Below are 230,686 nucleotides of genomic sequence, written 5' to 3'. Positions count from 1 at the left end.
TGGACATCATGGTGGGAAGCACCTACGAGCAGGGGTTCATCCTGTTCAACCGGTTCTGGAAGCTGTATATCCAGGCGCATCCGGACTACCGCAGGCTGCCGAAGGATCTGCAAGACCTGTATGTGGCGAATGAGAAGGGCGAGATGGTGCCATACTCAGCGTTCATGAAACTGGTGCCAAGGCTGGGCCTGAACGAGATCACGCGATACAACGCCTACCCTGCCCCGAGCATCCAAGGTGCGCCGGCGGACGGGTACAGCAGCGGTGAAGCCATCGCAGCGATCAAGGAGGTGGCGAAGTCTCTGCCGCGCGGTTATGACATCGCCTGGGCCGGCCTCTCGTTTGATGAAGCCGCACGCGGAAACGAGGCTGTGGTGATCTTTGTGGTGGTGCTGCTGTTTGTGTACCTGGTGCTGGTGGGCCAGTATGAAAGCTTCACGCTGCCGCTGGCGGTGATTCTCTCCCTGCCGATCGGGGTGATGGGCTCGTTTGCCCTGCTGAGAGCGATGGGGCTGAGCAATGACATTTATGCGCAGGTGGGGCTGATCATGCTCGTGGGCCTACTGGGCAAGAACGCCATTCTGATTGTGGAGTTTGCCTCGCAGCGGCACGGGGAGGGGCTGACGATCCTGGAAGCCGCCATTGAAGGCGCCAAGGTGCGGTTCCGCCCGATTTTGATGACGTCCTTCGCATTCATCGCGGGGATGATTCCCCTGCTCCGGGCCCATGGCGCAGGCGCGATCGCCAACAAGACCATCGGTGCGTCTGCGGCCGGGGGGATGTTCCTGGGAACGGTGATTGGCCTGCTGGTTGTCCCTGGACTTTACTACATTTTCGGTACGATCTCTGCTCGCGGCAAACTTCTTCCTGATGAAGATGACATGCCTTTGAGCGAACTCGGAGAGTACGGCCACGGTCATCAAGAACATGAAAAAACTGAAGAACAAACTCCTAGCATTTAATTTCGTCTGTCTGTTGGTCATGGTGCAGGGGTGCTCTTCCGTGCTCCGTCGCGGGCCGCTGCCATCCAGCGACCCGCCGCTGCCGGCGAACTTCCCTGACACCTCGGGCCCGAACAACTCCGCCATGATCGGATGGAAGGAGTATTTCAAGGACCCGAACCTGACCTCACTGATCGGCCAGGCTCTGCAGAACAACCAGGAGCTGAACATCCTGATTCAAGAGATCGAGTTTGCGAAACAGGACGTGCGCCGTACGAGAGGGGCCATTTTCCCCTTCGTGACCGGAGGCACCACTGCGGGCATCGACAAGGTGGGACGTCATACGGCAGCGGGAGCTGCGGAAGACAACACGGCGAACGAGATCGCTGCGGGAAGGCCGATTCCGACGAACACGCCCAACTTTGGGTTTGGAGCGGATTTTGACTGGGAAGTGGACATCTGGAGGAAGCTGCGCAACGAGCGTGACGCAGCGATCCTGCGCTATCTGGGAACCCAGGAAGGGCGGAACTTCATGATCACGAACATCGTGGCCGAGATCGCCACGAATTACTATGAACTAGTGGCGCTGGACAATCAGCTGATCACGCTGAAGCGCACGATCGAGATCCAGCAGAACGCGCTTGAGGCGGTGAAGCTGCAGAAAGCGAACGCGCGGGTGACGGAGCTTGCGGTGCGCCGTTTCGAAGCTGAAGTGCTGAAGAACCAGAGCCGTCAGTTCAAGATCCAGCAGCAGATCACGGTGACGGAAAACAACCTGAACTATCTGGTGGGCCGCTATCCCCAGCCGATCAAGCGCCGGTCCGAGGGCTTTGACCAGCTGATGCTGACGCGCATCGGCAGCGGTCTTCCGGTGCAGCTCCTGCGCAACCGCCCGGACGTGCGGCGCGCAGAACTGGAACTGGCGGCGACGGGACTGGATGTGAAAGCGGCGGCAGCGAGGTTCTACCCTGCCCTGAGCATTCAGGGTGCGCTGGGCCTGCAGTCCTTCAGCCTTGCCTCCGCGTTTAACGCGCCAGCTTCGATCATGTACGGTGCCGCAGCCAACCTGATGGCGCCGCTGATCAACCGAAGCGCGATCAAGGCGGCCTTCCTGGGCGCGAGCGCGAAGCAGATCGGGGCGATCTACACCTACCAGCAGACGGTGCTGAAGGCGTACATTGAGACGGTGAACCAGCTGGCGCAGATCAAAAACTACGGCAAGAGCTACGACCTCAAGAGCCAGCAGGTGGCGGCTTTGAATGATTCCATCACGATTGCAGGACAGCTGTTCTTCAATGCACGTGCGGACTACACGGAAGTGCTCTTCACGCAACGTGACGCCCTGGAGTCGAAGATGGACCTGATCGAGCTGAAGCAAGAGCAGCTGAACGCGTTTGTGAAGGCGTACAAGGCGCTGGGCGGTGGCTACAACCGCGCGGCTGGCGGCTCTGGGAACACCACGAAGATGGCTGTGCCGAAGATTGTCGGCCAGCTGCGTGGCGGGAACTGATGAGATCTGAGATCATCGCCTAGACCAACTACGGGCTGCACTGGAGGAGAGTTTGACTCCCCCCTGAAAGTGCAGCCCGCTTTTTTTGAGGGGAGAGATGCCAGGTCTTTTGTCTCATACCATCCATTGTGGAAAGCGGCCTGCAGCTTCGACTGAACGAGCGCTGGAGGGCTGAGAGAGCTGCAGGAGGGCCTGTACTCCGATCATGATCTCGAAGCCTTTCCTGCGTTCCTTCGGAGCGCGATGTTGAGTGAGATCAAACACCCAGGGCTTGCGCCCCGAGCTGACTCCTGTGGGCCTTTGGCCCACGGCGCTGTGTCTTGATGACCTGATGGCCGACGCTCTTTCTCAGCTCTCTCAGCTTCTACAGATCTGTTTTCAGCATCATTCATCCCATTGGCACAGACCAGCGGCTGATGCACTGCGAGCAAAGCTGCTTGTTTTATCTGCAGGACCTCGCTTTCATGTCGGCCCAATCATGAAATCCCGCATCCTCCTTGCCGCACTTGCCCTGGTCGTCTCGATTCCTGCTTTTGCAGGTGAATTTGTGTCCCTGTTTGATGGAAAGACGCTGACGGGCTGGAAGAACCCGTACGACTGGGGGCAGATCGACATTGTGAATGGTGAGATCCACCTCACGGGCGAGAAGAAGTTCTTTGTGGTGACTGAGAAGCCCTACAGTGATTTCATTTTTGAGGGCGACATTCTGCTGCCCGAAGGCCAGGCGAACAGCGGATTCATGTTCCGCGCGCACGTGGAAAAGAACAAGGTCTTTGGCTACCAGGCAGAGGTGGATGGTGATGCGAACCGCAAGTGGAGCGGGGGTCTGTATGACGAGGGGCGGCGGATGTGGTTCATCAGCCCGATCAAGGGCAACAAGGAGAGCGAGGCTGCCTTCCGTGCCCGCGCGGGCGACGCCTTCAAGCGCAATGACTGGAACACGTACCGGATCGAGTGCCGGGGCAAGAGTCTGAAAATTTTCGTGAACGGGGTGCTGACGACGGATGTGGAAGACGACAAGGATGCGAGCGGTGTGATCGCGATTCAGCATCACGGTGAGAAGGGACAGACGTACAAGTTTCGGAATCTGCGGATTCAGGAGCTGAAATAGGGGGCGTTGCGAGCGGCAGGAGCCATTGATGAATGGCTTTCCGAAGTGGCTGAGACGTTCGATTTTGCCGCAAAGGGGCAGAGGGAGCAAAGGAGGAATTTCACCTCTGGCTTGGCTCCATTGCGACCATGATTCTCTGCGGCAAAGCAACGCCCTGTTCGCGCTCCATCGGGAAGGAGTTTTGCATACTGCCATGCACGTGGATGGGTGAAGCGGAGCGATCCTTGTTCCGCAGGAACAAGGCTACTTTGGTGCGGCTGGCGATGGCGGGACTTTGAAGGCATGCGGCCGCCGAGATTGGGCATCATGCCAAGGCATGGGAGGCTAAAGGCCCATCATCGCGTCGAACACCTGGCGGCAGAACTCGGAAATGATTTTGCCGTCGGTGTAGTGGTTGATCATGAGGGCGTAGGAGTATTCGGCACCTGATTTGGTCTTGGCGTAGCCGGTGAAGGTGCGGATGCCGGACATGGCGCCGCCTTTCCAGGTGAGGCCGTCTTTGGAGAGGAGCGAGGCTTTGTAGGCGGGGCCCTGCGGGCCGGTGCCAGCATGGTATTGCAGACGGGCGAGGTCGAGCGGGCGGATGAAGTCGGCACGGGCGAGGCCGCAGCCGTCCTCCATGCGCAGGCCGATGAAGTCGAGGCCGCGCGGTTTCCAGTGCTCGCGGATGACCTGGGCGGGGGGCTTGCCTGTCTTCACGCCGAGCATGCGGAAGACGCATTCGGTTTCGAGGTTGTCGGAGGTGGCGTGGATGCTTTTGATGATGTCGATGAGGGGTGGGGAGTCGTGCTGGAGCAATGCATAGGAGGGCTGAGCCGTGGAGGTGGCAGCCGAGCCGACCTGAATGCCTGCGGCGGTGAGGAGTGCGCGGAAATGATGCTCGACGAAACGAGCCGGGTCTGGCACGGCGCCTTTGGCCTGAAACTTGGCGGCTCCGAGCGGCACGGTGCCACGGAGGTGAATGGCGGTGGTGATTTCGCCGCCGTGAATGACGACGCCGTCTCCGGAGTCTGCCGGGCCGGTGGTGACTTCGTTTTTCCAGGCGGCCTGGGGGAGTTCGAGATTGATGCCGAGCAGCTCTGCGGGGGTGCCTTCAGCGGGGCCGGCACGGAACATGACAATGTAGCGGTTGTGATTGAGGTTGAGGCCTGAGACGCCGCTGCCATAGCCGTTGCCGATGTCTCCCCAGTTCCAGTAGTCGCTGTAGAGGCTGCCGGTGAAGAAACTGGTGTCTGCACGGATGCCGCCGGTGATGCGCAGGAGGCCGCGCTGTTTCAGCTCTGCCACCCAGGCTTTAAGATCGTCCATCTTGAGCATGGGGTCACCGCCGCCGATGATGACGAGATCGCCCTTGATCTCTCCATTCTGAATGGGAGCGGAGGCTTTGAGCCCGGTGGTGAAATGGAAGTCCGGGCCGAGGATCTCCAAAGCGGTGGCGGTGGTGAGGGTCTTGAGGCTGGAGGCGGGGATGAAGGCGGTGGTGGCGTTGTCATCGAGAATGACTTCGCCTTTGTCATTGAGGAGGCAGAAGCCGATGGCGGCGCCGGCGAGGGCGGGATTGGCGCGGGCTTCCTGGAGCAGTTTGGTGATGGGGTGCGGCTCTGGTTTTGCCGGAGGCTGTGGGACTGGGGGCTGGGGCTCGGGCGGAGTCTCGATCTTGATGGAAATCGGAGGGGTGACTGGGGGGGTGGTGGGCGCACCTGCCTCACGGCGGAGGATGAGCAGGGCCGCCAGGGCGGAGCCGAGGAGAAGAATGAGGAGGTTTTTCCACATGCGCAGGAGTGTAGCGTGTTTTCAGAAGTAGAATTCTGAAAAGAGCGACTTTCTGGGTGGCGGTGCCGCAGCTTGATGCTGGGTTCGCCAAGCTGCACCGCGGCGCTGACGTATGGTGACCCCTCAGCCTGATGGACTGGAGCGAACAGCAGATTATTGCCTCTAGAACGCCATGACCCACCTGCTGTGAGCAACGGGCCACTCGTGTCATGCGCCACTGTTCTTCAACGAGGGAGAGATGCGCGTGGGGCTTGCGGTTTGGTGAACGATGGGCAGTTTTGTGGCATGAAACCTGAGAAAGTGAAGTTCATGCTGATGGCGGCGGACATGAAGCGGGCTGTGAGCTTTTACCGGGATGTGATCGGGCTGGAGCCGCTGTTTGTGAGCGATTTTTGGACAGAGATGAGGTTTGGCGATGCGATCATCGCGCTGCATGGGGGGCATGATGGCTCGCGGAATCCGACGGGGCTGAGCTTTCAGTATGAGGATGTGCTGACGATGGCGGAGAAGATCGCGGGAGCGGGTGGCAAGATTTTGCAGTCGCCGCAGCAGCGGGAGGGGGAGCCGATTTTGCTGGGGGTGTACCGGGATGCGGAGGGGAACGAGGTGTTTATCACGCAGTACGTGGGGTGAATGAGGTGGGATGATGGAGTGGTGGAGTGCGGCTTGGGGAGGTTCGTTTTTGCCGCAGAGGGGCAAAGAGGCAGAGGTGGCAGAGGTGGCAGAGGTGGCAGAGGTGGCAGAGGGGAAGGTGGATTTGCCGGGGGCGCAGACTTCCACGCCTTGATGGGGGAATTTGGTGTTCGTGGCGTTGCATGGGACGGTGGGTGCGTATTATATCCGCCCCCTTCCCCATGCTGACTTCCTTCATTCCCACGCTCGATGCGCTGCCAGCGCGAAAAACGCCGCTGATGGAGAGGTTTGCAGCATTGCTGGAGCCGAAGGGGCCGGGGCAGATCGAGACGATGGCGAAGGAGTCGCGGATGATCACGCGGCGGAATTTTGGGCGGACGATGCGGCTGTTTGCGCCGCTGTATGTTTCCAATGAATGCGTGAACAACTGCAGCTACTGCGGATTTTCACGCGACAACAATTCCATTCTGCGGGTGACGCTGACGATCGACCAGGTGGTGGCTGAGGCGAGGCATCTGGTGGCGCAGGGATTTCGGAACATCCTGCTGGTGGCGGGGGAGCATCCGAAATTTGTGAGCGATGGGTACCTGGAGGAGTGCATCCGGGCGATCCGGGATTTTGTGCCGACGATTGGGATCGAGGTGGGGCCGATAGAGGCGCCGGAGTATGAGCGCATGGTGAAGGCGGGTGCGGAGGGCCTGGTGGTGTACCAGGAGACCTACGACCGCGAGATTTACAAGGACATGCACACGGCGGGGCCGAAGAAGGACTTCGACTGGCGGCTGGCGTGCCCGGAACGCGGGTATGCGGGTGGGTTTCGCCGCATAGGCATTGGGGCGCTGTTTGGCCTGAGTGACTGGCGGCTGGAGGCGCTGCGACTGGCGGCACATTTGGAGCATCTGTACAAGCACTGCTGGAAGTCGACATTCACGGTGGCGTTTCCGCGGCTGCGGCCTGCGGCGGGCGGTTTCAGCCCGATGACGGATTTCCCTGACTGGGCGCTGGTGCAGACGATCTGCGCCTACCGCATCATTTTCCCGGAAGTGGGGATCATCCTGAGCACGCGGGAGCCTGCACCGCTGCGGGATGCGCTGGCGCCTCTAGGCGTGACGGTGATGAGCGCGGGGAGTCATACGGAACCAGGCGGCTACACGGGCGCGGGGGCGGAAGACCTGCACCTGACGGTGAAGGGCAAGCGCGTGGAGGTGGCGGAGAAGGCGGAAACGAATCGTGCCGAAGGGCAGTTTGGGATCGCGGATCAGCGGTCACCGCAGAGTGTGGCGGAGATGCTGAGGAAGCAGGGGCTGGACCCGGTGTGGAAGGACTGGGATGCGTCGATTTTGGCTGCGTGAACCCCGAATTTTGATATGAAGATTACTTTGAACGGAGAGAAGCGTGAGTTGGCGGAGCCGCAGACGGTGAAGTCGCTGCTGGAGAGCATTGGGCTGGGTGGCAAGCCGGTGGTGGTGGAGCAGAATCAGGTGGCGCTGCTGCCGAGGGAGATCGAGGGGGCCGTGGTGAGCGAGGGGGATGTGATCGAGGTGGTGCAGATCACGGCGGGGGGGTAAGAGGAAATGACGAATCACGAAGCCGGAATGACGAATGTCGGAGGCTTTGAGGGGCTCGGGGCTTGAGGACGGAGCTGAGCACTCATACCACGCATAGCTGAAAACGGGTCTCATGGGTGAAAGTCAGCATTCCATGCGGCCAGTCAGCATTCTGGCGGAGTGGGATCGTCCTGATCCCACACGCTCCCGCGTCGCCCAGCGTCTTCGCACATCCACGAACACGCTGCAGGTGGGGGGATCAAGATGATCCCCCTCCGTCGGCTCGTGCCTCCGCCTTCAGACCCGTTTTCATCGCATTAGGGTATGAGATCGAGGACGATTTTGAGTTAGCGGGAGACGCTGGAGTAGCCGTTGCCGGTGGAGCAGAGGCGGAAGAGGTGGTTGCAGACTTCGTGGGCGGAGAGGATGCCGGTGCGGGGGAGTGAGTCGAAGTCGCCGATGAGGACAGGCCAGTCGGCACGGTCTTCGGGGATGCGACCGTGGGAGCCTTTGACGAGGGTGGCGTCGAGAGGGATGACATCCATGAGCATGCGCTGGCCGAGGGCTTTTTTGGCGAGCTTGGAGGCGACTTTGAGCTTGGGCCACTTGATGGCGGGATCGAGGAAGAGCTCGGCGGGGTCGTAGCCACATTTGCGATGGATGTCAACGCAGCGGGCGAAGTCGGGGGCTTTTTTGTCGTCCTGCCAGTAGTAGTAGGTGAACCAGCTTTTGGCGTCGGCGACGGCGATGAGGTCGCCGCTGCGTTCGTGGTTGAGGCCGACGAGGTGCTTTTCCATTTTGCCGAGGACCTGGGCGACGCCGGGGGTGGCCTCAAGGGTGGCGCGGACGGTGGCGAGGAGGCTGGGATCGTTGAGGTAGATGTGGGCGACCTGGTGGTCGGCGATGGCGAAGGCTTTGGAGCCGCCGAGGTCGAGGGTTTCGCGGCCGAGCTCGTCTTTGATGCTAAGCCAGCCTTTTTCGCGGAAGACGCGGTTGAGGTGAACGGGCTGCTCGACGTCTGTGATGCCGTATTCGGAGAGGAGTACGACCTTGATGTTGCGGGTCTCGTAGAAGCGGATGAGGTCGCCGACGACGTTGTCGATCTGGCGGAGGTCGGTGCGGATTTTCTCCATGTCGAGGCCGACGCGCTGGAGATTGTAGTCGAGGTGGGGGAGGTAAACGAGGGAGAGGCCGGGCCAGTGCTTTTCCTCGATCCATTTGGCGCTTTCGGCGATCCAGATGGAGGATTTGATGTCGGAGCCGGGGCCCCAGAAGTGGCGGAAGGGAAAGGGGCCGAGGTCTTTTTTGATGCGGTCCCGCAGCGGCATGGGCTGGGTGTGGATGTCGAAGACCTTGCGGCCATCGGCGGGATAAAGCGGGCGCGGGGTGATGGCGAAGTCCGCGGTGGAGTACATGTTGAACCACCAGAAGAGCTTGGCGCAGGTGAACTGGGGATCGACGCGGCGGAGGGCCTCCCAGAGTTTTTCGCCGTGCATGAGCTGCTCGGGCTGCTTCCAGAAGCGGTGCTCGGCGTAGTCGCGGTCATACCAGCCGTTGGCGACGACGCCGTGGTCACGGGCGAGACGGCCGGTGAGATAGGTGGCCTGAGCGGTGCAGGTGACGGCGGGGAGGACGGGCTCGATAAGGGCGGAGCGGTTGCGCTCGACGAACGCACGGATGGCCGGAGTGTGCTCGCCGATGAGGCGGCTGGTGAGTCCGACGACGTTCAGAATGGCGGTGCGCTGCATGGAGGAAGTTCGCTGTTCTCGGTTTTTAGTTCCCTGTTGTTAGCATGGGAAGCGTGAACTGCGAACGGAGAACCAGCAACCTTCAGTAAAGCATGGCAGCGATGACGTAGGCGATCTTGCAGATGAAGTGCAGTGCCTGATCCTGAACGAAGGTGGTCTTGTTTTCGCATTTGGCGAAATCGATGAGCCAGTGCAGGACGAACTCAATGAGGCCGAGATAGAAACAGCCGGTGATGGCCCAGACGGCTGCTGCGTGGATGAGGCAGTGGGCCGTCATGCACCAAGGCCAGATGACCAAGGGGCGGGAGGGGTCCTGCAGCTTGTAGAGCAGGTGACGATTTTTGCAGGTGGAGAGGAACTCGCCCTGCAAGGGGTAATCCATCAGCGCATGGCCGGCGAAGAGAAGAAAAATGACCTGGATGGCTTCCAGCGTGGTATGCGGAGGGAATGGCAGCAGGCCAGACATGCCGGAGTTTTCCATCGTGAGCGAAGGGCTGCAATGCACGATTCATAAATCATGCGCAAAACAGCCCTGCTCACTGTGATGCATCAGGCGCTGTAGAAGGCGGCGATCTTCTCGTTCACCGCACGGAGACGGTGGGAGATGGTGCGGCCGACACCGATGAGGAGCCAGGCGGCAGCGCGAGGGTACTCATTGATGTAGCTTTCGAGAGTCTCACCATCGATGCGCCAGACCTGGGAGAACTCGACTGCGGTGACGCTGGCGCTGGCGACGTTGGGGTCGAGAAGGTTGATTTCTCCGATGGTTTCGCCCTTCTGGATCGAGCCAAGGAGGACCTTGTGGCCCCCACGCATGGCGGTGGCATGGAACTTGCCGGAGACGACAAAGAAGAGGCTGTTTTGCTGCTGCCCTTCCTCAATCAAATGCTGACCTGGCTGAACCGGAAGAAATTCACCGTAGCCGCTGAGAATGTCGCGATCTTCGTCGCCCAGAGGTTCGAGAATGCCTTGGGCAGGGAGTTTGGGGGACGAGAGTGAGCTCATGGGAGTGAGTTAAGATTAATTAAGCAGTCTTTTTTAAGCGGAGAAGCCTGGAATGGCAAGCACGACGAGCAACAAGCTGCCGAATCCGCCTTATTGTGTGTAGAAATCGTCACATCCGGGTCAACAACGGCTGACTTCCGGCATTTTCACCGCCCGTGGTCGTTCAGATTTGCGAAGGATGTACATCCTAAATTTTGCTGGATTTCCAAGGGCATCGGTTCAAAATCGACCCCTCACTTCAACCAGCCACCCCGACCCCATCCATGTCCGACTCTACCTCCTCCAAATGCTGCGGCAGCCTTAGTTATGATTTCGCCCATGTCCTGCTCCGCCTTTGGGTCGGCATGCGCCTTTTCATGGCAGGCCTCGACAAGTTCCGCTGGGGCAACGGACCGACTGTGAGCTTTGGCCTGGACAACTACGCGAAGAAGACCGGCCCGCTGGCCAAGCTGATGACGGACAACAGCTTCATGCCGCAGTGGGCCTGTGACGCCTTTGCGGCGACGATCGGCTACATCCTGATCCCAGTGGGCATCTGGGTCGCGGTCGGCATCTTCACGGAGTTTGGCCTGCTGGCAGCCGGCCTGGTGTTCCTTTCCCTGGGCCTGGGCCTGGCGGCACTGCCGGACGACACGGAAGTGGTCAGCAACATCGGTCTTTCCATTCTGATCGTGGCCGCTGCGCTGGTGACCTCGAAGGCGAAAACCTTCTCGATCGACGGCCTCCTTTCCCGCAAGAAGGCATAAATCCACGACTTAGCGTCGTCATTGGCAGTGAACCCACGCGCCTGAACGCACCTATGAATTCCCAGCCCCTTCCCTCCTCTCCAGCGCCGCTGTCCCGCTTCATGGACCGCCGCGGCTTCCTCCGCACCAGTGCTCTGACGAGCAGTGGCATCTATCTCGCGACCAGCAAGGGCGCGATCGCCCAGCAGACTGAAAAAGGCCGTACGATCAAGTGCGCGCTGGTCGGCTGCGGCGCCCAAGGCAACGCCCTGCGCGTGGCCTCCAAAGACGTGCCGGGCATCCAGTGGGTGGCCATGTGCGACATCTGGAAGTTTTCCATCGCGAAGACGCGGGGCGGCTTTCTGGGTGAGAACAAGCACCAGGTCGATGGCGAGATCAAAATCTACGAAGACATCAACGAGATGCTCGACAAGGAGCCGTCGATTGAGGCGGTCTTCATCGCGACACCGGATTTCATGCATGCGCCTTATTCACGCCTGTGCCTTGAGAGGGGCAAGAACGTGTACTGCGAGAAGATGATGAGCAACACGATCGAAGGAGCACGCGACATGGTGCGCGCCGGCAAGGCGAACCCCGGGATCTTCCAGATCGGACATCAGCGCCACTCGAATCCGCGCTACCTGAACCTGCGCGACAACATCATCAAGCCAGGCAAGATGCTGGGCCGGATCACGCATGCGTATGCGCAGTGGAACCGAGGGGTTTCCGGCAGCGCGCCGCAAGGTGCGGTGAAAGGCTATGACATCCCGCAGGATGTGCTGACGAAGCACGGGTATGGAAGCATCGAGGAATTCCGCAACTGGCGCTTTTTTGCGAAGTACGGCGGCGGCCCGCTCTCCGACCTGGGAGCGCACCAGATTGACATGTTCAACTGGATGTATGAGTCCACACCGGTCTCGGTGATCGCCTCCGGCGGCGTGGATTACTTCGACGGCAGCGATGGGCGTCCGAAATTCGAACTGCCGGACAACATGATGTGCATCTACGAATTCAAGACGCCATCCGGAGCGCTCCGCGCCTACTACCAGGTGCTGACGACCACGGGGTCCCAGGGTGCGTATGAAAAGCACATGGGAACCGGCGGCACGGCGATCATCTCCGAACTCGACACCAACGGGAACCAGCTCTACGCCGAGCCTGGCCAGGACTGGGAAGCCTACGCCCTGGGTGAGAACGCGCCGATCATGAAGGCTGCGGACAAGGCCAAGAACAAGTTCTGGGAACATCCCCGTGACTGGGAAAAGCCCAAGCCCCCGTCCTACGGTGCGGTGAGCGTGGCTGACGTGCGTGAGAGCAAGGCACTCTCCCAGTGGGAGATGGCCGTGAAACTGAAGGTGAAGCCGCACACGCCACACGTTCAGAACTTCATTGAAGCGGTGCAGATGAAGAACCCGGCGCACCTGACGTGCAACGTGGAAGCAGCCTTCAAGTCCTGCGTGACCGTGCTGAAGGCCTACGAGGCGAAAGACCTCGGGGCCAAATACATCTTCAAGCCCGAAGACTTTCAGGCCTAAGACGGCGCAAACCATACAACAAGCCATCAACAACCACCGATTCCCCATGAAAAACACCCTCCACATCCTCACGGGCCTTGCGCTCGTCCTCAACCTTGCCTCCTGCGGCAAGAAAGAAGAAACGAAGGCCGAAACAGCAGCCGCAGCGGCGCCCGCTGCTCCTGCCGGTGATCTTGAAGAGATCAAACTTGAGTTCCCCAAGCCCATGTTCATCGGCACGCCGGTGCCTGCTGAGCTGCCAAACCTCGAGAAGGCAGACCCCAGCAAGGTGATCAAGTCCATCATGGTCCCGAAAGGCACCACGAACCTGGCCAAAGGCAAGCCCGTCACCAGCTCTGACAGTGCGCCGATCATCGGCGAACTCAGCCTCGTGACCGACGGTGATGCCGACGGCGCCGACGGTTCCTTCGTGGAACTGATGCCCGGCAAGCAGTGGGTGCAGATCGACCTCGGAGCCGAGGCCAACATCTACAAGATCGCGATGTGGCACTACCACAAGCAGGCTCAGGCCTACATCGACGTGGAAGTGCAGGTGTCCGACGATCCTGAGTTCAAGAACGGCGTGACCACGCTGTGGAACTCCGACCATGACGACTCCTCCGGCATGGGCAAGGGCAGCGACCCAGCCTACGTGGAAACCAACCACGGCCGCGTGGTGGACGCCAAGGGCATCAAGGCCCGCTATGTGCGCCTGTGGAGCAATGGCAACACCAGCAACGACATGAACCACTACTGTGAAGTTCAGGTCTATGGCACGCCTGCCAAGTAAGGCAGACTGAGCTGCTGACCCAATCACGCCGCCGTGCAGGCATACTGCACGGCGGTTTTTTTATGCCGATAAAGCTGCCAGCGGTTGCATGGCAGCCATGCGCAGGATGGGAGCGAGAGCCCGTGCATCCATCGGCGTTACGCAAACATCGGGACATGCGAAGCCCCTCGTGGTCGGACGGCTTGGCGGAGGGAGTGGAGGGCGGTGGGAAACGCGCTCGACGCCAAACACGGCCGACTTACGGACTGAGAGCCAGCCGCGCTTCTGTTTGAGACAACATCTCTGCTGTGTCTGGCACGCAGACCTGTTTTCAACGGATCATGGCATGAGACCAGACTACCCGGCAACGACCTTGCCAGCTTTGGCCTGAGCGGCCTGCCACTCCTGGTAACGCTCCAGTTCACGCTCCACGAGTTTGAGGCAAAAGGCCACGATGGTGGCGTCGTCGAGATAGCCAACGCCGACGATGAAGTCCGGAATGACGTCGGCAGGATTGAGAACGTAGAGCAGTGCCAGCGAAACCGCGCTGATGGCCCAGTAAGGGATTTCGCGATAAGCTCCGGTCCAATAATCTTTGACCATGCTGAGCATGACCTTGGCGTGACCGAACACCTTTTTGAGCCGGGGGAGCTTGTGTTCAATTTCCTGTGCGCGCTGATTGACCTTGGCAATGTCCAGGTCGTGGTCGCCATTTGAGGGAGTGCTCATAGGTAAAAGTAACCAAAGGCAGCCGTGAAGTCCAGCAGGCAGCCGGAACGTGCTGATGTGGAGATTCTGCCACATCGCCGCCATTGACTTCAGCAGCACGGGCCGAATCATCGCGTGTCATGCCAAACAAAGACACACCGACAGCGGCGAGCGAGGAGAACCTGCTTTTGTGCGAGGAACTGATTGAATGCGGACGGGACTTCCACCGCCGAGGCTGGTCACTGGGCACGAGCAGCAATTACAGCGTGGTGACGGAGCGTGAGCCGCTGACGCTGCTGATGACGGGCAGCGGCTTTGACAAAGGACGCCTGCGGCCAGAGCAGTTTGTGACGGTGGATGAAAAGGCACGAGCCTTGAAGCCTGACGGGCTGAAGCCCTCCTCCGAAGCGCTGCTGCATACCGTGCTGGCCAAGCATGGCGCGGGGGCCGTGCTGCACACGCATTCCGTAGCCGCCACCGTGCTGAGCGAGCATTTTCTGAAGGACGGAGGAGTGCGCCTCTCCGGCTATGAAATGCTGAAAGGTCTCTCGGGAATCAGCACGCATGAGTCGGAAGCGTGGATAGAGATTTACCCCAACACGCAGGAGATTGCCTCGCTGGCGACGGTGATAAGCCTGCGCCTGAACGACGCCGCGCGACCGCTGCGGCACGGATTTCTGATGGCGGGGCACGGGCTGTACACGTGGGGCCGAAACATCGCGGAGGCACGCCGGCAGGTGGAGGTGCTGGAGTTTCTACTCGAAGTCGTCACGCAGAAACGTTTGCTCTTCGGCTCGTTTTGAGCGGCAGTCCGGCCATGGCCTACATCCGCATCCCGTCGAGCACACGCGTCATCGCCGACGTGCCGAACATCTGCAGCTTTCTCCAGCCCCATGGCATTCATTACGACCGATGGCAGGTGGCGGGAAGGACCGGCCGGGATGCCTCCGAGGAGGAAATATTGGAGGCCTACGCCCCTGAGGTGGAGGCGCTGAAGGAGAGGGGCGGCTACATCACCGCTGATGTGGTGAACGTGACGCCTGATGTGCCGAACCTGCAGGAAATGCTGAACCGATTCAACCAGGAGCACCGCCATGCGGAGGATGAGGTGCGCTTCATCCTCAAGGGACGCGGCATCTTTTACATCCATCCGGAAAACGGAGATCCGGTCTTTTCCATCGAGGTCGAGGAAGGAGATCTGATCAATGTGCCCGCCGGGATGAAGCACTGGTTTGACCTGTGCGCGGACCGCACGATCCGGGCGATCCGGCTTTTCCGGGAAAAGGCCGGCTGGACACCGCTGTACACGGGCGATGCCATCGCGAGCGGCTATCAGCCGCTGTGCTTTGGGCCGAACTACCTCGTGAGCAAAGGCATCCGGATCGAGCAAGGAGCCTCCATCGCGGCATGATCCGATTTGGAGGCAACCTTGTCCTGCTGGACATCGAAGGCACTGTCTCGCCGCTGGCCTTTGTGCATGATGTGATGTTTCCGTATGCGCGGAAGCATGCAGGGGCCCACATCGAGAGGCATTGGGGGGCGGAGGTGATCTCGCAGCTGGCCCGAGATGCAGGCACTGAGGCATTTGCGACTGCGACGGAAGCCGAGGCGGCTGTGCACGAGCTGATGGACGCGGACGCAAAAGTGACGGGGCTGAAGCAGCTGCAGGGCATGATCTGGGAGGAGGGCTTTCGACAAGGGGAGCTGCGCAGCCGGATCTTTGAAGACGTGCCGGCTGCACTGGCGCGCTGGCGCCGCGAGGGGCTGGGCATACGCATCTACTCCTCCGGCAGTGTGCACGCGCAGAGGCTTTTCTTTGCACACACGGAGCACGGAGATCTGACGACGCACCTCTCAGGCTACCATGACACCACGACGGGCCCCAAACGCGAAGCGGCCAGCTACGCGGCGATCGCGGCGGACTGCGGGCTGAGGCCAGAGCAGATTCTCTTCGTCAGTGATCTCGCGGAGGAATTGAACGCGGCACGAAATGCGGGCATGGTCACGGCGCTGGCGGTCCGGCCTGGAAACAAACCGACACCGCCGCATGAGCACCCCAGCATCCACCATTTTTCTGAAATTGCCCTCGCATGAACATTCACGGAAAGCCGCACCGATCCATCGAAGCCGAGCACGCCACGCGCACCGCGAGGATCATTGACCAGACTTTGCTGCCGCACCTGGTGGAGTGGCGCGAGCTGCAGACGATGGAAGATGCTGCGGAGGCCATCCGGGTGATGCGGGTGCGGGGAGCGCCGCTGATCGGGGCGACGGCTGCGTTTGGCCTGTATTTTGCGCTGCGTGATGATGCCACTGACGGGGCGCTGCAAAAGGCGTATGATGTGCTGCATGCCACGCGGCCGACAGCGATCAACCTGCGCTGGGCGCTGGACCGTGTGAAGCGTGCGGTGGCTGGACGGAATGTGGGAGAAAGAGCCGAGGCCGCCTGGCAGGAAGCGCTAGCGATCTGCGAAGCGGATGTGGTGACGAATCATGCGATCGGCAGGCACGGGCTGGAACTGTTCCGGGCCATCCATGAAAAGAAGGGGGATGCGGCTGCGACGCTCAATGTGATGACGCACTGCAACGCCGGCTGGCTGGCGACGGTGGACTGGGGCACGGCCATCTCTCCGATCTACCAGGCGCATGATGCGGGGATGAAGGTACATGTGTGGGTGAGCGAGACGCGGCCGCGCGGCCAGGGGGCGTCGCTGACGGCGTTTGAGCTCAAGGAGCATGGCGTGCCGCACACACTGATCGTGGACAACAATGCGGGGCACCTGCTGCAGCGCGGGCTGGTGGATGTGGTGATCGTGGGCACGGACCGGGTGACGGCGCATGGGGATGTGGCGAACAAGATCGGGACTTATCTGAAGGCGCTGGCGGCGAGGGCGCATGGGGTGCCCTTTTATGTGGCAACGCCGGTCAGCACGATAGACTGGACGATCACGGACGGGATCCGTGACATCCCGATCGAGCAGCGCAGTGCGCGTGAGGTGACGCACATGCCCGGAGTGAATGCCGCCGGGGGGCGGGAGGAGGTGCTGATCACCCCCGAGGGCACGCAGGCGCGCAATGACGGCTTTGATGTGACGCCGGGGGAACTCGTCACTGCGCTGGTGACCGAGCATGGGGTGTTTCCGGCCACGGCCAGGGCCTTGCAAGAACTGCAAGCCGCGCTGCAAGCAAGCTCCGCACCAGATATCTTTTAATATTTTTCAGCGGTATTGGGTGCCTGTCTTGTCTGTGTGTGGCGTCACTTTCAACAAGACCCATGAAACGCTTCATCACTGCAACCCTGACAGGATGCGCGCTGCTAGCCGGAGCACCGCAATTACGAGCCCAACAACCTGCCGCGCCGGCGCGTGCGATCATCGTCTTTGACGCCTCGGGCAGCATGTATGGGCAGGTGCCCGGAGGGGTGAAGATCGACATCGCCAAGAAAGTGGTGAGTGACATTGTGGGCTCCGTTGATCCGAAAATGGAACTGGGGCTGATGGCCTACGGACACCGCAAGAAGGGCGACTGCGAGGACATCGAGCTGCTGGTGCCACCGCAGCCGGGCAGCGCGGGAGCGATCCTGAAGGCGGTGGCTGCACTGGAGCCGAAAGGCAAGACGCCACTGACGGCGGCGGTGATCCAGGCGGCGAAGTATTTGAAATTTGAAGAGTCGCGGGCGTCTGTAATTCTCGTGAGCGATGGGGTGGAAACCTGCGACAAAGACCCCTGCCTGGCGGCGGAGGATCTGGAGCGACTGGGGATCGATTTCACGTGCCATGTGATCGGCTTCGACCTCAAGCCAGGGGAGTCTTCCGGTCTGGAGTGTCTGGCGAAGAAGACGGGGGGCATGTACCTCGGAGCGAAAGACGCGGCGACGCTGAAAACCTCCCTCGAAGCGGCGATGAAGCAGGTGGCAAAGCCGATGCCGACGCTAGTGGTCGAAGCCAGGAAGTCTTCCGGGGGGGCGATACTCGAAGGCGTGAGCTTCCAGGTCTTTGCGGAGGGCGGTGGGGAAAGTGCGATCGCCACAGGCAGCGGGGGGCACTGGAGCACGGAGCTGCCGAAGGCGGGCAAGTACACGCTGAGCGCCAAGTTTAACGGCAAGTCGATGGAGATGGATGTGGTGCTGAAGGAAGGTGAGACGGTGACGAAAGAGGTCGTGTTTGCCGAGACGGGGCTCAAAGCCGAGGCCTATGACAAGGAGGGCGGAACCGCCTTTGAAAGGGAGGTGAGCTGGGACCTGCTGGGGCCAGCGGACAACGAGGGCAACCGAGCGAAGGTGTCCTTCAGCTATGAGGCAAAACCGTTTCTGCAGGTGGCACCGGGCACGTACCTGCTGATGGCCACGAGAGGCAATGCGAGCGCGAGCATGGAGGTCACGGTGAAGGAGGGAACGCCGCAACTGGTGAAGCTGATCCTGGGCAGCGGGAATCTGAAGCTGAGCGCGGTCAGCGCCGAAGGCCAGCCGCCGATTGCCAAGGATGTGGCGTGGGATTTTTTCTCGCCGCCTGATGCGGAGGGCCAACGCAAGAAACTGGGCTACAGCTATGAGGCGCAGCCGAAGATGACGCTGCCTTCAGGCCCCTGCCTCGTCGTGGCCACGTATGGCAGCGCCAAGGGGCAGAGAGAGGTGGAGGTGAAAGCGGGAGAGACGCAGGACATCGTGATTCTGCTGGGAAGCGGCAAGCTGAAGCTGGCGGTGGTCATGGAGGAGGGGGGAACGCCTGTGGCAAAGGATGTGGCCTGGGACATCCTGGGTGAGGCAGACGCCGAGGGCCACCGCCCCAAGGTGGCGTACAGCTATGAGGCGCAACCCACGATTTCAGTGCCAGCGGGGAAGTACCTGGTCGAAGTGGCGTATGGCAATGCGAAGGGCAAGGCCATGGTGGAGGTCAAAGCTGGAGCGACTACGGAGCAAGTCGTCTCACTGGGAGCTGGCAAGCTCAAGCTCACGGCGCGCGCTTCGGAGGGAGGGGAACCACTTTCCAAAGACCTCTTCTGGGAAGTGCTGGGGGCTGCGGATGCGGAGGGCAACCGCCCCACTGCGGGCTACAGCTATGATGGGCAGCCGACTTTCAGCCTGCCTGCGGGGAAGTACCTGCTACAGATCACCTGGGGGGCAGCCAAGACGAAGCAAGAGATCGAAGTCGCGGCGGGCAAGCTCACGGAAGTACCCGTCGTGATCAACTCCGGGAGCCTGATGGCCACAGCCCTGATGACGGAGGGGGCGGATCCGGCCCCGGACGGGATGACCTGGAACGTGCTGGGTGAGGCGAATGCCGAGGGAGAGCGCCCAACGGCTGCTTACAGCTATGATGCGCAGCCGAAATTTCACCTGAAGGCCGGGAAGTACACCCTGGTGGTGACAAGGGGTGCGGCAACCGCCAAGGCGGACATCGAGATCCAAGCGGGCAAAACCATGACACAGGCTCTGAATCTGAACGCAGGAAGCCTGAAGCTGAGCTCTGCCACTACCGGCACCTGGGAGGTGTTTGGAGGCACGGACGCCGAGGGCAACCGCAAAAAGATCACCTACTCCTACGATGCGAACACGAAGCTGTTCATCCCAGCGGGCAAGGTGCTGGTGGTGCGGAGCGAAGGCGACAAAAAGGCCGAGCAGGAAGTGGAGATCAAAGCCAACACGCTCAGCGAACTGAAGCTCGATGCTAAGTAGTCACCTTATCCCATTCTGATCCTCAATACAGGTTGTAAAAGACCTGACATCACAGACGCTCAAAAACCAAACCTATGAAACTGACCCCACTGATTATGATCGGGCTGCTCGCGAGCGGCATCACCTCATGCAACAAGACTCCAGAAGCCTCCAAAGCTGCGGAAGACACCAAGAAGGCGTCTGAAGCGGTCAAAGAGGCCGTCAAATCCAACGCCGACGCTGCAGCCAAGGAACTGGAAGCCGCCAAAGAAGCTGCGGAGAAAAAGGCTGCTGAAATGAAGGCTGCCGCTGAAAAGGAAGCCGCCGCCCTCAAGGAAGCCGCAGAGAAGAAAGCTGCTGAAGCAGCGAAAGCCGTGGAAGAAGCCGCCAAAAAGGCCAAGGAAGCACTGACCCCAGCACCAGCGGCACCCGCAGTGCCGAAATGACATTCACTTTGCTGTGACAAACGCGAGAGCGTCAGGAGGGTCTCTCCTGACGCTCTTTTGCTGATGTGAAGGAGTGCGGCACCCGGCTGCGGGTTGTTTTCAAAGAACCGGCCTATACTGACTGGGGCACTTCAAAGCCCGAGCGATACTCACGCGTGAGCAGTGCCAAGGCCTCGGGGGTGGCGGTGTCGCCAATGAAGGTTTCTTTGGCGGAGTCGATCTCGAGCATGGGGCCCATCTTGATGTCGAGCTTGGAGGCATCGAGCTCATTTTTGATGAGGTGCTGGTGGAAATCGGCGATGACGTCGTTCCAGGGCTGGAAGTCTTTCACGGCGGCCTCGGCCTGTTCGCGATTGTACTTTTGGCCGAGGCGGAAGGAGTTGTTGGCAAGATGGCACCAGGCGCTGGAGAAGTGGATCTTTTCGACCTCGCCTTTCAGGTCCTCGGATTTGCGGCTGCGGATGGCGTCGATGAAATTGGCGGCGTGGGTTTTGCCGCCATCGCCTTTGAAGATGTGGAGTTTTTTGCCTTCGGAATCAAAGGCGGTGCCGCCGCCGCGGCTGCCGGTGTAGTAGCCGCCTTCGCACTCGATGATGAGGAAGGCGCCGGTGCGGCGACGCAGATAGACGTCGGGGGCTTTGATGCCTTTTTGGCGTGGGAGGTTGTGAAAGTCGATGATGACCGGGATGCTGCCGGTATCCATGTAGGCAAAGTGGGTGTTGGGTGTTTCGCCAGCATCGTCCCAGGCGAAGCGGCCGCCGCCAGCGATGACGCGCTTGGGCAGGGCGACTTTGTCGCGGAAGACGACGTTGCGAAGGTCATCGAGGATGTGGGGGCCCCAGTTGCCCATTTCGCCGTTGCCGGTGTTCCAGTCCCAGTGCCAGTCGTAGTGGAATTTTTCGCGGTAGATGGGCTCGTCTTTGGCAGGGCCAAGCCAGAGGTCGTAGTCCACGGTGGCGGGAGGTGTGAGGGGCTCGGTGCGTTTGCCGATGGAGGCGCGCATGCTGTAGTGATTGCAACGGACGTATTTGATTTTGCCCATGCTGCCGGCGTCGAGGAAGGCTTTGATTTCGTCCTGGAGGGGATCGCTGCGCTGCTGGGTGCCGCCCTGGACGATGCGGTTGTACTTGCGGGCAGCTTCGACGAGCTTGCGGCCTTCCCAGATGTTGTGAGAGACTGGCTTTTCCACGTAAACGTCCTTGCCGGACTGCATGGCCCAGATGGAGGCCAGCACGTGCCAGTGATTGCCGGTGGAGACGACGACGGCGTCGATGCTCTTGTCTTCCATGACCTTGCGGAGGTCCTGGGTGGTCTTGGCGTTGGGGAAAACCTTTTTGGCTTTGTCCAAGGCGGCGGTATCGGGATCGCAGAGGTAGGCGATTTCTACGCCGGGGACTTTGGCCATGCGGCCCGCGTTGCCGAGGCCCTGACCGCCCAGGCCGATGGAGGCGATGCGGATGGTCTCATTGGCACCGAGCACGCGGCTGGCGGACAAAGCGCTAAAGGCGAGGGCGGACTGGGTGATGAAGGAGCGACGTGAGGTCATGCGAGGTTGGTTGATGTGATCGATTTTTGTCAGAACGAAGGGCTGACTGCAACTCCTTCGAGAAATACCAATTCTAGACGGACACAAAAAAAGAGGCCGCTTTGCAGCGGCCTCTTCGTGGGGGGGAATGTTGAAGACAGATGAGGCTTAGCCCACGTCAGCAGCAGGAGCGGCGCCTTCGGCTTCAGCCTTGGCGGCGGCGTCCTTTTCCTTCATGGCGGCCTTGCGGCTCATCTTGATACGGCCCTTGTCGTCGATGCCAATGCACTTGGCGGAGACGATGTCGCCGGTCTTGACGACGTCTTCGGTCTTGTTGACGCGGAAGTCGGCGAGTTCGCTGATGTGGATGAGGCCGTCCTTCTTGCCGCCGAGGTTCATGAAGGCACCGAAGTTTGTGGTGCTGACGACGCGACCTGTGTAGATCTTGCCGACTTCGATTTCCTGGGAGGTGCCGCTGATCATTTCGACCGCGCGCTCGATGCCTTCCTTGCGGCTGGCATAGACGTAAACGGTGCCGTCGTCTTCGATGCTGATCTCAGCGCCGGACTCGGCCTGGATGGCCTTGATGTTCTTGCCGCCAGGGCCGATGAGCTCACCGATCTTGTCGGGGTTGATCTTGATGATCTCGATGCGCGGGGCGTATGGGCTGAGAGGCTTCACTTCAGCGATGGCCTGGGCCATGGCTGCGAGAACCTGGGTGCGGCCTTCCTTGGCCTTGACGATGGCTTCCTCAAGGATGCTGAGAGGGATGCCGGGGAGCTTGAGGTCAAGCTGGTAGCCGGTGACGCCTTCGGAGGTACCGCAAAGCTTGAAGTCCATGTCGCCGAAGTGGTCTTCGCTACCGATGATGTCGAGCATCGTGAGGTAGCGCTTCATGTTGTCGCCTTCGAACTCGGTGACGAGGCCGACGCTGATACCGCCGACGGGGCGCTTGAGAGGCACGCCTGCATCGAGGAGGGCCATGACGCCGGAGCAGACGGAGGCCATGGAGGTGGAGCCGTTGGACTCCATGACTTCGCTGCTGACGCGGATGGCGTAGGGGAAGGTTTCCTTGGCTGGGATCACGGGCTCGATGGAGCGCTCTGCGAGGGCGCCGTGGCCGATTTCGCGACGGTTCTGACCACCGAAGCGGCCGGTCTCACCGACGGAGAACGGAGGGAAGTTGTAATGAAGGATGAAGCGCTTGGAGTCCGGGCCACCTGCATAGGTGTCCATTTCCTGGGCTTCGTCAGCAGGAGCGAGGGTGGCGATGGAGAGAGCCATCGTTTCGCCACGGGTGAAGCTGGCGGAGCCGTGGGTGCGGGGAAGCACGGAGGCTTCGCCGGAAAGCGGGCGGAGCTGGTCGATGCCGCGGCCGTCGCAACGGTTCTTCTTGTCGAGGATGGAGATGCGGAAGGCTTTCTTCTGGAGGTAGTCGAAGGCCTGGCTGATTTCGAAGCCGGTGGCTTCGGGGAACTTGGCCTTGATGGCGGCCTCGACTTCGTCCTTGAGCGCGCCGACGGCCTTGCCGCGGGCGACTTTGGAGGGGGTGTAGAGAGCGCTTTCGATGCGGTCGCCAGCGACGGCGTAGGCGATTTCGAGGAGCTCGTCCTTCACCAGCATGAGGGGAACTTCGCGCTTGGTCTTGCCAGCAAGGCGGGTGAGTTCTTCCTGAGCGGCGACGATCTTGGTGACTTCAGCCTGGGCGAAGTGGAGGGCTTTGACGAACTCGGCCTCGGGCAGTTCGTTGGCGGCACCTTCGATCATGATGACGTCGGTCTTGTTGCCGACGTAAACGAGGTCGAGGTCGCTGTCGAGGCGCTGGCTCTGGGTAGGATTGATGACGAAGTCGCCATTGATGCGGCCGATACGGACGGCACCGACGGGGCCTGCGAAGGGGATGTCCGACACGCAAAGAGCGGCGGAGGCACCGTTCATGGCGCAGATGTCCGGATCGTTTTCGCCGTCAGCGCTGAGGAGGATGGCGACGACCTGGGTGTCGTAGTAGTAGCCTTTCGGGAAGAGCGGACGCAGAGGGCGGTCCGTCATACGGCAGGTGAGGATTTCCTTTTCCGTGGGGCGGCCTTCGCGCTTGAAATAGCCACCAGGGAAGCGGCCTGCTGCGGAGGCTTTTTCCTTGTACTCAACGGAGAGGGGGAAGAAGTCCTGGCCGTCCTTCACTTTCGTGGCGGAGACAGCGGTGACGAGGACGATGGTGTCGCCGAGGCGCACGGTGACGGCACCGTCAGCGAGCTTGGCAAACTTTCCGGTTTCGATTTCGAGGGTTCCAGCACCGAGCTGGATTTTTTGTGTATGGATGGCCATAATTTGGCTTGTGTTGTTTGTTTGGTTTGGGTGAAAGGCAGGAGCCGGGCTTCAGCCCGGCAGCGATGCACGAGCGTGCATCATGCAGCATGAAAACGTCGGCATTTGCCGACATGCGTGTAGATAGCCTGAAAACAGAAAAAGGGGCGATGCACGTGGCATCACCCCTTGGGAAGTTCTGTTTAGCGGCGGAGACCGAGGCTCTTGAGGAGCTTCTGGTAGCGCTCGTTAGCGGTCAGCTTGAGGTAGTCAAGCAGCTTGCGACGACGTGCGACCATCTGGAGAAGGCCACGACGTGTGGAATGATCTTTCTCATGCGCAGCGAGGTGCTGCGTAAGAGCGTTGATTCGCTTCGTCAGGAGAGCCACCTGGACGTCGGCGCTGCCGGTGTCTTTTTCGTGGATCTTGAAGGAGGTGGAATCGATGGTGGTTGCTTCGCTCATGGTTCGTTTGAATGGCCGGACAACTTGTCAGGCGGTGTGAAATTCTGGGATGTGGGGCCGAGAAGGAATCATAGATGCTCTTTTTGGCAAGAGAGAATTTGGGGGAAGTTTGATGGGGAGTTTACTGTTGTTTACAGTGGTTGACGGTTGTTGACAGTGGTTTTGCGGGACCAGAAGACTGGAGACGGAGGGCTGTCTGCTGATTTGAAATTTCATAATTTGGGGCGGGGACTTGCCAGGGGGGGGATTTGGATGCAGTTAAGCCCCCCTTCCCTACCTATATGTCACGTACGTACAAACTCGCAGTCCTCCCCGGAGATGGCATCGGCCCTGAAGTCATGGCCGAGGCGCTTAAAGTCCTTGATGCCGTCGCCGCCCGTTCCGGTCTTTCCTTTGAATACAACCACCAGCTTGTGGGTGGTGCGGCGATCGATGCGGTGGGCAAGGCCCTGCCAGCGGAAACGGTGGCCGCCTGTGAGGCGAGTGATGCCATCCTGTTTGGATCCGTAGGAGGCCCGAAGTGGGAGAAACTGCCCCCGAATGAGCAGCCTGAGCGAGGCGCACTGCTGCCGCTGCGCAAGCATTTTGGCCTGTTTGCCAATCTGCGCCCGGGGATCTGCTACCCTGCCCTGACGTCATCCTCGCCGATCCGTCCGGACCTGGTGGAAGGCGGATTTGATGTGCTGTGCGTCCGTGAGCTGACGGGCGGCATGTATTTCGGCCAGCCGAAGAGCCGCACGACGCTGCCAGATGGCGACATCGAGGTGATCGACACGATGGTCTATAAGAAGAGCGAGATCGTGCGCATCGCCCATGTGGCATTCAAGGCCGCCCAACTGCGCCGCAAGCATGTGACGAGCGTGGACAAGGCGAATGTGCTGACGAATTCCGTGCTGTGGCGTGAGACAATGGTGGAAGTGGCGAAGGAGTACCCCGACGTGACACTGGCGCACCTGTATGTGGACAATGCGGCGATGCAGCTGATCAAGGCACCGCGCAGCTTTGACGTGCTGGTGACGGAAAACCTTTTTGGCGACATCCTAAGCGACGAGATGGCGATGATCGCGGGCTCGCTGGGGATGCTGGCGAGCGCAAGCCTTGGCAAGCCGAAGGGCGACGGGCTGTATTTCGGCCTGTTCGAGCCTTCCGGTGGCACCGCCCCGGACATCGCGGGCATGGGGATCGCGAATCCGATCGCGCAGATTCTGTCTGTGGCGCTGCTGCTGCGCTTCTCGCTGGGCCTGGAAAAAGAAGCGGCAAGCATCGAGTCGGCGGTGAAGAAGGTCATCGACGACGGCCTGCGCACTGGTGACATCTTCAGCGGTGCTCCTGGCACGAAGAAGGTGAACACGAAGGAGATCGGCGAGGCGGTTATCGCGGCGCTGTAAATCCGAGCCATCTAAACACAAAAACGCACCGGCGACTGATCGTTGCCGGTGCGTTTTTGTTTTCGAAGAACAGATTGTTTCTAGAACGACGAAACCTCAACCGTTCACGACGTTCACGGGCTTGCCTGCGAGGAAGGCCTGCAGATTTGCGGCGGTTATGTCGATGAGGCGGGCGCGGGATTCGCGGCTGGCCCAGGCGACATGGGGGGTGATGAGGCAGTTTTTGGCGGTGAGGAGCGGGTTGTCTGCCTTGGCGGGTTCGACGGAGAGGACGTCGAGTCCGGCACCTGCGATGCGGCCTTCGTTGAGGGCTTGGGCGAGGGCGGGCTCATCGACGAGGGGGCCGCGACCGGTGTTGATGATCATGGCGGTGGATTTCATGAGGCCGAGAGTGCGCGTGCCGACGAGATGCTTGGTGGCGTCTGTCAGCGGGCAGTGGAGGCTGATGACGTCTGACTGACGGAAGATGTCGTCGATCTCGGCGGCGGTGACTCCGGCGGGAGGGGGCTCTTTCCAGGTGCGCTTAGAAGCGAGGACCTTCATGCCGAAAGCGACGGCGATGCGCGCGACTGCGCTGCCGATTTCTCCGTAGCCGATGATGCCGAGGGTGCGGCCGGAAAGCTCGATGATGGGGTGATCCCAGTAGGCGAAATCGGGGCACCTGACCCAGCCACCGTCAGCAACACTCTGCGCGGCGTGACCGACGTGATTGGTCATTTCAAGCATGAGCGCGATGACGTGCTGAGCGACAGCGGGAGTACTGTAGCCGGGGACATTGCTGACGACGATGCCGTGCTCTTTGGCTGCGACGACGTCGACGATATTGAAGCCGGTGGCGGTGACACCGATGTATTTCAACGCGGGCAACGCGGCGATGATTTCGCGGGTGAGAGGGGCTTTGTTGGTGATGACGATCTCGGCACCGGCGCAGCGGGCGACGGTTTGATCCAGCGGCGTGCGTGCGTGAACCTCGCAAGGGGCGATGGCTTCGAGAGGCTGCCAGGAGAGGTCGCCAGGATTTGCGGTGTGGGCGTCGAGGAGAACGATTTTCATGGGTACGTGATCCTATGCCGACGATTTGACGGCGCTCCACTCAAATCCGCCGGAGGAGGATGCCGCCGAGGAGCATGCCCAAAGCACTCCAGGCGAACCAGTGGCCGACGGGCTGGAGTTGTTTGGCGGGCGAGAGACCTGCAGTGAGGGTGGCAGTGTCGTATTTGGCGAGGGAGGCGAGGCTGTCCGGGGTTTTGCCATTGAGGCGGTACTCGGCAGGATAGGGAGCGTGGTAGTGTTTGACTTCGAGCTTGTCGTGGTCGCGATCATGCATGCGAAGGCTGAGATGCTTGCGAGTGCCGACGGGGACGCGGGCCTCGTAGCGGCCGAGGCCGGTCTCGCGGATGGCGACGTCCTGTGTGTTGCCGTTTTCATCGAGTGACTGAGCATTCCAATGGATGCCGGAGACGGGAGCGCCATCGTCGCCACGGCGGTCGATCTTCATGATCCATGCGCCGTCGCGGATTTCGCCGCGTGAGTCCATGCCTTCGACATCTGCCTTGCGCAGAGCGCCACGCAGGACCTGGGCCCAAAAGCGGCCGCAGCCGTCCCAGGCGAGCCATTCGCCGCCCCAGACTTCGGTGAGATCTCCGGTGTAGGCGAGACCGATGCCAAGGCCGAAGCGGCCGACGGCGAGGAGGGGATCCCCATTCTCCGCGCCGAGGAGCACCTGGGCTGCGGGTTTGGCCTCTGTCATGACGTAGCCGAGAACGACGGGGAGACCTTCGGCCTCGTAGCCGGCGAGCATGGGATGCTCGGTGATGCCGAGGTGGGTGAAGACGCCCTCCTGCACAGCGCTCTTGGAGGCCTGGGTGGTTTCCTTGGTGAAGATCTGCGGAAGGGTGGCGGGGTCGTTGCTTTCATAATAGCGCCCCTTCCCTGCCTCCGCGATCTGGGCGAGCAGCTCGCGTGCCGCGCCCTCCCCGAGGCCGACGGTGGAGACGGTGACGCCGCTGTCGACAAGCTGCTGGACGAGGCCCAGGTGGTCGGCCTCCTGGGTCTGGCCGTCTGTGAGACAGATCATGTGCTTCACTTTGGCAGTGGTGCGCTCGAGCATGTCCTTCGCAGCGACCATGCCGGTGTACATGAAGGTGCCTCCGCCTTCGGCAATGGAGTCGATGGCCGCCTGGATGGTGCCCTGCTGCGAGGCGGGGGTCATTTCGCAGATAATCTGGGCATCGCCATCAAAGGCGACTACGGCGATCTGATCCTGCGGGCCGAGGAGTTCCGCAGCGCTCTTGGCAGCCTGACGTGCCATTTGCAACGGAAGGCCGGACATGGAGCCGCTTTTGTCGATGACGAGAGCCATGGCGAGGGAGGGCTTTTCCTTTTCTTTTTCGAAGCGGGAGACGAGCGGGAGGACTTCTTCGACGGGGGATTTGTAGTAACCGCCGAGGCCGAAGCTGTTTTCGCTGCCAGTCATGAAGAGTCCACCGCCGAAGTCGGAGACGTAGCTGCGAAGAAGGCTCATCTGGCGCGGGGTCATGTCTGTGGCAGACATGTTGGCGAGGACGATGGCGTCGAAGGCGAGCATGTCTTCCATGCCTTCTGGGAGGCCACGTTTGCCACGGAGATCGACGTCGAAGTCCTGCTCTTTGAGTGAGCGGATGAAGGGGCGCATTTTTTTCTCGTCCTGATGGATGACGAGGATGCGGGGCTTGCCACGGACGGTGATGGTGGTGGTGGCCTGATTGTTGATGGGGAAATGATCGAGCTCTGGTATGATCTCGGCGCTCCAGACGCTGGGGCCGGGAGTGGTCATCTCGGTGTCGAACCAGACTTTCGCATCCTCGCCGGGCTTGAGGGCGACGGTTTTTTCCTGAACGGCGACGCCTTTGCTGAGGAGACGCACGCGGGCATTCATGGGCTGATTGGCGATGACACGGGCGGTGAGGCGCAGGACTTCGCCGTGGAAGGCGAAGGGGGAGGCGCTTTCCAGGCTGACGAGAGCGGCCTCGGGGTCGCTCAAGGTTTTGAGGGGAGCGAACCGCACATCGACGCCTTCGTGCCGGAGTTGTTCGAGGGATGAGTCCACGCCGGACTCCGTGTCGATGCCGTCGCTGAAAACGATGAGGCGTTTGGCTTTGCCGGCCGGGAAGGCGAGGCGGGAGGCCAGCAAGGAATCGCCGAGGCGAGTGTGGGAGCGGAAGGCATCATCGGCGACGCCTTTGGTCCAGTCGTCGAGCATCTTGACGAATTCGGGGAGCTTCTTTTCGCGCAGGCCATTGGCCACGGCAAAGAGCGAGTGAGTGTCCTGGGGGCGCAGCGCTTTGACTCCGGCTTCGACTTGTTTCAGAGCGTCTTTGGCGGATTCGAGATCGACGGATTGGGAGACGTCCAGCAGGAAGACCACGTGGGCTTCGTCGGTTTCCTCGCCGGCATAAGGCTGGCACAGAGCAAGAGCGAGGAAGATGACGCCGAGGACGCGGAGGGCGAAAGAGGTGATCTTGAGGCCTGTGGGGCGGTCAACGAGGGAACGCCAGTAGCCATAGCCTGCGCTGAGGAGCAAGAGGAGCCAGAGAAGAGGTGTGAAGGAGGTAAAGCTCATCCCACCTTCCTCCTGTGGTAAAGGATGGATTCGCCGGCGAGGATGCCAATGGCGAGTACGAAGAGCCAGTAGCTGGGGGCTTCGCCGCTGGCGATGGGTTTGACGTTTTCTTTGAGCGTGTCGTTTTTAAGCAGGCTTTCCTCTGGAGAGACGAGTGAGGTGGCGAAGGTCCAGGAGTCGGCTTCGTGGAAACCCGTGGTGAGCATGGGGCCGAAGGGGGTGGCATCTGCATGGCCGGGGACGCGGGCGGTGGAACCGGTGGGCAGCGTGGCGGGTGGCATGTCCTCACGATTGGTGAGATGTGCGGCGGCGTTGTGGATGAGGACGGGGAACCAGGCGCTGAGGTAGAACTGTGCAGCGAGCGGATCGAGATTCACGACGCAGACGGTCTGTGCGCCCTGGCGCATGAGGTAGATGAGCGGTGGGCCAGATTCATCGGCGACGAGGACGACGGCCCCGGTGGGTGCGGTGATCTGACGGGCGCCGGCGAAGGTCATCGTCTCGGCATCGAGGTAGCGCAGGAGCGGGTGGTCTTTGGCGAGGACTTTTGGTACTGGCGCGGAGATTTCAGAGCCAACGCTGGACCAGACGGAGGATTCGCCGGAGGGCTGGAAGACGACTGTGCTGATGCCGGCGGGGACCCTGCCTTTGCTGAGCATGAGCTGGGCGGTCTTGGCATCTTCCGCGAGGGAGAGCATCTGATCGCTGCGCTCAAAGGCGCTGACAGCATTTTGGAAAAAGAAGGGATCGTCAGCCAAAACACCGACGGGCACGGGCTGGCGTGGGGGGACGTAGAGGAAGGCGGTGTTGTCGCTTTCGAGGGCATCCTCCAAACCGAGCGTGGCTTTCCAGGAACCGGAGGGAGCATCCTCCATGATGAGGGTGACTGCGGCGTTTTCTCCGGGGCTCAAGGTCACGGGGATGATCTTCACGAGCCTGTTTGAGTCGACATGAGTGAGAGTGATGTCGGTTTTGACGGGTTCGGTGAAGGAGGAGACTGGGAGGATGAAGAGGCCGAGGCGGGCGGGACCGCCGGGGACACTGCGGAGGTCAGCGCGAGCGATGCCGATGTTTTTGGCGGAGTCGGTGATGCGGAGCACTTCAACACCGGGCAAGCGATCGGGCGCATCGAGGCAGCCGTCGGTGATGAGGAGGACGCGGGTATCCTTCATCCATTCGTCGCCGGGTTGCAGGGCCCGCAGGGCTTCGACGCGTGAAGGAAGTTCGGTGGGCAGAATGGAGTCCACGGCCTCCAGCAGGGCTTTGCGATGGCGCGTGGGATGCTCGAGCATGCGCGTGACTTCCGCAAAGGAGGCGACGGCGGCGCGCTGGGTGCCGTTCATGCCGGCGATGAGATCGCGGGCGCGCTTTTTGGCTTTATCGAGGCGTGTGGTGGCGCCGTCTTTGGCGGACATGGAGGCGGAGTGATCCACGACGATGAGGAGGTCTTTGCGTTCATCTCCGGCAAAATCGGGCTCGGCCAAGGCGAAGGCGATGGCGGCAAAGGCGAGGGCCATGAGCAGGAGGGAGAAGACATCGCGCAGGCGTTTGAAGAGAGCGGAGGCTTTTTTCTCGGTGAAAATCTTCTGCCACAAGAAGAATGCAGTGACCGGCTTTTTGCGCGGACGCACCTTGAGGAAATAGATGGCCGCCAGCGGTGCAAGGGCTACCAAAGTCCAGAGGAATGCTGGAGCGAGGAGGGTCATGTGACGAGACCTCCGCGACGCAGCAGGTCTGTGATGACGGCTTCAAAGGAGACGTCGGTGTTGGTGGAGAGAAAGCCGAGACCGCGTTTGGCACAGGTTTGTTTCAGACCGAGATTCCATTCGGCCATGGCCTCTTCATAGAGTTTGGCCTCGCGAGGGGAGATGGTGACGCGCTCGCTGCGTCCTGTTTCGAGGCATTCGAGGGTGACGTCCCCTTTCCACTCACAGCGGAGGTCATTGTCATCAAGTGTTTGGAGGCAGAAGACGTCATGCTTGTGCCACTGGAGGCGGCTGAGGCCCTCCTCATAGCCGCCGGGCAGGAGGAAGTCTGAGATGACGCAGACGAGGCCTTTGCGGCGATGGCGTGCCTCGAACTCGCGTGCGCAGGCGTTGAGGTCGGTGTTGCCGCCAAAGGTTTTGGCAGCCTCGAGCGAGCGCAGCAAGGGGATGACCTGATTGCGGCCGCGGCTGGGTTCGAAGAGCGGCTGCAGGCGGTCTGCGAGGCCGTAAACGGCGAGGCGGTCGAGGGTGTTGAGCGCGATGTAGCCCAGTGCGGCGGCAAGCTGCTTGGCGTAAGCGTGCTTGGAGGCCATGGAGGGGCTGCAGTCAACGAGGAGGTAGATGGTGGCGTCTTCCTCCAGTTCGAAGAGCTTGATGAGCAGGGACTCGAACTTGGCGTAGATGCGCCAGTCGATGCTGCGGTAGTCGTCTCCAAGCGAGTACTGCGCGTAGTCGGCAAAGGTGATGCCGGCACCTTTTTTGGTGCTGCGCCGGTCTGACTGCAACGAACCACCCAGGATCTTGCGTGCGAGCAAGTAGAGGGATTCGAGGCGGCGGATGAAGGCTGGATCTGTCAGCGTCATGCCTTCACCTTTTCGATCACATCGGCGATGACCTCGTCTGTCTTCACGCCTTCGGCTTCGCCTTCGAAGGAAAGCAGGATGCGATGGCGGAGAGCGGGGGTGGCGGCTTTGGCGATGTCTTCACGGGCGACGTGGTAGCGGCCGTCGAGGAGAGCACGCACGCGAGCGGCGGCAAGGATGGTCTGCGCACCGCGCGGCGAAGAGCCGTGGCGCACGTATTTTTTCACACGGTCGGTGGCGTTGACATCGGTGGGATGGGTGGCGCGGACGATCTTGACGAGGTAGTCCTGCACGCTGGCCTCCAGCGGGACTTCGCGGACGACCTGCCCCATTTGCAGGATGTCTTCGCCGGTGGCGACGGCGTTGATTTCGGGAGAGGCCTTGCCGCCGGTGCGATTGAGGATCTCGATGAAGTCGCCGTGGCTGGGGACGGGGACGTAGAGCTTGAAGAAGAAGCGGTCGAGCTGGGCTTCGGGCAGCGGGTAAGTGCCGTCCTGCTCGATGGGGTTCTGGGTGGCGAGCACGAAGAAGGGGGAGCCTAGACTGTGCGAGGTGCCTGCGACGGTGACGCGCTTTTCCTGCATGGTTTCGAGGAGTGCGGACTGGGTCTTGGGGGTGGCGCGGTTGATTTCGTCTGCAAGCAGCACATTGCAAAAGACGGGCCCCTGCTGGAACTCGAAGACTTTCTGACCACCGCGCTCGACGAGAATCTGAGTGCCAACAATGTCTGCGGGAAGGAGGTCGGGCGTGAACTGGATGCGCTGGAATTTGAGATGAAGGGCCTTGGCGAGCGTGTTTACCAACGCGGTTTTGCCAAGGCCGGGGACGCCTTCGAGGAGGACGTGACCGCCGCAGACCACAGCACTGAGCACCTGCTCGATGATGTCCTGCTGACCGACGATGAATTTAGAGATTTCGGCGCGGAGTTTTTCGAATGTTTCCTTGAAGTGTGCGACGGAAGCAGGGGTGTCAGGCATGAGATTGGGGTGTGCTGGTAGGGTGATGAGCCGATGACAAGAGGGACGGAAGTGCAGCGACGTCAGGGGGCATTCATTTTGCCGCAGGTGCGGCCGATTCATTGCCAACCTGCTGGATGCCTTTGAAGTACTCTTTGACGCCTTCCTTCACTTCGGCGGGCACATCTTCGCGCTGGATAAAGCTTTCGACCTGACGCTGGAAGGCTTTTTCCTGGAGTGTGGCGGCGCGAGTGGCACGACCTGTACCGCTATCAGCGGATTCGATGCTGGTATTGCTGGGGCCGCTGCCTTTCTGGCCGGTAAGCTGGTCGCGATTGCCATTGTCCTGGGTGGCGTCGCTTTCAGCGCGGCGGCTTTCGACGCTGCCTGAACCGGCCTTTTTTCCTCCGGGCTGGGTGCCCATGCACTGACTGAGACTCTGGCCCTCCTTGTTGCACATGAAGCCCTGGCATTTGCCCGCACATTGACCGAGGGACTGGAGCTTCTTCATCATGTCCCGCTTGGCGGAAGACTGACACATGCTCTGGGTGAGGTTTTGCAGCGCCTGGTTGGCCTGATTCTGGCAGGCCTGACACTGGCTTTGGCTTTGGCTTTGGCTTTGGCTTTGATTCTGCTGCTGCTGTTGTTGAAGCTGCTGCTCAAGGTTCTGGACGGCCTGCTCCAAAGAGGTCATCTGCTGATCCATGCTCTGCTGCCCCTGGCTGCCTTGCTGGCCCTGAGACTGCTGCTGATTCTGGCCGCTTTGCTGAGCATTTTGGTTCTGGCTGGGCTGAGACTGATTTCCTTTGCCCTGATTTCCCTGCTGACCGGTGCGCTGCTGAAAATTGCGAGCGGCGGCGGCCATGCGCTGAGAGGCGGACTTGAGCCTGGCGAGCTCCTTCTGCGCCTCGTCGGGTTTTCGCACGTCGGCCTGAAGCTTCATCTGCCGCAACTGGGAGGCGGCCTGGCGGTAGTTTTGCTCCTCCAGGGATTTGGAGATGGGCTTGAGCTCGGCGGTCTGTTTCATTTCCTGTGCGGCCTTGGCGAGAAGTTGTTCGGCATCGCGCTGGCTGAGCTTTTGGGCAGCCTCGCTGATCTTGCGCTCGAGTTCGGCATACTGCCGCATGGCCTCTTTGCGGTCCTTGGTCTCGCGGAGGTCTTTGACCCACTGACGCCATTCGTCGGGATGCAGCAGCTCCTTTTCTTCATCCGTGGCGGTTTTAAGGAGCTCCTCGACCTGCTTTTCGAGCTCTTTGTTGACCTCGTCGCTCTTGCGCAGGGTCTCAGTCTCCAGCGCGATACGCTCGAGAACAAGGGGGGAGTCTTTTTTGAAGCCCATGACGAAGCAGGCCATGAGCAGCACGCTGGCAATGGTGAGCATACGACGCGGCCACTGCACCGGTATGCTGCGGGGTGAGAGAGCCTGCACACGAACGGCGGTGGCCTCGGCCTGCAGAGCGATGAATGCGCCCTCGCGATGCTCGTCTGTGAAACCCAGATGGGAGCTGATGGCGTCTTTTAGACCGAAGTGCTCGTCGGCAATGCGCGCGGCTTTGCGCTGCGAGGCACGGCCGAGCATCCATGCCGCCAACGCCATGAAGGGCAAGGCGACCGCTGCTGCAATGTAGCCGCTGGCCGGCACGGCGTAACCGCGCCAGACCCAGACCAAGCACCAGATGCAAAGCACGGAGCCGACGAGGAGGAGAGAGCCGCAGAAGGCCCGGACCAGCCAGGCGAGATCCAAACGTGCTTTGACAGCAGACAGAAACGCGAGGATTCGATCGTGAGCAGGCATGGTGAGCGGAATTGCGGAGGTTTTACCAGAGCGAGACGTTTGGGACAAGATTTTGCTTGGGCTATTTGGAAAGACGCGATAAGGCGGACTCAACGGTTTTTTTAACACCACCTCCCAAGCGCTTCTCATCGAGTGATTTAAGCCGCTGAAGCGCCTCCGCGTTTTTGCCGGTGCGCTCCAGGATTTCCGCCTGCTTCACAAGGTAGCCGGCAGCCAGACCGTAGTCCTTTTCGTTTTCCTTGCGTGCGTGCTCAAAAGCCAGCGCAAACAGCGGAGCGGCGGCTTCGCTTTTGCCGTTTGCGGCCAGAAGCTCGGCGGCCTCCCCGGCGGTGCGGCCCATGCGCGGCAGTGCGGCGGCGATCTGAGCTGCGAGGGGAGCAAACTCGTCCGGCTTGAAGACGCCGCCCTTCTGCACGATTTCGTTGACAAGATTGGGGATGCCCGGACCTGCGGCGGGATACTTTGCAGCGGACCATTCGTCGCCTAGCACAGCAACGACCAGCCGGGCGCGCTGCTCAGGCGTGAGGCGCATTTTTTTCTGAGTGCCGGAAAGCTGGCGAATGTAGTCCCAGATCTCCCAGCGCTCCTGCACGCGCTTTTTGAGGTCGCGGCGGTCCTCCTCCTTCAAGCCTTTGCGCCAGGATTCGAAGGCTTCGGGCTCATTGACAACGAGATGGATGAGCCATTTCTGAGTCACGCAGTCGGCGACATGGAGATCCCGCAGATCGGCGGGGGTTTTGGTGATCACATGATCCAGGAAGGGCAAAACTGCGCGGACGTCCGGCTCACGCCCGGCCTCGGACTCGCGGGACCAGAGCCAGTTGGCGACCCAGGTGGGCCCCCAGCCGGTTTCCTTGACAGCTGAGCGCTGGTAGTAGCTCTGACTGTAGCGAGCGGCGAGAGCGCGGTCATAGGCGGCTATGTTTGGCTGGACATCCCCATGCGCGGCCTTCCAGCCAAGGGAGAACTGCAGGGGCTTGAGCTGACGCCAGTGCTCCCAGGTTTGATCGATGGCGGCAAGCGCCTCGATGTTGGTTTTGGCAGCGACCTGATCTGCGGCCTCGTGGATCAGGTCTGCGGCGTCATAAAACTGGCAGATGATCTCGACGCAGTCTTTGCGCATTTCCTCGTCGGTGAACTTTGTTTCTTTGAAGCGTCGTGCGAGGTCTTTGAAGCGTTCCTCTCGGTTCTTGAAGCCCGGAATGGCGGCCTGCTCGGGCTTGGCGGGGTCTTTGATGTAGGAGAGATAAATTTCCCCCAGCAAGGCCAGCCCAGGGTCGCCGCAGGCGGCTTTGAAGGCGGGCAGATTTTCGACAATCTCCCTGCTCCAGAGCAGCTCCTTTTGCGGGTCCATGAGGAAGCTGCGCCACTCGGCCCTGAAGTGCTCCGCAGCGAGCTGAGGCCGACCGCCGAGCATGAGGCTGACGATGCCAGACTGCTCATTGCTGAGCGTGTGATGGTGCGTGCGCAGCATGGCGCGCATCCAGTCATCTTTGCCCGAGCGGGCTGTCATGCGCAGCATGCTGTTGATGGCCCAGTCACAGGGCTGGTAGCTGCAAAGGCCGCCATCCGCGAGCCGTGCAAGCCATGCATCCCAGTGTTCCTGAGCGGCAGCCTGCCAGGCAGCATCGACCGGCAGCTGGTTGAAGGCACGGATGATCCAGCCGTATTGATAACCATGAATGCAGTGCTTCTGCTTCATGGAAACCAGCGCGGCGGCGGCACCGAGTCTGGCGCATTCGGGGTCAATGCTGTCCCGCGCCCAATAGGAAAGGAAATGAACGAGGGCCTGGCGCACCCGCGCATTGGCCTTGTCCGCGCTGAGCATGGCGCGGCAATGCCGCCACACGGGCTGCATGCCGCCCAGTTCTTCGACGGCTTTCTGAGCGGCAGCGTTCTGCCGGGCCTGTGAGTCTGTGGCGAGAAAGAAACGGCCTGCGAAATCCAGCTCCCGGCCAAGTGCGGCCTGCGGATGTGAGGCGGGCATGCGGGCCGCATATTGCATGGCAGGAACACGGAGGCTCTGAGGCAGCCGAAGATAAAAATCAAAGAAGGCCAGGGGCAGCAGCGTGTGTGGTGTGTCCTGCATGACCTCGGCCGTGCGTTTGAGCATGGCATCAAGGCCGCGCCCCATGGCGGCGCCACCGCCGTTGTTGCGCCAGATCTCGATCAATGCCTGTCCATAGCCGCTGTTAGCGGCCCAGCCGTCGGGAGAGAGATTGCCTGTGGCGTCCTCATGGAGGAGGCGCATGACGAAGGCCATGGTTTCAGGTCTGGGCCAATCCTTCTTGAAGGCGTCGAGGATTTCCGAGCGACGGAACCAGCCGTTGTCACCCATGTAGTTGCTCCAAGAAGCATCGCGGGACCTGGCCTCCATGAGCTCACAGGCATGGAGGAAGAGCTTTTGTGCCCTGTCGAGATCACCGGGAACAAGAGATTTCAGCATCGCCTGAAGCTTGTCTGAGAAGCTACGGGCATCTGAGTGCACCTCCTCGATGCGAGCGGCGGCAATCCAGCGGTCCACCTCGTCCAGCGCCTGCTTTCTCTCGAGGGAGAGGAGCGGATCGAGCACTTTGACCAGAGCGGGATCTGCGCCTGCGGGCTGATTGAGGGCGGGAATCTGCAGCTTGATGAGAGCCATGATGGCGGGGCCGCTTTTTGCGGGGATCTTCGCCACATCCGCAGCACGACGTTTCAACAGTGCCGAAAGGGGGCCGGAGGGCGCGTCCTGCAGCAAGGACTCGCAGAGTTCCACACCAAACGTGCGCTGCTTAACGGCAGCCAGCTTTGAGCGCAGATCCTGCATGGTCTCGCGGTTCTCACGCACTTTTTTGATGAACTCCACCTGCATGCAGTCCGGGTCTTCCGGCAGGAGCATCTGCTCTGCCGAGTCCAGCCACCCGAGAGCCCCGAGTGCGGAAAAAGCATGATCTGGAGATTTCAAGACTGCGACCATGCTGGAGGCACTGTTGCGAGACCATGTGGGGTTGTCTGCAATGCCCACCAAGGATGCCATCTGCAAGCCTGTGCCAAAAGTCGCCGGCCGACGTATCGCATTGCTGATGACCCGAAGCATGGAGTAGGCAGGAGGGTTGCTGATGGAGCCGCCACCGCCGCCATAGTACACACTGACCATGCTGTTCATGGCCTTGCTCCAGGCCGAGCTGTCAGCGCCGAGCGTGGCGGAGACAAGCCGTGTCAGGAACGGCGTCATTCCAGACTCAGGTCGCATCTGCTGGCGCACGGCGATGTAGTGCGTGACGGCATAGCCTTCGCCAAAGCCATTGTTCTGCTTCATGCTGGTGGCAAGCAGCTCATCGAGCGGCGCCCCCCCGATCCCGCGCTCCTGCCAGCGGTCCATGAGCCAAACCAGATTTTGATCTGCCGCATAGCTGGAAGTGCTGCGACCGCTCATGGCGGCGAGGTAAGTCCTAGCATTGTTGACGAAAGCCTCGGGACTGCAGGACCAGACAGCCAACTGCGCGCGCAAGATGCGCTGCTGTGAGCTGTCCAGAGCTGAAGCTGCGAGGGGCAAAATCTCCTGAGCGATGACTTCCATCTGATTTTCCTTCCATGCTTTCCAGATGAGAAACTCTGCCGGCGAAGGCGACCAAAGGCTAGTCACCTCCTGAGATGAGTAAAACCGGCGCTTCGCGCCCCCCAACTGCGAGCGTGACGCGGCTTTGGCCGCCTCCAAAATCTGACGGGCGGCATCTGCGAGTTCATTGAGTTTGTTTCCATCTTGAATGGCCAGGGCCGCGAAGCGACGAAAGCCTTCCTCCGCGAGCACGGGATGCTTCATCATCGCCTTGCAGAGGTGATCGTGCACCTCGCGACGTTTTTGCGCCGCAGGAGCCGTGGGTGGCAGGTGAAAGTCGACCCCGTCCCGCTGGACCAATGCGGGGCGCAAATAGAGATAGGCGAGCATGGGGGACTCACGATATGTCTGATTTGCGATCATGTACGGAAGGTCGATCATCCATTCAAGGCCCTTGGCGTCGGCCGCAGGCGGCGAGGAGTCCAACATCCCAGCAAGGGCGGTGAAAATGCTCATGCGTGCCTCAAAAGGCATCTGATCATCCCGGCGAAGCAGCTCTGCGATCTGGCTCCCGATGTTGTTCTGCCGATAAGCGGAGGGTGGCACATCCTGCATCATTTTCACCGCACTCGGCGCATCGGTGGCGGCAATCAAGGCGCACAAACGCAAGCGAGCCTCAAAATGCTTCGGATTCATCTCCACGACTTTTTCCAGCACTGTGATGGCCTGGGGCTTTTGTCCGACGAGTTCGAAAAACTGTGCGAGCTCGAACCTTTTTGCCACCGTGGCGCTTTCCCCGAGGTCAAAGGCCGCCTGGATTTTTTCAGACAGGCCCGGCCTGCCGACAAGGCGCATGATCTCTTTGGCCCTGCTGGCGGCGTAGCTTTGATTGCCATTGCCGGCATAAGCCAGCGCATGACGCAGCTGGGTGACGGCCTCTTTGACGATGGCCTCCTCATCCTTGCCCCCAAGAAGAGTCTGCAGTTTTTTGGTGTCGATGCTGTTGCTGCTACCGGCATAGCTGGCCGAACGCTGAGGGACAGACGGCACCACCACGGCCATACGAGCCCACTGCTCCGCCTCATCGGGCATCTGCAGGGTCTTCATGGCGGCGACGAGCTCGTCTTTCTGCTCTGAAGTCACGCGCGCACTGCGGAGGCGACGCAGGGCCATCTGCGCAGGCTCCAGGAGCGGGCTTCCGGCCTGCGGTTTCAACTTCAACGCAACCTGCGCGAGAGCGGCGTCATAAGCGGGACGAATGGCCGGGGAAATGCTCATGCCGGAGGCGCGAACGAGCAGCTCTGCCACGCGCTCATGCTTGAACGAAATGCTGTACCAGGAGGCCGCCAACAGCAGGTCGTCCACGGTAGGAGCTGGGGAGTCGAGGAGCTGGGTGATTTCGCGCTCAACACGTTCGCGATCGCCCATTTTGTAGGCCAGCAGAATGCGCAATGAAGCTGACTGGATGCTGTCCAGGAAGGGCTTTACTCCGGCGTATTGCTCCTCTTCAGGCTCCAGTTTGTCGTCGTTCCGAGGATTGTAGATGTCCTTGCGGCCGAAGTACAGGCTGAGGGTGCCGGGGACGACGGAGCCCGCGGGAAATGACAACGGGGCAAGCAGCCCCCCATTTGACGACTGGCTGCTGCGGCTCACCGAGGAGGGGAATCTGGCCCAGGACTGACGTGAAGGCTCATGCTCAGTCCAGATCTTCACTTCCCGCTCCATCAGGGCGACGAACTCCTTCCACGCCTTGAGACTGCGGCAGGCGTTGGCGACGCTGGGTACGCCAGAGAGGTATGCCGTGGCCGCTGCATCAGGCCCGGTGGCATCAAGCTGACGCAGGAGGAGCGACAGAATGCGACGGCACAAAGGCTCAGGCAATCCGGGGGCGTATGAGTCCTCCCGCATTCTCTGACCACCGCCGATCAATGTGCCCAGATAGTAGGTGGGCACATTGGTTTTCCGCAGCATCTCCGGCGGCATTTTTTCGAGTGCCTCCAGGGCCTCCCCAAGCAACGGCGCTCCAGCCTTGCTGTCCGCCATCACCGCATGCCTGGCGGCCTGCACCATCAGTTCAGGGTATTTGGATTTAAACCTTTCGAATGCGCGTGAAGCGACGTTGAACGTGACGTTTTCACTGTTGCTGATGGAGAAGGCCAGCAGAACGTCGTCATCGGCATGCGACTCCAACTCAGGAGGGCTGATGATCAGGCGGTTGTACCGGTCCACCTCGAGGAGGTCAAGGTACGGTGCGCCGGGAACGCGCGCGTTTTTGGCCTCGGCGATCCATGCCTCCTTTTTCTGAGCCGACTCCCCTTTCATGAGGGTGACCGCATGCGCCACACACATGGGGTGAAGCATGTCCAGGCTGGAAGGCAGCATCACTGCTTTGCTGGGGCTCTGCCCGGAGAAGCGGATGGAACTCGGACGATAGTTGTAAGCCTGGTAGCTGCGGCCGTCTGTCAGACGAAGCAGATCCACATAACCCCTGGGGGTGCGCTTCTCCAACTCTTCAAGATAGCCGGGCCTGACTACGGAGGGCGTCACCAGGGCCTTAACGGAGGGCAGTTCCAGAGAGTGCCCCATGAGCCGGATAAAAATGGACATGGCGGCATCTGCCCTGTCCGCCTCCTCGAAAGCGACCGCCTGAAGATAAGCCAGCCGGTAGTCTTCCGGAAAACGCTGAAGCAGCGGCTCCAGAAAGCTGATGACACGCCTCCAGTCCTGCTGCGCCGTCATGCTTTTAGCCAGTGTGATTGCGTCATCCGCGCTTATCTCAGCGCCGCCGGCGAGTTCGTAGAGCATGCGGTAGCCGGTGTTTGCATCTCCGTATTCAATCTCAATCGAAGCGATCATCTGCTGCACCCGCCCACCTTTGGAACGGGCGGCGACACGCTGAAGCCCCTCGAGGGCCCGTTTCCACTGGCCTAAGTCCAGGTCCATGCGTGCGATCTGGATGGCCAGATTCACATCGTCTGGGCGCAGACGCATGGCTTCACGAAGAGAGCGCTCCTGCTCGGTGGTGCTGCCCGTCACACGATAGATCTCTGCGAGGGCCAGCCATGGAGCGGCATCCGCACTGTTGGTGCGCTGACGTTCGATGAACTTATCTGTAAGCGCCTTGGACTGGCCGCGATCGCTGGCGAGGCGTGCGAGTGGAGCAACCCAGCGGAGTTTGTCCTCGGTCTTTTCCTCCTTTTCAAAAAGAGAGAAGTAAATCCGCTCCGCGTCACCCATCTGCCCCTGCTGGATGTAACCGGAGGCCAGCGCCTCCGCGACCGACTCGTCATCTTCAAATTTGTGCGCGGCAGTCTGCAGCATGTTCAGAGCTTCACGACCTTTGCCACCGAGCTGCAGCAGCCTGGCCTCCCGCAACCAAGGTGAAGGCGAGCCGGGAGAGAGTGACTTCCATTCGGACACCCACTTGAGAGCCTGGTCGAGTTTTCCGGCGCGTTCAGCCAGCTCCACGAGGCGCTGCGCATTGGTGGAGTTTTTGCCCTGAGGCATGGCGATGAGTTTTTCCGCCTCCTGGAGCGCACGCAGCCAATCCTGACGAGACTCCATGAGGCTGAGCAGCCGAGTCTGTGCAGCCAGGGCATGCTCGGGTGGAATCTGGCGCAGGGTGTTCTCTGCGCCGAGGCTGTCCTTTTTTTCCTCGAGGAGTGTGGCCAGGAGAATGCGCTCCTGGATGCTGGGAGCATTCCGCTTCAAAGCAGCGAGGGTTTCGTCAAGCCTGGGCTCGTCCGCCTTGAGACAGGCAACGGCCTGCCGGAGCGCATCGTCCATGAAGGCGACATTGGCCGTGGCACGCACGCGCGCCACGGCCCAAGGAATGGCGTCCGAGGCCTTTTTTGAACCGAGCGCTGCGTTGATCAAAAGGCCGAGCAGCCGCTCATCGCCCGGGAACTCCGGCTGACGCGCCTGCAAAACTTCCAAAGCCACCTGCGGTTCGAGGCGCGCCATGAGCGCCTGCCCAACGGCCATGAGCTGTGCGAGGGTGCCTTTTTTTGCCAGATCGCGCCAGATGGCCAGCGCCTCATCGCGCTTGCCAATACGGTGAAGGTAATGAGCCTGAGCCTCCCTGGCCGAACTGCTTTCGGGGAAGGCGGCGACCATGCGGGCATAAGCTTGCGTGGCGTCTTCATTCCGCTCCCAGCTTTCGTAAAGCCGGGCCACGCGGAGGTGATCGAACTCAGAGGTGTCTTTGGCGGCCAGAAACTTTTCGAGCGTGGCGCTGACAGCGGCCCTGTCTTTTGCCCGCTCCTGCAATGTGGCCAGACGAATGAGGAGCTCGCGATCATCCGGTGACTGCTCCAGGAGAATGTTTGTCTGAAGGATGGCCTCCTTGTGCTGCTCGAAACGAGCCAGGAGATCCAGGTAGGTCTCGCGCAAAGCACGCTGACCGGGTGTTTTTTGCAGCAGCGCCGCATAGATGGCGAGGGCTTTGTCTTTTTCGCCCAACTCAGCCAGGAGCCGCGCGCGCTGCTGATCCAACGCCGTGCGCTGAGGATGAGCGGCCTGGAGTTTTTCCAATTCTTTGACCAGCCCGCTCAGGTTCTCGTCGCGACGAAACATTGCCTCTATCTGCGCAAGCACTTCGCCCTCGATCCAGGTGCCCTGGCCGGTGCCCGCGAGTGTCGCCGTCAGCAGAGCCAGCGCGGCGTCCTTCCTGCTGGCGCGCAGCTGGATCTCTGACAGCCGCAACTGACGCACTGCCCTGGCATACGGGTCTTTGGTTTTGGCAATCAGAGCCAGCATCTGCGCTTCGGCTTCGGCAAAAAGGCCTTCGTCGAGCTGGAGTTCGATGACTTCCTCCGTCAGATCTTCGTCATCGGCATGAGCCTTGAGCAAGTCCTGCCAGGCCTGGAGAGCGGCATCTGGCTTGCCTGTGCGCAGCAGCCAGCGCCCGCGCAGCTGGCCCAGCTCGCGGGCAAGCTCAGCATCTGCACCTGCTTTTTCAGCTTCGGCGAGTGATTTCAGGGCGGCGGAAAAACTCATCATGCGAGCCTCCAACTTTGCCCTCTGCAACCAAGCCAGCGGGTTTGTGCCCTCGCGATCCAAGGCGGAAGTGTAAGCTTTCAAAGCTTCTGCCTCATTGCCACGCTGCTCGTGAAAGATCGCCAGAACGAGCAGATCGGCGGCGGTGGCGGTTTTCGCGCTGAGAAACTCCGCCAACGAGTCCGGCGTGCCTGTTTCCATCCATGCTGAGTAAAACCTGTCGAAGACCAGGCCAGCCCTAGGGTGCCTGAGGAGCATTTGATGATATTTTCCCACCTCGGCCGCCTGCTGCGGGGTCTGCCCGAAACATACCAGCCCCAAGGCAAGGAAAAGAATGAACTTTTTCATAAAAGAAATTTGCTGATTTATTACCAAATTTCCCATATCAACAACAAGACAGAACTGAAGCGATCAAGATTCATGCAAGACAGGGCCTGCATTCCGCGCATAGTCAGGCTCCCAACCCTACCCCGCCGTCATGCGCCCTCTTCTCATCACCCTGCTGTCTGTCGCCTGTCTGTTTGCCTTCGCCGCACCAAACGAGCAGGCGAAGCCACTCAAGGTGCTGATGATCACCGGGGGCTGCTGCCATGACTACGAGAACCAGAAGCTGATCCTGAGCGAGGGGCTCAGCGCGCGTGCAAATGTGGAGTTCACCATTGTCCATGAAGAGGGACCCGAGGGCAAGAAAGACAAGAGCCACAGGATCTCGATCTATGAAAAAGACAACTGGGCCGCAGGCTATGACGTGGTGCTGCACAACGAGTGCTTCGGGGCGATTGAGGACGTGGCTTTTGTGGAGCGCATCGCCAAGGCCCACCATGACGGAGTGCCGGCTGTGATGCTGCACTGCTCCACGCACAGCTACCGTGCAGCAAAGACGGACGAATGGCGGAAGTGTGTGGGCCAGACCTCGATGAGCCACGAGAAAAACCGTGATTTGAACGTGAAAAACATCGCTGAAGAGCATCCGGTGATGAAAGGCTTTCCGGCGGAGTGGCTCGACGCCAAGGATGAATTGTACAAGAACGAAAAGCTCTGGGAGCACTTTGTCCCCCTGGCCAAGGCCTACGGTGAAGACACGAAGATGGACCACAATGTGATCTGGGTGAATGAGTATGGCAAAGCCAAGGTCTTCGGGACCACACTGGGCCATGGCAATGAAACCATGCAGTCCCCCGTGTACCTCGATCTCGTTGCACGAGGCCTGCTCTGGGCCTGCGGCAAGCTGGGAGACGACGGCAAACCACTGCCGGGCTACGAGGCAAAACAGAAATAGGCCTTCAAGTTTAGGCCAGCGAATCTGGCAGGTGAGGCGCTGCCAGCACTGCGTGTGGCGTCATTTCCCGAGCACGGCATGCAGCGCCGCAAGCAATGCCTCAGCCGTGTAGGGTTTCGGGATGAAGTGCTTCACACCGGCGCTCATCGCCCTGGCCACCATGTCTTTGAGGCCCAAACCGCTGGCAGCAATGACACGGACCTGCGGATTGATGCGCATCAAGACCTGAACAGTTGCCAGGCCATCCATGACGGGCATCATCATGTCTGTGAGGACTACAGCGACCTCCTGATGGTGGGCGGTAAAAAGAGTCGAAGCCTCGATACCGTCTGAGGCCAGAAGGACGCGGTATCCAAAGGCTTCCAACGTCTGACTGATGATCTGGCGGACCGTCTCCTCATCATCGACGACTAGGACCAGCTCTCCGTTGCCACGAGGCAGCACCGTCTCCGGAGTCGTGCAGTGCTGCATGTCCGCCGCCTCATCTGCCGGCAGATAAACCTGGAATTTCGTGCCTTCATCGAGGGCGCTGCTCACCCGGAGGAAACCGTTGTGCCCCTTGACGATGGCAAGTGTGGTGGACAGTCCGAGGCCGGTGCCCTTTCCCAGCTCCTTTGTGGTGAAAAACGGCTCGAAGATACGCTCCAGCACATCCGGAGGCATGCCCGCGCCGTTGTCCTCCACCTCAATGAGCACATACTTTCCGAGCCGGGCTTCGACGCTCATCTCGCGGCAGTGTTCGTCCAAGACGACATTGCTTGCCGAGAGTTTGAGGATGCCACCGTTGAACATGGCATCCCGCGCATTGACACAGAGATTGATCAAAACCTGATGCAACTGGGTGGGATCTCCCTGCACACCCCACAATGCTGTCTGAATATGGGTGCGAACCTGGATGTTTTTGAGGAAAGTCTCGTTGGTGATTTTTTCGATTTCCCGGAGAAGCCGGCCGACATCGACCGCGATCTGCCGGCCTTCCACTCCCCGTGCAAAGGACAAAACCTGCTGCACCATGTCCGCACCGCGTCTGGCACTGTTTTCGATCGTGGCGAAGACGTTCAGCTTTTGCTCATTGGTTTCCTGCAGCTTGAGCAGCTCAATGGACATCATGATGGGAGTGAGCACGTTGTTAAGATCGTGCGCGATACCGCCAGCGAGCGTGCCGATGCTTTCCATGCGCTGAGAGCGCAGGAGCTGAGCCTCGACCTGCTTGCTCTCGGTGATGTCCTCGGCAGTGCCGACGATACGCAGGACGTTGCCGTGGGAATCACGCACGGGGAAAGCCCGGTCATGGATCCACCGGAGAGTGCCGTCTTCACGCTGGATGCGGAACCGCTCGTCATATTCGCCACGCTTCCTCTTGGCTGCGACGGCCAGTTCAACACGCTGGCGGTCATCCGGATGGACCGAAGCAAGCCAGCTGAGAGAGTCCTCATAGAGGCTGGCACAGGTGCGATGCCAAATTTTTTCATATGCCGGGCTGACATAGATCATTTCAGCGCCCGAGGGGTCAGTCATCCAGAAGACCTCCTCGATAGTCTCAGCGAACTGCCGGAACCTTTTTTCGCTTTCACGCAGGGAGGTCTCCGCCTGCCTGCGCTCCACGCTTTCCAGGGCAAGAGAAACCAGATTGGACATGGCGAGAGCAAAGGTTTTCTCGTCCGCCGTCCACTCCCGCGCTGTGCGCACATGCTCAAGACACAGAACCCCTGTGCGGCAGCCGCCCACGATGATGGGGACGTCCAACATGGATGTGATGCCGTGAGGGCGAAGGTAGCCGGCCTCGAACTCCGCGGTGCTGGGATTGCGAGCGGCATCATCTGCGATGATCATTTCCTGATCGACCAGCGCCTGGAAATAGGCCGGATGGGTGGCTGCTGAAAGCTCCGTGCCGGATGAGTGCCGCCCCTCCTCCCATTCATACAAATCCACACACCTGATGGCGGAGCGGTCGCTGTTGTAGCGCCAGATGCTGACGCGTGAAACGTTCAGAGTCTGGGCGGCTCCCTCGGCGATTTTTCGCAGCAGAAGCAAGGCATCCTCCCCATCTCCCGCCCAGTGTCGCGTGAGCTCGATCAGGGTCTTGCGCTGTTTGATGAATCGCCTGTCAGCTTCGCGCAGCTCGGCCTCACGCCTGCTGATGTCGAGCGCGAAGCCAATATCGATGGCGAGCTCGTCGAGCAGGGCAAGCTCGTCCGAGTCAAAAAACGCCACGACGTCGGAGTAGAGATTGAAAACGCCGATGATTTTTTCCCCTTCCTTCAGAGGCAAGGAGGCCATGGAGTAATAGTTTCTGCTCAAGGCGCGCTCACGCCATCCGACGGCTTCGGGATCGTGCTCGATGTCATTGCAGACGGCATGCCGCCCGGTCCGGAGCGCGCGCGCGGTGATGGTGCAGCCCAAACCTGACGGAGAGTCGGCGACACAGGCTGCAATCTCAGCAAGCAGCCCGTCATTTGCCCCGACATGTGCGGCGACTTTGAGCCTGCCAGACGCGGCATCCAGGAGGCCGACCCAGGCCATGCCAAAGAGGCCCTTTTCAACGGCGATGCGGCAGGCCTCCGCCAACATGGTCTCCGAGCTTTTTTCACGGACAATGGTCTCATTGATGCCGCTCAAAACGGCATAGAGGCGGTTGAGCTGGCGGATGCGCTGATCCGCCTTTTTGCGGTCGGTGATGTCCTGCATCTGGGAGACAAAGAAGGAAGGGCTTCCCTGTTCATCGTCCACCATCGAGACCGAGAGCAAGACCCAGACCACGCCGCCGCCCCGATGATAGTAGCGCTTCTCCATCTGATATGTTTTGATCTCATGACGGAGCATTTTCTGCACATAGTCGAGGTCCTTGCCAAGATCATCGGGGTGAGTGATGTCCTGAAAAGCGACCGAAAGCAGCTCCTGCTCGGTGTAGCCGACGATGTCACACAGCACGCGGTTGACGCGAAGAAAGCGCCCGTCCGGAGCCACGAGGGCCTTGCCGATGGGGGCATTTTCGAAAGCTGCGGCAAAGGTGGCCTCGCTTTCCCGGAGGGCTTCTTCAGCCCGCTTGCGCTCAGTGATGTCCTGCACCGTGCCGAAGCAGCATGCAGCCCTGCCCTGGTCATCAAAGTGTATCTCCACTTTGACGAGGACATTTGCCACCTGGCCGTCTGCGCGCAGCGCCCGGTATTCAAAGGGAGGGATGACCGATCCTGGCGTGGCTTGTGTAAGCTGGGCCTGATAGGCGTCATGCCGGGCACGGTCGTCCGGGTGAACCATGGCCAGCAGCTTTTCATACGTGAGCACGAGGGACTGAGGCTGGAGGCCAAAGATGCGGTAGAGTTCGTCAGACCATTTGATGGCACCATCTGCCACGCTGTACTCCCAGCTGCCTATGTGACTGATCGCCTGGGCACGCCCGAGGTCAGCGCTGACCTGGGAAAGAGCTGCGGCCGTGCGCTTGCGGCCGGTGATATCCACAAAGGTGGCCACGGTATGAGGCTCGCCCTGGAATTCGATGGTTTCCATGCTGACGATGACATGGAGCATTTCTCCATCACGTGCGCGCAAGGCGAGCTCCATGTCGCGGATCGAACGCTTTTCATCCAGAGTCTTGCGGAGCAAGCCGGCCGAGGCTTCGTCAATCACGGAGAGCTCCACCATGGAGCGGTCAACAGCCTCTTCACGGGTCCAGCCCAAAAGGCTGGAAAATGCGTCGTTCACCTCCACAAGCCGCTGGTCCCGCATGCGGCCAATGATCAAGGCAACGGGACTGCTGCGAAAAGCTTTGATGAGACGAGCCTCCCCTTCTCGAAGGATCTCCAAGGCCTGCTTGCGGGCCGTGATGTCTTCGGTGAACATGATGATGCCACCGATGGAGTCATCGGCCTGCCGCCAAGGCTGGATTTCCCAGCGGATCCAGTCAGTCCTGCCATCAGAGCGTAAAAAGGCCTCCTCATCACATTTGGCGACCTCGCCTTTCAGGCAGCGCTGATGGATGCCCCGCCATTGGGGCGGGGCTTCAGGAAAGACTTCGTAGTGACTGAGCCCCACCACGGAGCGGGAGCCGAGCCGGTAGTCCTGCATCCAGCGCCGGCTGACAACGAGGTATTTCATGTCGCGGTCCAGCATGGCGATGGCAGCAGGGCTGTGCTGGGTGTAGAGACGCAGCTGCTCCTCCCGCTCCCGCAAAGCCCTGGTGCGCTTTTTAACCTGCCTGGTGAGCATCCAGTTCCAGCCGACGAGCAGTGCCAAGAGGAAAGCGCCGCCGAGAGCCCCGTAGCCGAGATAGCGCAGGTAGCGAACACTGCCAAGCCTCTGGCCGAACCACTTTTTATCGATCTGGGCGAACTCGTCTTTTCCCACGCCGTCGAATCCGTCTTCAATCAACTTCAGGAGGGCTGAGTTGCCTTTGCGCACAGCCCGGTGAAATTCGCCTACGCTGACGGGCTCTGTCATTCTGAAATCCGACTCCAAGCCGAGCTTGTGCAGAAAATAAAGAGCGGGAGGCTTGTCTACAACGAAGACGTTTACCTTACGCTCATTGGCAGCTGTGATGATGGCCTCATAGTTTTTGTAGAGCAGCAGCGGACCGATGCCATTGACCTGAAGATGGTGCACGATCGCATCGCCTGCCTTGGCGGCCACAGGGAAGCCCTTGAGCGAGGCCAGGTCGGTGATGCCTGAAATCGTGGTGCGAAAAAAGATGGGAACCTGGAGTGTGGCGTAAGGTCGCGAAAACTCCAGATAGGCAGCGCGCTCCTGGGTGTGGAAAACAGTGTCAATGACATCAAACTCGCCTGCTTTCATCCTCGCAACAGCCTCCGCCCAGTCCATGCCGCGGACCTCTGCAGTGATGCCTGTCTTTTTTTCCCAGGCACGCCACTGATCCATGATAATGCCCTGGAGAACGCCTGAACTGTCCCTGAAAACATAAGGGGGATAGTTGTCATCTGTAACTACGGTGATCTTGCCCGGTCGGGCAGGCTGCTGCCCGCTGGCGACCACACATATCGCAGCCAAGAAGAGGCTGATGATGAAGCCACGCATGCGGCACGGCATGGGAAAGGCCGGAGATTTTTTCCGTCCCAGCGGACTGCTCAACCAGTCCAGATGCCATGCCTCTGAAAACGTATTTTTAGAGGTCGGGCGAGTTGCTTGTGCCGTCGCACAAGCCTCAGGCGGATTAGCTGCGATGGAGGGCGCTTCCAACATATTGCATCTATGTCACGATGTGTGAATTTTATAAATCATAGACGCCTAAATTACTTCATTAAGATCGGGAATCTAATGCTTTGGTCATCAAAGAAGTGGATATTTCCGGCATTTCTAACATGCGCCAAGCGCCCGATGCCTGAGCACCCCATTGAGCGTCTTGAGCAAAGTTTCGGCCGTGTAGGGCTTGGGAATGAAATTTTTGACGCCTGATCCGACGACTTTTTCCTCCATACCGGCGGCGTTCATTCCGCTGGCAGCGACGATGCAGATCTCTGGATTCATCCGCATCAGCACCTGAATCGTCGCCGGACCGTCCATGACAGGCATCATCATGTCTGTGAGAACCAATGCAATTTCAGAGCGATGCGAGGAATAAAGAGCGACTGCCTCTGCGCCATCTGCCGCCAGCAAGACATGGTAGCCAAAGGTTTCGAGAGTCTGTTTGGTGATCTGCTGAACAGCGGCCTCGTCATCGACCACCAAAATCGTTTCACCGTTGCCACGGGGAAGCTCTCCAGGCTGAGCCGCCTCGATTTCCGCATGCTCGGACATGTGGGCAGGGAGATAGATGTGAAATGTGGTGCCTTTGCCAAGCTCACTCTCCACCCGCAGAAAGCCATGGTGGCTTTTGACGATGGCCAAGACAGACGAGAGTCCGAGGCCAGTGCCTTTGCCAAGTTCCTTTGTGGTGAAAAAGGGTTCGAAAATGCGGTCAACGACTTCGGGAGGCATGCCGGTGCCATTGTCAGCCACCTGAATGTGGACGTACTGCCCGGGGCTGGCGCCGGCAATCATTGAAGCGCATTGACTGTCCATGACAAGATTTCTGGCGGAGAGCTTCAGCTGGCCGCCGTTGGGCATGGCGTCGCGGGCGTTGACACAAAGATTGAGCAGAACCTGATGAATCTGAGTGGGATCTCCCTGCACCACGCACAAGGGCGCAGGGATTTCACAACGCACCTGGATGCTTTTCAGAAAGGTCTCGTTGGTGATTTTTTCGACTTCTTTGAGGAGATGGCCGACCTGGATGGCCAGCTGCCGTCCTTCCACGCCTCTGGCAAACGAGAGCACCTGCTTCACGAGATCCGCCCCGCGGCTGGCGCTGCATTCGATCGTGGCGAGTATGTCCTGCTTTTGGGCGCTTTGCTCCTGGAGCTTGAGCAGCTCTATGGACATCATGATGGGAGCCAGCACGTTGTTGAGGTCGTGCGCGATGCCGCCGGCCAGGGTGCCGATGCTTTCCATGCGCTGCGAACGCAGAAACTGCTGCTCGAGCTTTTTACGTTCGGTGATGTCGGTGTTAATGGAGAGGATGGACTTGGGACGGCCCAGAGCATCCTTGATCAAGGTCCAGCGCGACTCGACGATCACGGGGCGGCCATTTTTGTCATGCTGCTGCAGCTCCCCAGCCCACTCTCCCTGAGCGGAGACGGCTTCCATAACGGCAAGAAACTGCGCAGAGTCCGGCTGGAGCAACTGCTGGAGCGAATGCTCCATGACCTCCGCCGCCTGCCATCCATAAAGCCTTTCGGCACTGCGGTTCCAATAGAGAATGCGATGCTCCTGCGGAGCGCAGACGATGATGGCGTCGCGAGCTTTGTCCAGCAGGGAGGCCTGCTCGCGAATTTTGTCCTCGGCAAGCCTGCGCTGGGTGATGTCGCGCATGATGAACTGCAGGCGTCCGTCAGGAAGAACCGTCGAACTGACTTCGGAGGGAAAATACGTGCCGTCCTTGCGATGGCAGTTCCATTCGCTTCGCACCACCTCGCCTTCAGTCAGCTGTGCCAATTCGGGCAAAATCCGCACCATTTCACCGGATGCCACAATGTCCACAACCCCCATGTGAACGAGCTCTTCGCGAAAGTAACCGAGCATCTGGCAGACCGCCGCATTGACGTCCAGCAAACGCCCGGCTGTGTTGGACACGAGGATTCCATCGGAGGCGGACTCAATGAGGGTGCGGAACTCGGCCTCACTTGCGCGGAGGGCGAGCTCAGCCTGCTTGCGAGTCGTGATGTCTTCGGAAAAAATGATGATGCCGCCGATCGTGCCGTCAGCCTGATGCCACGGACGAATCTCCCAGCGAATCCAATCGATGGCACCGTCCGCGCGAACGAACTTTTCATCGTCATTTTTTTCGACTGCACCCGCCATGCAGCGGCGGTGGATCTCAACCCAGTGAGCCGGCGCTTCAGGGAACACATCATAGTGGCTGCGCCCGGTGACAGACTGCCCGCCCAGACGGTAGTCGTGCATCCAGCGAAGACTGACCACGAGATACTTCATGCTGCGATCCAGCATGGCAATGGCGGCGGGGCTGTGCTCGACGCAGAGGCGCAGCTGCTCCTCGCGCTCCTGCAGGGCACGTGTGCGGAGCCTGACCTGGCCTGCCAGCATCCAGTTCAGACCGAGCAGCAGGGTAACCAAAGAAACCGCCGCCAGAGCGGCATAACCCAGGCTGCGCAGGTAGGGGTGCCCGTCCAGGGTCTGGCCGAACCACTTATTTTCAATCCAGGCCATCTCTTTGACACCCACATCATCGAAGCCTCTCTCAACAAGCTGAAGAAGCCTGGTGCTGCCCTTGCGCACAGCACGATGAAACTCCCCGATGCTGACAGGGTCGGACATTCTGAACTCCGACCCGATGCCCATTTTTTGGAGGAAGTATTGAGCTGGGGGCTTGTCCATGACGAAGACGTTCACCTTGCGCTCATTGGCCGCTGTGATGATGGCCTCACAGTTGTTGTACAACATCATGGGGGTGATCTCATTTTCCTGCAGCAGCTTGACAACGGTGTCTCCAAGCCTGGCAGCAACCGGAAATCCCCGGAGGGAGGAGAGGCTGTTGATGCCGGCTATGGAAGAGCGGAAGAAGATGGAGACCTCGATGGTGGAATACCGCTTTCCGAAGTCGAGATAGGTGGTTCGCTCCGGCGTTTTGAAGATGGCGTCGATGACATCAAACTCTCCCGCTTTCATTCTGCGGACGGCGTCGTTGCAGTCCATGCCATGAATCTCGGCGGTGACGCCGGTGCGCTTTTCCCAGACGCGCCATTGATCGATGATGATCCCCTGCAGCCTGCCTTCATTGTCCCTGAAGACATAAGGAGGAAAGTTGTCATCCGTCACGATCCGGATGGTGTGCGGGACAGATGGCTCCTGGGCCAAAAGGCCCACAGGAGCCCCCATGAGTGAAACCAGCAGAAGAACAAAAATTCTGATGCGGACTGCGCCCCCCCGAGGAAGCCGCCGTGCCAGGACACACGTGGCGGCAGCACCGGGGATGAAGGCAGACGTTTCAGTCATGCTTCAAGAATGGTTTCGGAGTTGGCGGCAACGCCGTCCCAGGCATGGCAGAAGTCGTCATGTGCTCAAAGAGCGGCAGCGCGCCGTTTATGGAGAACTGTGTGCAGCATTTTGAGCAATGTTTCCGCAGTGTATGGCTTGGGAATGAAATCCGTGACACCGGCGTTGGTGGCCTTGGCCACCATGTCTTTCACGCCCAGGCCGCTGGCGGCGATGATGCGCACCTGCGGATTCATGCGCATCAGCACCTGAATGGTCGCCGGACCATCCATCACGGGCATCATCATGTCTGTGAGCACGACGGCGACCTGATCTTTGTGCTCGGCGTACAGGGTGGAGGCCTCCACACCATCTGCCGCAGGAAGGACACGGTAGCCAAAGGATTCCAATGTCTGGCCAGTGATGTGCCGCACGGGCTCCTCATCATCAATCAGGAGAACGAGCTGACCATTTCCTCGTGGCATTTCCGCCTGACCGGGGGACGTCAGGCTCAAGCCCTCCGCCTGCGCCGGCAGATAAACCTGAAATTTGGAGCCTTTGTCCAACTCACTGGAGACACGAATGAAGCCCTGATGACTCTTGATGATGGCCAGCGCGGAGGACAGCCCCAGGCCGGTGCCTTTGCCGAGCTCTTTGGTGGTGAAAAACGGCTCGAAAATACGGTCCACAACCTCGGGCGACATGCCTATGCCGGTGTCCTCCAACTCAATGAGGAGATATGGACCGGGCTTTGCGCCGGCGATCATCGCTGCGCACTGCTCATCGAGCAGATGATTGGCCGCGCTGAGTGTCAGAGTGCCGCCATTGGGCATGGCGTCGCGTGCGTTGACACAGAGGTTGAGCAGCATTTGATGAATCTGCGCAGGGTCCCCCTGGACGATCCAGAGGTCTGCCGGAATGTCGCTGGTGACGCGGATGCTCTTGAGAAAAGTTTCTGTGGCGATTTTTTCAATGCCTTTGAGCAGATGCCCGGCCTGCACATCCACGCGCTGACCTTCAACGCCGCGTGAGAAGGAAAGAACCTGGCGAACCATCTCCGCACCGCGTCTGGCACTGTTTTCGATGGTTGCGAGCACGCCCATGCGCAGCGCATCCTTTTCATGAAGCTTGAGCAGCTCTATGGACATCATGATCGGCGTGAGCGCGTTGTTGAGATCATGAGCTATGCCGCCAGCCAGCGTTCCGAGGCTTTCCATGCGCTGGGAGCGCAGAAGCTGCTCCTCGAATTTTTTGCGCTCGGTGATGTCTGTATTGATCATCAAAATGCTGCGGGGCTGGCCTGCGGCATCGCGCAGGAGAGTCCAGCGCCCCTCCACCACGAGCTTGCGGCCCTCCTTTCTGACCTGCTGTATTTCACCGTCCCACTCCCCGGCCTGGACGACTTCGTCATAGGCCTGCTGAAAAGAGCCGCTGCTGCTGTCTGCAATGATGTCCGTCACCGGACGCCCGACCGCCTCAGCCGCACTCCAGCCATAGAGGCGTTCAGCGCTTTTGTTCCAGTAGGTGACACGGCGATCAAGGCCGCAGACGAGGATGGCATCTCTGGAGAGGTCCAGCAAAGACGCCTTTTCATGCGCGGCATGCTGGGATGACTCAAGCTCCTGGGTACGCTGTTTCACCCGCTGTTCGAGATCCTCCAAATGGGACTTGGACTCCAGCAGCAGACGGAATTTTTCAGTGAGCGAAATGGCAAGCTGGAGAACCTCGATGATGTCGAAGGGCTTCTTCAAAATGAGCATGCGATCGCGGGGCTTGATCTGCTCCTGAACGTCAGTCCAGTTGCAGTCTGCGTAGGCGGTACAGATCACAATCTGCATGTCCGGGCAAACCTGCCAGATCTGCCGGGTGGTCTCGATGCCATCCCAGCCGGGAGGCATGCGGACATCGACAAAGGCCATGGCATAGGGCCGCCCCTCCTCCTGTGCGCGCCTGACCATCTGCAGGCCTTCCTCCCCCTGGCTGGCGGTGTCTATGGTGAAAGTCTGAGGCTGCCGTGCTGTGCCAAACAGCGCGGCCTCTGCCGCGTCGAGGGCGTCGTCTGAGGCGTCGACGGGGGCCAGGATTTTGCGAAAGTCATCATGAATCGAGCGGTTGTCGTCGATGACAAGAATGCGCCGATGCGGGGCGGTCATTTTTGCGGTGGTGTGTGTCATGGTTGGGTCAGTTCTCCAGCGGGAGCGTCAGGGTAAAGGTGGCTCCCCGCCCAACACCGTCACTATGCGCCTTCAAGGTTCCTCCCAGCTCCCTGGCGGCGAGCGCGCCGCTGTGCAGACCGAAGCCATGCCCCATTTTTTTGGTGGTGAAGCCATGGGAGAAAATGCGCTTCAGATTTTCGGGGGAGATGCCGACACCGTTGTCCATGACAGAAATTTCCAGCATTCCCTCCTGGTTTAGCACCACACGCACGGTCATGAGCCGTTCGCCTTCGCTATGGTCCAGGGCATGCTTGGCATTGCTGAGGAGGTTCACCAGGATCTGCATGACCTTGTGCCTGTCCGTCTTCAGGGGTGGGACGGGGGCGATCTCACGAGCCACGCTGACTTCATGACGGCTGAAGCTTGCCGCGTTGATGCGTATGCTGTCTTCGATGAGATCTGCCACGGAGAGCACTTCAACAACTCCGGTGCCGCGTGCGTAGCGCTGCTGCATGGAGACGATCTCCTTGATGTGGTCGATGTTTTTCTGCAGCATTTGCATCTCGTGCAAGATGACCTTCTGCGGCTCCGCCAGGTGGGTGGCCAGCTTGAGCAGATAATCAGGCAGCATTTTGCCGCGCGGGTCGGTGGTGAGGAATGCAGGCAGGTCTGCTTCATGCTGCTGGAGCATCTCCGCCACATTCTTGAGGCTGCTGATGCGAAAATCGCGAACCTTGCCCGTGGCGAGCTCTGCTGAAACACCGACGCTGTTGAGCACATTGCCGACATTGTGCAGCACGCTGGTGGCCACTTCCGCCATGCCCGCGAGACGGGAGGTCTCAAGCAGCTCCGCCTGCGTCTTGCTCAACTCAGCTGTGCGCTCAACGACCTGCCGCTCGATTTCAACATTGCTCCCTTCGAGGGTGGCGCGACGCAGGGATATTTCTGACATTTCCTGCAGCATGCGATGAACGGCGACGATGAGAATGGCGTCTTCGAAGAGCACCCAGCCGACGTGCTCGATCCAGCGCCAATGACTGGCTGTGAGCACTCCGAAGACGGACTGGGGCCAGAAAAGGCCGCGAATGAGATGGTCTGCTGCGACCACAACGGTGGCCGTAGTGAGCACACGCCAGTCGCGATAGAACGCCAGGAAAGCCAGTGAGCCAAAAATATGGAAGTGCGTCTCGATGCGCCCGCCTGTGAGATGGATGAGCAGCGCTGAAGTGAGCATCTGGGCAATGGCTATGACATGGCGCGTGACGACCAAACCCGGACAGCGCCAGGCCAGCCAAACGGGGAAGCCGCTGATGGCCCCTCCGAGGAAAAGAGCAGCCCAGACATGCACATGGAGCTGGCTTGTTTCTCCAATCCAGGTCCGGGGGGAAATCCACAATGCGGCGACAACGCCTGCGACCCACTGGACGATCATGAGCCGGGCAAAAAGCTGATCTGTATGCCGATGCAGATCATTCTCCGAGGCACGAAAGAGCTCCAGCGCACGCCGTTGCAAAGCAGATTCAGGCAACACCAAAGGGCGTGCTGAGGGGGCTTCCACGAGCGGAGGAGCTTGCTGGCGCTGCACACCGGAGGATGGACGCCGCCCAACGTCAGCCGTGTCTGATGCGGCGTCCTGTGGCTTTGGGGTTGAGTCTACGGCTGACATGTGGTGCATTCCGTTTGGTCTTTTTCCCTTGCGAGGGCACAGCCGAAAACCGGGGCACTGGCAGAAAGAGTGTTTTTTTGCTTTAGGAACACCTCAATGGCGTCCCGCCCCGGATTGTCTCCGGCATGGCCGCGAGCGAGGGTGATACCGCCTTGAAAAACAAGGGCGCCGGCAGCGTCATAGAGGAGAGTCTGGCCGGAGGTGGCGGCCTGAAAACTGCGGGCTTCCTTGCCGTCATGGTCAACATGAACCTGCACGCCAGGGATGGCTGAGGCAGCGTGCCAGAGGTCGGTTTTCACCCATTCTTCAGCCATGCCCTCCGGCCTGATGAACCAGACCTGAGCATGGAACAATCCCGGGCAATGAGCCGCAAGCTGCTCCAGCTCTCCGAGTGTGGCCCGGGAGCAGGGGCAGCGCGGGTGCAGAAACATCACCAGGGTGGGCTGCCCCGGTGAGAGGGGCATCTGACTGGTCTCCGGCCAATGAGATGGCGGGGAGCCTGCCGCACCGGCGGTCTGGGAGTACTGGGCCATCAACAGGCTGCCGGCGAGAACCGCCAAGAGCCAGACGCCTGCAATAACGCTGATTTTCAATGAGGAAGCACTCACCCGCGCCGCACCGAGCCCCTGCGAAGGTGCGGGGCATGATGGGGGGGAGGCTGGTAATCTGGGGCTGGTCACCCCTAAACATAAGGGGGTAGGCTGAAGCCCCCCAACTAAGCCATGCTTTATTTGAAGCGCCTGGACCGCTTAACGATTCGGGCTTTGCGTTTCCAGTTTTTTTATTCGTCGAGTTCCAATGGGATGTCGTTGCTCTTGGTTGTCCTGGTGAAATCAGGAGTCGGCACGGCTCTGGCTCCATTGAAGCTTTCGCTATGAGCATGCTTGTAGCCAGCCGGGTCGAGCGTCTGCCAGAGCCGATCTCTTCTTTCGCTGGAACATCCAGCCATGAGGAACACGCCCAGCAGGCCAGGCAGCAGCAAATGGCGCTGAAAACGGAGGGAGACGCGGGTGCTGAAAGTATTCATGTGCGGGTAAAGGGAAGGTGGCTATTTCTGTCCGTAATACGCGTCCGGTCCGTGCTTGCGCAAATGATGCTTTTCCAGGATGTGCCCAGGTATGGAGCCTATGGTGGGATGCAGGCTGGCAGAGCCCAAAGCCATGTGGGCACACATTTCGAGGGCGATGCTGTTTTTTAGAGAATCCATGGCGCTTTTTCCGAACGTGAAGGGCGCGTGGTGGAGCTGCAATACGGCGGGCATTTCGAGCGGGCTGAGTTTCAGCTCGCGCAGTCGCTCGACGATGGCGACGCCGGTGAAGTGCTCATAATCCTGAGAGACTTCGGCCGGGGTGAGCGCACGCACCAGAGGGACGGTGCCGTGAAAATGGTCTGCATGCGTGGTGCCATAGCAGGGAAGCTCGCGACCAGCCTGGGCAAACATGGTGGCATGCAGGCTGTGGGTGTGGGTGATGCCGCCGATCTCGGGGAACTCCCGGTAGAGCACGAGATGCGTTTTGGTGTCTGAAGAGGGGCGCAAACTGCCCTCGATGACCTGTCCTTCGAGGTCGAGAACGACGATGTCGGCAGGTTTGAGCTCCAAATAGTCCACGCCGCTTGGCTTGATGGCCCAGAGGCCAGACGAGCGGTCAATGCCGCTGACGTTGCCCCAGGTGAGACGCACGAGGCCGCTGGGCTCGAGGGCGCGGTTGGCTTCACAGACTTGCTGACGGAGATCTTTGAGGGTCATTGGCGGCATGAAAGCCCAAACGTCTTACAATTCCAGCAACATAAACCGGCTTGTGGGGCGTTAATACATTGATCCTTGAAGGTTGACGCGGGGAACGCCCCCGTTGACCTGTACCGCACACACACATGCCTGCCTCCGCCGCCCCCCAAGCTGTTCCTGATCAGGAAGCCATCTCCAAAGCCTCCCTCTGGGTGGCGCCGCTCCGAACCGAAATCGCCCGTGTGCTGGTCGGCCAGACCGCTTTGGTGGACCGCCTGCTAGTGGCCTTGCTGACAAACGGCCATGTACTGCTGGAAGGTGTGCCGGGCATAGCCAAGACACTGGCTGTGCGAACCCTTTCCGGGACCTTGAAAGCCAAGTTTCAGCGGATTCAGTTCACCCCCGACCTGCTGCCTGCAGATGTGATTGGCACGATGGTGTACCACCCGAAAGACGGTACATTCACCCCACGTCTGGGACCGATCTTTGCCAACCTGGTGCTGGCTGACGAAATCAACCGCGCGCCGGCCAAGGTGCAAAGCGCCCTGCTTGAAGCCATGCAGGAGCGGCAGGTCACGATCGGAGAAAACACCCACAAACTGCCGGACCCGTTCATGGTGCTGGCGACGCAGAACCCCATCGACCAGGAAGGTACGTACACGCTGCCGGAAGCCCAGCTTGACCGCTTTCTGCTCAAGGTGCGCGTGACCTACCCGACTCCGGTGGAAGAGCGCATGGTGCTGGATGCGATGGCCACCTCGGCACCGAAACTCGATGTGAACCAGGTTACGGATGTGAGCGCGATCAGCGCGAGCCGCGCGGTGGTGAACTCGCTGTTCATGGATGAAAAGATCCGCGACTACATCGTCGCCCTGATCCATGCCACGCGGCACCCCGAAGCGCTGGCGCCGCACCTAAAGCTGCTGATCCGATGCGGCGCGTCGCCGCGAGGCACGATCAACCTGGCGCTGGCAGCCAAGGCGCTGGCCTTCCTGAACGGACGGAACTACGTGATTCCGCAGGACATCAAAGACCTGGCCCCAGACATTCTGCGCCACCGCATTCTGCTTTCATACGAGGCCGAGGCGGAAGGTGTGAGCACGGATGATGTGATCAAGACCCTGCTCGACAAGCTGCCTGTTCCTTAACACTGGCCAAACCGTGAACCGGGAAACTGTGCAGAACGACAACGACGCCAGACTCACACGCATACTCAAGCGCGTGCGGCGCATCGAGCTGCTCACTCGTGGCATGGTCAAAGAAATGCTGGGCGGCCAGTACCACTCCCGCTTCAAGGGGCAGGGCATTGAGTTTGACGATTTCCGCGAGTATCAGCCGGGAGACGATGTGCGCTTCATCGACTGGAACGTCACGGCACGCATGAATGATCCGTTTGTGCGCAAGTATGTCGAGGAGCGTGAGCTGACGGTGATGATCTGCGTCGATGTCAGCGGCTCCGGCGACTACGGCAGCCAGGAAGACTCCAAACGCGAACGGGCGGCGGAGATTGCGGCCGTGTTTGCCTTCAGCGCCGTGCAGAACCAGGACAAGGTGGGGCTCTCGCTGTTTTCCAGCGGCATCGAGCACTATCTGCCCGCAATGAAGGGCGCCCCGCATGCGCTGCGCATCTTGCGTGACATTTTAAGCAACGAACCGAAGCAGCAGGGAACGGACATCAGGCCCGCCCTGGACCTCGCGCTAGAGCGCATCGCCCACCGGGCCCTGGTGATTTTGGTTTCGGATTTCATCACCCCTGACGCAAGCTGGGAGAAAAGCCTGCGGGCTGTTGCAGCCAAGCATGATGTGGTGGTGGCACAGATCCTGGACCCGCGCGAGATCACACTGCCGGACGCAGGACGCGTGTGCCTCGAGGACCCGGAAACCGGAGAGCAAATCATTGTCAACACGTCCCACCCCGCTGTCCGAGACGCGTATGCGCAACGGCTTGCCGAGCGGCAGGACGCGCTGGTGCAGCTGCTGCGGCGCTGCGGTGTGGAACGCATAACGGTGCGCACAGATGAAGATTACGCGCCCGCGCTGAAGGCCTATTTCCGCTCTCGCAAAAGGAGGAAACGTGGATGAAGGCCGCGCTTTTTGTGATGCAAACGCTTCTGGCGCAGCTGACGGGCCCTGCCCCGATGCCGCACCCTGAACTGCCGCCGCCTGACAGTGTGCAGCTGCCGCCGCCGTGGTGGATTCCGTGGGCTGCCCTGGTGATGCTGTGCCTGCTGATCTTCATCATCGTGTGGCTACTGATCCGGCCCAAAGAGGAGCCTCCAGCACCGCTGCGGCAGCCATGGACCGCAGCTTTCAAAGCACTGAACGAACTGCGCGCACGCATTCAATCCGTCCCTCCACAGGACATGAGCCACAGGGTGTCCCAGATCCTGCGGCGCTACCTGCACGAGCGCTACGCCGTGCCAGCCCCGGCACGTACGACACGCGAAATTTTCGATGGCAAAATGGAGAGACTGCCAGGAATGCCGGTGCCGCGGTCCCAGGGAGTGTGGCGCGAGCGTTTTGAGCCGGTGGCTCATCTGTGTGACGAGATATCGTTCATGCCGTCTCCGCGCACGGAGGAGGAATCGGCCGCGCTTCTTGACCAGGCGCTGGCACGCATGCAGGAGGAGAAGCCATGATCATCCCGGGGTTTCCCAATTTTCAGATCTTCCACCCTATGTGGCTGCTGCTGCTGCCACTGGTGCCGCTGCTGGCCCTGCTGCGTGGTTCCCGCGGCCAAAGGGCGTCCATCAAATTTCCCACCGCGTCGCTGCTGCGTGATCTTGGCCGGCCGGCACGCAGCAGTCTGGGCGGCTTCGTCTTTGGGCTCATCCTGGTAAGCGTGGCCTTCGGCATCACGGCGCTGTCCCGCCCGCAGAAAATCCTGTCTTATGAGGAGGAAAAGGCCGAGGGCATCGCGATCATGCTGACGGTGGATGTTTCGCTTTCGATGCTGATCGAGGATTTCTACATCGGGGGGCAGCCTGTGAACCGGCTGACGGCGGCCAAGCGAGTGATGGCGGACTTCATCAAAGGCCGCCGCAGCGACAAGATCGGGATTGTGGCGTTTGCAGGGGAGACCTACCTGCCCTGCCCGCTGACTCTGGACCGTGACTGGCTGATCAACAACCTCGACCGAGTGCAGACACAGCGTGTGAGTGACGGGACCGCGATCGGGTCTGGCATCGCCTCCGCCGCCAACCGCATGCGGCGTGAAAAGTCTCCAAGCAAGGTGATCGTGCTGCTGACCGACGGCGCGAACAACTCCGGCCGGCTGAGCCCGCAGGTGGCGGCGAAGCTGGCCGCCACGCTCGGCATCAAGATCTACACCATCGCGATTGGCACGCCGGGCATTCACAGCATCCCAGACCCAAGGCGCGGCACCTTCACGCCAGTGGGGCAGCAGCTGTTTGATGAGGAGACGCTCAAGGAAGTGGCGTCGATTGGCAACGGTCAGTTTTACATGGCGCAGAACCTCAGCTCGCTGAGCGACGTGTTTGACACCATCGACAAGCTCGAAAAGACCAAGATCGAGCATCACAAAATCGTCGAAACCGAAGAGCTTTTTCCCTGGCCGCTGGCTGTATCCGCCATCTCGCTGTTTCTCGCGCTGCTGCTTTCCCTGACCGTTTTGCATTCGGCCCCGGAGCCAGTCGCCACCTGATCGTCATGAGCTTTGCCCATCAACACCTGCTCTGGTTCCTGCTGATCATCCCCGCTCTGGTGGGGCTGAAACTGCTGGTGGATGCGCAGGGGTCCAAGGCCGAGCGGCTGTTCACCGCGGAGCGCCTTCGGACGGGGCTCGTCACCGGCCGGTCGCGCTGGCGCTCCTGGCTCGCGTATTTTTTATACATCATGGCCATGGCATGCCTCATCGTCGCGGTGTCGCAACCACGGTGGGGGGAGGAAAAGCTTGAGACCCCAGACAAGGGGCGCAACATTTTCATCGCGATAGACACATCGCGCTCGATGCTCGCGCGTGATGTGCCGCCAGACCGTCTCACGCGTGCCAGGCTGGCAGCGCACGACCTTATCATGGAACTCCCCGGCGAGCGGGTTGGCCTGCTGGCATTTGCCGGCCGCGCCTACCTGCAGGCGCCGCTCACGACGGATCATGACGCGATCATCGAGTCATTGCTGGCCTTTGACCACACGATCGTCGAATGGGGCGGGAGCAATCTGGCGGACATGCTGGAGGTGACACTGCGTGCCATCAAAAGCCTGCCAAAGAGCAATTATGCGCTGGTGATTTTCAGCGATGGAGGCGATGCCGACGCCAATCTGACCTCGTACATCCAACGCCTCACAGCGGCCGGAGTCGTGGTCGTCACCGTAGGTGTCGGCACTGAAGGCGGCACGCTCATTCCAGATCCCGAAGTGGAGGGCGACTACATCCGAGACGAGGCTGGCAATGTGGTGCGCTCGCAGCTGCAAAGCGGTGTCCTGCAGCAGCTGGCCTCCGCCACGGGAGGACGGTTTTTGAAACTGGACGCCCGCCCCCTGAGCCGCCAGGCGATCCAGCCTGTGCTGGACCGCCTGACCGAGCAGGAGTCTGCCAACCGGCAGAAGTCAAAGCCAATTGAGCGCTTTGCCTGGCCCCTCGGTCTGGGTATATTCCTGCTCATGCTTGCCTGGATCATCAGCGCCCTGCCCCGCTCTGCCGCCGCACGTCCGGCCGTGCTGGCGATGGCAGTCGCCGTCTTTGCGCCCGCACCCAGTGCGCAGGCAGCGGTGGCTTCAGACTTTCTGGGATTCTTTTTCCAGTCTGGCGGCCCGACTCCTGACGAGGCGCGCAAAGCACTTGAGAGCGGCCAGTTTGAAAAGGCGCGCGAGATCTACAGAAAGCTGCTGCAACGCGAGGACTTCGATGCGCGCTCCCGCGATGAGCTCCTCTACGGCCTCGCAACAGCGGAGCATGATCTCACGAACTACGATGGCAGCGTGAAGAATTTCAGCGAAGCACTCCACACGCAGGACAAGTCGCTGCGAGCCAGGGCGCACCGGGGACTGGCGCAGACTTTGTATGATCAAGGGGTGAAAGGTTTGCAGCAGCAGCCCAAGATCACGCTCCAGCGCTGGACTGACGCGCTGCGGCACCTGGACGCCGCTCTGGAGCTCGATCCTGAGAACAAGAACCTGCGCGAGAACCGAGACCATGCGGACAAAATGCTCGCCCAGCTGCGCCAGGAACTGAAGCGTCTGGAAGAAAAGCAGGGTAAAAAAGGTAACAAAGGCCAGAAGGGGCAAAAAGGGCAGAAAGGTGACAAGGGTGAAGGCCAGCAAGGGGAAGAAGGTGACGAGGGCGACGAACAAGAGGACGGCCAGCAAGGCAGCGACCCTAACGGCCAGGGGGAACCCAAGGAGCCCAAGGAAATCAAAGGCGAGAAGAAGGAAGCGGATGACGGCATCGGTGGGAAGGACGCCAAAGAACTGCCTGAAGGGCGGCTCCAGGCTGCTGGTGGTAACCAGGACGGGAAAAAAGAGCCGCAGAGCAAAGCCGTGGCGATGCCTGACGAGGACAAGAACAAAGACCCGAAGAAAATGACCAGCGACCAGCGCAACCCACGCACTGGCTATACCCCAGGAGAGGCCGAAAGATACATCCTCCAGTACATGGATGAGAACACTGCTCCGCTGTCCACCCGCTACCACACACCGCCGCCGAACAAAAAAGACTGGTGAGCCGTCTTCGGCAATGGCGCACGAAATCCCAAACTCGAATGACTCAAAGCCTCGATCTCCATTCAATCCGGAAACGGTCAGCAGCCAGGGCTGAGAGCCCGAGGCCAGGCAGCTGGAGGGCACACACACTCTCCCGCATTCTGGAGGGGCTGATGTGTCTGATATTGCTCAGCACCGGCAGTGCGTCCGCAGCGACGATCCGCGCTTACATCCAGCCCGATCACGCGCACACCGGGCAGGAAGTCAGCTACGTCATTTCCGTGCAAAACGGCGTCATCCAGAGCGAACCGCAACTGCGGCTTCCTGTGCAGGTCGGAATGAGCACTGCACTGACCACACGACAGAGTTCTGTCATCCGAGGCGGGCAGGAGATCGTTTCGACGCAATTTTCCTGGGGAGTGATTGGCAGCGAACCCGGCGAATTCGTCATTCCCCCGCAGGAAGTGCTGGTCAACGGAGAGATCCTCAAAACCAACGAAGTTCGTTTCATCGTCACGGAGTCTCCAGCCAACACGCCGAATGCAGCCGAAGATGCCAGCATTCCGCTGTTTCAGATCGAGGTCGGTAAAACGGAAGTCTATCAAGGCGAGGTGGTGCCCATCAGCGCCAGCCTTTTTGTGCCACGCAGAGGGGTGATGCTGCGGCGCATCGGGCTGATCGATGTGAACAAGAATGATTTTGCCATCGCCCGGTTTCCGCAGCAGGCCGAGCAGAACGCCCAGCGGATCAACGACATCGACTACATTGTGATCACCTACCGCAGCACCCTCTCCGCTCTGCATGCGGGAGACCTGAAGGTGGGCCCGGCGACTTGTGAACTGCTGTACGAGGTGCTGGACGAAAACACCCAGCGGCAGATGAGCCGGGGGCTGCCGTTTGGCGTGATCATGGGCGGAGTGGAGCCGCGCAAGCACGTGGTCAAAAGCCAGGAGGTGAAAGTCAAAGTGCTGCCGCTGCCGACGGAGGGCAAGCCTGAGAATTTCACCGGAGCAGTGGGTGATTTCAGCATCAGCGCCACCGCGACTCCTAACGAGCTTGGTGTTGGAGATCCGCTGGCGGTGGACATCACCATCGATGGATCGGGCAATTTTGAAGCGCTGAATCCGCCCAGCATGATGCCGCCCGAGGGATGGAAAGCCTACCCCCCGCGACGCTACAATGTGGACGGGCCCATCGACCCCAATCTGACCCCGGCCCTCCAGCGCCGCATCGGCTACTCGATGGTGTTTGTGCCGGAAAAAGTGCACAAGGAGCTGCCACCTTTTGAGCTGAGCTACTTCAGCCCCACGCAGAAAAAATATATTTCCGCACGCACGTCACCGATAGCGCTGCGCGTCAAGCCAGGCACCATGGCGACAGCCACTGCAGCGGTGGAAGCGGCTGCCGGAACAGAGCCGCCCAAGCCGCCTGCCGTGCAGCAGCCGAAGCCGCAGATCAGCGACATTCTGATGAACATTCCGGCCAAGGCCAGATGGCTGAGCCCCGCGACGGCCAACGCCCCTCTGACCACGAGTTCACGTTTTTGGGCGATTCAGTCCATCCCGGCGGCCCTCGTGATTCTGGCGACACTCTTCACGTGGTACCGCCGTCACCGCAAGGAAGCGATGAGCGGGCTGAGAGGAGAGCTGCAAGATCTTTGGCGCGGCCTAGAAGAGAGTCATCTGGCAGACCGTGATTTTCTGCAACGGGCCGCCCACTTCATTCACCGGAGCCAGCCCGGTGAAATACAGGACGAGGCGCTACGGCAGATCATCCACCGCTACGAGACCCAAAGCTTTACGGGCACCTCCACGCCAGGGCAGCCACTAGGGGCGGGTGAGCGCAACCGCATCCTGTCCACATTGGCGCCGCTGCTGAAACGCAGCGCCATTTTCATCGCCACACTGGCCATCTTCTCCTTTGATGCTGGAGCGGCAGAAGCCTCTCCTGATGCAGTTTATCAGCAGGCACGGGAGGCTCTGGAGAAGGGCAAGTTCACCCAGGCACAGTACCTCGGCGAATCACTCACCAAACAGCACCCTCCTGCTTTGAGCTCCGAGGTCTTTACGCTGATCGCCAACGCCCGCTACAGACAGGAGGACATGGGGCGTGCTGCGCTATGGTACCAGCGTGCGCAGCTTCTGGATCCGCTGAACCCTGAAGTGCGGCAGAATCTCCGGCACCTTGATGAAAAGCTGCGCTTTTTCAGCTTTGGGGAAAAGTCACCGCTGGCTGAATGGAGCCTGATGCTGAGCAAAAACACCTGGGTCATTGCTGCATCGGCAGGCGTATGGATCGTCCTTCTGGCGCTGATGCGCTGGATTCTTGCTGCTTCGCAGTCGCAGAAGGGGGGAGGCAGTGCCAACGCACTGATACTCGGGCTCCTCGGCGTGCTGGTTTTCATTCCGTCTGCCACCTTTGCCGCCATCCGCCCTGCGCCGGGCGACCGTGTCAAGGATGTGATGGTCGTGACAGCACGCGACGTCAACGCCTACACATCAGCCACGGTCACTTCGGGCAATGTCGTTGCCCTCCCGCCCGGCAGCCAGGTGAGGCTGCTGGAAAAACGCGGAGCGTGGAGCTATGTCGAAGTCCCGAGCGAAGACGAACCTGTACGCGGGTGGATCGAGTCTGCCACGTACACACCGCTGTGGCCGTGGGACATGATGCTGCTGCCGTAAAGGAGCGGATCATGCTCCGATTCCCGCCCCTTCCGAGGCAGCACCTGCGCCAGGGCGGCCGCCTGCTTCGCGGTCGAGGACAAGGAGGCTGGCTGTGTCATTGCCGGCGAGCTTGAGGCGTTCGAGCATGTCCCCCACAGTTTTTTCTTCCTCCATCTGCTCGTTGAGGAACCAGAGAAGCAGGTTTTTTGACGCATGGTCTTTGACCTGCTCCGCGACCTCAAAGAGATCATTGATCTGCTGGGTGACGCGTTGCTCCTGCTTGAGGCTGTGCTGGAAGACATCCAGAGGAGATTTGAAGTCCATCTTGGGCTTGGCAATGGGCTGGAACTCGACCTTGGCATCGCGATCCACAAGATACTGGTAGAATTTCAGCGCATGCATGGTCTCCTCGCGGCTCTGCGCGAACATCCATTTGGCAAAGCCGGAGTAGGGAGTCTGCTCAAACCAAGCCGCCATGGCGAGATAAACGTAGCTGGAGGACATTTCATTGTTGATCTGCTCATTGAGCAGCTTGGTAAGCTTTGGATTGAGTGTCATAGCGTTTTCTTGGGTTATGAACCTATTGAATCAGCAATGGAACCTGCGTGCAAGACAGATGAAAGACGATTCGCTTTCATTTGCGCCAGTCCACGCCACGATGAGCCCACCCCACCGCGATGCCCGCAGACACCGCAGCCCCACACCCTCAACACCACCCGCAGGTCGTGCGGCGGAATTTCATCTGCCACTGCCTGGAGGGCGGTTTGTACATGGGGGGGGTGGCGTTTCTCCAGCCGGAGACGGTGATGCCCAAAATGGTGGAACAGCTCGGCGGGCGCTCTGCGATCATCGCAATCATGCCCGCCATCCTGCCCGCAGCGTTTGCGATGGCCGGGCTCTTTGTTTCTCCCCTGGTCGAGCGCCTCACGAGGTTCAAGCCGTGGGTGATGGGTTTCGGCATCCTGCAGAGGCTGCCATATCTCATCACGGGGCTGCTGCTATGGCACTGGCAGGATGCCGGGGCATGGCTGCTGCCGCTGGTGGTGCTGACTCCGGTAGCTTCAGGCCTGATCGGAGGCGTAGGCGTGGTGGCATGGATGGAAATGGTCACGCGCATGGTGCCGGAACGGGTGCGTGCAGCGGGCTGGGCGGCACGCTACATCACGCAGGCGTGCATCGGCATGGTGGCCGGTGCGGTGATCCACCAGGTGCTTAGCCATATGCCGGGGCAGCGAGGCTATGCGGTGCTGCACCTGATCACATTCGGCTTTTTGTTTCTGTCCTGGCTCTCGCAGTCGTTCATGCGCGAGCTGCCAGCGGCACACCATTACCACCCGCACACCGGAAGCTACTGGAGCTACCTGCGCAGTTTGCCCGGCCTGCTGGGCAGGCAGCCGCAGCTGCTCAGGCTGATCGCAGCCCGCTTTACCGGGATGGGGTATCTGATGGTGGTTTCGTTTCTAACGCTGCATGCGCTGCACACCACCGGAAGGCCTGAGGCGGATGAAGGCAGTTTTGTGTCCTGCCAAAACATCGGCACCATCCTCGGCAGCATGCTGGCCGCATGGCTGGGCTATCACAAAGGAGGCAGGGTGCTGCTGATTCTTTCGCGGCTTATCTGCATCATTATGTGCATCTGGGCCAGCCAGACCCAGTCATTCGGAGGCTTTACCGCTGCCTACTTCATTCTCGGCTTCGGCCTGTTTCTGGACCGCGTGGGGGATCTGACACTGACTGCGGAACTCTGCCCGCCGGAGCGCCGTTCGACGCTGCAGGCCATGCTGGGCTTTTGCAACGTGTGGTCTCTGATGTTCGCCACCAGCCTGGGCGGAGTCATTCATTCGCTCAGCGGATCGTTCTACATGGTCGCCGCCCTGGCAGCAGCCATGTCAGTCGTTTCCATCCTGATTTTACGCGGCATTCCCGAACCCCGGGGGCAGAACTGAAGAGGAAAGATCATTCCGAACACTCGATCAAAGCCTTCATGGAGACCTGCCCTTGAGGATTGGTCTCTTTGGGATCGGGCCCGTAACCTTCAATCTGCTGCTGTCGCAATTCTGCCAGCTCCTTGTGGACGGTGGCGACGATCACGCGCCCTCGCTGGTCCACTTCTTCGGCCATTCGCCTGCCGAGCTGCCGGGGATGGCCAAAGATGACTTGCAGCATTTCGATCACGTACTCGAAGGTGTGCCAGTCGTCATCAAGCAGGATGACATGCCAAGGAGGCTCCAAGGCTGGCGGAGCTGCAAGCGGCTGCACACGAGGCTGCTGCGGAGCCACGCGAGGCTGCCGTGGCGTCACCGGAGCGGTAGCGCCACGGATGTCTGCAGAGTAGATCATCAGAGGCACAATGCCACAGAACGGCCGATTCTCAAGGGCTGAGAGCGCCGCACGCCTGCGGCTGCGTTTTAGTCCGCAGGATTTGACCTGACAACGAGGATTGCTTGCAAAAGGCCCTGTCTGTGTGCCAGACTTTAATTCATGAATCCTTCCATCTGCCGAACCCTCAGCACCATCTGCTTTCAGGCAGGCATGCTTTCCGTCATCCTCTCCATCTGGAGCTGGTGGTTTTTCAACGGAGACACGCCAGAGCAGGAGGCGCACGCCGAGCGTCTGGGAATCTTTATCGGGCTGTGGGCCCCAACCCTGCTGATCCTTTCCAACCGTTTTGACCGCTACGCCGACAAAGCCAAGGATCTCCCGGGCCTGAGCAGTGAAAGCGAGACCAGCGACGAAGCCTGAGTCAGATCACATCGGCTCACGGCCGGTTGCTTCGACGTATTGCTGGCGCAGGCCATTGTAAGCCTGCTGCCATTCATCCACCACACGCTGCAGTTCCATCACCTGCTTTTCCAAAGTGGAAATGCGTGACTGCTGCATGACATCTCCGACAGTGCTCTTGTCATCCGGACGCCCGGTGCCAATGAAAGTCGTGGCGGCGCTGCGCACATGATGCGGGCTGGCCTGGAACCAGGACAAATCCGCCAGGCGTGACTCCGTGTTGTCCAGGCAGTTGATGATCGTGACGTTTTCATCAATCTCACCCGTGGCCAGAAACTCCTGAATGGTGGCCACGTTTGTCGGGCCGTAGAGATAGTTGTCGGGCATTTGAACGAGGAGATCCATCTGGAGCTCCGCGATCATGGGCGCACGCTGCCAGCTCATGCGGTTGTCGCTGGAGATCTTGTCGAGGGGGGAAATCTTGGCATCAGCAGCCCAACCACGCAGCGTTTCGAGATCCTTGGCTTCATAAACTTCCTTGTCCGAGGCTTTGAGCAGATACCAGTTTTGCATGAGGGAAGATAACCAAATTCCGCAGCCTGCGCCAAGCCCAAAGTGAGGAGGAATTCAAACAGAGGGCTTTGACGGTGCATTTTAGCAAGGCATCCTGCACCACCTGCGTTTAAACGCGTTCCTTATGACCCGCCTGCTTTTCGCCATTCTCCTAGCCGCCACCGTGCGGGCAGCCGAACCCGCCGTTTTTGCGCTGAAAACGATGACGGCGCAGATGAAATACGACACCACCGAAATGCTCGTGCAGCCGGGCCAGCCAGTGAAAATCACCTTTGAAAACGGGGATGACCTCCCGCACAACGTGGTCTTTTGCAAGCCGGGCACCGACACGGCCGCCATGGCAATGAAGCAGATGGAAAAGCCGGAGGAGGCTCTGAAGCGGAACTGGCTGCCAGATGATCCGCGCATCTGGGCGCACTCCAAGATGCTCAATCCGCATGAAAAGGAGGTGCTGAGCTTTTCTGCTCCTGAAAAACCAGGCAGCTATCCGTATGTCTGCACGTTTCCTGGTCACGCGCTGACGATGCGCGGTGTGCTGAAAGTGGCCCCGCTGGGGGACACGCTGCATGACCTGCACTTTGCGCTCTACCTGGGAAACTGGAAAGAGCTGCCGGATTTTTCGAAGCTGAAGCCGCACCGGGAGGGCAAGATTGAGGACAATCTGCTGCAGGTGAAGCTGGACGACTACAAGAATGAGTTTGGGGTGGTTTTCACGGGGAAGCTGGTCGCTCCGAAGAAAGGATCGTATCGTTTTTATCTTTCCAGCGACGACGGTGCGCGCATCTTGATCGATGGGAAGAAGATCGTGGAGTATGACGGGATTCATCCTTCGGGAGACATCAAGGAGGCAGGGCTGACACTGGAGAAAGGAGAGCATGAGTTCCGTCTGGAGTATTTCCAAGCCGGCGGGCAGATCGAGCTGTATGCGGCGTGGAAGGCGGCGGACACGCAGATCACGCCGCTCTCCAAATGGCTGCACCCGAAATGGCAGGGCGGCGCGAAGAAGCAGAAGGAGTTCGATCCGATCCCGCTGGTGGTGAAGGATGAGACGGTGATGTACCGCAACTTCATCCAGGGAGCCGGGAACCGCGGGATCGGTGTGGGCTATCCTGGCGGAGTGAATCTGGCATGGAGCGCCGAAAGCATGAACCTGGCGCTGATCTGGCGGGGGGCCTTCATGGACGCAGCCCGTCACTGGAACTCACGCGGTGGCGGCCACGAAAAGCCGCTGGGGTATGATGTGCTGCAGCCGACAGGAGAGGTGACGCCGGCGTTTTTTGTGACAGAGAAGCCGGAAGCTGAATGGCCGAAATGGGGCAAGGTGAAGCGCCATGAGGGATTTGAATGGAGGGGCTACTCGCTGGACACAAAGCGGAGTCCGACATTCCGCTATGCGTGGCAGGGGGCGGAAGTGGAGGAGTCTTTCCAAGCCGTGGGCGACGGCAACAAGCCGGATGGGAACGCCAAACTCATACGCACCGTGAAGGTCTCCGGCAAACTGCCCGCCAATGCCTGGTATCGAATTGGCAGCGGAGCGCTGGAGGGCAAGGATGGCGTCTTTACCCTCAAGGGCACGCCGTCATGCCTCATCAGCGCCGCCGGCGCACAGATTGCCGGAAAGAACCTCGTCATTCCCGGCCGGACCGGCATCATGATCATCACCTACCAGTGGGCACAGTAACCTTTTGCCTTTTTGCACTGCCATGAAACGTTTTTTTATTCTCTCCCTGCTTTGCACCCCACTGCTGGCCGCAGATCCAGTGGAGGCTGACTATTACAAGATCACCACGTTTGACACGCCGAAGGAGACGGCGATGGAGGTAGGCTCGATCGACCTGATGCCGGACGGCAAGCTGGCGCTGGGCACACGCCGGGGTGAAATCTGGATCGTGAGCGGTGCAGGGAGCAATGATGCCTCAAACGTCAGCTACAAGCTGTTTGCTTCAGGCCTGCACGAGGTGCTGGGCATCGCCTACAATCCCAAGGACAAGAACCTGTATGCGACCACGCGTTATGAGATCACACGGCTGAAAGACACCGACCATGACGGACGAGCGGATGTGTTTGAGAACGTGAACGACAGCTGGGGCGTCTCCGGAGACTACCACGAGTATGCGATCGGGAGCCGCTTTGACAAAGCAGGAGACCTGTGGGTGACGCTGTGCCTGACAGGGTCTTTCAGCAGCGCGGTGCCGTTTCGGGGATGGGCGCTGAGGATCAAGCCTGACGGGACGATGGTGCCGACGTGCTCGGGCATCCGCAGTCCGGGGGGCGTGGGGTTTGATGCAGACGGCGAAGTCTATTACTGCGACAACCAGGGGCCATGGCATGGCTCATGCACGCTGCAGCATCTGGTGCCGGGGACTTTCCAGGGGCATCCCGGTGGGAACATCTGGTATGATCTGGCGCCGAACATGGGGCCGCGGCCGATCGATCCCCTGCCGGAGGCTTTCCAGGGAGAGCGCAGCCGCAAGGAGGACCGGCCGGGTGGAGACCCTGACCGCATGGTGATAGAGAGGCAGCGCATCAAGCAGCTGCTGCCGCCAGCGGTGTATCTGGTGCACGGAAAGGTCGGCAACTCTGCCAGCGCCATCATCTGCGACCTGAGCGGGGGGAAATTTGGCCCCTTCAGCAAGCAGCTTTTCATCGCCGATCAGAGCCACAGCAATCTGAGCCGTGTGTATCTCGAAACGGTGAACGGCATCAAGCAGGGGGTGGTGATTCCCTTCCGCAGCGGCTTTGCGAGCGGGATCATCGGCGGACGCATGGACGAAGAGGGGCGCGTGTTTGTGGGCGGCAGTGACCGCGGCTGGGGTGCACGCGGGGGAAAGCCTTTCTGTTTTGAGAAATGCGAATGGACCGGGAAAACACCCTTTGAGGTGCATGAAATGCATGCCAAGCCGGACGGATTTGAACTGACCTTCACACAGCCGGTGGATCCGGCCACGGCCGGCGATGCGAAGAGCTACAGCATGCGTGAGTTTACCTATGCGTACCGCGAGCAGTATGGCGGCGATGAAGTCGATGAGATCCTGCCCAAAATCACGGCTGCAAAGGTCTCTGAGGATGGAAAATCGGTGCGTCTGACCATCTCACCGCTGACCAAGGGGCATATCCATGAGCTGCACCTGGACGGTGTGCGGAGCGCGGAAAAGCTGCCGCTGCTACACAAGGTGGGCTATTACACGCTGAATGAAATTCCGGCGAAGTAATCACGCGCTGCCTACTTCAGCGGCGCCGCCTTGGGCACATCCGTCAGTTTCACGGATGGCCCGGGCTGCTGCTCACTGAATTCCATGGCCGCCGCAGGTTCAGCGCGCCGCACTTCGACGATGGGGATGCTGCGGGTCTGCAATGGCAGCTCGGCACGCCGCACCTGCTCTCCGTCCATAGGACGGGGGGGCTCAGCTGCCGGCAAGACCGCACGTCTCACCTCCTCATGCTCCTCAGCAGCAGCCACCACAACGGGGGACGTGTAGTTTTTCACCGCAGCGGTGATAACGGCCGCCCGAGCCGGGGCGAGGTCCATGGCGGTTTCAACAATTTTGCGCACGCGACCGGGCTCGGCATTCACCGCATCCATGGCCGCAGTGACGATCTCCCCGGCACATGCCTCATGAATGACCAGGGCTTCCTCGAGTCTCATGATCAGCTTGTCCGGCTCCATGCGGATCGAAGTGAACAGCTCTCCACACAGAGTTTCGCAACTGACTGCGGCCGGAGTCGATTTCACCGGCTGGCTCAATCCTGGCGAAACCGCCAAGACCAGCAGACAGCAAACAATGGAGATCAGGCGCATGAGTGGGAGAGACTGCATGAATGACGGATTCAAATGGTCTTCCTTCAAATCATCTTTTTGGCATTTTAGATTTTTCTGGCGTGGGATTTAGCAATTGATCTGATCCTGCCCGACGTGCTCGAATGAACTGTTCAGGCGAAACCCGATTGAGAGGAGTATCAGCATATCCTTGTCCAGGATTCACATAAGGACCGAGCCGCACTTCGAAATGCAGATGTGCCAAATAGGCACCTTCAGCCGTGCCAACGGTGCCTATCCGGAGGCCGCGTTCCACTTGCTGCCCGCTCTGCACTTCAATGGTTGCCAGGTGGGCGTAAACGGTCTGAACGACGGGGCCGAGTTCGTCTCCGTCAGGCAGGCGATGAGCTATGAAGATCATTTTGCCCCAACCTGGACCGGGACTTCCCGCATAGACCACCTGACCGGCCCCTGCTGCGTAAACAGCATCTCCCAAATCCGAGTTCCCGCCGCCGATGCCGTTGAGATCGTCTCCCAGATGACGCTGGATGCGAAAGGGCTGGGCATTGTAAGTTAGTGCGCCATGCTCAGACCCCATGGGCATGTCAAAGCGTGCCGCCACGGGCAAAGCAGCTATTTCGAGCGGTGCCAAGCGAAGAAATGCAGGATCAAGCGGCCTGGTCTTTTGAGCCAACCCGCTCCTGAAACGCAGCCAGATGATGCCAAGCAGCACCGCCACGAGAGTCAGGGGTAAAAGTACTCGCATGATGCGCACCAGTGTCTGCATGCGGGAGATTCGAGGGCTGCGGTGGCGTTGCAAAGGGAACGTGCCTCCCTTTATTGTCAGCATTATCTTTGAACATGATCTCCCCATCCTCGTTTGGTGCCCCCAAAGTCTCCGTCTTCAACGGCCCAGCCAGCTATGATGACGCCGATGCCCTCCGTCAGCAGATCGAGGCCGCGATCAACGCGCTGGAGCTTTCGGCGGATTTCATCAAGCCGGGGGACCGGGTGGTGATCAAGCCGAACTGGGTGAAGGAGCACAATGCGAGCAAGCCGGAGGATGAAGGCGGCTGGCTGACGATCATCACACACCCCTTGGTAGTGCGCGAAGTGGCGCGGTGGGCGGCAAAGAAGCTGCAGGGACGTGGCTCTGTGACGCTGTGTGATGCACCGCAGAGTGATTCGTCGTTTGCGACCATCCGCAGGCTGCACCGGCTGGATGACATGGTAACGGACCTGACGAAGGAGTTTCCTGGAGTGGCCTTCCTGCTTTTTGACATGCGCTGCGAGGAATGGACGATTGATGACGGGGTAACGATCGCGAAACGGGAACTGCCGAGTGATCCGTCCGGGGCCGTGGACATTCACCTGGATGAGGACAGCGAGTTTCTAGGGCATCCCGGCCTGGGCAAGCTGTATGGGGCGTCGTTTGATTTTGCGACAACGAACCGGCAGCATACGGACCCGCACCATGAATACCGGATCTGCCGCACGCCGATGAACGCGGATGTGCTGATCAATGTGCCGAAGCTGAAGACACACAAGAAGGTGGGGCTGACGGTGGCGCTGAAGAACTTGGTGGGTACCACGCCGCGCACGAACTGGCTGCCGCGCCACACGGAGGGTACGCCAGCGGAAGGCGGCGACCAGTTTGCGGAATCCACCGCCAAGCGGGCGCTGGAAGGGACGCTGATGCGGAATGCTAAGAAGATCCTCTTTGGGCGGTTCTTTCTCTCCAAGCTTTTTGTGCCGCTGAAGAAGCTGGGGCGGATGGTGTTTGGCGATACGAAGGAGGTCGTGCGCTCCGGCAACTGGCATGGGAACAACACGGCGTGGCGGATGATCCTGGACCTGCACAAGTGCTTCTTCTATTTCGACGGACGTGGCGAGAAGCGGGAGAAGCCGCTGCGCTACCTGACGATTGTGGACGGGATCATCGGCGGAGATGGAGACGGGCCGATGTCGTGCGATCCTGTGGCAAGCGGTGTCATCATCGCGGGAACCCATCCGGTGGCGGTGGATTGTGTGAGCGCGCAACTGATGGGGCTCAACTGGAAGAAGACGCGGCTGCTCAAGGATGCGTTTGAGGTGAAGCGTCTGCCGATTGTGGGATTCAGGCCGTCAGAGATCACGGTGGCCTCAAACAAGGCGGAGTGGAAGGGACCGTTTGAGGAGATGAAGGACTGCTTTGAGTTTCAGTGCCACTTTGGGTGGAGCGGTCATCTGGAGAGCGATGAGAGGCTGGCGCGGATGGGGAAGCGTGCTTGAAGCACGCCCCCCCCACGGATGGAGGGATCCATAAGATCCCTCCTCCACTCAGAGCTTACTCAAAATGCATCTTGCCGATGTCTGAGCGGCGCTGGAGACCATCGAAAGTGATCTTGGTGCTTTCAGCGTAGGCTTTATCGCGGGCTTCGACGCGAGTGGCCCCCTGGGCGACGACGGCGAGGACGCGGCCGCCATTGGTCTCGAACTGGCCTGCGGTGTTCTTTTTGGTGCCGCAGTGATAGACGCGAGCGCCGCTGACGGATTCCAAGCCGGAGATGACGTCGCCGCAGCGGGAGGTAGCGGGATAGCCGGCACTGGCGCTGATGAGGCAGATGCTCCAGCCGGGCTCGAAGCGGATGAGGTCGGGCTGGAGATTTCCTTTGGCGGCCTCGAAGGCGTAGGTGGCGAAGTCTCCGCGCACCATGGGGAGGACGGCTTCGGCTTCGGGATCGCCGAAGCGGCAGTTGTACTCGATGACCTGGGGGCCGGTGGGGGTGAGCATGAGGCCGAAGTAGAGGAAGCCGCGATATTTGAGGCCGTCCTTCAAGATGCCCTGCACGGTGGGCTGGACGATCTCGAGCTCGATGCGCTGCATGAGGGCGGGATCGGCAAGTTCGAGCGAGGCGACGGCGCCCATGCCGCCGGTGTTGGGGCCCTGGTCGTTGTCGCGGATGCGCTTGTAGTCACGGGCAGGCATGAGGATCTGATATTTGTCGTCGCACACGGAGGCGAAGACGGAGATTTCGGGGCCGGTGAGGCATTTTTCGACGAGCAGATCGCCGGGGCCGAAGCAGCGCTTTTCCATGACGTCATCGACGAAAGCCTCGGCCTCGTCTTTGGCGGTGCAGACGGCGACGCCTTTGCCGGCGGCCAGGCCATCGAACTTGAGCACGATGGGGAGCTCCGTGAGAGCGGCTTTGGCCTCGGCGGCGTTGGTGCAGATGGTGAAATCAGCCGTGGGGATGCCGTGGCGTTTGAGGAACTTTTTCGCGAAGGTCTTGGAGGCCTCAAGCTGGGCGATTTCCTTGCGGGGGCCCCAGCAGGGGATGCCGGCCTCGGCACAAAGATTGGACAGGCCGCCGTCTTTGACGAGGAGTGCCTCTTCACCGGCCATGCAGAGGTCGATGTTGTTCTGCTTCATCCAGGTGATCAACTCGGGCAGGCTGGCGGCGTCCACGCGGGTGGCGAGGGTGGCGATGGCGTCGCTGCCCGGATAGACGAAGAGTTCATGCTTTTGAGGCGATTCGCTGAGCGCCGTGATGAGTGCGTGTTCGCGTCCGCCTTTGCCAGTAACGAGGATTTTCATGGGCCGGGATGCTTAGCGCGCCGGGGCGGCAGCGCAAGCCTGCACGAGAGGCCGGGTTCTAAGAACTTTCAGCCCCGGACGTTGGAGGCAGCATGAAACGCAGCCTTCTTCTGAGCTCTGTGGCACTTTTCTCCTGCATGCGCCAGGAAAACGTCGGTGCAGACACCCCGGCCACGCGGATCGACGCTGCGCTGGTGCGTGACTACCAGACGGCGCAACAGCAGCAGCGCCAGCACAACCGCACGCCTCTGCCTGCCCTGCCGCCATTGGCCGACGATGCCGTCTTTCTGCGCCGTGCCTGCATCGACCTTGCCGGCAGACTGCCGAGGCCAGACGAGGTACGCAGCTTTCTCACGAGTGGCGTCCCAGCCAAACGAGCCCTGCTGACTGATGCCCTGCTCAAGGAACCCGGAGCCGCCGAGGTACGCTTCCGCATGCTGGCGGAGACGTTTCGCGTGAAGGAAGACGAGGTCGTGATCGCCTGGCTGCGGCAGGCGGCGGCGGATGACCGGCCGTATGATCAGATCATCACCTATTTGATCGGCGAAGGTCACATGAGCCGCCGCGATGAAGGCAATGCCTACCGCACCGGCGTGGAGACAGCCTATGCTGTGCTGGGGGAAGACCTGCACTGTGCGCAGTGCCACGATCACCCCTTCAACGACCACACGCAGATGGAGAGCCACCAGTTTGCCGCGTGCTTCACTCAGAATGACCAGTTCGACAACATCCGGCTGCCATCACAATACAAGTACCGGGATGGAAAGTCGGGGGAACAGGTGAAGCCCAGGCTGCTTCAGATGACCCGCGAGCCCGCACCTGCCATGAAACGCGACCAGGACCCGCACATGCAGGTGGCGCATTGGATCACGCATGAAAGCAGCCGGCGCTTTGGCTACGTGGCCGCCATGCGGATATGGAGCAGCTTGTTTGGAATGCCCGGCCAGCATGTGGACCGCACCGTGGGCGGAAGCGATCCGGCCCCTTCATGGGAGGAAGTACACGAGAGATCTGACATTCCCGCCACTCGCAGGTGCTGCTATGCATCGGTGCATCCCAACAGTCTTGCATGGATCGGCCAAAACTTCGCCCAACGTTCGGCGGTCAATGCCGAAGTCGTGCTGGCGGATGAATTCCGCCGCTGCGGCTATCGTATCGGCCAGTTCCAGCGCATTCTGGCGCGCACTGATGCGTACCAGCGCTCCAGCATCGTCATGAACACTGACTGGAACAGCAGCTCTCTGGTGCCCGCACCTCACATCCGCCGGCTGCCCGCCGAAGTGATCTGGGACGTAGTGTCTGCCGAAAAAAGTGGGCAACTGCCGCAGGTGCCGCCGCTGGAGCATCCCCTGCGCATGCTGGGCCGCGGCTCGCGTGAGTGGTCTGATGAAAGCATCACTCCGCTCTCGCATGAACTCGCCCGGTTCATGATGAACAGCCCGGACATGCAAAACACCGTGGACGCCGAGCCCGCGGATATGTCCACCGAAGATCTGTTCATTTCCTTTCTCGGCCGCTATCCCAGCGGCGTGGAAAAAGCGGCCGCCCAGCAGCACCGCAGTGAGTCGCCAAAGACGGCGGCCCAGGACATCGCCTGGGCTCTGCTGAACACACGGGAGTTCATGTTCAGGCCGTGAGTTTGCTGATGTAGCATTTGCAGACGCTACGTGGAAGTTGTTAAGACTTACCACCACAAGATCATACCCGCCATGCCAACCACCAGGACGAAAGACAGCAAGAGCAGGAAGAACGGCGCAGCCGCCAGGTTTAAACAGCCGCCGGTGCTGTTCGACAAGACGCAGACGATGATCAAGAAGATCCAGGAACGCCTGGGTGGCAAGCTGCTGACTTACTGGAACGGACCGCGTGGATCCGTCTGCCACAGTGATGTGACGGCACTGTTCAAGCTGCTCGAACACATCGGCATGCAGGAGAAGATTTTCATCTTCATCAAATCCGACGGCGGCAACGGGCGCGCGGCGCTGCGCATGGTGAACCTCATCCGCCGCTACTGCCAGAGGCTGGTAGCCCTGGTGCCTCTTGAGTGCGCCTCCGCAGCCACAATGATCGCCCTGGGGGCGGAGGACATTCAGATGGGGGCCATCGCTTATCTGACGGCGGTGGACACCTCACTGACCCACGATCTGTCCCCGATCGACCGCGACAATGACCGTGTGAGCGTGAGCCTGGACGAAGTGAAGCGCATCATCAACCTTTGGCGAAAAAACGAGAACGCCACGCGCGACATGAACCCCTATCATGCGCTGTTCCAGCACATTCACCCGCTGGTGATCGGTGCGGTGGACCGGGCAGACTCGCTTTCCTTGATGCTTTGCGAGGAGATCCTCTCCCACCACATTCAGGACCAGGGCCGGAGGAGTGAGATCGCTGCGACGCTGAACTCCAAATATCCGTCCCACGCCTATCCGATTCTCATCAACGAAGCCAAGAAGATCGGACTCAACGCGCTGCCCATGGACCCGGATGTGGCGTCACTGCTGCTCGATCTGAACCATCTTTACAGCGAGATGGGACAGAAGGCGACCACAGACATCAGTGACACGGAATCCCACAGCAACGAGATCATCAACATTCTTGAGCGCGAAGGCTGCCAGATCTACTTCCAGCAGGACAAAGACTGGTTTTACCGCACGGAAGAGCGGCGCTGGATCGTGCTGAACGATGCGAGCGGCTGGCATCAGGCCATCCGCCGCAAAGGCAAAGTGGCCCAGGAATCCCTCTACCTTTGATCCGGCTCCGGCGTTGGATCAGATGCTAGTCCCTGGAACCGGGGGTGATCTTCATCTGCACTTCCTTGCCTTCGCGCTGGACGCTGATGGTTGTCTCCTTGCCGATCTTGAGATCTCCCATGACGTAGGTGTAGTCGTAGATGTTGGTGATGTCTTTGCCGCCGAGTTTGATGATGATGTCACCGGCTTTGACGCCTGCCTTGGCGGCGGGGCCGATGGGGGAGACACCGCTGAGTTTGACGCCTTTGATGTCTCCCTGTGCGTAGTCTGGGATGGTGCCAAGGTAGGCGCGAAGGCCGGTGCGGGCCCCCTGGTTTTTCGGGGCCTCCATGGCGACGTAGTCGGGAGGGGAATCGGTGGTGGCGATGCCACGGGCGATGAGGCCCATGAGCTTGGCGATCTTGGCGGCATTGACGTAGTCGATCTTGTCCGCGGTGTCGCTGGGCATGTGGTAGTCGGCGTGGGAGCCGGTGAAGGCGTTTAGCGTGGGGATGCCGCGCAGGTAGAAGGCGGTGCTGTCAGTGGGAAGGTGGGCGTCGTTTTGCGTGGTGATGGGCAGGCCGATGGGGGCATTGCGTTTTTCGATTTCCTTGGCCCAAATGGAGCTGCTGCCAAGTCCCTGCATGACAAGCGTCTTCTGGAAGCGGCCTATCATGTCCATGTTCAGGCAGGCGGCAAACATGCCGGTGAGCTTGGCGTTGGCGTCTCCCTTGATCATCTTGGCATAGACTTCGACGAAGTGATTGCTGCCGAGGAGGCCGAGCTCTTCGCCGCTCCAGGCAGCGAAGATGATGTCGCGCTTGAGCTGGAGCCTGCCCTGCTTTTTCAGATCGGCGAGCCACTGGGCGATTTCGAGGACGGCGGAGGTGCCGGAGGCGTTGTCGTCAGCACCGTGGTGGATCTTGTTCACTTCATCGCCCTTGGCGCGTGAGTTGGAACCGCCGCTGCTGCCGAGGTGATCCACGTGCGCACAAACGATGAGGGGGGCGACGTGCGGATCGGGTTTGTCGCCATAAGGCAGCACGCCGAGGACATTGCGGCCTTTTTTCTTCTCCTGCTGGATGACGATATTGGCAGAGAGGGTGAGACCTTTGCAGTCGATGCCGCCCATGAGGTCGCCATTGTCGAGCTTGTCCTGGAGTTCCTTGAGGTTCTTGCCGGCACTGGCGAGGAGCTTGTCGCCGACGGCATCGGTGATGCTGATGGCGGCGATGCCGCTGGTGGCTAGGGAGGCATCAAAGGTCAGAGGGGAGAGCTGCTGCACTACTTTGGAATTGGGGCCGCTTACGACGATCAAGCCGCGCGCACCTTTCTGGCGGGCGGTGAGCGCCTTGTAGCGCAGGCTGGCGTAGCGGCTGAGGTCGTTGCGGCGCTCCTGCGTGATGCCTTCGGGCAGGTAGCGGAAAACGAGCACCCATTTGTCCTTCACATCGAGGTGGGCGTAGCTGCTGTAGGGTTCCAGTTTCTTGCCGTCGTTGCCGGTGGCTTCGTCCGGGGTTTCAATGCCGTAACCGGCGAAGACGATGCCTGCGGCTTTGACCTCGCCGTTTTGGGAGAAGGAGAGAGGTTTCCAGTCCTGATCAACGGCCAAAGACTGGTCGCCGAGTTTCAAAGAATTTCCATCGCCGAGGGCGACGCCGGCGGTGAAGTCGAAGTTGTCGAAGTAGGTGTCGTCATCGCCCATGGGGGCGAGGCCGATTTTCTGGAAGACATCGGCGACATACTGGGTGGCGAGTTTTTCGCCTTCGGTGCCGGTGAGCCGGCCGCCGAGGGCATCGCTGGCGAGGTAGGTGACCTGCTGCTTCATGTCTTCGGGGCGGATCTCGGCGGCGGTGGCGGCAAAATCGGGCTCGGGAGATTTGGCGACCACTGCCTGGGGATCGGTCTTGAGGCCGAGGGCGGTGAGGGCGTGGTCGTGGTCCCAGTCGGCGAGGTAAATCTGGGAGGCTCCCCCTGCCCCGCGACCGCTGGTCCAGGAGAGCTTCTTGCCATCTGGCGTAAAGACAGGGAGGCCGTCGAAACCGTCTGTGGTGGTGACGCGGACGGGGGCGTGCTTGCCAGCGGCATCGACGATGTAGAGCTCGAAATTGGCAAAACCGTTGAGGTTGGTGGTGAAGATGAGGTATTCGCCGCTGGGATGGAAGTAGGGAGCCCAGCTCATGGCGCCGAGCTTGGTGATGGCTTTTTGGTCGCTGCCATCGGCGTTCATGGTCCAGACTTCAGCAACGTCTCCCTTGGGCGTGAAGCGGCGCCAGCAGATGCGTTTGCCATCGGCGCTGAAAAAGGGGCCGCCATCGTAGCCGGGGGCATCGGTGAGGCGCTTCACGTTGGAACCGTCGGCATCGGCGGTGTAGATCTCCATGAAGTACTGCTTGTCGATCTTGAGACGCTCCTCGTCCTCCTTGCTGAGTTTGGTTTCGTAGGCCTGGCGGTTGCTGGCGAAGACGATTTTTTTGCCATCGGGCGAGTAGTCGCCTTCAGCATCGTAGCCGCGGATGTGGGTGAGGTTTTTGAGGGATTTGTCCACCAAGGAGTATTCCCAGATGTCGTAATGCTCGTCGTAGTCCCAGGAGTAGCGGCGGACTTTGGCGTTCTTGCGCTCCTCATACTCAGCGGCTTGCAGCTTTTTGGAGTCGGGATCGGTATGGGTGGAGGCAAAGAGCACGCGTTTGCCATCGGGATGAATCCAGGCGCAGGTGGTCTTGCCCATGCCGGGGGAGATGCGCTCTTGGTCGCCGGTTTCGAGATCCATGAGGTAAATCTGATAGAAGGGGTTTCCCTCCTCGCGCTCGGACTGGAAGATCATCTTGGTGCCATCGGCGGAGAAGTAGCCCTCCCCCGAGCGTTTGCCCTCGAAGGTGAGCTGGCGCGTGTTTGTCAGGAAATCCGCCTCGGTCTGGGCAAGGACGGCAGTGGAGAAGAACAGGAAGGCGAGCAGGCGCATGGTTTGAGAGAAAGAACATACGTCCGGCGAGGATGTTTGCAGAAACTTTGAGCATGCATCTTGCCCGAATCCGGGTTTGATCCGGCCCAAACTTCCCCCCCCAACCATGCGTTTACTCCCCCTGCTCTCTCTTTTTCCCCTGCTGGTTTCCGCCGCGGAACCAGTGTCTCTGTTTGATGGCAAGACGCTCAACGGCTGGGACGGAGAAAAAACCAAGGTATGGCGCGTGCAGGACGGGGTGATCGTGGGTGGCTCGCTGGAGGGAAATCCGCAGAATGAGTTTCTGACCTCGAAGAAGGTGTATCGGAACTTCATCCTTCGGCTGGAGTACAAGCTGGAAGGCACGGAGGGCTTTGTGAACGGGGGCGTGCAGTTCCGCAGCGTGCGCATCGCACAGCCGCCGAATGAGATGAGCGGCTATCAGGCGGACATCGGAGCGGGCTACACGGGCTGCCTGTATGACGAGTCCCGCCGCAAAAAAATGCTGCTTCAGCCGGCGAAGGAGCTGATCGAAAAAGCGGAGAAGCCAGGCGAGTGGAACACGTATGAAATTCGCGCCGAGGAGCAGCGCATTCAGTTGTTTGTGAACAAGGTGCGCACGGTGGACTACACGGAGCGCGAGCCGGGCATCGACCTCAAGGGACTCATCGCCCTGCAGATTCATGGCAAGTGCAAGGCGCAGATTTCCTTCCGCAACATCACCATCGAGGCCCTGCCGGACGCGCTGGTGCCGGAGGAGAAGGATGTGCTGAACCGCTTTGGCAGTCCGGGGGCTGCAGTGGCCAAGCATGAGGCGTTCAAGGATGGCAAGTTTGTGCTGGAGCAGGACGAGGTGATCGTGATGGCAGGCCAGGAGAATCTGGTGCGCGAGCAGAAGGTGGGCGAATTTGAAGCGGTGTTCGGCACGGCCTTCGCGGCGAAGCGGCCGCGTTTTCGCTCGATGGCCTGGGAGGGCGACACGGTGTATGAGCAGTGGCGGGATTTGAATTTCGGCGACTGGAAGGCGCAGCTCGATGCTGCGGGCGCGGGCATTGTGATCGCACAGTTTGGCCAGACGGAGTCGTTTGATGGCGTGAAACGGCTGGCGGAGTTCAAGTCGGCGTATCACCGGCTGCTGGACCAGTTTTCTGCGCAGACACCGCGCCTGGTGCTGGTTTCGCCGATGCCGTTTGAAAAGCCCACGGCATCGCATGCGCCGGACATCACGCAGCGGAATGCCGATGTGAAGGCGTATGCGGAGGCGGTGCGCGAAGTAGCGAAGCAGCGCGGGGCGGTGTTTGTGGATCTGTTCACACCTCTGGCAGCGCGCAAGGGGGAGCGGCTCACTGACGATGGTCTGCACCTGAATGCACTGGGACTGCGCGTGGTGGCGCGGGAGATCGCGCAGCAGCTTGGGGCTTCAGCAAGTGATGCCGATGACCTGGCGGCGGTTAAGGCGGCGATCGTGGAAAAGAACCGCCTGTGGTTTGACTGCTGGCGTCCGGCGAACTGGTCGTTTGTGTATGGCGACCGGGTGACGCAGATGTTTGGCAAGCCTGCGCAGGACGCCCCTTCCCTGCGTGAGAGCTTTGAGGAGCGCAAGCCGCTCGTGGCGAAACTGGACGCGCGCATCCATGCGCTGGCGAAGGGCGAGAAAGTGCAGGAAGAGCCCAAGGCGGAATCTCGCGTGGTCACGGAGACGGTGCTCACACCGGAGCAGCAGATGGCGGCTTTCACGGTGGCGGAAGGGTATGAGATGAATCTTTTCGCCTCCGAGGCGGAGGGCGTGGCGAAGCCGACCCAGTTCTCCTGGGATGAACGCGGGCGACTGTATGTGGCCTGCTCACCGACGTATCCGCAAACGCGGCTGGGCATCAAGCCGTCTGATTTCATCCTGGTGCTGGAGGACACGGATGGTGATGGCAAGGCGGACAAATCCACACGTTTTGCGGAAGGTCTGACGATGGTTCAGGGCGTGGAAGTGGGCGCGGGCGGTGTGTATGTGTGTGACTTTGACCAGATCGTGCATCTGAAGGACACAAATGGCGACGGCAAGGCGGACGAGAAGACGGTGCTGTTTTCAGGCTTTGGCATCGGCGACACCCACCAGCTGGCGAACTCGATCTGTCATGGGCCGGATGGCGCGCTGTGGTTCACGCAGGGGCTGCATGCTTTCTCACGCGTGGAAACAGCCTGGGGGCTGGCGCGGCTGGAGAAGGCAGGCGTATGGAAGCTGAACCCGCGCACGCAGAAAATGGAAGCCTACTTCAACGGCGGCAAGGCGGGGCACAACTGCTGGGGCGTGGCGTTTGATGACTACAACCAGGTCTTCCACAAGAGCGGCGACCGCCCTGTGGGCTACTACAGCGTACCGGGGCTGGTGGCGCTGGCTGATCCGGATGAGTATCATCCCACAGGCGCGTTGTTTGACTCGAATCCGAAGACGAACAGCCTGGAATTCATCGGCACGAAGGCGCTGCCGGATGACATTCAGGGATGCGCGCTGATTGGAGGGTACTTTGGCAATGTGGTGGAGCTGCACCGCCTGGAAGACGATGGCTCAGGCTTCAAGAGCACGCAGCTGCCAAAGCTAGTGAAATCGAGCGACACTTCGTTTCGGCCCGTGGATGTGAGCATCGGGCCGGATGGCGCGATGTATCTGTGCGACTGGTTCAATCCGGTGATCGGCCACTACCAGGCCAGCTATGCGGACCCACGGCGTGACCGCTCGCATGGACGCATCTGGCGCATCTCGGCCAAGGGCCGCGCACCGGTGAAGCAGCCAAAGCTGGCAGAGATGAAACCGGCGGAACTGCTGGAACAGCTGAAGGCGCCGGAGCGCTGGACGCGCTACCAGGCGAAGCGCCTGCTGTTTGATGCACCGACGGAGGAAGTGCTGAAAGCAGCGGATGACTTCATCACGAAAAATGATGACGAACATTTGCTGATGGAAATCTGCGGCGTGTATGAGTCGCACGAGACACCGAACGAAGGTTTGGTAAAACGCCTGCTGAAGGCGAAGGATGCGCGTGTGCGTGCCTATGGCGCCAGAGCGACCCATTCGCTGGAGCTACTGGCTCAGGCGGTGCGGGATGAGAACCCGCGCGTGCGTCTTGAGGCGGTGGTGGCCTGCGCGCATGTGACCAAGCCCGAAGCGGTGGAAGCAGCGGTGCAGGCCCTGGACAAGCCAACGGACAGGTTCATTGATTATGCCCTCAAGCAGGTGGTGAAGAGCCTGAAACCACACTACGTGCCGGTGCTGGCAAAACTGAGCTTTGGCGGCAATGCCAGACACGCTGAGTATGTGAAGAAAATCGCCAGCGCGGCGGCAGTGGCGGATCATCCGGGCAAGGCGGTTTATGATGCGCTGTGCCTGAACTGCCACCAGCCCGAGGGCAAAGGACTGCCCGGCGTGTATCCATCCATCGCAGGAAGCGACTGGGTGGCGGGAGATGCCACACGCCTGATCAAAATGCTGACCCACGGCCTCAGCGGGCCCATTCGTGTGAATGGCGAGGAGTTCAAGCAGCTTGCCCCTCTGCCGATGCCCCCCATGGGGCTGAACGACCAGCAGGTGGCCGATGTGCTCAGCTATGTGAGGGCCAATTTCGGCAACCAGGCGGGTGCGGTGACGCCTGAACAGGTGAAAACCGTGCGTGCGGCCAATGAGGAGCGTACAGCGCTGTGGACGGCTGAGGAACTGGCGAAGTAGGATGGATGGGGCAAAAGGTTTCGTAGCCAGGATTGAACTTGCTTCAATCTGAGGCATCCAATGTGCGTGCCTTCTGCCCCCCCTAAAAAGACCCGCCGCTGGTGGAAATGGATCAAGCTACTGCTGCTGGCTGGCTTTGCGCTGGTGGCGCTGGCGGTCGTCTTCCGCGGGCCTTTGCTGCGATGGGTCATCGGCTACGGCGGAGCCAAAGGAGCCGAGATGGCGGGGATGAAGCTCCAGTGGCAGGTGGACGGCTCGGTTCTGGGAGACTTGAAGCTCAGCGGCATCGAGGCCAGCGGATCGCTGGTGGAACGGGCGCAGATCGGTGAAATTTCCGCAGCTTATGACACCTGGACTCTGGCCCGGACCGGCAGCATCGACATCGTGAAGAGCGTGACACTGAAAGATGCGGATGTGGTGCTGGATCTGCGAAAGCTGCCCAAAAGCGAGCCCAAACCGGAGACTCCACCGGCATCGAAATCCAACCAGCCACCGCCGCTGGTCTGGCCAAAGGCGATCGACATTGAAAACATCAACGCCGTGGTGACACTGGCAGACGGGAGCAGGATCACGATCAAAGGCCTGACCCTGCGAGTCGGAACCGGCATGCCTGGGATTTTTGAACTCGCAGAGTTTAAGATGGAACCCGGAGATCTGCGGGTGGCGGACGTGAAAGCGAAAGTTGCATGGGGTGAACACACGCTGGAAATCGCGGACCTTGATCTGCCGTATGGAGCCAGGCTGAAGTCTTTCGCGGTGAATCTGAGCGAATGGGACAAGGACGCGGCCAGTGTCAAATTCGACGCAGGCATGGGCAAAGCCGCCGTGGTCGTCGAGGCTCTGGCGAGCGGCATCTTTGGCGGGGGCATGCAGACAAAGGCCAAGGTGAAAGTGAGCGGCCTGGCTTCAAGCGAACTGCAGGCGCTGAAGATGCCTGTGGGCATATCATTTGGACCTGTGAGCATGGAGCTGCATGCGGAGGGCGATCCGCTGAAGCCGTTGACGCTTGCCATGGACGGCCAAGTAAGCATTCCCGAAGTGCGGGCTGCGGGAGCCATGCTGGACTCGGTTTCCACCACACTGCAGGTCAAGGACGGTGTGGCCCGTGTGCAGGAACTGAAGGTGCTGCGTGGCAAGAACGAGGTCACAGCGGTGTTCGAAGCGAAGCTGGCGGAAGATGTGATGAAATCGCCCTGGACTGCACGGGTGGAGGCGAAGATCGCCGATATGACGCAACTGCTTGCGCAGCCGCCACCGGCACGCGGCCTGGTGGAACTAACGGCTGAGGCCAAAGGAGTCGGGGCCACACCGACGAAGGTCGCAGCACAGCTGAACGGCACCGAACTGGGCTTTGAAGCCTACTGTTTGCCAAAGCTGGGGATGACTGTGAGCCTGGACGGCAAGGAGGCAAAGGTAAGCGTGCCAGCACTCATGCTGGGTGAAGGGAACCGAGTAGATCTGAACGCGACCATGACGATGGATGATGCAATGCCCGTGAATGCAGATTGGCAGATCCAGATCAATGATCCGGCGGCATTGATGCAAACGGTGGGGCTGCCGCCACAGGAAAAACCGGTGACGGCAAAGCTGACTACTTCTGGCAAAGCCGCTCTCAAGGTGAATGATGTGATGAACCTGAGCGCTGACGTCGATCTGAGCGTGAAGGACGGAAAGTACGGCGATGCGCCGCTGCCGCAGATCGAGATGAAGGTGAATATCGCGAAGGGCGAGGCGACTCTGCAACCCTGCCGAATCGTGGTGGATGAGAAGAACCACATTGAACTGACCGGCAAGGCGAACCTGAAAGCCCCCTGGAGCTTCAGCTTGGATGGAGATGTCTCGCTGCCTCAGCTCACCAGCCTGAACACGCTGCTCGCATCGTTCAAAGCCCCTGCGATGGAGTCGGGCGGCCTCGCGGTGAAGGTGGCTGTCAATGGGGATGCGAGCCCATGGCGTGGCCAGGGGGGAGTCGAGATGCAGGCGTCTAAAGTGAAGGTGGCGGGGATGCCTGAGGCGGCGGACGTGAATCTGAAGACCACTTTTGCCGGAACGACGGCGAAGATTGAAAGGCTGCAAGCCGTGCTGGGGCCTTGGAAGCTGCTCACCCAAGGACAAATCACAGAAAAGGAGGCCCATTTGAGCGAGCTGAGCTTTTGGCAGAAGGACCGGCAACTGATGAGCGGGCATGCACGTGCCCCCTTTGATGTGATGCAAACAGACGTGGCCAACGGAGCGGCGACGGATGTGGTGCTGAATGCACAAGAACTGCCGATTCACGAGATTGCCGCCGCCGCCGGCGTGACAAGCGTGCCGCCTGGAATTCTGAGCATGGATGTCCAGATCGGCGGCCGACTGGACTCGGCGGATGTGGCGGTGAAGGTGGGGGTGAAAGACCTGAAGGCGCCGGGGCTGCCCAAGTCGTTTCAACCGGCGTCTGCCGACTTGCTGATCACACTGAGGAACGAACAGCTGGGCCTCGATTTGAAAGTGCTGCAGGCGCCGGTGCAGCCTCTGACCTTGAAAGCAGCAGTGCCGGTGGTGCTGACAAAACTCATGAAGCAGCCCGATTTAGCGATGGATCTGCCACTGCAGGCCACGCTGGACCTGCCGGAGAGCGATCTGAATTTCGTGCGTGAGTTTGCCCCCGACATGATCAGGGCCATACCGGCCAAACTGAAGCTGCACGCGACTGTGGGCGGCACAGTGAAGGCTCCGCTGCTTGATTCGGCCCTGGACCTGAAAGCGCCGACAATCGATTTTGTGAGCGCCGACATGCCGAGCGTGCGAGATCTGCGTGTGAAGGTGCGCACCCATGACCGCAAGGTGACGCTGGAGGACATCTCGGTAATGCTGGCAGGCGGCAAGGTGCGGCTGGGAGGGGTGCTGGACGCCGCGAACACCGGGGATCCGAAATTTGACCTGAAGGTGGAGGCACGGGAAGCCCTGGTGATGCGCAACCCCACCTCAAGCGTGCGCGCGAACGCTGACGTCTCCTGCGTCGGCAGCCTGAAGGCTGCCCGAGTTAGCGGTACGGTAGAGGCTGTGCGCGGCCGAATTTTTCAGGAGGTGAATTTGCTGCCCAATGTAACAGGCATGATCCAGCAAGGCGAAAAACTGCCCCCGCCACCGCCTTCCACCTCCAAGATCGAGCAAAAACTGGCACTGCCGCCGATGCTGAAGGACTGGACTTTTGACCTAAAAGTGAAGACGCGAGATCCCGTGGTGATTTCAGGCAATCTGATGAACGGTGCGATCTCAGCGGACATCGCCCTCGGCGGCACGGGAGCAGCCCCGAGGCTGACAGGCTTTGCGAACGTGGACCGCATGGTGCTGAAGCTGCCCTTCAGCCTGCTGAAGATCACCAAGGGAGTGGTGACGATGAATCCTGACAATCCATTCACCCCCAAGCTGGATGTGCGAGGCGAATCACGCGTGGGCAGCAATGACATCACGCTGTATGTGTATGGCGATGCTTCGAATCCGAAGACACGATTCACCAGCACACCACCGCTGTCCGAGGCCGACATTGTGACCCTGCTGGGCACGGGCATGACACTGGGCGGAGACAATGCCCAGATGGCCAGCGAGGCGATGACGCGCGCAGCCTTCCTCGTGATCGCCGAAACTTACCGCAAAATTTTCCACAAGAAGAAGACGGTGAGCGCCGAGCCGCCCCGTTTGCACACGACATTCAACCCCTCCGGTGCAGACCGCTCCAATGACAGTATGCAGGCGATGTATGAAATCACTCCCAAATTCAGATTCATCGGCCGCTTCTCGCAGACAGGCCGCATGAAGGCGCTGCTGGGCTATGTGCTGCGCTTTGGCAAAGCCGCAAGGGCCATGGATGAAGACCCACAATGATGAATGACACAAAACGCCAGATGAACGCAGGCCGGGCGCAATGCGCCTGGCTGATTTTGCTGGTCATGCTCTGCCTGCTGGGCGCTGGCATGGGACATGAAGTTCATTTTGGCCAGACAAAGGTGAATGTGCAGGGCGTGGAAGAAGCACAGTGGGAGCCCCTGCGCAGCATGCTGATGGACCAGCTCACCCTGAACGGAAGCGGCCCGGCAGGTGAGCCCCTGGCGGATGACCTGGCGTTTTTTGTGCGTCAGCATTTCATCCGCGAAGGATGGCCTGACGCTGAAGTGGCGTGGAAAATGGCCCAGGGCGGGATCGAACTGACCGTGAAGCCGGGCAACGCGGTGAGAGTGGGAACTGTGACACTGAAGGGTGAGATGCCACTGCCGGAAGACGAGCTGAAGAAGTACCTGATGAAGCCGACTCTGGAACGTGAAGATGTGGACAAAAAGCTGCCACAGTGGGTGGAGGCAGACATGCAGCAGGGCGCGGGGCTGGTGCAGCGCCGCCTGCGGGCCGAGGGCTACCTGAATGCGGAGACCCTGCTGCTTCCCGCACCAGCAACGGGCACGGACATGCGGCGCGATCTGACGCTGGAGATCAAGCCAGGCCCCAAGTTCATCTTTGGCAAGGCATCCATCGTGGGATCTCCGCCTGAGTTGGAGAAACTGACGCAGGCGGCCATGACCGAAGCCAGTGGAACCCCCTTCAATGAAGCGCGGGTGCAGCAGATCCAGCAGCGGCTGGACTCGATCTGCGCTGAACATGGCTGGCTGCATGCAGCCACGACGGCAGACTACACGCTGGGAAAGGCCGGCGGCACGGTCGATGTGGTTTTCCGCATGGTGCCGGGAGAGCGTGTGCGGATCTCCCGTGTCACTGCACATGAAGCCTTCAGCCCAGGGGCCAAACGTGTGCTGCTTGCCAAGTTCAAACCGCTGACCGGCCAGATCTACGAGGCCGCAGAGGCGGATTTCTTTTTCAAACGTGCGTTGGACACCGGCATGTTCACCCTGCTGGACACCAAGGTACTGCCTGACAATGGCAACATGGCGGCGGGTGATCTGCGCATCACCGGCGAGGAGGCAAAGCCTGTAACCGTGGGCTTTGAACCCGGCTTTGACACCTTCCTCGGCCCCCAGGCGGGTGTGACTTACAAAAACACGAACTGGCGTGACACGGGCAACACGCTGGCGGCGGAGCTGAGCTACAGCATGGCGGGGCCGGTGGGCTTTGTCAGCCTGACCAACCCTGCGGTGTTTGATTCGCAGCACTCAGCGACGACACGCTTTGCACTGGAGCAGTTCAACCGCTTTGAGTATGACCGGCTTGGCACCGCACTGAGCCTGGATGTGGCACGCCGGGTGGACCACGCGCTGAGCTACTCGGTATTCGTCGGCACCACGGCCAATACGGTCAGCTCAAAAGTGCTCAACGCGAAACAGACCGGCCCAACCAACTACTCGCTGATGAACTTGGGCGCGAACGTGATGTATGACCGGCGGGACAGCCAGGTGCTGCCGAAAAAGGGCTGGTATATCTCCGCCCGGATTGAGAGTTCCACGGACGCCCTGGGCTCAGGTGTGAGCTTTGTGCGTTCAGACTTACGGGGTGCATGGTACGTGCCGATCACCAAGAAGTTCCGATTTGCCACAGGTGCCGAGCTGTCAACGATTCAAGGGGCGACCGCGGAAAAAATCCCCATCGACAGCCGTGTGTTCAACGGCGGACCGTACAGCGTGCGCTCCTTTGGCCAGCGCAAACTAGGACCCGTGACCCCGGGAGGAACGCCGTTGGGCGGTACATCGGCGCTCTTTGCCAGCGCAGAATTTTCATACGAGGTCATGACGAATCTGGAGTTCGCCATCTTTGGGGACATCGGCAGCCTGAGCCAGGGGAACAACTCCTCGCCTCTGTCGTATTCTTCAGATTTCCGCGAAGCGATTGGAGCGGGGCTGCGCTACAAGCTGCCTTTTGGGCCAATCCGCATCGACTACGGGCATAATCCCAACCGCCGCACTGGGGAACAGAGCGGATTCCTGCATGTAACGGTGGGGTTTGCTTTCTAGCCGCCAGTCAGCTGGCGCCAGACTTTTTGCTGAACCCACCCACGACGGTGTGATACCCCCCCCAGAGCACGAGCACGCCGCCTGCCGCTTGAGCGAAGGTGAAGGGTTCGGCAAACAGGGTGATGCTGGCGAACGAAATGACGACAGGCACCATCATCTGGAACGCACCGCCTGCGGCGACCGAAAGAAAACGGAAGCCCTCCGTCATGGCCAGCTGGCCTATGCTGGCACATAGCGCCGCAGCAGTGAGCAGCAGCACATCCGTGACATTCAGCGAAACGAAATTGGCAGCCGCCAGCGGAAGAGAGAGCAGCAGTGCGTAGATGCATTGTGATGAGAAAATCGTGGCGCTGGACTCCGTGCGGGTCAGCTGTCGGATCACGACCACAACGGCAGCGGCAAGCACCGCACCGACAAGGGCAATCATTTCGTGATGTCCGAAATGGGCCATCGTTCCCGGTGCCAGTCCTGTGAGGAGACTAAGCCCCGTCAAAGCCAGAAGGATGCCAAAGAGCTTCACGAGCCCGAGCCTCTCATGCAGTACGAAGGCTGCCATGATGGCCGCAAAGATGGTCCAGGTGTTGCCTATGAGCGTGGCCTTGCCGGCCCCCAGCGGCCCGATGGTGGTGTAGTAAGCTGCGGTGCCCAGCGCCCCCAGCACGCCACGAGATGCGAGCAGCCAGCTCTGGAAGGAACGGCGCAGCTTCAAGGAGCCTGCGGGCGCAAAGAGGATGACCGTCACCAGCAGGCCGACGGCCGCGCGAAAGGTCATGGACATCCATGGGTCCACATGGCGATGAGACGAGAGGTCTTTGAGCAGAAGGGCATTGCCGGAAAAGCATGCGAGTGAAAGCAGCATGGCCTGCGTGCCACGCCGGGGATCAAGCAGAAGTTTGGTATCTGGGGCGCTCATGGAGGTGCCGGTTTGAGGGCTACCTTCTGGCATCATGTCTGATTTTGCTTTTCGTGATGATGAGCGCTGTCTGCGCGGGTTCCTCAAACCGTGGTGTTAAGCACGCCAAAGGGCGCGCACCGTTTTGAGTACGGCGCGAATCGCAATTCGGCTGGCGGGTTTGAGGTTCATCAGACGCGGGAGCATGGATGAGAAATACGGGAGTGCAAACCTGATCTTCAGCTCCATCTCCACCTTTCCAGACTGCCAGCTGTCGCATAAAAAGAGACGGGCGGCGCGACACCACTCGCTCCGCCCGTCCGACTGACCGCCCCGACGCACGCTGTGCGCGCCGGCCCAATAGTGGCGTCAGAAAATCACCGTCAATGCCACACGCCCATTGATGCCAGGCTGGGTGTAGCGGTCGAGCTGCGAATTAGCGGCGTCCACACCACGCACATTTTGATACAGCCAGTACTTTTGGTTGGTGAGGTTGTAGAGTCCGGCGCTGAGTGTGATGTTCTTGGAGAGCTGCCAGCGGGCGACGAGGTCGAGCGTAAGGGTGCTTGGCGTCTGGAACTGATTGATGCCGCCGGGAGTGGAGAAGGTGGAACCTTTGCGGGCGTAGTAGGTCGAGATCAGCTCCACCTGCCAGGTCTCCCGGCGATAACGCAGACCGGTGACAAGCTTGAAGGGATCAACGCTGGCAAGGGGCTGCTTGTTCTGCCCATCCCAGCCCTGGCTGTAAGCGGCGTTGGTGAAGATGCCAAAGTTGTCCAGCGACTCATGAATGAAGCCGAACGTTGACTCCCCCTTGAACTCGAAGCCATAGATTTCCGCTGAAGACAGGTTGGTGCTCTGGTAGATGATGGGATCGCCCGGGGCGCCGGTACCACCCACCTGCGTGAAGCCGTTGATGAAGTTTTCGTAATGATTGTAGTAGCCCGCGAAGTTCCATGACGAAGACTTCCCTTTGCGGCGAACACCGATTTCGAAGCTGTTGCTGGTTTCCTTCTTCAGGCTTGGATTGGGCACGGTCTGGTAACCGAACGCCGTGTTGGTGATGGTGGCGTTCAGCTCCTCGCCGCTCGGATTGCGGAAGCCGTTCGCGTACTGGAAGTAGGCACTGTGCTCTTCATTGATCTTGAAAAGGTAGGCAAGCTTTGGGGCAATGGCGAACTGGTTGAAATCCTGCGCTGGCCGACCGGCACTGGCGCGCAAGTAGAGCGGGTCAGAATTCGTCTCCACATTGTAAAATTCTGCACGCAGACCCGGCGTCAGGTGATGGCGCTGGTTTGTTCCCCAGGTGATTTCATCCTGAATGTAAACACCCACACGTGAGGTGCGTGTGTCCGGCATGTCCTTCAGCGGATAAGTGTCCGGGGTGATGGTTTTTGTCTGAGTGCCTGTAGTGAAATTGTACTCCGTGGCATCGCGCACACGACGGGAGAAGGAGGTGACCAACTGCGTGCCGTAGGCCAGTGTGTGATTCAGCGTCCCTGTTTTGAATGCTTTGGTGAAGTCGAAGCTGGCCCCGATGTGATCCTGACGGTACAAGTAGTCACGTATGCGCAGACGGTCCTGATAGGAAGGGGTGATGCGGTCGCGATCTTCGACCTGATATTCCGCTGTTTCGGAGAGCTGGTAATAGCCACTCCATGTCAGGCTGTCGAAAATCCAGCCGAGCCCGGTGGCGTCATACTTGTGCTCCAGGCTGAAGCGCATGCGGCGAAGGTCGTCGTTGAGCAGCAGGGAGTTCACATTGTAATTCACCCCAGGGGCGGCAACGACCGTGCGGCGTGCGCTGAGGAGATCATTGTCGCTGGACCGCTCCAGATATTCCCCCGTCAGCTCAAACCGATTCCGCGCCGTGGGTCTCCACACCATTTTGGAGAGCCAGTTGTTTACGTTGTACTCGGTGCGGTCCGGCTGAATGGAACCGCGATTATCGATCTCGTGCCCATCACGTCGTGTGTAATGCAAGAGAAACTCCAGATTGCCGGCACGCTGCGCCATGCTGAGGGTGTGCCCCCAGCTATCATCCGTGCTGTCGTAACGGGTGGTAAGCCGTGCCACAGAATTTCTGCCGGTGGTAGATTGAGCCAGCAGATCCTCAGGGTCGATGGTGGTAAAGGAAACCACGCCAGCGAGCGCGTCACTGCCATAAAGGGAGGAGGCTGCGTTTTTGAGAACCTCCACCTGTTTGAGTGAGTCCACATCGACGTAGTCACGTCCGATGTTGTAGGCGCCGCCAAAAGTGAACTGATCGGCCTGCCTGATGCCATCCATGGTCATCAGCACACGATTGCCGTCAAGGCCACGGATGTTGATGCTGGAGGTACCGGCACGCGAATTGGCGGCCGGGCCTGTGCCACCCAAGCCGTAGGGCACGCTCACACCAGGCTCATACCGCGCATAGTCGCGCATGCTGGTGGCAAGTGAGAAGACGCTGGCATCCTGATTGAGCACGGTGGTGGAAGCGGGAACCTCCGCGCCCGGCTGGGCACTGCGCGAGGCAACGATGACGATTTCCGGCAGCACGGGGCCTCCCGCGGCGTTTTGTGGCTTGGCTTCGTTTTCTGTCAGCTTTTTAATGTCGTTTACGGCGTGTTCCTGAGCCGCCAAGGGCAGGCCGCAGGTGAGCATGAACAGAGAGATTGTGTGCAATAAAGCGGGAGGTGGTTTCATGAGACCGCCGCCGTAACCCCGCGAAGACATGTCGTGCTTTGGTTGGAATGACCAGGAATGACGCTCGCTTGCGGTGAATAAAGGGATGCGTCAAACTGCCGACACAATTTCGCAAATGGGAGCAAACGTGGCGTTTTCACGCGGCACTCGCGGAGGCAGGACAGCGGAGCAAGAGCACATCTGCGGCCTCGGAAGCCACGAGGCGCAGCGGACAGGAGGCGGGTACGCGCAGGCGCTCGCCACGGCGCAGGCGGACCTGGGCCCCATCGAGGTACGCAGCAGCTTCACCAAAGGTGATGACCACGGTGGTTTCATCCTTCGCACAGGCCTCGAAGCATGGGCAACGACGGTCCAGCCCCAGCAGGTGGGCCTGCACACAGTCGTTGTAAAACAGGCAGCGTTGATCGGCGTCGGTACGCAGGCGGCTCATGGGTGGGCGAGAGCTTGAGGTCCGGTCTTTTCCGCCATGGCCATTTTCTCCGCATGCGTGCGGGCTTTGCGGCTGCGGCGACGGCACTCCTGAATGCGACGCAGGAGAGAAGGATTGAGAACGGAGCGGACACTGAGGCGGGTGTGAAGATTGGTGTATTGCATGGAGGCACGCCCTTAGCCATGCACCGACCGCCCATGCTTTGGCTGATTTGCCAAAGACTGCCGCTGGTTTGCACCTGCGGCATGCACAGCACATTTGACCGCCAGATTTCGTCAAATCAACCAAAGCACCGACTCCGGGCAAGTGTGTATCAAGACAGCACACACAGCAGCCATGGACACCTCCCACTTCCCACACAGAATCGCCTTCAGCTTCGCCCCCGGCACCTTCGACATCGAATGCATGTGCCCAGAATTGTGGAGTCAGGATGATGAGTGCGGCTCCTCATATGTTCAACTGGCCCCGTGCTGGCCGCGACTGCTGCCGGCGCTGGGTGGCATGGGGCTGCTCATGGCATGCGCCCCCTCGGGGCCGGTGACGGCGGCGATGGCGATGCAGGAAGCACAGTTTGAGGCTGTGCCGAACTCTGCCGAGTGGGTATGCCTGGGCACCGGCCTGGAGATTTGTTCGGCGAAGCTCGGCGGTGTGCTCGCCACGCTGGAGTCTCTGGAAGGCGGGCAACAGACAGCCTCGCTGCAGTTTTTTGACCGCGCTGGCGAAGGCTGCCTGAAGCTGCTCCTCACGAACCGCAGCCACATCGCGGTGTTTGAGGATCTGGTCCGCCGTCATGCGATGCCGCAACATGTGCCGTCTTTGGGCGTGTGTGGTTCTGCAGATGCATTGGCTTTGAGCATCGCAGGGCCCGCAGCCCAGACCGTGCGCAGTCTCTGGGGGGGACTGCGCCGCACGCTGCCGACGAACACCTTCCCCGGTCTGGAGGGTGTCTCGCGGCGGCGTGCGTTAGGTCTGGCAGGGCTGCGCCATGCATGGCAGGTGAGGACGACCGCTGTGATGCCCCTGGTGCGTGCCATGACTCTGGGGGATGCACCACTGGGCATCGGCGTACGCAATGACGCCGTGTTTCTGCCAGTCGGCATGTACCCCGGCCACTGGGCGGACTGCTGCTGTGGCACAACGTTTTTCGCAGGCACCTCTCAGCTCACCCTGCGGCATGAACTGAGCCGGGCTGAAGCCTGGGTGACACGTTTCGGGGCAAAAGACGGGGAAAACCTCTGCCTGGAAATCTACGACCAGAACGGGAGCTTCTGCGCCGGGCTGGGACTGAGGCCGGAGGCCCTCCCCACACACCACAAACAGTGGAACCACTGGTTGCGTGAAGCTGCATGCTGAAACAAAAAGCGCGCCTCCCTATTTCATGGCTCTGTGTACCTGCTCCAGCGCAAGCACGGTGTAGGCGGTGACGAGCACGGGATCGCTCTCCATCCAGCGGCCGGAGGCGGTGTTGGCCCAGGAGCCGTCGCTGTTCTGGAGGCTGATGAGCTTGCGTGACAGCTCCACCGCCCAGTTCACGGCACCTGATTTTGTTTTCAGCTGGCCGATGCCCGCAGTGGCCAGAGCCTTGGCCATGGTGTGGTAGTAGTAATACAAGCCCTCCGCGCCCATGCCGGGATTTTCATCCACCGTGTAATTGTTTCCGAGCCACTCGAGAGCCGCCTTCATGCGCGGGTCTTCCGGCGTGAGCCCGGCGTAAATGAAGCTCAGCATGCCTGCGTAGCTGATGCTGCCGTAATAACGCATGGGGACCGGACCTCCGTCTTTTTTACCCCCACGCGGAGCCTGGGGCACAGGAGTATAGCCAAAGGCTCCCGTGTTATCTTTGTCAGCACCTGCCCAGGGCTGGTCATTGGATTCCTTGCGGTTCTGGCAGCGTGAGACGAACTGGATGGCGGCGTCCCAGTTGAGATCATCCTGCTTTTCAACCGGCCTGCCCGTGTCCTGAAAAAGCTTTTTTGAGTAATACAAGGCCTCAAGGGCGAAGGAGGTGTTGGACAGGTCCGCATGTGCTCCACCCTGCCCTCCGCCGTAGCCAATGCCGCCGTCAAAAGGATGGTCTGTCTTGCCGGGTGCGTCGGCATCATTCTGCTGATGCGCCACAAAGCGCCGGGCGCGGCGGATAACCTCCTCATCCTCCGGACGGGCACGCAGCACCAAGGCCATTAGGCAGATGGCGGTGTTGTAGTTGGCCCGCGCCTTGGTGTAGATGCCGCCGTCTGGCTGGACATTACTGAGGAGGAAGGCATAGCCCTTCTGCAATTCTTCAGCCGCACCTGCACCGGCAGGATTTTGGATCAAGGCTGACAGCACCAATGCGCTCAGCGCCGGGTCTTCCGTCATGACCCAATGACCGCTTTGGGTGTCCTGGCGTGATTTGAGAAAATCGAGCCCCCGGGTGATGGCCTGCTGCACATCCTGCCGGCTCTGGGCCGAGAGGACTCCAGTCAGCAGCAAAAAGAGAAACGGAATCGTTTTCATATTGAGTGGGGTGAACTGCACCATCGTATTCTCCGTGCACAACCTGGATCTGGGAAAAGGCGGCAATGGGACTGTTTTTGTCCATTCCACATTTTCCGGACGATTTGCAGTTCATGTCATTTCAACGCCAGTATTTCACAAGGCAGCGCAAGCACGGGCCGGCAGCCGTTGTATCGGAGGTATCCGTATGAAAGCCATTCTCCTGATTTTTCTCTTTGTCACAGGTCTCAGCTCCGCACTGGCAGCGGGCGAAACGCCACCGGAACTGCCGCTGCCCGTGGCCAGCTTTGGCGCCACCAGCACAGCAGACGGAGCGCTGTATTTCTACGGAGGACACAGCGGCAAACGTCATAAATACAACCGCGATGAAGTGCATGGGGATCTCTTCCGCTGGAAAGCGGGGGCTGGCCAATGGGAGGCGCTGGCGAAAGACGAACCTGCCCAGGGGGCATCACTGGTCGCTGCCACAGATTGCGTAATACGCATCGGTGGCATGGCGGCACGCAATGCCAAAGGCGAGAAGCAGGACCTGTGGTCCAGTGAGACTGCGGCGCGCTTTGACATCGCAAGCCAGCAATGGAAGCCTCTGCCAAAGCTGCCACAGCGGCGCTCCAGCCACGACAGCATCGTTTGTGACGGGATTCTCTACGTGATCGGCGGCTGGTGCATGGAGGGCGACTCAGACACCGTGTGGCATGACACTTATCTGACACTCGACCTTACCCAATCTGATGCGACTTGGCAAAGTCATCCGCAGCCGTTCAAGCGCCGTGCCCTCGCTGTGCAATGCAGCGGCTCCAAAGTGTACGCGATAGGCGGCATGACAGACGACAATGAAACCACGAGTGCTGTCTCAGTTCTGGATACAAAGACCGGTCAATGGAGCGATGGGCCAGCGCTGCCTGCAGGGAAAATTGGCGGTTTCGGCTTTGCAGCCGTGACGCAGGAAGGAAGGTTGTTTGCCAGCGGCGTGACAGGTCGGCTCCTGGAACTCAGGGGCAGCGAATGGGTGACCGTGGCCAAGCTGGCCCATCCACGCTATTTTCATCGTCTCCTGAGCAGTGGTGACGGCAGGATCATCGCCATTGGGGGCGAAAGCGGCGAGGGTGCCAAAGCTGCCCCTGAGGTTATTTCCGTCCCTTCCGCAGACTCCAAGCCATTGCCCGAGGAAGCCGTTCCTGCAAAACAAGCAGCCAAAAGGCCCTAGCAGCAAGGCTTGCCGCGTCCACCAGCCCCCTCCGCTCTCCAGAGCTAGCCACGAGAAGGTAAGATGTTGCTAATTATTGAGATTGAGTTTCATTACCAATACAATGCCGAGTACTGCCCCCGAAAGTCCGTTCTGCTCATGGCTAAATGCGCCTGAGCGCCTTGAGGCAGACTGGCATGGCGCCACGAAGGCAGATGCCCTGGTAGCTCATCTCAACTTTTGTGGCGTTGCAGAACTGCGCTGGCTGGATGGCAGCATCAGCACGATCTCACCCCACACAACCTGCTGGCTGCGGGCCAGCCCGGCAGAGTTGCCCATCGCACGCCGCCTGGCGAGCCGCACCCGGCATGAGTGCCTGACCCTGGTGTTTCCGGACGCCTGGCTACGCCAGACGCTCAAGGACGTCACGTCGCAGGTCAGCACAGCCTTTGAGCCACTGGTGGGTGGCAGCACGCGCAACCTACTGGTGCTGCCGCTGCTGGAGGAGGAGGAAGGGTGGGCACGTGGGGCTATGCCACCACATTTGTGCTCGCAGGCCAGGCAATTGCTGGAATCGGCGCGGCTTACAGAGTTTTTCATCCATTCCGTCTTTCGCAGCATTGCGTCCCCCGAACCAGGCAACGCCATCAGCCGTACACTGCGTGTGGCCCAGGAGCGCGTGCAGCGTGTGAAGGACCTGGTGCTCGCGCAGATCGATGCCCCCCTTTCTTTGGATGAACTCGCAGCCACTGTTGGCTGCAATCCCAGCCATCTGAGCCGCACATTCACGCAGGTGGAAGGCGTCACATTATCTCAGTGGCTGCGGCGGGTTCGCATTGAGAGGGCGGCCACTCTCATCGCAAGCGGACGTTGCAATGTTTCCGAAGCAGCCCTGGAGGTAGGATACCAGAGCTTTTCCCATTTCAGCCGTGCTTTTGCAGAAGAAAAGGGCGTCCCCCCTTCTCAATGGGTACGCCGTTTAAGCGAAGGCAGATAACGGGCGAAAGCAGCCCCTCCTTTATTTGACAGTCCAATACAAAGAGGCGCTGTGGCTGGTGATCTCAAACGCGACGCCGTTAAGGAACCCGGGGAGCGGCTCCGAGTAACGGGCGACCGCGAGGAGGTACTGACCGGGTGTGGAGATGTCCGGGGCATGCACATACCCTTCGGCATCGGCCTGAAGTTTTTGCTCACTGACCTTGGGTGAGAAGAACAAAAGCTCGACGCCACCGAGGGGTTTGCCGCGGAAATAAACACGGGCCTCGCCCGGCTTTCCGGTGGGGACAATGTCCATGGTCATCGCAGGGGTACCTGCACCAGCCCCCTCGGGCTGCCAACGGCAGTAAAAGATGGGGCAACGGGCGGGTTTGTCGTCATGCAATTTGCGCACCGTGAACTGCGCCTGGGCAAACGCAGGCCTGGCATGATCCACTTTGCCCAGGAAGAAATGATCCTTCCTTTTGGCGACGTCGAAAAGCTGCGGCTGGCCTTTGTCATCAAGAGTCCACCCCGAGACCAAGATGAAGGAATCGAGATGTCCCGGTGAAGTCTCATAGTCGTCTCCCCACTGGGCAAAGCGCACCCCCAGCCCTGAATGTTCCGGCAGCTCTTCGATCCACAGAGAATGGGCGGAAGCCGCTAGCGGGAGAAGGCTGAAAACGAAAAGAACGAGGAATGGGCGGATCATATCAGTCAGGGTGTTGAGGGGTCACCGCCCACATACATCCAGTAAACGCGGACTTCTTGCGGGCATTTGTCAGAAACTGTCGATGTCTTGCGCTGGCAGGATCAAAGCTGACGGGTCGTGGCGAGGCATGCGATGAGAGAATGCCATTGCCGGGCACATGCTGAGGCTCGACGATGTCCCGGGCCCATCAAACTGGGCCAAGAAACTCAAGCTTGGCCAAAGTGCGCAAGAACTCGATTGCAGACATGTTATGCTCCCTGCTGGCGCGCTTTTGCCATCACACCTGAAAATGCAACCATCACGATGAAAACGGAAGGAATCAAAGGCTGCTTCGAAAAGACACATGGCCTGTTCTATTTTGCCCGGATGTGCTCCAAGATCCGGCTCCACCACCAAGGCATGCTGCCGGACGACTATCACGACATGCTGGGCCAGGGATTTGATGGGCGGACATGCAGATACCTCCGCGTTGGCTATGAGGATATAAAACTCCAGGTTCTGTCTGGAAAAAGCGATGCTGAGGTGTTGGAATGGTGCTACGCGAACGGCCGCAGACTCACCGATGAAGAAGTGCTCATCTACAACAGCTTCATGAGCAAGCGTGGCTGGCATGACGATGAAACGGACATCTTCATCCCCGAGATGATCAAACAGTATGGCCTGCCAGACAACGGCACTGTTTTGACAGACTTCGATCTTATTGAAATGGATGAAGGCCGCTGGTATCCAGACATGTGGCGGGATGCCTGGAAATAGCCTCTGCCTTGTCGGCCGATTTACGCACTGCCCCAGTCTCTCCAGGGGCCTCACCTCCCCCGCGCGCTGATCACTTGATCCGTATTCCTCAGCAGAGCACGGACATTGCCAGCTAAAAAAAAACATCACACCCACATCCGACGGTCCAGAGTGCGGTAGCCGATAGCTTCGAGCACGTTGTCGGCAGAGATCTTGTCACGCCCCCCGAGATCAGCGAGGGTTCTCGCCACCTTGAGGATCCGATCATGCGCACGGGCGCTGAAATTCATCTCGCCCATGGCGTGCTCAAGACAGCCAGCGGCTTCGGCATCGAGTTCGCAGTGCTTTTTGATGAGCCGGGGCGTCATGGCACTGTTGGTATAGATACCCACATGTTTGGCGTAGCGCTCCTGCTGCATACCACGTGCAGTTTCCACGCGCCGACGAATGTTTTCAGAGGCCTCTCCGCCTTCGCTCGAAGCCAGTGATTTATAATCCACCAGAGGCACCTCCACGTGAAGATCAATACGATCCAGCAAAGGGCCGCTGATGCGCTGACGATACCGCTGGATGACAACCGAGCCACAACGGCACTCTCGCTTGATATCTCCGTAATAGCCGCAAGGACACGGGTTCATCGCCGCAACCAGCATGATCTTGGCCGGAAAGGTCACAGTGCCTGCCGCACGGGAAATGGTGACTTTTCCGTCTTCGAGCGGCTGGCGCAGGACTTCAAGCGTGCTGCGTTTAAATTCGGGCAGTTCATCCAAAAACAGCACCCCATTGTGTGCCAGTGAGACTTCCCCCGGCCCAGGGTTTGTGCCGCCGCCAAGCAGACCCGCGTCACTGATGGTATGATGCGGAGAACGAAACGGACGTGTGGCCACAAAGGCACCGGCCTCCCCAAGCAGCCCTGCAGCACTGTGAATTTTGGTAGTTTCGATCGCCTCATCTTCGCTCATGCCAGGCATGATGGTGGGGATGCGCTTGGCGATCATCGACTTGCCGGTCCCTGGAGGGCCGATCATCAGCAAGCCATGGCCTCCGGTGACAGCGATTTCGATGGCCCTCGTGGCATCGGCCTGTCCTTTGACATCGTTGAAATCAATGTCGTAATGAGAAACAGCCGCGAAGAGCTCTGCCGCCCGGCAGGGTTCAGGCACAATTTCAATGTCCCCTTTGAGATAATCCACTGCCTCCCGAAGATTTTGTGCACCCACAATTTCGATCCCGGCCACGACACTGGCTTCAAGCGCGGCACGTTTCGGCACCAGAAGGCGTTTCCGCCCTTTGCGCCGGGCTTCAAGCGCCACAGCCAGCAGACCACGCACCGGGCGCAGCTCTCCATTCAGGGCCAGTTCGCCAATCATGGCGGTCTCCGCCAGAGCCGCCATGGGAATTCTGGCCCTGTGCGCGATCAGAGAGATGGCGATGGGCAGGTCAAACCCTGGTCCTTCTTTTTTGAGATCAGCCGGCGCGAGGTTGACGGTGGTCACCCCGTCATTCATCATGAAACCGGATGAAGAAATCGCCGCAGACACCCGCTCGCGACTTTCTTTAACTGAAGCGTCAGGCAACCCCACAATGAACATCTTCGGGGTTCCGCCACCGTCGTGCGATTCGATCTCCACTTCCACGGCGTCCACACCGACGAGAGTAGCTGAGTAGGTTCTGGCGATCATTCGTTTCGAGTATTCAGTGAGACATGGTGAGTGCAAGCACATCATACCCACTCAAGCACGCTTAAAGCAAACGCTTAACTTTATGACTAAATGCTAATTTAAACCAATGTCTCATCAAAAAAATGACTCTCATCATTACGATCCTGCATTAGATTCCAAGATGAATACAGATCTTGGGCTCATTATCGCTTCTTTCATTCTGCAATGTCACAATTTCATTTCAGAATGAGCCGACTAACCCAAGTTAGAATCAAACCTGCGAACGAATCCATTGAAGCGCAAAGTGGGAACTTGCCATTCGGTGGATTCAGGTGCAGCAAAGCGCCCCCATGAGCAGCACTCTCCCGCTTAACACGAGCCCGCCAGCAGAATCACCTGCTGTTGATTTGAGTTTTGTCTTCCCCTGTCTTAATGAAGAGGCGACTCTGGGCTCATGCATTCAGCGTGTTAAGGACAGTCTGGCAGGAAGCGAAATCCGTCATGAGATCGTCGTCGCTGACAATGGAAGCACGGACCGCTCCCGCGAAATCGCCTCGAGCATGGGCTGTCGTGTCGTGCCGGTGGCTGCACGTGGCTACGGAGCCGCCCTGCGGGGGGGGATCGAAGCGAGTCATGCTGAGTATGTCATGTTTGCAGACTCCGACAGCACCTACCTTTATGAGGATGCAGCGGCGCTATACAAGGCGGCGAAGGATGGAAATGCAGACATGGCCATCGCATCCCGAATGACTGGCAGCATCGAACCAGGAGCCATGCCCTGGTTGCACAGGTGGGCGGGCACGCCAGTGCTAACCACCCTGATCAACTGGCTTTTTCATGGCAAGCTTTCAGACTGCAACTCGGGCTTTCGCTGCATTCGCAAATCAGCTTTCAAGGAATGGCAGATACGCTCCAACGGCATGGAGTTTGCCTCTGAACTGCTGATCAAGGCCCTCAAAGCCGGTGCGCGCACGGTGGAAATTTCATCAGGACTCCGCAAAGGGCCGGAAGGCCGTGTGGCGCATCTGAGAACCTGGCGGGATGGCATGCGGCACCTGCTTTTCATTTTTTCCGAAAAGCCTCGGTTGTTTGAGCTGCTTGGCTTTATGACAGTGCTGCTGACCACATTGATGCAGATAACGGCGTTCTGCACTGGGCCGGTGAGCATCGCCGGGGTGTTTCACATTTTTGACCTCCACAGCGAGGCCCTGCTGCTTCTTGCAGGCATCATCGGGGCTCAGTTTTATCTTTTCAGCTGCATGCTGTTTCTGCAGAGTTCAGACCGTCGGCTGAAAATAACCCAAAAGCTCATCCACCTGGATGAAGGGGTGCTTTTCTTCTCCCTGCTTTTGACTTTATGCGCCTGTGCAGCGCTGGCAGGCTACATCGGCATCAGGTGGTCTCTCTCAGGATTCGTAAACCTAAATTTGGCCCGTGATTTGCTTTTCTGGTTTCACCCGCTCGCCATCTCCATTTCATTTTGTGTCGGCCTGCTGGGGCTGCACGTGCTGAAAAAGGCTCAAAGATAACCCACCAGCTGTTCTCCTGACCAATCTTTCGAAATGATCACCTGATAAGTTTTGCAAACAACCATTTAACTGCTTCGTTAACTACCCAGCCGAAAGTTATTTGGACATCTTAGTTTAATTTCTGAAATAAGTGTGATTCATGCATAACTCCACCAGAGGCCATTGGACCAAAGTAGGCGTACGCGCCCTGCGGGATGTCTGTATATTCATCGGGTCTTATCTGCTGGCCAACTACCTGACGTTTACAGAACTTTGGCGCCTTGAAGATTACATCGCACCGATCGTGGTCGGCGCATCAGCCCTGAGTTCATCGGTCTATATTTTGGGTCTGTACTCTGTCGAGTCCCAGCGCAGGTCCTCATTCATCATTCACAGCGTTCTGCTGACCTTCGCGTTTGTCATTTCATTCGTGATCATAACTCTGGTTGGCTACATGAGTTTTGACCTGCGCATTGGCCGTGGGTTTATGGCGCTGGGCTGTCTTTTTGCCTACCCGCTGCTGCTCGGTGTCCACTGGCTCATGTATCACAAGCACCGCATCGCCCCAACGCGGATTGCTTTCGTCGCAGAATCTGCAGAGGAGCTTGAGGAATATCAGCTTCTGCGCACACTTTGCCCGGCCGGCGTGCATGTCGTCGGACGCATCAGCATTGATGAAGAACCTGAGGCCGAGGAGGATTTTCTTGGAAGGCTGCGCAATGTCCGCAAACTGATTCGGAGACACAAGCTGGAGCAAATTGTGTTCTTGGAGAAAAGGGTTGAAGACGAAAAGGCAAGAAATGAATTCAGAAGGCTTCGCTATCTTGGTTTCACCTGCAGCAGCCTGACTGCGATTTGTGAAAAGCACCTGCACTACATACCGCTGCACCTGGTGACCATGAGCTGGCTGCTGCAGTCAGAGTCCAATTCACGCAGCTTGTATTTCAGCAAGCTCAAGAGATTTTTTGACATCACGAACTCCCTGATCCTGCTGGTCCTTCTGTCCCCGTTCCTTCTCATGGGCATGGCCATCGTGCGCATCTTCTCCCCCGAAGGACCTGTCTTCTTCAAGCAGGAGCGCATAGGACGCTTTGGCAGGCGTTTTCAAATTTACAAACTGCGGAGCATGCGCATTGACGCAGAGAAAGGCGGCGCAGTCTGGTCTTCGGTTTCATCCGACCCTCGCGTCTTTCCCGGCGGGGCATTTTTGCGCCGTTATCGGATCGATGAGATCCCGCAGCTGCTGAACGTTTTTCGTGGGGAGATGTCTTTCGTCGGACCGAGACCGGAGCGTCCGGAATTTGTCACCAAGCTCTCACACCTGCTGCCATATTATCAGGAGCGTCACATGCTTCAACCGGGTCTGACCGGCTGGGCGCAGGTGTGCTATCCCTATGGGGCTTCCATCAATGATTCCAAATGCAAGCTGGAGTACGACCTCTATTATTTGAAACACGCAGGGGTTCTTTTCGACAGCCTGATTCTGCTGGACACTGTGCGTGTCGTTATTGGCGGGGGGCTGAAAGCCACCACAAGACAGCGTTACACCAAGGAGACTGCACTGGACCTAGACGCTGCAGATGGCATCTCAAATACCGGTGACGAGAGCACTGAAATGCCAAACCGACCGCAGATTCAGGTTCTCGCCGAAGCCTGACCTTTCCCTGCCTCAGCTACCGCGAAGCAGCTCCAGATACTTGTTGGCGCAGCTCTCCCAAGAATAAGCCCCACAGGCGATGTCGTGCAGTGCGACTTCATCCGGTGGGCTATCCAGAGCAGCCTGCAGAGCTGCTGCATACGCGGAAGCATCCCGCTGTGGGACAAGAAACTTTTTGCCCAGCGCAGGAATCACCACTTCGCCAATGCCCCCAACATCGATGCAAACCGGAGCACGACCGCTGGACATGGCCTCCAAGACCACATTGGGCACACCTTCGTTGAGACTGGTCAGACAAACTGCGTCTGCCGCCTGCATCCACTGCGCCACCTGGGGGGCTGCGTGGCGTCCAACGAAGTGCACCTGCCCAGAGATTCCCAGTTCTGCAGCCTGGCTTCGCAGAGCTCCTTCCAGCGGGCCGCTGCCGATCAAGACGAGCCTCGTCTTCTGCACGGCCATGACTTGAGCGGAAGCGGCGAGCAGCAGATCAAGGCCTTTGACCGGCAGGAAATTGCCCACGAAAAGAAGCAACCGTTCATCGTCTGGCTGCCCGAGGGCTGCACGCGCAGCACTTCGGGATGCCGGCTTGAAGGTGTGGACATCCACTCCATTGTAAACTGTGCAGACTTTGGCGCCCGAAACGCCTTGCCGGACGAGGCGTTTTTCCAGGTCGTTGCTGCGAGTGATGATGGCTTTGACACGACGGGACATTGCCAGAATGGCGCGGCGCCTGAATGGCATGTCGAGATACTGGTGAACATCAGAGCCCTGGGCAACTGCAACGATGGGGACACCCCATGTTGAAGCTTGCAGCGCCACGCCACAGGCATCAGGAAAAAGCCAAGGAACCAAGACCGCCTGGGGAACGAAATCCGCAGGCAAGGCTTTTCGCGCTTTGGCAAAGGCATGCGAAAACAGGCGGTGGTTCATGCCGCCCCAGCGGGGCAGGTAGGGTGTCCAAAAATACTCAACCTGCAGACATTCATCGACAGGCCGGGATTTCAAATGAGCCGCGGCTGAGCCAAAACGCCTGAATGAAGGCCTAAATGCCATCACACGAACATTGAGCCTAGGGTCTTGCCGCTTCAGGGCGTGAACCAGTGTGGCGTTGTCAAGTCCACGCCAGGGTTCGTTCTGATCTGGAAACAGATTGGTGGCTACAAGAAGGTTCATGCATCGTTTTTTTGCAGGCACGGCGGCGGGGAATAGAGGTAATCTCTCCACAAACCGGCATCCCCCCCGCCCTTCCCGTCTTCAGCAGCATGAAGAATGTTAACCATCTCTCTTGCACTGACATAGTGAAGACGGAAACCCGAACGGCTGGCCAGTTCCCCAAGTTCCTGGTGAAACTTGCGACGTGCTCCGCCAATCAATGCCGCGTGATTCCTCTCCGGGCCGCCGTGGGTATGAAGTTTTACGAACCGCCAGCCCTCGGCGCCAGTCACACTGATGCCCGCATTGATCCAGCCAGCAGCGCGTTGCGAGGTCGGCGGATTGGCCGAAGTGATGTCTGCATTCTCGATTCTTGGAAAAAGGCCCCATTTACGCCGCCGCCAGTCGAGACCAAGAGGCCCCTGAACCAGAAGCAACCAATCGTCCCTGTCACGCAGGTTTTTGGACGTGGAGCCTATGGCAGAGGCGCACACCCCCCGATGGTGCGAGCACCCCTCGAGGCTGCTCTGAGAATAATAGAGCTGATTGACCATGGGAGCCTGAGTCCGGTGAGGAGCTGAGGGCATCGTTAGATCCGCATAGCAGCCAGCCTTCTTGAGAATAGCGAGCTCCCCACGCACCCCACACCCTTTTCCTTGAGGGTCCGAATCGTCCAAAGCCCAGTTGCCGTGGATGAAGCCAAAAGCAGCCCCTCCGAGTGGACTGGCTCCCAGCAGGCCATGCCTGCGCAAGTCCGCTTTTCCCTGGTCCAAAACGCGAATCAGATTTTCGGCGGTGTCATTGTCGTGATGCAGGTGAATCTCGACTTCATTTCGCGTACGCTGGCACAGTGAGGTCAGAGATTGAATGACATCCGGATCATACTGTTCGATCGGATAAAAAAAGGTATGGCGTGGACCGCCCCCATCATGGTCCACAGCGGCCGCGGTGATGCCGGGCAGACTGTCCTGCCAAGCTTTCATCCGACGCATGGCACCGTCTTTGTCTGACCTGTGAAAAGGCTCAAAATGATCGCAGACGGCGAGCATGACATCCGTAACCGGAGCGTTTGAAGAGCGCAGGCTTTGACGAAGCCAGGGCAGCAGCCACTTGTCGAATGCCTTTACCATAGCGGCTCAGAAAGAAATAAATTCGCAGACATAAGCAGGATTTTTGCCATGCTGCTTTCTGCCTCTGATTGCCCCGATGTTCAACACGCATGTTTACTTTGGATGGCAGCGCGGTATCTCGAATGATCCGCTCATGAGCTTTTTGCTGGTCATCACTCTTCTTGCCATCGCTTATATCCAGGTCGGATATGCCTGCATCATGTGGGCTCTGGCCAAAATGCGAAGTCACCCGCAGGCATCTGAGTCACCGATGCCAGAGGCCGTCAGCATTGTGCTGTGCATTCACAATGGCGCGGGCAGGATTCAGGAGCGCTTGAAAAACCTGGCAGCATGCCCGTGGGAGGGTGAACGCGAGTACATTGTGTTTTGCGATGGTTGTGAAGACGATTCCGCCGAGCTGGCAGCCAGTTCTGGTGTTAAGAATGTGCGAGTGCTGTCACACCCGAAACAGCGGGGAAAATGGGCGGCGCTCAATGATTCAGTGAAAAGTGCCCGGCATCCGATCATCATTTTTGCAGATCTCAGGCAGTCTTTTGATGAACACGCTCTGCAAAGACTCGCCGAAGCATTCAACAATCCTGAGGTCGGTGCAGCGAGTGGCCTTCTGACCATCGCCAAATCTGAGTCGGGAGCCGGCAGAGGGGTGGACCTTTACTGGCGTATGGAAACTCGTCTGAGAGAGTGTGAGGCCAGGGTGGATTCTGTGATCGGCTGCACAGGGGCCATTTACGCCATACGCAGAGAACTCTACACCGACCTGCAGCCCGACACGATTCTGGATGATGTGGTGGTGCCCATGCAAATCGCCCTCAAGGGCTGGCGTATCGCCTATGTCCCCACGGCTCTCGCCTTCGACCCACAAACTCTTGATCCCGCCAAAGAGTCCGAACGAAAGCTGCGAACATTGGTGGGTAACTACCAGATGATCGAACGCCACCCAGGGTGGCTGCTGCCCTGGCGCAACCGTCTCTGGATCCAGCTGATCAGCCACAAATATGCCCGGCTTGCAGTCCCGTGGCTGATGATCATTGCGTTTGCCCTGAATGCAGCCGCTCCCAAAACCCCCCTGATCTGGCTGCTGCTAACCTGCCAGACGGCCTGCTACGGCCTGGGCATAGCAGGCTGTGCCTTTGGAGGGCTTCGTTCGCGGCTAGTCACAGTGCCCGCTGGCTTTTTGATGCTTCAGTGGAGTTGCGCACGCGCCTTGCTCACCTACATGCGCTGCCGCCACTCCCCTCTGAGTCTTTGGGGAAAAAAACCCGATGGCAGACAACTTGCTTGAGAGATCACTCAACCGCTTTCACACTGCCAAATTCTTCATGCGTATTCTCTGGGTAAAAACTGGCCCCCTGCTGCCTTTGGACACCGGTGGAAAACGCCGGACTCATGCCTTGCTCACAGAGATGAGCAAAGCACACCACGTCGTCTATCTGTCCCTGCTGCCCGAAGGGGAACAACTTCATGCCCTGGAGGAGGGTGACGCCTATGCCACGGAGAAACAATGGGTGCGCACCCGCACCCCCGCCAAGGGGACTTTACGTTTCTGGCTAGACCTCGCAAAAAGCACCCTTTGCACCACTCGCCCCTACGCATTGCAGCGCTATGAAGCCCGGGCGCTGCACCAAAAGCTGAGGGAGCTTTCCCAAAAGCAGTCGTTTGACCTTGTCATCTGCGATTTCCTAGCCCCGGCCCTGAACTTTATTGGCCTCCGTTTTCAATGCCCGGTCATACTGTTTCAGCACAACATCGAGGCCCAAATTTGGGAGCGCCTTGCAGCAAACCAAAGTTCTCTGACCAAGAAGTGGTATCTGGGCATCCAGCACAGACGGATGAAGCGCTGGGAGGCTCGCCTTTCATCGCTATTTGATGGGGTTATCACCGTCTCTCCGGAGGATGCCGAAATCTCGCGCACTGAATACAGGCTGACAAATGTGCTGGGCCATGTGCCGACAGGCGTCGATGTGCTCTCATTCCAACCAGCCCCCCCCAGGCCACCAGGGCAGCCATTTGTCATGGGATTTCTTGGTTCCATGGATTGGATGCCGAACATCGATGCGACACTTGATTTTGTGCATGAAATCCTGCCGAGTGTCAGGGCCAAGCTGCCAGACTGTCGCTTCAAAATCATCGGGCGTAAGCCACCTGCAAAGATTCGCGAACTGGCTGTCGCAGATGCAGGCATCGAGGTCACCGGCACCGTGGAGGAAGTGCAAAGCCATGTGCACCAGTGCGATGTCATCGTGGTACCGTTGAAAGCAGGCGGTGGCACACGCATCAAAATTTATGAAGCCATGGCCATGGGCGTGCCAGTCGTTTCAACAACCATCGGTGCAGAAGGCCTGGCCGTGACCCCGGGGGAAAACATCTTGATTGCAGATGGTGCGGCAGCTTTTGCCACCTCTCTACTAAGCCTCGCCCAAGACTGCGCCTTCTCTGCGAGACTGGCCGAAAAAGCGCGGAAAGAAGTGGAAACGAATCTTTCATGGACGAAGGCCGCTAGCTGCTTCATGGAGTTAACCACCCGTTGCAAGTCAACATCTGCATAAAGGCCATGTCCTCCCAAGATCCACGCACACCCGAACGCATCCGGCATCATTTTGAGGTCGAGCGTGAGCTGGCCGTCCAAATGCGCCAGTCCACGAGAAAGGAACGCACCGAGCTTTTCAAAACTCTCTACACTCAGCTTTTTGAACGTGTGCCTGATCACCCACGGCTGACCAGGCGCGAGACACCGGAGTCCAGTCGCCGCAAGGTCGAGACTCAGATGAGGTTACTTCGGCCATTTCTCCGCAAGGACTGTGTCTTTCTGGAGTTCGCCCCAGGCGACTGCCGTCTGGCAGCGGCTGTTGCCAAGGAAGCAGGAAGTGTGATCGGCGTGGATATATCCGATCAACGCTCTCCAGGAGAGCAATCTCCGGCCAATCTTGAGCTGATCGTGTACGATGGATACGAACTCCCCGTGGCGGACGCCACTGTGGACGTGCTTTTCAGCTACCAGTTTCTTGAGCATCTTCACCCTGAAGACGTTGACGCACATTTCACTTTGGCCAGACGGTTGCTCAAGCCTGGCGGAGTGTATGTCTTCGACACTCCGCACCGCTACTCGGGCCCACATGACGTTTCCCGGCATTTTGGCAACACGCTGCAGTGCTTTCATTTCCAGGAATGGACATATCGAGAAATGCGAAAATTGCTCCACAAGCACGGCTTTGCCAGGACCTGCATGTATCGCACTGGCAAGCCTTGTCCTGGCGCAGGGCTAAACTTTGCAAATGACTTGGTCGAAAGCGCCCTGGGGCTGCTCCCCCGGCGTGTTCGCAAAATGTTGAGCGTGCGGTTATTTCCATCCGTGACAATGGCCGCATGGGCGGAAGCACGATGAAATATGCTTCTACGGTCCAGCGCTGGTGAGTCTCAGCTTGGCCACCAAAGCGCGATGCTGAGAGGGCCGATCTTTTTCCGTGATGCACTCCAGGGCATCCCAACGACGGTCATGAAAAATGTAATCTATCCGCATCCACGGCCCGCCTAGACTCAAGGGGTTGTGCGTAACACCTGGAAAGGTAAAACCGAAGCCATGCCCGGAGGTTGCATGGGAGTCGATCAGTTCCCGCGTAACCATCCGATGCAGATAACCTGTATGTGGCGCATTAAAGTCACCTGCAACGATGCATGGATTTGGATCACTGCGAACTGCGTCCAGGATCATTTTCGCATCCTGCATCTGCCCATCCCAGAAGGATTGATAATATTTTCTCTTCTTCGCCCAAGGGGTTCCTGGAACACCAAGTACACCCCATAGAAAAGCCCCCCGCATATAGGAGCGCAACACGTCTCTTGGGGTCATCAAATGCACCGCATAAACGGAAATCATGCGGCCGTTCCAATCGATCGTAAACTTAGCAGCCCTGGCAGGCCGCTGCGATGCGGCATCCTGCACAAGTGTGTTGGATGTGATGGGGTAACGGCTAAGCAGAGTGAATTCGCCAACGCTAACTCCATGCCCGAATTCTGCATAACCGGTCGCACGCAGAAAGCCATCAGCGCGTCCGCCAGCTTCTTGAAACACCAGCACATCCGGCTGAGTGGCATTCTTGAAGGGCTGCAGGCTTTGATTCATGTTCTGACCACGGTTGTAGGTCATGACGCTCAGGCTAACACGCCCATCAGCGGCTTCCCGCTTTTCCTCCCCCACTTGAAATCCCAGCCAGCCCCAGATGGTGAAAACGGCCAAAGCGACAAGGAAAACGAGGCACCTGCGGTGAAAAAGCAGCGCCAGCGGCATTAGCAGGCACAGCGGAAGCAGCCAAACAAGCGGAGGCAGGTACAAACAAAAAGCCGCTGTAACGTTTCGTTCACCAACCCATTGCAAGGCAAACCGCAAACCCAACAGGAAAATGGCATAGAGAACAGTAACCCAAACAGTCAGCTTCCTCCCACCGTTCCAAATCACCTCCAAAAAACGCCCGGATTCTGTGTCATCCGCAAGACTTCTTAGTTTTTGAGATAACCAACGGCTGCCGTTGCTGCTCATAAAAAAGTCGATCAAGAACGATCTGAAAAGAAGGTGGCGGACTTTTCATCGTTCGCGGTCGGATGATTGCCCTCCTCTCCAGCCTCCCAGTTGAGGTCATAATAATTTGAAGAGTAGTAATAGTATTGGTATGAATTTAACCTCTTGGAGAAATCAACATCGTTCAAAACAAAGCCATAGAAGTAAGCATCAAGCTTTCTCAAAGTTTCGACGGCTTCCACCACATCTTTGCGTGGCGTTTTCTGCGCACGCACTACCAATAGAATGCCGGCCGCGTAATTTTGAAGAAAGGCTGTTTCACTGAGCCCCAACACTGGCGGAGTGTCCAATATGATGCGCGTGAACTGCTTCTTGAGCTGCTCCAGCAAATTCGCGAATGTAGGCGTGTTAAGCAGTTCGGTGGTGCCTTGGATGATAGGCCCGCGAGGCAGCACCCAAAGATTCACTGCACTCGATTTTTTCAGGCAATCCTCGAACTTTGTCTGACCGATGAGAGTCGTCGTCAAACCCGTCTCATTATCAACCCCTGCAATGTTGGCAACGCGTCCGCGTCGCAAGTCACAGTCGATTACCAAGGTTTTCTCACCTATGGACGCAAACGCCCATCCCGTATTGCATGCGATGGTTGACTTGCCTTCACCCGGCCTTGCACTTGTCACCATGATCACTTTTTCCTCCCCTGATGGCGATGGACTCAGAAGGATGCTGCTACGAATCAACCTGAAGTTTTCCAACAAAGCATTGGGTATCACAGCACCAATGGCAGGAGATCGATTCAACTCCTGCAAAACTGCCTCATCGGTTCTGGGGATCAGGCCAATACCTCTCAGACCGATCGTTGTCGTAAACTCTTCCAGGCTGTTCACTGAGCTGTCAGTCTGCCTCATCAGAAAGGGAACCCCTAGGGCTGCACCAATGCCGATCAAGAGCCCCAGCGTGGCCAGCTTGCTTTTGCTTGGAGAGACCGGGATCACATTACGCATTTCTGTGAAGCCCTTCAGTTCAAGATTCACAGGGCTGCCAAGTCCATCAAGCTCCAACCCTTCAATTTGTTTCGCAAGCTTTTCATAGGCGTTGTCCCAAGCCAATTGGCTTCTTTGCATCAGATCATACCCCAAGCGCTTCTCATCATAATTTTTGACCACTTTGTGGTACTCGGGCAATTTGGCCTCATACTGCTCCAATTCAGCCTTAACTTGAGCCGATTCGATTTCGAATGCCTGACGAGCCACCGAAAGTTCCAATTCCAAGGCTGACTCCACCTTTTTTATCTCTTCCTTAAGATCCTTGATTCCTTGATGATCTTCACGGTATTTGATGCTGTCCATTCTTAGTTGCTCTTCAAGCGTCCGTTTGCGCTTCTCCAAATTCTTCCAAGGCACAAGCCCCTCAACCATCGCAGGCTGGACTACAACTTCAGTACGACTGGTTGTATCCGGGCTCTTGAAGGTTACAGGCCCGTTGGCATTCGATCTTACGAGACGCCCTGTTTCCAGACTGGTTCCCGACGCTGTTGTGCCATTAGAATTACTGGTCAGAAGTGCCAACTGGCCAATCGTTCCCAGCTTCTCCCCCTGTTTGATCAAAACCTGGCGCGTCAATTCCATCTCTTCACGCCGGTGGCGCAGTTTGACGATCTGAACAGGCACATCACTGAGATGCTCCAGTTCCACCTGAGTTGTTGCGATTGCGCTTTCTTCTTCAAATTTCAACCTTGCATCAAGCTGTTTTGAAACCCGCTCACGCATGACGGCCAACTCATCCATGTATTTCTGGACAGCTTTTTCTCGCATCTCCATGCGTATTTTTGCACGGTTGCTTTCATAGACCTCAATCAATGCCTTGGGCAGTTCTTCAACCGCAGTAGGTGAGAAGGCCTCAATGGTCATTTCTATCAGGTCACCGTCCAAATAACCTATTCTAACTTTTGGAACTACGTCGTCACGAAAGCCCCTGTAAGTAGTCTTGGGACCAGCAAGACCAATACGTTTTCCCGCCTCAAGAATCACATAGGGAGTCTCCATGTTACCCCCTATTGCCCTGAGGGGAATACTCACCCCTCCGCCAGCAGGCTGCATGGCTGTCTGAGTAGAATCCAAGTACCTGTAAGCTTTGATAACGCACGTCGAAAGATAGGACGGCCGAGCAAAAACATACCCAACAACAGCAGCCAGAATTCCCAGCGCCAAGAGTTCAACCATCAAAATCCAATGAACCTCGTAGGCAAGCAAAGTTTTGATAACGACGGTCAGGTCGAATTTGCTTTTTGAATTGGTTGGTAACGGGGTCATGAAAATCTTTGTCACACTACTCGCTAGGAACGGCACCTGCACCGAACCCTAGCGAGAGATGATCGGTAAACGACTTCATGAAGCGAAAGTGTTCAACTTAAAAGCCAAACACTTTCTCACTGACGTTGATAATGTCACCATCTGCGACCGGAGGATCATCCTCCAAGCCGTCACGGATCGGCCGAAGATCAATCATGGTACGAGTGCGCCTACCATTGGCATCGCTTCTAAACACCTCAACCTTGCCAAGCTGAGCAAATTTAGACAACCCACCAGAAATCAAAAGCGCCTCATAGAGCCCGATGGATTTGCCATCTGTGACAGGGAGATAGTGAGCCCCCGATCGAGCGACCTGCCCCGTCATAAAAACCATGATCTTAGGCACACCAGGAGGGCCTGGCCTATCATAATTGCCTGAAACATGCTCCACTAGAACTTTAGCTTTAGTGAGCTGGCTTCTTTGCAAGGCTTGAGTCAGAACTTGTTCAGCTCCATCACGATCAAGGCCTTCGACTTTCAGCCGTCCAATTTTAGGAATGAGAATATACCCACCCGGGCGCACGATATAATCCCCGTTAAAAGATGGATCCTCCTCGACATAAAGTTCAAGTTTGTCACCAGGTTGAAAAACAACTTTAGAAGCTACCTGGTTATTTTTTACCAAGTTTAATTTGGAGGGAGGAACTAAAGGAACATTCTCATTTGAGCACATGCTCAACCCCGTAGCTGCTGAAACCAGCAAAACGATGCGTCGCAAAGACATTCTAATCACTAAGTTAAGTATATGCTGATGATTGTTTTCCAAATTAATGCCAAACAAATGCAATCTTCACGTATCAAGGAGCTTCTGCTGAATTGAATTCAATGTACTTTTTGCCTGGCGGAGGCACCCATACTCCCGCGTTATTGTCGTTAACAAACTGCTTTGCCAACGGTTCCTTTTGAACGGTGAACAGAATGTGATCAAAACTTGTTCTGAAGCTTTTGATACCGAGAGTTTTCTTCTCTGGCTCAACCGGAGCAGGCTCCTTGCCAGCAGTGGTTGCGAGAGCATTTGCACCGGCAGCCTGTGCATCCGCACTGCGATGTGACACAGTCACCAGCAGTCTGATATCGCCTGAGTATTTCGGAGAAGGCCGCACCCCTTCAACAAAAACGTACCGCGGCACAGTCAATGGAAGGTTGTACGGATATGTTTTGTATGAGGTAGTGAATTCAACAAGCCTCTTGGCAGGATCCCTGGTATCAAGCAGCAGTTGCTTTTTACCCGCATCTCTCCAAACGCGAATATGCCCCATTGAGGCCATCTCATCGTCCAAAGTGGCATATTCACCGGTACGATCGCCACGATTGATCCCCTCGGCCTCCAAACTGACAACCACATGCCCGTCGAAGTCAACGCGGTAGGGGATCACACGAATGACGATTCGAGTTAACTCGCCGACCCCCAAAATCATGCCAGGGGGAGTAGCCTCAAAGGAGCCTCCGTCAGCAGGATCGGTATTGCTGAGATTACCATCCTGATTCATATCGGCATCAAGATCAATTTTTGCGATTTGCCGCTCACGATCTCTCCAAGAGTTCACACGCTGACCGTAATACTTGTGAAAGTCCGCCGGGGCATCTTTGTTGGTCTGAACGTTGGATTGCCCCTCTGGCGCGATGTACATTTGCGCGAGTGCATCGCTTGTGTGCAGACAAAGTGAACCGAGCATCGCAAAAGCGAATGCACCGAACGATTCACTGCAAAGATGGCTCTTTTTTGTCATTGTTTTCATGATTGCTTGCTTTCTACGATAATATCCAGTCTAAATCATCAAAGTGCTTTTTGCTCAGAAATAACGACGCAGAGTAAATCCTATCGCATGCTCAGAAAATTGAGCGGCACTATATCCATTGCTTTCTAAATATTGATAAAAGAGAGTTCCGGTGAGGCGCATGCTGAGCTGCTGATTAATGCTGATCCGCGTAATCCAGCGGTCAAAAGAGCCCGCAGGCTTCAGCGCTTCATCATGGTAAATTGATGCGTTGATTGAGGTGAAATCCAACGGCTGGTAGGCCATGCGTATGCCACCGCCTGCACGTGATGTAGAAAGACCGCTCGTCGTGCTGCCAGTTGAAGCATAAGTCTCACGATCCGATATCTGGGCCAGCAAAGACAAGGTAAGATTTCTGGCAAATCCATGAGTCAACTGATAACCCGCATATCTTGCGCTGAGTGAGTCACTTGAGTAATCATTAAAAAAGAAGTTTTCTCCAAACGAGATGCTGTGTTCAGTTCTCGCCGTAAGAGACTGATTGAACCGCATGTTCCACAAAAATTTGTCCCAGTTTTTTGTAGCCCCGGTTGCAAACCCGTAGCCAACATATCCACCCCAGTCGATATTTTCAGTAATCCTTCCCGTCAAAGTAAGCCCAAAAAGATGCCTGAATGATTTCAGTCTGTCAGATGAGTAAACATCATATGTAAAACGTGGTGCAAATGGAATAACGGAGCCTTCATAGCCCATTGCAAGCCCCAGATGCTCGCGTTGACTGTGACCAATAAAATCAAATGTCCTCCAAAAGTCGGAGTGATCGATTTTACTCATAAAACGCCATTTGTTATTCAAAACCAATCTAGAAGCTGCAAATTGGACCGTGTTACCAAAAAACGCCCCGTTATTGCTAAAGAAATCACCTCGAGTGTAGTTGTTTGATTGCTGAATGCCGAACCAGTATCGACCAGCTCTATCGCTGCCATCCTCAGTTGTCCTAGCGTAAAAATTCAAGCCAGGCCTGCCGATGAACCGGTCACTCAGCATAACATCCCACGCACCCCAGGTGTCTGAGTAGTTGAAAGTCACACCCATGGAATTTGCGCTTCCATAACCCATGCCGAAGGCAAGCTGATTGGTTCCGGGCAGGTAAATCAACTGTGCAGCTGCCGCCAGGTAAATGGTGTCGGTCAGCCTAGCATAACCACGAAACCCTACATTAAGGTAACTGACAAAGCCATCCCCCTGACCTGTTTTAAAATTCTGCGCACCATTATAGTCGGACCAGACCGCCCCAGCGCCAATGTAAAGAAGATCAAGAGCAAGCGGCCCAGCTTTCAAAGTAGCAAGGTCAGGTGAAAATGTCCGTGTCAGCAGACCTGAGTTGGCAGAAAAAGTAAGCGCGGAGTGCCTCATCCTGTCGCTTTCGGTCGTCACCGAATTTTGCCCTGCAAACACACCCAAGACTTCGTCCATTCCGTGAAAGATGGAATTTCTTTGGTAGAAATTAGGTGTCTGATCCTGATACGGAAAGAGGTCTGTAGCCGTTTGAGCCCTGATGTCAGGCCCGGTATATCCGTTGGAATATCCGCTTCTTGCATTAGATGCTCCACGCAGGAGAGGCGATTCGGCTTGCGTTGGAAAAAAGCCAGATGAAACCGAAGGCAAGGCACCCGGCAATTGCGGCTCAATCACCGCACCCACACCACTTTCGCCACCGTTACCGCGTCCAGACGCCTCAGCCCGGGTAGGATAGTACCCGCCGGTTTTGAGAGCGGCCGCAGAAGAATCAGGCTCTGCGGCACAAACAGATTGAATAGTGGATATGCTTGCGAGGCACAAGCACAGCACTAAAAAAAACTTACGTTTGATGTACGAGAATGACATTTCGTTGGTTGAAAAAAATTACTCACACTTGGTGCTCGGTTTTTTGCATTTGCGTCATGATCGAAGCTTTTTTCATGCCAGCATGCGCCTTATTAGGTAACTTTTTCTTTGTGAATCCCATCTGAACAAAGGTTGAGTAGTCTGCACGCATCAAACATGCAATGCAGTAGAGAATGACTCCCAAAAAAGGACAGGCTACAATTAACATAAGCCACACCAATTTGGCAGCGCTGCCAATCTTTGAAAACCAAACACTTGCAACAGCGCAGACAACAAGCATCGCATAAGCAAAAATCAAAGCCCAAATAACCGCAGGCTCCACATTCAAAGCAGATGCGTTTAGAAAATTGGTGATGATGGTCTGCATGTTCCTCTTCTGTCGTTTTCTATTTACTTGGCATTATGATGTTGTAAAACGGCATTTCCGTGACAACTCTTATTTTATTCTCTCTTTTTTTGCGTTATGATCTCATCACGGATACATCTTTTCCTCGCAATGATGCTCTTGGCAAGCTGCTCAAGCTACCCTCTGGGACACAGCCATAACGGGAATTATTTCGGTATGGCTGGTTCCACCCAAGGAATGACTCGGTCATCATACATTCCCAAAAAACTGCAACGCGAGGAGCCTCTGTTCTAATACTACTGAAGCCAGCCACTGCATTCACTAGTTAATACATGTTCTTACGCATCACCCCCCAACCAAAAGGGTTCAGCATACTCGAGTCGCTTCTAATGCTATTCCTTATGGTTATCCTTATGGTAACATCCTTTGCAATATACCGAAAAGGACCACCGCCAGGAGGCTGGTTTGCCCCCCAGGTGCAGCCGGTCCAAAAAGCTCAATCTGAGCTAATTGACCCGGAGAACACCCCGCCCCCATGACAAAGCAATTGATTTGGGACGCCGAGCTTGCAGACTAGAGATTCTTAAGAATATATTCCCAAATATAAATCACCAACCAAGTTAATGCTGCCCCGGCGGCTAGATCCAAGATGTCGATGCGATTCCAAGTCTGTTTGCCCTGAACAGCGACGACATCTATTTTTTTAACGGGCATTTCGGCATAAGCAGACAGCGCCTTATGATCAGTGGCTCGAGCAGCATCTGTCTTTTTGTCGCTTTCAACCGCTCGTAATAGGCCGTCCAATTGATCAGCAGGCGTTAACACTCCTGGGGACAGAATGTCGGCTGACCCCGCTGAGGGTGCGGTGCCTATCGCTTGATTATCTGAGCAACCAGCTGAAGCCAATCCAGCAATTTCTGATCTCTGCGCAATCTGCTCCTCAGCTTTATGCAGCCGATGCATAGCAGCAGCCACGGCAATCAAGAGAAAGTATTCCGTGTGATACTCCCTGTTAATCATCCAGCTCGACACTGCATAAGCAATAATCAGGACCATAGCGGCACGGCGACAGCGCTCCTTGTCATCATTTTCGCGAGTAAAGCGATGAATAAAGAATGTCGTTCGGAATGAAACCCACAACGCCAGCAGATAAATGAACATGCCGTTCACCCCCAAATCCGCGCCCACTTGGACATAGCTCGAATGAGTTGCCTTTTTTTCGGTCAGTCCAAACCAGTTGATGTAAGCCACAAACTGCTTCCACCCTGCCGGACTGCGCTCCATGGCGGTCTTTGCCAGCTCCCAAGCCATCAGCCTTCCCTGCACCCCAGCTTCAGAGCGGAGGTTGTTCATGTCTGACATACGCGGAAGAAAACTCAACGCAGAGACCCCAAGTGAAACAGCCAGCGCCAAGGCAAATAACTTCACAACCAGAGGTCGCCCAATAACAAAAATCAGCACCATCAACGCAGCAGTCACCAGGAATGCCCCCTTCGACTGCGTCTCGTAGATGCAATACAGAGCAAGCGCGCTTTGTAACGGGAAGATCACCATTTTCCCCACGAGTCCCGAACGCCAGAAATGCAGAAGAAAGCTCAATGGGACAACCACGGCCACTGAGTGGCCTAGCGCATTGGGATTGTTGTGCATCCATGTACCAATGGCAAGCCTCCCCTCATTGAGCTCGGTCATTTCTCTGGCACCCGTAAAGTCGATTTTGTACAGGCTGGCAACGGCAATCAAAGCAACTCCGAGAATCGCATAGTTCCATGCTTTCAAGTATGCCAACATCCTTTCCCACGTTGTCAATGACTGCACGGTGAAAGCATAGAAGACGACCAGAGTTAAAAAGGCGGTAAATGTCCCCTGTCCATCTGGCGCTGTCCATACTACCCACCCCCAGTAGGCCAGCATGACCCAGTCATGGGGTGTTTTGAGAATCCCAGGATATGGCGAGCGTTGGTGCGAACCATGCAGACCAACAGCCCAGATCAGAATGAGAGGGCGCATGATATTGAAACCTGCCAGCCCAGCAATCCAGTCCTGGGGACGGATGTAGTATAAAAACAGGAAAAAGACTGCGGCTCGAAACTCCATGGGCTCACATCACCAAATCACATCCCCGGCGATGCGCGAGAATTTGTTCACTGGATGTACACACCAGGAAAAAAGCCGGAGTTTGCCTTTATTGCTCTTGTCAGATGTTGTCAATTTTTGCCCCTTGCGAATTCCCACCCTCTGGTGCAAGCCTGCGTCTTATGCTTAATGTCGTTCAGCGTTTTTGGGAAATCCACCGATTGCCGTCATGGGTGTATCTGCTCATTGCCAGTCTTTGCGCCACGGCCTCCAACGGCGCTGAACCGCCACTCAAGGGCATTATCCTGCCTTTTCAGGACGTAGATCTAACGTTCCCAGTGCCTGGTGTTGTAGCTGAGATCAAAGTGCACGAGGGCGATCTGGTGAAAAAGGGGCATGCCCTTGTGCGACTGGACGACCGTCTTGAAAAACTTGAAATAAAAAAAGCCGAGGCCTTGGTCGAGCAGGCGCGTTTCGAACATGAGGCGGCAGCCAAACTTATCGCCGAAAATATCGGCTCCCGCACCGAGGCACTGGCCAAGCGAATCACATTCGATCTAGCCCTCAACGCGTTGGAAACCGCCCGAGCCAAGGAGGCACAACGCACGATTTTCAGTTCGATTGAAGGGGTGGTTGTCCGTATCCACAAAGAGGTGGGAGAATCAGTGCTCCTCAATGAGGTGGTGGTACGTGTAGCGAGACTGAACCGTGTTTATGCGCAATTTTACGTCTCTGCCGAAGAAGCCGCAATGCTTCGCCTCGGGAACGATTTCAGGATGAAACTGGCAGGCAACGGACAGGCTGAGAAGTTTTTCAATGGCAAAATCGCCTTGGTGGATCCCGTGCTGGATGCAGAAAGCGCCCTAGTCCGGGTTCGAGTTGACGTAGCCAATGACAAAGGAGAGCTAAAGGCGGGCATGCGGGTCGAGAAAGCAGCGCCTGAGCGAGCCCCATGAGCCCACTCTCCCAATCAGGCCAAAGATCATGGTCTCCTCCTTCATTGAGAGCTGACCTGACGAATTCGCGGCAGTCACGCGAAGACCAGGAGATTGTCGTGGTCAAACACTCTCTGGCACGCACCTATTTCAAGCTCTCTGCGAATGATTATGATCTGGCTTGTCTGTTTGATGGCAGGCGCAGCTGCAGGCAGATTGCCGACCTGGCTGCTGAGATGGGGGTCAAATCAGATCCAGAACATGTGGCTGCACTGGCCTCCCAGTTGCTTGAACGCGGCCTGCTAGTCGCGACCGCAGACTCACACCGAGCCATGGCACGCAGGCACCATCGTCATTCAGGATGGCTGGGGTTGTGGGCATGGATAAGCGGTTTTTTATTTGCCCGCATCCCCCTGGTGGACCCTGACTCCATGCTAGCCTGGGCTGAGAAGCGCATTCGCTGGTGCTGGAGCGTCGGCGCCGTCCGCTTTGCGGGGATTCTGCTTGCAGGGGCATGTTTGGCAGTCTTTTCCCGTCTGGATGAATTTCCAGCGGCGATAAAGCAGTCCATGAACCTGCCCAACCTTGCCGCAGCCTGGATATTGCTGGTTGTCGTGAAAATACTCCATGAGCTGGGCCATGGGCTGACCTGCAAACATTACGGGGGCGAGGTGCGTGAGCTCGGTCTGCTGCTCATCCTTTTCTCTCCGTTCTTTTACGTGAATGTATCGGACAGTTATCTCTTTCCCAAAAAACATCAGCGTGTGCTGGTTGCTGCGGCGGGAATTGTCGTTGAACTGGTCATCGCTGCATTTGCAGCCATCGCATGGGCCCTATCCCGTCCCGGACCAGCGCGTGAAGTCTTGTTTGCCTTGATGATGATCACAAGCATCTGGACAGTCCTATTCAATGCCAACCCACTGATGAAATTCGACGGATACTACATGCTGAGCGATCTGACAGGCATTCCCAATCTGCGTCAGAGAGCCATGAGCGCTGCCGTCACTGTGATTGACCGTATCTTTTTTGGCTCACTCCTCCCCCGGACGTCAACCAGTGGTGATAACCGCCTCACCTGGCTGGCTGTCTTTGGATTTGCATCGCAGATGTATTTGCTGCTGGTCATTGCCGGCATTTTCGCTCTTCTCAGATGGTTCGGCTCGGAGCTGGGGCTCCGCTGGGCTGGCGATGCACTAGGATTGGTCCTTCTGTTCGGCATGCTAGGCATTCCAATGTTTCGTTACCTGTCTGAAAGATTCCGCTGGATGGCAGGTCAGCCAGGGGGGCCATGGAACCCGCGCTGGCTGCAAAGACTTGCGACGATGGCAGTGATCATATTCGCTGTCTCATGGCTGCCCGTCCCAACCAGACCAGTGCGCAAAGCTTTGGTCACGCCGGTTCAAACGGCCGTCATTCGCTCCGAGGTCGCCGGCAGACTTGCGAGTGTTCATGTGGCAGTTGGTCAGCACGTAGAGCCAGGTGATCTCCTGATGACACTGGCCAGCCCGCGCCTGAATTCTGCCGTCGAACAGGCAGAACACCAAGTGGAGGCTTCAAAGCTGAACGCTGAACGTTTGCTGGGAGCCGAGGCCCCCGGACTACTAGTCCAGGCGCGTGCGGAGGTTCTTGCTGCAGAGGTTGCTTTGAAGGCCGCAAAACAAAATCTCGAGAAAACACGCATCTGCAGCCCCGCAAAGGGAATCGTCGTCACCCAGGAGATCGATTGCCAGCTCGGACGCGGCTACCGTCCGGGAGAAATACTGTGTGAAATTGTCTCCGAAGGCCCATATGAAGCCTACGTACCAGTGCAAGAGCACGCCATGGACTGGTTGCCGCAACAAGCCAAGACGCATGTGCGGCTGAGTGGCTGCTCCAGCGAGTCTTACGTAGCGGTTGCAAAGCAGGCAGAACACACGGAGCCATTCCGCCACTTGCCAGAGTCCATTGCTCAGGCTCTTGAAAAGGAGCTCGCAGTCGTCACCGGGGCCGATGGACGAATGCTGCCCGTGGAAACGTTTTTTGGCGTCCGCGTCCCCCTGCCCCCGGCAGCATGCATACGCCCAGGAATGACCGGATGTGTTCAGTTTGATTGCGGTAGCAGTCCGCTAGGACGCTGGCTCTGGCAGAGATGGCTGGAGTTCATAGATCCGCATTATCGGCTTTGAGCGAAAGATAGCAGCGGCGATACTAAAAGCTTGACTAGTAAGGAGGCTGCCCGGATAAGGCGAGCATGGCTGAACAGATTCAAGTTCTCGGTAACGAACCATCCAATTCAAAAACATCGGAAGGCCCGCCACCACCGGCTATCTTTTCCAATGTTGCAAGGGTTATTCCCACCCCAAACGAACTGGTGATTGATTTTGCGCTCAATCTAAACGCCTACGGCCAATTGATCGATGAGCAGGCCAAGGTCGTGAGCCGTGTAGTCACGACTTACGATGGAGCCAAGCGTTTAGTTCTCAATCTCGCCAAGGCTGTTCAGGCATGGGAGCAGCGTTACGGCCAGATCGAATTGGATTTCGCCAAACGTGGAGTGACTGACCCCTCTCCACCTACAGCTGCCAAGTGATTTCGCTGGCAGGGTTGCCCGCACACCACTTGTTCTCAGAACCACCATCGCATCCGCAGCCAAGCACGAAAATCACGGGTCAAGACCTTGATGGCTGGTTGTGACGGCAGGACGATCACGGCTTTGCCCGACAAGCCCGAGCGAAAGCGCAGCGAAGAATTGACAGGAGGCTCCAACGGGCCCACCAACAACGGCACGACACCCCTTCCCCCCTCATGAACAACCATGGGGCCCAAGTCCGCCATCCCCTTCAGGTGGGTGGTTAAAACCTCAGAACTCATGGTATGAAGGATGTACCTGACTTCGGGGTGGCCGCCTTTGGAGAGATCGTTTGAGAGCAACTCCAAATCTTCCTCTCTCAAATCCAAGCGCAAGTTCCAGTCCTTCGTGCCAGCCACTTCGGCAAAATTTTGGCCCGCTTCCAAATAGACTCCAGCGAGAAGGTGCAGGTCTCTTGTCACTACCACGCCAGCGACTGGTGTTTTGAGTGCGCAGAGCACAATCTCGCTTTGCAGCTGCCTGCAGGCAGCTTCAGCAGCCCTTGCCTGCGAGGCAGAAACACGAGCCATTGCCTCGTCTCCCTTGCCCCGATGACGCTCAGCCTCGCCTTCGTGACGCAGCCTTAGCTGCTCCGCGGTCTGCAATTCTGTTTCGAGCCGACTGTCATCCAGTCGCGCGATGATTTCACCAGCTTGAACAACATCCCCTTCACGCACCAGGATTTTATCCACTCTACCAGCCACCTCTGCGGCGACAAATCCCCTAACGGCGGGTTTCACAACGCAGTCAGCTTCCAGTTTGACCTGTAGCGGCCAAAGTGCAGCTGCCACAAGAAGCAACACCGGCCCCAGTCTACAGGCCCAGCGGACAGTTGCTTTTTGCTTGTCGAAAGATGCCTTTTGCACGAACCGCGAAGCCAGAAGCCCTAACAAGCCCTGCTCACGAGCAATGGCAGGACTCAAAGAAGAAGAAGCCATCCGACGGAATAACTGTAACGTAGCCAGCGCTTTTTCATCCCCCGCTTTGTCAGCCTTTTCCAGGTACTCAAAGACTTCAGGGCCGCTTCCCTCAAGCCAGATTATCCCCCAAGGTTTCCCCCCGCCCTCTTGCGACCACTCCAGTGTGGCTTTGGCAGAAAAGCCCTGCGGAGCGTTCTCCCATCCTACGGACCCAACCACTGGATCCGTTGCAAATCTCAACCCATTGATACTGGCAGGAGATCCGTTCTCAAGGGCTGACGCCAAGTCAACGGCTGACCTGGCGTGTTCCCCTCGTGGATCTATCCGCTCCACACCTGAAACTGCCAGAACACGCCATTGCCCACGAGTGCGGACGATCACTGTGGCTCTCTCCCCACCCAGCAATGCGCATGCATGCACTGCAATTTTCTGAGCCATCTCAGAAACGTCATGTGCCGCTGACAGATCCAGCGCAAGCTGAAGGATGTGCGACTGGGCCGCCCCCCTGAGCGCCGCGCCCCTCGCCTCACGTTGCTTCCAAGCCAGCCCCAGCATGACGGTGTCTGACTGCAGTTGCTCCACAAAGCGAGCTAGTGCGGTCCTGTCGATCTCTGGGGAAGCCCACCACTGCAGCACTCCAACGGGAGTGCCACGACAGAGCAGAGGCAATGAAATCAGCGGCTCCGCCGAACGATTGAAAAGCCCGCGATCCGGAGCATTTAGGCCTGGCAGCAGCAGCAGTGGCTTGCCCGTCCGAATACTTTCTGCAGCCGCGCGCTGCATATCCTCAGCCTGATGATCTGCATAGCCCGAAAAGGCCGGGTGAGCTCCCCAGGAAACAGCACGTCGGAGTGCCGTTTGCCCTTCAAAAGTAGTCTCAATGAACCAGGCAGCTCCCGCCACAGCAGCGAATTTCTGGCCGAAATGCTCCAGCAGACCGCTCAGTGCCGCAAAGTCTGGTAAAGTATCACGCAGGAAAACATGCCAATCAGCATCCTGGCTGGCAGCAGAGCCGTCGTTTTCACATTTGGCGGAGGGTGCCATCATGGAGCTGGAGCGAGCTGGCCGGGGCCTTGTGGCTGAAGCCGCGCAGAAGCCCCCCCTTTTTCCGCATGTTCGATGGTCACCCCGACTTGTTCGAGCAGCACCCCAGTACGCGCATGCAATGCCGTGCGGGCCGCATTCCAATCTGCCAGCGCGGCTATTTCACGTGAGCGAGCATCCGCCACCAGCCGTCTGGCCCGCAGAACATCAAAACTACGTGCGACGCCCTGATCAAAGCGTTTTTGCTCGGCAGCCAGCATCTGATCAACAGCTTTCACAGAATCACGAGCATAGGTGAGTCGTGTCGACGCCGCCTGCCAGGCCGCAAGCGCCTCCTCCACCTCCGCCGACACTGCCAGCTCGGATTGAGCAACTGTCATCAACGCCTGCTCTTTGCGCAACTCGGCTTCATTGCGCGCAGCCCTGGCCTTGTGATTCCCCAGCGGGACGGAGAATTCAAAGCCCACCATGAAATTGTAACCCTGCCGATCCATGGAGTTCTGATAGGCGCGGGACACACTCCCATCCAGGCCACTTGCGCTAACGGTGGCCTTCAGGTCCAGTCGCGGAAGCGTCTGATTGCGCGCGTATTTGAGGATGATGTCTTGTTTTTCAGCATCCCTAAGTTTGCGCAGATGATCAGGTCGGCGAACGAGTGCGTCAGCCAGGCATTTCGTGCGTGGCGGAGGAGAACCCACAGCAGGAGGGAGCACGTCCGCTGGAAGAAAAAGAATCCCCTGCGCGTCAGACACAAAGGACTGCAATTGGGTCTTGAGTTCCCGCTGGCGCTGAATGATCAGCTCCATCGCCGCCACCACCTCTTCACGAGCGGTGGCTACCCCGACACGAGCCTCTTCCACCTCTACCGCCGCCCCCACACCGGCCTCCATGCGTCGCTCATTCTCATGCAGCAGAGTTTTGGCAAAGGCCAGGACACCGCGCCTCACCTCGATATTTTCAAATGCATAGCTCAGCGCGTAGTAGTCACGAATGACTGCAGCGATGACCTCCGAGAGGCTTTGCTGCCATTGAAGGTCCGCTATGCGAGCATTGGAACGGCTGGCGCGTATCTCAGCCAGGTTGGCAGAAAACCACGCATCTTTCATCAACGGCTGAACAAGACTCATTCCATTGGTGACTCGCTGCTCAGGAGAAAAAAGCGCCGCAGGACTGTTCCTGTTGAGGTCATTGAGGTAACTGCCCACCTGCGAAAAAAGCACGACAGAAGTTCCCGTCGGCATACGCCATTCCAATGATGTCTCAGCCTGGGTGTTGTTTTGATTAAAAAGATGCGGGGAGGCCCGTGGAACGAGCAAGCCGCCTGTCTGCACGTACTCCTGCGTGTTCTGAACCGTACGGTTGTCTTGCCACGCACCGGTAAAACTCAGCACTGGATCAAACTTCCCTCCGGCCCCATCGATCCGCACCTGAGCGATCTCAAAGTCCGCATAATTAATTTTCACATCCAGGCTGTTTGCCAGTGCGCCAGCAAGCACCTGCCTCATGTTCAGCCGCACCGGTCTCAGACCAAAGGTTTCTTCGAAGCTTTGCCCATGACAATCAGCTGCGATTGCAAGACACACAATCAGCAGCACATGATGACACGAGCGGAAGAGAGTCATGGCATGATTATGCGGCACCCGCGGAGCTGGAGGACTTCAAACCTGAGCGCAACGAAGCTCGCCACTCACCAAAGGCCTTCCTCGCCACCCGGAACCAGTAAAGGGCAGGGCTCACGCTGGGAGGAAAACAGTTTTGAGCAGCATTGGTTGCAGGCCAGGTTGCCCCCTTGGCCCCCAGCAGAATGGTTGAACGCTGCCAGCGCAAATTGTTGGTAATGGTCAGCCCTGCGTATGCGAGACTCAACCCCATGGACTCCGCAAAAGAACTCAGTTCATTCAAGCTCCATTCCCGAACGTGGTGAGGATTGAGCGGTGGTCCGTTGTCCAGCCAGCCTTTTTCTTTCAAGTTGCGCTCAGGAGTGGAAATCAGTGCCAGAGGAGCATGCTTGAGAAGACAGGCAATCAGACGCAGCAAGGAGCGCGGATCCACCAGGTGTTCGATCACGTCTGAGCAAATGACGACGCAGTCTTTCAAGATCACTTCATCAAGCGGCAAGTTTTCAGCCTTCTCGAAGTCTGCAACAAGCCATTGGCCGAAAGGATACTTTTCACGGCAATGCTCCAGATTTCCCCCGAAATCGACTCCGATGATTTGGAATTCGGGATAAAGCGCGGCGAGCTTTTCCCCAGAACCGCATCCAATGTCCAGGATGTGCCTGCGCCCAAGGGTGCGTGCCATACGGGCCGCAACCTCATAGACTTCAGGCTGCCAAATAATCTCCCCAGCTCCAGGCCTAGACGTATCGGAGTAATAGTCAGGCGCAGGACGGGAACAGTAGCCGCGTTTGATGCCGAAGTTTTCAGTCATTCACCCAAGCATTTATCCGTGTCCCGCCACATGTCGAGCAGAATGATTTCTTGCGCTCTTTTGCTCAGATAAAAAGTGAAAAGGTTGCAACACTCCGCATTGATGCGAAAAGAACCACCCGATCTTGCATAAGCAGCTTTGTCCTTGAATGAGTTCATGGCCTGCCAGGTGAGCTGCCGCAGGCAATTTTTCACAAAAAACGTCGAGTCACTACAATGAAACTTCTCCGCCGGGCCGCCATCTTATTAATGCCACGATCCTTGCGAGATGCCTGGCGAGGCCAGGAACGCGTAATCATCACCAATCTGCGCTGGCGGCTCAGACGAGTCTTGGGCAAGCGTCCCTATCCTGCCAGCTCTGACGGTCAAGTCCGCCTACACCTAGGATGCGGTCCGGTGGACCAGAAGGGCTTTATCAACGTGGATGCGATTGGCTTTCCTCATGTGCATCACCTTTCACCGGTCTATCCTCTGCCGATGTTCGGGAACGCATCCGTTGATATGATTTATGTCTGCCATTGCCTGGAGCATCTTGACATTGAAGAAGTGAACCGCGCTCTGAAAGAGTGGGCTCGAATCCTTAAACCAGGGGGACTGCTACGCATTGCCGTGCCAGACTTTGAGAGCATCCTGCGTGTCTACGAGGCGTCCGGTCGCCGAATTAGCGCCATTCAGTATGTACTCATGGGTGGCCAAGACTATCCATTTAACTTTCACAAAGCCGTTTTCGACCAAGCGCATCTGACTCATATAATGATCGCCGCCGGATTTACAAACATCACCCCCTGGAAGCCAGGCCAGGATCAATGGTGTGAAATCAAAGACTGCTCCAGCGCATCATGCGTTGTAGGCGATACAGCATTCCCTGTCAGCCTGAACCTGCAAGGCGTAAGACTCCCGCAGTAAGAGGTGTTTCAAGGCCCGGCACAAACGAGCCACCAGTTCAGGCATTAAACGGCTTGATGCATTCAATGCTGCCTCGGTTTAATGTTTGTCGTGTATTCCTTGCAGCATACCGGACATCTTCATTTTTTCCGCCAGAAGCAGACTGAAATCAAAGGCTGCACAAGGAGTCAGGTGGACGGCATCCGAGAAACAATCTGCCGCCAAAGGGAGCTGTTCACGTAGCAACCAGTGAGCACCGCCCTGCATCACCATATTATCCATAAAACCTTCGTACGCCGCATCAAATCCGTTTTCGTTGTGTCGTCTCTTCGCCTCTTCTGTCTTTGGCATGCTTACCAAAAACACCTCGATCTGATGCTTTTGCGTCAGCTCGAAAAAGCTTCTCAACGAGCTCGTGATCTCTGCGGCGGGAATGAATGCCCCCCCGTGAAATCCAGGATTAAAACCTGATGCAGAAGCCATGCGAGAAGGCTCCGGCCGCAGAACCGGCAACCTAGCAGTTCTTACAGCACGATCCTCCGCTGGGGTAACCTGTGGATCGAAAAATCCGCCCCCCTCCTTCGTCCGTATCATGGCATTCAATTCATCGCGATACCGCAAGCTAAATGAAAAACGCGCAACCACACTGCGGGCCAAATCTTCAAATGGTATGCCGTGGCGGACAGCCGTCGGCATTTCACGCCACCGAGCAAACCTCGCCAAGAACTTTTCCCCCGGAGCGCGTGCATATGAGCGGGCATTGTATGCGAGAATGATATTTTTGGGCACATGCCCCGCGTCTATCTGGCGCTTGAGAACAAAGTAGGCGTAGTAGGCGTGAGTTCCCGGGATCGAGGCATTCACCAGTTCATCCTGCTTCAAGCCAAGCTCACGGGCCAGCAGCACTTCGTTGATGCCCCCATCAGCAACGGAGTCCCCAAAAATCTCAATCAATGGAGCTGATTGTTGCTCCAGTTCAGCCGTGCGCTGCAGGCCGATCCTCGTAAACTGATCGTCAGAAAAAGTGCCCAGATATGATTCGACGAGCACAATGCACGCCACCCCGATCAGAGCGGCTTTAGAAATTGAAATAGATGAACTGTTCACCGCTTTTAGCCCCTAAAAATAAAATTGCGTAAACGAGCACCACATAAAAACAGGCATTACGCCATGGAGAACCAAACACCAACTCCGTTTTGGCCCGCCGGATCATCCACGCCTCCACCAGCATCATTGGCATGAAATAAAAAGCCTGACGCGCCATCTCCGTGCAAAAGGCACGCTCCGGAAAGGAAAGCGGCACGAACAAGGCCCGCGTAAAAGATGCCACCTGAACCAGGCTGCTTGCCCGGAACAGCAGCCATCCGTACAGCGTGAAGCCAAACATTAAGAGTATGGCAGGAACTGCACTCCATTTAAATGCACCCACTTGTTTGCCCAGCCCAAGCCTAGGACTCACATGCCGGCTCCAAGCCCGGTGCAGACAAAGCAACGCCCCATGGTAGCCCCCCCACAGGACAAAATTCCATGCGGCCCCATGCCAGAAACCTCCTATCAGCATGGTGAGCATCAAGTTCAGATTGACACGCCATTCTCGGCACCGGTTGCCGCCAAGCGGTATGTAAAGGTAGTCCCGCAGCCACTGGGAGAGCGAAATGTGCCAGCGCTGCCAGAAATCTGAAGGGGAGGTGGCCAGGTAGGGAAATTTAAAGTTAAGATCAAAGTGGAAGCCCATCAGCCTGGCAGCCCCTCTTGCGATGTCTGTGTAGCCAGAAAAATCAGCATAGATCTGAAACGCAAATGCCACAGTGCCGAGCACAACTTCAGCCGCACCTGCTTGTGACAAAGCGAAAAGCCGGTCAGCTTTTGGGGCCAGGTTGTCCGCCACAACGACCTTTTTGAACAATCCCCACAGAATCAGAAACATTCCTGCATCCCAATCCCCCTGGCTTGGCCTGCTCCTGGCCGCAATTTGCGGCAAAAGATGTGACGCACGCACGATCGGCCCGGCCACCAGATGGGGAAAAAGCATCAGATAGAGCGCAAAATCCGTAAACCTCGAAGCTGGTTGCAACTGCCCCCTGTAAATGTCGATGACATAGGAAATGCAATGGAAGGTGTAAAAAGAAATCGCCAGCGGAAGAATGATATGAAGCGCCGGCAGCCCCTGAGATATTCCCATGGGGGCCAGCAGAGCGTTCAAGTTGTCCGCAAAAAATTGATAGTATTTGAAGAAACCAAGCAGTCCCAGATTGATGGTGATGTTAAACCATACCCACCGCTTCTTGAGCAAACCTGTCGCCATGGCGATCCGCTGGCCTGTCACGAAATTAAATCCCGTGGAAAAGGCAATCACCAGCAGGAAACGCACATCCCAAGCTGCGTAAAACAGCACACTGGCGGCTAGCAAAAAAAGATTGGACCGTCTGGTATCCAGCCAAGGAAGCACAGCCAGAACGAACAGGAAAAAAAAGGCGAAAGTGAAGGAGTTGAAGACCATCCGTAACAGGATTCGGGTGTTTCACATATTCACAGAAACAGAGCAAGTAAACGGCAGATCCTCCGCGAATGACTTTCTGGCCTTTGAAATGAATTGAAAATGGACATTCCCTTGATCAGGGCTAGAAAACCACTGCTATCAACATGCGTATTCTCTTCGGCTATCACTATTATCGCTATCCGGTAGACGTCCGCCAAACGACGGAAATACTCATGCAGCGCTACCGTGATGCTGGTTTTGATGTGCGCGCCTTCCCTTTCACTGTCAATCCCCCAGGCCCCAAGATCAACTGGCCCTACCTCGACACCTGCTGGCGGCGCGGCGACCGCCAGCTGATGAAATTTTACGAAGAGCTGGCGGATGCACTCGACGGATGCGATGTCCTGTACAACTACGGGGGGCAAAATCTCCACCCAGAGTTCCTCCGACAACTCAATGTCTTCAAAGTGATGCAGCATTTTGATGACCCGGAGAATTCCGAAACGGTTTCAAAGCCTGTGGCGCATGCCTATGACCTATGTCTCGTATGCAACCGCTCCGAGGTGGATCGTTATTTCGAGTGGGGCGCCCGCCGGGCTGAATTTCTCCCGCTAGGATACCGCAGGGATGACGCAGACCCCAATTTGACGCTGGACCAGGTGTTAAAAGAGCCTCGCGACGTTGATCTGACTATTTTGTGTGAACGTGAAATGCCTTGGAGACGCGAGCGGCTGGACAAAATTGCGCAAGCTTTCCCTCAGGGCAGGTATCATGGACTCGGCTGGTCGGCGGGCTTCCTCGCTGAAGAGGACCGCATTCCCCTCTACAAGCGCACCAAGGTGGGCATCAACCTGCACAATTCCTCAGGCCCCATCAACGTGCGGCTTTATGCGCTGCCAGCCAACGGCGTCATGCAAATTTGCGACTGCAGAAGCCATCTCGGAGACATCTTCGAAATCGGCAAGGAAATAGTCGCTTATGATACCACAGAGGAGTCCATTGAACTGTGCCGCTACTATCTGGCCCACGAAGAAGAACGCCAGCAAATAGCAGCAGCTGGCTACCTCCGGGCAGTCCGTGACTACAACGAGGTGGCAGTCTTCCGAAGGGCCGTTGGACGCATCGAAGCGATCATGGCAGAGTCACGACAAGCACCGACCACAGCTCAAGCGATAGAGATCCGATCAGCCATAGCACGCCGTCGCAGCGCAACGGTTCTGCTTTCACGCTGGCATCAGATTTGCAGCACCACTCAATCGTTGTGGCTGCGTTTGCGCCGATTTGCCGCCAAAATCCGCGGCAACATGCAAAAATTGAAAGCCCATCGTTAATAACGACACCATTGGGAAATTTTCGATTTACTTAGGAAAGGAATCCTAAGCACTTCACTCCACTTGCGGGACATCCGCTCTTTTCACAGCCATTGGCTGTAACTGGCTCATCTGTAGCAGCCAAGGCTACATTTTTGTGCATATGCACGCCCTTTTTAATAGCTATATTATTAAGCCGATACCTTATAATAATAACTTTTATTAACGCTCGTAAACCATCATCCAATCTTTAATTGATGTTCATTTATCTTCGATTGAATGTTCATTTAAAGTTCATTGACCTAGTGCAAATCACTGATTAGATGCGCTGCTTGCCTGTGGTCATTGAGAATAATCCCAATTTCGAGAAACAAAGTTGATAGCTCAGATTATGAAACCAACTCCCCTTGTTGAAATCCTTGAAGAAAAAATCGTTCCAGCGGGTATTGTGGCAATCACATACAACCCCACAACGGGCGGAATTGGCGTTACCGGAGACGCTTCTGACAATGCAGTCAGCATATCGCTTGCAGGCCCCGGACAGCTGACTTTTCAGGACCACCTGGGATCAGGAACCATGTTCAGCTTTGGCGGTGTAACAGCCGCCACACAAACCATCTCAGCCCCCTTGGTCAACTCGTTGATTACAGTCTTGGGGAATGGAAATGACACACTCCTTCTCTCAGGAGTTACATACGGCAGCAATGTTACCATCACTGACACAGCAGGCAATGACACCCTGGTTCTGAACAATTTTGCAGCCAACGGGAACTTTTCGGCCGACTTAGGAACAGGGAATGACAGTGTGCAGATTACCGGAACCACTTTCCATACAGGAAGCACGACAAGCTTCATCCTGGGAGCGGGAGATGACACCATGACGGTTGCCAACACGGTCACCGCCGAGTTTTCCAAAGTTTCCCTGAATACATCGATCGACGTGGGGGCAGGCACAAACACCCTCAACTTTACACCGGCAGCTTTCACTGTTGGGAGCGCTGTGGGCGGAAATTTCACTGTCACAAACGCCGGACAGGCAGGCGCAGCTCAGGTGCTGAATATCAGCGCTGGCACCACAGGATCGGTTACTGGCAACATGAACGTGACCAACAGTGCTGGCGATGCAGCCATCACAGTGGGAAGCGGCACCTCTTTGACCGTCGGCGGACTGCTGTCGGTGACAGGCGGTGCCGGGAATGAATCGCTCAATGTCAGCAACCTCGGAGTGACCGGAGACATCACCTTGAACCTTGGTCAAGGTGACAATTCGCTGCAGCACACTTCAGGCAGTTTGAGCGGCAACTCGTTGACCTGGGGACCTGTGGGCGGCTCAACGGGCAACGACACACTCAATTTTAGCGGAAGCTCAGTGTCCTTGGCGGCTGTCTCTAACAGTCTGACCTTGAATTTGGGCAATGGCACCAATCAGGTGACCATGAACTCAGGAAGTGTTAATCTTGCGGGCAATGTGTCCTTTGTCGGCGGAAGCGGGCAGGACACTGTTTCGCTAGGGGCTACCAGCTACACAGTGGGCGGAGCCATGAGCATTAATCTCGGAGACGGGACTAACAGTGCTCAAATTTCGTCAGCCACATCAAACATCACAGGAGCTTTCACCTACACCGGAGGCACAGGCACTGACAACTTCGGCATGACAGGCACCAACGCTACCATGGCAGGCGCTGTCAATATTACCACGGGCACAGGGGCTAACACAGTAAACATGGCAGTGACTGGGACCTTGTCCTCAGGCGCAGTGACTGTTACCAACACAGGCACAGCTGGTCAGGCTCAGAATATCACTTTGACTGCCAATGCAGGCACTGTGGGTGGAGCCGTTTCCGTTACCAGTACCAATGGCGCCACAGCCATCTCTCTGGGAGGCACATCCAGCTTCGATGTCACCGGCGGGCTGAGCATCACCACAGGAACAGACAATGACACACTGACGTTGAAAAGCATTGCCGCTCAAGGCGCTGCCAATATCCTCATGGGTACTGGAAACAACACTGTTGTGGCAAATGGCGCCGTGAGCACTGGCAACTTCACTTACGGCACGGGGGCGGCGCCCGGGACGGGCACTGGCAACGACAGCATCACCTTCAACCAAACGTTCAATGCAGGTTTCGCCACCTTCAATCTGGGCAATGGCACTAACAGCCTGACCCTTCAAGGCGCAACCACACTTGCCTCGGCCCTCACGGTCAACGGCGGTTCAGGCAGCGATACTCTGGCTGTTAATGCGGCCCTCACTGCTGGTGGAGCAGCCACATTGAGCCTAGGTGACGGAACGAACAGCACCCAGATTGCCTCTGATGGCTTCACCGTCACAGGACTAACCTACACTGGCGGAACCGGAAACGATACCTTTGGCCTGACTGGCACCAACGCCACAATGAGCGGCGCTGTCAACATCACCACAGGCACAGGTGCCAACACTGTGAACATGGCGGTGACGGGGAACATGAACCTGGCCTCAGTCACAATCACAAACACAGGCACGGCCGGACAAGCACAAAACATCAACCTCACAGCTGCAACGGGCACCGTGAGCGGAGCTGTTGCCATCACGAGCAGCAATGGCGCCACAACTCTTTCCGTGGGAGGAACAACCAGTTTGAACCTCGCCAGCACACTTAACATCACCACTGGTGCTGATAACGATACACTGACACTGAAGAGCCTTACCACCGTAGGAGCACTCAATACCCTCCTCGGAGCAGGCAACAACACCCTTACAGCAACAGGAGCGCTGAGCACCAGTGCCTTCACCTACGGTTCGGCAGTGACTCCTGGGGCTGGCAATGACACGCTGCAGTTCAACGGCACATCCTTCACCACCACAGCCAACAATGGATTTGCACTCAATCTCGGAGCTGGGACGAACTCCGTAGGCTTTAACAGCGGCAGCTTTGCGCTTGGCACCGGCACAAACAGCATCACTGGTGGATCCGGACAGGATACCGTCAGCATCGGAGCCGGCGCCTCCTTTGTCTCCAGCGGTGCAGTCTCGATCGACTTGGGAGATGGCACGAACTCCGCCACCGTTGCTGGCACCGCCTTCACATCAGGCGCGCTGACCTACAACGGCACCAATGGCACTGACAACTTCGCGCTTACCAGCACAGCGCTCACAGTCAATGGAGCCCTTAATGTGACGACTGGTGCAGGCAGCAATACAGTCAACATCGCCGCAGGCACTATCAACAGCGGAGCGATCACCGTTACCAACACAGGATCCGCAGGACAAGCGCAATCCCTCAAGGTAACAGCGGCCAATTCTGCAACCATTGCTGGAGGCTTGACTGTCACCAACACAAACGGCAGCGGAACGATCACCGTAGGCGGCCTGCCAGGAGCCACTGGCTTCAGCCTGACTGGAGGGCTTGCCGTAACCTCTGGAAGCGACACCGATACTCTCACCTTGGGCATGCTAAGCAGCAGTTCGGTCAACATCGACCTCAAAGCTGGCACCAACACGGTGAACACCACGGGCTCGATCGTCTCCTCAGGAGCCTTCACCTACGGCTCGGGTGCTGTTGGCACGGGCAACGATACCATCACCTTCAGCAACAGCCTCCAGGCGAATGCGACGACTTTCAATCTGGGCGCGGGTAGCAACACGCTTACCTTCAATCAAGGCGTCGTTCTTGGCGGGAACTTGATTGTCAACGCAGGAACAGGCACCGACACAGTGGCCATCAACAACACCTTCCAGGTCACGGGTTCGGCCACGTTCAGCTTGGATGCAGGTGACAACAGCATCCTGGTAAACAGCAGCAATCTGACTGTAACCGGAGCATTCACCTACACAGGTGGCGCAGACAGCAACTGGATCAGCCTGCAGGGCGCTGTCGCAAACCTTGGCAGTCTCAGTGTCACAGTAGGCAATGGAGACAATGAGCTGGATCTCTGGTCCACCACAACGACGGTGACCAGTTCACTCCAATACACTGGTGGCACAGGCCTTGACATCGTTGAAATTGGCAACTTTGAAAACGGCGGCACAGCCGTGGACATCGGCACCTTTGTCAATGTGAGCATGGGCAACGGTGGCAACGCTCTAGGCGTGAATGGCGCGACCATTCATGGAAACTTTACAGCCACATCAGCACTGACGCGTCGTCTTACCGCTGATGTGGTGCGTGTTTATCAATCATCCGTCCTGGGCACATCGGGCATCTCCATGGGTTCTGGAAGCTCTATCGTTGATCTGCAGAGCGTCTCAATGACTGGAGCCGTCACCATCTCCACTGGAGCAGGCAGCGACATTGTCCTGATTGACAACTCAGCGAGCATCGCAGGTGTGTCCACATTCGGTGGCGCAGTGAACATCAACCTCGGAGACGGGGATGATTCCCTCTTTGCGGGATCCTACCCCAACAATGCAAACGCGGGGAACATCTTCAATGGTGCCGTTACCATTGACGGAGGATTGGGTAGCGATTCGGTCCTCATCAAGGACCCATCGGCTCCAGTCGGAGCGACACGCAACAACACCTTCAACGCCGGCATCACCCTGCCTAATGTCGAAGTTTTGGGCTAACCCTTAGGTTCGGTCCTTGATGAGCGGCTGCCTGGTGACAGGCAGCCGCTTTTCATTAAGTAATCATACTTATGTATGGACACAAAGCTGAGGGAAGGCAAAGAATGGCCATGAACAAACGGAATGAAGGGCTCGATTTGATAAGGGCGGTGGCCGTCATTTTGGTGCTGCTAAGGCACATGGAGCCCTGTCCGTCAGGTGGAGCGGTTTGGTGGAGCGATCTTGTGAATTTGGCACGCTGCGGCGGATGGATCGGGGTGGACCTTTTTTTTGTGCTGAGCGGATATCTTGTGTCAGGATTGCTTTTCCAGGAATGGAAGCGCCAGGGCAGCGTGAGTGTTGGCAGATTCCTGATCAGGCGTGGATTCAAAATCTACCCACCGTTGTGGCTGCTGCTGATTGTGACAGTTTCTTTTAGATGGGTCTCCAAGGGAACTTGGGATTCTCAGAAATTCGCGGCTGAAATTTTATTTGTTCAAAACTACTGGCCTGGATTGTGGCCGCATACTTGGTCGCTTGCTGTGGAAGAACATTTTTACCTTGGGCTTGCCCTTCTCACTGCTATCCTGCTGCGAAATCGTAAAGTCGATGAAAATCCCTTTCGTAACATTCCTAAACTCTTCATAGTCCTGGGCCTGTTATGTCTGGCCATGCGAATTCTCACTGCATATCTTGTGGTGAAGTATGATCACCGAATCCAGATGTTCCCAACCCATCTCAGGCTGGACTCTCTCGGCTTCGGAGTTTTGCTGTCTTGGTTCAGAGTGTATGGGGCCCAGCATATTCAAACGCGAATGCAGCGTTGGGCGCTCTATTTGCGGCCTGCCAGTTTGCTGGTCTTAGGATGGCCCTTTGTGGTTCCCATCGAAGGAAATCAGTGGATTCTGACCCTTGGATTCACCTTGATTTACCTGGCGGCTGGAGTCTGGGTTTGGCTCTGCTGCAGCTGGAATTTACCTGCGAATAACTTTTCCGTTCGGGCTTTATCCCGAATCGGCTTTCATTCTTATTCTATTTACCTCTGGCACTTCGCGGTTCAGTGGTGGCTGCTGGAACCGATGAAGAATCGTCTCGGGGAAAACACCTGGAGCCATATGCTGCTGAGTGCCCTGTATATTTTAGCCAGTATTTTCGTCGGCATTGCGGTGGCAAAATTCGTTGAAGTGCCTGTGCTGCGGCTGAGAGATCGCTGGTTTCCAGCCTTCGTAAGGAGCTAGGTAGAAACAACAGACCGCTGAACCGCATTGGCTGATTCTAAGTCGATATGCCTGATGCCAGGCCACTTCTGGCATCCCCCTTCCTAAAGAGGAACTCCGATCACGTTTACAAATTCACCGCTCGCCGGCAAGGATGTAAGAGGCACAAGCTTTTTACGCCGGGTAACCATCAACTTGTAGTCCAGCGCCTCCATGGCTCCCACAAGCTCGGCAGCCGTATGCCCATTCCTAGCAAGCGCATTTGGGTTGAGTTCAATCAGCAAAAGCGGGCGGTGCTGCTTCAGGGTTTCAGTGCCGCCCAACAATACCTCGGGCTCATACCCTTCTACATCCATCTTGATGAAATCCACGCGCCTTAGATTTGCTTGAGAACGGACCCAGCCATCCATTGTTTCCACCACGACTGATTCTCCGTCGGCAGCTTTTGACATCAAGTGTGCCTGCCCACTGTCACCGCCACGTTGCCCCAGAGTCGCCTGCCCCGCCTCCGCACCAAGAGCGAGGCGATGTATTGTGATCACTTTTTCGAGATGATTGAGCTTTATATTCGACTCAAGCCAATCCGCCGTAATTTTGCCAGGCTCGAAGGCATGAACCTGGGCAGAACGCCCCAGATGCCGGGCAAGAACAAGTGAGTAAAAGCCAAAGTTGGCTCCCACATCAAGGATCACCGGGTCAGGAGACTTTGAAGAGAGAAGTTTCTTCAGCTGTAACATGTCCCAACGGTCTTTCTCGCCATACCAGAACAGCTCTGCCTGCACACGGTCACGGGGGTGCAAATTCCAGAGAAGGCCTTGCGCCCTGACCAATGCAGTCTCCGGCAGCACAGGACGGATAAGAGCGATGAGCTTCTCCAGAAACCTCCAATGGCCAGGATGGCGTAAATGTTGACCGTAGAATTGAAGAATTCGGCAGAGATATGTCATTGAGATGAAGGTAAATGTTCAAGTCCTTCACGGATGGCACGCCCCATGATACGGCCCGCACCACGCCATGTGAAGTTCATCAAAGCATGCTCCCTGCCAGCAGTTCCTAACCGGGCCGCAAGTTCAGGAGCGGCAAGAAGGCGGCATATGGCATCCGCAAGTGAGTCCGAATCATGCGGAGGAACGAGAAACCCAGTTTTTCCATCCTGCACGATGTCTGGCAATGCGCCGATAGAAGTGGCAACGACAGGCAACCCCATGGTTGCCGCCTCAATAGGAGCAATGCCGAATGGCTCGATCAATGTGGGAAACACAAAAAGTGATGCCTGGGCCAACAGCGCAGCGACTCCAGCATGGGGAAGACGTCCATGCGAAACCATTCCCTCAGGCAGACCTGATAACTCACATCCAATAATGTCCAGCCTGGCATCAGGATGCAACGCTTTGACCTTTTTAAAAGCATCCTGTAAAACTGGCCCGCCCTTGCGCTCCCATTCAACGCCAACAAACGCGATCCGACCGTTGGAATAGCTGCTGTTGTTTAAAACTGGAAAATCGATCACGTTCGGCCCTCCGCCGCAGACCACTACTTTTCCGGGAGAAATCTGATAATGTTCCTCAAGGGATCTTTTGACATGCGATCCCATGACCAAAACACGTGCGGCTTGCGTGTAAACGCCTTTCTCCATTGCGATCACCTTCTCGGGAAGGATTGTATCACGGTCAAAAGCAGGGTAATAGAGGTTTGCGAGGTGGGTATGATCCGTGAAAACAAAATGAGGAATACCGGGAACTGCCACATCATAAAGTGACTGAGTGGCAAAAGTAAATGCAGGCTTATCTTTGTTTGAAACGACTTCCTTGCGAGCTTTTTGCTTGAGGTACTGCCCCATGCGTCGAGTCCGCAGATACACATCTCCAATGGTTCTCCGCCGCCTTGCCACGAGTGGGAAAAATTCCACAGCGGCCCACACCCGGCCTGCGAGCCGTATAACAGGATCGCGATTGATCCAATCCTTCCTGACATCAATAACCCGCAGTTCGTGATCCGGGAACTCGGCTACGAGTTGCTTGCGGACATGCTCGTTCGTCCCAGAGAAGGGGCCGTGCTTGATAAAATGAATGCGAGCCATTTAATACGCCGGGTTGAATCAAGTCGCACTGGCAACCAGGGGCCGCAAGATGACCTTTTCATGCTGATACGACATGTTGGACGAGCGTCCGCCCAATGCACGCTGAAGCCGGGCGTCCTTGTCTTCCCCGTGGAGTTCCAAAACCAGCAATGAGGCATGCCCCATCCAGGACAAATCCGTCTGCTCCAAAAGCGGCCATTCAGCGCCTTCGATATCAAGCTTGAGAACATCACAGGGATTGGACACGGAAACAAGTTCGTCAATAGGAACAGCCGGGCACGTCACTCCAGCTTCGCTTTCCAACGCTTCATGAGTCTGGAAAGACCATGAGCGTCCATCTTCAGGCGCCTGTCCCACAGAAAGATTCGCGCTCCGCGGCCAAATGGCCGCCTGCAACGGCCGCACACGGGGAAAGGCAGATGTATTTCGAACTAGCAGATCAAAATTGGCGGGTTCAGGCTCGACAGCTATGATGGTTGCTTCAGGAAAGTGACTGGCAAATTGGATGGCTGTAAGTCCGATGTTGGCCCCGCCATCGATGATGCGGCGAGCCCCCGAAACCAAGGCGCGCACATCACAGCCACCGCTTACAAACGTCTGCAGCAAAACATCAAAATCACTGTTGCGCGGCCGCAGCGTGATCTGGCATGCAGGATGTTTAAGATGAAGCTTCACCTCAGGAGATCCGCGCAGGCGGGCCAAGGTGAAACGCAATGCGTCACTCCATGAAGTAAGCTTCGCGAGGTGCCTGAAAGCACGCAGCTTCTGGGCGGTGGATGCGTAAAGGGAGGTCATTGATGTTACGATAGCAAACGGGGCTCGCCTGACATTCGGCAAGCCGCCCAGCGAGCGGCCATGCTTGCAGTAGAGTACAGCGAGCGCAGACGACTGTTCAAGGGGTGTCTGCGCATGAAGCGAGCCAGCAGCCGGGCGTCCTCCTGCGCCTGTAACACACGGGGCGCTTCTAGCTGACCTCGGGCCAAAGCCGCGCCATGCAGCCGATGCTTATAAAAGCAATTCATTGGCAGAAAGCGGTTTTCGTGAACATCAAGCCCAACGGCAGCAGCGGCCAGACCAATCGCGAACCCCTCAGACCATGCCAGGCCATGATAATCCATGAAGTGTCCCAGCCGCCCCCAGCATTCCACAAACTGTCTAAGAATATCCTCCGGACCATGCAGCGCATAAATGGACTCCTGGATGAATGTAACATTTTCCAAAGAAAGCCCCAGACTTTGGGCTGCACGTTCCAGGCAACGCCGTTGATGGGCCGTAGATGCAAACCTTTTTCTTGTTGAAGCGGCCGCCTCCTCTTCGCGCAAATGTTCCAGGACCGGCTGCGTGATGAATGCATTTACACCTTTCCTGAGTTCAAGCATGTCTGGCAGTTTCTCAACCAACCGGCTGTTGGCATCAATCACCACAACAGTCGCGTATCCAGCATCGAGCCCCGCACGAACGAGCAAACGTTTGTCGTGGTAACGACGCAATGCTCCTTCAGGCCTGTAGAGCAGCGTCCGGAGATTGGGTCTTGGCATGATGTCCTGCGGCCGGTCAACAAGCATCACAAGAGGGAAATGCGAGGCGTGCACTGCAAAATCAAGAGCCAGCCGCTCTGCATGGTATCTGTAGTCCCGCCCAAAGGCGAGCGTGGCAAAACACGCGCTGGCACCATCGACACTGAACTGTTGATCTGCGGATGTCATCGACTCAGGCTGCTTCGTTGCCCCAGCCATGCGTCAAGTCAATCGAATTCCCCTTCTCCGTGCAGTATGCCCCTGCCCGGAATAGCGTCTCCTGATTACTCGCTGGATTTGTCAAAACCAACCGTTGCACGCAGCCTCCCCCAAATGAAACGACGGTCGGCCTTCTGGAGAATTAAAAGAAAGCCGGTTAGAAGGTAAATACTGCCAAGACCACAGACACCAAGGCCGATCTCCACGTAGCTGCGTGGCTGATAACTCTCCAGCCACCACAAGGACAGAGGAGCCAGCAGCACACCATACACGAGCAAAGGCCGGACCACAGCATGCCAGAGGTATTTGCCTCCGGAGACAGGCAGAGCGCCTGCGATCAGCAACGGCATGCCCACGCAACCCTGAAGGACCAGTTCAAACATGGTACCCCAGACCACCCCGGTCAGGCCAATTCGCTGCACCAAGATCACACTGACCACAAAATTGATGCCGGATGTGATCAGATATTGCAACACCAGGCGCCCATGCCTGTTGAGCGCAGGAAGCAGGGAGTAGGCAGGGTATTGCATGACTGTCAGCGCAATCCCGGGCACAAGCACGCGCAACACTTTGCCCGCCGGTCCGAACTCCGTCCCCAGCCAGCGAATGATAAAGGCCGGGCCGAACACAAAAAGAAGCAAACAGCCTGTAAGCCCCACCCATGCACTCAAACGCAGCACCTTGAGAAGGTCAGCAGTCAGTTCTTCAGGCGATTTTCGCCCGGCGGCAGCGGTGAACCCCGCCACGAGGTGGCCGCCGAACAACGAATTGGAAATATCCATGGCTAGGTTTGGCAGCCTGACTCCGACCGCATACTGGGTCACCGAAGACAGCGATAGAAAAGCAGCGAGAATTTGAGTGTCTATCCTCTCCCTCAGCAGCTGAGCCACGGTCGCAGCCACGTTTTTTCCGGCATACCCCATGATCTCACGCTGTTTGGAATGCACCATGGCCAAAGGTTCGGCCTGAGGGATCAGCCTGCGTCCTTTGATATAGAAAATCATTTGTTCACCGATCAGCAGACTCACGTGAAGCGTCAGTGTGCCCAGCAAAGTAATTCCCGAGGCATTTAGACAAAACAGCCCTGCTGCAAAGCCTACGACTCTGGCCGAGCCTGCCAATATGATCGTTTGATATCTGAGATGTCCTTTCAGCAAGGCGGAATACACTCGAAAACGCATCACTCCCCCTTGCGCAAGACCGAGCACCAAAAACATCAGAGCGGGATTGCTCTGATGTGCTGCCGGCCAAACCAGATGCAAAATGATGCTGCCTACCATGGCCAGCAAACAAACGCCCCAGCCCACACGACGGTAATGTTTCCGGAAAAAACCAACCAAGGATGCAGTTTCTTCAGCGTTGTGCCGGCTGACAGACGACGAGAGATAACGGGCCGCCGTATTTCCCATCCCAAGGTCCAGCATTTCAAGCAAGCCGACCCAAGATACCAGCAGCACCCACACACCATAATTTTCCTGCCCAAGTCCTCCTATCAGGAGCGGTGAGACTATAAAAACCGAAAGACTGCGCAGCACATGATCCATCATGCCGAGCAGTGATGTGGACCAGAGTATGTGCTTCAACGAACGTGAGTTGGCGGGGGCCGTCATGAAGATAGGTCAATAATTCAGAGAATTCGATTCACCTGATCAAAAAACTCATTTCCGAACACCCGGGGAAATCTCTCATGCAAATCACGGTAAGCGGGCATCAGCGCGGCCGCCTCTTCCCGGCGGGCATGGGCAGGATAAGGACGCCAATGAGGCAAGGCAATATCCTGGGTCCATGGCAGTCCGCGTTCAAGGCTGCTCTGTTTCATCAGCCGGTTGAGTTTCATGTGGGACTGATAACAGGAGATATGCTCCTGAGCCCAGGCCGCAGGCTGCGCCGTAGCGGCAATCTCATGCAGCCTCATCAGATCCTCCGGCAGATGCCCGGGCCTCAATCGCAGACCGGTGCTTTGATTGACGTAGGCCAGAGGCCCCACATGCGCGTCTGCACGAATGCCCACAGCGCAGCCAGCGAACATTGCTTCCACAAAGGCCACACAGCACCCCTCACGCCTGCTGAAGATCAGCGCCACGCGTGCTTGCGACTGCAGCCGTGCGACTTCATCAATAGGCAGGGACTGATAAACCTCCAGCGCCTGAGGGACGCCAAAAAGGCGAGCTTGGCGACGGATGAATTCCGCATCTCTTCCCCCCTCAGCCTGCCCTACCAGCACCACGCGCAAGTTGGCAGGCATGCGAGACAGCGCACGAAAAAAGTCCCAGTGCCTTTTGAACTCCCCCCAGTTTGCAATCATGAGAAAGTCAATAGTCCGCTGCTCGGAAGAAGGCGGGTAAAGGTCAGGATTGATCCAATCACAGCCAAGGCTTTCCAGAAGACGCACACGCGGATGCAATCCGGCAATCTTGGGCACCTCCTGAAAATTACAGGCCTGCACAAACACTGGCCCAGAGGTCCGAGACAGGATCAGTCCTAACGCCGCATAGTCAGTTGGAGACCAGCTTGTGGAGAGCACCAGATCGTAATGCTCGTCGAGCCACGCAAATTCCTCCGGAGTGAGTCCGAGTACGAGACGTGCCCAGTTGTATTCGAAAAGCATCAGAAGCACTCCCTTTTCCCCACTGCCTGCGGGAGACTTGAGCAGCACCGAGCGCGTCAACCCCGGCTCGCGACGCAAGGGAGCGTCATAGCGTGGATGAGAAGCGCGGATGACATTTTCCCAGAAGCCGTCTTCAGGCGGCAGGTCAATCCAAGGCCTAAGGGAATGTGAAAGACGCTGGTCCAAGCTGGACAACTCACTAAAACCCAGGGCACGACAGGCATGAACCGCCGCCCGCTTATCGGAAGAAATCCGTGACTGGGCATAGAGACGCAGTGCATTCAAGTGCCGCAACGTCCGCGAATATCGAATGTTGTCCTTGAGACGCAGCAGAGCGAGCATTTGGAGGCGCTTGAGAAAGTTCATTCTCGAAATCACATGAAGAGCTTGCCCAAAACGCCTGTCAGGAGAGGCTGGCCTAGGTCACCACAAGTACAAACCTTCATGGATTGCCGTGGCAGGTTAAAGAAGTCTTTCTGCATGAAGATAACACCCATTGGTTGCGGAGCGAAGCAAGTGCCAGCCTTGCCACAGCTCGGGATCGGCTGAAAAATGCAATCGAGGTCTGCTTGCTGGAAATCAAAGGTGCTGTCGCGATTGAACATAACATCCGCCACGCCGCCATGCCAAACTGCCCCCCCTCTGCAAACATCAGAGCTGACTGGTACCAACAGACTGCCACAGCCGTGCGCAAGTCGCGCGAATTAAGCTTCAGATCGGTGTTTGCGGCTGCTCTGGCAATCACCTGGCGTATGCACTCGGTCTGTCGATGAGCGGCACGCGACATGTTTCCACCATGGTCGCGCTTCCACAGGATAATTTTATCCAGTTTCGCAACTCGATGGCGTGCTGCTACGCGGATCCACATGTCACGGTCTTCAGAAGCACGGAGCCCGGATTCGAAGCCGCCAAGTTCCAAAAGCACACGCTTGTCTGCAAGCACAGCTGGTGCGAAACGGTTTCTGACTACAAGATCGTAGGCGGAGAATTCCTGAATCTGTCCCGTTTCTTCCTGCGCCTGAGGCCCTTTAGGGTGCATTTGGGCGTCCACCACCACCTCCCTGCCAGCCATGACGGCCAGCCCCCGAGGTGCCTGCTGCCAGGCCTCCCACAATGCCTTCACCGCTCCGGGCAGAAAAACATCATCAGCGTCCAAAAAAACCACCAGGTCATTCGCCGCGATGCGCATGCCCTGATTGCGAGTAGCTGACAGGCCGGCATTTGCCTGCTTGACGTAGCGTATGGCATCTCCAAAACCAGTTGCAACTCGTGATGTCTCATCAGTCGAACCGTCGTCCATCACGAGAACTTCCACCTGAAACCCATCCTGCCTCTGCTGAATAGCCGACTCAACAGCATCTGCGAGGTAGTGAGCGTAATTGTAACAAGGAATGATGATGGATATCATTGAAGTCTGACAGTCAAAGCGAGAAATATGGCGCGCACTTGGAGCCTGGCAAGCAGAGCGTCCCCCCCTCCCTTGCAACATTCCCCATGCCACTCGGAAATGAAAACGAAACGTATGACAAATAGTTTTGCAGCCCTAACGGAGCAGAGGCAAGCTTGTCACCATTCCAATACATGACCATCCCCACCTCACGCGTCCGTCTTCTCCAGATCGTGGACAGCCTCTGTCCCGGAGGCATGGAAAACATCATGGTGCGGGTATGCAATCATCTCCAGGCAAGGGGGGCCTCAGTCACAGTTTGTTGTCTGAGCGCCAGCGGTCCTTTCGCTTCCAGGTTGCACCCGGATGTGGAGGTCAGCGTGCTGCAAAAGCCACCAGGCTTTTCCCTCAACACCATTGCAAAGCTGAGAAAGCTGATTCGTAGGGGGGATTTTGACGTGGTTCACACCCACCACCTGGGTGGGCTCATTTATTCCTCTTTGGCAAGACTCCCCCACAAGCACCCACGGATTGTGCACTCGGAGCACATACTTTGGGGCAAGGAGGACCTCAGCCAGAAACGCCAAAGGCAGCGCAAACTGCTTTATCGGGCTTGTCACTGTGTTTTTACCGTGGCTGGCCAGCAAATGGACCAGATGAAACGCATGGGGCACCGCCATGCCTGGCAGACAGTCCTCACCAATGGGGTAGACTCCGGTCATTTTCGCCCTGCCACAGAAAACAAGGCGGCACTGCGACAGAAACTTGGCCTGGCTCCGGAAGGGCTCTGGCTGGTAAAAGTCGCACGTTTTGGGGATACCAAGCGGCATGCAGACCTCCTCCAAGCGTTTGAACAAGCGCACGCCTCCGCTCCACAACTCCGCCTGTTGCTGGTCGGAGATGGCGGGGCCGAGAAGGACCATGTTCTCAGTCAGATGGAAAAGAGCAGGGCGAGAGATGCCATTCACTGGGCTGGCTTCCAGCAAGACCCCCTTCCGTATTATCAGGCGGCAGACGCTCTTGTTGTGGCCTCCTCTTTTGAAGGCTTGCCCAATGCCGTTCTTGAGGGCATGGCCTGCGGCCTGCCCGTTCTGGCAAATCAGGCATGTGGCGCCAAGGAGGTAGCCCATGACGAAGAGCACGGGTGGATCAGAGATTATTCGACAGTGGACAGGCTCAGAGAGGCGCTGCTCGGCATTGCGGGTACAGACATGCAAAAACTTCTGTCCATCGGAAAGGCTGGCCGTGAACACGTCTGCAAGCATTACTCCATGACCTCCATGCTGGCAAAATATGAGTCTCTCTATTCGGCCGTCGCCTCCGGCCACACGGTGAATTTAGAGTCAGTCACCGCTGGCGCTGCTGCCTCTTTATGCTAGAGAGGCGTTCTATGGAACATGGGCACAACAGCACTGAATTCGATGCCTACGCGGCCAATTATGATTCGGCGCTGCAACAAGGCCTTTCACTCACCGGTGAAACAAAGGAGTATTATGCGGACGGACGTGTGAGGTGGATGAAGCAAAAGCTTCAGGAACACGGAAAGGCAACCAATTCATGCCTCGATTTTGGTTGTGGCACGGGCACCTCTGCCACCTTTCTCAGGGATGGTCTCGGAGTATTGGAATACATGGGGTATGATCCATCCTCAGACTCGATCAAGCAAGCGCAGCAGACGGTCACATGGCCCGCCGCATCATTCACAGCAGAAGCCGGGGAGGTGCCGAGCGAAAAATTTGACCTCGCTTTTTGCAATGGCGTTTTTCATCACATCCTGCCTGCAGAGCGTCAGGCTGCAGTCCGCCTGATCTGGAGAAGCCTCAAGCCGGGTGGAGTCTTTGCCTTCTGGGAGAATAACCGATGGAATCCCGCAGTACATTGGGTCATGAGCCGGGTGCCTTTCGACAAGGATGCGCAGATGCTGTTTCCGTCTCAAGCACGACGTCTTCTGCAGGAGGGTGGATTTAACATTCTGGCGACCGACTATTTGTTTGTTTTCCCTGGATTTCTAGCCGCGCTCAGATCACTCGAACCCGCCTTGTGCAAGCTCCCGCTGGGTGGCCAGTACCTCATCCTGGCACAGAAAGCCCCTCACTAGCACTATGGACGTCACTCCCATGACGCAAAATCCTCTGAGGCGGCGCTGCACTTGGCTGGTTTTTTTGATAAGCCTGGCGCTGAATCTGACATTCGTAGCACGACAAGGCGGCTGGAGCTCCGACTTGGGAGGAGATCCGGACGAAGCCGCTCATGCCGTAACGAGTTTGATGGTTCGTGATTATTTGGCGGATGGCTGGCACCGGTCGCCCATGAGTTTCGCCACCCAATACTATGCCGACTTTCCCAAAGTCGCCTTGGGGCACTACCCGCCGGGATTTTACATTCTCGCAGGATTGTGGCTACTGCCATGGGTCTCCGTTCAGAGCTTGCTGATCTTGCAAAGCATTCTGTCTGCAGCCCTGTCTGCTCTCACTTACCGGCTGGCGTCCAAGATGATGTCGGTGCCTGCGGCATTCATGGCAGGCTTGCTGGTCACTCTCCTGCCTGCCAGCCTCAAACAAAACCAGCTGGTCATGTCTGACGGCCTGATGGTCCTGCTCTCCATTCTGGCTGCCATGTCATGGAAGGATTATCTTAACCGTCCTTCATTCGTCAGGTCAGCTGGGTTCGGACTGCTTGCTGCAGCCGCCATTCTTACCAAGGGATCAGCCATGGCACTTTGTGTCATCCCGCCGTTGACTACAATTCAATGCAGTCGCTGGCATCTGCTCAAAAAAGTGTCCTGGTGGTTTTCCGCAGTGCCTGTCGCCATCTTGGCCGGGCCTTGGATGCTGTATTCGGCCAAAATCACCGCCGAAGGCATGATTCATGTGCCGCTTCACGATTTTGTCCCTGCGGCATTGACCTTTTACAGTCACGAGCTGCCGCGAATGCTCGGCATCCTGTTTACGCTGTCCGCCGTGATTGGAATGGCGCTGCTTATGAAAAAAAGCCGCGCCCAGCAGTCTGATTCGGCTTTGTCAGCAACATTATGCTCGATGCTTGTGGGGACTTTGTTGATCATACTGTTGATTCCTGCAGGGCTGGCAGGCAGATATCTTTTGCCCGCCCTCCCTGCACTGTTAGTGGGAGCGATGCTGACGGCAGATCGTGTAAGCTTATATTTAGGCCGGGGCCGTCTAGCAGGACTTGCCGCCATTTTTGTCCTCGGAGCAGTGGAGGTTTCAGAAATTCCTTCGAAAGACGTGCATGGGTTTGGATCTGCGGTCCTCAAGTCCTTGCCTGCCCCTCAGGAAGGTCGGGCCGTTTATTGGCTGATCGCCTCAGATCCACGGGGCGAAGGAGCTGTCATAGCGGCGGCTGCTTTTGCCTGCCCAAAACGTTCCCCATCCCCTCTAAGAGTCTATCGCGGGAGCAAGGAACTGGGGTCAAGCGACTGGATGGGACGTGGATATCAGGCTGCGTTTGCCAGCCAGGATCAATTGCTCGACCATCTCGACAAATTAAGGATTTCACGGGTCTTTGTTGACCTCTCCGCCCCCGCAGAACGGCAGCAGCCCCACGAGCGCCAGTTGCTCGCTGCAATCAATTTGGCCCCTGATCGCTGGCAGCTTGCCTTTGAACAAACGGTCACTCGCAGGCCCGGTGAAACGGGTGTACTGCGTGTCTATCAAAGAAGCCCTTCATCCATCCACAGCTCTCCAGATTAATCGCCCGCCTCATGCGGGCGCAGTTTGACTCATCAGATTCTCCCAAGGAATTATCCAATTCACTTTTCCTCAATCCCTCACATGAATGTTTCAGTTTTCGGACTCGGTTATGTCGGTGCAGTCACTTCGGCATGCCTTGCAGAACAAGGACACCACGTCATCGGCGTGGATCTGCATGAATCCAAAGTTGAGTCCTTCGGCAAAGGAAAATCTCCCATCGTCGAACCGGAAATCGACGACCTTCTCGCTCGTGCGACAGTGGATAATCGGCTGGGAGCCACGCTGGATGTACACAGGGCTGTGACGACCACAGATGTGAGCATTGTTTGCGTTGGCACCCCTTCCCTTCCTTCCGGCAAACTGAATCTCGAATACGTCCACAAAGTCACTGCGCAGATCGCTGAAGCCATCAGAAGCTCAAAAAAGAGACACATCTTGCTCTATCGCAGCACCATGCTTCCCGGCAGCACCAGAGCCCTCGTGACCAGCATGCTGTCAGACCTTCTCGCATCCGGCCAGGTGCGCGTTTATTATTGCCCCGAGTTTCTGCGGGAGGGCACGGCAGTTCGAGATTTCCGCGAGCCCTCTCTCGTTGTCATCGGCACACACGATGGTGCAGCGCCTGAAGATAATGAGGTGTTTGAAATCATGGGAGGCCAGCCAGCCGTCTTGGGATGGGAGGGAGCTGAGATGATTAAGTACTCCTGCAATTATTTCCATGCGTTGAAAGTAGGCTTTGCCAATGAAATCGGCCGTCTTTGCAAGCACTTGGGGGAAGATGGAACCCGAGTCATGGATGTGCTGTGCTCCGACACACGGCTGAACATCTCCCGCTACTATATGAAGCCAGGCAATCCTTTCGGCGGCTCCTGCCTGCCCAAGGATGTCTCCGCTTTGAAATCTTTCGCCCGTCAGGAAAACCTCAGCCTGCCGCTGCTTGAAAACACTGCGGCAACAAACGCAGCCCATCAGGAGCTTTTTGTCAGCCTGATTGAGGGCAAGGCAAAACGTCGCATCGGCTTCCTCGGACTCGCATTCAAGGCGAATACAGACGACCTTCGGGGCAGCCCCATGGTGGCAGCCGCCGAGACCCTCCTGGGGCGAGGCCACGAACTCAGCATTTACGATCCGCAGATCAATCTATCCCGCCTCATTGGTGCCAACGAGCAACAAATTCAGGCCCGCATGCCTCATCTGGCACAGCTCTTGAAGCAAGATGCCAAAGAAGTGCTGCAGTCGAGCGAAGTCATCGTAGTTTCCCAGAAATGCGTTTCTCTGGAACTCCTTCAGGAGCTGTCACATCCTGATCAGATCGTGATCGATGTTCATGGCTGGAGGGAATTATCCACCCTCCCTTGGCAGTACGAAGGAATTTGTTGGTAGTCTTTTTTGCGCGCAAACATCACGCACAAACTTGCAAAACTCCACAGCCTTGGCCCGCCAGGTCTCAGTCTGGATAAAACGCCGAGTTGCGCCCGCATCAAATGAGAGCCTGCCTTCTTTGGCTTCGACCACGGCATTCAGGAATGCAGCCTGGTTTTTGGCCACATGTACAAACTCAGAGAGCATCTCGGCCTCGGGTAGCGGCATGGAGATCACGGGGCGCTCACATGCCAAATACTCTTTGATTTTGAGCGGGCTGCAGCTGCGAGCCAGCTCCGTCATCAAAAACGGCAGTATGAAAAGATTCGTGGTCACCAAGCTCTTGGGCAGATCCTCATAAGGTATGGCCGACTCGACATGAATGCTGGGTAAGCCGGCAATTTTACTCAAGTCGACCTTGGCTGGACCAATCAGACGTATGATCGCCTGGGGCAACTTGCGGGCTATGTCGGCGATGAGATCCAGATCAAGCCGCTCGTCAATCATTCCAAAATAAACAATCTCAAAATGTCCGGTGGGTTGCACTGGCAGAGATCGGGAAAAATGGGCTGGATCCACCCCCTGTTTTAGCGTGCAAACAGGTTTGCCACATTCTTTGAATTGAGCTGCAAGGTAATCTGAAACGGCAACTATGGCGTCCACACGTTTCAGCAAAGAGCGCTCCATCTGCACTACATGCTGTTGATTCATCCCGGGCCAAAGGGAGTACTGGTCTGAGCAGTAGTAGATGCTGGCCCCTTCTCCCATGCTCCCTACAAAATCACTCTGTGAGGGGGTGCAGACTACAAGTGTGGGATTCTTCAAATTCAGTCGTCGTCTGGCCATTTCAACGCCCCGGCGCACAAGCCAGGCGTTGAGGAGTCTGACGAGCCTTATCCTCGTAAAAGGCAGGGTTGGCGGGCAGATGACCGTCAGTCCATTGGGAGCAGACGCAAAACGGCGCCGCCTGCCGGAAATGAAATCAACAATTTTTTGAATCGAGCGTATGAGATCTCGCTTGCTCAATTGCGGCTCTCGCAGCCCAACTGTTTCCACCCACAACACAGGACTAAAGCCGAGAAACTCACTGAACAAGTGCTGGCTGACTGAAGGATGCCGTCCCCAGTCGGGCCCAAAAACCACCCATTCGTAACCAGAAAGGATATGCTGACCAGTCTTGAATTCTTCGGACATCGAATTGGATTAATCTCTGATTCTTTGCTTTGTGAATGTCAACTTCTGGATGGGCAGATACTTCAAAATAATGGCTGCCATGGCCTTGCATAAAAGCCAGCCACAATCCAAGGCACCAAGGATACCAAAGTGGAATATTTTGAAGCGGACAAGGCTTGGTGCATACCACCATACTTTGGGATTCGCAAAACCTTGCAAAATAGCCCTCGATTTAAGACGAGGGTCCGCCCAAGACCAATAAGATGCCGTATCGTTGCGCTCAGCGACTCCCGTTGCTGAAGGCACCAGCAGCACAGGAATACCGGCCTTGTGAGCACGAAAAGTAAAATCGACGTCTGCAAAGTTGTGTTTGATCCAGTGACAGTCTGGCAACTCAATCTGCGCGCACACAGATGCAGGAATGGCTACCATGTTGCCATGCAGCCACTCCACTGCCATCGGGGACTCTTTCGGGCTTGGGGCAATTGCCGCATGTCGTGGCCAGCGGCGCTTGATGAGGCCCCCGGAATACACAAAAGCACCATCCGAAGTCCTGCTGACCCCTCCACAAACAGCCTTATGTTCGAGAGAGACTTTCACCAGCATTTCCAAGCTGCCTTGATCAGGCAGGCTGTCATCATTGATCCAGCATATGCAGTCAGCTCCAGCAGCCAGCGCCGCTTCCATGCCAAGCCTGATGGCGCCAGCCCACCAAAGATTTCCGTCACCACGCAGGGTGAGCACCCAGGAAAAATCCCGCGCCAGCATTTCACAAGTGCCGTCATTGCTGCCATCATCAATGACCATGACCCGGGTCCATCCGCGAACGCCAAGATTGTCCAAATGCACCAGGCACCGCCTGGTAATGTCGCGACGATTATGCACAGGAACAAGGAGCCAAACCAAATGCTGCCCGTGTGCAATTGGTGAGGTTAACATGTTCCCAGATACGAGCTTGCATGTCAGCTCGCAAGCAAGGAAATGCAACATGCCAACATATCACCTTAAAGCTGACAAACCGGAGCGCACATCAAGTCTAGTCTCGCTTAGCTGTGCCTCTCCAGCCTTGATAACTATCCGGATCCAATGGTCCATAAGGTCAGATTGCCGAGGCAGTGTAGACCTCCACCAAGGCGGCGGCAATGTCAGCCGGTGCGATTCGGGTGATGCAGTAGGGTGCTGCTTGGATGCATTCCCAGTTGCATTGATCGCATCTCATGGCGTGGTTGAGCCATATCTGAAGCCTGCTTTTTTGCCAGGGAGCAAACATGCCATAATGCCCGCCCCCCAGAATAAAGACCCCTGGCTTGTTCATCGCGGTAGCAAGATGGGCCGGACCCGATTCTGGAGCCATGACAAGACGCGCACCCGCGAGAAGAATCAGCAGTTCTTTAAAAGTGGCAGGTGTAAGCCAGGCTGCGACAGCCACCCCTGATGCATCCATAGCCCGCTGCCATATCCCCGCATGCGCTCCGGGTGGGACACAAAAGTGCACTGGCATTGAGTTGGTCTTCAGAAACAATCGCAAAGCTTCAGCGAGCAATGCCGGGGGATACTCCCTGATGTCGCTGCCTGCCTGTGGACAAACTACAAGCGTCTCACCCATGCGCGGTGTCACGCAGGAGATTGAAGGCATGATCTCTTTCATCATGACTTCTTTGCCCAGAGCATTCCCCAGCACTCGTCGATGAGCTTCGAGCTCAAGGCAGACTTCCTCGCGAATTTTTGGATAAGGCGTCTGTGTCGCCGCAGGAAAAGCCAGACACAGGGAACTTCGCGGCTTTTCCCATGTGGAAGCATGGCTGCACTTTGGCTGAATCAAACAGGCAATGGCGTGCAGGTAGTCTGAGGGCTGATGCCGCAGACAGACCAGCGAATCCACATCCAACGCGCAAAGCTGCGCGCTATGCAGCCATAAAAAACGCAGGAAGTCAGGGCAGAAGTGCCCACAAAAGGCAGGCAGCACCAACAGCGGCGTATTGGGAAATTCCTCGCGAAACAACGGTTCGGCAATCGGGGAGACCACGAGCAGCACCTCCTCTGCAGGCAGGCCGGCTGCCAAATGCTTCACCGCCCCCAGAGACAGCACGGCATCCCCCAGCCGGTCCAGCTTGAGGATTGCCAGACGATAGTGACGACGAGGCCGCCTCACCAACGCACCTGCCAGCGCTGCCATTTTCAGCGCCAATAGATAGATCCAAAATCTAAATGTGGCGATCATACGCTGGGTGCGCTATTTGACTGAACATTTGCTGCAGCCATTCTTTAACTGAGTTAGATGCCATGCGGGCCAACTTCATGAGGCTCTCCGTGGATACAGCTTTCGAACGGCTTATCGCTTCGCTCAAAGCGCTTGGGTCGCTCAGCTTTGCAACCGACAGAAGGCCCAGCTGACGAGCCAGACCCGCCAGCTTCCCGTTCCTGGCAATGATGACCACCCTGGACCCACTCCATGCAGCCATCAGCGCGCCATGGTAGCGACTGCTGATCAGCACCTCTGGCATGCCCCAGCAGTTCAAAAGCTCATTCATATTTTGAGCAGCCCACTCGGGTTGAGATAAGCGCATCTCAGCCTGCACAGCAGCAGGCAGCTCCTGCCATAATGCTTTTTCAGACCATCGAAGGTGCCTTGATTCCTGGATCAGCCATAAACGGCTCTGATCAGAATGGCGCTCAAACAGATCGCAGAAGGCCTCCAAAGAAAAATGAGACCGGTCTTCGAAATGCAGAAGGCAGCCAATAGACCGTTCCATATGGAGAGGTCTGTGCTGGCTAAAAAAAAGGTTGGCCATGTCAGCTGCCAGCGATGCTTTTCCACCCGAGGCCTCAGCCAGCAAGGCCGTGGACATTTCATCCCGTCCCCAGAAATGCTTGGCCACATTGATCAATCGTTTGTATTTCGGCCTTTGCAGCGCTTCGGCATTACCCACGCCCACCCCAAGAAAATACATGGGCTTGTTCAGGCATTCACAAATTTCACGCTCTACGTCCAGATGCCGCTCCAGCCAGTCGCCAGAGTCCACCTGAAATGGAGTCCCTCCCAGTCCGAGCCAGCAGTCAGCTTCACTGATGGCTCGCCAACGCCCCGCCATCGCGTAAGGCTTCCACTCAACCTCGGGATGCAGGATCCTGAGATGTTCATGGTGTGCAGGCACACAGCAGGTTAACCGCACAGGAACTTCTGCCTTGCGCAGCTCGGAGAGAAATCCGGCGAGCATCAAGTCATCCCCTACATTGCCCGCCCCCCAAAAGTGATGCCCAATGTGCACAATCAAGCAGGCCTCTTCACGCCTGGTTTTTCTTGCAGACCGTGACCATTTGTGTGCGACGCTCATGCACAAAAAGGCGCAGTGGTCTGCCAGCAGCCTGATATGTGACAAGAGTTTCATTATGATGAGGAACGTAACATGCATGCACAATCACCCATGATCCGGCACTTCCTTTTCAAATCCAGCCGCGCCAAAGATACACATAATGGCCGATGATCTCATGTGCCCACATCGTGAAAAGCTCAAACCCATGATGGCTGGGCCAATGCAGCCAGCGAAAATCACCGACGTTATTGAGGCTGCTCAGGTAGTTGCATGGGACAGGGGTCACCTGGACTTCCGTCTTGCTGAAGACCGCGATGGCGCGTGGCATGTGACTTGCGCTGGTGACGAGCAAAAGCCGCTTCAGTCCACGCTTCTTCATCACCTCGGCCGCTTTGAGCGCTTCATCGTGTGTATCACTGCATACCCCGATGCTGTGCAGCTGTATGCTGAGCGGCACATGGGCTGTGAGGTGGTCACGAATCGCATCAGCCTCAGAAAAAGTTCGCCGCTCTTGGGGATACCCACCGCCTCCAAGAATCAGCAGAGGAGCCTTTTTCGCAGACGCAAGCATGAGGGCGGTGCTCAGTCGGTCTGCGCCGACTTTCAGATGAAATCCTGTGGGCTCTGACAACGAAGGCTCAACTCCTCCACCAAGACATAAGATCGCATCTGCCTCCGGCAACGTGTTCATTTGGACTCTGGGAACGCGATTTTCAAGATCCGCCAAAAGCACAGCGGCTATCGGAGTGCATGAAAAGGCCGTGAGCAACAGCCAGGCAACGACCGGCATCCACCTATGAACATTATTTCGGTTCCACAGCAGTCTTAGCAGCCAAATTCCCAGAAAGAGCCAGACTAAAAAAAGAGGCTGAGTAAATAGCAGCAAAGTTTTCAGGATCGTATTCACATCGCAGTTTAGAGTCGCATTGCTGCTTTCTGCAACACGTGCGGCATAAAATTCACAGGGATATAATCACTCACGCCTATTTAACCCATCCGCCGCTCCGACTTGAAGCTTCCATTTCAACGTTTTCTGATTCCGCTCCTGCTGCTTGTCACAGGTGGGATATCATTGCTGCTTCCGCTGCCGGGGGGCTGGTCTGCTGGCTGGAGAGGTGAGTGCATTAACCGCCTGCACGCTCCGCTGATGGGCATCTGCTGTCTTGCCTTGGAAAGGCTGTTCAGAAACTCCAGCACCGGCAGCTGGGGCAGCATGTTCCGGGCCTCTTTGTCATCAGTTTTTTTGGCTGCCATTGCCGAAATCATTCAACCATGGTTTCATCGCACGGGAGACTTCGGGGATTTCATGTGGGGCGTCACAGGCATTGCGGCAGCTTCGCTATGGATCGGCGGCTCCATCATTCGACTACCCTTATGGCGAACAATCATGCGTGCTGTGGCTGTTGTCCTGCTTATGTACTCTCCGCTGAGTTGGTTCACACGGGTGCTGATGGCAAAGCACGCGGCTGACAGGCTGTTTCCTGAATTGATGGATCTCCAGACGGGCAACGGAGGTTTTTTTTGGTCACTGGACTCAGCATCTACGAGCGAGCGTAACGCGCAGGATGCGTCAATGCTTCTGACGCGCACACGCCAAAAACCGGCCAGCGCGCACCTGGACGCCTGCAATCGTGATTGGAGTTCTTTTGATCGCTTGGAGATTGATGCGACCCTGCAAGCATCGGACAAAGTCGAATTGGGGCTGCGCCTTGATCTGAAGAGCAAGACAGGCCCCCGTCTTCGGGCAGGAGGATGGATCGCACCAGGGCGTCAGCAGATCCAAATTGAATGGCCACAATCCACCGGCTGCACAGATGTTCATCAGCTGGTTTTGTTTCTGGCTGCAGGTGAGCCTGAAGCCAGCCTCCTCATTCATCGACTTCGTCTGATTCCACGCAAAGCCCCGTCTTCACGCTAAGAGCAGGAGCCTCTGTCAAGAGACTGCCAGAGTCCCCGCATCTGCGGGGAATGACTGCATGGCATGAACAGCGATGTTTGCGAAACACATCCACAGTCATCATGCGCAGCCAGGTTCACAAAGCCGCTAAAAATTTCATCTCTGTAAAAATCGGAGCTGAATTTGGCAACGCTCGGCGCTCTGCTCCCGCACCAGAATCGGTCGGACCTGTGGCCCAGCTTTTTTACGTTGCGCCATTCATTGTTCGTCTGACTCAGTCCACAATCTCCGCTTATTCGTCTGGTGCATTCCCGGCACGCCGGACATCACTCGCAGCATGAACGAGCCGGGCTCCAGATCACTCGATTACACACAGGTAAGTGTGCGGGATTTCGTCCGCGTATTCCCATTTTACTTTGCCTGGGACGCAAACTCCGTCATCACAGAATCAGGGGCCTCCCTGCTCAAAATATGCCCGCAGGCGGTGCCTGGAGCCCGGCTGCAGGATGTCTTCCATTCACAAAGCCCTGAAGGAGAGTTTTGTGATGCCCACGCGCGTGCCCATCCAGACAGGCTTTTCCTCTTGGAAGACCTGCGTAAAACAGTGATCTTGCGCGGGCAGGTGATGCTGCTGGAGCGTCCAAGACGGGGCATCATGCTCGCTTCGCCCTGGCTCACAGAGCCTGACCAGGCCCATCAAATGGGACTGACAATCCAGGATTTTGCCGTGCACGATCAAACTTTGGATCTGCTGCAGGTGCTGCAGATGCAGCGCAAAGTCACCACTGACCTGCAGCGACTGGCCAGCCAGCTCACACAACAGCGCATACAGCTGCGGGAGCAGGAGGAGCAGTCTCACAAACTGGCTCTGGTGGCTGCCAGAACAGATAACGCTGTGATTGTTACCGATGCAGCAGGACGCATCGAGTGGGTCAATGAGGGATTCACCCGCATGACCGGCTGGCTTTTGGATGAGGTCATCGGACGCCAGCCTGGAGATTTTTTGCGCTGTCCTGAGGCAGACCCCGGTGCGGACAACTTCATGAACCAGTGCCTGCAGCAGCAGCGCGGTTTCCGTGTGGAAATGCTCAACTACCACCGCTCGGGCAGGAAATACTGGTCTTCAATCGAAATCCAGCCAATCCGTAATGACGCAGGCGAGGTAGTTAACTTCATGTCGATCGAAAGCGACATCACCCAGCGCAGGCAGGATGATCAGCGCCGCGCCCTCCAGTATTCCACCAGTCGCACGCTGGCTGAAGCAGACACAGTCCGCCAGGCGGCGGCCAAAGTCATTCAGCTCATATGCAACCAGCTCGGCTGGATCGCGGGCTCACTATGGATGCTGGACTCTGAACAGCAGAACCTCCACCTCGTGGAAATTTGGCATTCACCGCTCAGAGACATCACGGGATTCGTGGAGCTTTCCCGCACCATGACCTTTAAACGAGGCTGCGGGCTTCCGGGGATCGTCCTGCACAGTGGCGAGCCTCAATGGATTCGCGATGTGGCAGAACAGAGTGAGTGCCCTCGGGCAGCCATGGCCAAAAAGTGCCAGCTTCATGGAGCGATCGCCTTTCCCATAGTAACTCAGGGTGACATTCTGGGCGTGCTCGAATTGTTCAGCTCCGATGCCAGCGCTCCCGAGCAATCCCTGCTGGAAGCATTCGCAGGCATTGGCAACCAGCTGGGTCAGTTCATAGTCCGCAAGTGTGTCGAGCAGAACTTGGTGAGCGCCAAGGAAGCTGCGGAAAGCGCGAATCGCGCCAAAAGCGAATTCCTGGCCACCATGAGCCACGAAATTCGCACCCCGATGAATGGCATCATCGGCATGTCATCCCTGCTGCTCGACACCAGCCTGGACGAAAGGCAGCATGAGATGGTGGAGGCTGTCCGCCAGAGCGGTGAAGCGCTCATGACCATTATCGAGGACATTCTCGATTTCTCCAAAATCGAAGCGCGCAGGCTCGACCTGGTTGAGGAAACCTGCAGGCTGGATTCCATCGTAGACGGTGTCGTAGGATTGCTGCAGCACAAAGCCATCTCCCGCGGGGTCGATCTGAAAGTTGCAATCGACCCTGCAATTCCACTGGTGATAAAAGCTGACCCTGGACGTCTTCGTCAGATTTTGATGAATCTTGTCGGCAATGGCATCAAGTTTACCGAGCATGGAAGCATCTGCATTCAGCTCATCCCAGTGACCGCACCCGAAGGCGAACGCGAACAGATTGAGATTAGTGTGACTGACAGCGGCATAGGGATGAATGAGGAGCAGCAGCGCAAGCTGTTCCAACCCTTTTCACAGGTGGACAGCTCCACGACACGTCGCTACGGAGGCACCGGACTGGGGCTTGCCATCAGCAAGCGGCTTGTCGAACTGATGGGAGGCACCATCGGTGTGCACAGCACACCAGGACTTGGCTCGCGTTTCTGGTTTAAACTGCCAGTCCATCAGGTGTCCGCATCTGAGCAGCTTGCCGTAAAAAACACCGAGACAAAATCGCCCGAGCAGTCGCTCGCACTCCCCGGCGCCAAAAAGCTAAGATTGCTCGTCGTGGAAGATAACGAAGTGAATCTTCGGATGGCCATCATGATGCTGGAAAAACACGGATTCAGCGCCGATGTAGCTCGTGACGGTGAGCAGGCGCTCAATCAATTCGCCGCACGCCCCTATGATGCGATCCTGATGGACTGCCACATGCCGCGGATGGACGGCTATGAGGCCACTCGTGCCATTCGAGAAATCGAAACCAGCACGCACTGGAAACGACCACGTTGCTGCATTATCGCCATGACTGCGAACGTCATGGATGGCGAGCGCGAGCGCTGCTTCGAGGCCGGCATGGATGACTACATATCCAAACCTCTGAGGGCAAAGGCACTGACCGAGGCTCTGGCCAGCATTCATACCCAAGAACCTGTCGCGCCCCCCCCCGCGCTCGGCGGCTGGACTGAAGAGGAGGCAGAAACAACCAAAGACGCCGTCAAGCTGCTGGCAGATGAATTGAGCACGGAAGACACGGCAGAACTCATTGAAAACTGGCTTAAAGACACACCTGAACGCATCTCGGATCTTGAAAACCTCGCGGCAGGTCAGGATCAGCCTGCGCTACGACGCACCGCACACTCGTTGAAAGGAAGCAGCTCGCTCTTCGGCCTCACCCACATTTATGCCCTGTGCCAAGACCTCGAGCATCTGGCGGAATCAGGCAGCCACGCTGGCCAGCCCTCCCTGGTAGAGCAGATCAGGCACGGTTTTGCTTCCGCCGAGCCCTCTCTGCGCCAGGAGCTTGAACATCTCAGGTCCACTACTGTCACCTCATGAAAATTCTCTACGTTCACGAACGGTTTGGGGCCTTGGCAGGCGCTGAGGCAAATGCATTCATCACAGCCCAGGAACTCAGGGGCAGATCCCATCAGGTTGGCATTCTTCATGGACCGGGCACAGGCAAAAACGAAGACGCATGGAATAGTGTGTTCAGCGAACGCTTTGAACTGGCAGGTGACAATGCAGCCCGCACACGGGCGGCGCTCACGGCATTCCAGCCCGACGCAGTCTATGTCCATAAAATGGCCGACCTGGACGTGATTCAGTCTCTTGTGAACAGCGGGCTTCCCCTCGTCCGCATGGTGCATGATCACGACATCTACTGCATGCGCAGCTACAAGTACCACTACTTCTCGCGCAAAATCTGCACACGTCCCGCCTCTCTGTACTGCGTGTTTGGCTGCGGGGCCTGCATCGTCAAAAATAACGGCGGCGGCTTCCCTCTCAAATGGGTCAGCTACCGGGCAAAGAAGCGGGAGATTGCGCTCAACCAACGCTTCCACCGCATGGTGGTGGTCACAGAGTACATGCGCGATGAACTGCTCCGAAACGGCTTCGATGCCTCGCGCATTGAAATCCATGCTCCAGTGCCACGCATGGGAGATCCCTCCCTGAGGAGCACATTTAGCGACCGTAATCTCATACTCTACGCTGGTCAGATCATCCGTGGCAAAGGGGTTGACGTGCTGCTTGAATCTCTTGCACGGGTAAAATCCAAATTTGAGTGCGTCATTCTCGGTGACGGCAATCACAAAAGTTACTGCGAGGCCTTGAGCCATAGACTTGGACTGGATGACCGGGTGCATTTCAAAGGCTTCATTCCCCAGGAAGAGCTCAAGTCTTACTACCGGGAGTGCAGTGTTGTCGCGCTCAGCAGCGTCTGGCCGGAGCCGATTGCCACCATCGGCCTCGAGGTCATGCGTTATGCACTGCCGGTCGTGGCATTTGACGCCGGCGGAATCAAAGACTGGCTGAAGGACGGATTTAACGGCCACCTCGTGCCCTGGATGAATCGAGATGCATTTGCCGCCAGTCTTGATGATCTGCTTCAGAACAAAGCGCGGGCTAGGCAACTCGGTGAGAATGGTCTCCAGCTGGTCAGTGCACGCTATGACTTCCCATCCTACATTGCTGGTCTTGAGGCGATGTTTGACCGCGCCATAAGCGAATCCCGCAGTTGCACACACCCGAGTCCCCCACTTGAGGGGGGTTACAGTTCCGGCCACGTCGTTACAGTTCCGGCGTGATGAAAACACTGCCCGCTCCTGACGCCCCTGAAGTGCGGCGCATCCTCGAGGCCCAGAGCCGATTGGGGCGCCTCAGAATGCGTTTTGCGATGCGCCTCAAGCGCTGCATGTGGCTCGCTGTGGTCAATGGCACGCTTGCTGTCAAGCGCCTGTTCGACATCCTGATCAGCATCATAGCACTGATCCTTGCGTCTCCCTTGATGCTAGTAATCGCGCTGCTCATCCGTCGCGACGGCGGGCCCATCTTTTTCAGACAGCGCCGTATCGGCTTCAATGGCCGCGATTTTGAAATGCTCAAGTTTCGATCCATGTGTATCGATGCCGAGGCCAGACTCAGCCAGCTCCTCGCGCAAAACGAAAAGTCCCAGGGGATTACCTTCAAGATGAAGAACGACCCGCGGGTGACCCCCATCGGGCGGTTCATCCGCAAGGCATCGATTGACGAACTCCCCCAGTTTTTCAATGTCCTCAGAGGAGACATGTCCATCGTTGGTCCGCGCCCGTGCCTGCCGCGTGAGGCTGCTCTGTATTCCAGCGCTGACCGGCGCAGGCTCCATGCCAAGCCAGGCATCACCTGCTTGTGGCAGGTGGGCGAGCGTGAAGGACGCTTTTGGGAAATCGGCGACCGCAACAGCATCGACTTCGGTGAGCAGGTCTCCCTCGATGTGCGTTACATTGAAAGCCATTCTTTCCTGAGAGATCTCTGGATCCTTCTCAAAACCATTCCGGCCATCGTGCTGGGCAAAGGCATGTAAGTCATGGACGTTTTTATCATCTGCCCGGATTATCGTAAATGTGCAGGTTTTGCCCGACGCATCCGTCCACTTGCCCTCTGGCCGGTACTGGGGCGCACCTTGCTGGATCTGTGGCTGGAGCATCTCGCTGCCGCAGGAGTCAAAAACGCCACTCTCCTGGCGGCTGACCGCCCGCACGAAATCCGGCATGCTGTGGATAAAGGCGGCCGGTGGGGTTTGTCTGTCACCGTCCTTTCTGTCAAACATGAGCCCAGTGTCGAAGAAACCCGCTTGCGTTTCACGGGCAAAGACTCAGGAGAAAGATCACCAAACATCATCACTCTTGATACGCTGCCCTCCATGCCCCACAAGCCGCTATGGGAAAGCTCCGCAGCACTGTTTGACATCATGCTGGGCAATCTGCGCAGCACACCGCCTGAGTCATACCTGACCATGCGCGAGATCGCGCCGGAAGTGCACGTCAGCACTCGCGCACGCATCGCCGCTACTGCCAAAATTGAAGGCCCGGTCTGGATAGGCCCGCAGGTGATCGTCGCAGACAATGCCCAGATCCTCGCTGGAACAGTTATCGAAGAAGCCGCATACATTGACCGCCATGCCATTGTCAGTGAGAGCTGGGTCGGGCCTAGCACCTATGTCGGAGCCCTGACCAATGTTCAAAACTCTTTCGCCTGGGGCAGTGGTCTCGAAAACTGGAGCAAAGGGACCTTTCTTGAGGTTACGGATGACTTCCTGCTCACCAACCTCGCGCACAAGCCCTTTGGCGGTGTCCGCAGCGGCTGGATATCGCGTATGACAGCCCTGCTGCTGATGCTTGTCACCGCTCCGCTCGCGCTTCTTTACGCGCTTTGGACACGCGTTTTCAAATGGCAGCCAGCCTTTCAGAGCCGCCAGGTGGTGCTGCCACCAGCGACCAAGCAGGACCGTTACAACCCCAGCACAAGGCTCTATTCCCTGGCATCAGCCCACGGACTGTTCGACCGCTGGCCCGAGCTCTGGGCCGTCTGGTGTGGAGACATGCACCTGGTGGGAAACAGGCCTCTGTCCCAGGCCCGCGCATCGCTGCTCACCAGCGAATTTGAACGCATGTGGTTTGACGCCCCCGCAGGTGTCTTCTCCTACGCCGACATCATGAACGACGGCATGCACAGCAGTGACAACGACACCGCGCACAGCGCCTGTTATTCCATCCACCGCTGCCTGCGCCTCGACCTTCGCATCCTGCTTCACTGCCTGCCACGCTTTATGCTGCCGCTGTCCCGCAAGGAACACAGCATGCCCTCCAACAGCCCACCTCAAACCTGCACCTAAGCCATGACATTGTCTGCATCCGTACAGATCAACGCTCCGACCGAACTCTGCGCCGCCACCGCCCGCCTCTGGCGAGACCGCCTGGATCGGGACATCAAGCCCGAGCACGAAGACATCAGCATCGATCTTTCCAAGACTCGCTTCATCGACAGTTCCGGACTCGGCGTACTGTTGACATTGAACAAAAGCCTGCGTGCCCGTGGTGCCAGCCTCAAGCTGCTCAACCCCTCATCCGCCGTGTGCCAGCTGATCGAACTCACGAGACTTCATCGCGTTTTTGAAATGATCCACGACTGATCCGCTCATGGCGTTTTCACAGCAGCATTTCGAAGGATTCAGGCTCGATTTTCCTGCCACACTGGATGATGCACGCGAGGCTGTGCGCTCCGTGGTCGGATGGCTTGCTGATCACCAAATTCAGGATGCCGAGTGCCAGCAATGGGAGCTGGTTCTGGCAGAGGCGGCAAACAACGCCGTGCTGTATGCCACCCCGGAGCAGGCCAGGCAGGCAGCAGCCATTGAGGTTGTTTTGTCCGAAAGCCAAATTGAAGTGCGCATCACAGATCACACCATCGGATTCGACTGGCCCGTCAGCGTGGAGCTGCCTCAGGACGATGAAAGCGACCATGGCCGCGGTCTGTTTATCATAAAGTCGCTGACAGATCATGCATCGTATCTTCGTGGCCAGGGACAAAACGTTCTCTGCCTTCGGGCAGATCGAAAATCTGTGCCTGCCGCCCGGGAGGACATCGAAGCAACGCTCGATCTCATGACCGCCGAGGTCGCCTCCTGTTACGAGACCCTTGCCAATATTTTCAGGCTCATCGCAGATGCCGGCAATGATGTGGAGCCCATCGCACTCGCCGCCCGCTGGCTGGAGGAACTGCGTGAACTGGCTGGGGCTGATTTTTTGGTGCTGCGCACGGCGGGCACCGAAGCAGGCAGGCTTTCCTTCATTGGCGGCGTGCCCTCAGCCATTTCCTGGGAGCCGTCTCTGGATCTTCGCAGTTCAGACACTGTTGAAAGCCGGGCAGCCGCCACGCGCCAGGATCAGTGGTTTGATAAGAGCACCCCCTGGGCACCATCAGATCCGCTTAGAAAAGCAGGTGAGCATATCAGCGGACTGGCGCATCCGCTTGAAAGCGGTGGTGATCTCACCGGCGTGCTGACAGTGGGGGTTTTTCAGCCGCTTTGGGAGCCCTCTGCACGTGAATTGAATGTGGCGCGCAGTCTGGGAGATTTTCTCGGCGCCCTTTTGCACGGCCTGAACCGCAGGGATGAAGCCAATCAGGCACGGCTCCTGAAGCGCGAGCTGCAGATTGCGGCGGACATCCAGCGTTCCCTGCTGCCAGCTGAGCTTCCCCAAACCCAGTTCGTACACTGCGCAGCTCATCTGGCCACGGTAGGAGAAGTGGGAGGAGACTACCTCGACGGCATCCTGCTTCCCGATGGGTCTCTCCTCTTTGTGGTGGCAGATGTGATGGGCAAAGGCGTCCCCGCAGCCCTGTTCGCCACAGCCTTCCACAGCCTCCTGCACTCGCACCTCGATCTGGCTTCAAAGCCGTCGGCTCTCATGAAGCGTCTGAACCAGGCCATGTTTCCAGAATTGGACCGCTCAGACATGTTTATCACAGCACAGCTTGTTCATGTCAGCGCGGATGGCCTGGCATTGCACGTCTGCGGTGCCGGCCATGCCCCGTTGCTTCTCAGCGATGGCAGACAGATTCAGGAGGTCACCGCAGACGGCCCCCCATTGGGCATCACGGCAGATGCAGACTATCAGGACCATCCGCTCAGCCTCGCCACACACACACATGTGCTTCTGCACACAGATGGCCTGAGCGATGTGTTCTCCGGTGGCGGCATTCTCAGCCGAGATGAGCTCACCGCCTGGCTGCTCAGCACCGCGGCCGCACGTGAAGACGCCAGCGCCTCGCGCGACAGCCTCCATCGCCTGCACCGCAGTGTTGTGGATGCTTCCAGCCAGCAGGATGACGCCACTTTCATGGTCATCACACGCGGATCCCACACGCTGTCCGCACACACCCAGAACTCTTTGTCTCATGCCAAACGCTAGTCCCATCCTTGTCGTTGATGACGAGCCTCACATGCGCCGCGTAGCAGAGCTTAGCATGAAACCGCTGGGACGCCCCATTCTCCTCGCCGCTGACGGCCAGGAAGCGCTAAAACTGGCCAGGAGCCAGCATCCATGCGTGATCCTTCTCGACCACATCATGCCTGTGATGGATGGCAAGCAGGCCCTGCAGCAGTTGAAGGCCGACCATGAGACACGTGACATTCCCGTCGTGATTCTCAGCTCTCGCGGGCAGCTGGCCTTAGGTCAGTATCAGGGGTTTGAAACAGCCACGCTGTTTGTTTCCAAGCCCTTCAGCCCCACCCTCCTGCGCCGTGAAGTCGAGCGGCTGATCTCGGCCTCCAAGCCCATCGAACCTCAGCAAGCCGCCTCATGAAACAACGTCTGGATCTCTTTATCATGATCGATGCCTGCGGGTGGGAGATCATCAAAGACCGCCCGCATTTTCTCCAGACACTCGCGCCCCACCGCCGAAAACTTGAAAGCGTCTTTGGCTACAGCAGCACATGCGTTCCCAGCATCCTGAGCGGACGCTGGCCGGATGAGCATCACAACTGGTGCTACTTCATACACGATCCTGAAAACTCCCCTTTCCGCAGCTTGCGCTGGCTTCGCTGGCTTCCCAAGGCGCTCACCAGCCGCAGAATCGTGCGGCGTCATCTCACGAAGATGGTCAAATCAGCGCTTGGATTCAAAGGCTACTTCGATCTCTACAACATTCCCTTCCATCTCATTCACCTTTTTGACTTCACCGAGAAAAAGAGCCCCCTGCAGCCACGGGGCATGAACCGTGGACCAAACATATTTGATCTGCTGGTTGAAAAGGGAACCCCCTATTTTGTCACCGACCCAGGCTTGAGCGAGCCCATCAATCGTGACCGCTTGATCGCCGACATCGAAACTGAACGCATTGACTTCGCTTTCCAGTACTGGGCAGGCCTCGACGGCCTGCTCCATCAAGTCGGCAACCAATCCCCTCAAATCGACTCCAAGCTTGCCGAATACGAAGCATGGATCACTCAAACCATGGAGGCGGCTCGCAAGCACTACCGCGAAGTGAACCTCCACGTCTTCAGTGACCACGGAATGGCAAACTGTGATCATCATCTCGATTTGAAAAGTCAGATCGACGCCTTGGGCCTGCGCATAGGCGCCGACTACAATGCAGTCTATGACAGCACCATGGCGCGCTTCTGGTTCTTCAGCATAGAAGCTCGGGACAAGATCACCGCAGCCCTGAAAAAAGTCCCTGAAGGGCGCATTATGCCGGAGGAAGAATTGCGCCGGTTGCGCGCTCACTTTGAGAATGGCCGGTTCGGCGAGCTCATTTTCCTGGTAAAGGAAGGTGTGCTGATCGTTCCCAGCCACATGGGCGAGCGCCCGATCCGTGCCATGCACGGCTACCATCCGCACGATCCCCAGAGCTATGCAACGCTGTTCAGCAGCTCACCTCATATCCCCGCAGACATCACCCACATCCCGCACATCCACCGCTTGATGGAAAAGAGCCTGGACAAAACGGAGAGCACGACCACCGGATTATCGCCCGGCGCGTTGGCGGCCTGAATCCGGCATCTCTCCATTCACACAAAAAGCGCCACCTCTATCTCCGCCAAGACTTGAGAGGCATGGCGGCCCCCACAGCTGCGGGGATTGTTGAGTCTATGACTCACAGCGAGGTTTCCCACTCGCGATGACCTACGACTCCGTCAAACAACGCATCTGGAGCAACGCTCTCTCGAACTACCTGCGTACTTTTGTCGGCATTGTCGTTGGGCTGCTTACCTTCCGGCTCTTGTACCAGGCGCTTCCTCGTGAGTCATTTGGCTTTTGGTCGCTGCTCTGGAGCGTTTTTGGTTACGGCATTTTGCTGGACTTCGGCTTTGGTTTTGCTGCACAAAAGCGCGTCGCCGAACTCTCGGTCACGGGTGAATGGCAAAAGCTCAGCCAGGTGTTGAGCACGATTCTGTTTTTCTACCTCGGAGTGGCAATTCTTATGGCGGCCACGGTGGCGGTCGGCGCCGATGAAATAGTCCGTTCCTTTGGAGTATCAGCCGCCAATCATGATGAGTTTCGCATCGTTCTCATCGCGTTTTTTGCCGCCATCGGCCTCGCGTTCCCCTTGGGCATTTTCCCTGAAATTCTTCGCGGGCAGCAGCGCATCAGCACCGTCAATAACATCATCACCCTGGCCATGCTCATGCGCCTGGCAGTCATCGCATGGGCTGTATATGCGGGCTGGAGTCTGCTGGCCATCATGCTCACCGCATTGTTTTTCGCTCTCGCCCCGGATCTGGTCTCGGCCTTTTTCGCCCTGCGACACATGCCGGAGGTAAAGCTTCGCCCGCGCCTTTTTTCAAAGTCCGTCATGCGTGAAACGATGGGCTTTTCCATCTTTGCCTACATCAGCACGGCCACCAACATTGTTTTGGGAAAGACAGACCAGCTGGTGCTCGGCGCCACGCTTTCCATTTCCGCCGTGGCAGTCTATCAGGCCGGCGCCAAAGTCGCCGAAGTTTTTTCGCAGTTCACGAAGCAGCTTCAGGACACGCTCTCCCCCGCTGCGGCACATCTTCATGCCAGTGGAGACCACTCGGCTTTGCGCGACCTGCTTCAGCGTGGGACTCGCTGGAGCGCCCTTATATCCACCCCACTATATGTACTCTGTGCGTTTGAGCTTGAGCCTCTCCTCAAAGTGCTCACCGGGGACACCCACCTCTCGGCGGAAACCTGGCAGGTCGCTCATCTTTTGCTTCTTTGGTTTTACAGCTCGGCGCTAACTCACAGCGTTAGCAAGCGCATCTACATGATGACCGGCCATGAGCGTCGTCTCATGTGGCTTGGCCTCGGTGAGGCAGTCGCCAATCTCGCCTTGAGCATCACGCTGGCGCTGCTGCTCAGAAACGTGATGGGGGTTGCCATAGGCTCCCTTGTCCCATCCCTTTTCTTTGGCTGGTTTCTTCTCTGGCCATGGGTCGCTCGTGATGTCAGCCTCTCACCATGGCGCCTCTTTCGCGAGGCCGTTTTGCCGTCCTGGGCAGCCTGCATGCCCGCCATCATCCTCCTTGCCGCCCCGCTGCTTTTTCCTGAATGGCAGATCGAGAACACCTGGCTTCGGATTTTGGTGATGGGCACAACCGGCGGCCTGGCCTCACTCATTTGCGTGTGGTTTTGGGCATTGACGGTTTCCGAGCGCCAGACCCTTCGCACAAAGTTCCCCTCTCTCTTCAGAAAGAATCCACCCACGCTGCAGACTGCGTGATTTGCCATGCAAGCATCCCACATCCTACGCAAATACGATCCTGCGCAATGGGGCGGCACTGAGACTGCTCTTCAGCGTCTCATGCTGGGCTTGCAGCAAAATGGTGTTTCCTCGGTAGTGCATGCTCCGCAATACGACTTGGAGGAAGGCCCCGATCCGCTCCGCGACACAGGCGCAAAAATCCTTCGCTACCGTGCGTTTGTCCCTGTCCTGGGCATTTCTCCGGCACAGCGGGAAGCGCTGGTCTCCTGGGGGGGGAATCTGTTTTCATTCGAGCTTTTCTGGCAGTTGCTCGCCAGCGGCTCTGATGTGATTCACTCACACGCCCTTAACAGGCTGGCAGGCATCAGCCTGATGGCCGCCAGAACACGCGGTCTGCCCCATGTGGTCACTCTCCATGGCGGGGCTCTTGACATTCCGGATGAAGTGCATGCCAAGCTCACTGCGCCGCTCAAGGGCGGTTTTGAATGGGGCAAGATTCTGGGAGCCCTCGTGCGTAGCCGCCACGTGCTGAAAAACACAGACGCAGTTTTCACCTGCAATCCGCGCGAAGCGGCGCTGCTGCAGCAAAAATACCCTCGTCAGCGCATCATCGTTCAGCCGCACTCAGTGCCCGCCTCACAGTATGCCACCGACTGCCGCGCGGCCGCACTGAAAGCCTACCCTCAGATCGCTGGCCGTGATCTTATCATCAAAGTTGCACGTCTCGATCCCGCCAAAAACCTGCCCTGGCTGGTGCGGCAGATGCCCGCCATCAAACGCCGTCACCCGCGCGCCATGCTGGTGCTTGTCGGTGCTGGGACCACACGTTCTGTTGTGGAGGAGCTGCATCACGAAATCGCCCGTCTCGGTCTGGGGAATGACGTCCTCCTCACGGGAGGCCTGGCCTCAGGCTCTGCCGAGTTGATCGGCCTCATCCAGTCCGCACGTCTGTTTGTGCTTTGCTCGTCCGCTGAACCCTTTGGCATCGTCATCCTGGAAGCCTGGGCTGCAGGCACACCCGTGCTTTCTTCACGCGTTTCCGGACCGGCCTCTTTGATCGAACATGGCCGCACTGGCCTGCTCTACGATCTCGATCAACCCGCGGAGTTTCATTCCGGCATCGACACCCTGATGATCAACAACAAGCTGCACCGCCATCTCAGCACTGAAGCTCTGGAGCATGTGCGTGCTGAGTATGATGTGGCCTCAGTCGCAGGCCGGGTCGCCCGTGTTTACGAGGAGTTGATCGACTTGAAGCGTCGTAAATCCTCCGGCAGCTTTTTCCATCGCCAGCAGAAGCAGTTCACCGCCGGACTGTCATGAGCGACCCACTCATATCCATCGTCATGCGTTCCTTCAATGAGGCCTGGGCCTTGAAGGAAACCCTTCCAGCACTTTTATCGCAAAATTGGCAGAACCGCGAGCTGATCGTCATCGACAGCGGTTCGACCGACGGCTCGCAAGAGCTGATCCGTGCTGCCAATCCGGCGCATTTTATTCAAATCACACCTCAGGAGTACAACCCAAGCCGGGTGATGAATCATGGCATGAGGCTGGCTGCTGGCGAACGTGTCATCTTTCTGAATGCCGATGCGACACCGCAAAATGATCGCTGGCTCCGTCCTTTGGCAGACACTCTCGCAGACACCCGTGTCGCAGCATGCTTTGGCCGGCAGATTCCGCGCCCGGACTGCCAGGCGGTTTTTGCCTGCGACTATGACCGCTGTTTCGGCATGGAGCGTGAATCCGCAAAATGGGAGCATTTTTTCAGCATGGTAAGCAGCGGCCTTCGCAAAGATGTCTGGCATTTGCGTGGCTTCCGCGAGGACCTCCAGTATGCGGAGGATGACGAATACACGCGCTGGTGCCTTGCACAGGGCTACAAGGTATCCTACGTTCAGGAGTCTGTGGTCATGCACAGCCACAACTACACCCCCCAGCAAAGCTGGAAGCGTTCCTTCGGTGACGCCCGTGCAATCGGCAAGGCATGGAGTCAGAAACCGGATGTTTTCAGCTGGCCCCGGACCGTTCTGCTCGGCTGGCTCAGCGACGTTCGGCACGATATGGGCTGGTGCCTGAAGCACGGTCGTTTTCACGAAATGGCCCACGCCATGCGCATTCGCTGGGAGCAGCGCCGCGGCAGGCTGGCAGGATTTCGTCAGGGCTGGCGCGAGCAGCAGGAGGCCGCCCCATGAAAATACTTGTCCTCACAAATCTTTATCCCCCCCACTATGTTGGCGGCTATGAGCTCCGCTGTGCCGCGATCACCGAAGCCCTGAGGCTGCGTGGCCACGATGTGCAGGTGATCACGTCCAATCATGGCGTGCAAGGCAGTCCGCCTATAGCAGAGCCGCACGTTGACCGGAGCCTGCGTATTCATGGCTACTACGGCCATCCTTGGCTCGGCCTTCGTGCCCTCAAGTATCTGGAACTTCACAACAATCAGACCCTGCTTGCCGCGCTCACAGTTCTCCGGCCAGATGTCGTTCATGTCTGGTGCATGGGCGGTTTGTCAAAGTCACTCTGCCTCACGCTGCAGAGAAGCGGCGTTCCCACAGTCTACGACGTCAGTGATCACTGGATTTTGCGCAGCTTGACCGCAGACGTCTGGCTTGATTGGTGGAACCGTGGCCACGGATCATTTGCATCGCGCATACACCGTGCCCTTTGGACTCTTTGCGGAGTCCGGCGGCGCTGCGATGCCATCGCTCCCACCAGCCCCGTCTCAGAAATTCGTTTTCAGCGGCTTTACTTCACCAGCGCCCGTCTCAGGGAGCTTACCGCCCAGCAAGGTTACGATGTCATGCACGGAGGCGTCATTCATTGCCCGGTGGACACCAGCCTCTTCCAGGGCACACCTGTAAGGCGTTCGCCAAAAAAATGGCTCTGGGTTGGCCGGCTGGCTGAAGACAAAGGCATTTTGACGGCGCTGCGCGCATTGTTGCTCATCAAGACAGCCTTTGCAGGAACCCTGCATGTCTACGGCAGAGGTGAGGAGGCCTACGTCACAATGCTGAAAAATTTCGCCTCAGAGCATGACCTGCCAGTGGCCTGGCACAGCGCCACGCCAGCAGAAATGCCGGATGTGTATCGTGCTCATGACGCCCTGCTGTTCACCTCGGAGTGGGAGGAGCCTTTTGCACTGACGCCGCTTGAAGCCATGGCCTGTGGTCTGCCGGTTATCGGCACGATGACTGGTGGAAGCCGTGAACTTTTCCGCCATGGACAAAATGCTGTCACCTACGATGCCGGAGCCGCCACCCAGCTCGCAGAGCGCATCCTTTTGCTGCAGAGCGAAGACCACCTGCGGACCACCATTGCAGAAGCCGGTCATCGGGAAGTCCATGAGCGCTTCGCCATGGCTCCGATTGTGGACCAGGTTGAAAATTACCTCCGTGAATCCATTCCTGCATGAGTGCTCGTTTCACCATCGACGGCAGCGAAAGTCTTGAGCGGCATCTTGCGGCCACCTGCGCTCATGTGCGGTCGGGGGTCGAGCGCATCATCGCCTTGGGCAGGCTCCAGGGCCTGGCTCTTGCAGGAGGCTATGGACGCGGAGAGGGCGGCGTGCTGCGTGAAAACGGAAGTGACATGCCTTACAACGACATGGAGTTCTTCGTTTTTGTACGCGGCAGCACTCTGATCAACGACCGTCTTTACAAGCACGCCCTGCACCAGCTTGGAGAAGCCCTTTCTCATGCGGCTGGTTTGGATGTGGAGTTCAAAATTCTTTCGCTAGCCCGTCTGCGCCGCAGCCCCGTGAGCATGTTTTACTATGATCTGGTCATGGGGCACAGGTGGATCATAGGCGGAGACGAGCTCTTCACCGGCTGCGAGCACCACCGCGACTCCACCCGCATTCCGCTGCATGAGGCCACCCGGCTCCTCTTCAACCGTTGCTCAGGCCTGCTCTTTGCCAATGAACGGCTTGCCCATGAAAAACTCACGGCTGCAGATGCCGACTTCATCGGTCGCAATCTGGCCAAGGCCCAGCTCGCTCTGGGCGACGTGGTTTTGACAATGTCAGGACGTTACCATTGGAGCTGCCTGGAGCGGCATCGCCGACTTCAGGAGCATCCCGACACAGACCCTGAACTCCTCTCACATCACGCCGCAGGAGTCGCCTTCAAGCTGCACCCGCACCGCTCTACAAAAACACGGGACGAGTTGATCACGGAGCTCTCGGCCCTCTCTCAATTGGCCCGAAATATTTTTCTCCAGCTCGAAAGCCGCCGCCTCGCCATCAAATTGTCGGCACCAGTCGATTACATAGAGTCCAAAACCAACAAATGCCCTGAAGTGCCTTTGTGGAAAAACATCTTCATCCACCTCCGCACACGAGGAATGCCATCAGGCATTACCCGATATCCTCGCGAGCATTTGCTTCATGAGCTGGTGTCGATGCTCTGGGCCGGACGCCAGGCAACCGCGTCTTCCATCCGGCAATACGCCGCGCTCTGGAATCGGTTCAACTAAGCATCCTCCCCCCACTTGAGGGCGATGCATTTAGCCGTGGATGCCGCTTTGGTACAGAAATCACATCCCGCTCTTATGCACATCCTGGTTGTTTACCCTTACATCCCCTACCCGATCGACCGCGGCACATATCAGCGGGTGTTTCATCTGCTGCGAGAGCTGGCCAGAGAACACACGATTGATTTGATCGCTCTTTCCGAAAATGGCGAGCGCGCTGAGCACCGCGGCATTTTCGAAGCCTTCTGCCGCAAGGTGGTCTTTGTTCCCTTCGAGCATCCGCCCTGGCCCCGGCTGTTCCCTAACAGACTGCTCAATCCTCTGCCAACCACAGTGCGCCACTGGTGGCTGCCGCAGCTTGCCGACACCATAACAGAGATGCTCGACCAAAGTTCGTATGACATGGTGCACGTGTGCGACATCGTCATGGCGCAGTACTTTCTGGATGACCATTTGCAAATCCCGCTCAGCGTAGACCGCAGCAGGGTGGATTTGCAGTTCCAGGAAGAGCAGTACGCCCGCATGCCCAAAGGGCTCAAATCTTCCCTCCTGCACCATGAGCAAATCTGGAAACTGCGCAGGTTCGAACACAAGGTCGCCCGCCGCAGCTCTGTGCAGGTAGTCTGTGGTCCCGACGACGAACAGTTCATCCACTCTGAAGTCAGCCCAAACGTTCCTGTGCAAGTGGTCACCAATGGGGTGGATCTCGACTATTTCAGCCCTTCCTCCTCCGAGGTCTCACGCGACCCGTCTCCCACCGTTCTTTATTGCGGTGCCATGGACTACATGCCGAATATTGACGCTCTTCGTTGGTATTTTGGTGAGATTCACTCCTATCTGAAAAAGGCGGTGCCTGACCTGAAAGTGCTGATTGTTGGCAAATCACCGGTCGCTGAAGTGACTGCATACGGCGATTTGCCGGACGTCACAGTCACAGGCGGAGTTCCCGACGTACGGCCGTGGTATCGCCGTGCATGGGCGCAGATCGTCCCGCTTCGCATCGGCGGCGGGACCAGGCTTAAAATCCCGGAAAGCATGGCAATGGGCACTCCGGTGATAAGCACCACCATCGGCGCACAGGGGCTGCACTTGCTTCACGGCACGGACATCCTGCTTGCCGACACCCCAGAGATGTTTGCCCACTACACAGAGCGCATGCTCCATGATGAAGTACTGCGCAAAAAAATTGAAGATCGGGGCATGCAGACCTGCCGCAGCCGGTTTGGCTGGCCAGGCCTCGGGCAGCAGCTCAGCAGTTACTACTCACAGCATTTCCAGCCTGCGGAGGACTCCCATGAGCACAACTGAAGCAGCCCCCCATCCACGGAGCGGAGCTGCCTTGTCCATCTTGGGTGTCCGCTTTGATAATGTGACGACCAGCCAGACCCTGGAGACCATCTCAGGGATGATTGCATCTGGCAAACCTCACTACATCGCCACGGCAAATGTCGACTTCACCGCTCTCGCCATGTATGACGAGGAGTTGCGGCGCATTTTGCTCGATGCACATCTGGTCGTCTGCGATGGCATGCCGCTTGTGTGGGCCTCCCGCTGGCTCGGCAATGCCCTGCCAGAGCGTGTCGCCGGCTCAGATCTGGTGCCCAAGCTCCTTGAAGTTGCCGAAATTAAAAACTGGGGCGTTTATTTTCTCGGCGGGCAGAAAGACGTCGCCGCAAAGGCAGTGCAGGCAGTCCGGCTGCGTCATCCAAAGCTCAGGATCGCCGGCGTCATGTCTCCGCCATTCAAGCCACTGCATGAAATGGATCACGCCGCCATCTGCGCAGACATTCATGCCACACGCCCAGACCTCCTGTTCGTTTCCTTCGGCTGTCCAAAGCAGGAAAAGTGGATAGCGATGAACTACCAGCGCGCCGGTGTGCCCGTGAGCATAGGCGTAGGCGCCACGATTGATTTTCTCGCCGGCCACATCCAGCGCGCCCCCATCTGGATGCAAAAGATCGGCCTGGAATGGCTGTACCGGCTCCTGCAGGAGCCAAGACGGCTGTTCAAACGCTACGCCACCGACTTTGTCGTTTTCGGACTGACCATCGCAAAACAGTGGTGGCTGACCAGAGGCGGCAGGCGTGCTGAGAACACACACGCACCAGCACCGGTCAAAGTTGCAGACGCCCACATTTCCAGCGTTGCAGAGCTTTCCTGCCCGCAACGGCTGGATGCCGCCGAAGTGCGCCTCATAGAGCAAAGCTGGATGAACAGCCTCGAAGGTCCGGAGGAGGGCGTCATCATCGACTGTAGCGGCTCTCTGTTCATCGACAGCACCGGCCTTGGCCTCCTGATGCGAATGCAAAAACGCTGCCGTCAGTCCGGGAAGCAGTTGGTGCTTTCGTGTGTTTCCCCCGCAGTTCTCAAACTGCTGCAGATGACACGACTGAGCTCCATCTTCACCCAGGCTTCCAGCCACGAAGAGGCGCTCGCTAAAATTTTGAATGTCAGCATGCCCGCTTCTCCGCCTGGCACCAAGACCGAGCCCCTTCAGCTTGACTGGAGCGGCGCCGTCACCACCAGCAGTGTGGATGGCCTTTGGCGTGGCGCTCTCGGGCTCATCCAGAACGCCGCAGATGGCCGCAGCCCTGTCGTCATTGACCTCAAAGGCGTGCAGTTGATGGACAGCGACGGCCCAGGACTGATGGCCCGCCTGAAAGATCATGCCAGCAGCCAGCACATCCACCTGCGCTTCACCAATGCCAGCCCTGTCGTGCACGAATCCCTTCGTCATGAACACATGGAACACCTTCTTGCATCATGAAAGTAGCCATTTCCACCAGCGTAATCCAGCGCGGAAAAACTGGCGTGGCTCAATATGTGCTGGCACTCACAAAGGCGCTGATGCCCTACGCGGACATCGTCAAATTTCACATTCTGGCGCTGGCGCAGGATCTGCCTCTTTTTGAGTTTGCACGTGGTCGCATGGAAATTGTTCCCGTCGATGAACGCTGGCGTCCGGCCGTGCGAAACATCTGGTGGCATCAGCAGATGCTGCCACGCTGGCTGGCCAGGCAGCAGATCGATGTGCTTCACGTGCCCAGCTATCGTCGCATGGTTCACAGCGCACACTGCCACCTTGTTTCGACGATACACGACCTTGCGCCGTTTCATGTGAAAAAGAAATATGACCTCGCCCGCATGATCTATGGCCGTGTCATTGTAAAGCATCTTGCACGCAGGCAGGATGGCATCATCGCGGTGAGCACCAGCACGGCCCGGGATGTCGAGCATTACTTCGGCGTGCCGATGGAAAAACAAAACGTGATTCTGAATGGCATCGACCATGCGCGCTTCCATCCCGGAGACCCCAACGCTGCGCAGGCAATGGTGGAACAGCGCTGGCAGCTTCAGGATCCCTTCTTTCTTTATGTCTCGCGGCTCGAGCATCCGGCCAAAAATCACACCAGGTTGATCGAGGCTTTCGACCACTTCAAAAACACAAGCGGCTCCCCCTGGCAGCTGGTTCTGGCAGGGAGTGACTGGCATGGGGCGGAACACATTCACACAGCAGCACGCGAGTCCCGCCACTCCAGGGACATCCGCTTTCTCGGCTTTGTTGAGGACGCGGCGCTGCCCAGTTTGTACCAGGCAGCCTCCGCCATGGTTTATCCTTCTTTGTTTGAGGGCTTCGGCCTTCCCCCCGTCGAGGCCATGGCCTGTGGCTGCCCGGTCATCAGTTCGAAATCCGGTTCGCTGGCTGAAGTCGTTGGCAAAGCCGCCCGCATCATCGACCCCGAGGATGTCGGCGACATTGCTCGGGCATTGCAGGAAATCGCACAGAATGATGAAAAACGCGCCGCCCTGATCGCCGCCGGCTTTGAGAATGCCAGACGCTTCAGCTGGGATGACAACGCCAGGCGCGTCATGGATGTTTACGAAAAACCCTTCACAGGTTCCCGCAGTTGGGGGGGTTGAGAGCAGCCGCATCGGCGCGGAAGTTTCCGGACGAAACATGTCCGACTTCCTTCATCACTGGCAGCTGAACACGAAACCCTTTGAGGCCACGTGGGACACTCGTTTCTACTACCACAGCCCCCAGCACCAGGAGGCGCTAGACCGCCTGATCTATCTCGCCAGCGAAAGAACCATGAACCTGGGCATGCTGACGGGAGACATCGGCTGTGGCAAGACGATCACCACTGCCGTTCTCGCCCAGAGACTCGACCCCTGCGAATTTGTCGTTGCACGCTGTGAAAATTCCGGCTTCGGTTTTGACGAACTTCTGCGCTCCATGATTGCGCAGCTCGACCCCGACGCCGGATCGGTTCCTGAGGGAAAGTTCAATCGCTGCGAGCACCTGAAGAGACTTTGCGAAAATGCCGCCGACCGCGGCAGGCACGTGATTGTGCTGCTCGATGAGGCTCAGGACATGCCAGAGGACACCTTGCGGCAGATCGGCTGGCTCACCAATTTCAACGGCGATGGACGCCCGCTGCTGACATTGCTGCTCATCGGCCAGCCACCGCTGCGTCGCTTGATCAACAGCAATCAGGCCATCCAGCAGCGCATCGGGCTCAGGTTTCACCTCACCCCCCTGGCAGAATCCGCCACTGCGAGCTATGTGGAGCATCGCCTGAAGGCAGCCGGTCACTCCGACGGCGGTTTGTTCGACACGGAGTCACTGCTCCATCTCCATCATTTTTCCCGTGGCATCCCACGCGAGGTCAATCGCACGGCAAAGCTCTGCATGGAGCACGCATGGGCGGCAGGCAGCGACCGCATCACCCCTCAGATTCTGCATGATGTGGCCTGCGATCTGTACCGCCAGGATCAGCTGCTCGGCATGTCCACCGCTATCTCGTGCGCTTCATGAATGCAGGGCAGCCAGCATCATTCAGCCTGACGGCGATCAATCGCAAACGAGGCCTCAGTCCCGCCTCCGCTCACAGGCCGCATGAGCCGGCTCTGATGGTGGAATCCCCTCCACCTTCACAGGCAGCACACCTTTCGGCTGTTTCTCCTGAATCCGAATCATCCGCCATCAAGATGCCATTCGATCCGCTGCGGCTGGTCGATGCCCTCATACGCCGCTGGTGGCTCATGCTTTTGGCGGGTTTGATCTTTTCAGCGGCCATGCTCGCTGTCGGCTGGCTCCGTTTTGAGACCCTCTACACTGCAAGGTCCCAGATCATCAAGCAGCAGCAGGCTTCCGCATTCAGGCAGTCGGACTCAGGAGAATCCTTCAAGCCCAGTGACCTCACCATACCGACACTCATGTCGCTGATGTACTCTGGCTCCACCATTGCCACCGCCAGCGCACTCGCGGAGCATCGTTATGAAGAGTTCGCGCTTCGCTCAGGGCTGCTCATCTCCGCAGAACGAAACACAGACATCGTGAACATCAGCATGACCTCAAACATCAGCGCCAGCGCCGCGCTGGAAATGCTGAGGTCCTACACCGAGACGGTGCTTCAGCTGTCGCGAGACCTCCAGCGCAGCGATGCAGCCACCATGAAGGTCTTTCTGCAAAAGCAGATCGATCGCACAGATGCAGACCTGCTGAAAGTGAATGAAGAACTTCTGGCCTACGGCCGTCAGTCCCATTTGCTCGATGCAGACAAACAGATGGACGCATGGCTGGCAGAACTGGGCAATTTCACGCTCAAGTATGAGACCCTCAAACTCGACCACGACACGCTTGATGTTCGAATCCAAGGCATCGAGCGCGAGCTCGGCAAAGTGGACACCAACGCGGCACGTCTGGACACGGCGCGAAAAGAGCTGGCAGACTTGCGCGTGCGCTACACCGACGAGCATCCCGCCGTGATCGAATCCATCGAAAAGCTGAACTCTTTGGAGTTGCAGATGAAGACTTCCGGGCTGCGCACAGACGCCCCTCCCAAACCCGGAGAAAGCAATGTGGCGGAAAGTCTGTACCTCGACCTCGTTCGACTGCGGGCTGAAAAACAGGTGATGGGAGAGCAGCTCACCAAGCTGGTGGCAGTGCGTGAGGAGATCAATCAGCGCCTGGCGCAACTCCCCCGTCAGGCCATGGAATACGCCCACATCAAATCCCGGAAGCAGACCCTGGAGACATCGCGCTCCCTGCTGGCAGGCCGTCAGCGCGAAGCAGCGCTCTACGAAGAAAACTCCCAGGGCTATTTCCGTCTGTTCTCCATGTCTCGCGCTCAGGATGTAAGCGCCGTAAAGCCCACGCAAAAACTCGCCATGGCAGGGGCGGCGGGCTTTGGCGGTGGTGCAGCTCTGGTTGCACTCATCAGCATCATCCTGACGCTGAAGGACGGCACCCTCCGCAGCAGCGGCGATCTAAGGCGCGCCACAGGCCTTCCTGTGCTGGGCGCATTGCCCCTGCTGAATGCAGCATCCGCTGATGAAGCGGAGGCATGGGCCTTCCGCACTTGGACAAGGCTGCAGCCAATGCTGCACACACCCGTTGGTGGCGGCGCCATCATTTGTGGTGTGATGCATGCCGCCGGAGACGACGCCGCCTCGCGCCTGATCAAGCTGCTCGCAGAGGCTGTCATACGCCGTGGTCAGACCTGCATCATGATCACTCATGAACTGACTGACGATGCACTGACACTCACAGGCGCCATGGCCCAACCCGAACGTCCGGCTCGCATCGCTTGCGAAATCAATGACCGCCCTTACCGGATCGGTGTGGATGCAGACTGGCAGTGGACTCCAGCGCAGAGACTGCAATGGCAGGCTGCTATCGCACACTGGCGCACACTTCCAGGAGCAGTCATCTTCATCGAACTCCCAGCCGTAGAAGAGCCGGAGGCATTGCTCATAGCCGAGCAGCTCCCCAATCTTGTCTGGGCTTCCTCAAGCGGCTCATGCCTGGTGGAGAAAGTGCAGGATTCGCTGCTCATGTATCGCGATGCTGGCTGCAGGCTGGTCGCCGCCTTGCTGGACCGTGCTCCCGTCCTTCGGCCTGTGTCTCTGGCACGTTTCGCAGCGCTTGCCATGTTGCTTGCCAGCACAAGCCCGGCCCTTGCGCAAACAGCACTGCCGCTCGGCCCTGGAGACGCGGTGAACATCAGCATGCCCGGCTTTGCAGGCCTTGAGCGGAAAGATGTGATCGTCGGCCCGGATGGCAGGCTGAATTACCTGCAGGCGCATGACATCCAGGCCGCGGGGTTGAGCCTGGATCAATTGCGTGAGACCCTGTCGGCAACACTGAGGCGCTACTACCGTAATGCACGCGTTGTCGTCACCCCTTCCACCTTTCAGAGCCGCAAAGTCTATGTGCTGGGCAAGGTGGTGAAAAAAGGAGCCATCAACCTGGACAGACCCCTCACCATTCTCGAGGTTGTCGCTGAGGCCGGCGGCTTGGAAACCGGCCTGTTTCAGCAAAACACAGTTGAGCTGGCAGACCTCGGCCGCAGCTTTGTCATGCGTGGGCAGGCCCGGCTCCCTGTCAATTTGGAGGCACTTTTTCTGCGCGGTGACATGACTCAAAATGCGGCAGTCGAGCCTGGTGACTACCTCTACTTCCCCTCCGCAAACTCCAACGAGATCTATGTGCTCGGAGACGTCAGGATGCAGGGCACTCAGGGCCTGCTTGCCCACACCTCCGTCCACAGTGCCATCGCCCAGGCAGGCGGTTTCACTCCAAAGGCCTACACGCGTCGGGTGCTCGTGGTGCGCGGCTCATTCGACAAGCCGGAACGCTTTGTCGTTGATATGGAAGACGTCATCACCGCACGTGCCAAAGGATTCAGGCTTGAGCCCAAGGACATTGTGTTTGTCGCAGACAAGCCCTGGGCACGTGCCGAAGAGCTGCTGCACATGGCAGTCAATGCCTTCCTCCAGGGTGCTGTGTCCGGCTGGACCCGCGCCAACATCGGTCCCTACATTCAGCAGCCCATCTTGCCCCAGCTTCGCTAATAAAGATTCATGCAGTTGCCTCGTCTGATCTTTTTCAGCTTATTTGTTCTATGATCGCCACTTTGGAGCCAGAAACGCCACGTTCTGAAGCAAGAGCACTCCAAGTGGCTGTCATCGAAGATGATCCGACCTTGAGGCTTTTTTTGAAAAAGCTCATCAGCAGGCCTGACCACCGTCTGACGTTTGCCGGTGCATGGGAAAGCGCAGAAGCCGCTGCCAAACCTCTGCTGGAAATACGTCCGGACGTGGTGGTCGTTGATCTCGAGCTCCCTCATGTCAGCGGCATGGACCTGATACACCATCTCGCACCACGCATGCCTGCCACCGCCTTTGTGGTGCTCACCATTCATGACGATCCGCAAAAGGTGTTTGCTGCGCTGCGTGCAGGCGCAAGCGGCTATCTGCTGAAAACTTCAAAGCCGTCCGAGATCATTGCCGGCATCCGCCAGGCCTGTGCCGGCGGTGCGCCGCTCAGCCAGGAAATCGCGCGCCTGCTCATCCAGTCATTTCAGGCCCCTTCCAAGACAGCCCCCAAGCGCATGCCTGGTCTCACGCCACGGGAAAGCCAGATCCTCGATCTGCTGGCGCAGGGCATGGTTCCCAAGGAAGTGTCTGACAAGCTCGGCATCAGCTATGCCACAGTGCGCGACTACCTGAAAGCCGTCTATGCAAAGCTGCATGTCCGTTCAAGGACCGAAGCCGTGATCAAATACCTCGATCAGACCAAATAGCCCCACATCTGCGGGGATTGTAGCCTGGCCGCGCAGCAGAGAAGTTTGCGCATGAGAGCCACCGCCATGACCGCCTGCTGCCTCACGCTGCTCAATGCCTGTGCGTTGATGAAGGAGCAGAAAAAATTCGATGCCCGCGCACCTGGTCCTGCCTCAGACGCCACCTTCACCAAAGGCAAACTGCAGGAACCGATCCGCCCCGAATGGCTGAAACCCTCAGCCAAGCCCCGCGCGCTCGGCCCGGGAGACAAGCTCGAAATCGAAATCATAGGCGAAACCGGTACACGGACGGACACTTTTGTCACACCTGACAGCAAGCTCTATTTCGATCTGCTTCCAGGCATTGATGTGAAGGGAAAGCCTGCCTCGCAGCTCCGTGAGGAAATGGAAAAAATGCTCACCCGCTACTACAAGCAGCCGCAGGTATCGCTGACGTTGAGAGAGGTGGTCAGCCAGCGAGTTTGGGTGCTGGGACGCGTCAATGCCCCGGGCATCTACCCCCTGAACCGTCCCATGCGGGTGCTGGATGCCGTCACCCAGGCCGGCGGGCTTTACGCCGCAAGTTTCACCGGCACCACGGAAGAACTGGCCGACCTCAGTCACAGCTTTCTCATACGCAGCGGCAAAATGCTGCCGGTGAATTTTCAAAAGCTCATCCGCGAAGGCGACCTGACTCAGAACATCTATCTCGAGCCCGATGACTTCATCTATCTCCCGTCGTCAATGACCAACGAAGTTTACGTCCTCGGTGCGGTCACAGAGCCCAGGCCCGTGGGCTTCATGAATGAGATGAATTTGATCACCGCTCTGGGCCGCGGTCTCGGCATCCGCCCGGAGGCAGACCTCGCGCATGTCACCATTGTGCGCGGCTCGCTGACAGAGCCCCAGATAGCCACGGTCAACGCCAGGGACATCATTCAGGGCAAGGCCACCAACGTGCGCCTTGAGCCCGGAGACATCGTGTATGTCCCGGGCAGAGGCAGCATGTCCCCCCAGGGGTTCTTGCATGACGCGGTCAATACCTTCACACGCCTGGTTGCGGCCAATGAAGGCAGCGCAGCGGGTGCTCTTCACAGCTCCCCCATTGGTTTGAACCTCAACATAGGCCCTACAAGCCCCACACAATGACGCCCGTTTCCCGGCGCCTGCGCCCCCTCATCATTGCAGAGGCAGCCAATCCGACCCTTACGAGCGCGGCGTTGGTTGGCTGGTCCTGTGCGAAGGCCATCTCAGCTCAGACCGACGCCCACATCGTCACAGAGTGGCGCAATCGCTCCGACTTCCTCCAGGCCGGCATGGTTGAGGGAGTCCACTTCACCGCCATCAACAACCGGCGCCTCCAGCACCTCTCCTGGAGCCTGGCCACAAAGTTCAGCCGCAAAGGCAGCTTCAGCTGGAGTCTCTACGCCGTCCTTTCCAATCTCGTTTACCCGTTCTTTGAGCGCAAATTGTGGCAGACATTCGGGCCCAGGCTGAGCGCCGGAGAATTCGACCTCGTTCATCGTCTGCTGCCTCTTTCACCCACCACACCAAGCTGGATCGCCCCCCGGCTGAAACAAATCGGCGTCCCCTTTGTGCTCGGCCCGCTCAACGGAGGTGTGCCTTGGCCCCAGGGATTTGAAGATCTGCGTCAGCAGGAACGCGACGGCGCAGGACGGCTGCGCTCATTTTACCGCTTTTCACCTGGACTGAAACAAACCCGTGAATGCGCGCATGCCATCCTCACAGCCTCACGCACGACTCTCCATGAAATGCCCGCCCATCTGCGCAGCCGCTGCATCTTCATGCCGGAAAATGCAGTCGATTTGGAAAAGTTTCCCCCATCCCCCAAAGCAACAGCCTCAACAGGCGCCAATGCTCCCCTGCGTATCTCCTTCGTAGGCCGTCTCGTAGCTCTGAAGGGCGTGGACATGCTCATTTCCGCTGCCGCGCCTCTGGTTCGGAGCGGTGCATTGCACCTGGACATCATAGGAGACGGCCCTGAACGCGAACGGCTGCAGTCCATGGTGCAGGCAGAAAACATCTCGTCAGGTGTGTCCATGGACGGCTGGATCCCGCATGCCCAGCTCGGAGCACGCCTGCGCGAAAGCGATCTCTTCGTGTTCCCCAGCATCCGCGAATTTGGCGGTGGCGTGGTGCTGGAAGCCATGGCTCTGGGCATCCCCGCCGTCGTGCTGGACCATGGAGGCCCCCCTGAGCTGGTCCCCCCAGGCACCGGCTTCGTGCTGCCCATGACCACGCGTGACGACATTGTCGCCCGCATGCGCCAGTTGCTCACAGAGCTGCATGGAGATCCCACCCAGTTGCAGTTAGCAGGCGAGCTGGCGCAGGCACACGTACGCAAATATTTCTCCTGGGAAGCCAAAGCAGCTCAGATCCATGAAGTTTACCGCTGGGTTCTGGGACACCGTGCAGCCAAGCCCGACTGGGGCACCCCCATGGGTTTCGCACCTCCAGAAGCAGATGCCGAAACTCCAGTTAAGTCCGTCCTTCACCCCGCACTCGTTCCCGGTCATGGCATCTAGTGAGTCCAGCCAAGCTGCATTTCACATCGCCTCGCTCGATGGCATGCGCGCAATCGCCATCATGATTGTGTTTCTCAGCCATGCAGGCCTTTCCCATGTGGTGCCTGGCTTGTTCGGGGTCACCGTTTTCTTTTTCCTCAGCGGTTACCTCATCACCACCCTGCTGCGCATGGAGTGCGAACGACACGGCAGCATCAGTCTCGGCCAGTTTTTTCTACGACGCACCCTGCGCATTCTGCCACCGTTCTATCTGGTCCTGGCTGCTGTCGCCATGCTCACAGCATTCCACATTCTCCCGGGAGGATTTCATGGTCAGGCATTCATGGCTCAGGCACTTTTTGGCGCCAACTACTGGGAGATCTCCGGCGGCGTACAGCCGCCTGGCACAGAAATTTTCTGGTCGCTCGCCGTCGAAGAGCACTTTTATCTTCTCTTTCCGTTCTTCTACCTCGCCTTGCGGCGGTGGCTGCCGGAGCACCGGAAGCAGTTTGCCTTGCTCATGACACTCTGTGCCTCAGTGCTCGCATGGCGCATGCTCCTGGTTCATCACTTCTCCGTTGTTGATCTGCACTCCGGCACCGCACATCATCCGCGCACCTGCCACGCTACGGACACACGTCTTGACGGCCTTCTTTACGGCTGTGCACTGGCTGTCTGGGGAAATCCGGCCTTGGATCCCACTCGCATTCGCCGCAGTCACTGGCTGTGGCTGGCACTGCCTTTGTGTTTCGCGCTGCTGGTGGCCACGTTCGTCATTCGCAGCGTTCCTTTTCGCGAGACCTGGCGTTACACCCTTCAGGGACTCGCACTCATGCCCATCTTCATCACGGTCATCCGTTACCCCGATGCCCTGCCGCTACGTTTCCTAAACTGGCGCTGGGTCAGCCGGCTGGGCGTGCTTTCATATGCCTTTTATCTGACACATGCCCTGCTGCTTTCGCTGGTGCAGCACTGGCTGCCGGCCCCTGCAGGCTTGAGCCAGGTCAATCTGATACTGGTACGGGGAGTCACAGCCCTGCTGCTTTCACTGGCAGTTTCAGCTGCAGTTCATCGGTGGGTTGAACAGCCATTTCTGCGCCTGAGACGCCGTCTCGGCAGCAGCCCACGAACTTCGAGCCATAAGCAATCGGCGGAGTTGGCGTTAAATCACATTTAGTAAATCCTAAATCTTAATTTATTCTCACTTCAAAGGCCTGCTTTGAAACGGCCTCGGCTTGCGGTTTGCGAATTTCGTTCGGAGCTTACTCATGTAACACGCTTCCAGTGTTTCTTTTGAGCTTCTAACTTCATGAACACCCAGCCCTCCATTCGCGTCGCCTGTGTCGAGGATGATCCGCAGTTTCAGGCCCTGCTGAGAAAGATTTTGATCCCCGAGCGAGGCTTTGAACTACTGGCTGTTTTCGACAACGCCGAGCAGGCCGTGGCATCCATCCTGGACTCCAGGCCTGATGTGGTGCTGCTCGACATGAAACTGCCGGGTAAGACAGGCATTGAATGCCTGGGCATGCTCGAATCCCACATGCCCGCAACCGCTTTCGTCATGCTGACCGGAGACGACACTCCCCAGCAGGTCTTTGCAGCGTTGAAAGCAGGGGCCTGCGGCTACGTGCTCAAGTCTGTGCCTACGGAGCATCTGCTTGAAGCCGTTCGCGCTGCCGCTCTCGGCGGAGGGCCGCTCAGCCCTGCCATTTCACGCATGGTGATCTCCACATTTCAGACCAGGGCTGCCGCAGCCCAGCCGCGCATCCCCGGCATCACCCAGCGTGAAAATGAACTTCTGGGCCTGTTTGTGAAAGGTCTCAGCGCCAAGGAGGCCGCCTACGAAATGGGCATCAGCTACGAAACGGTGCGGGATTATTTGAAGACGATCTATCAGAAGCTCAAGGTGCGCTCACGCACCGAGGCGGTGCTCAAATACGTGCGCAATCAGCAGGGGCCGGCGCTCGCGTTTTGACCATCAGGCACGCTGCAGTCTGTCGCGCCGGTCTTCAGCCCGGCGGCTCATCTCCATCCCGGACACCATTCCCGCAAGCATGAGCCAGTGGGAAAGGTTCTTCGTCTGCGTGAGAATCCGCTCGACCGTCCCATGCAGGTAGCAGATGGAAAGCGCCACGAGTATGCCGAATGCAACATAGCCCGTCAGGCTTCTGCCATAGTGGAGCCATGCACGGGCCGCACACCACAACGTCGTTATCTCAAACAGCAGAAACAGCCCCCACCCCGTCCAGCCATTCTCCGCCAGCAGCAGCCAGTAAAGGCTCTCTGTCAGCGGGTTGGCCCAGTAAAATTCATCCAGGATGGCAAAGCCGCGGCTTTCATCCCACTCCTCCAGCACCGCACTGTATTTCGCCCCCAGCGGACGGCTGTTGGCGATGCCGTAGTTGTTCCATCCGATGCCCAGCAGAGGGTAGTCATGCAGCATGGCCTTGCACTGGCGGTTGAGCACCGGGCGCAGATCCTCCGCGTTCTTTTCCTTGCTCTCCTTCACCTCTTTCAACCTTGAGTTCAAAGAGTCCATCGCAAACATCATCACCATCACAGCTCCGGCCAGTCCCATCACCGAAAGCAAAGCCGTGCGTACTCCGGGCCCGCGCAGCCATCCCATCCCCAGCACAATGGCGGCACCCACGGCATAGGCGGCGAGCGCCGCTCTGGAAACTGACAGCAGCACACACAGCCCCGCAGCCCCAAATGCCGCAAGGCACAGCCAGAGCAGCCGCCCCTTGACCTCCTTGTTCAGTGCGGCTGCAAACACCACACACGCCGTCATGTAGGCCCACATGGACATCGGGTTCTGGTGCTCAAACCAGCCTTTGATTTGAAAGTAGCCTTCAAGATAGCGCATCTTCATGCAGATCCACGCCTGCACCACCAGGCTGAGCGCCAGCCCTGTGAGCGCGGCTCTCAGATCTTTGTCATCACGCAGGTACATCGCCGCAGCCACAAAGATCAGCGTGCCTTTGCCAAACCGTGAAAACGCCATCCAGGCCAGCGAGGCGTCCCAGGCATTGAAGACAGACAAAAGGCCTGCCATGGCCCACATCGCATACACCCAGGTTCCCGGAGGCAGGCCCTTGCGCCGTGGCATGGCCGGGTCCCGTGGACTTTTTGCCACGGCAATGATCAGCGCTATCGCAAACACCTCGATCAAGGAAACCTCAAAGCCCTTGGTGTGGCCTCGGTATTTTTCGATGCTGCCTATCATCAGCGTAAACCTTCCCGGCGGCAGCGACGGCATGAAAACCATCAGCCCAAACAGCGCCCGCTGCCACGCACGCCGCGGCGCCAGCAAGCCCCCCAGCAAGGGGGCAAAACCGCCGTAGAGCAGCAGGGCCGTGAGTAGTTTGAAAAAGTCCTTCACCCTGGAAATCAAACCCTGTCCTGCTCTCATCTCACCGCCCCCGATTGCGGGGGGGGCAAATCTTTCCACACGCACGTAGTCTTGCCCACAGACCATCCGCTTCATGCGTCCCACCCTAGGCATCCTGATCCGTTTCAAAAACTCCGCCGCCACGCTGCCTCGTGTCCTTCACCGGCTGCACGCGCAGACCCTCCGCCCCCACACCATTCTCGGCGTGGACACAGGCAGCACCGACGGATCAGCAGCACTCATCACTCAGGCAGGCGGCAGTGTGGTCGCATGGACGCAGCCCTACCACCATGCACGCGTGCTCAATTACGGCCTCACGCATCTGCAGACCGATCTCATACTGGTTCTGAGCTCTCATACCACCCTGGATGATGACGATGCCCTGGAGCAAATGTGCGCGGCTTTTGAAAACCCGCGTGTCGCCTGTGTCAGTGCAAAGTGGGACGACGACCCATACTACAGCGATGCCATCACCTGGGATGAGTTGCTCGTCAAAGGACTCAAGTTTGGCTCCATCTACAGCAACAGCATGGGCATGATCCGCCGCAAAGCATGGGAGGCCGTCCCCTTCGATGAAACACTGCTCACAGCCGAAGATTACGCCTGGGCCATCGAGCAGCTGCGGCTGGGCCACATCTGCAAGCGCCTGCCCCTGCGTTTTGGCTACGACCGCAGCGGTCATGACCGGACATTCGAGTTTGCGCAGCTTGTGTTTCATTTCGCGCGCCGTTACAAGCTCCATGTCGCCTGGCTGGGCGCCACGCGCAGCCTCCAGCAGATGCTCAAGGCACTGGTCATGCCCCGCCCGGGCATGCCATCACCGGCATTCCACTATCAGCGGCTCAAAGCCTGGGCGCTCATGCGCTTTACCGCCGCTTCTTCTTTTTCCGGCCGGTAAGGATGGCGCGCGCGCGGTCCTCGTCGTCGAGAGCCGTCGTGTACTTGTAGGGGAAGCCTTCCAGTTTCCGACGCTCGATCTTCTGACTGATGAGCCGCTCGATTGAGGCCACGTTCATCAGTTCGTCTGCCGCAAACAAAGTGAATGCATCCCCTTCTTTTTGCGCACGGCCCGTCCGCCCGATCCGGTGCACATAATCCTCCGAATGCTCCGGCACCATGTAGTTGATGACATGGGTCACGCTGCTCACATCCAGGCCGCGTGCGGCCAGGTCGGTTGCCACGATGATTTCAAATTCGCCCGAGCGGAAACCTTGCAGCGCACGCTCACGGTCGCGCTGGCCGATGTCCGAGTGCATGACGGCCACCTTGTACTCATTGAGCTGGTTCAGCGCGGAGTAGATCTGGTCAGCCTGCACCTTGGTGCGCGTGAAGATCATGACGCTTTCGAAATGGGTCTGCTTCAGGATCGCGAGCAGGAGCTCCATGCGCTGATCGCTTGCCACGGGGTACATGTAGTGGCTCACGGTCTCCGCAGTCGAGGCGCGGATGCCAACCTCGATGCTTTCGGGATCTTTGAGCGCGAAATCCGCCAGACTCTTGATCTGGGGTGGCATGGTCGCCGAGAAAAACAGCGTCTGCCGTGCAGTCGGTGTCTTCTCCACGATTCGACGCACATCAGGCAGAAAGCCCATGTCGAGCATGCGGTCCACTTCATCCAGAATCAGCACCTCCACGTCGCGCAGGTCAGCGATGCCTTCCTGCATGAAATCGAGCAGGCGTCCCGGTGTGGCCACCACGATGTCCACCCCCTGCTGCAAACCTTTGCGCTGCTTTTCATAACCCACACCACCATGCACGAGAAGAACCCGCAGTCCGGTGTGCTTGCCGTATTTCTCAAACTGCTCAACGACCTGCGCTGCCAGCTCACGGACAGGTTCGAGGACGAGCACACGGAATTTCCCCGGAGCCCCCATGCGGGTGAGCGTCGGCAGTGCAAAGGCAGCGGTCTTGCCAGTACCTGTCTGGGATGCGCCGACCACATCTTTGCCGGTCAGGATGATGGGGATCGACTTCTCCTGGATCGTCGTGGGCTTCTCATAGCCGCTTTCGCGCACAGCCGCCAAAACAGCAGGCGAAAGACCCAGCACTTCAAACGCCTCCGGGTACGGGCCTTCTGGCACGGGCGGGGCAGGCGGCGGCGGCACCGGAGCGTGGTTTTCACGCACAGGCTTGTCTTCGCGGGGGCCACGTGCGGGGCGCTTCTCATCCCGGTCACGGCCTCGTGGTCCGCCGCGGCGTCCGTCACGTTCGCGCGGCGGGCGTCCCTCACGCTCACGTGGCGGGCGGGCGCCTGGCTCACGGGGTTTGTCCTCATGCGGACGCTTGTGGGCGTGGATGGTGGCAGGGTGATGATCTTTCGCATGTCCATGCTCTTTGGCAGGCACATGGGGCGGTTCCTTCTTCTTGCCTCCACCAATGACACGTTTCAGCCCAGCTTTGAAGCGGCTGAAAAGGGAGGGTTTCTTCGGGGTGTTTTCGGGTCTGCGTGGGGTGGTCACAAGCGTTTCTAGAGGTAGGAGGCAGGGTGTATCGACCAGTTTGGGGGACAATGCAAACCCGCAGACATCCGGCCGGGGGGGAGGATCACAGCTTCATCGCATAGTGCACTTGGCGGGCGACCTCCTCAAAACCACAGCTCGGATAAAGGTGCTGGCCGATGGCATTGGAGGCCATCGTCTCGATCTGCGCCAGTTTCATCCCCTCCGTCCGCATGTAGTCGAGCGCGTGCTGGATGAGACGGCGCCCCAGCCCCAGCCCTCGGGCGCTTTCCACCACGGCGATGTTGGGAATACGCCCCCGCTCATTCACCCGGTCCAGCCGGGTGGTAATGTAGCCCAGAATCTCACCGCCACGCTCGGCCACAAAGCAGCCCTCCGGGCACTGGGCCACGTCGTCGTCGATGTGGCTTGCCTTGCGTACCTTCCAGTCCCGCTCATTCCAGAGGCCAAATTTGTGCTCCAGCATCTGCTCCAGAGCGACACTTCCGAAGGAAGCCACCGTAATTTGTCGCAGTTGCGACAAATCTTGCTCCTCAAAAGGGCGGATGTGCAGAGGTAGTTCGTCCATGGTTGCTAGAGTTGTAAAACGGGTCAAAGAGTGCCATGCTATCCCTTGGGACAAGTATCAATCGCTCAAATGGCACGGGTCTTGCGAAATACATGCCAGCTTGCTGGCGTTGACCAAAGTATTAATTCAGAGTTGCGAACATCTTAGTTTATATCATTCTTCTAGCACATGCTGCTTTTTAGCCGGACTTTTAGAAAACCCTGTTTTGCTGACTGCTTGGTCAAGGCAGTCGCGGGTGTCCTGCTGGCTGGCTCCCTCAGCCAATGCACTACGCCACCCAAAGGAGATGTCGTGGTCAGTGTCAAAGATCAAAAACTCGGCATCTACAGTGAGGGCAAACTCACCAAGGAGTATGTCATCTCGACTTCAAAATTCGGCCTCGGCGACCAGAAAGGCAGCAATCGCACGCCCCTGGGTCAGCATGAGGTCATCGCCAAAATCGGCAAAGGCCTGCCTGCAGGGGCCGTGCTGAAAAGCCGCCGCTGGAACGGTGAAGTGCTCAAACCCAACGCTCCAGGCCGTGACCCCATCGTCTCCCGCATCCTCTGGCTCAGAGGCATGGAGACCACCAACAAAAACGCCTTCAACCGTTACATTTACATCCATGGCACCCCGGAGGAAAATCGCCTCGGCCAACCCGCCAGCTACGGCTGCGTACGCATGGGAATGAAAGATGTGGTTGATCTTTTCGACAACGTCAATGTCGGCGCCAAAGTGGTCATCACCAAAGGCCACCTTCCCCCCAGCGAAAAGGAAAAACCTGCTGAGGTCGTGACCGATGGGGACGGCTCACCCGCGCTCAATGCCCCGTCCACAACTTCTGCTCAGCCCATCGAAGTGGCACGCCTCGTCCCCACCGAAGGTGAAAAGAAGCGCGCTGAAGAAAACGAAGCCCGGTCCTCAAAACGCACCCCAGAGGCTGAGAATGAGAAGCCTGCCCCCAGAAAGTCGGCCAGGCACAAGTCCGACACCAAGGTCGCAGGCCATGCTTCCACCCGGTCCAAAGCCAAGGCTTGACCAGCGCAGGGATCAGCCCACCACCAGTTCGAAGGCAGGCATTTTTTTCAGCAACGAGGGATTCGTTTCCTGGGGCATCCGGCGCATGATCTGCAGCCGCTTGGGATCAAGGGTCAGCCGCTGCTTCTGAATCCCGCCCTCATACACCGCGCTCTCGTTCCACCTCGGCTCCTCTCGGAACGCCGCCTGCGAAGGGAAATACACCGCTGTGCGCCCCACATTTTCATCGATCAGTCCGGCGTCAGCCTTGCCTGTCAGGTGAGATACTCCGACGATGCAACCCAGCTCCACCGCGCGTGCCGAGGCACAGCGGTCCACCCGTTCCACCCCCAGGAGGGTCTCCGTGGCACTCGGCACCAGGATCATGTCCACCCCTGCACCACGCAGCCGCACGCTGATTTCGGGGATCTCAATGTCCAGGCAGATCACCACCGCAAATCGCAGCCCGCCAAATTCCCACAGTCGCAGTTCAGTGCCCGGTGAAAACTCCGCCTCCCACGGTGTCAGGTGCAGTTTGTCCTGAAACAGGATGTTTTCCTCCACCAGGATCGGGGCACGGTTACGCAATTCCTGGCTCTCCTCGTGCCAGAACGGCACAGTACCCAGCACCACCGCCTTCCTAGGACGGATCAGCAGAGATTTCACCGCCGGCAGCACTTCGCCCCAGAAAACCTCGGCCACCCGCCTGAGCGTTCTCGGCTCGACCAGCGGCTCCAGGCCCACCCAGGTAAATTCCGGCAGCAGCACAAGGTCTGCCCCGCTGTCCCAGGAGGCTTCCACACAGTCCACCACCACCGCGGCAAATGCCGCCGGCGTTTTGGCCGCAGCGCCAGGGTCAAACGTACAGAGATCAACAGTAATCATGGCCGTGGCACACCCTGCGCCTCATTTCCCACACCCGCAACTGCCGCCGCAGCCCGGCTTCTTCCGGCGCTTGGCAGAGCGGATGATGAACAAGGCGATCGTTACAAGCACGACCCCGATCGCTGCGATGGATTGCCAGTCTGCGTTCATGGTGTGGAGAGGTTAGTAGCCCAGCGCGCTGCCAATCTGGAAAATCAGCAGGCTAAGTACATACGCCGTTCCCGTCATATATCCGAGCTGAAACAACGCCCATTTCCAGGAGCCCGTTTCCCGCTTCACAATCGCCGTCGTGCTGATGCACTGCATGGCGAAGACGTAAAATACCAGCAGGCTGATGCACACCAGCGGAGTATAGACTGGCTTCCCGTCCGGCTTGCGCTCGGCTGCCAGCTTGTCACGCAGCGGGTCGAGGTTTTCCTCGTCGTCACTCTCCACCGCATAGACCACCGCCATCGTCGAATTGAAGACCTCGCGGGCGGCAAAACTGCCGATCAGGCCGATGCCGATTTTCCAGTCATACCCGAGGGGCTTGATGGCAGGCTCGATCAGACGGCCCGCCTGCCCGGCAAAGCTGTATTCCAGCTGCTTCGCCTTGTCCTCCGTGTTGCTTTTGGGGTAGGTGGATGCGGCCCAGATCAGAATGGAAATGCCCAGGATGATCGTACCGGCCCGAACCAGGAACGCCTTCGCACGTTGCCACACCAGCAGCAGGATGGACCTCAGGGCCGGACGCTTGTAGGGCGGCATTTCCAGAATCATCGGGCTGACAGCCCCCTTCATGATGCTGCGGCTGAAAATCCAGGCGAAAACAAAGGCACCACCCGTTCCCAGCGCGTACAGGCCCGCAAACAGCGCGGCCTGTGTCAGCGCCCCCACCTTCCCCGTGGGAAACAAAACTCCGATCAAAAGCGTGTACACCGGCAAACGCGCAGAGCATGAGGCCAGCGGCGCTATCAGGATGGTGATGAGCCGGTCTTTCGGATTGTCGATCGTCCGGGCCGCCATCACCCCCGGCACAGCGCAGGCATACGAGCTGAGGAAAGGCAGGAAGGATTTTCCATTCAGCCCCACCTTGCTCATCGCCCAGTCCATGATGAAGGCCAGCCGCGCCATGTAGCCCGTGTCTTCCATGATGCCGATGAAGAAAAACAGGATCACGATCTGCGGCAGGAAGATGACCACCCCGCCCACACCAGGAATCACTCCGTTGACGATGAGATCCCTCAGGTCCCCTTCCCCCATCAGTCCTTCCACCCAGCTGCCGAGCTGGCCAAACCCACCATCAATCCAGTCCATCGGCACGGCGGCCACGGAGAAAATGAGGTAAGCCAGCACCATCAGCGCCACCAGCATGTTCACAAAACCCAGCACCGGGTGCAGAAAAATCCGGTCCAGCTTGCTGGTCAGTGTCTGCGCCTCCTGCTCTGGCCGTTTGAGCACCTCGCTGCAAAGCGCCTCGATTCCCCGGTAGCGCTCCGTCACCAGTTCATCTTCCCAGCCCGGAAAGGCAGCGTCGATGCTCTGCCTCAGTTCATGCACTCGGCTCATCTGTGAATCCGCGATTCCATAGTGCGTCGGGTCATGCCCTGACAGCAGGTACAGAGGCTCCAGCAGGGACGCTCTGGCGTGGATCGCCCCCGTCTCACAGAGCGGACCTCGGCTTTGCTCCAGCGCCTTCTTGACCCCTTCGGGAAGCACGGCGCTTTTCCACTTCGGCAGGGTCAGGTCCGCACGGCTGAGGGCCTGTTTCAGCTCGATCAGGCCCTGCCCGGAGACTGCCTGGGTCTTCACCACCGGCACCCCCAGCAGTTCAGACAGCTTGGCGGCATCAATGCGCCATTGACGCTGCTCGGCCACATCCACCATGTTCAACACCAGGATCGTCGGCAGCCCCAGCTCCAGCACCTGGCTGACAAGATAAAAATTACGCTCCAAGTTGGCCGAATCCACCACACAGACCACCCGGTCCGGGCGCGGCGTCTCCGGCCGGCGCCCCAGCAGCACATCACGCAGCACCGCCTCATCTGGAGAGCGCGCGTTCAGGCTGTAAGCCCCTGGCAGGTCGATCAGCCGCAGCTTTTTGCCGTGCTGGCTGTAGCACTCGCCGATTTTCTTCTCCACGGTCACCCCGGGGTAGTTGGCCACCTTCTGCTTCAGCCCGGTGAGCAGGTTGAAAAGCGTGGTCTTCCCGGAGTTCGGGTTCCCCACGATGGCGATGAGCGGTATCTCAGTGGTGGCCTGGCTCATGCGGCGGCGGGGGAGATGGCGATGAATGCCGCCTCATGATTGCGCATGGAAAGGTGGGAGCCGCGCACGCAGATCTCGATGGGCTCACCCAGAGGAGCACGGCGCGTCACCCGCACGCGTGTCCCGGGGACGATGCCCATCTCACGCAGCCGGGTGAGGCCGGACCGCCCTGTGGGCATGGCCTGTACGATGGCTTCGGAGCCAACGGGGAGTTCAGCTAAAGTGGCGGCTGGCATGATAAAGAGAAAACGGTGCTGCAATTGAGACTCTGTCGCAAACTTTGCGTTGAGATTAACAAGAACCTCCATTCTGGCAAATGCGTACTTTGAGCAGATTTTGTGCTCCCAGGCTCATTTCAGCCTCTTTCCACACACTTGCCACAGCGGTTGCACCGCCGCTGAAAGCCGCTAGTCTGCGCGCCCTCAAATTTTATGTGGAAAGGCCGATTTGCTCAGGAAACCAGCGCTCTCGTTCAGCGCTACGGAGAATCTGTGTCGTTTGACTGGAGGCTCTACCCCCACGACATCGCCGGTTCGATCGCTCACTCCAAAGGACTGCTCAAAGCAGGCATCCTGACCTCTGAGGAGCAGCATCAGATCGAAACCGGTCTGCTGGCGATCCGCCATCAGATCGAGGCAGGAGACTTTGAGTTCAAGGAGTCTCTCGAAGACGTCCACATGAACATCGAGTCCGAGCTCACCCGGCGTATTGGTCCCGCAGGTGCCAAGCTCCATACCGCCCGCAGCCGCAATGACCAGGTGGCCACAGACGTGCGCCTGTATTGCCGCACGGAGATCACCCGCATCCTCGGGCTCATTTCCTCCATGCAGGCGGCCCTCGTCGAGTGTGCCGAGCGCGGCGGAGACACCGTCATGCCCGGCTACACCCATCTGCAGCGTGGCCAGCCCGTCCTATTCGCCCATCACCTCCTCGCCTACGTGGAGATGCTCGCACGTGACGCCTCCCGCCTCGCCGACTGCCGCCAGCGCCTCAACGTCATGCCCCTCGGCTCTGGCGCACTGGCGGGCAGCACCATCATCCTCGACCGCGAATTTGTGGCCCAGCAGCTCGGCTTTGCTGGTGTGACTCAAAATTCCATGGATGCCGTCAGCGACCGCGATTTCGTCGCCGAGCTTCTCTTCGCTATTTCCCTCCTCGGAGTTCATCTCTCCCGCCTCAGCGAAGACGTCATCCTCTGGGCCAGCGCCGAGTTCGGTTTCGTCACCCTCAGCGACGCCCACACCACCGGCTCGTCCCTGATGCCGCAGAAAAAGAACCCGGATGTCGCCGAGCTCACTCGCGGCAAATCCGCACGCCTCATCGGCAATCTCATGAGCATCCTCACCCTGCTCAAAGGCCTGCCCATGACCTACAACCGCGACCTGCAGGAAGACAAGGAACCCCTCTTCGACTCCATCGACACCACCGTCATCGCGCTCGAAGTCTTCACCGAGATGATCACAGGCATGGACGTCAACCAGGCCAAAACCACCGCCGCCGCCAGCGACCCCATGCTCCTGGCCACCGATCTCGCCGACTATCTCGTCAATCATGGCGTCCCCTTCCGTCAGGCCCACGAAGTCATCGGCAAACTGGTGGCCTACTCCATCGAGCAGCAGCGCACTTTCGGCGACATGAAGCTTGAAGAATTCCAGCGCTTCTCACCGGCCTTCGAAGCCGACGTGACTGCCTGCCTGAACCTGGAAACCGCCATGACGGCCCGCAAAGGCATCGGCGCCCCATCTCCGCAGAACGTGAAAGCTCAGCTTGCACGCTGGCGCAAAGCCCTCACCCCTGAGTGACCTGCATGCAGATTCCGGATTTTGACCTCTACACCCCAGGAGCCGAGCCCGGCTGGCAGAAAACCCGCAGCGAAGCCCTGTTTTTCAATCCCCACGTCGGGGTCGAAAAAGCTCATTTCACCACCCCAAGCCGTGGAACAGAGGTTCCCTGGATGGTGGTCAAGCGCAAGGCCGCCGTGGCCATCGCCCCCGTGCTGGAGGACGGCCGCTTCGTCATGGTTCATCAGGAGCGCCTCCCCGTCATGCAGACCATGTGGGAATTTCCCGCCGGTCAGATCGACACCGCAGTGACCCGTGAGTCCGTCATCCACACCATTCAAAATGAACTCCGTGAGGAGTGCGGCTGCGCGCTCCACCCGGATCTGGGCACGCTCCAGCCGCTTGGCTGGTATTTTCCTTCGCAAGGTTTTACCGACGAGATCGTTTATCTGTTTACGGCGAAGCCCGTGTGTGTCGTCAGCCGTCCGGAACCGGATGGCAGCGAACACATCAGCGACGTGCGGTTTGTCAGCGCGGGAGAACTGCGTGGGATGATTGCTGCCAATGCGATCACCAACGCCCTGACGCTGGCTCTCTACGCGCGGATCGCGGCCAAAGGACTGCTCTAGCCCTGCGCACCCGCAACTTCCTTCCCCCCTCACTCCCATGTGGTCCGGCCTACTCCAAAAAGTCTTCAAAGTTCGCGAAAAAGTCGCCCTGAATCTGGGCGGCAAAGGCGATGAGGAAAAACCCTTCCTCGATCACCTCGAGGACCTGCGCAAAATGATCGTGCGCATGGCCATGACGCTGCTGGTCTCCACGATCATCACGTTCTGCTTCTACGAGCAGCTCTTTGAGATCATCAAGCACCCGCTCTGGGCCACCGGAGTCATCAAAACCCAGGAGCAGCTCAAGGCCATGCTGCAGATCCTGACACCTCAGGAAGGCTTCCTCATGGTCATGAATCTGGCCCTGATCGCCGCGGTGATTTTATCCTTCCCCTTGCTGCTCTTATTCTTGCTGCAGTTTGTCCTTCCAGGGCTGAAACCTGAGGAAAAAAAGGCCATTTTCCCCGCCATCGGCATCGGTGCCGGCTTGTTTCTTCTGGGTGCCAGCTTCGCCTTCTACGTCGTGCTCCCCAAGGCGCTCGAATTCTTTTACACCTTCAATGAGAGCCTGGGCATGTCCAACGGCTGGCGGCTGGACGGCTACGTGAAGTTTGCCACCCGCTTCATCCTGCTCTTCGGCGTCGCCTTTGAGCTGCCGGTCATCGTCATGGTCCTGGTGAAGCTCGACTTCCTCAACTACAAGCTCATGAGCACGACGCGCTCCTACGCCATCGTCGCCATCGCCATTTTTGCGGCTGTCGTCACCCCCACCCCCGACCCCTTCACCATGCTGGTGCTCGCAGGCCCCCTCTATGTGCTGTATGAGACCTGCATCTGGCTCGCTTACTTCATGGAGAAGAAAGACCGCGCCGCCTACCCTGAGTACTACGCCGACATCGACAAAGACGAAAAAGCGCTGGAAGAATCTGCCAACGACGACTGGGACAACGAAAACTACAACCCCTGGTCCTCAGCCGATGACGACGACGAAGACAAGGACGACTACCAGTCTCCCGCCGCCAAACCATCCGCGCCACCACCAGACGTTGAACACTCCGAAGTCGAAGACCAGGGAGAGGACCAGAGTTCTCAGATGCCAGATGAAGATCCGGCAGACCTTCCGACCCGCGAAATGACCCTGGAAGAACTCGCCCGCGAAGACGAAAAACGCTCGGGTGAGCCTCCCCAGAATTCATAACGCCGGGCCGAACGCCTCAAATCTTGCCAAAGAGACGCAGTGTGACCCGCTGCGTCTCTTCAGCGTTCAGGTGCGCCTTCACAATCAATGACCAGCACACACGGCGCATCAGACTTGATGTCGAGTCTGCGCACGAGCAGGCGGGCAAGATACGACTTCCCCCACTCGGTTTCACGATCCATGAAGCGCCCCAGGGGCGTGTCACGCTCGACACATGCCACGAAATGCGGCTGCCCCCCGCCCGAAACCTGCACGTCAAACGTGATGTACCTTGGACGCAGCTCCACAGCAATGTCCAGACCGTGGCTGGGCCGCAGCGCGACGTAAAACCAATCCGCCTCTCCTGCGGGCTTTTTGAGAAAGCCGGCCAGAGCCCCTGAGTGGGTCTCCCTCAGCAGCGGCCAGCTGATCCGGCGTTTGCCATCGCCCCCCTTCTCCAGGCGCACCAGAGCACCATTGGCACAGGCTGAAGTCACCAGCTTGAACACCAGCACCGGCTCACCACCTGGCAGCGTCTGCGGCATTCCAGGAATGCGGGAAAGCAGCCGAAGCTCCGTTTTGGCACCACCACCAAACAAGGCTTCGATTTCAGCACCGTATTTGGCCGCCTCGTGGATGCAGGCGGCCCGGCCTTCCGCGCTGTCTGCAGCAAACAGCTCCGTAACCAGTGCTTTCGTGTCTGCGGTCACAGCTCCCGCATCCGGAGCCGGGATCACGGCACGGGAAATCTGCGTTGGAGGCACGCTCGGCTCATTCGGCACCGGTTCCTTGCCATGAGACGCTCCTGCCACGGCCCCAGGCTGGCCCGCCGATGCGTTGACACTGTCCCACCACAGCCACAGAGCGCCACCGCACACAGCCGCAAACGCCAGCACGGCACAAATTCCGCGCCAGGGGGAGCTGCGCAGGTGCGGCGGCGGCGTGAAGTCGTCCCTCGGCGGCGGCCCACCCGTCGGCAGCAGCGCCTGTGAAGGGTGCAAAGTCGGACGTGCCACAGATATCGTAGGCATGGGCACCGGCGGCGGCTGGGCAGGCTGCCACGCCGCAGGCTGCGCAAAAACAGGCGGGACTGGTGCTGCCTGGGCCTGGGAAACACGCCTCCGCACCTGCGCCACCCCTGCCACCTGGGCCTGCGTGCCAAAATAGCCCCTCAGCGCATTATGCGCGCAATGCGGACACTGCACCATGCCTTCCATGCTTTGCTGCATGGAGAGAAATGCCTGGCCGCAGGCCGGGCAGATCAGACTGGCGGTGGTGCCTGGGTTCATCTTGCGCAAAAACTTACCCCATGTGCGGCTTCTTGCGCGAGCTGATTGCAGCAATCCGCCACAAGACGGGCGCGCACGCAGAACTTTCTGGCGCACAGGGCGGCATGCAGTAGATTTTCCCCTCGCATGAGTCGCCCCAATGATGATCTGAAACCCATTCCCCGTCACATAGCCATGATCATGGACGGCAACGGTCGCTGGGCGAAAGAGCGGGGGCTGCCACGCACCGAAGGCCACCGCGCCGGCGCGGAAACCGTGCGACGGGTCGTCGAATGCTGCGGAGAAATCGGCGTCGAATTCCTCACCCTCTACGCCTTTTCCTCTGAAAACTGGAAGCGCCCCAAACGCGAAGTCGAGGCGCTGATGAAGCTGCTCGAAATCTTTCTCCGTGGCGAGCTGCCCCTGATGATGAAGCAAAATGTCCGGCTCCAGGCCATCGGCCGTCTCCACGACCTGCCCCAGTCCTGCCAGAACGAGCTCCACCGCTGCATTGAGGCCACCTCCCAAAACACCGGCCTCACCCTCATCCTGGCTCTCAGCTACGGCGGCCGGGAGGAAATCATCGACGGCGTCAAAAGCCTGCTGCGCAGCATCGAAGGCGGACACCTGGACAAAGCCATGATCGATGTCGAAATGTTCGGCAAGCATCTCTACACACGCTACTATCCAGATCCTGACCTCCTTATCCGCACTTCGGGAGAGGTTCGTCTGTCAAACTTCCTGCTCTGGCAGGTCAGCTACACCGAGTTTTACATCACCGAAAAGCTCTGGCCGGATTTCTCCAAGGAAGATCTGAAAACCGCCATCCGTGCCTTCCACCAGCGCCACCGCCGCTTCGGAGGCGTATGACGAATGTTGACCTCCCCCCCAATTGCTGCGATAACGCACTTCCAACCCAAAAATTAACGCCTAATGCCAGATAACCCGGATACCCACCTCATTATCGTGGATCCAGATGCCGACTTTCTCGCATGGGCTGCCGCCCATCTGAAAGCACCGGGCGTTTCCATCAGCACATTTGAGCGGGCCGAAGACGCCCTGGCCTCCTATGTGAAAAAGCGCGCCGACCTGCTTCTCTCTGAAGTCCGTCTGAATGGCACCACCGGCATCGAGCTGCTCAAACGGCTGCGCCAGACCGATCCGCAGTCCATGGTCATCCTCTTCAGCGGCACCGCCACCACCAGCCACGTCATCGAGGCCATGCGCCTTGGCGCCTACGATGTGCTCGGCAAGGAGCGCCTGCCCTACGAGCTGCGCACCGTTGTCGAAAGCGCCCTCACCTCCATCGAGGCCCGCAACGCCACCCGCGCCCAGAGCGCGGAGGTTCCCACCGAATCGATTCAGGAGACCATCATCGGCCGTTCGGCGCCCATGCAGGAGGTCTTCAAGCTCATCGGCCGTGTCTCCCGCTCTGACGCCCCCGTCATGATCACCGGAGAGAGCGGCTGCGGCAAAGAGCTCGTCGCCGGTGCCATCCACAAATTCAGCCCTCGTGCCCAGAAGGAGTTCGTCGCCATCAACGTCACGGCCATCCCTGACAACCTCCTCGAAAGCGAAATCTTCGGCCACGAAAAAGGCTCCTTCACCGGCGCGGTGAATCAGCGCGTCGGACGCTTTGAACAGTGCGACGGCGGCACCCTCTTCCTCGACGAAATCGGCGACATGCCCCTGGCTGTGCAGAGCAAGCTCCTGCGCGTGCTCCAGGAGGGCCAGTACTCCCGCGTCGGCAGCAACCAGACCCTCAAGACCGACGTCCGCGTCCTCGCCGCCACCAACAAGCATCTCGAAGACGAAGTCGCCAAGGGCAATTTCCGCGAGGACTTGTTCTACCGCCTCAACGTCGTCCGCATCCACATTCCGCCGCTCCGCGAGCGCCGCGAAGACGTTCGTCTGCTGGCTGAATTCTTCCTGCACCGCCTCTCGGCACGCCGCCGTGGGCCGCAAATGCGCTTCACCGATGACGCGCTCGACATGCTCGACGCCTACGACTGGCCCGGCAATGTCCGCGAACTGGAAAACACCATCCAGCGCGCCTGCGCCCTCTGCAATTCCGACGTGCTTCTGCCCTCGGACATTCCGCTTGGCAGCAAAGGCGCCCGCCACATGGACCCCTCCAGCACCGTCACCCGCATGCGCGATGCCCTCAGCATGCTCGTCAGCGTGGCGGAAAAAAGCCCCGACATCGAACTCCTCCCATGGGTGGAGCGCGAACTCTCCCGCCTGGCATTTCGTCATTTCAGCGAAGATGCCGACCGCACCGCCAAGTTCCTTGGCGTCACCGGCGCAGCGCTGCAAAACCATCTCAGCGCACCCGCTGTCAAAAAGGCGGCCATTGAGCCCACCCTCAGCGTCCCGGCAGTGAAAAAGGCCAAAAAAGCCAGTTAAACCACTGCCCTTCTCAGACCGCTGCCCCCCTTCCGGGCCGCTTCAGTCGTTAGACCCGTCTCAGACCTTACGTTAATCCAACCTCTCTATGCTCAAACAACTCACGCTCACCGCCCTTGCGGCGCTCTCATTCACCACCTCCCAGGCCGAAGACGGCTGGATTTCCATGTTCAATGGCAAAGACCTGACCGGCTGGAAGTCCAATGAAGAAGTCCCCGGCGTCTTCACCGTCGAAAACGGCGAGCTCAAAGTCAGCGGCGGCCGCGCCCATCTGTTTTACGTCGGCGAAACCGGCGAAGCCAAGTTCCAAAACTTCGAGCTCAAGCTCAAAGTCAAAACCACCCCCGGCTCCAACAGCGGCGTGTACTTCCACACCCAGTACCAGGACAAAGGCTGGCCGGACAAAGGATTTGAGTGCCAGGTCAACAGCACCCACACCGACCCCAAGAAAACCGGCAGCCTCTATGGCGTCATCAACATCCTCGCCCTCCTGGAAGGCCAGAAAGAGCCCGAAGGCGGCAAGCATATCAAAGTGCCCCTCGCTCCCAGCACAGACGGCGAATGGTTTGACTACCTCATCAAGGTCGAAGGCAAGCACATCACCCTTTCCGTCAACGGCAAGGTCACGGTCGACTTCGTCGAGCCCGAAGGATGGGACCCCGCCAAGGAGCTGAAAAACATGCCCGGCCGCAAGCTCAGCGAAGGCACCTTCGCCATCCAGGGCCACGACCCCAAGAGCACCACCTACTACAAGGACATCTTTGTGAAGGTGATTCCTTGATCTGACACGCACATTCCCTCCCTCACAGCGGGCGTCCGAAAAGGACGCCCGCTTTTTTATGCCCGGCCGATGAGCCAACTTGCCTGACGATTCATTTGACGCGGGGCTTCGTTCTGAGCACCTAGCACCATGCTCCTCAACCACGGCATCCATCTCGGCTACTGCACCAACATCCACCGCGGAGAAACGTGGGAGGAAACCTGGAACGGCCTCAAAAACTACACCCTGAGGGTGAAGGACCGTGTCAGCAGTGGCAGCCCCTACGGCATCGGCCTGCGCCTCAGCCTTCAGGCCGCCCTGGAACTCAGCGCTCCCGGAAAAATCGACGAATTCAAAGCCTGGCTGGACGCCAATGGCTGCTACGTTTTCACCATCAACGGCTTCCCCTACGGCTCCTTCCACGGCACCCGCGTCAAGGAGCACGTCTTCAAGCCGGACTGGAGCACCCCTGAGCGGCTCGAATACACCAATCTGCTCTTCGACATCCTCGCGCAGCTTCTGCCCCCGGGTGTCAGCGGCAGCGTCAGCACCCTGCCCGGTTCACACAAAACCTTCGCCATTGGCTCGGACGAGTTTCAGGCCATCTTCACCAATCTCCGACTCTGCCGCGAGCACATCGAAAAAGTCGCCGCCAAATCCGGCCACGACCTCCATCTCGGCCTCGAGCCCGAACCCCTCGGACTGTTCGAAACCAGCGGCGAAACCCTCAAATTCTTCGGCCTCTACCTCGACCGCCACCCGCAGGACCGCGACTTTTTCAAATTCGTCGGCCTCAACTACGACACCTGCCACCTCGCCATCGAGTTCGAAGACGCGCAAACCGCGCTCAAACGCATCACCGGCGCCGGCATCCGTATCAGCAAACTTCACTTCAGCTCCGCTCTCAAGCTCAAGCCCACCCCCGAAAACGTGTCCAAGCTGCACGCCTTTGACGAGCCGGTGTACTTCCACCAGGTCATCGCCAGCTACGGCAAGGACGAGCCTCTGCGCCGCTTCAAGGACCTGCCAGACGCCCTGCAGTTTGCCGCTGCCAGCCCCGGCAGCCTCGGCGAAGAATGGCGCGTCCATTTCCACATTCCCATCCACGCCCAGCCCGGCGGCGGTTTTGACAGCACACGGGATCACCTGCTTGGTGCCATGGACTGGCTCTCCCAAAACCCCTCCAAATGCCAGCACATCGAAATGGAGACCTACACCTGGGAAGTCCTGCCGCTGGAAATGCGCAGCGGCGACGTGGTGGACCAGCTCGTGCGGGAGTACGAATGGACGCTGGCTGAAATGCGCAGCCGAAATCTGACACCCTGGGCAGACTGATCACTAGCCGGAAGATGGGCAGGCGGCCTATGCAGGCCTCGCTTGACGACTTCTTGCCCCCTGCCCTCTTGACATCCCCTCTTCCAGCCCCCAAGTCTGGACTCCCCTTTCCCCAACATGCAATCCCTCTGGAACGACCAAGAAGCCGCCACTTTCGGCACCGATCTGCTCGGACAACGCGTCTACACCTCACGCCTGCTCGGCCGCAATCCCGCACTCGTCCTCCACGGCGGCGGCAATACCTCGGTCAAGGTCACGGAAAAGGATTACTTCGGCGACGACGTCGAGCTTTGCTACGTCAAAGGCAGCGGCTGGGATCTGGCCACCATCGAGCGTGCCGGCTTCTCCCCCGTGCGTATGGACGCCCTCCTCAAAATGTCCAAACTCGCTGCCATGAGCGATGAAGACATGGTCCTGCAGCAGCGCGCCGCCATGACCAATCCCAATGCGCCTGCAGCTAGCATCGAGGCCATCCTGCACGCCATCCTCCCCTTCAAGTTCGTTGACCATAGCCACGCCAACGCCATCTCCGCCCTCACCTGCAACTCAGAAGGCGAAGCCCGTGTGAAGGAAATCTACGGCAGCCGCGTCATCGTCGTCCCCTACGTGATGCCCGGCTTCATCCTCGCCAAGACCATCGCCGATCTCATCGCGGGCCGCGACCTGCGCAAAGAAGGCATCCAGGGCATGGTCCTGCTCAAACACGGCCTCTTCACCTTCGACGACGACGCCCGCAAGAGCTACGAGCTCCACATCGAAATGGTGACCATGGCGGAAGACTACCTCGCCAAAAAAGGTGCCAAAGCCGCCACTGCCGCTGCCTCCACGGACCTCATGGCCCTTGCCAAGCTGCGGCAGGCAGTCTCCAAGCGCCGTGGCTTCCCGCAAATCGCACGCCTCAATGCCTCCCCCGAAGCCGTCGGTTATGCCAATCTCGCCAACGTCTCCACCTTCGGCACCCGCGGCCCCCTGACCCCGGACCACAGCATCCGCACCAAGCGCGCCCCCGCCTTCATCGGTGAAGACCTCGACGCCAGCGTGCAGAGCTACGCAGACGACTACGCCGCTTACTTTAGCCGTCACGCCAGCGGCCAGACCATGCTCGACCCCGCCCCACGCTTCGCCATCTGGCCGGGCCAGGGAGTCGTCAGCTTTGGCGACACCCTGAAGGACGCCAAGATCGTCGCTGACATCGCTGAGTCCACCGTCGCCACCGTGCAGCTCGGTGAATCCGTCGGCGGCTGGGAGCCCCTGCCAGAGAAAGACATCTTCGAAATCGAATACTGGGACCTCGAGCAGGCCAAGCTCCGCAAAGGCCCCGCACGCAAGGTGCATCAGGGCAAGGTTGCCCTCGTCACCGGTTGCGCCGCCGGCATCGGCTTCGCCATCGCAGAATCCCTCGCCGAGCAAGGCGCTCAGGTCGTCGGTCTCGACATCGACAAGGAGATCCCCGACATCATGAAAAAGATCGGCGGCATCGGCATCGTCGTGAACCTCACCGAAGACCAGCCCGTGCAGGACGCCATCGACTTCACCGTGCGCGAATTCGGCGGCATCGACATCGTCGTCAGCAACGCCGGCATCTTCCCCAAGAACGACCCTCTCGACACCATGGCGCAGGGCGACTGGGACCGCACCCTCATGATCAACCTCACCAGCCATCAAAAGCTGATGAACAAGGTCATCCCCTATGTGAAGCAGGGCATCGATGCCAGCATCATCTTCGTCGGCAGCCGCAACTTCAAAGCCCCCGGCCCCGGCGCCAGCGCCTACTCCTGCTCCAAGGCCGCCCTCACCCAGCTCTGCCGCGTCGCCGCACTCGAGCTCGCCCCTCACAAGATCCGCGTCAACATCGTCCACCCGGACGCCGTGTTCGACACCAAGCTCTGGACCCCCGAAGCCCTGCTCAAGAGCGCCAGCCGCTACGGCATGACCGTTGAGGAGTACAAGACCAAAAACCTCATGAAGGTGGAGATCAAATCCAAGGACATCGGCAACATGGTCTCCGCCATGGCCTCCCCCCTCTTCGCCAAAGTCACCGGGGCGCAAATCCCGGTGGATGGTGGGAATGACCGGGTGATCTAAGCTCTGAAAGGGGAAAGCCATGACACTGCCAGAGCTCCCCCTTTCGACTCCCTCCCTGCTCTTCCCCGCCATCTCGCTTCTTCTGCTGGCGCATACCAACCGCTTTCTGGGGTTGGCCACTGTCGTCCGTGGCCTGCATGCCAACTGGCAGGCAACTCAGGAGCCCATGCTGCTGGCACAGATTCGGAGCCTGCGGAAACGCATCCGCATCATCAAGCACATGCAATCCATGGGCGTGCTGAGCATGATGTTCTGTGTGGCCAGCATGACCTTGATTTTCTTCGGGCAGCAGCCCGGCGGCCAGATCACCTTTGGCATCAGCCTGCTGCTCATGCTGGCATCTCTGATTCTGACCTTGGTGGAAATTCAAATGTCCGGCACGGCACTGGATCTGCACCTGCAGGACGTGAAATGCCGGGACGAGTAGGCAAAAGAAAAGCCCGGCTTGTGACCGGGCTGATCGCGAAAAGTATGCAGGCAGCTCTGCCTAGCTGGGGTCCTTGATGATCCGGCGCAGCAGCGGAAAGAGAGCGTCTTCACACTCCTTGCGCTTGAAGCGCAGCTGGCGCTTCACCAGCGGGTTGCCAAACATGCGGTGGCTGTCCTGCACACGTCCTTCAAGGATGTCCATCCAGGTGGCGTTGGAGGCATCCAGCGCAGCCGCCAGGCTCTGATCCAGCACCGGCATGCGCAGCACCAGATCCTGCGGCCGGATGATCTCGTCCAGCAGTTCGGAGGAAACCGGACCGTCTTTGAGGCTCACCACCACGATGGAGGGCGCTTCTCCAAAGATGGAGGTGCGCCACTGCTTGATGGCAGGCAGCGTCGCGGCCTTGGCGGTCACAGGGTGAATGGGCAGCCAGTGAAGGCCGTCATCCTCACGCAGACTTTGGATGATCTCAGGGTTCAGATCACGCCCCAGGATGTCCTGACAGCTCGCCGGCAGATCCGCCAGAACAAGCTTTCCATCCATCGCCGTCTCCACGATGCGACGCATGGAATCCACATTGTCGATGGGCATGGACTCAATCTTGTTGGGAGAAATCTTCTGGAAGTCACGGTTGCCCAAAGCATCACAATCAAACATGGCCACGTCATCGCGCTCTTCAAAATTAGCCAGTTCGTAAATAAGGCGGGCAATCGTGCTTTTGCCGGTGCCCCCGCTGCCAGCGGTGATAAGAATCATCTTCATAGGGTGTTGCGGTAGCTTATCGGGTGATTGGTTCAAAGGAAAAACGGAGAGCGGTTTCACTCTTTCTTCCGTCATGGCAGCCTGCACCTCCCGCTGCGGTGCTGACATCAGCGGTGTCTGCTGCGCTTGCTGGGCCACCACCGTGCTGCGCGGCGGCGTTGTGCTTTGAATCCGCCCACCACGTTGAAAAGCCGTCCCCAGATAGCAGAAAAACTGCCCCGGCAGTTCTCTGTTGCCTATGGCCTCCATGTTGTAGCCGGAAAGGCTGAACGTGCCATCCTGCAAGGTTTGCCAGAGGCGGCTGAGCTGTTCGTCAATGTCACCCCGCAGATCCGAAAACGGCTTGCCTGGTTCCACGGCCTCCCGGATGACCACCGGAGATCTTCCCAAAGTCAGGCATTCAGCCGCAGACTCCAGGGCGACCGTAAACTCTGGCAGGCTGTCCAGGCGTATGTCCAGCATCTTGGAGTCATGCGCACTTTCCCGCAGCCCGGGCAGGCGCAGCAGAATATGCTCTGGATCCAGCGCCAGCCCCAGCACCGGCACTGCCGCAGCCTGTTCGCGCAAACGGTTGTGCAGCATCAGGACTTCGATCTCTGTCAGCCGGTGCCGGTGGGCCAGCAGCCTCGAAAGTCGGACGGAGATCACCGGCATGCGCGACCCTTCGGCACGCCCATACACATGCGGTGTGGTCCGCTGGAATGGCAGCAGCGGATGCCAGCGCTCATTCGCAAAAAGCTGCGACATCATGTTGGAGCCGCGCAACCCGCGTGTCACAGCCGCAGTTGCCATCAGCATCAGCCCTTTGATCTGCCCCAGAGTCAGCAAAGTGCTTCCCGCAGACTGCCACTCCCGGAGATGCGTCAGCAATGACGAAGGCACTTTGGCCGCCACTGACGCGCTGATCGGCTCGGTCGGATGGCCTTTGATCAGCATCGCGCAGACCTGCAACACTCTTGAGGCGATCTCTGCACGCCCGAGGGGTCGCGTCTCAAAGCGGTCCACAAACAGCTGTAAAAAATCCTGCTGCCAAAGCCCCACACGGCAGCTCAGCGGATCGACAAATGAAACCGCCTCAGGCAGGAAGGACTCCAGCGCCTCCAACTCCACCGCCAGTCTCCATACTAGGATGCACGCGATGCCTATCGGCAACGGACCAACTCGGCTGCAGTACTGCCTCACCCCCTCGCCTGGCGCACTTCCCAGCATCACATTCGTCTGCGTGCCCTCGTTGAGCATGTCCAGCACACGAGGCAGCGAAGGAAAATAAGCACCCAGCATGGACGAAAGCCAGACCGTCTCCGCGCGCATGAAAGTCTGCTTCACCAGCCATGGTCCACCCGTCGGGCTGAATTCTTCATACCCGGGCTGTGCTTGGGAGAGCGATGAGGGTTGAGGTTTGATCGGAAGAGCGGTTTTCACGATCAAGGACCGAAGCGGAGACATTACAGAGTGACTGAGATGATTTGAATTACTTTAAGCAGACGTTGTTCCATTACACGAATAAGATTAAACGGAAGACGAATCTTCTGTAACGATTTCTGTGGAGAAATTCTGAAAAACCACGCATTCCCTAGCTTTCCACATTGCTTGTTTTGAGATGGATCAGAATTTTGTTTTCAGATCCTCTCCGTGCCTGTGTTTTTTTGTCAGGCACATTCACTTCGGCCCTGCTCAAACTCTAAGCTCAGCGATCCGGCGCATAACATCATCTGCAAGGGACTGGTAGAGTTCTTTGCCGGACTCCTTGTAGCTTTTCAGATCAGGCTGCCAGAGATCGCCGACCACAAGCGTGATCTTGGCCGGGCGCAGTGTCTTGGCCCCTCTCGGAAAAGCCTCATGCGTGCCAAACAGCCGAACGGGCAGCACAGGTGCATTGCCCTTCGCGATGAACAGCCCCACCCCTGCTTCGGCAGCCCGCGGCACACCGTCGTAGCTGCGTGTGCCTTCAGGAAACATCACCACCTTTTTGCCGTCACGCAGCAGACGTATCGTCGCCTTGAGCGAAGCCGCGTCAGGCTTCTCACGGTCCACTGCAATCACCTGCCAGCTTCGCAAAATCATTCCTGCAAGCGGATGATCAAAAAGCGTTTTTCGGGCAAATGAGTAAACCATCTCGTCAAACGCGATTCCCACAAGCGGAGGATCCAGAAAGCTCACGTGGTTGCATGCGACGATTGCTGGCCCGGAGAACTGCAGTTTCTCAGCACCCACCACCCGGTAATCAAACAACCCGAGGGCAAGCTCGCGAAAGATGCGACGACAGAGCCAGTAGGAGAGGTTCATCATCCGTTCTCGGTTAGGTCAGTTGCAATGCCGCGATCACCTGATCTACAGCCTCCTCAAGAGTGATGTGGGAGTTGTCGATGACGATAGCTCCTGCGGGAATCACAAGCGGGCTGTTCTTGCGTTCTTTGTCCATGCGGTCCCGCTCGGCAATCTGATCCGTCAGCCCCTGTGCTCCACGACGGCTCGCGCGCACCTCTTCGCTCGCATCAATGTAGATCTTGTGCGGGCTGTCAGGAAATACCACAGAGCCGATGTCCCGCCCCTCCATGACCAGGGGGCCGGTGGCCGCAAGCGCGCGCTGGTCAGCCACAAGGCGGTCGCGCACTTCACCCACACTGGCGATCAGTGAAACCGCACGATTGACGAGATCGCTGTTGAGCTCCGCATCCGTCAGCGTCCGCCCGGAAATGCAGATCTGGATTTTCCCTTCCACAACGGGCGATTCGATGACGACGTCAGCCGCAGCAGCACGCACCGCATCGGCATTCTTCGGGTCCACTCCAGCCTGCAGCACCGCCCAGGTCATGGCACGGTACATGTTGCCCGTGTTGACGTAGGTCCGGCCAAGCCGCTGCGCGACAAGACGTGCGATGCTGCTTTTGCCTGAAGCAGCAGGCCCGTCTATCGTGATCACAGAAGCTGCCACGCTCATGATTTGTCACGGTTCATTTTGTCCACCAGCGGCTGGGGAACTGAGGACACAACCGGGATCGGCCGTGCACCGGCGTCCCCATTCAGGAAGAGGTCCAGATGACGCTCAAAACCCGGGTACGAGGTGGAGATGCACTCAGCCCCCTCCAGCGTGGTGGTGCCTTCGGCAAACATCCCCGCCACTAGAAACGCCATGGCGATGCGATGATCTCCGTAGCATGGCAGCGTGGCTCCATGCAGCTTGGCCCCACCCTCGATTTCCATGCCATCTGGGTGCTCCGTCACTGTGACCCCCATCAGGCGCAGGTTGGAGGCCACCGCCGCGATTCGGTCCGTCTCCTTTACCCGCAGTTCGGAGGCGTCGCGGATCAGCGTTTTGCCCCGGGCCAGCGCAGCCGCTACCGCCAGAATGGGCAGCTCATCAATGACGTTGGGGATTTCCGCCCCGCCAATGACCGTGGCGTTCAAATCACCTCCGCGGACAGTGATGTTGCCCCTGGGCTCGCCTTCCGAATGCGTCTCAGAATTCGTGACCTGGGCCCCCATGCGCAGCAGCACGGTGATGATTCCGGTACGGGTGGGATTGAGACCCACATTCTTGAGGGTGATCTGGGAGCCCGGCGAGGCAGCGGCAGCCACCATCCAGAACGCAGCACTGGAAATGTCCCCCGGCACGGTGATGTCGTTGGCCTTCGGCTCCTGTCCGCCATAGACGCTGACACAGTCGTCCTCGCGCAGCCATTTGATGCCAAAGTGGGAGAAGAGACGCTCAGTGTGATTACGCGTAGCCACCGGCTCCACGACCGTCGTCTTGCCTGCGGCGTAGAGTCCGGCCAGCAAAATGGCGCTTTTCACCTGAGCACTCGCGACGGGCAGCTTGTAGTAAATGGACTTCAAGGCAGACCCCTCAATGGTGAGCGGGGCGCAAATTTTCTCTCCTTGGCCGGTGATTTTTGCCCCCATCTGGCCCAGAGGATCCGCAACACGCTTCATGGGCCGCTTCGAGAGAGAAGCATCGCCAAACAGCTCGGTTTTGAAGTCCTGCCCAGCCAGGATGCCCGAAAGCAAACGGATGGTCGTGCCCGAGTTGCCACAGTCCACCGGCTTCTCGGGAGCCTTCAGCTTCATGCCGTTGCCAGTGATCGCCAGCTTCACCAGCCCCACTCCCTCCACCTCTTCCAGCGGCTCCATCGTGGCGCCGAGCGCCTGCATCGCATGCACCGTGCAGAGGCAGTCTTCGCTGGGAAGAAAGCCGTCAATGATGGTGGTGCCCTTCGCGAGTCCGGCAAACATCGCGGAACGGTGGGAAATGCTTTTGTCACCAGGGACGGTGATTTCGGCAGGGATACTTTTGAGTTTCTTCGACGTGAGGCTGGCCATGATCTTCAGACCGCCGGAAGGAGGTCGCGCAGGGCTTTGGCCTGCGCGAGAAAGCGGCGGAGGGCTTCTTCGTCCATGCTCTCGAGCATTTCAAGAAACTCTCTCAGGACAGATGATGCATCTTGCAGGGCAGCCATGACCTCAGCGCGGTTTTGCATGAAAATCCCCGCCCACATGGCCGGATCCCCCCCCGCCACACGGGTCGTGTCACGAAAACCGCCGGCAGAGCTGTCCAGAACCCGGGTGTCCTTGCTCAGGGCCGCCAGCGTCGTCAGCACGGCCATGGCGTGCGGCAGGTGCGAGACGCGCGCCACGCAGTGGTCGTGCTGCTGCGGCGTCATTTCCTGCATGCGGCAGCCAAGTTTGACCCAAAACATGCGCAGCCTTGCAAGATGCTCCGGCCTCGTGTGAGCTGTCGGCGTCAAAATGCATGCCGCCTGGTGAAAAAGATCCCCCCGAGCATTCGCCAGGCCGGTGCGCTGCGAGCCCGCCATCGGGTGGCTGCCGAGAAAGGCCGCCTTGGTGGGCAGAAAAATGGCCTCCAGTTCGCTCACCACACCGCCTTTCACACTGCCGACATCTGTCACAATCAAGTCCTCGGCAAGCTCACACAGCGCCATCTGACGGGCAATATCTGGCATGTGCTGGATCGGCATGCACAAAACCGCCAGAGAAACTCCCTGCATGACGGCAGAGATGTCCTTGCTGGCGATCACCCCCGGAAGAACTTGCCTCACCTCCTCCACGGCCTCATCACGCCGCGCCCAGACACGCACCTCCACTCCGGGCATGCGCTGCTGGATCGTTTTGGCCAGTGACCCGCCAAGCAGGCCGGGACTGAAAATGGCAATGGAACGTTCGACGGACACGAAGGGTATGCAAAAGAGTCAAATCCTAAAGCCCTGAGATCAGGCCACAAGCACCCGCTCAGGTCACACCAGCCCCCGCCCAAGATAACATAAGGTGGGACGGGGAGACGGCTCAGGGCACACGGAACACTTTCCCAGTGTAGGGGCAGCGTGCTTTTTGGCCAGACTGGAAGTCCCGGACATCAATCGCCTGCCCATTCGGATCAAACGGGCTTTTGACAAAGCCTGGCTTGCCAGCAATGCGCGTGGCGAACGGGATCTCGGCGGGTGCTGTCGGAGCTGGCGCAGGAGGCGGGGTGCTTCCTGGAGGAGTCACAGAAACAGGAGGCGGGGCCGTCGTGTTTCCTGTCGTAGGCGGGGCCGTGACGTTGTCACCCGTCACAGGGGCATTCGGGTCAGGGGTCTGCACCGCTGCAGCGTTCGGGTCTGTCAGATCGACCTTGTCAAAATACTGAGACTGCTCCTGCGGGACGCCATAGCGTGGTGGCACATCCAAAGACCGCCCACGCCCGCCTCCAGGAGGCGGTGGATTGGGGCCAGGGCATGCGGTGAAGCCGGCGGCGGTCATTATCAGCAAGGATGCCTGCAGAGAGCGTTTCATGGCGTGTTGATTGAAGAGAGGAGGGATCAGGCGTTCACACGCATGGGCATCAGCACATACAGGAAATTGGTGCCGCTGCGCAGCACCCCTGGGCTGATTTCATCAATGAGGTGCAGATGCACTTCATCCGCGCTCAGATTGCGCAGCGGTGCCATCGCAAATTCCGGATTAAACGCGATGGTGATCGAAGCCCCCTTGTAGTTGATGGCCACCGTCTCACGCGCCTCTCCGACATCCGGAGACGTGGCGACGATTTCCACGCTGCCAGGGGTGAAGATAAATTTGATCGAGTTCGACTTTTCAGTGACCAGAAGGGACACACGTGAAATGGCACGCAGGAAAGCCTCGCGCTCCAGAGGAATGCGCTCCTTGGACTCCCCAGGGATAACCTGCCGGTAGTTCGGGTAGTTGCCGTCGATGAGCTTGCTCACCAGCAGGCTCTCGCCCAGGTCAAAACCCACCTGCGAGCCGGTGACACGGATGGCAACCTCGCCGGAGTCTCCCAGCAGACGGGAAAGCTCATTCACAGCCTTGGTCGGCACAATGATATCGATCTCCTGGCTCTGCGGAAATTCCAGCTCCTGCTCGACCATGGCCAGACGGCGGCCGTCCGTGGCCACCATTGTCAGGGCATTGTCTTTGAAGGCAAACAAAATGCCGTTGAGGACATAGCGCGTCTCATCCGTGGAAATGGCATAGCTGGTCTTGCGCAGGCAGTCGCGCAGCACCTGCTGCTCGATGCGGAACTCGCGTGCGTCATCAAACCGGGGCAGCGCGGGGAATTCCTCGCTCGTCAGGCCGAGCACCTTGAAATAGCTGGGGCCGCTGCGGATGGAGGCCACGTTCTTTTCGTCCACCTTGACCTCGATTTCCTCGGCCGGCAGCTCACGCACGATCGTGGCCAGACGGCGGGCTGGGAGGGTGGTGGCGCCAGGCTCATCCACCTCGGCGGGAACCGAGCAGGTCACGCCGACGTCAAGGTCCGTGGTGGTAAGCTCGAGCCTCCCATCCTTCGCCTTGAGCAGCACATTGGAGAGAATGGCGAGCGTGGTGCGCGAACTGACCACATGCTGAACCTGGTTGATAGCATCCAGGAAGGATTCTTTGCTGATGGTAAACTTCATATAAAATGCCTGCTATGGGTCGATTTGTTAACAAACCCCGATGAAACGGCAAGGATATTGAGCGGAAAAATCCGGGTGTCTAACTGCAATCTGACTTCCTTCATTTTCTTCGGGCCTGTCATTTCATGCGCACAGAGGGTCAACGCGCCGCATACTCTCACAGATTGTCAGAGCTGCCGCCTCAAAAAATTGAAACTCGCAGATTGTGCAGGGCAGCTTCGCTGGCAGGCCCTCAGTTTTGGCACTGCTCGATGGTTTTTGGTTTCACCATCAGAAAAACGGCACGCGGTTTGGTGGAGCATAGCGGGTTCGAACCGCTGACCTCCTGCATGCCATGCAGGCGCTCTACCAACTGAGCTAATGCCCCGGAATTAAAAAAAACCGGCTCCCCTGATTTGGGGAGCCGGAGACTAGCAAAGAGCGGTGCTTTGACAAGTGCTATTTCTTCTTCTTTGCATCACCACTCTTGGTGGGGACGGGATCCTGCACCGTTGCGGCGGCAGGAGCGGCTGCAGCCTGGGGCTTCGGCAGCTTGTCATAGATCTTTTTCGCTTCGGTGACTTCCTCGGGCTTCATCTTAGCTTCGAGCTGCTTGATCACGTTTGCGGTGACATCCATGTCGGCCTTGTTGCCGCTCTTCTGGGCGACTTCGTCAGCCTGCATGGCGTAGGCCCAGGCACGGGGAAGTTCTGGGGTGCCAGGAACCACACCGACGGCATACAGGTTGGCCAGGCGAAGCATCGCCAGGGCCACACCCTGCTGGGCTGCATCTGCATAGTGACCAGCGGCCACCATGCGGCTCTGGCGCACGCCTGCACCCTGCTCATAGAGGATGCCAAGAGCGATCTGCGCAGGGGCAAAGCCCATGTCTGCGGCGCGCTGGTACCAGCCTGCGGCTGCCACCACGTCCTGGGTCACTCCGGTGCCGTTGGCATAGAGACCGGCAAGGCGGTTCATGGCCTGGGCGATGCCTGCGGTGGCGGCCTTCATCAGGAAGGTGAATGCCTTGGCAGGGTCTTTGTCCACCACGGTGCCGGTTTCATAGTAAACGCCGACGTTGTAGAAGGCTTCGGCCAGGTTGTTCTGGGCGGCGAGGCGGTAGAGGTCCAGGGCGCTCTTCGGATTGGGCTGGATCAGGATGTTGTCCTTGTCGTCACGCTTGCCTTTCGGGTCTTTGATGATGCCCGTTTCAAAGGCATTGCCGAGGCGGAAGAGAGCCTGCGGGTCGTTGCCGTTGGCGGCCTTGGTGTAGTAGTCGAATGCCTTGACCACGTCCTGCTTCACATCAGCGCCGTCCTGACCGACACCGTTTTCATAGATCTGACCGAGGATGCGGTTCGCAGCAGCAAGGCCCTTTTCAGCAGCCTCGTTGAACATCTTCAGTGCAGCCTGCACGTCCTTGGCCACAAGCTTGGGGCTCTCCTTCGTGTCAGGGTCGCCGTTCAGCAGGCGGGCACCATAGGTGCTCAGGGCCACTGCGCTGCCCTGCTTGCCGGCTTCGATGAGGTACTCAAGAGCCTTCTTCTGGTCCTGCGGGACGCCTTCCACTCCGGCGGAGTAGATCTGGGCCAGTCCGAGGGTCGCTTCACCGTCACCGGCTTTCTCACCCTTTTCCAGAAGCTCCTTGGCTTTCACCGGGCTCTTCTCCACCACCACGAGGCCTTTGTCACCTTCGGTCACGCCCTGCAGATGCAGCTGGGCCAGCATGCGGCGGGAAACCTTGTTGTCTGCGGCTTCAGCTTCCTTGATCAGCTTGATGGCTTCCTTCACTGCGTCCGGGTTCTGCGCACCGGCCTGCATCAGCACCTGGGCGAGTTCGGATTTGGCAAGGATCTGTCCTTTGTCCGCAGCCTTGCGGAAAAGAGCGGCGACTTCATTGATGTTCGCACCGCTGAGCACTCCCCAATGGGCCAGCGCGTAGATGGCGTCTTTGTCATCCTTCTGCGCCAGTTCGCGGATTTTCGCCACGGCGTCGTTGAAAGACTTGTTCACGTCAGGGCCTGCTCCTGGGTTGGCCTGAACCTTGTCCTGATCAGCCTTGAGAGCTGTGAGAATGTCGGTGAACTCTTTGGATGCTCCGGGCATTTCGGCAGTGTCGATGCCAGCGACCGCGACGAGGGCCGCGAGTTTAAGTTTGAGGGCTGTAAGTAGCATATTGGTTGTTATTGAGAGGGGCGTTTGATCCGGTCGTTCCGGATATGTTCATTTTTCACCAGGAACCACAGACACATCAAGCTTTTGATAAAAGTATATTATTGGGTCGCACAAAATCTCACACACAAATTTCTGAGGGGGTGTCGTTGACGCGGTTTTTTCAAAACGACCGAAATCATCCCAAAACAGGCAAAATTCGGCCTTGTCACGATTGAGCACGTCATTGACGCAAATCCTCAGCCCTCCATCCTGCCCGCTCTCCATGGCCGAAAATTCCACTCCCACCGCGACATCAGACACACCGCCTAAAAGTGGTGCCGAGCCTGCCAAAAAGCGGGAGAATTTCAAAAAACGCAACGAAGTCCCCTCTGCAGAAGAGCTTCTCGCTTCCTTCAACCGCGCCCTCCCTTTCAGTGACGAAGCTGAGAAAGGCGTCCTCTCCTGCCTCCTTCAGGACCCCCTCGAGCGCCTCAGCGACTGCCGCGTCAACCTCCCCGCTCTCGCCTTCTATCATGACGCCAATCGCACCGTCTATGAGAAGCTCCTTGAGTTCTACGACAAGAACCTCCCCGTCGACCCCGTCACCCTCACTCACGCCCTGCGTGAGCAAAACCTCCTCGACAAAGTCGGTGGCGCCGCTGCCATCTCAGAGCTCTTCGCCTTCGTCCCCATCCCCTCCCACTTCCCGTACTATAAGAAGATCGTACTGGATAAGCACATCCTCCGCGAGCTCATCCATGCCAGCTCCCTCAACATCCATCACTCCTATGAGCATGGTAAGGAGCAGATGGATGAAAACATCGACACACTCATCGACCACGCCGAGCAGCGCATCCTCGCCGTCCGCGAATCCGTCGGCGCCAAAGAGGGCATCAAGACGCTTTCCACCCATGTCATGGATGCCATCGACAGCATCCAGTACATGCTCGAGCATCCCGGCCAGCTGCGCGGCCTCTCCACCGGCTACAGCAAGCTGGACGCCATGAGCTCCGGCCTCCAGGGCGGTGAAATGTTCGTCATCGCCGCCCGTCCCTCCATGGGCAAGACCTCCTTCGCCATGAACGTCGTCGAGCACATCGCCGTGGACTGCAACATCCCCTGCGCCGTGTTCAGCTTGGAAATGAGCGCCACCATGCTCGTCCGTCGTCTTCTCGTCTCCCGGGCGCGCCTCAGCATGCAGGATCTCTCCCGCGGCCTGCTCTCCCGAGCTCAGCAGGATGCCCTGGCCAAGGCCACCCGCGACCTGCAGAAAGCCCACATCTTCATCGATGAGACCCCAGGCCTCGACATCATGGAAATGCGCGCCAAATCACGCCGCCTCAAAAAGCAGCACGGCATCCAGATGATCATGATCGACTATCTCCAGCTCGTCACCTCCCAGAGCCGCCGAGCCAAGGACAACCGGCAGATTGAAATCGCCGAAATTTCCGCCGGTATCAAAGGCCTCGCCAAGGAGCTCAATGTCCCCATCATCGTTCTCGCCCAGCTCAACCGCGCCGTCGAGTCCCGCAAAGGCCAGCGCCCCGTTCTCTCTGACCTTCGTGAGTCCGGCTCCATCGAGCAGGACGCCGACATGGTCGGCCTCCTCACCCGCTCCGACTACGCCGGCGCCAAGATGGAGGTCGAAGACGAGGAGGCCGAAGAGAAAAAGAAGGGCGAGGCCATGCTCATCCTCGCCAAAAACCGAAACGGCCCCACCGACGACGTTCTCCTCCGCTTCATCGACCACGCCATGCGTTTCGTCGAACGATTCGAGGAGCCAGAGTCTCCTTAAAGGCCTACTTCTTCAGCAGATCTCGGATTTCCGTGAGCAGCACGATGTCTGCGGCAGGCGGAGGTGGCGGCGCGACCGCCTCCTCCTTCTTCATTTTGGCCAGGAGTGTGTTCACCGGCTTCACGATGACAAAAAAGATCACCGCAGACGTGATCAGGAATCCGATCACCGCATTGATGATCATGCCGATGTCGAGCATGTTCGCCGTTTTCTCCCCCTTTTCATTGATGAACTCGCCGATCTTGATGCCCAGCGAGACATTCGGATTGCCGCCTATGGCTTTGAGAATCGGCTCGATGATGCCTTTGGTGAAAGCGGTGACGATGGTGCCAAACGCGGCTCCAATGATGACCCCCGTGGAGAGATCAACGACATTGCCTTTGAGGATAAAAGCTTTGAATTCTTTAAGCATGGCGGTGTGGAGGGTGAAGTGAACGTGGCCGGTTTTGAAACCAGCCACGTTTTAACCCCTTCAGCAGGCATCAGGCCAGCATAAAATGCGCTCAGACCTCCTGCGCGACCTGCCAGCTCTCCTGGTCCAGGTTCTCTTTCAGATGGCGGTAGCTGCTGGCGATGCGCTCACGTGCCATCCGGCCAAAGAACCGCACCAGCCTCACCAGCCGGTCGATTTCCACGTCTGGCATGGATGAGTCATTCACCCGGCTTTGCGCATGCGCCAGCGTGCAGCCCCACACAAACAGTTCGGCCCCCACATCCACGAAGTGCCCCAGCAGCACCTGCCGCCTTTCCAGCTTGGGGCCGTTCAGCGCCATCGCCAGAAACAGGCGCCGCGCCAGCACTCGGCTCTGCCGCGCTATGGCATCCAGCTCAAACTGCAAAGCCGGGTGCAGCAGCTCCTTCACATCTCCGGCCCCCAGCGGCAGCCACTTCCTGGGATACCACCCGGCGTAAAACCGCGCGGCCCGCAAGGCGGCCTTGGCACGCACCTTCCACGGCAGGGTCGGATTCACCGCATCCGCCCCCAGGTTCAGGTGGGGCTCCAGCGCCTCGCGCGCGATGAACAGCCTCATGATCTCGCTGCTGCCTTCAAAGATCGTGTTGATCCGTGAGTCACGGAACAGCCGCTCAACCGGTTCGGGCACTTCTCCTCGTGCTTTCAGCGAAGCCGCCGTCTCAAATCCCCGCCCCCCTCGCATCTGCATCGTGTCGTCCATGATGCGCCAGGACTTCTCGCTGCCCCACAGCTTGCCGATGGCAGCCTCAAGCCGCACGTCCGCATGCTTGTCACGGTCCACCAGGGCCGAGACATAGCGCACGATGCTCTCCATCGCGAAGGTGTCGGCGGCCATGCGGCTGAGCTTGTCAGCCACGGCGGCATGTCGGCCGATCGGCTGGCCCCACTGCTCACGCGAGCGGGCCCAGCGTTTGCTGATATCCAGACAGCGCTGAGACAAACCGGTGCAGGCGGCGGGCAGCGTGATGCGGCCCGTGTTCAAAGTCGTCAGCGCCACCTTCAGCCCTCGACCCACTCCGCCCAGCACATTCGCCACAGGCACCTGCACGTTGTCAAAATGAATGACCCCGTTGTACAGCGCCTTGAGTCCCATGAAGCGGCAGCGGTGCAGCACCTCGACGCCGGGCCAGCTCGTCTCCACAATGAATGCGGTCGTGGCATGCGGCTTTTCCGCCGTCGGCGTTTTCGCCATAACCACAATCAGCCCGGCCTTCGTGCCGTTCGTGCACCACAGCTTTTCCCCGTTGAGGATGTAGTTTTCACCGCTCTCATCGAGTCTGGCTTCCGTCTTCATCCGTGCCGGGTCAGAGCCCACTTCGTTCTCAGTCAGGGCGAAGGCGCTTATCTCACCTTTGGCACAGCGCGGCAGATACTTGGCCCTCTGCTCTTCGGTTCCAAACAGGATCAGCGGCTGCGGCGCCCCGATCGACTGATGGGCCGAAAGCAGCGCCGCGAGGTTGCCGCAGCGGCTGCCCAGCAGCATCGCCGCCCGCGAATAGTTCGTCTGCGATAGTCCCAGACCTCCGTACCGCAGCGGGATCTTGATGCCAAAGGCGCCAATGCGCGCCAGCTCGCTCAGCAGCACTTCAGGGATTTCGCCTGTCGCGTCGATCTCATCAGGGTTCGCATGCTTGTCCAGCACCTCTTCGAGCCGGTGCAGAAATGCGTCTCCCTGATCGTGGTCCTCGACGCTTTGTTTAGGAAACGGCAGCAGCTTGTTGAAATCCGGTTCGCCGAAAAAGATGCCGGCGGCGATTCCGTTGTTGCGGCGTTCATCTCGGGCGGCCTCCGCCATTTCGAGTGCGGCACGCTGCCCCGCATTCATGCGGGAGGTGTCGATGTGGGTCCGGGCTTCGGACTTGGGTTCTTCCAGAGTGGTTTTCATGGCTTGGTTCTCCAGTTGAGGTTGGGTCAATAATCAATGATGCCCGTATCCCGGGCGAAAGTGATGGGGCCGCCGCGGAACGGCGGGTAGCCGGTGCCGAGCACCATGGCCAGATCGATGTCATCTGCGTTGCGCGCGATTCCCTCTTTGAGGCAGCGCATCGCCTCCTGGCTGATCAGCAGCGCCAGCCTGGTCTGTATGCTTTCGTGCTTCGGCAGGTCCGCATGTCTCGCAGGCGCGATCTCCTTCCCCTTTTCATATCGGTAGAAGCCCTGGCCGCTCTTCTTGCCCAGCTGCCCGGCACTGACCATCTTGTCGAGCGCATCGCTGTTCGGAAAGCGGTCTGGAAAGGCGGTGGCCAGCGTACGCGCCACATGCGCCGCCACATCCAGCCCGATCTCGTCCAGCAGGCGCATCGGCCCCATGGGCATGCCAAATTCCAGCATGGCGTCGTCGATGTCCTTCACCGGCACCCCGCTCTGGTTCAGCCGCACCGCCTCCATGAGATAAGGCACCAGGATGCGGTTCACCAGAAATCCGGGGCTGTCCTTCACAACCACGGGCGTCTTGCCGATCTTCTGCACAAAGCTCACCGCCGTGGCCAGCACATCTGCGGACGTTTCAGGAAGTGTGATGATCTCCACCAGCGGCATGCGGTGCACCGGATTGAAGAAGTGCAGCCCTATCACGCGCTCCGGATGAGGCACGCTGTGCGCCAGTTCCGCGATCGACAGCGCGCTGGTGTTTGTCGCCAGGATCGTGTCATCAGAAACACGGGCCGCCAGATCGCCAAAGATCTTCTTCTTCAGCTCCATGTTTTCCGTGGCAGCCTCGATGATGAGGTGGTGCCGGCTCAGCGGCACCTTCACATGCGTGGTGCTGATCCGGTCCAGCGTGTCACGGCCTTGCACCTGAGTCACCAGCCTGCGGCGCGTGGCGTCTGAAACGAGGCCATGAATCCGTTCCAGTCCACGCGCGAGGCTGTCGTTGGAGACGTCCGTCATGAGAACACGGACGCCTCGCGAAGCGAGTGTATGCGCGATGCCAGCCCCCATCACCCCGGCTCCGATGACAGTGGCATCGGTGAGAGGCAGCGCTGTGCCGCCCGTCACAGCACGTTTGCTGGCTTCTTCGCGCTTGAAAAAAAGATCGATCAGCCGGGCCGAGTCGCGATTCTCGATCAGTTCAGCCACGGCGTTGCGTTCCAGCAGCAGTCCTTTTTCAATCTCACCATGCACCGCATGCGTCACCACCTCGACGGCCTTCAGGATCGACGGATAAAGCCCGCGGGTCTTTTCGAGCACCTTGCGCTTCGCCATGCGCCCGATGATGGCTGAAAACAGATTTTCAAAGCGGTATATCGGTTCCGGACGCCTGCCCTGCACCAGACGCCGGGCAAGAACCTCCAGACGCTCTGCCGCCACCACATGGCTGATGAGCCCAGCACGTTTGGCGGCACTGGCATTGAGCAGCTTGCCTGAAGTGATGAGATCGAGCGCCTTGCGCACACCAATGATGCGCGGCAGCCGCGTGGAGCCTCCCCACGCAGGCAGAATGCCCAGCTGAGTCTCCGGCAGGCCGATCTTGGTGCTCTCATGGTCGCTGGCGATGCGCCAGTCACAGGCAAGAGTGACTTCAAATCCTCCCCCCATGCAGGCGCCGTGGATCGCTGCGACCTTGGGCTTGTTCAGACGTGCGAGCCGGTCAAACACAGCCTGCCCGAGCCAGATGAGCTCATTCACCCGCACAGGTTGCATGCTGCGAATGGCCTTGATGTCAGCACCCGCGACGAAAATTCGCTCCTTGGCGCTTCGCAAAACCAGGGCTTTGACACGCGTGTCATGCTCAATGACTTCCAGCAGATGGTTGAACTCACGCAGAGTCTCCTCGTTCCAGACATTCGCAGATGACTTCGGCGTGTCAAAAGTGATCCAGGCGACTCCGTCGTGATCAATGTCCAGCCGGAAATGCTTCGGCGGCACCGGATGACCGTGAATGATGTCCTCCAGCACATGGGGAGGATCGTGGATGATCGAAGGGCAGTTGTGAAAGAGTGTTTTCATGGCTTTGGGTTGGATGAGATTTCACGGACATAAATTCACAAGGCTTCGAGGCACGCCGCCATCCCCTGCCCGCCTCCGACGCAGAGGCTGACGACAGCGCGCTTCGTGTCGGTGGCATGCAGCTGGTTCAGCGCAGTTTGCACAAGACGCGCACCCGTGGCTCCGACAGGATGCCCCAGCGCGATGGCACCGCCGCAGGCGTTGATCTTCGCGGGGTCCAGCTCGCCCAGCGGAGCCTCCAGCCCCGCTCTGCGAGCACTGGCGGGATCAGCCAGGCATTTCATCACTGCAAGCACCTGCGCGGCGAAGGCCTCGTTGATCTCGAACACATCCGCATCATCCAGCTTCCAGCCGCTGCGGTGCAGCGCAGCATCCACAGCGCGCACCGGCCCAAGTCCCATGCGTGCAGGGTCACACCCGGTGGCGGCATAGCTGACGAGGCGGCCCATCGGCTTCCAGTTGTGCGCGGCGGCGGCTTCCTCCGTCGCTACCAGCAGAGCCACGGCCCCGTCGGTGATCTGGCTGGAATTGCCCGCCGTCACGCTGCCGGTCACGGTGTCAAAAAGGGGCTTCAGTTTGGCCAGCTTTTCCAGGCTGGAGTCTGAGCGAATGCCGTTGTCCGCCTCCACCATGTGCGCGCCCAGCACCGGCGCGATCTCCTGGCCCAGCAGGTGATTGGCACGGGTGGCGCAGAGGTGGCTCCTCATGGCAAAGGCGTCCTGCATCTCGCGGGAGATGCCAAACTCACGCGCCAGCACCTCGGCGGTCTGGCCCATGTTCAGGCTCGAAACCGGATCCGTCAGCCCCACCTTCAGCCCGATCACGGGCGCAAAATCCGCCGGGCGGAAATGCAGCGCGGCTTTGGCTCGGCCGGCGAAATCTCGCGCACGGCTCAGCGCGGTGAACTTTTCCACCGCCGGGCGGGAAAAATAGAAGGGCATGTTGCTCATGCTCTCCGTCCCGCCCACCACAAAGACCTCGCCCTGACCCGCGCACATCTTCGCATGCGCCAGTGTGATGGCCTCCAGGCCGGAGGCGCAGTTGCGGTGCACCGTCATGGCCGGCTTTGCTTCCGGAAGCCCGGCACGCAGCGCGATCACGCGCGCGATGTTCATGGCCTCCGGAGGCTGGCCGACGCAGCCGAGGATCGTTTCATCCACCAGCATGGGGTCGATCCCCGTGCGGGTGAGCAGTGATGAGACGGCATGGCGGCCCAGTTCGACCGCATCAAGGTGGGCGAGATCAGACCCGGCGCGGGAGAAAGGCGTGCGCACGGCGGATACAATGACTAGAGAGGGAGTTTTCATGGCTTTAGGAGCTGAGTGCCACACTGGCGGCGGCAGGTTGGTTTTTGGGCCGGTGATCGACTATTTTTTCCTCCTTCAGGAGGCGGCCGACTCCCAGTTGATCACGGAGTTCGGCAAGTGTGTGAAAGTGGAGACCGTTCGGCGTGATCTCCGTGGCTTCATGGAAACGGCGGGAAACGGCGAGCTCCAGTTCGGACTCTCGCACACCGGGTTCAGCGGTGACATGCAGATGCACCTCATCCATTTCCAATGGGTCATCGTGGCGTTTGCGCAGCTCGATCTGCCAGGCGGCGATGCCCTTCTGGTCATCCAGCAGGTGTTCAAGGAGGTTGAAGTTCACCAGCGTTCCCTTCAGCTTGTCCACATGCAGCTCGCGCACTTCACTGACCCGCGAGATCGGGCCCAGCAGCCGCGGGCAGGTGCGTCCGCAGTTGGGGCACTTCTCCCAGGTCATCCCCCCCTCGGCAATGTCTCCCGTCCTGTAACGCACCACCACCGTGCCACGCGCATCGAGAGGAGTGAAGACGATTTCACCCGGATGTCCGTCGGGAACAACATCTCCAGTTTCCGGGTTGATCAGTTCCACCAGGCCGAGGTCAGGGCTCAGGTGATAGCCGCTGGCATCAAGGGATTGCCCGACACATTCGGGAAAGGCCATCTTCGCCTCCGTGAAGCCGTAGGTGGCCATGACGTGCGTGTCAGGGCTGCCAAGCAATGTGGCCAGCTCCCGAAGACGCGCCCGCAGACCATCGGCCACTTTTTCACCCCCAAGAACAAGCCTTTTCAAATTGGGCCACTGCCTGCCGGTTTCATAGGCCTCACGCAGCACATGATAGATGAAGGTGGGCATGCCGATGAGGATGTCCGGCTGGATCTTGTCGATGAGCCTGATGTTGCCGTCGGTGCCGAGTGTTTTGCCGCCGCCGGTGCTGAGCATGAATGTGCCAAAGCCAAGCCCGGCGTGATGCGCCAGCCAGAACGCAAGATGGGGCGCGTACGGGAAGAGATTGACGTGCTTGAAATCCCGCTGCGAGCGCCCCGCGAGCATCAGCCGCGTGCCGCTGATGTTAAGGTTCTCCAGATCGTGCTTGGTATAGAGAAACGGCACGGGATCCGAGGAGCGCCCCGTGGTGCTGGTGAGCAGGATGGGACGAAACTCGGCCTCTGCCTTCTCCTTTGCAGCAGCCCGGCCATGCAGCAGCGCTGTCAGCAGCATGCCGGGCTCATGGCGGAGCGCTGTTTCATCCGGGACGAGCACAAAGTCACGCGGGTTGGCGAGATCTTTCTTTGAAGTAAACGGCACGCGGCTCCAGTCCTCATAGGATCTGATGTCTGAAGGCTGGATGGAATGCTCTTCAAAAACGCGGCGGTAATGCGCGCTGAAGGGCACGACGCGGCGGCTCAGGTACTCACGCAGTTGCGTGAGCTGCCACTCTCGCCAGGCCTCAGGCGGCGTGGCGTTCCAATCGGGTGTGTGACGGAGCAATTTCATGGCTGATTGTCTCCTGGTTGAGGTTGGTGTCTGTCTCTAGCAGGGCACGAACGGCAGGCAGCGCGGCGGTTGCGGCGTCACGACCGGCCTGCAGATATTGCCCGAAATTTTCAAAGTCATGCCACGTCGAGGTGACAAAGTGCGGATGGATCACCACATCCGCAGCAGCTTCCTCCTTGGCGATGAGGTGCAGCTGCGCGGCCATCAGAGCGCGGCGGAAGGTGTCCAGAACGTTCCCATAGGCGAGCAGGTTCACCTTCTGCCAGAAGGTGCGGAACATGCGTGAAAAAACCTGGAAGGCAGGTTTGTCCTCGGACATGAACCCGCGGTCGCTTTTGGACTCGAAGTCATCCGGCGCAGGCATCACGTTCACCGCGATGACCGCATCAAGATGGAAGCGTTTTTTCAGGATGGTCACCGGAAGGGGCTCGGAAGCACCGCCATCGGTGTAGCGCCGGCCGTTCAGGCTCACCGGAGCACAGACCGCCGGAATGGCCGAGCTGGCATGCACCGCATGCGAAACACGGCCGGAATCAAACACATGCGGAGTCAGACGGTCCAGATCTGTGGCTATGACGATCAGGGGCTTGTCCAGATCCGCAAAGGTCTTTTCACCCAGATCTCTCTCAAGGTGCCTGCGCAGCTTTTCACCGCGGATCAGCCCTTCCGAAGGAGGAATGATGTAATCCATCAGCGACTTCAGCGTGGCGCGGTCTTTGATCTCCCGTGCTCGTTCCTCGAGGTCAGCACCGCTGAGGCCGGCGGCCCAGAGGGAACCCACATACGCCCCCATGCTGCAACCGGCGATGGCAGTGATCGGGATTCCCTCTTCTTCGAGCACCTGGATCACCCCGGCATGTGCCAGACCACGCGCACCGCCGCTGGACAAAGCGAGCCCGATCCTTGGTGCCTTCCCTCCCCCTGAGCCGTGCTTTGAACTTTCTTCGGCACGTCTCCATCCCTGGAAGGGAAGTTGGAGCTGGTTGTTCATGACCTGCGGTGGTTGTTATGCTTTTAGACCCCCGCTCTGAGAAAATAATTCAAAATTAGCGATTTTTTATGCATAAATGGCTCCCATGAACGACTCCGACCTCAATCGCATGCTCAGACATGCCGCAGCCGCCCCACCTGTGGCTGTGCCGCACGCACTGGAGGCAGGCATCATGGCTCGCGTCCGCGTCGATGATGGCCGGGCAAGGCGCTGGCAGTCTTTTGTGCGATGGCTGCTGATCGTAACCGCCATCGCTGGGATCGTGACTGCAGGCATGGTGGGCTGGGCCATGGCATCACGTGACACCATCCATACCACACCACCCGCCATGGAGCTGTTTCGCACAGGAGAGCCACAATGACCTCAAGGCTCAAATGGATGCTGATTTCGGTGT

Annotated in this window: 175 protein-coding genes and 1 tRNA gene (2 of these 176 cut by a window edge); 92 read left to right on the top strand and 84 right to left on the bottom strand. The window is 58.3% G+C overall.

The genetic code is table 11. The features are described 5' to 3' along the window. From ACZ5WW_RS21530 to ACZ5WW_RS21520, 3 genes are all read left to right on the top strand, one after another. A protein-coding gene (locus ACZ5WW_RS21530) for an efflux RND transporter permease subunit (RefSeq protein ID WP_377162736.1) crosses the window boundary here: on the top strand, window positions 1-962 show its 3' end. Its footprint begins 2,248 nt before the window's first position; the window shows 962 of its 3,210 coding nt (coding positions 2,249-3,210); its start codon lies beyond the left edge, outside the window; it ends in the stop codon at window positions 960-962. Then, the gene (locus ACZ5WW_RS21525; protein WP_377162734.1) at window positions 928-2,451 is read left to right on the top strand and encodes a TolC family protein; all 1,524 of its coding nucleotides are present in this window, start codon (window positions 928-930) and stop codon (window positions 2,449-2,451) included. Before ACZ5WW_RS21530 ends, ACZ5WW_RS21525 begins: the two co-directional genes overlap by 35 nt. 478 nt (window positions 2,452-2,929) lie before the next feature. Further along, window positions 2,930-3,562: a 3-keto-disaccharide hydrolase gene (locus ACZ5WW_RS21520; RefSeq protein WP_377162732.1), complete on the top strand. Its 633-nt coding sequence runs from the start codon at window positions 2,930-2,932 to the stop codon at window positions 3,560-3,562. Between the two features lie 324 nt (window positions 3,563-3,886). On the opposite strand, the gene dacB is transcribed toward ACZ5WW_RS21520, so the two are convergent. Continuing rightward, window positions 3,887-5,335: a D-alanyl-D-alanine carboxypeptidase/D-alanyl-D-alanine endopeptidase gene (gene dacB / locus ACZ5WW_RS21515; RefSeq protein WP_377162730.1), complete on the bottom strand. Its 1,449-nt coding sequence runs from the start codon at window positions 5,333-5,335 to the stop codon at window positions 3,887-3,889. Between the two features lie 285 nt (window positions 5,336-5,620). On the opposite strand from dacB, the gene ACZ5WW_RS21510 reads away from it, so the two are divergent. From ACZ5WW_RS21510 to thiS, 3 genes are all read left to right on the top strand, one after another. After that, window positions 5,621-5,968 carry a VOC family protein gene (locus ACZ5WW_RS21510; protein WP_377162728.1) on the top strand — a complete coding sequence of 116 codons (348 nt, stop codon included), beginning with the start codon at window positions 5,621-5,623 and terminating at the stop codon, window positions 5,966-5,968. Window positions 5,969-6,189: 221 nt separating this feature from the next. Further along, window positions 6,190-7,320, top strand: a complete 1,131-nt coding sequence (locus tag ACZ5WW_RS21505) for a radical SAM protein (protein ID WP_377162726.1) — start codon at window positions 6,190-6,192, stop codon at window positions 7,318-7,320. Between the two features lie 15 nt (window positions 7,321-7,335). Further along, window positions 7,336-7,536, top strand: a complete 201-nt coding sequence (gene thiS, locus ACZ5WW_RS21500) for a sulfur carrier protein ThiS (protein WP_377162724.1) — start codon at window positions 7,336-7,338, stop codon at window positions 7,534-7,536. Between the two features lie 326 nt (window positions 7,537-7,862). Here thiS and ACZ5WW_RS21495 read toward each other — a convergent pair whose 3' ends face one another. The 3 genes from ACZ5WW_RS21495 to ACZ5WW_RS21485 form a co-directional block, all read right to left on the bottom strand. After that, a complete protein-coding gene (locus ACZ5WW_RS21495) occupies window positions 7,863-9,263 on the bottom strand; it encodes an alkaline phosphatase family protein (RefSeq protein ID WP_377162722.1) in 1,401 nt (466 codons plus the stop codon). A gap of 82 nt (window positions 9,264-9,345) precedes the next feature. Continuing rightward, window positions 9,346-9,729: a DUF3307 domain-containing protein gene (locus ACZ5WW_RS21490; protein WP_377162720.1), complete on the bottom strand. Its 384-nt coding sequence runs from the start codon at window positions 9,727-9,729 to the stop codon at window positions 9,346-9,348. Window positions 9,730-9,812: 83 nt separating this feature from the next. Further along, a complete protein-coding gene (locus ACZ5WW_RS21485; protein WP_294396665.1) occupies window positions 9,813-10,268 on the bottom strand; it encodes a Crp/Fnr family transcriptional regulator in 456 nt (151 codons plus the stop codon). A 263-nt stretch (window positions 10,269-10,531) separates the two neighbouring features. On the opposite strand from ACZ5WW_RS21485, the gene ACZ5WW_RS21480 reads away from it, so the two are divergent. From ACZ5WW_RS21480 to ACZ5WW_RS21470, 3 genes are read left to right on the top strand one after another with little or no spacing between them, the layout of a single operon-like run. Next, a complete protein-coding gene (locus tag ACZ5WW_RS21480; RefSeq protein WP_377162718.1) occupies window positions 10,532-11,014 on the top strand; it encodes a TQO small subunit DoxD in 483 nt (160 codons plus the stop codon). 53 nt (window positions 11,015-11,067) lie between these two features. Then, window positions 11,068-12,528: a Gfo/Idh/MocA family protein gene (locus tag ACZ5WW_RS21475; protein WP_377162716.1), complete on the top strand. Its 1,461-nt coding sequence runs from the start codon at window positions 11,068-11,070 to the stop codon at window positions 12,526-12,528. A 46-nt stretch (window positions 12,529-12,574) separates the two neighbouring features. Next, the gene (locus ACZ5WW_RS21470; protein ID WP_377162714.1) at window positions 12,575-13,297 is read left to right on the top strand and encodes a discoidin domain-containing protein; all 723 of its coding nucleotides are present in this window, start codon (window positions 12,575-12,577) and stop codon (window positions 13,295-13,297) included. A 336-nt stretch (window positions 13,298-13,633) separates the two neighbouring features. Here ACZ5WW_RS21470 and ACZ5WW_RS21465 read toward each other — a convergent pair whose 3' ends face one another. Further along, window positions 13,634-14,005, bottom strand: a complete 372-nt coding sequence (locus tag ACZ5WW_RS21465; protein WP_377162712.1) for a YkvA family protein — start codon at window positions 14,003-14,005, stop codon at window positions 13,634-13,636. Window positions 14,006-14,124: 119 nt separating this feature from the next. Between ACZ5WW_RS21465 and mtnB the strand changes: the two genes are divergently transcribed. The 6 genes from mtnB (at window position 14,125) to ACZ5WW_RS21435 (ending at window position 20,083) form a co-directional block, all read left to right on the top strand. Continuing rightward, window positions 14,125-14,787, top strand: a complete 663-nt coding sequence (gene mtnB, locus ACZ5WW_RS21460; RefSeq protein ID WP_377162710.1) for a methylthioribulose 1-phosphate dehydratase — start codon at window positions 14,125-14,127, stop codon at window positions 14,785-14,787. 14 nt (window positions 14,788-14,801) lie between these two features. Further along, entirely contained in the window at window positions 14,802-15,395 is a 594-nt protein-coding gene (locus tag ACZ5WW_RS21455) for a 1,2-dihydroxy-3-keto-5-methylthiopentene dioxygenase (RefSeq protein ID WP_377162708.1), read from the top strand. Continuing rightward, window positions 15,392-16,078: an acireductone synthase gene (gene mtnC / locus ACZ5WW_RS21450; protein ID WP_377162706.1), complete on the top strand. Its 687-nt coding sequence runs from the start codon at window positions 15,392-15,394 to the stop codon at window positions 16,076-16,078. The genes ACZ5WW_RS21455 and mtnC overlap by 4 nt, the downstream gene beginning before the upstream one ends. Continuing rightward, window positions 16,075-17,196: an S-methyl-5-thioribose-1-phosphate isomerase gene (gene mtnA, locus ACZ5WW_RS21445; RefSeq protein ID WP_377162704.1), complete on the top strand. Its 1,122-nt coding sequence runs from the start codon at window positions 16,075-16,077 to the stop codon at window positions 17,194-17,196. Before mtnC ends, mtnA begins: the two co-directional genes overlap by 4 nt. Before the next feature lie 62 nt (window positions 17,197-17,258). After that, entirely contained in the window at window positions 17,259-19,658 is a 2,400-nt protein-coding gene (locus ACZ5WW_RS21440; protein ID WP_377162702.1) for a vWA domain-containing protein, read from the top strand. Window positions 19,659-19,732: 74 nt separating this feature from the next. Next, complete coding sequence (locus tag ACZ5WW_RS21435) at window positions 19,733-20,083, top strand: hypothetical protein (RefSeq protein ID WP_377162700.1); 351 nt, start codon at window positions 19,733-19,735, stop codon at window positions 20,081-20,083. A 112-nt stretch (window positions 20,084-20,195) separates the two neighbouring features. Here ACZ5WW_RS21435 and ACZ5WW_RS21430 read toward each other — a convergent pair whose 3' ends face one another. The 3 genes from ACZ5WW_RS21430 to rpsO all read right to left on the bottom strand — a co-directional run bounded on the left by ACZ5WW_RS21430 (window position 20,196) and on the right by rpsO (window position 24,376). Continuing rightward, window positions 20,196-21,629 carry a Gfo/Idh/MocA family protein gene (locus ACZ5WW_RS21430; protein ID WP_377162698.1) on the bottom strand — a complete coding sequence of 478 codons (1,434 nt, stop codon included), beginning with the start codon at window positions 21,627-21,629 and terminating at the stop codon, window positions 20,196-20,198. 147 nt (window positions 21,630-21,776) lie between these two features. Continuing rightward, entirely contained in the window at window positions 21,777-23,933 is a 2,157-nt protein-coding gene (locus tag ACZ5WW_RS21425) for a polyribonucleotide nucleotidyltransferase (protein WP_377162696.1), read from the bottom strand. A 182-nt stretch (window positions 23,934-24,115) separates the two neighbouring features. Further along, window positions 24,116-24,376 (bottom strand): 30S ribosomal protein S15, encoded by a 261-nt coding sequence (rpsO, locus tag ACZ5WW_RS21420; RefSeq protein WP_377162694.1) that lies wholly within the window; start codon window positions 24,374-24,376, stop codon window positions 24,116-24,118. Window positions 24,377-24,657: 281 nt separating this feature from the next. Between rpsO and leuB the strand changes: the two genes are divergently transcribed. Continuing rightward, window positions 24,658-25,764 carry a 3-isopropylmalate dehydrogenase gene (gene leuB, locus ACZ5WW_RS21415; RefSeq protein WP_377162692.1) on the top strand — a complete coding sequence of 369 codons (1,107 nt, stop codon included), beginning with the start codon at window positions 24,658-24,660 and terminating at the stop codon, window positions 25,762-25,764. A gap of 96 nt (window positions 25,765-25,860) precedes the next feature. On the opposite strand, the gene ACZ5WW_RS21410 is transcribed toward leuB, so the two are convergent. From ACZ5WW_RS21410 to ACZ5WW_RS21380, 7 genes are all read right to left on the bottom strand, one after another. Continuing rightward, entirely contained in the window at window positions 25,861-26,817 is a 957-nt protein-coding gene (locus tag ACZ5WW_RS21410) for a D-2-hydroxyacid dehydrogenase (RefSeq protein ID WP_377162690.1), read from the bottom strand. A 40-nt stretch (window positions 26,818-26,857) separates the two neighbouring features. After that, complete coding sequence (locus ACZ5WW_RS21405; RefSeq protein ID WP_377162688.1) at window positions 26,858-29,365, bottom strand: VWA domain-containing protein; 2,508 nt, start codon at window positions 29,363-29,365, stop codon at window positions 26,858-26,860. Then, complete coding sequence (locus tag ACZ5WW_RS21400; RefSeq protein ID WP_377162687.1) at window positions 29,362-31,071, bottom strand: BatA and WFA domain-containing protein; 1,710 nt, start codon at window positions 31,069-31,071, stop codon at window positions 29,362-29,364. The genes ACZ5WW_RS21405 and ACZ5WW_RS21400 overlap by 4 nt, the downstream gene beginning before the upstream one ends. Further along, complete coding sequence (locus ACZ5WW_RS21395; protein WP_377162685.1) at window positions 31,068-31,934, bottom strand: DUF58 domain-containing protein; 867 nt, start codon at window positions 31,932-31,934, stop codon at window positions 31,068-31,070. The genes ACZ5WW_RS21400 and ACZ5WW_RS21395 overlap by 4 nt, the downstream gene beginning before the upstream one ends. Further along, entirely contained in the window at window positions 31,931-32,911 is a 981-nt protein-coding gene (locus tag ACZ5WW_RS21390) for an AAA family ATPase (protein WP_377162683.1), read from the bottom strand. The genes ACZ5WW_RS21395 and ACZ5WW_RS21390 overlap by 4 nt, the downstream gene beginning before the upstream one ends. 73 nt (window positions 32,912-32,984) lie before the next feature. Next, window positions 32,985-34,685 (bottom strand): hypothetical protein, encoded by a 1,701-nt coding sequence (locus tag ACZ5WW_RS21385; protein ID WP_377162681.1) that lies wholly within the window; start codon window positions 34,683-34,685, stop codon window positions 32,985-32,987. Window positions 34,686-34,746: 61 nt separating this feature from the next. Beyond that, window positions 34,747-43,569: a tetratricopeptide repeat protein gene (locus ACZ5WW_RS21380; RefSeq protein WP_377162679.1), complete on the bottom strand. Its 8,823-nt coding sequence runs from the start codon at window positions 43,567-43,569 to the stop codon at window positions 34,747-34,749. 130 nt (window positions 43,570-43,699) lie between these two features. On the opposite strand from ACZ5WW_RS21380, the gene ACZ5WW_RS21375 reads away from it, so the two are divergent. Continuing rightward, the gene (locus ACZ5WW_RS21375) at window positions 43,700-44,500 is read left to right on the top strand and encodes a ThuA domain-containing protein (protein ID WP_377162677.1); all 801 of its coding nucleotides are present in this window, start codon (window positions 43,700-43,702) and stop codon (window positions 44,498-44,500) included. Between the two features lie 60 nt (window positions 44,501-44,560). Here ACZ5WW_RS21375 and ACZ5WW_RS21370 read toward each other — a convergent pair whose 3' ends face one another. From ACZ5WW_RS21370 to ACZ5WW_RS21355, 4 genes are all read right to left on the bottom strand, one after another. Further along, window positions 44,561-49,528, bottom strand: coding sequence for a PAS domain S-box protein (locus tag ACZ5WW_RS21370; RefSeq protein ID WP_377162675.1), 4,968 nt, complete (start codon window positions 49,526-49,528; stop codon window positions 44,561-44,563). Window positions 49,529-49,807: 279 nt separating this feature from the next. Further along, window positions 49,808-53,002, bottom strand: a complete 3,195-nt coding sequence (locus ACZ5WW_RS21365; protein ID WP_377162673.1) for a PAS domain S-box protein — start codon at window positions 53,000-53,002, stop codon at window positions 49,808-49,810. Between the two features lie 65 nt (window positions 53,003-53,067). Then, a complete protein-coding gene (locus tag ACZ5WW_RS21360; RefSeq protein ID WP_377162671.1) occupies window positions 53,068-55,155 on the bottom strand; it encodes a response regulator in 2,088 nt (695 codons plus the stop codon). Window positions 55,156-55,162: 7 nt separating this feature from the next. Next, a complete protein-coding gene (locus ACZ5WW_RS21355; RefSeq protein WP_377162669.1) occupies window positions 55,163-56,569 on the bottom strand; it encodes a sensor histidine kinase in 1,407 nt (468 codons plus the stop codon). A 359-nt stretch (window positions 56,570-56,928) separates the two neighbouring features. Between ACZ5WW_RS21355 and ACZ5WW_RS21350 the strand changes: the two genes are divergently transcribed. Then, entirely contained in the window at window positions 56,929-57,075 is a 147-nt protein-coding gene (locus tag ACZ5WW_RS21350) for a hypothetical protein (RefSeq protein WP_377162667.1), read from the top strand. A gap of 509 nt (window positions 57,076-57,584) precedes the next feature. Here ACZ5WW_RS21350 and ACZ5WW_RS21345 read toward each other — a convergent pair. Both ACZ5WW_RS21345 and araD read right to left on the bottom strand, forming a co-directional pair. Next, a complete protein-coding gene (locus tag ACZ5WW_RS21345; protein ID WP_377162665.1) occupies window positions 57,585-57,830 on the bottom strand; it encodes a hypothetical protein in 246 nt (81 codons plus the stop codon). Window positions 57,831-57,851: 21 nt separating this feature from the next. After that, window positions 57,852-58,550, bottom strand: coding sequence for an L-ribulose-5-phosphate 4-epimerase AraD (gene araD / locus ACZ5WW_RS21340; RefSeq protein WP_377162663.1), 699 nt, complete (start codon window positions 58,548-58,550; stop codon window positions 57,852-57,854). 125 nt (window positions 58,551-58,675) lie between these two features. Between araD and ACZ5WW_RS21335 the strand changes: the two genes are divergently transcribed. From ACZ5WW_RS21335 to ACZ5WW_RS21310, 6 genes are all read left to right on the top strand, one after another. After that, window positions 58,676-59,677, top strand: coding sequence for an AAA family ATPase (locus tag ACZ5WW_RS21335; RefSeq protein ID WP_377162661.1), 1,002 nt, complete (start codon window positions 58,676-58,678; stop codon window positions 59,675-59,677). Between the two features lie 13 nt (window positions 59,678-59,690). Continuing rightward, entirely contained in the window at window positions 59,691-60,611 is a 921-nt protein-coding gene (locus ACZ5WW_RS21330) for a DUF58 domain-containing protein (RefSeq protein ID WP_377162659.1), read from the top strand. 17 nt (window positions 60,612-60,628) lie between these two features. After that, window positions 60,629-61,168: a DUF4381 family protein gene (locus ACZ5WW_RS21325; RefSeq protein WP_377162657.1), complete on the top strand. Its 540-nt coding sequence runs from the start codon at window positions 60,629-60,631 to the stop codon at window positions 61,166-61,168. After that, complete coding sequence (locus ACZ5WW_RS21320; protein ID WP_377162656.1) at window positions 61,165-62,193, top strand: VWA domain-containing protein; 1,029 nt, start codon at window positions 61,165-61,167, stop codon at window positions 62,191-62,193. Before ACZ5WW_RS21325 ends, ACZ5WW_RS21320 begins: the two co-directional genes overlap by 4 nt. A 5-nt stretch (window positions 62,194-62,198) precedes the next feature. Further along, entirely contained in the window at window positions 62,199-64,211 is a 2,013-nt protein-coding gene (locus ACZ5WW_RS21315) for a VWA domain-containing protein (RefSeq protein WP_377162654.1), read from the top strand. 152 nt (window positions 64,212-64,363) lie between these two features. After that, window positions 64,364-66,871, top strand: coding sequence for a BatD family protein (locus tag ACZ5WW_RS21310; protein ID WP_377162652.1), 2,508 nt, complete (start codon window positions 64,364-64,366; stop codon window positions 66,869-66,871). A 9-nt stretch (window positions 66,872-66,880) separates the two neighbouring features. On the opposite strand, the gene ACZ5WW_RS21305 is transcribed toward ACZ5WW_RS21310, so the two are convergent. Beyond that, window positions 66,881-67,411 (bottom strand): ferritin, encoded by a 531-nt coding sequence (locus ACZ5WW_RS21305; RefSeq protein WP_377162650.1) that lies wholly within the window; start codon window positions 67,409-67,411, stop codon window positions 66,881-66,883. A 119-nt stretch (window positions 67,412-67,530) separates the two neighbouring features. On the opposite strand from ACZ5WW_RS21305, the gene ACZ5WW_RS21300 reads away from it, so the two are divergent. Next, window positions 67,531-68,799: an MFS transporter gene (locus ACZ5WW_RS21300; protein ID WP_377162648.1), complete on the top strand. Its 1,269-nt coding sequence runs from the start codon at window positions 67,531-67,533 to the stop codon at window positions 68,797-68,799. A gap of 10 nt (window positions 68,800-68,809) precedes the next feature. Here ACZ5WW_RS21300 and ACZ5WW_RS21295 read toward each other — a convergent pair whose 3' ends face one another. After that, the gene (locus ACZ5WW_RS21295; protein ID WP_377162646.1) at window positions 68,810-69,193 is read right to left on the bottom strand and encodes an ATP-dependent Clp protease adaptor ClpS; all 384 of its coding nucleotides are present in this window, start codon (window positions 69,191-69,193) and stop codon (window positions 68,810-68,812) included. Between the two features lie 141 nt (window positions 69,194-69,334). On the opposite strand from ACZ5WW_RS21295, the gene ACZ5WW_RS21290 reads away from it, so the two are divergent. Next, window positions 69,335-69,595: a hypothetical protein gene (locus ACZ5WW_RS21290; protein WP_377162644.1), complete on the top strand. Its 261-nt coding sequence runs from the start codon at window positions 69,335-69,337 to the stop codon at window positions 69,593-69,595. 6 nt (window positions 69,596-69,601) lie between these two features. Here the strand turns inward: ACZ5WW_RS21290 and ACZ5WW_RS21285 are convergent, their stop codons facing one another. After that, complete coding sequence (locus ACZ5WW_RS21285) at window positions 69,602-70,147, bottom strand: hypothetical protein (RefSeq protein ID WP_377162642.1); 546 nt, start codon at window positions 70,145-70,147, stop codon at window positions 69,602-69,604. A 124-nt stretch (window positions 70,148-70,271) separates the two neighbouring features. Here ACZ5WW_RS21285 and ACZ5WW_RS21280 point away from each other — a divergent pair, with 124 nt between their 5' ends. Both ACZ5WW_RS21280 and ACZ5WW_RS21275 read left to right on the top strand, forming a co-directional pair. Beyond that, window positions 70,272-71,828 carry a PA14 domain-containing protein gene (locus tag ACZ5WW_RS21280; RefSeq protein WP_377162640.1) on the top strand — a complete coding sequence of 519 codons (1,557 nt, stop codon included), beginning with the start codon at window positions 70,272-70,274 and terminating at the stop codon, window positions 71,826-71,828. A 22-nt stretch (window positions 71,829-71,850) separates the two neighbouring features. Next, window positions 71,851-73,359 carry a DUF7133 domain-containing protein gene (locus ACZ5WW_RS21275; RefSeq protein ID WP_377162638.1) on the top strand — a complete coding sequence of 503 codons (1,509 nt, stop codon included), beginning with the start codon at window positions 71,851-71,853 and terminating at the stop codon, window positions 73,357-73,359. Between the two features lie 11 nt (window positions 73,360-73,370). Here the strand turns inward: ACZ5WW_RS21275 and ACZ5WW_RS21270 are convergent, their stop codons facing one another. Together ACZ5WW_RS21270 and ACZ5WW_RS21265 are read right to left on the bottom strand one after the other, a co-directional pair. After that, complete coding sequence (locus tag ACZ5WW_RS21270) at window positions 73,371-73,964, bottom strand: hypothetical protein (RefSeq protein WP_377162636.1); 594 nt, start codon at window positions 73,962-73,964, stop codon at window positions 73,371-73,373. Window positions 73,965-73,995: 31 nt separating this feature from the next. Further along, entirely contained in the window at window positions 73,996-74,691 is a 696-nt protein-coding gene (locus tag ACZ5WW_RS21265) for a M23 family metallopeptidase (RefSeq protein ID WP_377162634.1), read from the bottom strand. A gap of 74 nt (window positions 74,692-74,765) precedes the next feature. On the opposite strand from ACZ5WW_RS21265, the gene ACZ5WW_RS21260 reads away from it, so the two are divergent. Then, window positions 74,766-76,175 (top strand): DUF362 domain-containing protein, encoded by a 1,410-nt coding sequence (locus ACZ5WW_RS21260; protein WP_377162632.1) that lies wholly within the window; start codon window positions 74,766-74,768, stop codon window positions 76,173-76,175. A 55-nt stretch (window positions 76,176-76,230) separates the two neighbouring features. Here ACZ5WW_RS21260 and purD read toward each other — a convergent pair whose 3' ends face one another. Next, window positions 76,231-77,481: a phosphoribosylamine--glycine ligase gene (purD, locus tag ACZ5WW_RS21255; RefSeq protein WP_377162630.1), complete on the bottom strand. Its 1,251-nt coding sequence runs from the start codon at window positions 77,479-77,481 to the stop codon at window positions 76,231-76,233. Between the two features lie 92 nt (window positions 77,482-77,573). On the opposite strand from purD, the gene ACZ5WW_RS21250 reads away from it, so the two are divergent. Beyond that, on the top strand, window positions 77,574-79,118 hold the full coding sequence (locus ACZ5WW_RS21250) for a DUF1549 domain-containing protein (RefSeq protein ID WP_377162628.1): 1,545 nt from the start codon (window positions 77,574-77,576) through the stop codon (window positions 79,116-79,118). Between the two features lie 72 nt (window positions 79,119-79,190). After that, window positions 79,191-80,231 (top strand): hypothetical protein, encoded by a 1,041-nt coding sequence (locus tag ACZ5WW_RS21245; RefSeq protein WP_377162627.1) that lies wholly within the window; start codon window positions 79,191-79,193, stop codon window positions 80,229-80,231. Between the two features lie 25 nt (window positions 80,232-80,256). Here ACZ5WW_RS21245 and ACZ5WW_RS21240 read toward each other — a convergent pair whose 3' ends face one another. Then, a complete protein-coding gene (locus ACZ5WW_RS21240) occupies window positions 80,257-83,175 on the bottom strand; it encodes a M28 family peptidase (protein WP_377162625.1) in 2,919 nt (972 codons plus the stop codon). A gap of 106 nt (window positions 83,176-83,281) precedes the next feature. Here ACZ5WW_RS21240 and ACZ5WW_RS21235 point away from each other — a divergent pair, with 106 nt between their 5' ends. The 3 genes from ACZ5WW_RS21235 (at window position 83,282) to ACZ5WW_RS21225 (ending at window position 92,799) form a co-directional block, all read left to right on the top strand. Next, window positions 83,282-86,866: a PVC-type heme-binding CxxCH protein gene (locus tag ACZ5WW_RS21235; RefSeq protein ID WP_377162623.1), complete on the top strand. Its 3,585-nt coding sequence runs from the start codon at window positions 83,282-83,284 to the stop codon at window positions 86,864-86,866. Window positions 86,867-86,932: 66 nt separating this feature from the next. Beyond that, window positions 86,933-90,730 (top strand): translocation/assembly module TamB domain-containing protein, encoded by a 3,798-nt coding sequence (locus ACZ5WW_RS21230; protein ID WP_377162621.1) that lies wholly within the window; start codon window positions 86,933-86,935, stop codon window positions 90,728-90,730. Further along, complete coding sequence (locus tag ACZ5WW_RS21225; protein WP_377162619.1) at window positions 90,727-92,799, top strand: BamA/OMP85 family outer membrane protein; 2,073 nt, start codon at window positions 90,727-90,729, stop codon at window positions 92,797-92,799. Before ACZ5WW_RS21230 ends, ACZ5WW_RS21225 begins: the two co-directional genes overlap by 4 nt. A gap of 7 nt (window positions 92,800-92,806) precedes the next feature. Here the strand turns inward: ACZ5WW_RS21225 and ACZ5WW_RS21220 are convergent, their stop codons facing one another. The 4 genes from ACZ5WW_RS21220 to ACZ5WW_RS21205 all read right to left on the bottom strand — a co-directional run bounded on the left by ACZ5WW_RS21220 (window position 92,807) and on the right by ACZ5WW_RS21205 (window position 96,973). Then, on the bottom strand, window positions 92,807-93,712 hold the full coding sequence (locus ACZ5WW_RS21220) for a DMT family transporter (RefSeq protein WP_377162617.1): 906 nt from the start codon (window positions 93,710-93,712) through the stop codon (window positions 92,807-92,809). Between the two features lie 348 nt (window positions 93,713-94,060). Further along, complete coding sequence (locus ACZ5WW_RS21215; RefSeq protein WP_464694185.1) at window positions 94,061-96,337, bottom strand: TonB-dependent hemoglobin/transferrin/lactoferrin family receptor; 2,277 nt, start codon at window positions 96,335-96,337, stop codon at window positions 94,061-94,063. 178 nt (window positions 96,338-96,515) lie between these two features. Beyond that, window positions 96,516-96,809, bottom strand: coding sequence for a cupin domain-containing protein (locus ACZ5WW_RS21210; protein ID WP_377162613.1), 294 nt, complete (start codon window positions 96,807-96,809; stop codon window positions 96,516-96,518). Further along, window positions 96,806-96,973 carry a hypothetical protein gene (locus tag ACZ5WW_RS21205; protein WP_377162611.1) on the bottom strand — a complete coding sequence of 56 codons (168 nt, stop codon included), beginning with the start codon at window positions 96,971-96,973 and terminating at the stop codon, window positions 96,806-96,808. The genes ACZ5WW_RS21210 and ACZ5WW_RS21205 overlap by 4 nt, the downstream gene beginning before the upstream one ends. Window positions 96,974-97,145: 172 nt before the next feature. On the opposite strand from ACZ5WW_RS21205, the gene ACZ5WW_RS21200 reads away from it, so the two are divergent. After that, complete coding sequence (locus tag ACZ5WW_RS21200) at window positions 97,146-98,162, top strand: ChuX/HutX family heme-like substrate-binding protein (protein ID WP_377162609.1); 1,017 nt, start codon at window positions 97,146-97,148, stop codon at window positions 98,160-98,162. 18 nt (window positions 98,163-98,180) lie between these two features. Here the strand turns inward: ACZ5WW_RS21200 and ACZ5WW_RS21195 are convergent, their stop codons facing one another. Beyond that, window positions 98,181-99,305 carry a prenyltransferase/squalene oxidase repeat-containing protein gene (locus ACZ5WW_RS21195; RefSeq protein WP_377162607.1) on the bottom strand — a complete coding sequence of 375 codons (1,125 nt, stop codon included), beginning with the start codon at window positions 99,303-99,305 and terminating at the stop codon, window positions 98,181-98,183. Between the two features lie 10 nt (window positions 99,306-99,315). Between ACZ5WW_RS21195 and ACZ5WW_RS21190 the strand changes: the two genes are divergently transcribed. Beyond that, window positions 99,316-100,512 carry a Kelch repeat-containing protein gene (locus tag ACZ5WW_RS21190; RefSeq protein ID WP_377162605.1) on the top strand — a complete coding sequence of 399 codons (1,197 nt, stop codon included), beginning with the start codon at window positions 99,316-99,318 and terminating at the stop codon, window positions 100,510-100,512. Between the two features lie 364 nt (window positions 100,513-100,876). Next, window positions 100,877-101,488: a helix-turn-helix domain-containing protein gene (locus tag ACZ5WW_RS21185; protein ID WP_377162603.1), complete on the top strand. Its 612-nt coding sequence runs from the start codon at window positions 100,877-100,879 to the stop codon at window positions 101,486-101,488. A gap of 21 nt (window positions 101,489-101,509) precedes the next feature. On the opposite strand, the gene ACZ5WW_RS21180 is transcribed toward ACZ5WW_RS21185, so the two are convergent. Further along, the gene (locus ACZ5WW_RS21180) at window positions 101,510-102,178 is read right to left on the bottom strand and encodes a hypothetical protein (RefSeq protein WP_377162601.1); all 669 of its coding nucleotides are present in this window, start codon (window positions 102,176-102,178) and stop codon (window positions 101,510-101,512) included. Window positions 102,179-102,481: 303 nt separating this feature from the next. Between ACZ5WW_RS21180 and ACZ5WW_RS21175 the strand changes: the two genes are divergently transcribed. Next, window positions 102,482-102,934 (top strand): DUF5069 domain-containing protein, encoded by a 453-nt coding sequence (locus tag ACZ5WW_RS21175; RefSeq protein WP_377162599.1) that lies wholly within the window; start codon window positions 102,482-102,484, stop codon window positions 102,932-102,934. 125 nt (window positions 102,935-103,059) lie between these two features. Here ACZ5WW_RS21175 and ACZ5WW_RS21170 read toward each other — a convergent pair whose 3' ends face one another. Further along, window positions 103,060-104,595: a YifB family Mg chelatase-like AAA ATPase gene (locus tag ACZ5WW_RS21170; protein WP_377164132.1), complete on the bottom strand. Its 1,536-nt coding sequence runs from the start codon at window positions 104,593-104,595 to the stop codon at window positions 103,060-103,062. A gap of 329 nt (window positions 104,596-104,924) precedes the next feature. Between ACZ5WW_RS21170 and ACZ5WW_RS21165 the strand changes: the two genes are divergently transcribed. Continuing rightward, window positions 104,925-106,103 (top strand): glycosyltransferase family 2 protein, encoded by a 1,179-nt coding sequence (locus ACZ5WW_RS21165; RefSeq protein WP_377162597.1) that lies wholly within the window; start codon window positions 104,925-104,927, stop codon window positions 106,101-106,103. Window positions 106,104-106,242: 139 nt separating this feature from the next. After that, complete coding sequence (locus ACZ5WW_RS21160; protein WP_377162595.1) at window positions 106,243-107,739, top strand: exopolysaccharide biosynthesis polyprenyl glycosylphosphotransferase; 1,497 nt, start codon at window positions 106,243-106,245, stop codon at window positions 107,737-107,739. A gap of 12 nt (window positions 107,740-107,751) precedes the next feature. On the opposite strand, the gene ACZ5WW_RS21155 is transcribed toward ACZ5WW_RS21160, so the two are convergent. Both ACZ5WW_RS21155 and ACZ5WW_RS21150 read right to left on the bottom strand, forming a co-directional pair. Continuing rightward, window positions 107,752-108,933 carry a glycosyltransferase gene (locus tag ACZ5WW_RS21155; protein WP_377162593.1) on the bottom strand — a complete coding sequence of 394 codons (1,182 nt, stop codon included), beginning with the start codon at window positions 108,931-108,933 and terminating at the stop codon, window positions 107,752-107,754. Next, window positions 108,909-110,021, bottom strand: coding sequence for a hypothetical protein (locus ACZ5WW_RS21150; RefSeq protein ID WP_377162591.1), 1,113 nt, complete (start codon window positions 110,019-110,021; stop codon window positions 108,909-108,911). Before ACZ5WW_RS21150 ends, ACZ5WW_RS21155 begins: the two co-directional genes overlap by 25 nt. Window positions 110,022-110,097: 76 nt before the next feature. Here ACZ5WW_RS21150 and ACZ5WW_RS21145 point away from each other — a divergent pair, with 76 nt between their 5' ends. The 3 genes from ACZ5WW_RS21145 to ACZ5WW_RS21135 are packed head-to-tail and all read left to right on the top strand — an operon-like array spanning window position 110,098 to window position 113,403. Next, on the top strand, window positions 110,098-111,303 hold the full coding sequence (locus tag ACZ5WW_RS21145) for a glycosyltransferase (RefSeq protein WP_377162589.1): 1,206 nt from the start codon (window positions 110,098-110,100) through the stop codon (window positions 111,301-111,303). After that, the gene (locus tag ACZ5WW_RS21140; RefSeq protein ID WP_377162587.1) at window positions 111,284-112,567 is read left to right on the top strand and encodes a glycosyltransferase family 4 protein; all 1,284 of its coding nucleotides are present in this window, start codon (window positions 111,284-111,286) and stop codon (window positions 112,565-112,567) included. Before ACZ5WW_RS21145 ends, ACZ5WW_RS21140 begins: the two co-directional genes overlap by 20 nt. Before the next feature lie 5 nt (window positions 112,568-112,572). Then, complete coding sequence (locus tag ACZ5WW_RS21135; RefSeq protein WP_377162585.1) at window positions 112,573-113,403, top strand: class I SAM-dependent methyltransferase; 831 nt, start codon at window positions 112,573-112,575, stop codon at window positions 113,401-113,403. A gap of 9 nt (window positions 113,404-113,412) precedes the next feature. Here ACZ5WW_RS21135 and ACZ5WW_RS21130 read toward each other — a convergent pair whose 3' ends face one another. The 7 genes from ACZ5WW_RS21130 to ACZ5WW_RS21100 form a co-directional block, all read right to left on the bottom strand. After that, the gene (locus ACZ5WW_RS21130) at window positions 113,413-114,570 is read right to left on the bottom strand and encodes an endonuclease/exonuclease/phosphatase family protein (RefSeq protein ID WP_377162583.1); all 1,158 of its coding nucleotides are present in this window, start codon (window positions 114,568-114,570) and stop codon (window positions 113,413-113,415) included. Beyond that, the gene (locus tag ACZ5WW_RS21125) at window positions 114,567-116,846 is read right to left on the bottom strand and encodes a polysaccharide biosynthesis tyrosine autokinase (protein WP_377162581.1); all 2,280 of its coding nucleotides are present in this window, start codon (window positions 116,844-116,846) and stop codon (window positions 114,567-114,569) included. The genes ACZ5WW_RS21130 and ACZ5WW_RS21125 overlap by 4 nt, the downstream gene beginning before the upstream one ends. Before the next feature lie 97 nt (window positions 116,847-116,943). Then, entirely contained in the window at window positions 116,944-117,609 is a 666-nt protein-coding gene (locus ACZ5WW_RS21120) for a polysaccharide biosynthesis/export family protein (protein ID WP_377162579.1), read from the bottom strand. Between the two features lie 73 nt (window positions 117,610-117,682). Continuing rightward, on the bottom strand, window positions 117,683-118,624 hold the full coding sequence (locus ACZ5WW_RS21115; RefSeq protein ID WP_377162577.1) for a hypothetical protein: 942 nt from the start codon (window positions 118,622-118,624) through the stop codon (window positions 117,683-117,685). A 54-nt stretch (window positions 118,625-118,678) separates the two neighbouring features. Next, window positions 118,679-120,490, bottom strand: coding sequence for a porin family protein (locus ACZ5WW_RS21110; RefSeq protein ID WP_377162575.1), 1,812 nt, complete (start codon window positions 120,488-120,490; stop codon window positions 118,679-118,681). Between the two features lie 22 nt (window positions 120,491-120,512). After that, window positions 120,513-120,857 carry a PLD nuclease N-terminal domain-containing protein gene (locus ACZ5WW_RS21105; protein ID WP_377162573.1) on the bottom strand — a complete coding sequence of 115 codons (345 nt, stop codon included), beginning with the start codon at window positions 120,855-120,857 and terminating at the stop codon, window positions 120,513-120,515. Window positions 120,858-121,409: 552 nt separating this feature from the next. Further along, window positions 121,410-122,933 (bottom strand): O-antigen ligase family protein, encoded by a 1,524-nt coding sequence (locus tag ACZ5WW_RS21100; RefSeq protein ID WP_377162571.1) that lies wholly within the window; start codon window positions 122,931-122,933, stop codon window positions 121,410-121,412. A gap of 161 nt (window positions 122,934-123,094) precedes the next feature. Between ACZ5WW_RS21100 and ACZ5WW_RS21095 the strand changes: the two genes are divergently transcribed. The 3 genes from ACZ5WW_RS21095 to ACZ5WW_RS21085 all read left to right on the top strand — a co-directional run bounded on the left by ACZ5WW_RS21095 (window position 123,095) and on the right by ACZ5WW_RS21085 (window position 126,416). Continuing rightward, entirely contained in the window at window positions 123,095-123,868 is a 774-nt protein-coding gene (locus tag ACZ5WW_RS21095; protein ID WP_377162569.1) for an efflux RND transporter periplasmic adaptor subunit, read from the top strand. Continuing rightward, window positions 123,865-126,012 (top strand): efflux RND transporter periplasmic adaptor subunit, encoded by a 2,148-nt coding sequence (locus ACZ5WW_RS21090; RefSeq protein WP_377162567.1) that lies wholly within the window; start codon window positions 123,865-123,867, stop codon window positions 126,010-126,012. The genes ACZ5WW_RS21095 and ACZ5WW_RS21090 overlap by 4 nt, the downstream gene beginning before the upstream one ends. A 65-nt stretch (window positions 126,013-126,077) precedes the next feature. Further along, window positions 126,078-126,416, top strand: a complete 339-nt coding sequence (locus ACZ5WW_RS21085) for a DUF3467 domain-containing protein (protein WP_377162565.1) — start codon at window positions 126,078-126,080, stop codon at window positions 126,414-126,416. 35 nt (window positions 126,417-126,451) lie between these two features. Here the strand turns inward: ACZ5WW_RS21085 and ACZ5WW_RS21080 are convergent, their stop codons facing one another. The 3 genes from ACZ5WW_RS21080 to ACZ5WW_RS21070 are packed head-to-tail and all read right to left on the bottom strand — an operon-like array spanning window position 126,452 to window position 130,849. Beyond that, window positions 126,452-128,422 carry an efflux RND transporter periplasmic adaptor subunit gene (locus ACZ5WW_RS21080; RefSeq protein WP_377162563.1) on the bottom strand — a complete coding sequence of 657 codons (1,971 nt, stop codon included), beginning with the start codon at window positions 128,420-128,422 and terminating at the stop codon, window positions 126,452-126,454. Beyond that, a complete protein-coding gene (locus tag ACZ5WW_RS21075; RefSeq protein ID WP_377162561.1) occupies window positions 128,419-130,041 on the bottom strand; it encodes a TolC family protein in 1,623 nt (540 codons plus the stop codon). The genes ACZ5WW_RS21080 and ACZ5WW_RS21075 overlap by 4 nt, the downstream gene beginning before the upstream one ends. 7 nt (window positions 130,042-130,048) lie before the next feature. Further along, window positions 130,049-130,849 carry a class I SAM-dependent methyltransferase gene (locus ACZ5WW_RS21070; RefSeq protein ID WP_377162559.1) on the bottom strand — a complete coding sequence of 267 codons (801 nt, stop codon included), beginning with the start codon at window positions 130,847-130,849 and terminating at the stop codon, window positions 130,049-130,051. 215 nt (window positions 130,850-131,064) lie between these two features. Here ACZ5WW_RS21070 and ACZ5WW_RS21065 point away from each other — a divergent pair, with 215 nt between their 5' ends. Continuing rightward, on the top strand, window positions 131,065-131,754 hold the full coding sequence (locus ACZ5WW_RS21065; protein WP_377162557.1) for a class I SAM-dependent methyltransferase: 690 nt from the start codon (window positions 131,065-131,067) through the stop codon (window positions 131,752-131,754). Between the two features lie 78 nt (window positions 131,755-131,832). On the opposite strand, the gene ACZ5WW_RS21060 is transcribed toward ACZ5WW_RS21065, so the two are convergent. Both ACZ5WW_RS21060 and ACZ5WW_RS21055 read right to left on the bottom strand, forming a co-directional pair. After that, entirely contained in the window at window positions 131,833-132,840 is a 1,008-nt protein-coding gene (locus tag ACZ5WW_RS21060; RefSeq protein WP_377162555.1) for a hypothetical protein, read from the bottom strand. Continuing rightward, the gene (locus tag ACZ5WW_RS21055) at window positions 132,812-134,233 is read right to left on the bottom strand and encodes an MBOAT family O-acyltransferase (RefSeq protein WP_377162553.1); all 1,422 of its coding nucleotides are present in this window, start codon (window positions 134,231-134,233) and stop codon (window positions 132,812-132,814) included. The genes ACZ5WW_RS21060 and ACZ5WW_RS21055 overlap by 29 nt, the downstream gene beginning before the upstream one ends. A gap of 143 nt (window positions 134,234-134,376) precedes the next feature. Here ACZ5WW_RS21055 and ACZ5WW_RS21050 point away from each other — a divergent pair, with 143 nt between their 5' ends. The 3 genes from ACZ5WW_RS21050 to ACZ5WW_RS21040 all read left to right on the top strand — a co-directional run bounded on the left by ACZ5WW_RS21050 (window position 134,377) and on the right by ACZ5WW_RS21040 (window position 141,285). Beyond that, window positions 134,377-135,543: a glycosyltransferase family protein gene (locus tag ACZ5WW_RS21050; protein ID WP_377162551.1), complete on the top strand. Its 1,167-nt coding sequence runs from the start codon at window positions 134,377-134,379 to the stop codon at window positions 135,541-135,543. A gap of 370 nt (window positions 135,544-135,913) precedes the next feature. Beyond that, window positions 135,914-140,068, top strand: coding sequence for a beta strand repeat-containing protein (locus ACZ5WW_RS21045; RefSeq protein ID WP_377162549.1), 4,155 nt, complete (start codon window positions 135,914-135,916; stop codon window positions 140,066-140,068). Window positions 140,069-140,178: 110 nt separating this feature from the next. Beyond that, the gene (locus ACZ5WW_RS21040; RefSeq protein WP_377162547.1) at window positions 140,179-141,285 is read left to right on the top strand and encodes an acyltransferase family protein; all 1,107 of its coding nucleotides are present in this window, start codon (window positions 140,179-140,181) and stop codon (window positions 141,283-141,285) included. Window positions 141,286-141,368: 83 nt separating this feature from the next. Here the strand turns inward: ACZ5WW_RS21040 and ACZ5WW_RS21035 are convergent, their stop codons facing one another. The 7 genes from ACZ5WW_RS21035 to ACZ5WW_RS21005 all read right to left on the bottom strand — a co-directional run bounded on the left by ACZ5WW_RS21035 (window position 141,369) and on the right by ACZ5WW_RS21005 (window position 149,096). After that, window positions 141,369-142,211 (bottom strand): FkbM family methyltransferase, encoded by an 843-nt coding sequence (locus tag ACZ5WW_RS21035; protein WP_377162545.1) that lies wholly within the window; start codon window positions 142,209-142,211, stop codon window positions 141,369-141,371. Further along, window positions 142,208-143,344: a glycosyltransferase family 4 protein gene (locus ACZ5WW_RS21030; RefSeq protein ID WP_377162543.1), complete on the bottom strand. Its 1,137-nt coding sequence runs from the start codon at window positions 143,342-143,344 to the stop codon at window positions 142,208-142,210. Before ACZ5WW_RS21030 ends, ACZ5WW_RS21035 begins: the two co-directional genes overlap by 4 nt. Before the next feature lie 18 nt (window positions 143,345-143,362). Next, window positions 143,363-144,139, bottom strand: coding sequence for an FkbM family methyltransferase (locus ACZ5WW_RS21025; RefSeq protein ID WP_377162541.1), 777 nt, complete (start codon window positions 144,137-144,139; stop codon window positions 143,363-143,365). 5 nt (window positions 144,140-144,144) lie between these two features. Then, the gene (locus tag ACZ5WW_RS21020) at window positions 144,145-145,050 is read right to left on the bottom strand and encodes a hypothetical protein (RefSeq protein ID WP_377162539.1); all 906 of its coding nucleotides are present in this window, start codon (window positions 145,048-145,050) and stop codon (window positions 144,145-144,147) included. Window positions 145,051-145,145: 95 nt separating this feature from the next. Next, complete coding sequence (locus ACZ5WW_RS21015) at window positions 145,146-146,690, bottom strand: polysaccharide biosynthesis C-terminal domain-containing protein (RefSeq protein WP_377162537.1); 1,545 nt, start codon at window positions 146,688-146,690, stop codon at window positions 145,146-145,148. A 17-nt stretch (window positions 146,691-146,707) separates the two neighbouring features. Further along, window positions 146,708-148,054: a glycosyltransferase gene (locus tag ACZ5WW_RS21010; protein WP_377162535.1), complete on the bottom strand. Its 1,347-nt coding sequence runs from the start codon at window positions 148,052-148,054 to the stop codon at window positions 146,708-146,710. Between the two features lie 76 nt (window positions 148,055-148,130). After that, the gene (locus ACZ5WW_RS21005; protein ID WP_377162533.1) at window positions 148,131-149,096 is read right to left on the bottom strand and encodes a glycosyltransferase family 2 protein; all 966 of its coding nucleotides are present in this window, start codon (window positions 149,094-149,096) and stop codon (window positions 148,131-148,133) included. Window positions 149,097-149,269: 173 nt separating this feature from the next. Between ACZ5WW_RS21005 and ACZ5WW_RS21000 the strand changes: the two genes are divergently transcribed. The 4 genes from ACZ5WW_RS21000 to ACZ5WW_RS20985 all read left to right on the top strand — a co-directional run bounded on the left by ACZ5WW_RS21000 (window position 149,270) and on the right by ACZ5WW_RS20985 (window position 154,168). Further along, the gene (locus tag ACZ5WW_RS21000) at window positions 149,270-150,454 is read left to right on the top strand and encodes a glycosyltransferase (RefSeq protein ID WP_377162531.1); all 1,185 of its coding nucleotides are present in this window, start codon (window positions 149,270-149,272) and stop codon (window positions 150,452-150,454) included. A gap of 11 nt (window positions 150,455-150,465) precedes the next feature. Then, complete coding sequence (locus ACZ5WW_RS20995) at window positions 150,466-151,173, top strand: class I SAM-dependent methyltransferase (RefSeq protein WP_377162529.1); 708 nt, start codon at window positions 150,466-150,468, stop codon at window positions 151,171-151,173. 4 nt (window positions 151,174-151,177) lie between these two features. Next, complete coding sequence (locus tag ACZ5WW_RS20990; protein WP_464694184.1) at window positions 151,178-152,785, top strand: ArnT family glycosyltransferase; 1,608 nt, start codon at window positions 151,178-151,180, stop codon at window positions 152,783-152,785. An 81-nt stretch (window positions 152,786-152,866) separates the two neighbouring features. Continuing rightward, window positions 152,867-154,168, top strand: coding sequence for a nucleotide sugar dehydrogenase (locus ACZ5WW_RS20985; protein ID WP_377162525.1), 1,302 nt, complete (start codon window positions 152,867-152,869; stop codon window positions 154,166-154,168). On the opposite strand, the gene ACZ5WW_RS20980 is transcribed toward ACZ5WW_RS20985, so the two are convergent. The 5 genes from ACZ5WW_RS20980 to ACZ5WW_RS20960 form a co-directional block, all read right to left on the bottom strand. Continuing rightward, window positions 154,127-155,341, bottom strand: a complete 1,215-nt coding sequence (locus ACZ5WW_RS20980; protein WP_377162523.1) for a glycosyltransferase — start codon at window positions 155,339-155,341, stop codon at window positions 154,127-154,129. The two genes, ACZ5WW_RS20985 and ACZ5WW_RS20980, sit on opposite strands and share 42 nt — an antisense overlap. A gap of 9 nt (window positions 155,342-155,350) precedes the next feature. Continuing rightward, the gene (locus ACZ5WW_RS20975) at window positions 155,351-156,259 is read right to left on the bottom strand and encodes a glycosyltransferase family 2 protein (RefSeq protein WP_377162521.1); all 909 of its coding nucleotides are present in this window, start codon (window positions 156,257-156,259) and stop codon (window positions 155,351-155,353) included. A gap of 160 nt (window positions 156,260-156,419) precedes the next feature. After that, complete coding sequence (locus ACZ5WW_RS20970) at window positions 156,420-157,541, bottom strand: glycosyltransferase family 9 protein (RefSeq protein ID WP_377162519.1); 1,122 nt, start codon at window positions 157,539-157,541, stop codon at window positions 156,420-156,422. Then, window positions 157,525-158,709 carry a polysaccharide pyruvyl transferase family protein gene (locus ACZ5WW_RS20965; protein ID WP_377162517.1) on the bottom strand — a complete coding sequence of 395 codons (1,185 nt, stop codon included), beginning with the start codon at window positions 158,707-158,709 and terminating at the stop codon, window positions 157,525-157,527. The genes ACZ5WW_RS20970 and ACZ5WW_RS20965 overlap by 17 nt, the downstream gene beginning before the upstream one ends. A gap of 55 nt (window positions 158,710-158,764) precedes the next feature. Then, window positions 158,765-159,541: a YdcF family protein gene (locus ACZ5WW_RS20960; RefSeq protein ID WP_377162515.1), complete on the bottom strand. Its 777-nt coding sequence runs from the start codon at window positions 159,539-159,541 to the stop codon at window positions 158,765-158,767. A 102-nt stretch (window positions 159,542-159,643) separates the two neighbouring features. Between ACZ5WW_RS20960 and ACZ5WW_RS20955 the strand changes: the two genes are divergently transcribed. From ACZ5WW_RS20955 to ACZ5WW_RS20840, 24 genes are all read left to right on the top strand, one after another. Continuing rightward, window positions 159,644-160,552 carry a hypothetical protein gene (locus tag ACZ5WW_RS20955; RefSeq protein ID WP_377162513.1) on the top strand — a complete coding sequence of 303 codons (909 nt, stop codon included), beginning with the start codon at window positions 159,644-159,646 and terminating at the stop codon, window positions 160,550-160,552. Between the two features lie 316 nt (window positions 160,553-160,868). Beyond that, complete coding sequence (locus ACZ5WW_RS20950) at window positions 160,869-163,856, top strand: ATP-binding protein (protein ID WP_377162511.1); 2,988 nt, start codon at window positions 160,869-160,871, stop codon at window positions 163,854-163,856. Next, a complete protein-coding gene (locus tag ACZ5WW_RS20945; protein ID WP_377162509.1) occupies window positions 163,853-165,106 on the top strand; it encodes a glycosyltransferase family 4 protein in 1,254 nt (417 codons plus the stop codon). The genes ACZ5WW_RS20950 and ACZ5WW_RS20945 overlap by 4 nt, the downstream gene beginning before the upstream one ends. Next, the gene (locus ACZ5WW_RS20940; protein WP_377162507.1) at window positions 165,106-165,861 is read left to right on the top strand and encodes a sugar transferase; all 756 of its coding nucleotides are present in this window, start codon (window positions 165,106-165,108) and stop codon (window positions 165,859-165,861) included. The genes ACZ5WW_RS20945 and ACZ5WW_RS20940 overlap by 1 nt, the downstream gene beginning before the upstream one ends. A gap of 339 nt (window positions 165,862-166,200) precedes the next feature. Further along, the gene (locus ACZ5WW_RS20935) at window positions 166,201-167,172 is read left to right on the top strand and encodes a sugar transferase (RefSeq protein WP_377162505.1); all 972 of its coding nucleotides are present in this window, start codon (window positions 166,201-166,203) and stop codon (window positions 167,170-167,172) included. Window positions 167,173-167,175: 3 nt separating this feature from the next. Beyond that, complete coding sequence (locus tag ACZ5WW_RS20930) at window positions 167,176-167,469, top strand: STAS domain-containing protein (RefSeq protein ID WP_377162503.1); 294 nt, start codon at window positions 167,176-167,178, stop codon at window positions 167,467-167,469. Between the two features lie 7 nt (window positions 167,470-167,476). After that, the gene (locus ACZ5WW_RS20925) at window positions 167,477-169,249 is read left to right on the top strand and encodes a SpoIIE family protein phosphatase (RefSeq protein WP_377162501.1); all 1,773 of its coding nucleotides are present in this window, start codon (window positions 167,477-167,479) and stop codon (window positions 169,247-169,249) included. Beyond that, window positions 169,236-169,643, top strand: a complete 408-nt coding sequence (locus ACZ5WW_RS20920) for a response regulator (protein WP_464694183.1) — start codon at window positions 169,236-169,238, stop codon at window positions 169,641-169,643. Before ACZ5WW_RS20925 ends, ACZ5WW_RS20920 begins: the two co-directional genes overlap by 14 nt. Further along, window positions 169,640-170,833 carry an alkaline phosphatase family protein gene (locus tag ACZ5WW_RS20915; RefSeq protein ID WP_377162497.1) on the top strand — a complete coding sequence of 398 codons (1,194 nt, stop codon included), beginning with the start codon at window positions 169,640-169,642 and terminating at the stop codon, window positions 170,831-170,833. The genes ACZ5WW_RS20920 and ACZ5WW_RS20915 overlap by 4 nt, the downstream gene beginning before the upstream one ends. A 127-nt stretch (window positions 170,834-170,960) precedes the next feature. Continuing rightward, the gene (locus ACZ5WW_RS20910) at window positions 170,961-172,529 is read left to right on the top strand and encodes a lipopolysaccharide biosynthesis protein (RefSeq protein ID WP_377162495.1); all 1,569 of its coding nucleotides are present in this window, start codon (window positions 170,961-170,963) and stop codon (window positions 172,527-172,529) included. A gap of 6 nt (window positions 172,530-172,535) precedes the next feature. Continuing rightward, window positions 172,536-173,834, top strand: a complete 1,299-nt coding sequence (locus ACZ5WW_RS20905; protein WP_377162493.1) for a glycosyltransferase family 4 protein — start codon at window positions 172,536-172,538, stop codon at window positions 173,832-173,834. Continuing rightward, window positions 173,831-174,706 (top strand): glycosyltransferase family 2 protein, encoded by an 876-nt coding sequence (locus ACZ5WW_RS20900; protein WP_377162491.1) that lies wholly within the window; start codon window positions 173,831-173,833, stop codon window positions 174,704-174,706. The genes ACZ5WW_RS20905 and ACZ5WW_RS20900 overlap by 4 nt, the downstream gene beginning before the upstream one ends. Next, window positions 174,703-175,926 (top strand): glycosyltransferase family 4 protein, encoded by a 1,224-nt coding sequence (locus tag ACZ5WW_RS20895; RefSeq protein WP_377162489.1) that lies wholly within the window; start codon window positions 174,703-174,705, stop codon window positions 175,924-175,926. The genes ACZ5WW_RS20900 and ACZ5WW_RS20895 overlap by 4 nt, the downstream gene beginning before the upstream one ends. Further along, window positions 175,923-176,987: a hypothetical protein gene (locus tag ACZ5WW_RS20890; RefSeq protein ID WP_377162487.1), complete on the top strand. Its 1,065-nt coding sequence runs from the start codon at window positions 175,923-175,925 to the stop codon at window positions 176,985-176,987. The genes ACZ5WW_RS20895 and ACZ5WW_RS20890 overlap by 4 nt, the downstream gene beginning before the upstream one ends. A 75-nt stretch (window positions 176,988-177,062) precedes the next feature. Then, the gene (locus ACZ5WW_RS20885; protein ID WP_377162485.1) at window positions 177,063-178,292 is read left to right on the top strand and encodes a glycosyltransferase; all 1,230 of its coding nucleotides are present in this window, start codon (window positions 177,063-177,065) and stop codon (window positions 178,290-178,292) included. Further along, a complete protein-coding gene (locus ACZ5WW_RS20880) occupies window positions 178,279-179,751 on the top strand; it encodes a WecB/TagA/CpsF family glycosyltransferase (protein WP_377162483.1) in 1,473 nt (490 codons plus the stop codon). Before ACZ5WW_RS20885 ends, ACZ5WW_RS20880 begins: the two co-directional genes overlap by 14 nt. Further along, on the top strand, window positions 179,748-180,905 hold the full coding sequence (locus ACZ5WW_RS20875) for a glycosyltransferase family 4 protein (protein WP_377162481.1): 1,158 nt from the start codon (window positions 179,748-179,750) through the stop codon (window positions 180,903-180,905). The genes ACZ5WW_RS20880 and ACZ5WW_RS20875 overlap by 4 nt, the downstream gene beginning before the upstream one ends. A 37-nt stretch (window positions 180,906-180,942) precedes the next feature. Continuing rightward, window positions 180,943-181,803: an ExeA family protein gene (locus ACZ5WW_RS20870; RefSeq protein WP_377162479.1), complete on the top strand. Its 861-nt coding sequence runs from the start codon at window positions 180,943-180,945 to the stop codon at window positions 181,801-181,803. Between the two features lie 173 nt (window positions 181,804-181,976). Further along, window positions 181,977-184,844, top strand: coding sequence for an SLBB domain-containing protein (locus tag ACZ5WW_RS20865; protein WP_377162477.1), 2,868 nt, complete (start codon window positions 181,977-181,979; stop codon window positions 184,842-184,844). A gap of 50 nt (window positions 184,845-184,894) precedes the next feature. Next, window positions 184,895-185,575, top strand: a complete 681-nt coding sequence (locus ACZ5WW_RS20860) for a response regulator (RefSeq protein WP_377162475.1) — start codon at window positions 184,895-184,897, stop codon at window positions 185,573-185,575. A 51-nt stretch (window positions 185,576-185,626) separates the two neighbouring features. Continuing rightward, a complete protein-coding gene (locus tag ACZ5WW_RS20855; RefSeq protein ID WP_377162473.1) occupies window positions 185,627-186,703 on the top strand; it encodes a polysaccharide biosynthesis/export family protein in 1,077 nt (358 codons plus the stop codon). Beyond that, window positions 186,700-188,100 carry a glycosyltransferase family 4 protein gene (locus ACZ5WW_RS20850; RefSeq protein ID WP_377162471.1) on the top strand — a complete coding sequence of 467 codons (1,401 nt, stop codon included), beginning with the start codon at window positions 186,700-186,702 and terminating at the stop codon, window positions 188,098-188,100. Before ACZ5WW_RS20855 ends, ACZ5WW_RS20850 begins: the two co-directional genes overlap by 4 nt. Then, complete coding sequence (locus tag ACZ5WW_RS20845; protein WP_377162469.1) at window positions 188,039-189,256, top strand: acyltransferase family protein; 1,218 nt, start codon at window positions 188,039-188,041, stop codon at window positions 189,254-189,256. The genes ACZ5WW_RS20850 and ACZ5WW_RS20845 overlap by 62 nt, the downstream gene beginning before the upstream one ends. A gap of 132 nt (window positions 189,257-189,388) precedes the next feature. Continuing rightward, window positions 189,389-190,054 (top strand): response regulator, encoded by a 666-nt coding sequence (locus tag ACZ5WW_RS20840; protein WP_377162467.1) that lies wholly within the window; start codon window positions 189,389-189,391, stop codon window positions 190,052-190,054. A 3-nt stretch (window positions 190,055-190,057) separates the two neighbouring features. On the opposite strand, the gene ACZ5WW_RS20835 is transcribed toward ACZ5WW_RS20840, so the two are convergent. Continuing rightward, the gene (locus ACZ5WW_RS20835) at window positions 190,058-191,461 is read right to left on the bottom strand and encodes an O-antigen ligase family protein (protein ID WP_377162465.1); all 1,404 of its coding nucleotides are present in this window, start codon (window positions 191,459-191,461) and stop codon (window positions 190,058-190,060) included. A gap of 103 nt (window positions 191,462-191,564) precedes the next feature. Here ACZ5WW_RS20835 and ACZ5WW_RS20830 point away from each other — a divergent pair, with 103 nt between their 5' ends. Then, window positions 191,565-192,368, top strand: coding sequence for a glycosyltransferase family 2 protein (locus tag ACZ5WW_RS20830; protein WP_377162463.1), 804 nt, complete (start codon window positions 191,565-191,567; stop codon window positions 192,366-192,368). Here ACZ5WW_RS20830 and ACZ5WW_RS20825 read toward each other — a convergent pair. Together ACZ5WW_RS20825 and ACZ5WW_RS20820 are read right to left on the bottom strand one after the other, a co-directional pair. After that, window positions 192,337-193,929, bottom strand: a complete 1,593-nt coding sequence (locus ACZ5WW_RS20825; RefSeq protein WP_377162461.1) for a DEAD/DEAH box helicase — start codon at window positions 193,927-193,929, stop codon at window positions 192,337-192,339. The two genes, ACZ5WW_RS20830 and ACZ5WW_RS20825, sit on opposite strands and share 32 nt — an antisense overlap. A gap of 85 nt (window positions 193,930-194,014) precedes the next feature. Then, window positions 194,015-194,497, bottom strand: a complete 483-nt coding sequence (locus ACZ5WW_RS20820; protein ID WP_377162459.1) for a GNAT family N-acetyltransferase — start codon at window positions 194,495-194,497, stop codon at window positions 194,015-194,017. Window positions 194,498-194,713: 216 nt separating this feature from the next. On the opposite strand from ACZ5WW_RS20820, the gene ACZ5WW_RS20815 reads away from it, so the two are divergent. Further along, window positions 194,714-195,514, top strand: a complete 801-nt coding sequence (locus tag ACZ5WW_RS20815; protein ID WP_377162457.1) for a L,D-transpeptidase family protein — start codon at window positions 194,714-194,716, stop codon at window positions 195,512-195,514. Window positions 195,515-195,526: 12 nt separating this feature from the next. Here the strand turns inward: ACZ5WW_RS20815 and ACZ5WW_RS20810 are convergent, their stop codons facing one another. The 4 genes from ACZ5WW_RS20810 to ACZ5WW_RS20795 are packed head-to-tail and all read right to left on the bottom strand — an operon-like array spanning window position 195,527 to window position 198,861. Beyond that, the gene (locus tag ACZ5WW_RS20810; protein ID WP_377162455.1) at window positions 195,527-196,378 is read right to left on the bottom strand and encodes a nitrilase-related carbon-nitrogen hydrolase; all 852 of its coding nucleotides are present in this window, start codon (window positions 196,376-196,378) and stop codon (window positions 195,527-195,529) included. 21 nt (window positions 196,379-196,399) lie between these two features. Further along, window positions 196,400-196,528 (bottom strand): FeoB-associated Cys-rich membrane protein, encoded by a 129-nt coding sequence (locus ACZ5WW_RS20805; RefSeq protein ID WP_377162453.1) that lies wholly within the window; start codon window positions 196,526-196,528, stop codon window positions 196,400-196,402. Between the two features lie 12 nt (window positions 196,529-196,540). Continuing rightward, on the bottom strand, window positions 196,541-198,625 hold the full coding sequence (feoB, locus tag ACZ5WW_RS20800; protein WP_377162451.1) for a ferrous iron transport protein B: 2,085 nt from the start codon (window positions 198,623-198,625) through the stop codon (window positions 196,541-196,543). Continuing rightward, window positions 198,622-198,861, bottom strand: a complete 240-nt coding sequence (locus ACZ5WW_RS20795) for a FeoA family protein (protein ID WP_377162449.1) — start codon at window positions 198,859-198,861, stop codon at window positions 198,622-198,624. The genes feoB and ACZ5WW_RS20795 overlap by 4 nt, the downstream gene beginning before the upstream one ends. 195 nt (window positions 198,862-199,056) lie before the next feature. On the opposite strand from ACZ5WW_RS20795, the gene argH reads away from it, so the two are divergent. From argH to tatC, 3 genes are read left to right on the top strand one after another with little or no spacing between them, the layout of a single operon-like run. Beyond that, entirely contained in the window at window positions 199,057-200,427 is a 1,371-nt protein-coding gene (gene argH / locus ACZ5WW_RS20790; RefSeq protein ID WP_377162447.1) for an argininosuccinate lyase, read from the top strand. Between the two features lie 5 nt (window positions 200,428-200,432). After that, window positions 200,433-201,035 (top strand): NUDIX hydrolase, encoded by a 603-nt coding sequence (locus ACZ5WW_RS20785; RefSeq protein ID WP_377162445.1) that lies wholly within the window; start codon window positions 200,433-200,435, stop codon window positions 201,033-201,035. Window positions 201,036-201,072: 37 nt separating this feature from the next. Beyond that, complete coding sequence (tatC, locus tag ACZ5WW_RS20780) at window positions 201,073-202,212, top strand: twin-arginine translocase subunit TatC (RefSeq protein WP_377162443.1); 1,140 nt, start codon at window positions 201,073-201,075, stop codon at window positions 202,210-202,212. A gap of 59 nt (window positions 202,213-202,271) precedes the next feature. Here tatC and ACZ5WW_RS20775 read toward each other — a convergent pair whose 3' ends face one another. Continuing rightward, window positions 202,272-203,480 carry a hypothetical protein gene (locus ACZ5WW_RS20775; RefSeq protein ID WP_377162441.1) on the bottom strand — a complete coding sequence of 403 codons (1,209 nt, stop codon included), beginning with the start codon at window positions 203,478-203,480 and terminating at the stop codon, window positions 202,272-202,274. Between the two features lie 126 nt (window positions 203,481-203,606). Between ACZ5WW_RS20775 and ACZ5WW_RS20770 the strand changes: the two genes are divergently transcribed. The 6 genes from ACZ5WW_RS20770 to ACZ5WW_RS20745 all read left to right on the top strand — a co-directional run bounded on the left by ACZ5WW_RS20770 (window position 203,607) and on the right by ACZ5WW_RS20745 (window position 210,472). Continuing rightward, window positions 203,607-204,329, top strand: coding sequence for an isoprenyl transferase (locus ACZ5WW_RS20770; protein ID WP_377162439.1), 723 nt, complete (start codon window positions 203,607-203,609; stop codon window positions 204,327-204,329). 63 nt (window positions 204,330-204,392) lie between these two features. Continuing rightward, complete coding sequence (locus ACZ5WW_RS20765) at window positions 204,393-205,865, top strand: sigma-54-dependent transcriptional regulator (RefSeq protein ID WP_377162437.1); 1,473 nt, start codon at window positions 204,393-204,395, stop codon at window positions 205,863-205,865. 88 nt (window positions 205,866-205,953) lie between these two features. Next, window positions 205,954-206,646 carry a 3-keto-disaccharide hydrolase gene (locus ACZ5WW_RS20760; RefSeq protein WP_377162435.1) on the top strand — a complete coding sequence of 231 codons (693 nt, stop codon included), beginning with the start codon at window positions 205,954-205,956 and terminating at the stop codon, window positions 206,644-206,646. A gap of 129 nt (window positions 206,647-206,775) precedes the next feature. Further along, window positions 206,776-207,960, top strand: coding sequence for a metabolite traffic protein EboE (gene eboE, locus ACZ5WW_RS20755; RefSeq protein WP_377162433.1), 1,185 nt, complete (start codon window positions 206,776-206,778; stop codon window positions 207,958-207,960). Between the two features lie 117 nt (window positions 207,961-208,077). Then, entirely contained in the window at window positions 208,078-210,045 is a 1,968-nt protein-coding gene (locus tag ACZ5WW_RS20750; protein WP_377162431.1) for a bifunctional aldolase/short-chain dehydrogenase, read from the top strand. A gap of 19 nt (window positions 210,046-210,064) precedes the next feature. Continuing rightward, window positions 210,065-210,472 carry a DUF2721 domain-containing protein gene (locus ACZ5WW_RS20745; RefSeq protein WP_377162429.1) on the top strand — a complete coding sequence of 136 codons (408 nt, stop codon included), beginning with the start codon at window positions 210,065-210,067 and terminating at the stop codon, window positions 210,470-210,472. Between the two features lie 60 nt (window positions 210,473-210,532). Here ACZ5WW_RS20745 and ACZ5WW_RS20740 read toward each other — a convergent pair whose 3' ends face one another. From ACZ5WW_RS20740 to ACZ5WW_RS20700, 9 genes are all read right to left on the bottom strand, one after another. After that, the gene (locus tag ACZ5WW_RS20740; protein ID WP_377162427.1) at window positions 210,533-212,659 is read right to left on the bottom strand and encodes a hypothetical protein; all 2,127 of its coding nucleotides are present in this window, start codon (window positions 212,657-212,659) and stop codon (window positions 210,533-210,535) included. Window positions 212,660-212,911: 252 nt separating this feature from the next. Beyond that, window positions 212,912-213,526, bottom strand: a complete 615-nt coding sequence (locus ACZ5WW_RS20735) for a lysophospholipid acyltransferase family protein (protein WP_377162425.1) — start codon at window positions 213,524-213,526, stop codon at window positions 212,912-212,914. Window positions 213,527-213,536: 10 nt separating this feature from the next. Continuing rightward, window positions 213,537-214,178 (bottom strand): (d)CMP kinase, encoded by a 642-nt coding sequence (gene cmk / locus ACZ5WW_RS20730; RefSeq protein ID WP_377162423.1) that lies wholly within the window; start codon window positions 214,176-214,178, stop codon window positions 213,537-213,539. Continuing rightward, entirely contained in the window at window positions 214,175-215,557 is a 1,383-nt protein-coding gene (gene aroA, locus ACZ5WW_RS20725) for a 3-phosphoshikimate 1-carboxyvinyltransferase (protein ID WP_377162421.1), read from the bottom strand. Before aroA ends, cmk begins: the two co-directional genes overlap by 4 nt. A 5-nt stretch (window positions 215,558-215,562) precedes the next feature. After that, window positions 215,563-216,426 (bottom strand): prephenate dehydrogenase, encoded by an 864-nt coding sequence (locus ACZ5WW_RS20720; RefSeq protein ID WP_377162419.1) that lies wholly within the window; start codon window positions 216,424-216,426, stop codon window positions 215,563-215,565. A gap of 112 nt (window positions 216,427-216,538) precedes the next feature. Continuing rightward, window positions 216,539-217,027: a hypothetical protein gene (locus ACZ5WW_RS20715; protein ID WP_377162417.1), complete on the bottom strand. Its 489-nt coding sequence runs from the start codon at window positions 217,025-217,027 to the stop codon at window positions 216,539-216,541. A 26-nt stretch (window positions 217,028-217,053) separates the two neighbouring features. Beyond that, window positions 217,054-218,151 carry a DNA polymerase III subunit beta gene (gene dnaN, locus ACZ5WW_RS20710; RefSeq protein ID WP_377162415.1) on the bottom strand — a complete coding sequence of 366 codons (1,098 nt, stop codon included), beginning with the start codon at window positions 218,149-218,151 and terminating at the stop codon, window positions 217,054-217,056. 291 nt (window positions 218,152-218,442) lie between these two features. Continuing rightward, a tRNA-Ala gene (locus ACZ5WW_RS20705) sits at window positions 218,443-218,518 on the bottom strand. Window positions 218,519-218,589: 71 nt separating this feature from the next. After that, a complete protein-coding gene (locus tag ACZ5WW_RS20700) occupies window positions 218,590-220,305 on the bottom strand; it encodes a tetratricopeptide repeat protein (protein ID WP_377162414.1) in 1,716 nt (571 codons plus the stop codon). A 262-nt stretch (window positions 220,306-220,567) separates the two neighbouring features. Between ACZ5WW_RS20700 and dnaB the strand changes: the two genes are divergently transcribed. Then, the gene (dnaB, locus tag ACZ5WW_RS20695; protein WP_377162412.1) at window positions 220,568-222,079 is read left to right on the top strand and encodes a replicative DNA helicase; all 1,512 of its coding nucleotides are present in this window, start codon (window positions 220,568-220,570) and stop codon (window positions 222,077-222,079) included. Between the two features lie 4 nt (window positions 222,080-222,083). Here dnaB and mscL read toward each other — a convergent pair whose 3' ends face one another. The 6 genes from mscL to ACZ5WW_RS20665 all read right to left on the bottom strand — a co-directional run bounded on the left by mscL (window position 222,084) and on the right by ACZ5WW_RS20665 (window position 230,292). After that, on the bottom strand, window positions 222,084-222,491 hold the full coding sequence (mscL, locus tag ACZ5WW_RS20690; RefSeq protein WP_377162410.1) for a large conductance mechanosensitive channel protein MscL: 408 nt from the start codon (window positions 222,489-222,491) through the stop codon (window positions 222,084-222,086). Between the two features lie 91 nt (window positions 222,492-222,582). Beyond that, the gene (locus tag ACZ5WW_RS20685) at window positions 222,583-224,439 is read right to left on the bottom strand and encodes an acyl-CoA dehydrogenase family protein (RefSeq protein ID WP_377162408.1); all 1,857 of its coding nucleotides are present in this window, start codon (window positions 224,437-224,439) and stop codon (window positions 222,583-222,585) included. Between the two features lie 26 nt (window positions 224,440-224,465). Beyond that, on the bottom strand, window positions 224,466-226,502 hold the full coding sequence (locus tag ACZ5WW_RS20680) for a 3-hydroxyacyl-CoA dehydrogenase NAD-binding domain-containing protein (protein ID WP_377162406.1): 2,037 nt from the start codon (window positions 226,500-226,502) through the stop codon (window positions 224,466-224,468). Between the two features lie 35 nt (window positions 226,503-226,537). Beyond that, a complete protein-coding gene (locus tag ACZ5WW_RS20675; protein WP_377162404.1) occupies window positions 226,538-227,809 on the bottom strand; it encodes a thiolase family protein in 1,272 nt (423 codons plus the stop codon). 4 nt (window positions 227,810-227,813) lie between these two features. Next, on the bottom strand, window positions 227,814-229,301 hold the full coding sequence (locus ACZ5WW_RS20670) for a phenylacetate--CoA ligase family protein (RefSeq protein WP_377162402.1): 1,488 nt from the start codon (window positions 229,299-229,301) through the stop codon (window positions 227,814-227,816). After that, entirely contained in the window at window positions 229,255-230,292 is a 1,038-nt protein-coding gene (locus ACZ5WW_RS20665; RefSeq protein WP_377162400.1) for a patatin-like phospholipase family protein, read from the bottom strand. The genes ACZ5WW_RS20670 and ACZ5WW_RS20665 overlap by 47 nt, the downstream gene beginning before the upstream one ends. 85 nt (window positions 230,293-230,377) lie before the next feature. Here ACZ5WW_RS20665 and ACZ5WW_RS20660 point away from each other — a divergent pair, with 85 nt between their 5' ends. Further along, a complete protein-coding gene (locus ACZ5WW_RS20660; RefSeq protein ID WP_377162398.1) occupies window positions 230,378-230,653 on the top strand; it encodes a hypothetical protein in 276 nt (91 codons plus the stop codon). Beyond that, window positions 230,650-230,686, top strand: partial view of a Spy/CpxP family protein refolding chaperone gene (locus ACZ5WW_RS20655; protein WP_377162396.1) — the start only. 422 nt of this gene lie beyond the right edge of the window; the window shows 37 of its 459 coding nt (coding positions 1-37); its start codon is at window positions 230,650-230,652; its stop codon lies off the right edge, out of view. Before ACZ5WW_RS20660 ends, ACZ5WW_RS20655 begins: the two co-directional genes overlap by 4 nt.

The organism is Prosthecobacter fluviatilis (assembly GCF_055388355.1).
This window is presented reverse-complemented; position numbering and strand designations above follow the sequence as displayed.

Bases quoted from the DNA above. Each gene is read 5' to 3' on its own strand.
- ACZ5WW_RS21525 (WP_377162734.1), top strand. From the start codon at position 928: ATGAAAAAACTGAAGAACAAACTCCTAGCATTTAATTTCGTCTGTCTG.
- ACZ5WW_RS21520 (WP_377162732.1), top strand. From the start codon at position 2,930: ATGAAATCCCGCATCCTCCTTGCCGCACTTGCCCTGGTCGTCTCGATT.
- dacB (WP_377162730.1), bottom strand. From the start codon at position 5,335: ATGTGGAAAAACCTCCTCATTCTTCTCCTCGGCTCCGCCCTGGCGGCC.
- ACZ5WW_RS21510 (WP_377162728.1), top strand. From the start codon at position 5,621: ATGAAACCTGAGAAAGTGAAGTTCATGCTGATGGCGGCGGACATGAAG.
- ACZ5WW_RS21505 (WP_377162726.1), top strand. From the start codon at position 6,190: ATGCTGACTTCCTTCATTCCCACGCTCGATGCGCTGCCAGCGCGAAAA.
- thiS (WP_377162724.1), top strand. From the start codon at position 7,336: ATGAAGATTACTTTGAACGGAGAGAAGCGTGAGTTGGCGGAGCCGCAG.
- ACZ5WW_RS21495 (WP_377162722.1), bottom strand. From the start codon at position 9,263: ATGCAGCGCACCGCCATTCTGAACGTCGTCGGACTCACCAGCCGCCTC.
- ACZ5WW_RS21490 (WP_377162720.1), bottom strand. From the start codon at position 9,729: ATGTCTGGCCTGCTGCCATTCCCTCCGCATACCACGCTGGAAGCCATC.
- ACZ5WW_RS21485 (WP_294396665.1), bottom strand. From the start codon at position 10,268: ATGAGCTCACTCTCGTCCCCCAAACTCCCTGCCCAAGGCATTCTCGAA.
- ACZ5WW_RS21480 (WP_377162718.1), top strand. From the start codon at position 10,532: ATGTCCGACTCTACCTCCTCCAAATGCTGCGGCAGCCTTAGTTATGAT.
- ACZ5WW_RS21475 (WP_377162716.1), top strand. From the start codon at position 11,068: ATGAATTCCCAGCCCCTTCCCTCCTCTCCAGCGCCGCTGTCCCGCTTC.
- ACZ5WW_RS21470 (WP_377162714.1), top strand. From the start codon at position 12,575: ATGAAAAACACCCTCCACATCCTCACGGGCCTTGCGCTCGTCCTCAAC.
- ACZ5WW_RS21465 (WP_377162712.1), bottom strand. From the start codon at position 14,005: ATGAGCACTCCCTCAAATGGCGACCACGACCTGGACATTGCCAAGGTC.
- mtnB (WP_377162710.1), top strand. From the start codon at position 14,125: ATGCCAAACAAAGACACACCGACAGCGGCGAGCGAGGAGAACCTGCTT.
- ACZ5WW_RS21455 (WP_377162708.1), top strand. From the start codon at position 14,802: ATGGCCTACATCCGCATCCCGTCGAGCACACGCGTCATCGCCGACGTG.
- mtnC (WP_377162706.1), top strand. From the start codon at position 15,392: ATGATCCGATTTGGAGGCAACCTTGTCCTGCTGGACATCGAAGGCACT.
- mtnA (WP_377162704.1), top strand. From the start codon at position 16,075: ATGAACATTCACGGAAAGCCGCACCGATCCATCGAAGCCGAGCACGCC.
- ACZ5WW_RS21440 (WP_377162702.1), top strand. From the start codon at position 17,259: ATGAAACGCTTCATCACTGCAACCCTGACAGGATGCGCGCTGCTAGCC.
- ACZ5WW_RS21435 (WP_377162700.1), top strand. From the start codon at position 19,733: ATGAAACTGACCCCACTGATTATGATCGGGCTGCTCGCGAGCGGCATC.
- ACZ5WW_RS21430 (WP_377162698.1), bottom strand. From the start codon at position 21,629: ATGACCTCACGTCGCTCCTTCATCACCCAGTCCGCCCTCGCCTTTAGC.
- ACZ5WW_RS21425 (WP_377162696.1), bottom strand. From the start codon at position 23,933: ATGGCCATCCATACACAAAAAATCCAGCTCGGTGCTGGAACCCTCGAA.
- rpsO (WP_377162694.1), bottom strand. From the start codon at position 24,376: ATGAGCGAAGCAACCACCATCGATTCCACCTCCTTCAAGATCCACGAA.
- leuB (WP_377162692.1), top strand. From the start codon at position 24,658: ATGTCACGTACGTACAAACTCGCAGTCCTCCCCGGAGATGGCATCGGC.
- ACZ5WW_RS21410 (WP_377162690.1), bottom strand. From the start codon at position 26,817: ATGAAAATCGTTCTCCTCGACGCCCACACCGCAAATCCTGGCGACCTC.
- ACZ5WW_RS21405 (WP_377162688.1), bottom strand. From the start codon at position 29,365: ATGAGCTTTACCTCCTTCACACCTCTTCTCTGGCTCCTCTTGCTCCTC.
- ACZ5WW_RS21400 (WP_377162687.1), bottom strand. From the start codon at position 31,071: ATGACCCTCCTCGCTCCAGCATTCCTCTGGACTTTGGTAGCCCTTGCA.
- ACZ5WW_RS21395 (WP_377162685.1), bottom strand. From the start codon at position 31,934: ATGACGCTGACAGATCCAGCCTTCATCCGCCGCCTCGAATCCCTCTAC.
- ACZ5WW_RS21390 (WP_377162683.1), bottom strand. From the start codon at position 32,911: ATGCCTGACACCCCTGCTTCCGTCGCACACTTCAAGGAAACATTCGAA.
- ACZ5WW_RS21385 (WP_377162681.1), bottom strand. From the start codon at position 34,685: ATGCCTGCTCACGATCGAATCCTCGCGTTTCTGTCTGCTGTCAAAGCA.
- ACZ5WW_RS21380 (WP_377162679.1), bottom strand. From the start codon at position 43,569: ATGAAAAAGTTCATTCTTTTCCTTGCCTTGGGGCTGGTATGTTTCGGG.
- ACZ5WW_RS21375 (WP_377162677.1), top strand. From the start codon at position 43,700: ATGCGCCCTCTTCTCATCACCCTGCTGTCTGTCGCCTGTCTGTTTGCC.
- ACZ5WW_RS21370 (WP_377162675.1), bottom strand. From the start codon at position 49,528: ATGCGTGGCTTCATCATCAGCCTCTTCTTGGCTGCGATATGTGTGGTC.
- ACZ5WW_RS21365 (WP_377162673.1), bottom strand. From the start codon at position 53,002: ATGACTGAAACGTCTGCCTTCATCCCCGGTGCTGCCGCCACGTGTGTC.
- ACZ5WW_RS21360 (WP_377162671.1), bottom strand. From the start codon at position 55,155: ATGACACACACCACCGCAAAAATGACCGCCCCGCATCGGCGCATTCTT.
- ACZ5WW_RS21355 (WP_377162669.1), bottom strand. From the start codon at position 56,569: ATGATCGTCCAGTGGGTCGCAGGCGTTGTCGCCGCATTGTGGATTTCC.
- ACZ5WW_RS21350 (WP_377162667.1), top strand. From the start codon at position 56,929: ATGGCCGCGAGCGAGGGTGATACCGCCTTGAAAAACAAGGGCGCCGGC.
- ACZ5WW_RS21345 (WP_377162665.1), bottom strand. From the start codon at position 57,830: ATGAATACTTTCAGCACCCGCGTCTCCCTCCGTTTTCAGCGCCATTTG.
- araD (WP_377162663.1), bottom strand. From the start codon at position 58,550: ATGACCCTCAAAGATCTCCGTCAGCAAGTCTGTGAAGCCAACCGCGCC.
- ACZ5WW_RS21335 (WP_377162661.1), top strand. From the start codon at position 58,676: ATGCCTGCCTCCGCCGCCCCCCAAGCTGTTCCTGATCAGGAAGCCATC.
- ACZ5WW_RS21325 (WP_377162657.1), top strand. From the start codon at position 60,629: ATGCAAACGCTTCTGGCGCAGCTGACGGGCCCTGCCCCGATGCCGCAC.
- ACZ5WW_RS21320 (WP_377162656.1), top strand. From the start codon at position 61,165: ATGATCATCCCGGGGTTTCCCAATTTTCAGATCTTCCACCCTATGTGG.
- ACZ5WW_RS21315 (WP_377162654.1), top strand. From the start codon at position 62,199: ATGAGCTTTGCCCATCAACACCTGCTCTGGTTCCTGCTGATCATCCCC.
- ACZ5WW_RS21310 (WP_377162652.1), top strand. From the start codon at position 64,364: ATGTGTCTGATATTGCTCAGCACCGGCAGTGCGTCCGCAGCGACGATC.
- ACZ5WW_RS21305 (WP_377162650.1), bottom strand. From the start codon at position 67,411: ATGACACTCAATCCAAAGCTTACCAAGCTGCTCAATGAGCAGATCAAC.
- ACZ5WW_RS21300 (WP_377162648.1), top strand. From the start codon at position 67,531: ATGCCCGCAGACACCGCAGCCCCACACCCTCAACACCACCCGCAGGTC.
- ACZ5WW_RS21295 (WP_377162646.1), bottom strand. From the start codon at position 69,193: ATGATCTACTCTGCAGACATCCGTGGCGCTACCGCTCCGGTGACGCCA.
- ACZ5WW_RS21290 (WP_377162644.1), top strand. From the start codon at position 69,335: ATGAATCCTTCCATCTGCCGAACCCTCAGCACCATCTGCTTTCAGGCA.
- ACZ5WW_RS21285 (WP_377162642.1), bottom strand. From the start codon at position 70,147: ATGCAAAACTGGTATCTGCTCAAAGCCTCGGACAAGGAAGTTTATGAA.
- ACZ5WW_RS21280 (WP_377162640.1), top strand. From the start codon at position 70,272: ATGACCCGCCTGCTTTTCGCCATTCTCCTAGCCGCCACCGTGCGGGCA.
- ACZ5WW_RS21275 (WP_377162638.1), top strand. From the start codon at position 71,851: ATGAAACGTTTTTTTATTCTCTCCCTGCTTTGCACCCCACTGCTGGCC.
- ACZ5WW_RS21270 (WP_377162636.1), bottom strand. From the start codon at position 73,964: ATGCAGTCTCTCCCACTCATGCGCCTGATCTCCATTGTTTGCTGTCTG.
- ACZ5WW_RS21265 (WP_377162634.1), bottom strand. From the start codon at position 74,691: ATGCAGACACTGGTGCGCATCATGCGAGTACTTTTACCCCTGACTCTC.
- ACZ5WW_RS21260 (WP_377162632.1), top strand. From the start codon at position 74,766: ATGATCTCCCCATCCTCGTTTGGTGCCCCCAAAGTCTCCGTCTTCAAC.
- purD (WP_377162630.1), bottom strand. From the start codon at position 77,481: ATGAAAATCCTCGTTACTGGCAAAGGCGGACGCGAACACGCACTCATC.
- ACZ5WW_RS21250 (WP_377162628.1), top strand. From the start codon at position 77,574: ATGAAACGCAGCCTTCTTCTGAGCTCTGTGGCACTTTTCTCCTGCATG.
- ACZ5WW_RS21245 (WP_377162627.1), top strand. From the start codon at position 79,191: ATGCCAACCACCAGGACGAAAGACAGCAAGAGCAGGAAGAACGGCGCA.
- ACZ5WW_RS21240 (WP_377162625.1), bottom strand. From the start codon at position 83,175: ATGCGCCTGCTCGCCTTCCTGTTCTTCTCCACTGCCGTCCTTGCCCAG.
- ACZ5WW_RS21235 (WP_377162623.1), top strand. From the start codon at position 83,282: ATGCGTTTACTCCCCCTGCTCTCTCTTTTTCCCCTGCTGGTTTCCGCC.
- ACZ5WW_RS21225 (WP_377162619.1), top strand. From the start codon at position 90,727: ATGATGAATGACACAAAACGCCAGATGAACGCAGGCCGGGCGCAATGC.
- ACZ5WW_RS21220 (WP_377162617.1), bottom strand. From the start codon at position 93,712: ATGAGCGCCCCAGATACCAAACTTCTGCTTGATCCCCGGCGTGGCACG.
- ACZ5WW_RS21215 (WP_464694185.1), bottom strand. From the start codon at position 96,337: ATGCTCACCTGCGGCCTGCCCTTGGCGGCTCAGGAACACGCCGTAAAC.
- ACZ5WW_RS21210 (WP_377162613.1), bottom strand. From the start codon at position 96,809: ATGAGCCGCCTGCGTACCGACGCCGATCAACGCTGCCTGTTTTACAAC.
- ACZ5WW_RS21205 (WP_377162611.1), bottom strand. From the start codon at position 96,973: ATGCAATACACCAATCTTCACACCCGCCTCAGTGTCCGCTCCGTTCTC.
- ACZ5WW_RS21200 (WP_377162609.1), top strand. From the start codon at position 97,146: ATGGACACCTCCCACTTCCCACACAGAATCGCCTTCAGCTTCGCCCCC.
- ACZ5WW_RS21195 (WP_377162607.1), bottom strand. From the start codon at position 99,305: ATGAAAACGATTCCGTTTCTCTTTTTGCTGCTGACTGGAGTCCTCTCG.
- ACZ5WW_RS21180 (WP_377162601.1), bottom strand. From the start codon at position 102,178: ATGATCCGCCCATTCCTCGTTCTTTTCGTTTTCAGCCTTCTCCCGCTA.
- ACZ5WW_RS21175 (WP_377162599.1), top strand. From the start codon at position 102,482: ATGAAAACGGAAGGAATCAAAGGCTGCTTCGAAAAGACACATGGCCTG.
- ACZ5WW_RS21170 (WP_377164132.1), bottom strand. From the start codon at position 104,595: ATGATCGCCAGAACCTACTCAGCTACTCTCGTCGGTGTGGACGCCGTG.
- ACZ5WW_RS21165 (WP_377162597.1), top strand. From the start codon at position 104,925: ATGAGCAGCACTCTCCCGCTTAACACGAGCCCGCCAGCAGAATCACCT.
- ACZ5WW_RS21160 (WP_377162595.1), top strand. From the start codon at position 106,243: ATGCATAACTCCACCAGAGGCCATTGGACCAAAGTAGGCGTACGCGCC.
- ACZ5WW_RS21150 (WP_377162591.1), bottom strand. From the start codon at position 110,021: ATGGTAAAGGCATTCGACAAGTGGCTGCTGCCCTGGCTTCGTCAAAGC.
- ACZ5WW_RS21145 (WP_377162589.1), top strand. From the start codon at position 110,098: ATGTTCAACACGCATGTTTACTTTGGATGGCAGCGCGGTATCTCGAAT.
- ACZ5WW_RS21140 (WP_377162587.1), top strand. From the start codon at position 111,284: ATGGCAGACAACTTGCTTGAGAGATCACTCAACCGCTTTCACACTGCC.
- ACZ5WW_RS21135 (WP_377162585.1), top strand. From the start codon at position 112,573: ATGTCCTCCCAAGATCCACGCACACCCGAACGCATCCGGCATCATTTT.
- ACZ5WW_RS21125 (WP_377162581.1), bottom strand. From the start codon at position 116,846: ATGACCCCGTTACCAACCAATTCAAAAAGCAAATTCGACCTGACCGTC.
- ACZ5WW_RS21120 (WP_377162579.1), bottom strand. From the start codon at position 117,609: ATGTCTTTGCGACGCATCGTTTTGCTGGTTTCAGCAGCTACGGGGTTG.
- ACZ5WW_RS21115 (WP_377162577.1), bottom strand. From the start codon at position 118,624: ATGAAAACAATGACAAAAAAGAGCCATCTTTGCAGTGAATCGTTCGGT.
- ACZ5WW_RS21110 (WP_377162575.1), bottom strand. From the start codon at position 120,490: ATGTCATTCTCGTACATCAAACGTAAGTTTTTTTTAGTGCTGTGCTTG.
- ACZ5WW_RS21105 (WP_377162573.1), bottom strand. From the start codon at position 120,857: ATGCAGACCATCATCACCAATTTTCTAAACGCATCTGCTTTGAATGTG.
- ACZ5WW_RS21100 (WP_377162571.1), bottom strand. From the start codon at position 122,933: ATGGAGTTTCGAGCCGCAGTCTTTTTCCTGTTTTTATACTACATCCGT.
- ACZ5WW_RS21095 (WP_377162569.1), top strand. From the start codon at position 123,095: ATGCTTAATGTCGTTCAGCGTTTTTGGGAAATCCACCGATTGCCGTCA.
- ACZ5WW_RS21090 (WP_377162567.1), top strand. From the start codon at position 123,865: ATGAGCCCACTCTCCCAATCAGGCCAAAGATCATGGTCTCCTCCTTCA.
- ACZ5WW_RS21085 (WP_377162565.1), top strand. From the start codon at position 126,078: ATGGCTGAACAGATTCAAGTTCTCGGTAACGAACCATCCAATTCAAAA.
- ACZ5WW_RS21080 (WP_377162563.1), bottom strand. From the start codon at position 128,422: ATGATGGCACCCTCCGCCAAATGTGAAAACGACGGCTCTGCTGCCAGC.
- ACZ5WW_RS21075 (WP_377162561.1), bottom strand. From the start codon at position 130,041: ATGACTCTCTTCCGCTCGTGTCATCATGTGCTGCTGATTGTGTGTCTT.
- ACZ5WW_RS21070 (WP_377162559.1), bottom strand. From the start codon at position 130,849: ATGACTGAAAACTTCGGCATCAAACGCGGCTACTGTTCCCGTCCTGCG.
- ACZ5WW_RS21065 (WP_377162557.1), top strand. From the start codon at position 131,065: ATGAAACTTCTCCGCCGGGCCGCCATCTTATTAATGCCACGATCCTTG.
- ACZ5WW_RS21055 (WP_377162553.1), bottom strand. From the start codon at position 134,233: ATGGTCTTCAACTCCTTCACTTTCGCCTTTTTTTTCCTGTTCGTTCTG.
- ACZ5WW_RS21050 (WP_377162551.1), top strand. From the start codon at position 134,377: ATGCGTATTCTCTTCGGCTATCACTATTATCGCTATCCGGTAGACGTC.
- ACZ5WW_RS21045 (WP_377162549.1), top strand. From the start codon at position 135,914: ATGAAACCAACTCCCCTTGTTGAAATCCTTGAAGAAAAAATCGTTCCA.
- ACZ5WW_RS21040 (WP_377162547.1), top strand. From the start codon at position 140,179: ATGAACAAACGGAATGAAGGGCTCGATTTGATAAGGGCGGTGGCCGTC.
- ACZ5WW_RS21035 (WP_377162545.1), bottom strand. From the start codon at position 142,211: ATGACATATCTCTGCCGAATTCTTCAATTCTACGGTCAACATTTACGC.
- ACZ5WW_RS21030 (WP_377162543.1), bottom strand. From the start codon at position 143,344: ATGGCTCGCATTCATTTTATCAAGCACGGCCCCTTCTCTGGGACGAAC.
- ACZ5WW_RS21025 (WP_377162541.1), bottom strand. From the start codon at position 144,139: ATGACCTCCCTTTACGCATCCACCGCCCAGAAGCTGCGTGCTTTCAGG.
- ACZ5WW_RS21020 (WP_377162539.1), bottom strand. From the start codon at position 145,050: ATGACATCCGCAGATCAACAGTTCAGTGTCGATGGTGCCAGCGCGTGT.
- ACZ5WW_RS21015 (WP_377162537.1), bottom strand. From the start codon at position 146,690: ATGACGGCCCCCGCCAACTCACGTTCGTTGAAGCACATACTCTGGTCC.
- ACZ5WW_RS21010 (WP_377162535.1), bottom strand. From the start codon at position 148,054: ATGAACTTTCTCAAGCGCCTCCAAATGCTCGCTCTGCTGCGTCTCAAG.
- ACZ5WW_RS21005 (WP_377162533.1), bottom strand. From the start codon at position 149,096: ATGATATCCATCATCATTCCTTGTTACAATTACGCTCACTACCTCGCA.
- ACZ5WW_RS21000 (WP_377162531.1), top strand. From the start codon at position 149,270: ATGACCATCCCCACCTCACGCGTCCGTCTTCTCCAGATCGTGGACAGC.
- ACZ5WW_RS20995 (WP_377162529.1), top strand. From the start codon at position 150,466: ATGGAACATGGGCACAACAGCACTGAATTCGATGCCTACGCGGCCAAT.
- ACZ5WW_RS20990 (WP_464694184.1), top strand. From the start codon at position 151,178: ATGGACGTCACTCCCATGACGCAAAATCCTCTGAGGCGGCGCTGCACT.
- ACZ5WW_RS20985 (WP_377162525.1), top strand. From the start codon at position 152,867: ATGAATGTTTCAGTTTTCGGACTCGGTTATGTCGGTGCAGTCACTTCG.
- ACZ5WW_RS20980 (WP_377162523.1), bottom strand. From the start codon at position 155,341: ATGTCCGAAGAATTCAAGACTGGTCAGCATATCCTTTCTGGTTACGAA.
- ACZ5WW_RS20975 (WP_377162521.1), bottom strand. From the start codon at position 156,259: ATGTTAACCTCACCAATTGCACACGGGCAGCATTTGGTTTGGCTCCTT.
- ACZ5WW_RS20970 (WP_377162519.1), bottom strand. From the start codon at position 157,541: ATGATCGCCACATTTAGATTTTGGATCTATCTATTGGCGCTGAAAATG.
- ACZ5WW_RS20965 (WP_377162517.1), bottom strand. From the start codon at position 158,709: ATGAAACTCTTGTCACATATCAGGCTGCTGGCAGACCACTGCGCCTTT.
- ACZ5WW_RS20950 (WP_377162511.1), top strand. From the start codon at position 160,869: ATGAACGAGCCGGGCTCCAGATCACTCGATTACACACAGGTAAGTGTG.
- ACZ5WW_RS20945 (WP_377162509.1), top strand. From the start codon at position 163,853: ATGAAAATTCTCTACGTTCACGAACGGTTTGGGGCCTTGGCAGGCGCT.
- ACZ5WW_RS20940 (WP_377162507.1), top strand. From the start codon at position 165,106: ATGAAAACACTGCCCGCTCCTGACGCCCCTGAAGTGCGGCGCATCCTC.
- ACZ5WW_RS20935 (WP_377162505.1), top strand. From the start codon at position 166,201: ATGCCCCACAAGCCGCTATGGGAAAGCTCCGCAGCACTGTTTGACATC.
- ACZ5WW_RS20930 (WP_377162503.1), top strand. From the start codon at position 167,176: ATGACATTGTCTGCATCCGTACAGATCAACGCTCCGACCGAACTCTGC.
- ACZ5WW_RS20925 (WP_377162501.1), top strand. From the start codon at position 167,477: ATGGCGTTTTCACAGCAGCATTTCGAAGGATTCAGGCTCGATTTTCCT.
- ACZ5WW_RS20920 (WP_464694183.1), top strand. From the start codon at position 169,236: ATGCCAAACGCTAGTCCCATCCTTGTCGTTGATGACGAGCCTCACATG.
- ACZ5WW_RS20915 (WP_377162497.1), top strand. From the start codon at position 169,640: ATGAAACAACGTCTGGATCTCTTTATCATGATCGATGCCTGCGGGTGG.
- ACZ5WW_RS20910 (WP_377162495.1), top strand. From the start codon at position 170,961: ATGACCTACGACTCCGTCAAACAACGCATCTGGAGCAACGCTCTCTCG.
- ACZ5WW_RS20905 (WP_377162493.1), top strand. From the start codon at position 172,536: ATGCAAGCATCCCACATCCTACGCAAATACGATCCTGCGCAATGGGGC.
- ACZ5WW_RS20900 (WP_377162491.1), top strand. From the start codon at position 173,831: ATGAGCGACCCACTCATATCCATCGTCATGCGTTCCTTCAATGAGGCC.
- ACZ5WW_RS20895 (WP_377162489.1), top strand. From the start codon at position 174,703: ATGAAAATACTTGTCCTCACAAATCTTTATCCCCCCCACTATGTTGGC.
- ACZ5WW_RS20890 (WP_377162487.1), top strand. From the start codon at position 175,923: ATGAGTGCTCGTTTCACCATCGACGGCAGCGAAAGTCTTGAGCGGCAT.
- ACZ5WW_RS20885 (WP_377162485.1), top strand. From the start codon at position 177,063: ATGCACATCCTGGTTGTTTACCCTTACATCCCCTACCCGATCGACCGC.
- ACZ5WW_RS20880 (WP_377162483.1), top strand. From the start codon at position 178,279: ATGAGCACAACTGAAGCAGCCCCCCATCCACGGAGCGGAGCTGCCTTG.
- ACZ5WW_RS20875 (WP_377162481.1), top strand. From the start codon at position 179,748: ATGAAAGTAGCCATTTCCACCAGCGTAATCCAGCGCGGAAAAACTGGC.
- ACZ5WW_RS20870 (WP_377162479.1), top strand. From the start codon at position 180,943: ATGTCCGACTTCCTTCATCACTGGCAGCTGAACACGAAACCCTTTGAG.
- ACZ5WW_RS20865 (WP_377162477.1), top strand. From the start codon at position 181,977: ATGCCATTCGATCCGCTGCGGCTGGTCGATGCCCTCATACGCCGCTGG.
- ACZ5WW_RS20860 (WP_377162475.1), top strand. From the start codon at position 184,895: ATGATCGCCACTTTGGAGCCAGAAACGCCACGTTCTGAAGCAAGAGCA.
- ACZ5WW_RS20855 (WP_377162473.1), top strand. From the start codon at position 185,627: ATGAGAGCCACCGCCATGACCGCCTGCTGCCTCACGCTGCTCAATGCC.
- ACZ5WW_RS20850 (WP_377162471.1), top strand. From the start codon at position 186,700: ATGACGCCCGTTTCCCGGCGCCTGCGCCCCCTCATCATTGCAGAGGCA.
- ACZ5WW_RS20845 (WP_377162469.1), top strand. From the start codon at position 188,039: ATGCCGAAACTCCAGTTAAGTCCGTCCTTCACCCCGCACTCGTTCCCG.
- ACZ5WW_RS20840 (WP_377162467.1), top strand. From the start codon at position 189,389: ATGAACACCCAGCCCTCCATTCGCGTCGCCTGTGTCGAGGATGATCCG.
- ACZ5WW_RS20830 (WP_377162463.1), top strand. From the start codon at position 191,565: ATGCGTCCCACCCTAGGCATCCTGATCCGTTTCAAAAACTCCGCCGCC.
- ACZ5WW_RS20820 (WP_377162459.1), bottom strand. From the start codon at position 194,497: ATGGACGAACTACCTCTGCACATCCGCCCTTTTGAGGAGCAAGATTTG.
- ACZ5WW_RS20810 (WP_377162455.1), bottom strand. From the start codon at position 196,378: ATGATTACTGTTGATCTCTGTACGTTTGACCCTGGCGCTGCGGCCAAA.
- ACZ5WW_RS20805 (WP_377162453.1), bottom strand. From the start codon at position 196,528: ATGAACGCAGACTGGCAATCCATCGCAGCGATCGGGGTCGTGCTTGTA.
- feoB (WP_377162451.1), bottom strand. From the start codon at position 198,625: ATGAGCCAGGCCACCACTGAGATACCGCTCATCGCCATCGTGGGGAAC.
- ACZ5WW_RS20795 (WP_377162449.1), bottom strand. From the start codon at position 198,861: ATGCCAGCCGCCACTTTAGCTGAACTCCCCGTTGGCTCCGAAGCCATC.
- argH (WP_377162447.1), top strand. From the start codon at position 199,057: ATGTGGAAAGGCCGATTTGCTCAGGAAACCAGCGCTCTCGTTCAGCGC.
- ACZ5WW_RS20785 (WP_377162445.1), top strand. From the start codon at position 200,433: ATGCAGATTCCGGATTTTGACCTCTACACCCCAGGAGCCGAGCCCGGC.
- tatC (WP_377162443.1), top strand. From the start codon at position 201,073: ATGTGGTCCGGCCTACTCCAAAAAGTCTTCAAAGTTCGCGAAAAAGTC.
- ACZ5WW_RS20775 (WP_377162441.1), bottom strand. From the start codon at position 203,480: ATGAACCCAGGCACCACCGCCAGTCTGATCTGCCCGGCCTGCGGCCAG.
- ACZ5WW_RS20770 (WP_377162439.1), top strand. From the start codon at position 203,607: ATGAGTCGCCCCAATGATGATCTGAAACCCATTCCCCGTCACATAGCC.
- ACZ5WW_RS20765 (WP_377162437.1), top strand. From the start codon at position 204,393: ATGCCAGATAACCCGGATACCCACCTCATTATCGTGGATCCAGATGCC.
- ACZ5WW_RS20760 (WP_377162435.1), top strand. From the start codon at position 205,954: ATGCTCAAACAACTCACGCTCACCGCCCTTGCGGCGCTCTCATTCACC.
- eboE (WP_377162433.1), top strand. From the start codon at position 206,776: ATGCTCCTCAACCACGGCATCCATCTCGGCTACTGCACCAACATCCAC.
- ACZ5WW_RS20750 (WP_377162431.1), top strand. From the start codon at position 208,078: ATGCAATCCCTCTGGAACGACCAAGAAGCCGCCACTTTCGGCACCGAT.
- ACZ5WW_RS20745 (WP_377162429.1), top strand. From the start codon at position 210,065: ATGACACTGCCAGAGCTCCCCCTTTCGACTCCCTCCCTGCTCTTCCCC.
- ACZ5WW_RS20735 (WP_377162425.1), bottom strand. From the start codon at position 213,526: ATGATGAACCTCTCCTACTGGCTCTGTCGTCGCATCTTTCGCGAGCTT.
- cmk (WP_377162423.1), bottom strand. From the start codon at position 214,178: ATGAGCGTGGCAGCTTCTGTGATCACGATAGACGGGCCTGCTGCTTCA.
- aroA (WP_377162421.1), bottom strand. From the start codon at position 215,557: ATGGCCAGCCTCACGTCGAAGAAACTCAAAAGTATCCCTGCCGAAATC.
- ACZ5WW_RS20715 (WP_377162417.1), bottom strand. From the start codon at position 217,027: ATGAAACGCTCTCTGCAGGCATCCTTGCTGATAATGACCGCCGCCGGC.
- dnaN (WP_377162415.1), bottom strand. From the start codon at position 218,151: ATGAAGTTTACCATCAGCAAAGAATCCTTCCTGGATGCTATCAACCAG.
- ACZ5WW_RS20700 (WP_377162414.1), bottom strand. From the start codon at position 220,305: ATGCTACTTACAGCCCTCAAACTTAAACTCGCGGCCCTCGTCGCGGTC.
- dnaB (WP_377162412.1), top strand. From the start codon at position 220,568: ATGGCCGAAAATTCCACTCCCACCGCGACATCAGACACACCGCCTAAA.
- mscL (WP_377162410.1), bottom strand. From the start codon at position 222,491: ATGCTTAAAGAATTCAAAGCTTTTATCCTCAAAGGCAATGTCGTTGAT.
- ACZ5WW_RS20685 (WP_377162408.1), bottom strand. From the start codon at position 224,439: ATGAAAACCACTCTGGAAGAACCCAAGTCCGAAGCCCGGACCCACATC.
- ACZ5WW_RS20680 (WP_377162406.1), bottom strand. From the start codon at position 226,502: ATGAAAACACTCTTTCACAACTGCCCTTCGATCATCCACGATCCTCCC.
- ACZ5WW_RS20675 (WP_377162404.1), bottom strand. From the start codon at position 227,809: ATGAAAACTCCCTCTCTAGTCATTGTATCCGCCGTGCGCACGCCTTTC.
- ACZ5WW_RS20670 (WP_377162402.1), bottom strand. From the start codon at position 229,301: ATGAAATTGCTCCGTCACACACCCGATTGGAACGCCACGCCGCCTGAG.
- ACZ5WW_RS20665 (WP_377162400.1), bottom strand. From the start codon at position 230,292: ATGAACAACCAGCTCCAACTTCCCTTCCAGGGATGGAGACGTGCCGAA.
- ACZ5WW_RS20660 (WP_377162398.1), top strand. From the start codon at position 230,378: ATGAACGACTCCGACCTCAATCGCATGCTCAGACATGCCGCAGCCGCC.